Origin of the sequence: Microbacterium fluvii, from assembly GCF_025515205.1 — a bacterium.
Taxonomy (GTDB): Bacteria; Actinomycetota; Actinomycetes; order Actinomycetales; family Microbacteriaceae; genus Microbacterium; species Microbacterium fluvii.
Window position 1 is genome coordinate 115344 of the sequence record NZ_JAOPFX010000004.1, and the last position, 230686, is coordinate 346029.

Annotated in this window: 204 protein-coding genes, 3 tRNA genes and 1 pseudogene (2 of these 208 only partly in view); 105 read left to right on the forward strand and 103 right to left on the reverse strand. The window is 70.6% G+C overall.

Going from position 1 to position 230686, the window contains the following annotated elements; genetic code table 11:
- The 4 genes in view from OAW74_RS14345 to OAW74_RS14360 are tightly spaced (at most 38 nt apart) and all read right to left on the reverse strand, a layout consistent with a single transcriptional unit that may run on beyond the window.
- A protein-coding gene (locus OAW74_RS14345; protein ID WP_262875074.1) for a hypothetical protein crosses the window boundary here: on the reverse strand, nt 1–783 show its 5' portion. Its footprint begins 480 nt before the window's first position; 783 of the gene's 1263 nt are visible here — the first part of the coding sequence; it begins with the start codon at nt 781–783; its stop codon lies beyond the left edge, outside the window.
- Complete coding sequence (locus OAW74_RS14350; RefSeq protein ID WP_262875075.1) at nt 776–1459, reverse strand: HAD hydrolase-like protein; 684 nt, start codon at nt 1457–1459, stop codon at nt 776–778. The genes OAW74_RS14345 and OAW74_RS14350 overlap by 8 nt, the downstream gene beginning before the upstream one ends.
- A gap of 38 nt (nt 1460–1497) precedes the next feature.
- Entirely contained in the window at nt 1498–2193 is a 696-nt protein-coding gene (nucS, locus tag OAW74_RS14355) for an endonuclease NucS (RefSeq protein ID WP_262875076.1), read from the reverse strand.
- A gap of 22 nt (nt 2194–2215) precedes the next feature.
- Nucleotides 2216–3439 (reverse strand): MFS transporter, encoded by a 1224-nt coding sequence (locus OAW74_RS14360; RefSeq protein ID WP_262875077.1) that lies wholly within the window; start codon nt 3437–3439, stop codon nt 2216–2218.
- 80 nt (nt 3440–3519) lie between these two features.
- Here OAW74_RS14360 and OAW74_RS14365 point away from each other — a divergent pair, with 80 nt between their 5' ends.
- The 7 genes from OAW74_RS14365 to mnhG all read left to right on the forward strand — a co-directional run bounded on the left by OAW74_RS14365 (nt 3520) and on the right by mnhG (nt 10872).
- Entirely contained in the window at nt 3520–4563 is a 1044-nt protein-coding gene (locus OAW74_RS14365) for a LacI family DNA-binding transcriptional regulator (RefSeq protein ID WP_262875078.1), read from the forward strand.
- Nucleotides 4564–4661: 98 nt separating this feature from the next.
- Nucleotides 4662–7598, forward strand: a complete 2937-nt coding sequence (locus OAW74_RS14370) for a Na+/H+ antiporter subunit A (protein WP_262875079.1) — start codon at nt 4662–4664, stop codon at nt 7596–7598.
- On the forward strand, nt 7598–8128 hold the full coding sequence (locus tag OAW74_RS14375) for a Na(+)/H(+) antiporter subunit C (RefSeq protein ID WP_262875080.1): 531 nt from the start codon (nt 7598–7600) through the stop codon (nt 8126–8128). The genes OAW74_RS14370 and OAW74_RS14375 overlap by 1 nt, the downstream gene beginning before the upstream one ends.
- Nucleotides 8125–9681: a Na+/H+ antiporter subunit D gene (locus OAW74_RS14380; protein WP_262875081.1), complete on the forward strand. Its 1557-nt coding sequence runs from the start codon at nt 8125–8127 to the stop codon at nt 9679–9681. Before OAW74_RS14375 ends, OAW74_RS14380 begins: the two co-directional genes overlap by 4 nt.
- Nucleotides 9678–10250 (forward strand): Na+/H+ antiporter subunit E, encoded by a 573-nt coding sequence (locus OAW74_RS14385; RefSeq protein WP_262875082.1) that lies wholly within the window; start codon nt 9678–9680, stop codon nt 10248–10250. The genes OAW74_RS14380 and OAW74_RS14385 overlap by 4 nt, the downstream gene beginning before the upstream one ends.
- On the forward strand, nt 10247–10513 hold the full coding sequence (locus OAW74_RS14390) for a monovalent cation/H+ antiporter complex subunit F (RefSeq protein ID WP_262875083.1): 267 nt from the start codon (nt 10247–10249) through the stop codon (nt 10511–10513). The genes OAW74_RS14385 and OAW74_RS14390 overlap by 4 nt, the downstream gene beginning before the upstream one ends.
- Nucleotides 10510–10872: a monovalent cation/H(+) antiporter subunit G gene (gene mnhG / locus OAW74_RS14395; RefSeq protein ID WP_262875084.1), complete on the forward strand. Its 363-nt coding sequence runs from the start codon at nt 10510–10512 to the stop codon at nt 10870–10872. The genes OAW74_RS14390 and mnhG overlap by 4 nt, the downstream gene beginning before the upstream one ends.
- 10 nt (nt 10873–10882) lie before the next feature.
- On the opposite strand, the gene OAW74_RS14400 is transcribed toward mnhG, so the two are convergent.
- The 11 genes from OAW74_RS14400 to OAW74_RS14450 all read right to left on the reverse strand — a co-directional run bounded on the left by OAW74_RS14400 (nt 10883) and on the right by OAW74_RS14450 (nt 24171).
- Nucleotides 10883–13498 (reverse strand): penicillin acylase family protein, encoded by a 2616-nt coding sequence (locus tag OAW74_RS14400; RefSeq protein ID WP_262875085.1) that lies wholly within the window; start codon nt 13496–13498, stop codon nt 10883–10885.
- A 138-nt stretch (nt 13499–13636) separates the two neighbouring features.
- The gene (locus tag OAW74_RS14405; protein WP_262875086.1) at nt 13637–15580 is read right to left on the reverse strand and encodes a YhgE/Pip domain-containing protein; all 1944 of its coding nucleotides are present in this window, start codon (nt 15578–15580) and stop codon (nt 13637–13639) included.
- Nucleotides 15577–16269, reverse strand: a complete 693-nt coding sequence (locus OAW74_RS14410) for a hypothetical protein (protein WP_262875087.1) — start codon at nt 16267–16269, stop codon at nt 15577–15579. Before OAW74_RS14410 ends, OAW74_RS14405 begins: the two co-directional genes overlap by 4 nt.
- Nucleotides 16269–16892, reverse strand: coding sequence for a TetR/AcrR family transcriptional regulator (locus OAW74_RS14415; protein WP_262875088.1), 624 nt, complete (start codon nt 16890–16892; stop codon nt 16269–16271). Before OAW74_RS14415 ends, OAW74_RS14410 begins: the two co-directional genes overlap by 1 nt.
- Nucleotides 16893–17018: 126 nt before the next feature.
- Complete coding sequence (gene argG, locus OAW74_RS14420; protein WP_262875089.1) at nt 17019–18461, reverse strand: argininosuccinate synthase; 1443 nt, start codon at nt 18459–18461, stop codon at nt 17019–17021.
- Between the two features lie 44 nt (nt 18462–18505).
- Nucleotides 18506–19261 carry an ABC transporter ATP-binding protein gene (locus OAW74_RS14425; RefSeq protein WP_262875090.1) on the reverse strand — a complete coding sequence of 252 codons (756 nt, stop codon included), beginning with the start codon at nt 19259–19261 and terminating at the stop codon, nt 18506–18508.
- A complete protein-coding gene (locus tag OAW74_RS14430; protein ID WP_262875091.1) occupies nt 19258–20055 on the reverse strand; it encodes an ABC transporter ATP-binding protein in 798 nt (265 codons plus the stop codon). The genes OAW74_RS14425 and OAW74_RS14430 overlap by 4 nt, the downstream gene beginning before the upstream one ends.
- Nucleotides 20052–20918 (reverse strand): ABC transporter permease, encoded by an 867-nt coding sequence (locus tag OAW74_RS14435; protein WP_262875092.1) that lies wholly within the window; start codon nt 20916–20918, stop codon nt 20052–20054. The genes OAW74_RS14430 and OAW74_RS14435 overlap by 4 nt, the downstream gene beginning before the upstream one ends.
- Nucleotides 20915–21877 carry an ABC transporter permease gene (locus OAW74_RS14440; protein WP_262875093.1) on the reverse strand — a complete coding sequence of 321 codons (963 nt, stop codon included), beginning with the start codon at nt 21875–21877 and terminating at the stop codon, nt 20915–20917. Before OAW74_RS14440 ends, OAW74_RS14435 begins: the two co-directional genes overlap by 4 nt.
- Before the next feature lie 63 nt (nt 21878–21940).
- Nucleotides 21941–23437 (reverse strand): ABC transporter substrate-binding protein, encoded by a 1497-nt coding sequence (locus OAW74_RS14445; RefSeq protein WP_262875094.1) that lies wholly within the window; start codon nt 23435–23437, stop codon nt 21941–21943.
- A gap of 38 nt (nt 23438–23475) precedes the next feature.
- Nucleotides 23476–24171 (reverse strand): DUF1684 domain-containing protein, encoded by a 696-nt coding sequence (locus OAW74_RS14450; RefSeq protein ID WP_262875095.1) that lies wholly within the window; start codon nt 24169–24171, stop codon nt 23476–23478.
- A gap of 150 nt (nt 24172–24321) precedes the next feature.
- On the opposite strand from OAW74_RS14450, the gene OAW74_RS14455 reads away from it, so the two are divergent.
- Both OAW74_RS14455 and OAW74_RS14460 read left to right on the forward strand, forming a co-directional pair.
- Nucleotides 24322–25608, forward strand: a complete 1287-nt coding sequence (locus OAW74_RS14455) for an adenylosuccinate synthase (RefSeq protein ID WP_262875096.1) — start codon at nt 24322–24324, stop codon at nt 25606–25608.
- A 184-nt stretch (nt 25609–25792) separates the two neighbouring features.
- Nucleotides 25793–26989 carry a lactonase family protein gene (locus OAW74_RS14460; RefSeq protein WP_262875097.1) on the forward strand — a complete coding sequence of 399 codons (1197 nt, stop codon included), beginning with the start codon at nt 25793–25795 and terminating at the stop codon, nt 26987–26989.
- A gap of 96 nt (nt 26990–27085) precedes the next feature.
- On the opposite strand, the gene OAW74_RS14465 is transcribed toward OAW74_RS14460, so the two are convergent.
- Nucleotides 27086–28246: an AI-2E family transporter gene (locus tag OAW74_RS14465; RefSeq protein ID WP_262875098.1), complete on the reverse strand. Its 1161-nt coding sequence runs from the start codon at nt 28244–28246 to the stop codon at nt 27086–27088.
- A gap of 54 nt (nt 28247–28300) precedes the next feature.
- On the opposite strand from OAW74_RS14465, the gene OAW74_RS14470 reads away from it, so the two are divergent.
- Nucleotides 28301–28594 (forward strand): chorismate mutase, encoded by a 294-nt coding sequence (locus OAW74_RS14470; RefSeq protein WP_262875099.1) that lies wholly within the window; start codon nt 28301–28303, stop codon nt 28592–28594.
- Nucleotides 28595–28600: 6 nt separating this feature from the next.
- Here OAW74_RS14470 and OAW74_RS14475 read toward each other — a convergent pair whose 3' ends face one another.
- Genes OAW74_RS14475 through OAW74_RS14485 form a run of 3 tightly spaced genes read right to left on the reverse strand, consistent with a single transcriptional unit; the run spans nt 28601 to nt 30581 of the window.
- Complete coding sequence (locus OAW74_RS14475) at nt 28601–29308, reverse strand: hypothetical protein (RefSeq protein WP_262875100.1); 708 nt, start codon at nt 29306–29308, stop codon at nt 28601–28603.
- The gene (locus OAW74_RS14480; RefSeq protein ID WP_262875101.1) at nt 29305–30204 is read right to left on the reverse strand and encodes an ABC transporter ATP-binding protein; all 900 of its coding nucleotides are present in this window, start codon (nt 30202–30204) and stop codon (nt 29305–29307) included. The genes OAW74_RS14475 and OAW74_RS14480 overlap by 4 nt, the downstream gene beginning before the upstream one ends.
- On the reverse strand, nt 30201–30581 hold the full coding sequence (locus OAW74_RS14485) for a GntR family transcriptional regulator (protein WP_262875102.1): 381 nt from the start codon (nt 30579–30581) through the stop codon (nt 30201–30203). Before OAW74_RS14485 ends, OAW74_RS14480 begins: the two co-directional genes overlap by 4 nt.
- Nucleotides 30582–30931: 350 nt before the next feature.
- On the opposite strand from OAW74_RS14485, the gene OAW74_RS14490 reads away from it, so the two are divergent.
- The 3 genes from OAW74_RS14490 to OAW74_RS14500 all read left to right on the forward strand — a co-directional run bounded on the left by OAW74_RS14490 (nt 30932) and on the right by OAW74_RS14500 (nt 34148).
- The gene (locus tag OAW74_RS14490) at nt 30932–32254 is read left to right on the forward strand and encodes a quaternary amine ABC transporter ATP-binding protein (RefSeq protein ID WP_262875103.1); all 1323 of its coding nucleotides are present in this window, start codon (nt 30932–30934) and stop codon (nt 32252–32254) included.
- Complete coding sequence (locus OAW74_RS14495; protein WP_262875104.1) at nt 32251–33141, forward strand: ABC transporter permease; 891 nt, start codon at nt 32251–32253, stop codon at nt 33139–33141. Before OAW74_RS14490 ends, OAW74_RS14495 begins: the two co-directional genes overlap by 4 nt.
- 119 nt (nt 33142–33260) lie before the next feature.
- On the forward strand, nt 33261–34148 hold the full coding sequence (locus OAW74_RS14500) for a glycine betaine ABC transporter substrate-binding protein (protein ID WP_262875105.1): 888 nt from the start codon (nt 33261–33263) through the stop codon (nt 34146–34148).
- Nucleotides 34149–34269: 121 nt separating this feature from the next.
- Here the strand turns inward: OAW74_RS14500 and OAW74_RS14505 are convergent, their stop codons facing one another.
- The 4 genes from OAW74_RS14505 to purL are packed head-to-tail and all read right to left on the reverse strand — an operon-like array spanning nt 34270 to nt 38543.
- Complete coding sequence (locus OAW74_RS14505) at nt 34270–35145, reverse strand: hypothetical protein (protein WP_262875106.1); 876 nt, start codon at nt 35143–35145, stop codon at nt 34270–34272.
- A gap of 27 nt (nt 35146–35172) precedes the next feature.
- On the reverse strand, nt 35173–36012 hold the full coding sequence (locus tag OAW74_RS14510) for a hypothetical protein (RefSeq protein ID WP_262875107.1): 840 nt from the start codon (nt 36010–36012) through the stop codon (nt 35173–35175).
- A 44-nt stretch (nt 36013–36056) separates the two neighbouring features.
- Complete coding sequence (locus tag OAW74_RS14515; protein ID WP_262875108.1) at nt 36057–36188, reverse strand: hypothetical protein; 132 nt, start codon at nt 36186–36188, stop codon at nt 36057–36059.
- A 21-nt stretch (nt 36189–36209) separates the two neighbouring features.
- A complete protein-coding gene (gene purL / locus OAW74_RS14520) occupies nt 36210–38543 on the reverse strand; it encodes a phosphoribosylformylglycinamidine synthase subunit PurL (RefSeq protein WP_262875109.1) in 2334 nt (777 codons plus the stop codon).
- A 274-nt stretch (nt 38544–38817) separates the two neighbouring features.
- Here purL and OAW74_RS14525 point away from each other — a divergent pair, with 274 nt between their 5' ends.
- The 6 genes from OAW74_RS14525 (at nt 38818) to OAW74_RS14550 (ending at nt 44626) form a co-directional block, all read left to right on the forward strand.
- Nucleotides 38818–39765, forward strand: a complete 948-nt coding sequence (locus tag OAW74_RS14525; RefSeq protein ID WP_262875110.1) for a zinc-binding dehydrogenase — start codon at nt 38818–38820, stop codon at nt 39763–39765.
- A gap of 50 nt (nt 39766–39815) precedes the next feature.
- Nucleotides 39816–40157, forward strand: coding sequence for an ArsR/SmtB family transcription factor (locus OAW74_RS14530; RefSeq protein ID WP_262875111.1), 342 nt, complete (start codon nt 39816–39818; stop codon nt 40155–40157).
- 20 nt (nt 40158–40177) lie between these two features.
- Nucleotides 40178–41140, forward strand: a complete 963-nt coding sequence (locus OAW74_RS14535) for an SRPBCC family protein (RefSeq protein WP_262875112.1) — start codon at nt 40178–40180, stop codon at nt 41138–41140.
- Between the two features lie 83 nt (nt 41141–41223).
- Nucleotides 41224–41709 carry a septum formation family protein gene (locus OAW74_RS14540; RefSeq protein ID WP_262875113.1) on the forward strand — a complete coding sequence of 162 codons (486 nt, stop codon included), beginning with the start codon at nt 41224–41226 and terminating at the stop codon, nt 41707–41709.
- Nucleotides 41710–41901: 192 nt separating this feature from the next.
- On the forward strand, nt 41902–43452 hold the full coding sequence (locus OAW74_RS14545; protein WP_262875114.1) for a DEAD/DEAH box helicase: 1551 nt from the start codon (nt 41902–41904) through the stop codon (nt 43450–43452).
- A gap of 178 nt (nt 43453–43630) precedes the next feature.
- Complete coding sequence (locus tag OAW74_RS14550) at nt 43631–44626, forward strand: intradiol ring-cleavage dioxygenase (protein ID WP_262875115.1); 996 nt, start codon at nt 43631–43633, stop codon at nt 44624–44626.
- A gap of 10 nt (nt 44627–44636) precedes the next feature.
- Here OAW74_RS14550 and sufU read toward each other — a convergent pair whose 3' ends face one another.
- From sufU to OAW74_RS14565, 3 genes are read right to left on the reverse strand one after another with little or no spacing between them, the layout of a single operon-like run.
- Nucleotides 44637–45080, reverse strand: a complete 444-nt coding sequence (sufU, locus tag OAW74_RS14555) for a Fe-S cluster assembly sulfur transfer protein SufU (RefSeq protein WP_262875116.1) — start codon at nt 45078–45080, stop codon at nt 44637–44639.
- A complete protein-coding gene (locus OAW74_RS14560) occupies nt 45077–46357 on the reverse strand; it encodes a SufS family cysteine desulfurase (protein WP_262875117.1) in 1281 nt (426 codons plus the stop codon). The genes sufU and OAW74_RS14560 overlap by 4 nt, the downstream gene beginning before the upstream one ends.
- Before the next feature lie 44 nt (nt 46358–46401).
- Nucleotides 46402–48462 (reverse strand): APC family permease, encoded by a 2061-nt coding sequence (locus OAW74_RS14565; protein ID WP_378734114.1) that lies wholly within the window; start codon nt 48460–48462, stop codon nt 46402–46404.
- A gap of 85 nt (nt 48463–48547) precedes the next feature.
- Here OAW74_RS14565 and OAW74_RS14570 point away from each other — a divergent pair, with 85 nt between their 5' ends.
- On the forward strand, nt 48548–49627 hold the full coding sequence (locus OAW74_RS14570; RefSeq protein WP_262875119.1) for a VanZ family protein: 1080 nt from the start codon (nt 48548–48550) through the stop codon (nt 49625–49627).
- Nucleotides 49628–49743: 116 nt separating this feature from the next.
- Here the strand turns inward: OAW74_RS14570 and OAW74_RS14575 are convergent, their stop codons facing one another.
- From OAW74_RS14575 to OAW74_RS14585, 3 genes are all read right to left on the reverse strand, one after another.
- A complete protein-coding gene (locus OAW74_RS14575; RefSeq protein ID WP_262875120.1) occupies nt 49744–50958 on the reverse strand; it encodes an amidohydrolase in 1215 nt (404 codons plus the stop codon).
- Between the two features lie 33 nt (nt 50959–50991).
- Nucleotides 50992–51984, reverse strand: a complete 993-nt coding sequence (locus OAW74_RS14580) for a LacI family DNA-binding transcriptional regulator (protein ID WP_262875121.1) — start codon at nt 51982–51984, stop codon at nt 50992–50994.
- A 61-nt stretch (nt 51985–52045) separates the two neighbouring features.
- Nucleotides 52046–53725 carry a glycoside hydrolase family 13 protein gene (locus OAW74_RS14585; RefSeq protein WP_262875122.1) on the reverse strand — a complete coding sequence of 560 codons (1680 nt, stop codon included), beginning with the start codon at nt 53723–53725 and terminating at the stop codon, nt 52046–52048.
- Nucleotides 53726–53778: 53 nt separating this feature from the next.
- Here OAW74_RS14585 and OAW74_RS14590 point away from each other — a divergent pair, with 53 nt between their 5' ends.
- A complete protein-coding gene (locus OAW74_RS14590) occupies nt 53779–54300 on the forward strand; it encodes an adenine phosphoribosyltransferase (RefSeq protein ID WP_262875123.1) in 522 nt (173 codons plus the stop codon).
- Between the two features lie 31 nt (nt 54301–54331).
- On the opposite strand, the gene OAW74_RS14595 is transcribed toward OAW74_RS14590, so the two are convergent.
- From OAW74_RS14595 to purS, 7 genes are all read right to left on the reverse strand, one after another.
- Nucleotides 54332–55135: an ABC transporter permease gene (locus OAW74_RS14595; protein ID WP_262875124.1), complete on the reverse strand. Its 804-nt coding sequence runs from the start codon at nt 55133–55135 to the stop codon at nt 54332–54334.
- The gene (locus OAW74_RS14600) at nt 55132–55941 is read right to left on the reverse strand and encodes an ABC transporter permease (RefSeq protein WP_262875125.1); all 810 of its coding nucleotides are present in this window, start codon (nt 55939–55941) and stop codon (nt 55132–55134) included. The genes OAW74_RS14595 and OAW74_RS14600 overlap by 4 nt, the downstream gene beginning before the upstream one ends.
- The gene (locus OAW74_RS14605) at nt 55941–56762 is read right to left on the reverse strand and encodes an ABC transporter ATP-binding protein (protein WP_262875126.1); all 822 of its coding nucleotides are present in this window, start codon (nt 56760–56762) and stop codon (nt 55941–55943) included. The genes OAW74_RS14600 and OAW74_RS14605 overlap by 1 nt, the downstream gene beginning before the upstream one ends.
- 4 nt (nt 56763–56766) lie before the next feature.
- Nucleotides 56767–57882, reverse strand: a complete 1116-nt coding sequence (locus OAW74_RS14610; RefSeq protein WP_262875127.1) for an ABC transporter substrate-binding protein — start codon at nt 57880–57882, stop codon at nt 56767–56769.
- Between the two features lie 88 nt (nt 57883–57970).
- Nucleotides 57971–58891, reverse strand: a complete 921-nt coding sequence (locus tag OAW74_RS14615) for a 2-hydroxyacid dehydrogenase (protein WP_262875128.1) — start codon at nt 58889–58891, stop codon at nt 57971–57973.
- Between the two features lie 26 nt (nt 58892–58917).
- A complete protein-coding gene (purQ, locus tag OAW74_RS14620; RefSeq protein ID WP_262875129.1) occupies nt 58918–59625 on the reverse strand; it encodes a phosphoribosylformylglycinamidine synthase subunit PurQ in 708 nt (235 codons plus the stop codon).
- Nucleotides 59622–59870, reverse strand: coding sequence for a phosphoribosylformylglycinamidine synthase subunit PurS (gene purS / locus OAW74_RS14625; RefSeq protein ID WP_262875130.1), 249 nt, complete (start codon nt 59868–59870; stop codon nt 59622–59624). The genes purQ and purS overlap by 4 nt, the downstream gene beginning before the upstream one ends.
- A 303-nt stretch (nt 59871–60173) precedes the next feature.
- On the opposite strand from purS, the gene OAW74_RS14630 reads away from it, so the two are divergent.
- From OAW74_RS14630 to OAW74_RS14650, 5 genes are all read left to right on the forward strand, one after another.
- The gene (locus tag OAW74_RS14630) at nt 60174–61460 is read left to right on the forward strand and encodes an ABC transporter substrate-binding protein (protein WP_262875131.1); all 1287 of its coding nucleotides are present in this window, start codon (nt 60174–60176) and stop codon (nt 61458–61460) included.
- 101 nt (nt 61461–61561) lie between these two features.
- The gene (locus OAW74_RS14635) at nt 61562–62653 is read left to right on the forward strand and encodes a carbohydrate ABC transporter permease (protein WP_378734120.1); all 1092 of its coding nucleotides are present in this window, start codon (nt 61562–61564) and stop codon (nt 62651–62653) included.
- Nucleotides 62650–63564 (forward strand): carbohydrate ABC transporter permease, encoded by a 915-nt coding sequence (locus OAW74_RS14640; RefSeq protein ID WP_262875132.1) that lies wholly within the window; start codon nt 62650–62652, stop codon nt 63562–63564. Before OAW74_RS14635 ends, OAW74_RS14640 begins: the two co-directional genes overlap by 4 nt.
- Nucleotides 63565–63572: 8 nt before the next feature.
- Nucleotides 63573–65051 carry a GH1 family beta-glucosidase gene (locus OAW74_RS14645; RefSeq protein WP_262875133.1) on the forward strand — a complete coding sequence of 493 codons (1479 nt, stop codon included), beginning with the start codon at nt 63573–63575 and terminating at the stop codon, nt 65049–65051.
- A 19-nt stretch (nt 65052–65070) separates the two neighbouring features.
- Entirely contained in the window at nt 65071–66084 is a 1014-nt protein-coding gene (locus OAW74_RS14650) for a LacI family DNA-binding transcriptional regulator (protein ID WP_262875134.1), read from the forward strand.
- 182 nt (nt 66085–66266) lie between these two features.
- Here the strand turns inward: OAW74_RS14650 and OAW74_RS14655 are convergent, their stop codons facing one another.
- On the reverse strand, nt 66267–67610 hold the full coding sequence (locus OAW74_RS14655) for a uracil-xanthine permease family protein (RefSeq protein WP_262875135.1): 1344 nt from the start codon (nt 67608–67610) through the stop codon (nt 66267–66269).
- A 113-nt stretch (nt 67611–67723) separates the two neighbouring features.
- Here OAW74_RS14655 and OAW74_RS14660 point away from each other — a divergent pair, with 113 nt between their 5' ends.
- Nucleotides 67724–68644 (forward strand): cation transporter, encoded by a 921-nt coding sequence (locus OAW74_RS14660; protein WP_262875136.1) that lies wholly within the window; start codon nt 67724–67726, stop codon nt 68642–68644.
- 3 nt (nt 68645–68647) lie between these two features.
- Here the strand turns inward: OAW74_RS14660 and OAW74_RS14665 are convergent, their stop codons facing one another.
- Nucleotides 68648–69526, reverse strand: coding sequence for a phosphoribosylaminoimidazolesuccinocarboxamide synthase (locus OAW74_RS14665; RefSeq protein ID WP_262875137.1), 879 nt, complete (start codon nt 69524–69526; stop codon nt 68648–68650).
- A gap of 111 nt (nt 69527–69637) precedes the next feature.
- Between OAW74_RS14665 and OAW74_RS14670 the strand changes: the two genes are divergently transcribed.
- The 4 genes from OAW74_RS14670 (at nt 69638) to OAW74_RS14685 (ending at nt 75325) form a co-directional block, all read left to right on the forward strand.
- Nucleotides 69638–72436 carry a lamin tail domain-containing protein gene (locus OAW74_RS14670; RefSeq protein ID WP_262875138.1) on the forward strand — a complete coding sequence of 933 codons (2799 nt, stop codon included), beginning with the start codon at nt 69638–69640 and terminating at the stop codon, nt 72434–72436.
- 70 nt (nt 72437–72506) lie between these two features.
- On the forward strand, nt 72507–73130 hold the full coding sequence (locus OAW74_RS14675) for a PadR family transcriptional regulator (RefSeq protein WP_262875139.1): 624 nt from the start codon (nt 72507–72509) through the stop codon (nt 73128–73130).
- Nucleotides 73127–74656 carry a DHA2 family efflux MFS transporter permease subunit gene (locus OAW74_RS14680; protein WP_262875140.1) on the forward strand — a complete coding sequence of 510 codons (1530 nt, stop codon included), beginning with the start codon at nt 73127–73129 and terminating at the stop codon, nt 74654–74656. Before OAW74_RS14675 ends, OAW74_RS14680 begins: the two co-directional genes overlap by 4 nt.
- A gap of 93 nt (nt 74657–74749) precedes the next feature.
- Complete coding sequence (locus OAW74_RS14685) at nt 74750–75325, forward strand: carboxymuconolactone decarboxylase family protein (protein ID WP_262875141.1); 576 nt, start codon at nt 74750–74752, stop codon at nt 75323–75325.
- 82 nt (nt 75326–75407) lie between these two features.
- On the opposite strand, the gene OAW74_RS14690 is transcribed toward OAW74_RS14685, so the two are convergent.
- Nucleotides 75408–76295, reverse strand: a complete 888-nt coding sequence (locus tag OAW74_RS14690; protein WP_262875142.1) for a siderophore-interacting protein — start codon at nt 76293–76295, stop codon at nt 75408–75410.
- Nucleotides 76296–76486: 191 nt separating this feature from the next.
- Between OAW74_RS14690 and OAW74_RS14695 the strand changes: the two genes are divergently transcribed.
- Genes OAW74_RS14695 through OAW74_RS14710 form a run of 4 tightly spaced genes read left to right on the forward strand, consistent with a single transcriptional unit; the run spans nt 76487 to nt 80583 of the window.
- Nucleotides 76487–77386, forward strand: coding sequence for an amidohydrolase family protein (locus OAW74_RS14695; RefSeq protein WP_262875143.1), 900 nt, complete (start codon nt 76487–76489; stop codon nt 77384–77386).
- Nucleotide 77387: 1 nt separating this feature from the next.
- Nucleotides 77388–79097: a thiamine pyrophosphate-binding protein gene (locus OAW74_RS14700; RefSeq protein WP_262875144.1), complete on the forward strand. Its 1710-nt coding sequence runs from the start codon at nt 77388–77390 to the stop codon at nt 79095–79097.
- A 25-nt stretch (nt 79098–79122) separates the two neighbouring features.
- Nucleotides 79123–80157: an Ldh family oxidoreductase gene (locus OAW74_RS14705; protein WP_262875145.1), complete on the forward strand. Its 1035-nt coding sequence runs from the start codon at nt 79123–79125 to the stop codon at nt 80155–80157.
- Between the two features lie 3 nt (nt 80158–80160).
- Nucleotides 80161–80583: a cupin domain-containing protein gene (locus OAW74_RS14710; RefSeq protein WP_262875146.1), complete on the forward strand. Its 423-nt coding sequence runs from the start codon at nt 80161–80163 to the stop codon at nt 80581–80583.
- Between the two features lie 81 nt (nt 80584–80664).
- Here the strand turns inward: OAW74_RS14710 and OAW74_RS14715 are convergent, their stop codons facing one another.
- Nucleotides 80665–84093 carry a bifunctional proline dehydrogenase/L-glutamate gamma-semialdehyde dehydrogenase gene (locus tag OAW74_RS14715; RefSeq protein ID WP_262875147.1) on the reverse strand — a complete coding sequence of 1143 codons (3429 nt, stop codon included), beginning with the start codon at nt 84091–84093 and terminating at the stop codon, nt 80665–80667.
- Between the two features lie 121 nt (nt 84094–84214).
- On the opposite strand from OAW74_RS14715, the gene OAW74_RS14720 reads away from it, so the two are divergent.
- Together OAW74_RS14720 and OAW74_RS14725 are read left to right on the forward strand one after the other, a co-directional pair.
- Entirely contained in the window at nt 84215–85111 is an 897-nt protein-coding gene (locus tag OAW74_RS14720) for a LysR family transcriptional regulator (protein ID WP_262875148.1), read from the forward strand.
- 103 nt (nt 85112–85214) lie between these two features.
- Entirely contained in the window at nt 85215–85784 is a 570-nt protein-coding gene (locus OAW74_RS14725) for a carboxymuconolactone decarboxylase family protein (protein WP_262875149.1), read from the forward strand.
- On the opposite strand, the gene OAW74_RS14730 is transcribed toward OAW74_RS14725, so the two are convergent.
- Nucleotides 85769–87517, reverse strand: a complete 1749-nt coding sequence (locus OAW74_RS14730; protein WP_262875150.1) for an FAD-dependent monooxygenase — start codon at nt 87515–87517, stop codon at nt 85769–85771. The genes OAW74_RS14725 and OAW74_RS14730 overlap by 16 nt on opposite strands.
- Nucleotides 87518–87600: 83 nt before the next feature.
- Between OAW74_RS14730 and OAW74_RS14735 the strand changes: the two genes are divergently transcribed.
- The 14 genes from OAW74_RS14735 (at nt 87601) to OAW74_RS14800 (ending at nt 101511) form a co-directional block, all read left to right on the forward strand.
- Entirely contained in the window at nt 87601–88062 is a 462-nt protein-coding gene (locus OAW74_RS14735; RefSeq protein WP_262875151.1) for a MarR family winged helix-turn-helix transcriptional regulator, read from the forward strand.
- Nucleotides 88063–88296: 234 nt separating this feature from the next.
- Entirely contained in the window at nt 88297–89817 is a 1521-nt protein-coding gene (locus OAW74_RS14740) for an ABC transporter substrate-binding protein (protein ID WP_262875152.1), read from the forward strand.
- Between the two features lie 78 nt (nt 89818–89895).
- Nucleotides 89896–90843: an ABC transporter permease gene (locus tag OAW74_RS14745; RefSeq protein WP_262875153.1), complete on the forward strand. Its 948-nt coding sequence runs from the start codon at nt 89896–89898 to the stop codon at nt 90841–90843.
- Nucleotides 90840–92759 (forward strand): dipeptide/oligopeptide/nickel ABC transporter permease/ATP-binding protein, encoded by a 1920-nt coding sequence (locus OAW74_RS14750; RefSeq protein ID WP_262875154.1) that lies wholly within the window; start codon nt 90840–90842, stop codon nt 92757–92759. The genes OAW74_RS14745 and OAW74_RS14750 overlap by 4 nt, the downstream gene beginning before the upstream one ends.
- Entirely contained in the window at nt 92756–93670 is a 915-nt protein-coding gene (locus OAW74_RS14755) for an ATP-binding cassette domain-containing protein (RefSeq protein ID WP_262875155.1), read from the forward strand. Before OAW74_RS14750 ends, OAW74_RS14755 begins: the two co-directional genes overlap by 4 nt.
- A gap of 81 nt (nt 93671–93751) precedes the next feature.
- Nucleotides 93752–94657, forward strand: a complete 906-nt coding sequence (locus OAW74_RS14760; protein WP_262875156.1) for a LysR family transcriptional regulator — start codon at nt 93752–93754, stop codon at nt 94655–94657.
- Nucleotides 94658–94894: 237 nt separating this feature from the next.
- Nucleotides 94895–95413 (forward strand): MarR family transcriptional regulator, encoded by a 519-nt coding sequence (locus OAW74_RS14765; protein ID WP_262875157.1) that lies wholly within the window; start codon nt 94895–94897, stop codon nt 95411–95413.
- A gap of 20 nt (nt 95414–95433) precedes the next feature.
- On the forward strand, nt 95434–96372 hold the full coding sequence (locus tag OAW74_RS14770) for a VOC family protein (RefSeq protein WP_262875158.1): 939 nt from the start codon (nt 95434–95436) through the stop codon (nt 96370–96372).
- On the forward strand, nt 96369–97850 hold the full coding sequence (locus OAW74_RS14775; RefSeq protein ID WP_262875159.1) for an NAD-dependent succinate-semialdehyde dehydrogenase: 1482 nt from the start codon (nt 96369–96371) through the stop codon (nt 97848–97850). The genes OAW74_RS14770 and OAW74_RS14775 overlap by 4 nt, the downstream gene beginning before the upstream one ends.
- 31 nt (nt 97851–97881) lie before the next feature.
- Nucleotides 97882–98697: a fumarylacetoacetate hydrolase family protein gene (locus tag OAW74_RS14780; RefSeq protein ID WP_262875160.1), complete on the forward strand. Its 816-nt coding sequence runs from the start codon at nt 97882–97884 to the stop codon at nt 98695–98697.
- Nucleotides 98694–99149 carry a VOC family protein gene (locus tag OAW74_RS14785; RefSeq protein ID WP_262875161.1) on the forward strand — a complete coding sequence of 152 codons (456 nt, stop codon included), beginning with the start codon at nt 98694–98696 and terminating at the stop codon, nt 99147–99149. The genes OAW74_RS14780 and OAW74_RS14785 overlap by 4 nt, the downstream gene beginning before the upstream one ends.
- A gap of 63 nt (nt 99150–99212) precedes the next feature.
- Nucleotides 99213–99983 carry an alpha/beta fold hydrolase gene (locus OAW74_RS14790; RefSeq protein WP_262875162.1) on the forward strand — a complete coding sequence of 257 codons (771 nt, stop codon included), beginning with the start codon at nt 99213–99215 and terminating at the stop codon, nt 99981–99983.
- A gap of 1 nt (nt 99984) precedes the next feature.
- The gene (locus tag OAW74_RS14795; protein ID WP_262875163.1) at nt 99985–100455 is read left to right on the forward strand and encodes a GlcG/HbpS family heme-binding protein; all 471 of its coding nucleotides are present in this window, start codon (nt 99985–99987) and stop codon (nt 100453–100455) included.
- A gap of 3 nt (nt 100456–100458) precedes the next feature.
- On the forward strand, nt 100459–101511 hold the full coding sequence (locus OAW74_RS14800) for a hypothetical protein (protein ID WP_262875164.1): 1053 nt from the start codon (nt 100459–100461) through the stop codon (nt 101509–101511).
- A gap of 103 nt (nt 101512–101614) precedes the next feature.
- On the opposite strand, the gene OAW74_RS14805 is transcribed toward OAW74_RS14800, so the two are convergent.
- The 5 genes from OAW74_RS14805 to purD all read right to left on the reverse strand — a co-directional run bounded on the left by OAW74_RS14805 (nt 101615) and on the right by purD (nt 107391).
- A complete protein-coding gene (locus OAW74_RS14805) occupies nt 101615–102859 on the reverse strand; it encodes an MFS transporter (protein WP_262875165.1) in 1245 nt (414 codons plus the stop codon).
- On the reverse strand, nt 102856–103302 hold the full coding sequence (locus OAW74_RS14810) for a flavodoxin family protein (protein WP_262875166.1): 447 nt from the start codon (nt 103300–103302) through the stop codon (nt 102856–102858). The genes OAW74_RS14805 and OAW74_RS14810 overlap by 4 nt, the downstream gene beginning before the upstream one ends.
- A 9-nt stretch (nt 103303–103311) precedes the next feature.
- Nucleotides 103312–104523 carry an L-2-hydroxyglutarate oxidase gene (gene lhgO / locus OAW74_RS14815; RefSeq protein ID WP_262875167.1) on the reverse strand — a complete coding sequence of 404 codons (1212 nt, stop codon included), beginning with the start codon at nt 104521–104523 and terminating at the stop codon, nt 103312–103314.
- A complete protein-coding gene (locus OAW74_RS14820) occupies nt 104523–105971 on the reverse strand; it encodes an aldehyde dehydrogenase family protein (protein ID WP_262875168.1) in 1449 nt (482 codons plus the stop codon). Before OAW74_RS14820 ends, lhgO begins: the two co-directional genes overlap by 1 nt.
- A gap of 148 nt (nt 105972–106119) precedes the next feature.
- Nucleotides 106120–107391: a phosphoribosylamine--glycine ligase gene (gene purD / locus OAW74_RS14825; protein WP_262875169.1), complete on the reverse strand. Its 1272-nt coding sequence runs from the start codon at nt 107389–107391 to the stop codon at nt 106120–106122.
- Between the two features lie 42 nt (nt 107392–107433).
- Between purD and OAW74_RS14830 the strand changes: the two genes are divergently transcribed.
- Nucleotides 107434–107787, forward strand: coding sequence for a sterol carrier family protein (locus OAW74_RS14830; RefSeq protein WP_262875170.1), 354 nt, complete (start codon nt 107434–107436; stop codon nt 107785–107787).
- A 6-nt stretch (nt 107788–107793) separates the two neighbouring features.
- Here OAW74_RS14830 and OAW74_RS14835 read toward each other — a convergent pair whose 3' ends face one another.
- From OAW74_RS14835 to OAW74_RS14845, 3 genes are read right to left on the reverse strand one after another with little or no spacing between them, the layout of a single operon-like run.
- Nucleotides 107794–108570 (reverse strand): heme ABC transporter ATP-binding protein, encoded by a 777-nt coding sequence (locus tag OAW74_RS14835; protein ID WP_262875171.1) that lies wholly within the window; start codon nt 108568–108570, stop codon nt 107794–107796.
- Complete coding sequence (locus OAW74_RS14840; protein ID WP_262875172.1) at nt 108567–109640, reverse strand: FecCD family ABC transporter permease; 1074 nt, start codon at nt 109638–109640, stop codon at nt 108567–108569. Before OAW74_RS14840 ends, OAW74_RS14835 begins: the two co-directional genes overlap by 4 nt.
- Nucleotides 109637–110773 carry a heme/hemin ABC transporter substrate-binding protein gene (locus tag OAW74_RS14845; RefSeq protein ID WP_262875173.1) on the reverse strand — a complete coding sequence of 379 codons (1137 nt, stop codon included), beginning with the start codon at nt 110771–110773 and terminating at the stop codon, nt 109637–109639. The genes OAW74_RS14840 and OAW74_RS14845 overlap by 4 nt, the downstream gene beginning before the upstream one ends.
- A gap of 165 nt (nt 110774–110938) precedes the next feature.
- Between OAW74_RS14845 and OAW74_RS14850 the strand changes: the two genes are divergently transcribed.
- Nucleotides 110939–116236 (forward strand): HtaA domain-containing protein, encoded by a 5298-nt coding sequence (locus tag OAW74_RS14850; protein ID WP_262875174.1) that lies wholly within the window; start codon nt 110939–110941, stop codon nt 116234–116236.
- Nucleotides 116237–116432: 196 nt separating this feature from the next.
- A complete protein-coding gene (locus tag OAW74_RS14855) occupies nt 116433–116768 on the forward strand; it encodes a potassium transporter Trk (protein WP_262875175.1) in 336 nt (111 codons plus the stop codon).
- A gap of 3 nt (nt 116769–116771) precedes the next feature.
- Here OAW74_RS14855 and OAW74_RS14860 read toward each other — a convergent pair whose 3' ends face one another.
- Nucleotides 116772–117386 (reverse strand): zinc-binding alcohol dehydrogenase, encoded by a 615-nt coding sequence (locus OAW74_RS14860; RefSeq protein WP_262875176.1) that lies wholly within the window; start codon nt 117384–117386, stop codon nt 116772–116774.
- A 65-nt stretch (nt 117387–117451) separates the two neighbouring features.
- Between OAW74_RS14860 and purM the strand changes: the two genes are divergently transcribed.
- From purM to OAW74_RS14875, 3 genes are all read left to right on the forward strand, one after another.
- On the forward strand, nt 117452–118594 hold the full coding sequence (gene purM / locus OAW74_RS14865) for a phosphoribosylformylglycinamidine cyclo-ligase (RefSeq protein ID WP_262875177.1): 1143 nt from the start codon (nt 117452–117454) through the stop codon (nt 118592–118594).
- Nucleotides 118595–118600: 6 nt separating this feature from the next.
- Nucleotides 118601–120067 (forward strand): amidophosphoribosyltransferase, encoded by a 1467-nt coding sequence (purF, locus tag OAW74_RS14870; RefSeq protein WP_262875178.1) that lies wholly within the window; start codon nt 118601–118603, stop codon nt 120065–120067.
- 315 nt (nt 120068–120382) lie between these two features.
- Complete coding sequence (locus tag OAW74_RS14875) at nt 120383–120772, forward strand: TIGR02611 family protein (RefSeq protein WP_262875179.1); 390 nt, start codon at nt 120383–120385, stop codon at nt 120770–120772.
- On the opposite strand, the gene OAW74_RS14880 is transcribed toward OAW74_RS14875, so the two are convergent.
- Complete coding sequence (locus OAW74_RS14880; RefSeq protein ID WP_262875180.1) at nt 120762–121328, reverse strand: DJ-1/PfpI family protein; 567 nt, start codon at nt 121326–121328, stop codon at nt 120762–120764. The two genes, OAW74_RS14875 and OAW74_RS14880, sit on opposite strands and share 11 nt — an antisense overlap.
- A gap of 107 nt (nt 121329–121435) precedes the next feature.
- On the opposite strand from OAW74_RS14880, the gene OAW74_RS14885 reads away from it, so the two are divergent.
- The gene (locus OAW74_RS14885; protein WP_262875181.1) at nt 121436–122230 is read left to right on the forward strand and encodes an IclR family transcriptional regulator; all 795 of its coding nucleotides are present in this window, start codon (nt 121436–121438) and stop codon (nt 122228–122230) included.
- Between the two features lie 9 nt (nt 122231–122239).
- On the opposite strand, the gene OAW74_RS14890 is transcribed toward OAW74_RS14885, so the two are convergent.
- Nucleotides 122240–122422 carry a DUF3073 domain-containing protein gene (locus OAW74_RS14890; protein WP_262875182.1) on the reverse strand — a complete coding sequence of 61 codons (183 nt, stop codon included), beginning with the start codon at nt 122420–122422 and terminating at the stop codon, nt 122240–122242.
- A 160-nt stretch (nt 122423–122582) separates the two neighbouring features.
- Between OAW74_RS14890 and OAW74_RS14895 the strand changes: the two genes are divergently transcribed.
- Nucleotides 122583–123119, forward strand: a complete 537-nt coding sequence (locus OAW74_RS14895; RefSeq protein WP_262875183.1) for a universal stress protein — start codon at nt 122583–122585, stop codon at nt 123117–123119.
- Between the two features lie 45 nt (nt 123120–123164).
- Here the strand turns inward: OAW74_RS14895 and OAW74_RS14900 are convergent, their stop codons facing one another.
- Together OAW74_RS14900 and OAW74_RS14905 are read right to left on the reverse strand one after the other, a co-directional pair.
- Nucleotides 123165–123776: a PadR family transcriptional regulator gene (locus tag OAW74_RS14900; RefSeq protein ID WP_262875184.1), complete on the reverse strand. Its 612-nt coding sequence runs from the start codon at nt 123774–123776 to the stop codon at nt 123165–123167.
- Nucleotides 123776–124669: a DUF4097 family beta strand repeat-containing protein gene (locus OAW74_RS14905; protein WP_262875185.1), complete on the reverse strand. Its 894-nt coding sequence runs from the start codon at nt 124667–124669 to the stop codon at nt 123776–123778. The genes OAW74_RS14900 and OAW74_RS14905 overlap by 1 nt, the downstream gene beginning before the upstream one ends.
- A 147-nt stretch (nt 124670–124816) precedes the next feature.
- Between OAW74_RS14905 and OAW74_RS14910 the strand changes: the two genes are divergently transcribed.
- Nucleotides 124817–125584, forward strand: coding sequence for a MerR family transcriptional regulator (locus OAW74_RS14910; RefSeq protein ID WP_262875186.1), 768 nt, complete (start codon nt 124817–124819; stop codon nt 125582–125584).
- A gap of 145 nt (nt 125585–125729) precedes the next feature.
- Here OAW74_RS14910 and OAW74_RS14915 read toward each other — a convergent pair whose 3' ends face one another.
- The gene (locus OAW74_RS14915; RefSeq protein WP_262875187.1) at nt 125730–125894 is read right to left on the reverse strand and encodes a hypothetical protein; all 165 of its coding nucleotides are present in this window, start codon (nt 125892–125894) and stop codon (nt 125730–125732) included.
- Between the two features lie 163 nt (nt 125895–126057).
- On the opposite strand from OAW74_RS14915, the gene OAW74_RS14920 reads away from it, so the two are divergent.
- The 5 genes and pseudogenes from OAW74_RS14920 to OAW74_RS14940 all read left to right on the forward strand — a co-directional run.
- The gene (locus OAW74_RS14920) at nt 126058–126327 is read left to right on the forward strand and encodes a Rho termination factor N-terminal domain-containing protein (protein WP_262875188.1); all 270 of its coding nucleotides are present in this window, start codon (nt 126058–126060) and stop codon (nt 126325–126327) included.
- The gene (locus OAW74_RS14925; protein ID WP_262875189.1) at nt 126327–127292 is read left to right on the forward strand and encodes a DNA topoisomerase IB; all 966 of its coding nucleotides are present in this window, start codon (nt 126327–126329) and stop codon (nt 127290–127292) included. The genes OAW74_RS14920 and OAW74_RS14925 overlap by 1 nt, the downstream gene beginning before the upstream one ends.
- A gap of 23 nt (nt 127293–127315) precedes the next feature.
- A complete protein-coding gene (locus tag OAW74_RS14930; RefSeq protein WP_262875190.1) occupies nt 127316–127768 on the forward strand; it encodes a fluoride efflux transporter FluC in 453 nt (150 codons plus the stop codon).
- A complete protein-coding gene (locus OAW74_RS14935) occupies nt 127765–128142 on the forward strand; it encodes a fluoride efflux transporter FluC (protein ID WP_262875191.1) in 378 nt (125 codons plus the stop codon). Before OAW74_RS14930 ends, OAW74_RS14935 begins: the two co-directional genes overlap by 4 nt.
- A gap of 64 nt (nt 128143–128206) precedes the next feature.
- Nucleotides 128207–131294, forward strand: a pseudogene (locus tag OAW74_RS14940) (efflux RND transporter permease subunit); the annotation flags it as partial.
- Between the two features lie 842 nt (nt 131295–132136).
- On the opposite strand, the gene OAW74_RS14945 reads toward OAW74_RS14940, so the two are convergent.
- The 3 genes from OAW74_RS14945 to OAW74_RS14955 are packed head-to-tail and all read right to left on the reverse strand — an operon-like array spanning nt 132137 to nt 135153.
- On the reverse strand, nt 132137–133234 hold the full coding sequence (locus OAW74_RS14945) for a hypothetical protein (protein ID WP_262875192.1): 1098 nt from the start codon (nt 133232–133234) through the stop codon (nt 132137–132139).
- A gap of 60 nt (nt 133235–133294) precedes the next feature.
- Complete coding sequence (locus OAW74_RS14950) at nt 133295–134203, reverse strand: hypothetical protein (protein ID WP_262875193.1); 909 nt, start codon at nt 134201–134203, stop codon at nt 133295–133297.
- Nucleotides 134204–134256: 53 nt separating this feature from the next.
- Nucleotides 134257–135153 carry a hypothetical protein gene (locus tag OAW74_RS14955; RefSeq protein WP_262875194.1) on the reverse strand — a complete coding sequence of 299 codons (897 nt, stop codon included), beginning with the start codon at nt 135151–135153 and terminating at the stop codon, nt 134257–134259.
- Between the two features lie 253 nt (nt 135154–135406).
- Here OAW74_RS14955 and OAW74_RS14960 point away from each other — a divergent pair, with 253 nt between their 5' ends.
- Together OAW74_RS14960 and OAW74_RS14965 are read left to right on the forward strand one after the other, a co-directional pair.
- Entirely contained in the window at nt 135407–137488 is a 2082-nt protein-coding gene (locus tag OAW74_RS14960; protein ID WP_262875195.1) for a DEAD/DEAH box helicase, read from the forward strand.
- Nucleotides 137489–137692: 204 nt separating this feature from the next.
- Entirely contained in the window at nt 137693–138490 is a 798-nt protein-coding gene (locus OAW74_RS14965; RefSeq protein WP_262875196.1) for a serine hydrolase, read from the forward strand.
- A 6-nt stretch (nt 138491–138496) separates the two neighbouring features.
- Here the strand turns inward: OAW74_RS14965 and OAW74_RS14970 are convergent, their stop codons facing one another.
- Entirely contained in the window at nt 138497–140605 is a 2109-nt protein-coding gene (locus tag OAW74_RS14970; RefSeq protein WP_262875197.1) for an intein-containing Rv2578c family radical SAM protein, read from the reverse strand.
- A 120-nt stretch (nt 140606–140725) separates the two neighbouring features.
- Between OAW74_RS14970 and OAW74_RS14975 the strand changes: the two genes are divergently transcribed.
- The 3 genes from OAW74_RS14975 (at nt 140726) to OAW74_RS14985 (ending at nt 143465) form a co-directional block, all read left to right on the forward strand.
- On the forward strand, nt 140726–141727 hold the full coding sequence (locus OAW74_RS14975; protein WP_262875198.1) for a M15 family metallopeptidase: 1002 nt from the start codon (nt 140726–140728) through the stop codon (nt 141725–141727).
- 96 nt (nt 141728–141823) lie between these two features.
- On the forward strand, nt 141824–142987 hold the full coding sequence (locus OAW74_RS14980; protein ID WP_262875199.1) for an acyl-CoA dehydrogenase family protein: 1164 nt from the start codon (nt 141824–141826) through the stop codon (nt 142985–142987).
- A 133-nt stretch (nt 142988–143120) separates the two neighbouring features.
- The gene (locus OAW74_RS14985) at nt 143121–143465 is read left to right on the forward strand and encodes a cytoplasmic protein (protein WP_262875200.1); all 345 of its coding nucleotides are present in this window, start codon (nt 143121–143123) and stop codon (nt 143463–143465) included.
- Between the two features lie 6 nt (nt 143466–143471).
- On the opposite strand, the gene OAW74_RS14990 is transcribed toward OAW74_RS14985, so the two are convergent.
- The 7 genes from OAW74_RS14990 to OAW74_RS15020 form a co-directional block, all read right to left on the reverse strand.
- Nucleotides 143472–144056, reverse strand: a complete 585-nt coding sequence (locus tag OAW74_RS14990) for an ECF transporter S component (RefSeq protein ID WP_262875201.1) — start codon at nt 144054–144056, stop codon at nt 143472–143474.
- Complete coding sequence (locus OAW74_RS14995; protein ID WP_262875202.1) at nt 144053–144928, reverse strand: siderophore-interacting protein; 876 nt, start codon at nt 144926–144928, stop codon at nt 144053–144055. Before OAW74_RS14995 ends, OAW74_RS14990 begins: the two co-directional genes overlap by 4 nt.
- Before the next feature lie 11 nt (nt 144929–144939).
- Complete coding sequence (locus tag OAW74_RS15000) at nt 144940–145779, reverse strand: energy-coupling factor transporter transmembrane component T (protein ID WP_262875203.1); 840 nt, start codon at nt 145777–145779, stop codon at nt 144940–144942.
- A complete protein-coding gene (locus OAW74_RS15005; protein ID WP_262875204.1) occupies nt 145776–147578 on the reverse strand; it encodes an ABC transporter ATP-binding protein in 1803 nt (600 codons plus the stop codon). The genes OAW74_RS15000 and OAW74_RS15005 overlap by 4 nt, the downstream gene beginning before the upstream one ends.
- Nucleotides 147579–147630: 52 nt before the next feature.
- Complete coding sequence (locus OAW74_RS15010; protein ID WP_262875205.1) at nt 147631–148185, reverse strand: ECF transporter S component; 555 nt, start codon at nt 148183–148185, stop codon at nt 147631–147633.
- Nucleotides 148186–148350: 165 nt separating this feature from the next.
- Entirely contained in the window at nt 148351–149331 is a 981-nt protein-coding gene (locus OAW74_RS15015) for a pirin family protein (protein WP_262875206.1), read from the reverse strand.
- Nucleotides 149328–149669 carry a GNAT family N-acetyltransferase gene (locus tag OAW74_RS15020; RefSeq protein ID WP_262875207.1) on the reverse strand — a complete coding sequence of 114 codons (342 nt, stop codon included), beginning with the start codon at nt 149667–149669 and terminating at the stop codon, nt 149328–149330. Before OAW74_RS15020 ends, OAW74_RS15015 begins: the two co-directional genes overlap by 4 nt.
- A 99-nt stretch (nt 149670–149768) precedes the next feature.
- Between OAW74_RS15020 and OAW74_RS15025 the strand changes: the two genes are divergently transcribed.
- The 4 genes from OAW74_RS15025 (at nt 149769) to recQ (ending at nt 156205) form a co-directional block, all read left to right on the forward strand.
- Nucleotides 149769–150941: a glycoside hydrolase family 3 N-terminal domain-containing protein gene (locus OAW74_RS15025; protein ID WP_262875208.1), complete on the forward strand. Its 1173-nt coding sequence runs from the start codon at nt 149769–149771 to the stop codon at nt 150939–150941.
- A 21-nt stretch (nt 150942–150962) separates the two neighbouring features.
- Entirely contained in the window at nt 150963–153491 is a 2529-nt protein-coding gene (locus tag OAW74_RS15030) for a DEAD/DEAH box helicase (protein ID WP_262875209.1), read from the forward strand.
- Between the two features lie 34 nt (nt 153492–153525).
- A complete protein-coding gene (locus OAW74_RS15035) occupies nt 153526–154071 on the forward strand; it encodes a DUF1697 domain-containing protein (RefSeq protein ID WP_262875210.1) in 546 nt (181 codons plus the stop codon).
- Between the two features lie 73 nt (nt 154072–154144).
- Nucleotides 154145–156205: a DNA helicase RecQ gene (gene recQ / locus OAW74_RS15040; protein ID WP_378734147.1), complete on the forward strand. Its 2061-nt coding sequence runs from the start codon at nt 154145–154147 to the stop codon at nt 156203–156205.
- Here the strand turns inward: recQ and OAW74_RS15045 are convergent.
- A complete protein-coding gene (locus OAW74_RS15045; protein WP_262875211.1) occupies nt 156166–157506 on the reverse strand; it encodes a TetR/AcrR family transcriptional regulator in 1341 nt (446 codons plus the stop codon). The genes recQ and OAW74_RS15045 overlap by 40 nt on opposite strands.
- A 132-nt stretch (nt 157507–157638) precedes the next feature.
- Here OAW74_RS15045 and OAW74_RS15050 point away from each other — a divergent pair, with 132 nt between their 5' ends.
- The 7 genes from OAW74_RS15050 (at nt 157639) to OAW74_RS15080 (ending at nt 167486) form a co-directional block, all read left to right on the forward strand.
- The gene (locus tag OAW74_RS15050) at nt 157639–158943 is read left to right on the forward strand and encodes an MFS transporter (protein WP_262875212.1); all 1305 of its coding nucleotides are present in this window, start codon (nt 157639–157641) and stop codon (nt 158941–158943) included.
- On the forward strand, nt 158943–160736 hold the full coding sequence (locus OAW74_RS15055; RefSeq protein ID WP_262875213.1) for a glycoside hydrolase family 3 protein: 1794 nt from the start codon (nt 158943–158945) through the stop codon (nt 160734–160736). The genes OAW74_RS15050 and OAW74_RS15055 overlap by 1 nt, the downstream gene beginning before the upstream one ends.
- A gap of 281 nt (nt 160737–161017) precedes the next feature.
- The gene (locus OAW74_RS15060) at nt 161018–163123 is read left to right on the forward strand and encodes an acyl-CoA dehydrogenase family protein (RefSeq protein ID WP_262875214.1); all 2106 of its coding nucleotides are present in this window, start codon (nt 161018–161020) and stop codon (nt 163121–163123) included.
- A 30-nt stretch (nt 163124–163153) separates the two neighbouring features.
- Entirely contained in the window at nt 163154–163717 is a 564-nt protein-coding gene (locus tag OAW74_RS15065) for a DNA-3-methyladenine glycosylase I (RefSeq protein WP_262875215.1), read from the forward strand.
- A gap of 35 nt (nt 163718–163752) precedes the next feature.
- Nucleotides 163753–164742, forward strand: coding sequence for a hypothetical protein (locus OAW74_RS15070; protein WP_262875216.1), 990 nt, complete (start codon nt 163753–163755; stop codon nt 164740–164742).
- Nucleotides 164743–164746: 4 nt separating this feature from the next.
- The gene (locus OAW74_RS15075) at nt 164747–165211 is read left to right on the forward strand and encodes a hypothetical protein (RefSeq protein ID WP_262875217.1); all 465 of its coding nucleotides are present in this window, start codon (nt 164747–164749) and stop codon (nt 165209–165211) included.
- A 40-nt stretch (nt 165212–165251) separates the two neighbouring features.
- The gene (locus tag OAW74_RS15080) at nt 165252–167486 is read left to right on the forward strand and encodes an LLM class flavin-dependent oxidoreductase (RefSeq protein ID WP_262875218.1); all 2235 of its coding nucleotides are present in this window, start codon (nt 165252–165254) and stop codon (nt 167484–167486) included.
- Nucleotides 167487–167603: 117 nt separating this feature from the next.
- On the opposite strand, the gene OAW74_RS15085 is transcribed toward OAW74_RS15080, so the two are convergent.
- Genes OAW74_RS15085 through OAW74_RS15095 form a run of 3 tightly spaced genes read right to left on the reverse strand, consistent with a single transcriptional unit; the run spans nt 167604 to nt 170840 of the window.
- Complete coding sequence (locus OAW74_RS15085) at nt 167604–168050, reverse strand: dehydrogenase (protein WP_262875219.1); 447 nt, start codon at nt 168048–168050, stop codon at nt 167604–167606.
- A 7-nt stretch (nt 168051–168057) separates the two neighbouring features.
- On the reverse strand, nt 168058–169815 hold the full coding sequence (locus OAW74_RS15090) for a cation:proton antiporter (protein WP_262875220.1): 1758 nt from the start codon (nt 169813–169815) through the stop codon (nt 168058–168060).
- Nucleotides 169815–170840 (reverse strand): malate dehydrogenase, encoded by a 1026-nt coding sequence (locus OAW74_RS15095; protein ID WP_262875221.1) that lies wholly within the window; start codon nt 170838–170840, stop codon nt 169815–169817. Before OAW74_RS15095 ends, OAW74_RS15090 begins: the two co-directional genes overlap by 1 nt.
- Before the next feature lie 85 nt (nt 170841–170925).
- Here OAW74_RS15095 and ypfJ point away from each other — a divergent pair, with 85 nt between their 5' ends.
- Both ypfJ and pip read left to right on the forward strand, forming a co-directional pair.
- Nucleotides 170926–171801, forward strand: a complete 876-nt coding sequence (gene ypfJ, locus OAW74_RS15100; RefSeq protein ID WP_262875222.1) for a KPN_02809 family neutral zinc metallopeptidase — start codon at nt 170926–170928, stop codon at nt 171799–171801.
- Entirely contained in the window at nt 171798–172778 is a 981-nt protein-coding gene (pip, locus tag OAW74_RS15105; RefSeq protein WP_262875223.1) for a prolyl aminopeptidase, read from the forward strand. Before ypfJ ends, pip begins: the two co-directional genes overlap by 4 nt.
- Before the next feature lie 116 nt (nt 172779–172894).
- Here pip and OAW74_RS15110 read toward each other — a convergent pair whose 3' ends face one another.
- The 14 genes from OAW74_RS15110 to OAW74_RS15175 all read right to left on the reverse strand — a co-directional run bounded on the left by OAW74_RS15110 (nt 172895) and on the right by OAW74_RS15175 (nt 187545).
- Nucleotides 172895–174715 carry an aldehyde dehydrogenase family protein gene (locus OAW74_RS15110; RefSeq protein ID WP_262875224.1) on the reverse strand — a complete coding sequence of 607 codons (1821 nt, stop codon included), beginning with the start codon at nt 174713–174715 and terminating at the stop codon, nt 172895–172897.
- A gap of 50 nt (nt 174716–174765) precedes the next feature.
- Nucleotides 174766–176184 carry an MFS transporter gene (locus OAW74_RS15115; RefSeq protein WP_262875225.1) on the reverse strand — a complete coding sequence of 473 codons (1419 nt, stop codon included), beginning with the start codon at nt 176182–176184 and terminating at the stop codon, nt 174766–174768.
- Nucleotides 176185–176193: 9 nt separating this feature from the next.
- On the reverse strand, nt 176194–177423 hold the full coding sequence (locus tag OAW74_RS15120) for a kynureninase (protein ID WP_262875226.1): 1230 nt from the start codon (nt 177421–177423) through the stop codon (nt 176194–176196).
- Between the two features lie 80 nt (nt 177424–177503).
- Complete coding sequence (locus OAW74_RS15125; RefSeq protein WP_262875227.1) at nt 177504–178553, reverse strand: golvesin C-terminal-like domain-containing protein; 1050 nt, start codon at nt 178551–178553, stop codon at nt 177504–177506.
- A gap of 114 nt (nt 178554–178667) precedes the next feature.
- Complete coding sequence (locus OAW74_RS15130) at nt 178668–178931, reverse strand: glutaredoxin family protein (protein WP_262875228.1); 264 nt, start codon at nt 178929–178931, stop codon at nt 178668–178670.
- A gap of 37 nt (nt 178932–178968) precedes the next feature.
- Nucleotides 178969–179412, reverse strand: coding sequence for an adenylyltransferase/cytidyltransferase family protein (locus OAW74_RS15135; protein ID WP_262875229.1), 444 nt, complete (start codon nt 179410–179412; stop codon nt 178969–178971).
- Nucleotides 179413–179491: 79 nt separating this feature from the next.
- Entirely contained in the window at nt 179492–180466 is a 975-nt protein-coding gene (locus tag OAW74_RS15140; protein ID WP_262875230.1) for a GDP-L-fucose synthase family protein, read from the reverse strand.
- A complete protein-coding gene (gmd, locus tag OAW74_RS15145) occupies nt 180463–181494 on the reverse strand; it encodes a GDP-mannose 4,6-dehydratase (RefSeq protein ID WP_262875231.1) in 1032 nt (343 codons plus the stop codon). The genes OAW74_RS15140 and gmd overlap by 4 nt, the downstream gene beginning before the upstream one ends.
- 138 nt (nt 181495–181632) lie before the next feature.
- On the reverse strand, nt 181633–183039 hold the full coding sequence (locus OAW74_RS15150) for a hypothetical protein (RefSeq protein ID WP_262875232.1): 1407 nt from the start codon (nt 183037–183039) through the stop codon (nt 181633–181635).
- A gap of 4 nt (nt 183040–183043) precedes the next feature.
- On the reverse strand, nt 183044–184270 hold the full coding sequence (locus OAW74_RS15155) for a hypothetical protein (RefSeq protein ID WP_262875233.1): 1227 nt from the start codon (nt 184268–184270) through the stop codon (nt 183044–183046).
- Nucleotides 184270–185013, reverse strand: coding sequence for a CDP-alcohol phosphatidyltransferase family protein (locus tag OAW74_RS15160; protein WP_262875234.1), 744 nt, complete (start codon nt 185011–185013; stop codon nt 184270–184272). Before OAW74_RS15160 ends, OAW74_RS15155 begins: the two co-directional genes overlap by 1 nt.
- Nucleotides 185014–185044: 31 nt before the next feature.
- Nucleotides 185045–186157, reverse strand: a complete 1113-nt coding sequence (locus OAW74_RS15165; RefSeq protein WP_262875235.1) for a glycosyltransferase — start codon at nt 186155–186157, stop codon at nt 185045–185047.
- Nucleotides 186154–186765 (reverse strand): acetyltransferase, encoded by a 612-nt coding sequence (locus tag OAW74_RS15170; protein ID WP_262875236.1) that lies wholly within the window; start codon nt 186763–186765, stop codon nt 186154–186156. The genes OAW74_RS15165 and OAW74_RS15170 overlap by 4 nt, the downstream gene beginning before the upstream one ends.
- Nucleotides 186766–186819: 54 nt before the next feature.
- Nucleotides 186820–187545, reverse strand: a complete 726-nt coding sequence (locus tag OAW74_RS15175) for an SGNH/GDSL hydrolase family protein (RefSeq protein WP_262875237.1) — start codon at nt 187543–187545, stop codon at nt 186820–186822.
- Nucleotides 187546–187631: 86 nt separating this feature from the next.
- On the opposite strand from OAW74_RS15175, the gene OAW74_RS15180 reads away from it, so the two are divergent.
- Entirely contained in the window at nt 187632–189032 is a 1401-nt protein-coding gene (locus tag OAW74_RS15180) for a polysaccharide biosynthesis tyrosine autokinase (RefSeq protein WP_262875238.1), read from the forward strand.
- Nucleotides 189013–189618 (forward strand): arsenate reductase/protein-tyrosine-phosphatase family protein, encoded by a 606-nt coding sequence (locus OAW74_RS15185; protein WP_262875239.1) that lies wholly within the window; start codon nt 189013–189015, stop codon nt 189616–189618. The genes OAW74_RS15180 and OAW74_RS15185 overlap by 20 nt, the downstream gene beginning before the upstream one ends.
- On the opposite strand, the gene OAW74_RS15190 is transcribed toward OAW74_RS15185, so the two are convergent.
- Nucleotides 189591–191633 carry an endo-1,3-alpha-glucanase family glycosylhydrolase gene (locus tag OAW74_RS15190; protein ID WP_262875240.1) on the reverse strand — a complete coding sequence of 681 codons (2043 nt, stop codon included), beginning with the start codon at nt 191631–191633 and terminating at the stop codon, nt 189591–189593. The two genes, OAW74_RS15185 and OAW74_RS15190, sit on opposite strands and share 28 nt — an antisense overlap.
- A gap of 491 nt (nt 191634–192124) precedes the next feature.
- Between OAW74_RS15190 and OAW74_RS15195 the strand changes: the two genes are divergently transcribed.
- On the forward strand, nt 192125–197605 hold the full coding sequence (locus OAW74_RS15195) for a CBM96 family carbohydrate-binding protein (protein ID WP_262875241.1): 5481 nt from the start codon (nt 192125–192127) through the stop codon (nt 197603–197605).
- 157 nt (nt 197606–197762) lie between these two features.
- Here the strand turns inward: OAW74_RS15195 and OAW74_RS15200 are convergent, their stop codons facing one another.
- Both OAW74_RS15200 and OAW74_RS15205 read right to left on the reverse strand, forming a co-directional pair.
- Nucleotides 197763–199034: a glycosyltransferase gene (locus tag OAW74_RS15200; protein ID WP_262875242.1), complete on the reverse strand. Its 1272-nt coding sequence runs from the start codon at nt 199032–199034 to the stop codon at nt 197763–197765.
- Nucleotides 199034–200557, reverse strand: a complete 1524-nt coding sequence (locus OAW74_RS15205; protein WP_262875243.1) for a sugar transferase — start codon at nt 200555–200557, stop codon at nt 199034–199036. The genes OAW74_RS15200 and OAW74_RS15205 overlap by 1 nt, the downstream gene beginning before the upstream one ends.
- Before the next feature lie 246 nt (nt 200558–200803).
- Here OAW74_RS15205 and OAW74_RS15210 point away from each other — a divergent pair, with 246 nt between their 5' ends.
- The 3 genes from OAW74_RS15210 to OAW74_RS15220 are packed head-to-tail and all read left to right on the forward strand — an operon-like array spanning nt 200804 to nt 203046.
- Nucleotides 200804–201949: a glycosyltransferase family 2 protein gene (locus OAW74_RS15210; RefSeq protein ID WP_262875244.1), complete on the forward strand. Its 1146-nt coding sequence runs from the start codon at nt 200804–200806 to the stop codon at nt 201947–201949.
- A 32-nt stretch (nt 201950–201981) separates the two neighbouring features.
- Nucleotides 201982–202488 (forward strand): glycine cleavage system protein R, encoded by a 507-nt coding sequence (locus OAW74_RS15215; protein ID WP_262875245.1) that lies wholly within the window; start codon nt 201982–201984, stop codon nt 202486–202488.
- A 60-nt stretch (nt 202489–202548) separates the two neighbouring features.
- Entirely contained in the window at nt 202549–203046 is a 498-nt protein-coding gene (locus tag OAW74_RS15220) for an Lrp/AsnC family transcriptional regulator (protein WP_262875246.1), read from the forward strand.
- Nucleotides 203047–203064: 18 nt separating this feature from the next.
- On the opposite strand, the gene OAW74_RS15225 is transcribed toward OAW74_RS15220, so the two are convergent.
- From OAW74_RS15225 to OAW74_RS15275, 11 genes are all read right to left on the reverse strand, one after another.
- Entirely contained in the window at nt 203065–203547 is a 483-nt protein-coding gene (locus tag OAW74_RS15225; RefSeq protein ID WP_262875247.1) for an Lrp/AsnC family transcriptional regulator, read from the reverse strand.
- 22 nt (nt 203548–203569) lie between these two features.
- Entirely contained in the window at nt 203570–204301 is a 732-nt protein-coding gene (locus OAW74_RS15230; RefSeq protein WP_262875248.1) for a 3-keto-5-aminohexanoate cleavage protein, read from the reverse strand.
- A 32-nt stretch (nt 204302–204333) separates the two neighbouring features.
- Nucleotides 204334–205008, reverse strand: a complete 675-nt coding sequence (locus tag OAW74_RS15235) for an RraA family protein (RefSeq protein ID WP_262875249.1) — start codon at nt 205006–205008, stop codon at nt 204334–204336.
- Nucleotides 205005–205811, reverse strand: a complete 807-nt coding sequence (locus tag OAW74_RS15240; protein WP_262875250.1) for a carbon-nitrogen hydrolase family protein — start codon at nt 205809–205811, stop codon at nt 205005–205007. Before OAW74_RS15240 ends, OAW74_RS15235 begins: the two co-directional genes overlap by 4 nt.
- A 70-nt stretch (nt 205812–205881) precedes the next feature.
- Nucleotides 205882–206952, reverse strand: a complete 1071-nt coding sequence (locus OAW74_RS15245; RefSeq protein ID WP_262875251.1) for an ABC transporter ATP-binding protein — start codon at nt 206950–206952, stop codon at nt 205882–205884.
- A gap of 41 nt (nt 206953–206993) precedes the next feature.
- A complete protein-coding gene (locus tag OAW74_RS15250) occupies nt 206994–208052 on the reverse strand; it encodes an ABC transporter substrate-binding protein (protein ID WP_262875252.1) in 1059 nt (352 codons plus the stop codon).
- Nucleotides 208053–208090: 38 nt separating this feature from the next.
- The gene (locus OAW74_RS15255) at nt 208091–208879 is read right to left on the reverse strand and encodes an ABC transporter permease (RefSeq protein ID WP_262875253.1); all 789 of its coding nucleotides are present in this window, start codon (nt 208877–208879) and stop codon (nt 208091–208093) included.
- Nucleotides 208879–209763 carry an ABC transporter permease gene (locus tag OAW74_RS15260; protein ID WP_262875254.1) on the reverse strand — a complete coding sequence of 295 codons (885 nt, stop codon included), beginning with the start codon at nt 209761–209763 and terminating at the stop codon, nt 208879–208881. The genes OAW74_RS15255 and OAW74_RS15260 overlap by 1 nt, the downstream gene beginning before the upstream one ends.
- Before the next feature lie 430 nt (nt 209764–210193).
- Nucleotides 210194–210266, reverse strand: a tRNA-Phe gene (locus OAW74_RS15265).
- A gap of 82 nt (nt 210267–210348) precedes the next feature.
- Nucleotides 210349–210422 (reverse strand) — tRNA-Asp (locus OAW74_RS15270).
- Nucleotides 210423–210446: 24 nt separating this feature from the next.
- A tRNA-Glu gene (locus OAW74_RS15275) sits at nt 210447–210519 on the reverse strand.
- Nucleotides 210520–210729: 210 nt separating this feature from the next.
- Here OAW74_RS15275 and OAW74_RS15280 point away from each other — a divergent pair.
- A complete protein-coding gene (locus OAW74_RS15280) occupies nt 210730–212106 on the forward strand; it encodes a M23 family metallopeptidase (RefSeq protein ID WP_378734175.1) in 1377 nt (458 codons plus the stop codon).
- Between the two features lie 52 nt (nt 212107–212158).
- Here OAW74_RS15280 and OAW74_RS15285 read toward each other — a convergent pair whose 3' ends face one another.
- On the reverse strand, nt 212159–212692 hold the full coding sequence (locus OAW74_RS15285; protein WP_262875256.1) for an inorganic diphosphatase: 534 nt from the start codon (nt 212690–212692) through the stop codon (nt 212159–212161).
- Nucleotides 212693–212763: 71 nt separating this feature from the next.
- Here OAW74_RS15285 and tilS point away from each other — a divergent pair, with 71 nt between their 5' ends.
- Genes tilS through OAW74_RS15305 form a run of 4 tightly spaced genes read left to right on the forward strand, consistent with a single transcriptional unit; the run spans nt 212764 to nt 216490 of the window.
- Nucleotides 212764–213759, forward strand: a complete 996-nt coding sequence (gene tilS, locus OAW74_RS15290; RefSeq protein ID WP_262875257.1) for a tRNA lysidine(34) synthetase TilS — start codon at nt 212764–212766, stop codon at nt 213757–213759.
- 33 nt (nt 213760–213792) lie between these two features.
- Complete coding sequence (locus tag OAW74_RS15295) at nt 213793–214062, forward strand: hypothetical protein (RefSeq protein ID WP_262875258.1); 270 nt, start codon at nt 213793–213795, stop codon at nt 214060–214062.
- The gene (locus OAW74_RS15300) at nt 214059–215963 is read left to right on the forward strand and encodes an alpha/beta hydrolase family protein (protein ID WP_262875259.1); all 1905 of its coding nucleotides are present in this window, start codon (nt 214059–214061) and stop codon (nt 215961–215963) included. The genes OAW74_RS15295 and OAW74_RS15300 overlap by 4 nt, the downstream gene beginning before the upstream one ends.
- Complete coding sequence (locus OAW74_RS15305; protein ID WP_262875260.1) at nt 215960–216490, forward strand: hypothetical protein; 531 nt, start codon at nt 215960–215962, stop codon at nt 216488–216490. The genes OAW74_RS15300 and OAW74_RS15305 overlap by 4 nt, the downstream gene beginning before the upstream one ends.
- Nucleotides 216491–216529: 39 nt before the next feature.
- On the opposite strand, the gene OAW74_RS15310 is transcribed toward OAW74_RS15305, so the two are convergent.
- Nucleotides 216530–217075, reverse strand: coding sequence for a DUF937 domain-containing protein (locus OAW74_RS15310; RefSeq protein ID WP_262875261.1), 546 nt, complete (start codon nt 217073–217075; stop codon nt 216530–216532).
- 102 nt (nt 217076–217177) lie between these two features.
- Between OAW74_RS15310 and hpt the strand changes: the two genes are divergently transcribed.
- From hpt to panC, 11 genes are all read left to right on the forward strand, one after another.
- On the forward strand, nt 217178–217729 hold the full coding sequence (hpt, locus tag OAW74_RS15315) for a hypoxanthine phosphoribosyltransferase (RefSeq protein ID WP_262875262.1): 552 nt from the start codon (nt 217178–217180) through the stop codon (nt 217727–217729).
- Nucleotides 217730–217797: 68 nt separating this feature from the next.
- The gene (gene ftsH, locus OAW74_RS15320; RefSeq protein WP_262875263.1) at nt 217798–219804 is read left to right on the forward strand and encodes an ATP-dependent zinc metalloprotease FtsH; all 2007 of its coding nucleotides are present in this window, start codon (nt 217798–217800) and stop codon (nt 219802–219804) included.
- Nucleotides 219805–219813: 9 nt separating this feature from the next.
- On the forward strand, nt 219814–220422 hold the full coding sequence (gene folE, locus OAW74_RS15325; RefSeq protein ID WP_262875264.1) for a GTP cyclohydrolase I: 609 nt from the start codon (nt 219814–219816) through the stop codon (nt 220420–220422).
- Nucleotides 220419–221222 (forward strand): dihydropteroate synthase, encoded by an 804-nt coding sequence (gene folP / locus OAW74_RS15330; RefSeq protein ID WP_262875265.1) that lies wholly within the window; start codon nt 220419–220421, stop codon nt 221220–221222. The genes folE and folP overlap by 4 nt, the downstream gene beginning before the upstream one ends.
- Nucleotides 221222–221587, forward strand: a complete 366-nt coding sequence (gene folB, locus OAW74_RS15335; protein ID WP_262875266.1) for a dihydroneopterin aldolase — start codon at nt 221222–221224, stop codon at nt 221585–221587. The genes folP and folB overlap by 1 nt, the downstream gene beginning before the upstream one ends.
- The gene (folK, locus tag OAW74_RS15340) at nt 221584–222117 is read left to right on the forward strand and encodes a 2-amino-4-hydroxy-6-hydroxymethyldihydropteridine diphosphokinase (protein ID WP_262875267.1); all 534 of its coding nucleotides are present in this window, start codon (nt 221584–221586) and stop codon (nt 222115–222117) included. The genes folB and folK overlap by 4 nt, the downstream gene beginning before the upstream one ends.
- Nucleotides 222114–222620, forward strand: coding sequence for a DUF3180 domain-containing protein (locus OAW74_RS15345; RefSeq protein ID WP_262875268.1), 507 nt, complete (start codon nt 222114–222116; stop codon nt 222618–222620). The genes folK and OAW74_RS15345 overlap by 4 nt, the downstream gene beginning before the upstream one ends.
- The gene (locus OAW74_RS15350; RefSeq protein ID WP_316250231.1) at nt 222553–223170 is read left to right on the forward strand and encodes a PH domain-containing protein; all 618 of its coding nucleotides are present in this window, start codon (nt 222553–222555) and stop codon (nt 223168–223170) included. The genes OAW74_RS15345 and OAW74_RS15350 overlap by 68 nt, the downstream gene beginning before the upstream one ends.
- Nucleotides 223167–224816: a PH domain-containing protein gene (locus OAW74_RS15355; protein WP_262875269.1), complete on the forward strand. Its 1650-nt coding sequence runs from the start codon at nt 223167–223169 to the stop codon at nt 224814–224816. The genes OAW74_RS15350 and OAW74_RS15355 overlap by 4 nt, the downstream gene beginning before the upstream one ends.
- Nucleotides 224813–225526 (forward strand): DUF2520 domain-containing protein, encoded by a 714-nt coding sequence (locus OAW74_RS15360; protein ID WP_262875270.1) that lies wholly within the window; start codon nt 224813–224815, stop codon nt 225524–225526. Before OAW74_RS15355 ends, OAW74_RS15360 begins: the two co-directional genes overlap by 4 nt.
- Entirely contained in the window at nt 225523–226383 is an 861-nt protein-coding gene (gene panC, locus OAW74_RS15365; RefSeq protein WP_262875271.1) for a pantoate--beta-alanine ligase, read from the forward strand. Before OAW74_RS15360 ends, panC begins: the two co-directional genes overlap by 4 nt.
- 33 nt (nt 226384–226416) lie before the next feature.
- Here the strand turns inward: panC and OAW74_RS15515 are convergent, their stop codons facing one another.
- The 3 genes in view from OAW74_RS15515 to OAW74_RS15385 are tightly spaced (at most 43 nt apart) and all read right to left on the reverse strand, a layout consistent with a single transcriptional unit that may run on beyond the window.
- On the reverse strand, nt 226417–228642 hold the full coding sequence (locus OAW74_RS15515) for a cytochrome P450/oxidoreductase (protein ID WP_316250232.1): 2226 nt from the start codon (nt 228640–228642) through the stop codon (nt 226417–226419).
- Nucleotides 228643–228685: 43 nt separating this feature from the next.
- Entirely contained in the window at nt 228686–229882 is a 1197-nt protein-coding gene (locus OAW74_RS15380) for a serine hydrolase domain-containing protein (RefSeq protein ID WP_262875272.1), read from the reverse strand.
- A gap of 14 nt (nt 229883–229896) precedes the next feature.
- Nucleotides 229897–230686 carry the 3' portion of an SDR family NAD(P)-dependent oxidoreductase gene (locus tag OAW74_RS15385; protein WP_262875273.1) on the reverse strand. The gene runs 23 nt beyond the window's last position, so the window shows 790 of its 813 coding nt (coding positions 24–813); its start codon lies off the right edge, out of view — the gene reads right to left on this strand; it ends in the stop codon at nt 229897–229899.

The window sequence follows — 230686 nt, forward strand, 5'->3', positions numbered from 1 at the left end:
CTCGGGCAGCGCCTGAGCCGCCTGCAGCACAAGGCGATGCGCCTCTTCGAGGGAGTGCGACTCCGCCTCGGCCTGCTGTGCCGCACGCTCTCCCGCGGCAAGCGGAGTGAGGGCGTCGCGGGTCGGATCGGCCGCCGCCTCGGCGGCGAGGTCGAACTGCCGCTGCGCGTCGGCGACGTGCGCCAGCGCCGCGTGCGCCGACGATGACGCGGCCCGCCACTCCGACTCGTCGAATCTCGCGGCGAGCTCGGCCACGAGCGCCGCCGGGTCGCCTATCGCCGACCGGGCATCCGCCAGCCGCCGCTGTGCGGCCGCGACCTGATCGGCGGCGGAGAGGTGCGCGCGCACCCATGAGCGGTGCTCGTCGCGCGCACGCGCGATCGCGTGCAGGGCGGCAGCGGCGCGCTGCTCGAGGCGCTCTGCCTGCCGGCGCACCTCGGCCGGCAGCATCCGCTCGTCCGAGATCGCGCGGTAGGTCTCGAACCCTTCGTCGCGTGCGTGCTGCGCGGTGAGGCGCGCGCGGCGGAGGGATGCCGGCGCATCGCCGCCATGCAGCGCACCCGACAGGCCCACCTCGAGCTCGAGCTCGGCCAGCGCGTCGTCGAGATGCACGAGGGCGACGCCCGCTCGGGAGCGGGATTCCTCTGCCCGCGCTCGGGCCGCAGGCCCACGGCGCGCGCGCCGGATCGCCCACCCGATGATCGCCAGCGCCAGTGCCGCCGACACGAAGACGACCAGCGCCGGCACGAGCCAGCGCAGGGCGTCGGCGAGGGGCTCAGGCATCCGCATCCTCGATGAGCAGGAGAGCCCGCAGCTGGTCCGGCGTCTCGGCGACGGCCTGCGCGCCCTCGCTCTCGTGCGGCCAGCTGAACCCCCAGCGCACGAAGACGACCGGAACGCCCTGTTCGGCGCCCCCTGCGATGTCGTGGTGGCGGTCGCCGATCAGCACGGGCCGGCTCGTGTCGACCCCCGCGGCCGCGAGCTGGCGCAGCGCCTCGGCGACGATGTCGCTCTTGGCGCTGAGCGTTCGCTCATCGGCCGATGCCCCGACGATCGCGGTCATCGCCGGGGCGAGACCGAAGTGGTGCATGAGGGCGACGACCTGGTTCTCGGGCTTGGAGCTGGCGGTCGCCTGCGGCACGCCCGCGGCGGCGAGGTCGGCGACGATCTGCTCGACGCCGGGGAAGAGCTTCGCGCCGGTCGTGTATCCGTCGCCGCGCGAGAGCGAGCGGTAGTAGGCGACGGCATCGGACGACTCGTCGGGCGTCATGCCGACGTTGACCTGGAACGACTCGAACATCGGCGGACCGATCCAGTGCACGAGCTCTTCGCGGGTCGGCGCGCGCTTGCCGAAGTGCTCGAGGGCGATCGTGAGGCGGCGCAGGATCCCCTCCGATGCGTCGACGAGGGTGCCGTCGACATCCCACAGCACACAGGTCCACGGTGATCTGGCCGTCATGTGTTCAGCCTATGAGACCCCGCCCCGATAGGTCGCGGTCAGAACAGGCGGGGGGCGCCGGACTCGGTGCCCTTCATGCCCTCGTAGTCGAGGGTGACGCACCGGATGCCGCGGTCGGCGGCGAGCACCTTGGCCTGCGGCTTGATCTCCTGCGCGGCGAAGACGCCGGCGACGGGAGCGAGGTGCGGGTCGCGGTTGAGCAGCTCCAGGTATCGCGTGAGCTGCTCGACGCCGTCGATGTCGCCGCGGCGCTTGACCTCGACGGCGACCGTGCCGCCCGCGGGGTCGCGCAGCAGCAGATCGACCGGGCCGATCGCGGTGGGGAACTCGCGGCGCACGAGGGTGAGCCCCTCGCCGATCACCTCGACCTGCTCGGCGAGAAGGCGCTGCAGGTCGGCCTCGACGCCGCTCTTCTGCAGCCCCGGATCGATGCCGAGCTCGTGCGACGAGTCGTGCAGCACCTCGTAGATGCGCACGAGGAGCGCGTCGCCGGTCTTGGCGTGGGTGACCCGCCAGTGCTCGACGACGCCGGCGGAGGCCGACTCGTCGTCGGGCTCTTCGACCGTGAGCGTGCACGGCGGGCTCATCCAGTTGAGCGGCTTGTACGAGAGCGAGTCGCTGTGGATGAGCACCGACCCGTCGGCCTTGAGCACCAGCAGCCTCGTCGCCAGATCGAGGTGGGCATTGAGCCTGCCCGTGTAGTCGACGGAGCAGCGGGCAACAACGAGACGCACCCGACGAGCCTAGCCGCCGCGGTCAGTGGTGGCCGGCGCCGACCTTGGAGCCGGCGATGGGCTTGGCGGCCCCCGAGGCGAAGCCGCTCATCGCGATGAGGGCGACGATGATCCACAGGGTGTTCAGGATGCCGATCTGGTGGCTGATCCAGCCGAGCACGGGCGGACCGCACAGGAACGCGAGGTAGCCGATGGTCGCCGCGGCCGAGACGGATGCCGCCGCCTTGCTCGGATCGTCGGCGGCGGCCGACATGCCCAGCGGGAAGCCGAGCGATGCGCCCGCGCCCCACAGGGCGACGCCGACGAAGGCGATCGGCAGGTTCGGGGCGAGGATGAACATGACGAGCCCCACGCCGGCGGTGACGGCGAGGATGCGCAGCGACCACACGCGGCCGATGCGATCGACCATCGGGCCGCCGAGGATGCGGAACAGCGTCATGGCCACCGAGAACACCGTCAGCGCGATGGCTCCGGTCGCCTGGGTCTGGTCGTGGCCGTCGACGACGGCGATCGTGAGCCAGTCGTTGGCGCTGCCCTCGGCGAACGCCATGCCCAGCATGATCGCGCCGATCGCATAGGTGCGCGGGTCGCGCCAGACCGCGACCGCCTCGGCGAACCGCTCGCGGCGCGTCGCGACCGGTGCGTCGTCGTCGTGGGTGATCTCGCGGGTCGGCACGTAGGCGAGCGCCCCGAGCCCGGCCAGCAGCACGATCGCGGCCGCGGCCCACAGGTGCCACGCGACGCCGACGCCCCAGGCGGCCATCGCGATGCCGACGCCGGCGCCGATGACGGTGCCGATGCTGAAGAAGGCGTGGAACAGGGGCATGAGGGTGCGCCCGAACGCCTGCTCGACCGCGGCGGCCTCGACGTTCATCATGACGTCGGTCGCGCTCATGCCCAGACCCATGAACGCGAGCCCCACCGCCGTGAGCGCATAGGAATGGGCGAACTGCACGCCCAGCCCCGCGACCGCCACGCCGATGCCGAACGAGAGCAGGGTCACCAGCATCCCCCGCCTGGCGCCCCATCGCGCGACGATGATGTTGGCCAGCGTCAGACCCACGATCGAGGCGGCGCCCGCGACGAACAGCAGCACGCCGATGCCGAAGTCGTCGGTCGCCAGCTCCTGCTTGACGGCCGGAAGGCGCGAGGCCCACGACGCGAAGCCGAGCCCCGTCACGGCGAAGATCGTGAAGATCGCCGTGCGCCAGTGCACGAGCTGAGGGCGGGTGAGAGCGGAATCCACCGCCGAAGTCTACCCGAATCGATTCGACGCCGGTGGATGACCGTGATCGCCGTGTCCCGGCGGTCTACGATCGGAAGACCATGAGCCGCCGCGCCACCATCAGCGACGTCGCCCGCACCGCGGGCGTGGCGGCCTCGACGGCGTCGGTGGTCTTCAGCGGCAAGACGCCGGTCTCGGACGAGACCCGCGCACGCGTGCTGGCGGCCGCGGAGCAGCTCGGCTACACCGGCCCCGATCCGCGCGCCGCGTCGCTGCGCCGCGGCCGGTCGGGCATCGTCGGGGTCGTCTTCGAGGAGCACCTCGGACGCACCTTCCAAGACCCGGTGAAGATCCTCATGATGGACGGCCTCACCGACGGCGTCGCGTCGCTGGGTGCGGGCCTGCTGCTGTTGCGCGACCGCGCGGAGTCCAGTGGCGACCCCACCCTCACGACGGCGCCGATCGACGCGGCGGTGCTCGTGGGCTGCAGCGGGATGCTGCGCGAGTCGCTCGCGGCGGTGCGCGCTCGCGGCATCCCGGTCGTGGTCATCGAGGGCGATGCCGGAGAGGGCGTGCCGCAGATCCAGCTCGACAACGTCGAGGCGCAGCGCCTGGCCGCCGAGCACCTGCGCGCGCTCGGCCACGAGCGCGTGGCACTGGTGACCCTCCCCGTGCGCAGCGGCTGGGAGCCCGGGTGGATCTCACCCGACGACGAGATCACCGTCGACGTCACCCGCGACCGACTCGCCGGGGCCCGTGAGGTCTTCCCCGACGCCCCCGCCTTCGCCGCCGCCGGCAGCTTCATCGACGAGGGCGCGATCGCGGGTCGTGCGATCTTCGCAGACCCCGGCACCCGCCCCACCGCGGTGATCGCGCAGAGCGATCTGCTGGCGGCCGGTGTCATCCGCGCGGCGGAGGAGGCGGGGCTGCGCGTGCCGGAAGACGTGAGCATCACGGGCTTCGACGGCATCGTCGTCGACGGCCTCGCCCCCTATGCCCTGACCACTCTCGTGCAGCCGGCGACGGAGAAGGGCCGCGCCGCCGGGCGGGCGGTCGCCGCCATGCTCGACGACCGTCCCGTGGAGTCGCAGCAGCTGGAGAGCATATTCCGCAAGGGGAACACGACGGGGCCCGCACCGGAGTGATCCGGAGGGCGGCGGCCGCAGCATCCGCATCGCCCGGTAGACTGGGCTGACACCCCGAACGCCCGTGCCCTTGGCCGCGACCCCCGAGGAGGCCGCGCATGCTCGTCCTGCTCGGCGTGTTCGCGGCCCTCCCGGTGCTGCTCCCGTGGCTCGTCGGTCGCATCGGCGCCCGAGCGTTCTACATCGCAGCACTCGCGCCGATCGCCGCGTTCGCCTACACCGCAGCTCTCGGACCGACCGTGCTCGCAGGAGCCGTGCCCTTCGAGACCTTCGAGTGGATCCCGGCGCTCGGCATCAACCTGTCGATGCGCATGGACACGCTCTCGTGGGTGATGGCGCTCATCGTCACGGGCGTCGGCGCGCTGGTGATGGTCTACTGCCGGTTCTACTTCCGCGACAAGGTCGAGGGGGTCGGCCAGTTCTCGGCCGTGCTGCTCGCCTTCGCCGGGGCCATGTACGGTCTCGTGCTCACCGACGACCTGGTCGTACTGGTGATGTTCTGGGAGCTCACCAGCGTGCTCTCGTACCTGCTCATCGGCTATTACCACCGCCGCGCCGGCAGCCGCCGCGCGGCCCTCCAGGCGCTGCTGGTGACGACCCTCGGCGGCCTCGTCATGCTCATCGGCGTCGTGCTGCTGGTGGTCGACGCGGGCACGTCGAGCCTGTCGACGATCCTCGCCGAAGCACCCACCGGAGCGGTGGTCGATGCCGCCCTGGTGCTGATCCTCGTGGGCGCGCTCAGCAAGTCGGCGATCTTCCCGTTCCACTTCTGGCTGCCCGGCGCCATGGCGGCGCCGACGCCGGTGAGCGCGTACCTGCACGCCGCCGCGATGGTGAAGGCCGGCATCTACCTCATCGCGCGGTTCGCGCCGTATTACGCCGACTCCCCCGTGTGGCGCCCGATCGTGATCGGACTTGGCGCCTTCACGCTGCTGCTGGGCGGGTTCCAGGCGCTGCGCGAGACCGACCTCAAGCGCATCCTGGCCTTCGGCACCGTCAGCCAGCTGGGGCTGCTGACCGTCGTGCTCGGCTACGGAACCCGCGACGCGGCGCTCGCCGGCCTTGCGCTGCTGATCAGCCACGCGCTGTTCAAGTCGGCCCTGTTCCTGGTGGTCGGCATCGTCGACCGCCAGCTGTCGACGCGCGACATCGGCGAGCTCAGCGGCGTCGGCCGGCAGGCGCCGGTGCTCGCGACCTTCTCGATGCTCGCCGTGGCCTCGATGGCCGGCGTCATCCCCACGATCGGCTTCGTCGCCAAAGAAGGGGCGCTGACGGCGCTGCTGCACGAGGCCGCCGGCGGTGCTCCGTGGGGCATCGTGGCGGTGGTCGCGATCGCCCTGGGCTCGGTGCTGACCGCGGGCTACGGCATCCGCTTCATCTGGGGCGCGTTCTGGACCAAGAAAGACGCCGACGGCGCCGCGCGCCCCGCGACCGAGTGGCCCGACCCGCCGTTCGGCTTCGTCGCGGCGCCTGTGCTGCTGGCGGGGCTCGGCGTGGTCGCGGGTCTCGCGGCGTCGGCGCTCGACCCGGTGCTCGCGCCCTACGCCGACACCGCGCCGCTGGCCTCGGCCGGGGTGGCCGCGCCCGAGCACGTGGCGCACCTGGCGCTGTGGCACGGGTTCGAGCCGGCACTGTGGATCTCGCTCGCCTCGCTCGTGCTCGGCGCCGTCGTGTTCTGGCTGACCGCGCGTCGAACCGTCAAGCGGATGCTACCCTTCACCGCATCCGATGCCTACAACCTCGCCCTGCGCGGCATCGCGCGGCTCTCGGTGATCACGACGACCCTCACCCAGCGCGGCTCGCTGCCGGTGTACGTCGGCACGATCTTCGTCGTGTTCGTCGCCGCCGAGGGAACGGCGCTGCTGGCGGGCGACACGTGGCGGGCAGAGCTCGCCGCCTTCCACACGCCGGTGCAGCTTGTCGTGGCGCCCCTCATGATCGCCGCCGCCCTCATCGCGGTGCGCGCCCGCAAGCGCTACACCGGCGTCGTGCTGGTGTCGGTGACGGGCCTGGGCATGGTGGTGCTGTTCGCCACGAGCGGCGCCCCCGACCTCGCGCTCACGCAGATCCTCGTCGAGACGGTCACCCTCGTGGCGTTCGCGCTCGTGCTGCGCCGCATCCCCGCGCGCCTGGGCGAGCACAACGCCTCGGTGTGGCCGGTCGCGCGTGCCGTGCTGGCGGGGGCCGTCGGCCTCACGATGGCGCTGGTGGCGATCGTGGCCACCGCCGCCCGCGAAGCCGTGCCGATCGGCGACTCGTTCGCCGAGCTGGCCTACGACCTCGGCCACGGCAGGAACGTCGTCAACGTCGCGCTTGTCGACCTCCGCGGCTGGGACACGATGGGTGAGCTGTCGGTGCTGATCCTCGCGGCCACCGGCGTCGCATCGCTCGTGTTCGTCACCCACCGCGCCGACACCCTGTCGTCGCTCTCGTCGCTGCCCGCATCGCTGCCGCGCGACCGCCGGCCGCTCGTCGAGACCGCCGACGGCATCCGCCCCCGCGGCGAGGCCGGCGGCAGCCGGCGCATGGCGTGGCTCGTCGGCGGGCAGCGGGTGCTCCCGGAGAACCGCTCGATCGTGCTCGAGGTGATCGTGCGGATCCTCTTCCACACCATCATCGTCGTCTCGCTGTATCTGCTGTTCGCCGGCCACAACCTCCCGGGCGGCGGCTTCGCCGGCGGCCTGGTCGCCGGCATGGCGCTCGTCATGCGCTACATCGCGGGCGGCCGCTACGAACTGGGCGCGGCGGCGCCGACGGATGCCGGGCGGCTGCTGGGCGCCGGGATGTCGCTCGCCGTGGCGACCGCCGTCGTGCCGATCTTCTTCGGCGCGGCGCCCCTGACCAGCGCCTTCTTCGAGGCGGAGCTGCCGGTGCTCGGGCACGTCGAGTTCGTCACCTCGACGCTGTTCGACATCGGCGTCTACCTCGTCGTGATCGGGCTCGTGCTCGACGTGCTGCGCAGCCTCGGCGCCGAGGTCGACCGGCAGGCGCAGGAGACCCTTCGACAGGCTCAGGGACCAGGGGGGGTGAGCTGATGGAGATCTCGGGCGTTCTCATCGTGATCATGGCCGTGCTGTTCGCGTGCGGCGTGTACGCGATGCTCGAGCGCAGCCTCACCCGGGTGCTCATCGGCTTTCTGCTGCTGGGCAACGCCACGAACCTGCTGCTGCTGATCGTGATGGGAGAACCCGGCATCGCGCCGTTCTTCGGGTCGGGCGACAAAGACGAGATGAGCGACCCGCTGCCGCAGGCGCTCACCCTCACCGCCATCGTGATCACGTTCGCCGTCTCGGCGTTCCTGCTCGCCCTGATCTATCGCTCCTGGCAGCTCGGCCAGGCCGACACCGTCGAAGACGACGAGGCCGACATCGCCCTGCGCGAGCGCTCGGCCGAGACCGAAGACGCCATGGACGACGAGACCGAGATCGAAGAAGAAGACGACGAGGCCACGACCGACTTCGTCGGGCTCGACACCGCGCCGATCACGGTGCTCTCGAGCCGCGACCTGTCCGCCGTGCGCGACGACGCCCCCACCGATGAGCCGACGGGAGGTGATCCGCGATGAGCGCCCTCGTTCCCCTGCTGGTCACCCTGCCCCTCCTCGGCGCCGCCGTCGCCCTCATCGCCGGACGCCACCGGCGCACGCAGGTGGTCGTGTCGGTGGTCACCCTGACCCTCGTGACCGTCATCGCCACGGTGCTGCTGTTCGCCGTAGACTCCGGCGACGAGGCGATCGCGGTCTCGGTGGGCGGCTGGCCGGTGCCGTTCGGCATCGTGCTCTACGTCGACCGGCTCGCCGCCCTGCTCGTGGTGGTCTCGAGCATCGTGCTGCTCGCGGTGCTGCTGTTCTCGGTCGGCCAGGGCGCGGCCGACGGCGACGACGAGACGCCGATCTCGATCTTCCACCCCTCCTACCTCATCCTCGCGGCGGGCATCTTCAACGCCTTCATCGCGGGCGATCTCTTCAACCTCTACGTCGGGTTCGAGATCCTGCTGGTGGCCTCGTATGTGCTGATCACGCTCGGCTCGACCGAGTCCCGCATCCGCACCGGCGTCGTCTACATCGTCGTGTCGCTCGTGTCGTCGATCCTCTTCCTCGCGGCCATCGCGATGATCTACGGGGCGCTGGGCACGGTCAACATGGCCCAGATCGCCCAGCGCATGGTCGAGCTGCCGCAGGACGTGCAGCTCGTGCTGCACCTCATGCTGCTGCTGGCCTTCGCCATCAAGGCGGCGGTGTTCCCGCTGTCGTTCTGGCTGCCCGACTCGTACCCCACCGCGCCGGCTCCGGTCACGGCGGTGTTCGCGGGCCTGCTCACCAAGGTGGGCGTCTACGCGATGATCCGCACCGAGACGCAGCTGTTCAACGACAGCGACGTCAACACGCTGCTGCTGATCGTGGCGCTGGCGACCATGATCGTCGGCGTCCTCGGCGCCGTCGCGCAGGCGGAGCTCAAACGCATCCTGTCGTTCACCCTCGTCAGCCACGTCGGCTACATGGTGTTCGGCCTCGCGATCGCCACCGAGGAGGCGATCGGGGCGACGATCTACTACATGGTCCACCACATCGTGGTGCAGACGACCCTGTTCCTGGCGGTGGGACTGATCGAGCGCCGCGCGGGGTCGACCTCGATCCTTCGGGTCAAGGGACTCATGCGGGCGGCGCCGGTGATCGCGGTGCTGTACTTCATCCCGGCCGTGAACCTCGGCGGCCTCCCGCCCTTCTCGGGCTTCATCGGCAAGTTCGCGCTGTTCGATGCGGCCGCCAGCGACGGGTCGCCCCTCATGATCGTGCTGATCGTCGCCGGCATCGTGACGAGCCTGCTCACCCTCTATGCGCTCATGCGGGCCTGGAACCTCTCGTTCTGGCGAGAGGAAGACGACTCGGCCGAGACCGAGGCGCGCATCTCGTACCTGGGCGCAGCCCCCGCCGCCGGCGACGAGTCGGAGCGCCGCGTGATCCCCCGCATCATGACCTCCGCGACGGCGGGCATGGTGGCGGTCACGGTCGCCCTCACCGTGTTCGCCGGTCCGCTGTACGACGTGTGCGAGCGCATCGGCAGCGCGCTGCTGCAGCCGGTGACCCTCGTGCAGCTCGAGCAGGAGGCGGCAGAGTGAGCCCCGACTTCCGCCACACCCCACGCAGCCTCGCCGCCCAGGCGTGGCGGCAGCTGCCGTTCTTCGTGTGGCTCGTCGCGCTGTGGATGCTGCTGTGGGGGCAGTTCACGTGGCTCGCGGTGCTCAGCGGCATCGTCGTGGCGGTGTTCGTCACCCGCATCTTCCGCCTGCCACCGGTGGAGCTGTCGGGGCGGGTGAACCTGTGGCACGGGCTGGTGTTCGTGCTCTCGTTCCTCGTCGCCCTCGTGCACGGCTCGGTGCTCGTGGCCTGGCAGGTGCTCGACTGGCGGCGTCAGCCGGGCACCGCGATCATCGCGGTGCCGCTGGTGACCGACGACGACCTGATCATGACGCACGTCGCGGTCACCGCTTCCCTCATCCCCGGCTCGCTCATCGTCGACACCGATCGCGACCGCCGCGTGCTGTACCTGCACGTCATCGGCGTGCACGGCGCCGACGACGTCGAGAAGCAGCGGCGCAGCGTGCAGGACTGGGAGCGGCGCATCGTCAAGGCCGTGGGCTCTCGGGCGCAGCTGGCCCAGTTCGCACAGGCGGGAGGACCCGGATGAGCTGGCTGATCGCTGCCGTCGTCGTGCTGTTCGGTGCGGCGGCCCTGCTCACGATCTTCAAGATCGTGGTGGGCCCCTCGATCCTCGACCGGGCCGTGGCCTCCGATGTGCTGCTGACCCTCGTCATGTGCGCGCTGGGTGCCGAGATGGCGATCAACCACCACACCCGCACCCTCCCGGTGCTGCTGATCATCGCCGCCGTCGGCGTCTTCGGCTCGATCTCGATCGCCCGGTTCGTGGCCAGGAGGGACAACGAACGATGAACGTCGACACCCTCATGGATCTCGCGGCCGGCGTGCTGCTCGTCATCGGCGCCGCCCTCTGCCTCATCGCCGCGATCGGCCTGCTGCGCTTCCGCGACGTTCCCACCCGCCTGCACGCGGCGACCAAGCCCCAGGTGCTCGGGCTCGTGCTCATCTGCCTCGCGATCGCGCTGGCGCTGCGCTCGTGGCAGGTCGTCGCCTTCCTGCTGCCGGTCGTGCTCATCCAGTTCGCCACGGCCCCGCTGTCGGCGCACATGGTGGGCAGGCAGGCCTACCGCAACGGCACGATCGAGCAGAGCTCGCTCGTCGTCGACGAACTCGCCGAGTCGCGGCGCACGCCGCCCGCATCGGGCGGCTGACAGCGGCCGGTCAGCTCGCCGGGGCGAGCACGAGCGTGTCGACGGTGGCCGCGTCGACCGCCTCCGGCGAGAACGCCCAGCCGGTGGCCTGGCCCTGCTGCCAGGTCTCGGTCTGATCGATGTAGTGCTGGCTGAAAGCGTGACCGCTGGCCCCCGTCAGATGGTTCCAGCGCGACGCGTCGAAGTCCGACAGATCGACGATCATGCGCATCGAGGGCACCGTGACGGTCTCGAAGCCCTCGCCCATCGTCCATCCGGTCGCGTTCGCGATCGACGAGCCGCCGCCCACGGCATACGGACCGCGGTTGAACAGCCACTCGATCGGCGCGATGCCCGACTCCCCGAAGGTGCCGTGCGTGAGGGTCAGTGCGTGCAGCGACCCCCAGTTCCACTCTGACGTGCTCTCGCCCTGCAGGTCGGCCAGCCGCTCGTAGGCGCCCTCGGCGCTGGCCTTCAGCATCCCGTCCATGTCGGCGATGTCGAGCCCCTCATTGACCCACCACGGCGACTCGGGATGCTGCAGCAGCTCGTCGACGACGAGGAACAGGCGCCCCTGACCGGAGGTGGGTGCGGCGGCGTCGCGGCCGCGCACGAAGAGGTTCTGCACGAGCTCGTCCCACAGCACATTGGCGTAGGCGGCCGCGGCGGAGTCGGCGTCGTTCTGCGCATCCCACGACTCGAGCAGGTCGAGGGCCGCGTCGGTGGCCGCGTCGCCGGTCTCGAGGTCTGCGTAGGCGACGGTCAGGCGCTTGCCCATCCAGAACTCGTTGTCGCCCTGGATCTCGAGCATGTCGTCGGCGGTGAGCTTGCCCGCGGCGGCCTTGCGCTCGATGAGGTCGACGATGCGCGCGGCGCGCCAGCCGTAGTCCCAGTCGTTCGTGAGGAAGTAGTCGTAGTCCTCGCCGACGATCGCGTTGTTCGCGGTGACGATGTACCCGGAGTCGGGGTTGTACGACACCGGCAGGTCGTCGAACGGGATCCAGCCCGTCCAGTCGTACGACGAGTCCCAGCCCGGCTGCGGGAGCGACCCGTCGCCGGCGCCGCGGATCGGCAGGCGCCCCGGGGTCTGGTAGCCGATGTTGCCCTGCACGTCGGCGTAGATGAGGTTCTGCGCGGGCACGTCGAAGAGGGCCGCCGCCGTGCGGAAGTCGGTGAAGTCGCTCGCCGTGTTCAAGGCGAAGATCGCCTCGGCGGTCGTGCCCGGCTGCAGCGCCGTCCACTGCAGGCTCGCGGCATAGTCGCCGGTCGGTGCGTCGGCGGGGTCCGTCGGCAGGCCGTCGGTGCCCGTGACGGGGTCTGCCGCGATCGCGGTGAAGTCGTCGGTCAGGCCGGAGATGATCGGCCCGTGCACCGTGGAGCGGATCTCGAGCTCGACGTCGTCGGCGCCGGCGACCTTCAGGGTCTCGGTGCGCACGTCGAGGTCGACCAGCTCGCCGTCGCGCCAGTACTGGTCGCCCTCGACCTTCTCGAGGTAGAGATCGGTCACGTCGGTGGTGAGGTTGGTGAAGCCCCAGGCGACCTGCGAGTTGTGGCCGATGACGATGCCCGGCATGCCGGAGAAGCTGAAGCCTGCGACATCGAACGGGCACGCGGCCGACACCGTCGAGCACTTCAGCTGCGCCTGGTACCACACGCTCGGCAGCGCCGCCCCCAGGTGCGGGTCGTTCGACAGCAGCGGCATGCCGCTCTCGGTGAGCTCGCCCGAGACCACCCATGAGTTCGATCCGATGCCCTCGCCGGTGTCGCCGACGAGGGCGCTGACCGCCTCGACGACGCTGCCCACCTCGGACCACTCGACGGATGCCGTCTGCACCGTCGCGTCGTCGGTGCCGGTGGTGGCGGCATCCGCCGGGATGGCGTCTGCCGCCGTGATGGTGGGGACGATCACGGGGTTCTGGTCGAACGGATAACCCGGGAAGAGCTCGGCGACCTGCTCGGGGGTGTAGGTCTGGGCGGCGAGGGCGCGCGCCGTCTCGTCTTCGATGTTGGTGCGGAGGTCCCATGCCATCGCCTTGAGCCACGCGACCGAGTCGGCGGGGGTCCACGGCTCGATCTCGTAGTCGGCGTTCTGCAGCCCGAGCACGGCGTACTCGAACGACACGTCGGCGCCGTCGTGCTCGGCGAGGTAGGCGTTCACGCCCTCGGCATAGGCGTCGTAGTAACCGCGCGTGGTCTCGTCGAGGGCCGCGACCTCCTGCTCGGCGATCTCGTTCCAGCCGAGGGTCCGCAGGAACGCGTCGGTGCCCACCTGCGACTGCCCGAACAGCTCGCTGACGCGGCCGCTGGTGACGTGCCGGCGGAAGTCCATCTCCCAGAAGCGGTCCTGCGCGTGCACGTAGCCCTGCGCGAAGAAGAGGTCGTGCGTGGAGTCGGCGGTGATCGTCGGGATGCCGAGGTCATCGCGCTGCACCGTGACCTGGGCCTCGAGCCCAGGGGTCTGGATGGTGCCGCTGGTCTGCGGGAACGATCGGGCGATCGTGAAGCCGACGGTGGCGGCGCCGATCACGGCGATGACGATGATGCCGGCCAGGATGCTGAACGCGCTGATGCCGATGATGCGACCGATGGAGCGCTTGCGCTTCGGCTCCGGGGCGTCGGTGAGGGGACCGGTCACGGGCTGGGTCATGGGCCTCTTCCTCGAGGTGAGGCGCCGTCGGGTCGGCGCCTCAGGAATCGTACCCGCTCTCTTCCCGCAACTTGGCAGCTATCGGCGTTCCGGAGGGGGTTCGGGCGGCGAAAGGTGCCAAGTCGCGGGGATGGGCGGCTACCCGATCAGGCTCGGCTGCAGATCGCGCAGCGTGCGGCGATGCGTCATGCGGGTCACGCCGATCGCCGCGACGACCAGGGCGCCCAGCATCCACGTGAGGAGCACCGCGACGTCGCCGCCGACACGCACGACGTCGCCGCCGTACATCAGCTGGCGCATCGCATCGACGACGAAGCCCATCGGCAGCACGTGGTGCAGGGCCGCCAGCGGCGCCGGCAGCGTCTGCCACGGGAACGTGCCGCCCGCCGTCACGAGCTGCGCGACCATGAGCACGAGGCCGAGGAACTGCCCGACCGAGCCGAGCCAGACGTTGAGGGCCAGGATGATCGCGGCGAACGTGAACGACGCGAGCACCATGATGCCGAGGGTGCCGAGCGGGTTGGCGAAGCCGAAGCCGAGCGCGAGGGCCAGCACGCCGAAGAGGGCCACCATGCCGACGCCGCCGAGGAGGGCAGGTGTCAGCCAGCCGGCGACCGTGATGCGGATCGGGGAGTGCAGCGCCGTCACGGCCCTGCGCGAGATGGGCTTGACGATGAGGAACAGCGCGTAGATGCCGATCCAGCCGGCGAGGGCCGCGAAGAAGGGCGCGAGACCGGCGCCGTAGTCCGCGGCCGAGGCGACCTTGTCGCTCGAGACGGCGACGGGGTCGGCGATGGTCGCTGCCTGCTCGTCGCGCAGCTTCTGGGTCGACGAGGGGATCTGGGCGACGCCCTCGTCGAGGCCGTCGCGCAGCTGAGCGGCCCCGTCGTCGAGGGTGGCGAGGCCGTCGGCGAGGGATGCGGCGCCCTCGTGCACTTGCGCGGCGCCGGTGGCGGCGGCATCCGCCCCGTCGGCGAGCGTCGCGGCGCCGTCGTCGAGGCGGGCCGTGGCGTCGGCGACCTGGGACGCGCCCGACGAGACCTGGGTCGCTCCCGACGACACTTGGGCGGCGCCGTCGGCGAGCTGGTCGACCTTGTCGACGGCCGACTGCACGCGGGTGTTGCCGTCGGCGATCGCGTCGCCGAGCGGATCGAGCCGCGCGAGCACGTCGTCGATCTGCGTCTGGTCGAGGCCTTCGGCGGCGAGGGCGTCGGCGATGTCGCTGCGCACGTCGGGCAGAGCATCGGCGGCCTCCTGCACGGCGGCGCCGGCGCGATCGGCGTAGCCGGCGAGCGTCGCGGTGCCGTCGGCGACCTGTGCGGCGCCGTCGGCGACCTGTGCGGCGCCGTCGGCGACCCGCGTCGCCCCCGACGCGGTCTGCGCGGCGCCGTCGGCGAGGGTCGCCGCGCCGTCTGCCAGCTGCTGCGTGCCGTCTGCGAGCTCTGCCGCGCCGTCGTCGAGCTTCGAGGCACCGTCGGAGGCCTCGGCCGCGCCGTCTGCCAGCCGGGATGCCCCGTCGGCCGCCGTCACGAGCTGTGTGCGGATCTCGGCTAGCCCGTCGAGCAGCCGCGAAGCCGCCTCGCGGTTCACGAGCTCGGCGACCGACCGGCGGATCTTCTCCACCGCCTGCGTGCCGATGGTCGAAGCGAGGTAGTTGTTGGCGTCGTTGGTCTCGAGCTCGATCGTGGCCTGCCGGGGCCCGTCGCCCGAGACGCTGGTCAGCGCCGCGGAGAAGTCGGCAGGCAGGGTCACCGTGAAGTCCACGTCGCCGTCGTGCAGGGCCTGGGCCGCCTCGTCGGCGGTGAGCACCCGCCAGTCGAAGGCCTGCCCGTCGATGAGCTCGTCGACGACGTCGGAGCCGTAGTCGGCGGCATCCTGATCGGCGGATGCCGGCACCCCCTCGTCTTCGTTCACGAGGGCGACCGGGATCTCGGCGAAGTTCGCGTAGGGGTCCTGGTTGGCCCACAGGTAGAGCCCGCCGTAGAGCACGGGCACGAGCATGAGGGCGATGAGGGCGACGACCGCCATGCGGGTGGAGGTGAGGCGGCGCAGCTCGGCGGCGATCATGGCGGGGATCTTCATCGCGAGGCCTCCTCAGCGGCGCGCAGCACCGGATGCCGGAGGCCGCGCACGCGCACGCCGCTGGCGCGGAGGCGCCGGGTCGTGCGCGCTGACACCGGCGGGGTCGCCGCGAGCGCGGTGGCGGCGGCGGAGCCGGCGATCACGAGCACGGCGAAGCCGCGGCCGGCGAACTCTTCGGCCAGCGCCCACCACTCGTGCGGATCGCCGCCGTGCCGGTCGGGCGAGACGAGCACGACGCCCTCGACCCCTGGACGCAGCACCGCGAGCTCGAGGAGCACCCGCAGGCGCTGTGCGGGGGCGACATCGGCGATGGGGGTGCGGGCGAGGGGCCGCATCCCCTGCTCGTCGAGCCAGCGGCGGGCGGTGAGCGGATCGGCGAGGCGACCGGCGAACATGAGCTCTTCGCCGACGACGCCCGCCAGCGCCACGTTCGGGGCGGGGTCGGAGACATCGGGGGCGTCGACCAGCGCGACCCGGCGGCGCAGCGCCCTCGGGTCTTCGGCGCGGTCGATCGTGACCGTGCCGCGGTCGGCTCTCATGCGCCCGGAGGCGATGAGACCGAGCACGGTGGGGCGCTGCTCGGTCTCGGCGACGGCGAGGGTCGCGCGGCCCGAGGTGAAGGCGACGGTGGTGGACGGCAGGGCGACGTCGCGGCGGCCCTTGGCGACGGCGGTGAGTGCGATGTGCATCAGTGCTCCTCGAGCAGCTCGGGCTGGGCGACCAGCAGCGCGTCGGCCTCGCGCCAGGAGAGGCCGGCGATCGACAGCACGGCCCGCACGGCCAGGGCGCCGGCATCGGGCGAAGCGGCATCGAGCCGGGTGACCACAGTGCGGGCGGTCTCTTCGATCAGGCGCGCGAGGGTCGCGGCGGTGAGGTCTTGGCGCAGCGTGCCGGCGGCCTGCCCCCCGGCGACGATCGCCTGCACGGTGCGGCGCAGCGGCGCGAGCGCCTCGGCGGTCTGTGCGACGTGCGCCTCGTCGAGGGCGATCGCCGCGGCGACCTGCACGTGGGCGGCCTCGCGCCACAGGCGTGCCGTGAGGCGGGCGAGCCCGACGCGGGCGTCGGCATCGTCGATCGAGGCGGCGACGGCGTTGAAGCGCACGGCGCCCGAGGCGACGAGCTCGCGGATCAGGGTGTCGCGGTCGTCGAAGTGCCCGTACAGGGCGCGACGCGAGAGCCCCGCGGCGCGGGCGATCGAGTCGATCGAGGCGTGCGGGTCGGAGGCGATGGTGGTGGCGGCGGCCGCGAGGATGCCGGCCCGGTTGGCCGCCGCATCCTTCCGCGGTCGACGCGCCGGCGCGGTCGTGGTCACCCTCAGATTCTACGATGTTGCACACCTTTGTGCAACATAAACCCCGCAAGTTGGCAGCTTCTGCCGCTCGACCCCGGCCGCAGGCGACCGTAGGTGCCAAGTTGCGGGGAGAGAAAGGGGGCGGGGTCAGTCGGCGCCGAAGTCGAACGAGGCCGACTCGGAGGCCTCGTCGACGGCGTCGGCGAGCTGCTCGCGCTCGGCCGAGCGCTCGGCGGCGTGCTCGGTGATCTCTTCGGCCGCGCCCTGCTCGAGCCGGCCGACGAGCGCACCCGTCGCACCGCCGATCAGACCCTTCGCGGCGTACTGCTCGAGGCGGGCGCGCGAGTCGGCGATGTCGAGGTTGCGCATCGTGAGCTGGCCGATGCGGTCGGTGGGGCCGAAGGCCGCGTCGCCGACGCGCTCCATCGACAGCTTCTCGGGGGCGTACGACATGCCCGCGGCGGTCGTGTCGAGGATCGTGTAGTCCTCGCCGCGGCGCAGCCGCAGCGTCACCGAGCCCGAGATGGTCGAACCGACCCACTTCTGGATCGACTCGCGCAGCATGAGCGACTGCGGCTCGAGCCATCGGCCCTCGTACATGAGGCGGCCCAGGCGCCGGCCCTGCTCGTGGTAGGTCGCGAGGGTGTCTTCGTTGAGGATGCTGTTGACCAGCCGCTCGTAGGCGATGAACAGCAGCGCCATGCCGGGCGCCTCGTAGATGCCGCGCGACTTGGCCTCGATGATGCGGTTCTCGATCTGGTCGCTCATGCCCAGGCCGTGGCGGCCGCCGATGCGGTTGGCCTCGAAGACGAGGGCCACCGGGTCGGCGAACTCGGTGCCGTTGAGGGCCACCGGGCGCCCGGCCTCGAAGGTGACGGTGACGTCTTCGGTGAGGATCTCGACCGTCGGGTCCCAGAAGCGCACGCCCATGATCGGCTCGACGGTCTCGAGCGAGACGTCGAGGTGCTCGAGGGTCTTGGCCTCGTGGGTGGCGCCCCAGATGTTGGCGTCGGTCGAATAGGCCTTCTCGGCCGAGTCGCGGTAGGGGAAGCCGTGCTCGACGAGCCAGGCGCTCATCTCGGCGCGGCCGCCGAGCTCGGTGACGAAGTCGGCGTCGAGCCAGGGCTTGTAGATGCGCAGCGCGGGGTTGGCCAAGAGGCCGTAGCGGTAGAACCGCTCGATGTCGTTGCCCTTGTAGGTCGACCCGTCGCCCCAGATGTCGACCCCGTCCTCCTTCATGGCGCGCACCAGCAGCGTGCCGGTGACGGCGCGGCCGATCGGGGTCGTGTTGAAGTAGGTGCGCCCGCCCGAGCGGATGTGGAAGGCGCCGCACGCGAGCGCGCCGAAGCCCTCTTCGACGAGGGCCGACTTGCAGTCGACCAGCCGAGAGACCTCGGCGCCGTATTCGAGGGCGCGGCCGGGGATCGCGTCGATGTCGTCTTCGTCGGGCTGGCCGAGGTCGCCCGTGTAGGTGCAGGGCACGGCGCCCTTGTCGCGCATCCACGCGACCGCGACGGAGGTGTCAAGACCCCCCGAGAAGGCGATGCCGACGCGCTCGCCGACGGGCAGGGACTGGAGGACCTTCGACATTCCCCCAGTCTATCGACGCGGATGCCGGCGCATCCGGCGCGTGGTCACCGAGGCAGCCGAGGCACCGCCGCGACGAGCGAGCGCGCGTAGTCGGTCTGCGCGGAGGCGAGGATGCCGCCGGTCGCCCCCTCTTCGACGACGCGGCCGCCCCGCAGCACGACCGTGCGCTCGCACACCGCCGCGACGGCGCTGAGGTCGTGCGAGACCATCACGAGGGCGAGGCCCTGCTCGCGGCGCAGGCGCTCGAGCAGCTCGATCACCTGCACGCGGGTGGTGACGTCGAGGGCGCTGACCGGCTCGTCGGCCAGCAGCACGCGAGGGCGCGAGACGAGCGCACGCGCGATCGCGATGCGCTGGCGCTGCCCGCCCGAGAACTGGTGCGGGTAGCGCGTGAGCACGTCGGGGGCCAGTCCCACGGCGGCGACGGCCTCGGCCACGCGTTCCCCGGCGTCGGCGCCGGAGGCGAGCTTCAGCGACCGCAGCGGCTCGCCGACGATGCGATCGACGCGCTGGCGGGGGTCGAGCGACGAGTAGGGGTCTTGGAAGACCGGCTGCACGGCAGCCCGGAAACGGCGCATGAGCGCGCGGTCACGCAGGTCGAGTGCCGCGCCGTCGAAGAGCACGTCGCCCTCGCGGGGTGCCGCGAGCCCCAGCAGCAGCCGCAGGATCGTCGACTTGCCTGCGCCCGACTCGCCGACCAGGCCCAGCGTCCCTCCGGCCTCCACCGCGAGCGACACGTCATCGAGCACCGAGCGCCCGCCGTACGAGAAGCCGGCCTCCCGCAGTTCGAGCACGCTCATGAGGCACCCCCCGGCAGGTCGAGGGCGGCATCCAGGGTGCGGGCGCTGCCCACGAGCGCCTGCGTGTACGGATGATGCGGCGCACGCAGCACGTCGAGCACCGGTCCCTCCTCGACCGCGGCGCCCGCGCGCAGCACGACGATGCGCTCGGTCATCCGAGCCACGACCGCGAGGTCGTGGCTGATGAACAGCAGCGCCATCCCACGGTCGGCGACCAGGCGCTCCAGCAGCGCCAGCACCTCGTGCTGCACCGTGACATCGAGCGCCGTCGTCGGCTCGTCGGCGATGAGCAGCCGGGGCCGCGCGGCCAGGGCGATCGCGATCGCGACGCGCTGGCGCTGCCCACCCGACAGCTCGTGCGGAAAGGCCCTCGCGATGCGGGCGTCGGGCAGGGCGACCTCGCTCAGGGCCGAGGCGACGGCATCCTTCAGCGCGGCACCGCGCAGCCCGAGGTGGCGGCGCAGCGGCTCGGCGATCTGCCTGCCCACGCGCATGAGCGGGTCGAGGGCGGTCAGCGGCTCTTGGAAGACGATCTGGGCGACGGGGCCCCGGAGCGGCCGCAGCGCGCGGTCTGGCGCGCCGACGACCTCGTGGCCGTCGAGCAGGATCGAGCCGTCGGCGGTGACGGCGTCGGGCAGCAGTCCGAGGGCGGCGAGCGAGGTGACCGACTTGCCCGAGCCCGACTCGCCGATGAGCCCGAGGCGCTCGCCGGCGTCGAGCGAGAACGACAGATCGCGCACGAGGGCGGCATCGCCCGCGCGCACGGTGAGGCCGGTGACCTGCAGCAGACTCATCGCGTCCTCCGGGTGGGGTCGGTGAACTCGCGCAGGCCGTCGGCGAGGAAGTTGACGCCCAGCACGAGCGCGACGATCGCGATGCCGGGGGCGAGGGCGCCCACCGGAGCGGTGAGCACGGTGCCCTGCGCCTCTTGCAGCATCCGTCCCCATGAGGCGTTCGGCGGCGGTGCACCGAGCCCCAGGTACGACAGGCTCGCCTCGGCGAGCACCGCGACGCCGAACTGCAGCGCGAGGCTCACCGCGAGGGTGGGCGCGATGTTGGGCAGCACGTGGTGGCGCACGATGCCGAGCACTCCGGTGCCGCTTGTGCGCGCAGCCGTGACGTACTGCTCGGCCAGCACGCGGCGGGAGAGGATGCGGGTGAGCCGCGCGATCACGGCCGACATCGCGAGGCCGATCGCGAGGATCGCCGACCCCAGCGACGCGCCCTGGATCGCGACGATGAGCATCGCCAGCAGCAGCACGGGAAAGGCGATGACGACGTCGAGCGTCGCCGACATCGCGTCGTCGACCCACGGACGGGCGAAGGCGGCGAGAAGCCCCACGAGGGTGCCGAGCACCGCCGCGATCGCCACCGCGCCGATGCCGACCAGCAGCGCGATGCGCGCACCGACCATGAGCTGGGAGAGCAGGTCGCGCCCCAGCCGGTCGGTGCCGAGCAGGTGCGTGGCGCCGGGGGCCTCGAGCCGCCCGCCGCTGATATCGGAGAGCGGGTAGGGCAGCCACACGAGCGAGACGAGCGCCGCCAGCACGATGACCGCGGTGAGCACGATGCCGATGACGAGGGTCGCGTGCCCGCGGCGCCGAGGGGCGGATGTCGTGGCCACCTGTTCGGCGGCGGTCTGCGGCGCGGCGCTCATCGGTTTCCCGAGACGGTCGCGCGCAGCCGAGGATCGACGATGCGCTGGAGGATGTCGGCGGCGAAGCCGACGAGCAGCACGAACAGGGTCGAGACGATGAGCACGCCCTGGATGTTCGCGTAGTCGTGCTGCTGGATGCCGGTGAGCAGCATCGAGCCGAGCCCGGGGAGGGTGAACACGCTCTCGACGACGACCGCGCCCAGTAGCGTCGTCGACAGCTCGATGCCGAGCACCGCGATCACCGGCACCGAGCCGTTGCGCACGCCGTGGCGCAGCAGCGCCTCGGGCAGGGCTGCCCCGCCTGCGCGCGCCGTGCGCAGATAGTCGCTGCCGAGCACATCGAGGGTCGCCGAGCGCACGTAGCGGCTGAGCGATGCGCTCATCACGATCGCGACCGTGATGACGGGCAGGGTCAGCGATCGCAGCGCGTCGGCGGGGTCTTCCCAGTCGTCGCGGGGGAACCCGCCAGAGGGGAGCAGCCCGAGCTGCAGCGCGAAGATCCACACCAGCACGACGCCCACCCAGAACACCGGCACCGCGACGCCCAGCTGCGAGAAGCCCGACAGCGCGATGCCGTACCAGCGGTCGGCCTTCACCGCCGCCGTGATGCCGATCACGAGCGACAGCACGAGCGCGAGCGAGAACGCCAGGAGCGTGAGCGGCAGGGTCACCCCGAACCGCGAGGCGAGCTCGCCGCCCACCGGCCGCGAGCTGATGTACGACGAACCCAGGTCACCTGTGAGCAGCTGCCCCGCCCACGTGGCGAACTGCACCGCGAGCGGCTGATCGGAGCCCACCTGTGCGCGGGCGGCCGCGATCTGCTCGGGCGTCGCGTCGATCGACAGCAGCGCATTGGCCGGGTCGCCAGGCAGCAGCCGCAGCAGCACGAAGATCGCGAGCATCGCGACGACGAGCGAGACCACCAGGAAGGCGGTGCGGCGAAGGAGATAGCGGAGCATGCGTTGTGCAGAAGAGAGCGGATGCCGGCGGCTCGGCGAGCCCCGGCATCCGCTCTCGAGGAATCAGGACTTGACGATGTCGTAGGCGAAGAACTGCGAGTTCAAGCCGTTGACAGGGTAACCACTCACGTCGCTGGAGGCGACGACGATCTGCGGGTAGAGGTAGAGCCAGACGCTCGCGGCGTCTTCGGCGATCTGCTGGTTGACCTTGGTCAGCAGCTCGGTCTGCTCGTCGGTCGTGGCGGCCTGCTCGGCCTCGGCGACCCACTGCTGCACGTCGGCGTTGTCGTAGCCCCAGTAGAAGTCGGGGTTGCCGTACCAGACGACGTCGCGGTCGTTGACGTGCTCCTGCAGCGTCGCCTCGAAGTCGCGCTCCTGGAAGACCTTCGTGTACCACTCGTCGGCCGAGATCGTGTTGATCTCGACGGTGATCCCCACCTCGGCCAGCTGCGACTGCAGGAACTCGGCGACGGCCGGGTGCGGGTCGTAGCTGGGGGTGTCGAGGGTGAACGTGAAGCCGTCTTCGAGGCCGGCCTGGGCGAGGAGGTCGCGCGAGAGGTCGGGGTCGTAGGGGTTCACGCCGGTGAGGTCGACGTACCAGGGGTCGGTCGGCGGAACCATCGAGCCGATCAGCGTGCCGTAGTCGCCCCAGATCGACGTGAGCAGCTTCTGGGTGTCGATCGCCGAGTAGACGGCCTTGCGCACGAGGGCGTCGTCGAAGGGCGCGACGCGGTCGTTGAAGGCGAGCAGCTCCTTGGTGGTGGAGGTGCCCTCGCTCACGACGTAGTCGTCGGTGCCGGCGAACTGGCTGAGCGAGTCAGGGCTCTGCACGCTCGTGATGATGTCGATCTCTCCGGTCAGGAGGGCGTTGTTCTCGGCCGTCGCGTCGGTGAAGTACGTGAAGACGACCTCGGCGTTCTTCGCCTGCTCGCCCCAGTAGTCGTCGAAGCGGGTGAGGGTCAGGGTGCTGCCCTGCTTCCACTCGTCGAGCGTGTACGGGCCGGTGCCGTCCTCGCTCTGGGTCAGGTCGCCCGCCTCGGCGTTCGCGATCCAGATGTAGCTCAGGTTGTAGAGGAACGAGATCGAGCGCTGCGACAGGGTGAACACGACGGTCTTCTCGTCGGGGGTGTCGATCGCGCTGATCACGCTGAACGCCGACTTGCGGGCCGACTGCGAGTCTTCGGCGGTGACCGCCTCGACGCTGGCCTTGACGTCGGCGCTCGTGAGCGCCTTGCCGGAGTGGAAGGTGACATCGTCGCGCAGCGTGATCGTGTAGGTGAGGCCGTCTTCGCTGACCTCTTCGCCCGCGGCGAGCAGCGGCTCGACCGCACCGTCGTCGGTGAGCTTGTACAGCCCCTCGTAGACGTTGCCGTTGAACGCCTCGGTGACGCCCTGGCCGCCGCCCTGCGTGTTGCTGAGGTTCTGCGGCTCGTAGAGCGAGCCGATGTAGACGGTGGCGTCGGCCGGGTCGGCGGCGGTGTCGGTGCCGCTCGACGAGCAGCCTGCGAGCACGAGGGCCGCGGCGATCGCCGACGACACGACGATGAGGGATCTCTTCATGGGGTCTCTCCGGTGGGTGGTGCTGTGGATGCGGCGGGTCACGCCGCGTAGATGTCGAAGCCGTCGCGGAACACGACGTTCTTCTCCCCGGCGCGGATCGGCAGTGCGAACCGGTTCGCGGCGGGAGGCAGGGGGCAGTTGTACTGGGCCGAGAAGCCGCAGGGCGGCACGAAGGCGCGGTTGAAGTCGAGCACGACGGTGCCTTCGTCGTCCTGGTGCTCGACGAAGAGGAACCGGCCGGAGCCGTAGGTCTCGGTGCCGTTGGTCTGGTCGGCGAACACCAGCAGGAGCCTGCCGCCGTCGTCGAAGGCGGCGAGGCGGTAGTCGGTGCCGTCGAGGGTGAACTCGATGTCGCCGGGCACGACGAGCTCGCGCGTTCCGCCGTTGTCGCGGATGTGCTCGAAGGGCACCGTGCGCTCCGCCGACACGGGGGTGAACCGTGCCTCGAGCACCCACGCGGGATCGAAGGGGTAGGTGTCGATGGCCTCGAACGCCGCGATGGCGGGGGATGCGGCATCCCACACCCGCAGGCCGTGCTCGGCGGCGCCCGTGTCGATGCTCCTGCGCTGGATGGGGGTGACCGTGGCGGTGGGCGCGGCCTCTGCGCGCGCGGCGTCGAGGTCGGGCTCGGCGACCGTCCAGCGGGTCTCGACGAGGGCGAGGTTTCCGGTGGGCGAGGTCACCGCGGCGCGGCGGTCGGCCTGCCAGCGGGCGTGGTCTTCGGGGGAGGGCATGGTTCTTCCATGGTCGGTCGCAGAGGGGGAGTGGCCGAATCGGGCCGTCATAGGGCGCAATGCGCGCGGGAGCCGACGTATTCCCGCAGGGTGTCGGTCGGGTGCTCGATACGATGGGGTGTAACCGTCCGACAACGGGGGAGTGAACCCATGCCAGGCATCGTGATCGTCGGCGTCCAGTGGGGCGATGAGGGCAAGGGCAAGGCGACCGACCTGCTCGGCGACCGCACCGACTGGGTCGTCAAGTTCAACGGCGGCAACAACGCCGGCCACACCGTCGTCATCGGCGACGAGAAGTACGCCCTGCACCTGCTGCCCTCCGGCATCCTCTCCGACGGCGTCAACGCCGTCATCGGCAACGGCGTCGTGATCGACCTGGAGGTCATGTTCGGCGAGCTCGAGGCACTGCAGGCCCGCGGCGTCGACACGTCGCGCCTCAAGGTGAGCGCCAACGCGCACATCATCACGCAGTACCACCGCACGCTCGACAAGGTCACCGAGCGCTTCCTCGGCAAGCGCATGATCGGCACGACCGGTCGGGGCATCGGCCCCGCGTATGCCGACAAGATCAACCGCGTCGGCATCCGCGTCCAGGACCTCTTCGACGAGAACATCCTCCGCCAGAAGGTCGAGGGCGCGCTCGAGCAGAAGAACCACCTGCTGCTGAAGATCTACAACCGTCGAGCCATCGCCGCCGACGAGATCGTCGACGACCTGCTGTCGTACGTCGAGCGCCTCCGGCCGATGGTCGCCGACACGAGCCTGCTGCTGAACGAGGCGCTCGACGCGGGCGATGTCGTCGTGTTCGAGGGCGGTCAGGCGACCATGCTCGACGTCGACCACGGCACCTATCCGTTCGTCACGTCGTCGTCGGCGACCGCCGGCGGCGCCTCGACCGGCGCGGGAGTCGGCCCCAACCGCCTCGACCGCATCGTGGGCATCGTCAAGGCCTACACGACCCGCGTCGGGTCGGGCCCCTTCCCGACCGAGCTGTTCGACGAGTCGGGCGAATGGCTGCGCTCGCGCGGGTTCGAGTTCGGCACGACGACAGGGCGCCCTCGCCGGGTCGGCTGGTACGACGCCCCGATCACCCGCTACGCGACGCGCATCAACGGCATCACCGACCTCGTGCTGACCAAGCTCGACATCCTCACGGGGCTCGACCGGATCCCCGTGTGCGTCGCCTACGACGTCGACGGCGTGCGCTTCGACGAGGTGCCCGTGAACCAGAGCGACTTCCACCACGCGACGCCGATCCTGGAGTACTTCCCCGGCTGGAAGCACGACATCTCGGGCGCACGCACCTTCGAAGAGCTTCCGCAGGAGGCTCAGGACTACGTGCTGGCCCTCGAGGCGATGAGCGGCACCCGCATCTCGGTGATCGGCGTGGGCGCCGCCCGCGATGCGGTCATCGTGCGCCACGACCTCGTGGACTGATGAGGCTGCTGGCCGGCGCGGGCGCGGGCGTGGGTGAGGGCTTCGGCGTGGGCGCGGGCGCGGGCGAGATCAGGAGATCTCGCCGACACAGGACGTTCGGGCGCGCAATCGACCTGCCTGAGCGAGATCTCCTGATCTCGCCGAGCGGGGCGGCGGGCCGGACGCTCGAGGCGGGAGTGCGGCGATGAGGCTGCTGGTCGGCGGATACACGGCCGAGATGGACGGCAGCGCGAGCGGGATCGGGATGCTGCTCGCCGGCGCCGCCGACGCGGTGCTCGCCGGAGGATCCCTGGGCTTCGCCGGCGACGCGGTCGCGACGGGAGGCTCGCCGTCGTGGGTGGCTCGGCATCCGTCGCTCGACGTGCTCTATGCGGCACTCGAGGGCACCGGCGCGGTACAGGCGTTCCGCCGCACCGGCGAGACGTCGTGGGCGGCGTTCGGGGCCCCGGTCGAGGCCGGGGAGCTCGTCTGCCATGTCGCGGTCGCGCCCGACGGCGGGTCGCTCATGGCCGCGTGCTGGGGCGACGGCCGCGTCGTGCGCATGAAGCTCGACGGTGCGGGGCGTCTGTCGTCGCCGTGGATCGCACCGGCGGCGATCGATCCGCATACCGGCGAATCCGGCTCCACCACGGTGGATGCCGCCGTCGGCATCGATCTCGCCGCCGCCGCGCGGGCCCTCCGCGAGGCCGCCGGCGACGAGTACGCGCACCTCGTGCCCGACTACGGTCGCGACGAGCCGGTCGCCGACGACACGGATGCCGCCGCCCCGGTCGCCGACCGCGTCTCGCGGTCGCACCACTCGGTTTTCCTGCCCGGCGGGCTGATCGCCACGACCGACATGGGGCTCGACCTCGTGCGGTTCTGGCGCGCGGGGGCGGACGGGCTGCGGCTCGCGCAGGCCATCGCGCTGCCGCAGGGCACGGGACCCCGGCACATGGTGTGGCATCCGAGTGGGCATCTCTACGTCGTGACAGAGCTCAGCTGCGAGGTGTTCGTGCTGGCCCAGGCCGCCGACGGCACGTGGAGCGTCGTGGCCGGAACCCCGCTCTCACCGGCGACGACGGCCGGCCTCGACCTCGCCGCCGAACTCGCGCCCTCGCGCGACGGGGAGTTCGTGTACGCCGGGGTGCGCGGGTCGAACACCCTCGCGACGCTCAGAGTGCGCGGCACCGGAGCAGACCTCCAGCCCATCGCCCTCGTCGAGTCGGGTGTCGACTGGCCTCGGCACCACGTCGTGGTGCGCGACACGCTGCTCGTGGCCGGACAGCGCTCCGACGAGGTGGCTTCGCTCACCCTCGACCTGCGTACGGGGGTGCCCGGCGGCATCCGTCATCGCACGGCTGCGCCCTCGCCGACGTGCCTTCTGCCGCTGCCGGCTTAAGGGGCCCCTGCCGCTCTCCTTCGCCACCAGGTGGCACACCTGGCGGGCTCGAGTCGGCCTGAGGCCTTCATGTGTGCCACATGGAGGAGGGAGGGGTCAGAGCTTCGCGTCCTGCTTGGGGATCACGACCTGCTTGAGGATGAGCAGGATGCTGGCGGTCACCGGGATCGCGACGAGCGCGCCGAGCAGGCCCAGCAGCGTGCCGCCGACCATCGCGCCGATGATCACGAGGGCGCCCGGCACCGAGATCGTCTTGCTCATGACGCGGGGCGTGAGGAAGTATGCCTCGATCTGCATGTAGATGAGATAGACGATCGCGAAGATGAGCGCCGACACCGGGCTGGTGAACAGGGCGAGCACCGTGGCGATGCCCCAGAACAGCACCGATCCGATGAGCGGGATGAGCGTGATGCAGAAGGCGACGACCGCCATCAGCGCCGGGAACGGCAGCCCGAGGAAGAAGTGCAGCAGGAACGCCACGACCGAGTTGCAGAACGCGAGCACCACCATGCCCATGAGGTAGCCGCCGACCGACTCGGTGATCTCGTCGGTCATGCCGGCGACCTTGGCGCGGCTGCGGGCCGGCGCGAACCGCACGAAGCTGTCTTTCATCGGCTGCAGCGACGCGAGGAAGTAGAGGCTCAGCACCAGCACGATGATCAGGCCCGAGATGGTCGTGGCGATCGAGACCCCGACCTGCAGCACGCCGCCGCCGATCGCGGCGATGTTGGCGGGGTTCGTGATGAAGCTCTGCAGCTGCGAGACGATCGTGTCGACCTGGTCGCCGAAGGTGGTGACCATCCACGCGTAGGCGTCGGTCTGCTCGAAGTCGCGGATCATCGAGGGGATGTCGCCGATGAACTGCGCGATCTGGCTGACGACCGTGGGCATGATGAGCCACAGCACCCCGACGATCACCAGGGCGAACGCCGCGTAGACGAGCACGATCGCCCACACCCGCGACAGCCCCGCCCGCTCGAGCCTGCTCACCACCGGGTTGAGCCCGAGGGCCGCGAACAGGGCGAAGGCGATGTAGATCAGGATCGTCGACAGGTTCGAGACGGCAAGGCCGAGCAGGATCGCGACGAGCCCGCCGAGGGTCAGTGAGAAGCCGACCGCGAAGGGGTTGCTCAGCGACGTCCACCGGCGCGTGTCGGGGCTGACGGGGGCGGATGCTGCCGCATCCGTGCCCGCAGCGGCGTCGGCGCGCAGCACCTCGGGTGCGGTGGGCTCGGGCGAGGCGGTCTGGTCGCTCATGGTCACACCTTAGAGCCGAGACGGCCCGGTAGTGTCGAAGGGCGAGGAGGAGCCATGACCGATACCGACCCGATGCAGACCCTGCTGCGGCTTCGCGGCACGATCGACAACATCGACGCCGCGCTGATCTTCATGCTCGCCGAGCGCTTCCGCGCCACCAAGCAGGTGGGCGTGCTCAAGGCCGAGCACGGCATGCCCGCCTCGGATCCGAACCGCGAGGAGCAGCAGGTGCAGCGCCTGCGCCGGCTCGCCGCCGAGGCCGACCTCGACCCGGCCTTCGCCGAGAAGTGGTTCAACTTCGTGGTGGCCGAGGTCATCCGCCACCACGAAGAGGCCGCCGCGAGCTGAGCGCGCTCAGGGGGTCGCGCGGCGCAGCGTGAGGTACGACGAGAGTCCGAGCACGACGGCGACCGCCAGCATCCACGCCCCGATCTGGCCTGACGACTGCTGCGCGAGCCACGCACCCACCGAGCCCCACCACTGCTGCCAGGTGATCAGCGCGACGGCGCCGACGAGCAGCAGCGCGAGGGCCACGAGGGCGCTCGTGAGCGCGGCCACGCCGAAGCGCTTGTAGATCGTGGCGAACCAGAATCCGAGGATGAAGAAGAGCACCGTCACGGCGAAGAAGAACAGCCAGCCGTGGTACCACGGGCCGTCGGTCACCCACGGCAGGGCGAACATGTACGAGCCCACGCCCCACCCGTTCGTCGCGAGCTCGGGGAGCTTCAGCAGCGTGTAGAGCGTCGCCAGCACGGCGCCCGCGGCGGCCGTGACGAGGGTCGTGCCGAGGAAGAACGTGCGCCGCGTCACGCTCATCGCCTGCGAGAACGGGAAGGTGAGCGTGAGCGCCTGCACGCCGATCGCGAGGAAGTACCACAGCGGTGCCTGCGAGGCTCCGTTGAAGCCCTCTCCGCGGGCCGGGTGTGCGCCGAGGCCGGCGCCGATGATCGCGTAGATGAGGTAGCTGATCACCCACGCGCTGCCGATGATGATCAGCGGCACCCAGATGTAGGTCTGCCGGTTCACCAGCTGCATGCGCACGACATTCAGGGTGCGGTTCATCGGAGTGCTCCTTCGTCGACGGCTGCCGCCGCGTGCTGCGTCATGCGCACGATCAGCTGCTGCAGCGACACGGGGGCGGCATCGAGCCCCGCCTGCGCGAGTGCGGCGCGGTCCGCGCCGTCGAGGGCTCCCAGCACCGTGATGCTTGCGACCCGGCCCAGGCTCTCGCGGTGGATCACCTCGCGGCCGGCGGTGAACGCATCCACGGCCGCCGCGTCGCCCACGATCGTCGCAGCGCGCTCGCGGATGGCGTCGGTGGCCTCGTCGATGAGGATGCGCCCCCGATCGATCACGATCACCCGCTCGAGCAGGTTCGCGACCTCGTCGATCAGGTGGCTCGAGAGCACGATCGTGCGGGGGTGCTCCGCGTAGTCCTCGAGCAGACGGTCGTAGAAGATCTGGCGGGCGACGGCGTCGAGGCCGAGGTAGGGCTCGTCGAAGAACGTGACCTCGGCGCGCGAGGCGAGCCCGATGACCACGCCGACGGCGCTGAGCTGGCCGCGCGAGAGCTTCTTGATCGTCTTGTCGACCGGCAGCTGGAAGTCGGCGATGAGGCGCTCGGCGAGCGGCTGGTCCCAGTTCTGGAAGAACAGCCGTGCGATGCGGAACGCGTGGCGCGGTGTGGCGTCGTCGGGGTACTTCTGGCTCTCGCGCACGAAGCACATGCGGCTGAGCACGCGCTCGTTCTCGTACGGGTCTTCGCCGAACACGCGCACCTCGCCGGTCGTCGCGAAGTTCTGCGCCGTGAGGATCGACATGACGGTGGTCTTGCCGGCGCCGTTGCGACCCAGCAGACCGTAGATCGCGTTCTTCTCGATCGAGAAGGAGACGTCGTCGAGAGCGGTGGTGTCGCGATAGCGCTTGGTGAGGCCGGAGACCTCGATCACGCCGCTCATCGGGTGATTCCTTCCTGGGTGGATGCTGCGCGCTCGCGCAGCTGACGGGTGAGGTCGTCGGCGTCGAGGCCGAGCTTGCGGGCCTCGACCAGCAGCGGGTCGAGGTAGCGGTCGGCGAAGGCTGCGCGGCGCTCGGCCAGCAGCACGTCGCGTGCACCGGGGGCGACGAACATGCCGATGCCGCGGCGCTTGTAGAGCACTCCCTTGTCGGTGAGCATGGCCACTCCCTTCGCGGCGGTGGCGGGGTTGATGCGGTAGAAGGCGGCGAGTTCGTTGGTCGACGGCGCCTGAGCCTCTTCGGCGAGACTGCCGTCGACGATCGAGTCCTCCACGCTCTCTGCGATCTGCAGGAAGAGCGCCCTGCCCTCTTCGATCACCTCGACTCCGCTCTGTTGGTTACCTAGTTGACTAACTAACCATAGAACGCGACGGACAGAGGTGTCAACCGATGCATGCATTTGCAACGATTCAGCTCGCTCGTTACCGTGGAAGAAGAAGACGCGAGTCTTCGACGACCAGTCCGCGGCCGCTGCGGAGCGCACTTCATCCCCCGTGCGCAGACCCGGCGGACGTATGGTCGGCGGTCTGTGGCGACAGACCAGATGTGTGTCGCCGGAGTGCTCCCGAACCCCGCACCGAGCGTGTGCCGGGGTGCCGCCGAGCGCCGATGATCGTCACCCGGGCGTAACCGGAGCGGCCCCTGCGCGGGGCCGACGAGGTGAAGCAAGTGACCATCCCCCACGCTCTCGAAGCGACCCATCTCTACAAGGTCTTCGGCCGCAGCCCGCGCGATGCGGTGCGGCGGCTGAAAGACGGCGCGACGCGTGCCGAGGTGGCCGACGCAGGCACGGCCGCCGTGATCGACGCGAGCTTCACGGTGAACCCCGGCGAGATCTTCGTCATCATGGGCCTGTCGGGCTCTGGCAAGTCGACCATCATCCGCATGCTCAACGGTCTGCTCGAGCCGACCAGCGGCGACGTGACGGTGCAGGGGCGCAGCATCCGCTCCGCCTCCGCCGCCCAGCTGCGCGAGATCCGCCGCGAGTCGATCTCGATGGTGTTCCAGCACTTCGCGCTGCTGCCGCACCGCACGGTGCTCGACAACGCCGCCTATGCGCTCGAGATCCAGGGCGTCGGGCGCACCGAACGACGCCGACGCGCGCTCGAGATCCTCGAGCGGGTGGGCCTGGGCGACCGCGCCGAGGCGATGCCCTCGGAGCTCTCCGGCGGCATGCAGCAGCGGGTGGGCCTTGCCCGCGCGCTGACGGCCGGCACCGGCATCCTGCTGATGGACGAGGCGTTCTCGGCGCTCGATCCGCTCATCCGCCGCGAGATGCAGGAGCAGCTGGTCGAACTGCAGCGCGAACTCGGCCGCACCATCATCTTCATCACCCACGACCTCAACGAGGCGATGTTCCTCGGCGACCGCATCGCCGTCATGCGCGACGGGCGCATCGTGCAGAACGGCACACCCGAAGAGATCCTCACCGACCCCGCCAACGACTACGTCGCGCAGTTCGTGCAGGACGTCGACCGGGCCAGGGTGCTCACCGCCGGCGCCGTCATGGAGCCCGCGCACGCGACGACCCCCGTGACCGCCGGCGTGCGCGGAGCCCTGCGCGCCATGCGCGAACTGCAGGTGGGTTCGGTGTTCGTCGTCGAGAACCGGCGCCTGCTGGGCGCCGTGACCGATCGCGCCGTGATCCGCGCCGTCAAGGCCGGGCAGACCGACCTGCGCGCGCTCGTCGACCGCGCCGTGGCGACCGTCGGGCCCGACGATCCGCTCACCGACGTCGTGGAGCGCTCGGTCGAATCCGCCGTGCCGGTCGCCGTCGTCGACGCAGGCGGCAGGCTCCTGGGCACGATCCCGCGCGTGACGCTGCTGGCGGCCCTGGGCAACGTGCCGGCCACCACGCGCGAGATCGACGTGATCGAACCGGCGCCCACCGTGCCGCAGGCAGCGATCATCGCGTCACTGGCAGAGCTCGCCGAACCCACCGAGGCCGCGCCCGTCGACGGCGCCCTCGCGGCGAAGGGCGGTGCCCGATGAACGATCTGTTCCGCCTACCCCTGGGCGAGGCCGCCGAGGCGGTCGTGCGCTTTCTCGTCGAGACGCTCGGCTGGTTCTTCGACGGGCTGCGCTCGCTCATCCTCGCCGTCTACGAGGGCCTCGAGTGGATGCTGGTGACCCCGCCGTTCTGGATCGTCATCGCCGTGTTCGCGGCGCTGGCGTTCTGGGCCCGCGGCGCGTGGCTGGCCGCCGGGACGGCGATCGGCCTCTTCGTGATCGTGGGCGTCGACCAGTGGGAGAACGCCATGGAGTCGCTCGCGCTGGTGCTGTTCGCCTCGGTGATCGCGCTGGCGATCGGTGTGCCACTGGGCATCTGGGCCGCGCGCAGCAGCACGGTCTCCAAGATCGTGCGGCCGGTGCTCGACTTCCTGCAGACGATGCCCGCCTTCGTCTACCTCATCCCCGCGCTCATGCTCTTCCGCGTCGGGGTCGTGCCCGGCGTCGTCGCGACGATCGTGTTCGCCCTCGCTCCCGCAGTGCGGCTGACCGAGCTCGGCATCCGAGGGGTCGACCGCGAGGTCGTCGAGGCCGGCAACGCGTTCGGGGCGACACCCGGCCGCATCCTGCGCCAGATACAGCTGCCGCTCGCGCTGCCGTCGATCATGGCCGGCGTCAACCAGGTGATCATGCTGAGCCTGTCGATGGTCGTCATCGCCGGCATGGTCGGCGCGGGGGGTCTGGGCGGCGACGTCGTGCAGAGCCTCAGCAAGATCGACATCGCCCTGGGCGTCGAGGCGGGCCTGTCGGTCGTCATCATCGCGATGATCCTCGACCGCCTCACCGCCGCGCTCGCGAAGCGCGAGCCGCGCAGGGTGCGGGCGGCGGCGCAGGCGCCTGTCGAGCGCGAGGTCGCCGCGGCGGCGTAGCGGCGGCATCCGCTCTTCTTTACGACTTGCGAGCCCATCACTCGCGAGGGGCGTGGAGCCTTCACGCCCGACCACAACGACCGGCCCGCGCACAGCACGCGGGCGGAGAGGAAGTCACGATGACCAAGAGGAAGACAACCATGGGCGCGCTCGCCCTCACCTCGGCGGCGGCGCTCGCGCTGACCGGCTGCGGCAGCGCCGCGGGCGACGGAGAGGCGGCGGGCGAACCCATCACGATCGCCGTGTTCAACGGCTGGGACGAGGGCATCGCCGCATCCGAACTGTGGAAGGCCGTGCTCGAAGACAAGGGCTACGCCGTCGAGCTCGAGTACGCCGACCCGGCCGCCGTCTACAACGGCATCGCGGCGGGCGACTACGACGTGACGCTCGACACGTGGCTGCCGCTGACGCACGCCGACTACATCGCCGAGTACGGCGACGACATGGTCGACCTCGGCGTCTGGAACGACGAGGCGCAGCTCACCTTCGCCGTGAACGAAGACGCGCCGATCGACTCGCTCGACGAGCTGGCGGCGAACGCCGATCTGTTCGACAGCACGATCATCGGCATCGAGTCGGGGTCGGGGCTCGCCACCGTCACCGACGAGGCCGTGATCCCGGGGTACGGCCTGGAGGCCTTCGACCACCTCACCTCGTCGACTCCCGCCATGCTCACCGAGCTGAAGACCGCGACGGATGCCGGCGAGAACGTGCTCGTGACCCTCTGGCGCCCGCACTGGGCCTACGACGCGTTCCCGATCAAGGATCTCGAAGACCCGAAGGGGCTGCTCGGCGACGCCGAGGGCATCCACTCGTTCGCCTCGACCTCGTTCGAGCAGGAGCAGCCCGAGGTCTTCGCGTGGCTGAGCGCCTTCAAGATGGACAGCGAGACGCTGTATTCGCTCGAGAACGCGATGTTCAACGAGTACGACGGCGACGACTACGGCCAGGTCGTGCAGGAGTGGATCGGGCAGAACCAGGAGTGGGTCGACGCGCTGACCTCCTGAGGCGGGTCGGGCGCCGGCCGGATCAGGTGATCTCGCGCCGGCGGATTTTCCAGATCAGGTGATCCGGCTGAGGCAGGTCGATTTCTGCGGGATCGGCCTGTCTCGGCGAGATCTCCTGATCTCAGGGGTGGGGCTTGGGGCGCGTGACGCGACCGGGTGGCGTGTCCGAGCCGCGCGCCGGCACCGGCCAGGTCGCCGAGGGCGGGGTCGCGGATGCCGGAGTCGGAGGAGCCGGAACCGATTGCGGCGCCGCCGTGCCCGGCCTCGTCGGGGCTGCGGGCAGCTCGAGGGCGACCTTCTCTTCGAGCACCTCGAGCGCCTCGTCCGACAGCGAGATGAGGCCGTCGAGCTCCTGCCGCACGCGCCGGTAGGCGAGCTGCCGCTCGGCGGGGGTCGCGGCCTGGTCGATCGCGACCGTCAGCAGCTGCTTGGCTGTGTCGAGGCGCTTGCGCTCGCCGTCGGTGAACGTCGAGTCGCGCACGCGCCGGGCGTCGCGCTCGGCGAGGTCGAACGCGACCTCGAAATCGGTGACGGCGCTGCGGTACTCGGCCAGCTGGTCCTTCGTGAGCTTGGCCTTCGCCGAGGCCGGCCGCAGGTTGTCGGCGACCTTCTTGGCCCGCAGGAACGCCGCCGTCAGCGGCTGGCGCCCGTCGCTCATCGCGGGGAAGGCGATGAGCTTGGCGACGTCGAGCTCATAGTCGAGCCAGCGAGCGGTCACCGCGTCGTGCGCGGCGAACAGCGACTCCAGCTGGGAGCCGGTCGCCACGCGACCGGTCGCTGCGGGGCCGGATGCCGTGGGCACCGCCCCCGTGACGGGCAGCGCCTTCGCGGCGGCCGTCGCCGCCCGCAGCTCCGCCTTCGCGTGCAGCACCTCGAGCCGCCGGGTGTGGCGGCGGCGGGCCGAGCGCTCCCACGACCTGCCGACGGCGCCGGCCACGCCGAACAGCGGGAACACGAGCCACCAGTAGCTCCCGAGGAACATCCAGAACTGATCCATCGCGCCCATCATGTCAGGCAGGCCGTGTCACGGGCGCTCGGGCGGGCGCTTTCCCGCGGCCCGCTCGGTGGCCCGCGCGATCGCCTCGGCGGTGGCGGCGAGGGCCGTCTGGGCGACCGACTGCGCGAGGTCCGTCCAGTGCGGCGGTGCGGCGGCATCCGCCGGGGGAGTCGTGTCGGGCGGCACGGTGCCCGCTGCGCGCGCCGCGCGCCACGCCGACTGCTCGGCGGCGTCGAACGCGCGGGCGACGCGATGCACGGCGTCGCGGTACGCCGCGTACTGCACGGGGGTCACGCGCGCCGTCGGCGACGGGCGCAGCGCGAGCGCCTGAGACTGCTCGGCGAGGTAGGCGGCCGTGAGCGGCTGGCGCCCGTCGCTCATCGTCGGAAAGGCGATGAGCCTGGCCGGGTCGGTCTCGTAGGCCATCCAGCGCGCCGTGATCGCGTCGTGCTCGGCGATCACGCGTCGCAGCGGCAGCGCCGACGGGTCCGCCCCGGGGACGGGAACGGCCGACCGGGCGGCCCGCACATAGGCGCGGCGGGCGCGCACGTCGGTCGCGGTCGCCCTCGCCTCCTGCTGGCGGCGCTGCAGCTCGCGGCGGGCGGCAGCGAGTTCGGCGGACGAAGCGGGGCGGATGCGGTCGGCTTCGAGGCGGGCGAGATCTGCCTTGGCGAGGCTCGCCGACGAGCGGGCCTGCAGCGCCTCCGAGCGCGCGGCGCGCAGCTCGTGCCGGGCGGCGTCGTACTCGAGGCGACGGGCCGACTCTGCGCGCTGGTGGCGCACGCCGACCCAGCCGAGGGTTCCCGCGCCGACGACCACCGGCGCGATCCACCACATCTCGGCCGCCCACACCCAGAGGGGATCCACCCCTCCAGGCTACCCACCGGTGCTGATCACCGGCAGTGAGTCGGTCAGCCGAACAGCAGCGCGAGCACCGTCGCGCCGCCGGCGACGAGGATGAGGCTCACGATCACGACCCAGGCGACGACCTTGACGCGCTTCTGCCGTGCCGCCGCGAAGTCTTCGTAGTCGTCGTCTGCCATGCGCGTCAGTCTATCGGCGGCTCAGGCGACGACTTCGCGCACGATCGGCCCGAACGCGTCGGGCAGCGTCGCGCCCGAGCGCTCGCGCAGCTCGGCGGCGGTCACCGTGAACACGCCCTGCACCTCGAGGGCGGCCGGGTCGCCGTCGGCGGCCGAGTCGGTCACGCCGATCCGCAGCACGGGGTAGCCGCGGCCGTCGCACAGCCCGCGGAACTTCACGTCGTCTTCACGGGGGACGGTGACCACGACGCGGCCGGTGGACTCCGAGAAGAGAGCGGATGCGGCATCCACCCCGTCTCGCTCCATGATCTCGGTGAGCCACACGCGCGCCCCGACACCGAAGCGCAGCACGCCCTCGGCGAGGGTCTGTGCGAGGCCGCCGCCCGAGACGTCGTGGGCGCTGGAGATGAGCGACTGCTGGCCGCCGGCGTGCAGCAGCTCGGCGAGGCGCTTCTCGGCGGCGAGGTCGACCGCCGGCGGGCGTCCGCCCAGGTGGTCGTGGATGGTCGCCGCCCACTGCGAGCCGCTGAGCTCGGTGGCGGTGACACCCAGCAGGTAGATGTTCTCGCCCGGGTCCTGCCAGCCGCTCGGGATGCGGCGGCCGACGTCGTCGATCACGCCCATCACGCCCACGACCGGGGTGGGGAAGATCGGCTGGTCGCCGGTCTGGTTGTAGAAGCTGACGTTGCCGCCGGTGACCGGGATGCCGATCTCGAGGCAGCCGTCGGCGAGGCCCTCGACGGCCTGGCCGAACTGCCACATGACCTCGGGGTTCTCGGGGCTGCCGAAGTTGAGGCAGTCGGTGACGGCGGCCGGCTTCGCGCCCGTGACGGCGACGTTGCGGTAGGCCTCGGCGAGGGCGAGCTTGGCGCCCTGATAGGGGTCGAGCTGGCAGTAGCGGCCGTTGCAGTCGGTGGCGATCGCGAAGCCGAGGCCGGAGTGCTCGTCGACGCGGATCATGCCGGCGTCGTCGGGGAAGCTCAGGGCGGTGTTGCCCATGACGTAGTAGTCGTACTGGTTGGTGATCCAGCTCGTGTCGGCGAGGTTGGGGCTCGACACCAGCTGCAGGAACTGCTCGCGTAGCGCCTCGGGGTCGTCGGTGCGGGGCAGGGCCGCGGCCGAGTCGAGCTGCAGCGCGTCGATCCACGTCGGGTAGGCGACAGGGCGCTCGTACACAGGGCCGTCGACGGCGACGGTCGACGGGTCGACGTCGACGATCTGCTCGCCGTGCCAGAAGATCTGCAGACGCCCGTCGCCGGTCACCTCGCCCAGCACGCTGGTCTCGACGTCCCACTTGCCGGTGACGGCCAGGAACGCCTCGAGCTTCTCGGGAGCGACGATCGCCATCATCCGCTCCTGGCTCTCGCTCATGAGGATCTCCTCCGGCGTGAGCGTGGGGTCGCGCAGCAGCACGTTCTCGAGGTCGACGCGCATGCCCGATCCGCCGTTGGCGGCCAGCTCGCTGGTGGCGCACGAGATGCCGGCGGCACCGAGGTCCTGAATGGCCTCGACGAGCTCGTCGCGGTAGAGCTCGAGGCAGCACTCGATGAGCACCTTCTCGGCGAAGGGGTCGCCCACCTGCACGGCGGGGCGCTTGGTGGGGCCGCCGTCGGCGAACGTGTCGGAGGCGAGGATGCTGGCGCCGCCGATCCCGTCACCACCGGTGCGCGCACCGAACAGCACGACCTTGTTGCCGGCGCCGGAGGCGTTGGCGAGCTTGAGGTCCTCGTGGCGCAGCACACCGACCGCGAGGGCGTTGACGAGGGGGTTGCCCTGGTAGACCGCATCGAACACCGTCTCGCCGCCGATGTTGGGAAGGCCCAGGCAGTTGCCGTAGAACGAGATGCCGCTGACGACGCCGTGCACGACACGGGCGGTGTCGGGGTTGTCGATGGCACCGAAGCGCAGCTGGTCCATGACGGCCACGGGGCGGGCGCCCATCGAGATGATGTCGCGCACGATGCCGCCGACGCCGGTCGCGGCGCCCTGGAAGGGCTCGATGTAGCTCGGGTGGTTGTGGCTCTCGACCTTGAAGGTGACCGCCCAGCCCTCGCCGATGTCGACGACGCCGGCGTTCTGCCCCATGCCCACCATGAGGTTCTCACGCATCTCGTCGCTGACCTTCTGGCCGAACTGCCGAAGGTAGATCTTGCTCGACTTGTAGGAGCAGTGCTCGCTCCACATCACCGAGTACATCGCCAGCTCGCCCGAGGTGGGGCGGCGGCCGAGGATCGTCTTGATCTCGTCGTACTCGTCGGGCTTGAGTCCGAGCGCCCCGTAGGGCTGCTCCTTCTCGGGCGTCGCGATCGCGTTGTCGACAGTGTCGGCGACGTGCGCCGAGGAGGGGGTGGTCATGCGGCTGAGCTCCAGTATTCGCGGTCGCCGGACGGACTCAATCCTAGCCGCCCCGGCCGGGCGTGCTCAGGCGTCGGATCGGCGGGGCTGGAGTGGGGTTCGGGGCTGCAGGGGGCAGCATCCGTCCCACCGGTCCGACAGATGGACGGGGGCGGATGCGGCGTGCTCCGCCCGCGGATAGTCACGGTGCCCCGGCCAGCGGCGCGGGGATCGGTCGGCGTAGCGTCGAAGACGCCCCGTGGGCGCCCCACGGGCGTGAGGAAGGGAGCAGGCGATGAAGGCCTGGCAGTTCACCGACACCCACGAACCCCTCGTGCTGAGCGAGGTCGCAGACCCGGTCGCAGGGCCAGGCGAGGTCGTGCTGAGAATGACGGCGGCAGGGCTCTGTCACTCCGATGTGGGGCTGCTCGAAGACGAGGGCTGGCTGTCGATGCTGGCCAAGCGCCCCATCACAATCGGCCACGAGAACGCCGGCGTCGTGATCGAGATCGGCGAGGGCGTCGAGGGCATCGCCCTGGGCGATCGGTTCGGCGTCTGCCCGACGACTCCCGCAGGTGCCCCCGGCTACTCGTTCGACGGCGGCTTCGCTCCGAAGATGGCGGTCGCGGCCGAAGCCCTCGTGCCAATTCCCGACGGCGTCGACGACGTGTTCGGCGCAGCCGCGACGGATGCCGGCATGACCTCGCATGCGGCGGTCATCACCAACGGCGGCGTGAAGGCGGGTGACACCGTCGGCATCATCGGCCTGGGCGGGCTCGGCCAGATCGGCGCCCGCGTCGCGGTGCTCGCCGGCGCCACGGTCTACGTCGCCGAGGTCAACGAGGCGGTGTGGCCGCTCGCCGCAGAGATCGGTGCGGCGGGGGTCGCTGCATCCATCGCCGACTTCCCCGGTGTCGTCTTCGACGTCATCGTCGACTTCGCCGGTTTCGGCTCGACGACGGCGCAGGCGGTCGACATCATCCGCCGCGACGGCACCGTGGTCGTCGTGGGGATGGGCCGGCTCGAAGCGACGATCAGCACGAAGTCGCTGATTCTCAACCAGTGCAACCTGCGCGGGTCGAACGGCGGCTCGAAGGCCGACATTGCCGGCATCTACGAGTTCATGAAGACCGGAGACCTCGTGCCGCAGGTGACGACGATCGGGTTCGACGAGATTCCCGAGGGACTCGAGCGCCTGCACCGCGGCGAGGTGAGGGGCCGCCTGGTCGCGACGTTCGACTGAGTCGCCCGAGGGGTTGACGGATGCGGTCGCCTACTCTAACGTACAACCAAATGGTTGTAGAAACTGAGTTGAGCGATGACGAGACCGACCGGCTGTTCCACGCGCTGGCTGCGGCGACGCGACGCGACATCCTGCGGCGCACGGTCGCGCGAGAGCAGTCGGTCTCTGCCCTCGCCGCCGAGTACGACATGTCGTTCGCGGCGGTGCAGAAGCACGTCAGCGTGCTCGAGCAGGCAGGCCTCATCGTCAAGCGCGCCGAGGGGCGCGAACGGCTCGTGCGGGCGGACCCGGTCATGATCGCCAGGGCCCGCGCGCTGCTCGGTCGCTACGAAGATCTCTGGCGCGCCCGCGTCGACCGACTCGACGCACTGCTGGCCGAGCCGGGCAACTGACCCACTCGAAGGAGAGCACGATGCCTGTCACCGACATCACCACCGACCCCGAGAAGCTCACGATGACCCTCGTGGCCGACTTCGCCGCTCCCGTCGAGCGGCTCTGGCAGGTGTTCACCGATCCGCGACAGCTCGAGCGCTTCTGGGGACCCCCCGGATGGCCGGCGACGTTCGCGACGTGGGACTTCCGTCCAGGCGGCCGCATCGATTACCACATGACGAGTCCGCGGGGCGAGGCGTCTCGCGGCTCGTGGGAGGTGCTGGGCATCGACGAGGGCGCGAGCTTCGAGGTCAACGACTCGTTCGTCGGCGACGACGGCGAGAAGCTCGAGGGGTTCCCCGCGATGCGCATGGTGTTCGCCTTCGACGAGACCGCCGGCGGCTCGCGACTGACCAACGTGACCTACTTCACATCGGTCGAGGCGCTCGAGCAGACCGTGGCGATGGGCGCGATCGAGGGCTCCCGCATGGCGATGGACCAGCTCGACGCCGTGCTGCAGGACCTCCGCGACTACGCGCAGGGCAAGGGCACGCGCACCGAGCTGCTCGACGACCAGCACGTGCGCATCACGCGCCTCATCGAGGGTCCCCGGGAGCTCGTCTGGCGCGCGCACCACGAGCCCGAGCTGCTGAAGAAGTGGCTGCTGGGCCCCGACGGCTGGCAGATGATCGAATGCTCGGTGGGCGAGACCTACCGCTACGTCTGGCAGCAGGGCGACGACGAGTCGACCCGCTTCGGATTCGAGGGTGAGACGGTGCTGAGCGAATCGCCCCGTCGGGCGGTGACGACCGAGAAGATGATCGGCATGCCCGGCCCGTCGACCCTCAACGACCTGCAGCTCTATGAAGAAGACGGCGCGACGCTGCTGACCCTGCTCATCGAGTATCCAGACAAAGACACCCGCGACATGATCCTGGCCACCGGCATGACCGACGGCATGGAGACCAGCTACGCGCGCCTCGAGGAGCTCGTGCTCGTCTGACGGATGCTGCGGGCCCTGGTCCGCGGTGCGCCCCCGGCCTATGCTGTGGCCGGGGGCGCGCCATGACGGGGGATCGGCGGCGGGTGCCGAGACGGCGCCGCGTGCGGGCAGCATCCGCGATGCTGTCGGCGATCGTGCTGAGCGGATGCGCGGGCACCTCGTTCGCCGGCAGCACGCACGCGCAGACCCCGGCGCCGTCGGGCACGACGGTGCCGATCGCGCAGCTGGCGGTGGGCGACTGCTTCGGCGAGTTCGACCGCGAGAGCGACACGAGTTCGCTCGCTGTGGTGCCGTGCGACGACGTGCACATCTACGAGGTGTTCGCCGCGTTCGAGCTGCCGGAGGGCGACTACCCGAGCAAGCACGACATCGACGACGCGGCGTTCGACGACTGCGATCCGGCGTTCGCGGAGTTCATCGGCATCCCCTCGCAGTACTCGGTGCTGGAGTACTTCTACTTCGCCCCCACGAAGAAGAGCTGGGCGGAAGACGACGACCACGGCGTCGCATGCGTCGTCGGCGCCTCCGGAATCACGGTCGCAGGCAGCCTGCGCGGGTATCGGCGCTGAGGGGCGCTCAGGCTCCGTCACCGGCCGCGTGCTAGGGTTAATCGGCGCTTCAGAGCGCCTGCGTCGTCGAACGCTTCCCCGGTCTCCGACCGCTGGGCCCGAACTCGAGCGGCGAAACGATGCGCGAACCCGCGCCGTCGCCCCATCTCGCGGACCACCGTGTCCGCCCCTTCCGAAAGACCTTCTTCACCCATGTCTTCATTCGCAGACCTCGGCGTGCCCGCACGCCTGGCCGACGTGCTCACCGCCGACGGAAAGACCGAGCCGTTCCCCATCCAGCGCGACACGCTGCCCGACTCGCTCGCCGGCCGCGACGTGCTCGGCCGCGGCCGCACCGGCAGCGGCAAGACCATCGCCTTCTCGCTGCCGCTGGTGGCGCGCCTGTCCGGCGCCAACGCCGCGGCCCGCCGCGCCGGCACCGCCCGCGGCCTCGTACTCGCCCCCACCCGCGAGCTCGCGACCCAGATCGCCGCGACGATCCGTCCGCTGGCGGATGCTGCGGGCCTCACGGTCACGACCATCTTCGGCGGCGTGAGCCAGAAGCCGCAGGAGCAGGCCATGCGCGGCGGCGTCGACATCATCGTCGCGTGCCCCGGGCGCCTGGAAGACCTCATGAAGCAGGGCATCGTGCGCCTCGACCGCGTCGAGATCACGGTGCTCGACGAGGCCGACCACATGGCCGACCTCGGCTTCCTCCCCGGCGTCACCCGCATCCTCGGTGCGACCCCGCAGGGCGGGCAGCGGATGCTGTTCTCGGCGACCCTCGACCGCGGTGTCGACAAGCTCGTCTCGCGGTTCCTCCGCGACGAGGTCAGCCACGAGGTCGACGAGTCGTCGGTGCCCGCGGCCGCCATGGAGCACCGCGTGTTCGCCGTCGCCGACGACGCCAAGGTCGAGCTCGTGCGCACGCTCGCCTCGGGCATGGGCCGCCGCATCCTCTTCACCCGCACCAAGCACCAGGCCAAGAAGCTCGCCAAGCAGCTGACGGCCGCAGGCGTCCCCGCCGTCGATCTGCACGGCAACCTGTCGCAGAACGCCCGAGAGCGCAACCTCGCCGCATTCGGCGCCGAGCCCTCCGCCGGCGGTGTGCGCGTGCTCGTCGCGACCGACGTCGCCGCCCGTGGCGTGCATGTCGACGGCGTCGAGCTCGTCGTGCACGTCGACCCGCCGCTCGAGCACAAGGCCTACCTGCACCGCTCGGGCCGCACGGCGCGCGCCGGCGCCGAGGGCACCGTCGTGACGGTCATGCTCGAGTCGCAGCGCCGTGACGTGAAAGACCTGCTGCGCAAGGCCGGCATCGCGGTCGAGATCGAGCAGGTGGATGCCGCATCCGCCGCCGTGACCGACCTCGTCGGCGAGCGGGCACAGCGCGTGCAGCCGGCTCCGGTGGCCGCCTCCACGCAGAACGGCGGCGGCCGCGGTCGTCCCCGCTCGGGGGCGCAGGCCCCGCGCGAAGGCCAGGGCCAGCGCCAGGGCGGTCGCGGCGGTTCGGGCCGCGGGCAGGGCTCGGGCCGCGGTCAGTCGGCCGGTGGGCAGTCCTCGGGCGGCCGCTCACAGGGCGGCCGCGACCAGGCCGCGCGCAGCGACCAGCCGAAGGCACAGGGAGCCCGCTCGCGCCCGGCCTCGACCGGACGCGGGGCGCCCGCATCCGGCTCCCGCACCGTCTGGTCGTCCGACGGCGGCCACACTGCGGCCCCGCGCACCGGCAACCCCCGCCGTCCCCGCCGCGCCTCGCGCCCCTGACGTCGGCGGATCCCCTCTTCTCTCCCCGCAACTTGGCACCTGTTGCCGCCTCCGGCCCGTCCCGGGCGACCATAGGTGCCAAGTTGCGGGACTCAAGGACATAGGGATCGCATAGCCGGGGCTGATGGGCCGGGCGGGTGCGCGCGCCAGGATGGGCGTGCGCGCGAAAGGAGCCGCCATGACCAGGATCCCCGAGCCCGAGCAGACCCCGCTCGGACCCGCCTACGAAGGGCGGCTTCTCGCGCGCCCCGACGACGAGGTCGTCGACCAGGGTGCGGGCTTCGACATCCGCACGCTCGTCAGCCGCCGCGGCGTGCTGAGCCTCGTCGGGCTGGGCCTGGGCACCGTCGCGCTCGCGGCGTGCGGCGTGACGGGAACGGATGCCGCCGCCTCTCCCTCCGGCACGGCTGCGGCCGGCACCGCCGACGGCGAGATCCCCGACGAGACCAACGGGCCCTACCCGGCCGACGGCACCAACGGGCAGAACGTGCTCGAGGAGTCGGGGATCGTCCGCAGCGACATCACCACCAGCATCGGCGGCTCGACCCCGGTCGACGGCGTGCCGCTGTCGATGACCTTCACCGTCACCGACATGGCGTCGGGCTCGGCGCCCTTCGCCGGCGTCGCCGTCTACGCCTGGCAGTGCGATGCGCAGGGGCGGTACTCGATGTACTCCGAGGGGGTCGAGAACGAGACCTTCCTGCGCGGCATCCAGGTCGCCGATGCACAGGGTCAGGTCACCTTCCAGACGATCGTGCCCGGCTGCTACACCGGGCGCTGGACCCACATCCACTTCGAGGTCTACCCCGACGTCGACTCCGCCACCAACGGGCAGAACGCCATCGCGACCTCGCAGGTGGCCTTCCCCCAGGACATGCTCGAGACCCTGTACGCCCTCGACGTCTACCCCGACTCGGCGCGCAATCTGCAGGAGGTCGGCAGTCTCGACAACGACAACGTGTTCGGCGACGGCTACGACCTGCAGCTGGGCACGTTCACCGGCGACGCCGACGCGGGCTACACGGGCTCGCTCGCGGTCGGGGTCGACACGACCACCGAGCCGAGCATGGGCGCCGCACCGAGCGGCGGCGGGGCGCCCGGCGGCCAGGGCGGCATGCCCAGCGGTGCCCCGAGCGGCGGGCCCGGCGGCGGTCAGCCCCCCGCGCAGCCCTGAGCGGTCGGGTTCAGGCCCTGACCATCGCGTCTTCGAGGGCGACCCAGGCGAGCATCGCGCACTTCACGCGCGCCGTGAACTTCGAGACGCCGCTGAGGGCTGCCGCATCGCCGAACTCGTCCTCATCGAGCAGGATCTTGCCTCGGGAGCGCAGCGCCTCGCGGAAGTGCCCGATGAGGGTGGTGGCGGCATCCGTCTCCATGCCCTCGACCAGACCAACGAGCATCGAGGCCGACGCCTGCGAGATCGAGCAGCCGGCGCCCTCCCACGTGACGTCGCGGATGCTGCCGCCCGCCTCGTCGAGCCGCACGCGCAGCGTGATGTCGTCGCCGCAGATCGGGTTGTGCTGGTGGCTGCTGGCGGTGCGGCCCTCTTCTGCGGCGAGGCCGTAGCCGTCGCGCGCTTTGGAGTGGTCGAGGATCAGCTCCTGGTAGAGCCCGTCGAGGCCGCTCATGCGCCTGCTCCGAAGAACGCGCGCACGCCCGAGACGGCGTCGAGGAACACGTCGACATCGTCGACGGTGTTGTAGACCGAGGCGCTCGCCCGCACCGAGGCGGTCAGGCCGAATCGCGCGTGCAGGGGCTTGGCGCAATGGTGGCCGACGCGCACCGCGACGCCGCGCGCGTCGAGGAACTGCCCGACATCGTGCGCGTGCACGCCCTCGACGTCGAAGGCGGCCAAGGCCACCCGGTCGATGCCGTCGGGAGTGTCGCCCAGCAGCCGGATGCCCGGGATCTGCCGCAGGCCCTCGCGCATGCGCTGCTCCAGCATCCGCTCGTGGTCGTGCACGGCGTCCATGCCGATGCCCTCGAGGTAGCGCACCGCGGCGGCGAGGCCGACGGCCTGCGACACGGGCTGCGTGCCCGCCTCGAACTTCTGCGGCGGAGGCAGGTACTCGGCCTCGTCGAGGGTGACGGTCGTGATCATCGAGCCGCCGGTGAGGAACGGCGGCAGGTCTTCGAGCACGTCGGCGCGTCCGTAGAGACCGCCGATCGCATAGGGCCCGAGCATCTTGTGGCCGCTGAAGGCGGCGAGGTCGACGCCGAGCGCCGGCAGGTCGAGCGGCAGGTGCGGCGCCGACTGGCAGGCGTCGAGCACCGTGAGGGCCCCCTGCGCCTTCGCGCGGGCGACGAGCTCCGCCACCGGGTTGACGATGCCGAGCACGTTCGAGACGTGGGTGAAGGCGACGACCCGCGTGCGCTCGCCGATGAGGGCGGCGGCGGCATCCAGGTCGAGCGTTCCGTCGTCGTGCACCGGGATGTGGCGCAGCACGGCGCCTGTGCGCAAGGCCAGCTCCTGCCACGGGATGAGGTTCGCGTGGTGCTCGATCTCGGTGACGACGATCTCGTCGCCCGGCCGCAGCGCGAAGCGGGCGGATGCGGGGGCCCCGCGGCCCGCCGTGGCGTTGCCGATCGCGTAGGCGACGAGGTTGAGGCCCTCGGTCGCGCCGTGGGTCCACACCAGCTGCTCGGCGGGGGCGCCGACGAAGGCCGCGACGGTCTCGCGGGCGTCTTCGAACAGCACCGTCGCCTCGGCGGCGAGGGTGTGCGCGCCGCGGTGCACGGCGGAGTTGGTGCGGGTGAGGAACTCGACCTCGGCGTCGATGACGGCCTGCGGCTTCTGGCTGGTCGCGCCGGAGTCGAGGTAGACGAGCGGCTGCCCGTTCACCTGCTCACGCAGGATCGGGAAGTCCGCGCGCAGCGCGACGGGATCGAGGGTGGAGACACTCACCCTTCCAGGCTACGGCGGTTCGGCGGCCCGTGGGCGCTCGGCGGTCAGTCGTCGGGGTCGCGCATGTGCTGCACGAGGCCGTAGGGCGACTCGAAGGCGCCGGCGCGGTCGTCGCCTGCCATGGGGCGCGAGCGGCGGCCGTAGATGAGCTCGGTCGAGTCGAGCAGCCACGGCACGAGCGTGATCGACACCCCGTGCACGAGCATGAGCTGCTGGGCGATGCGGCGGGCGCGGCGGTTGTGCAGCAGGTTCTCCCACCAGTGGCCCACGATGTACTGCGGCAGGTAGACGGTGACCACCGACGAGCCGTGGGTGTCGCGGTACCGGCGGATGAACTCGGCCAGGGGAGCCGCGTAGTGCCGGTACGGCGACTCGATGACCACGAGGGGCACCGGCATGCCGTGCACCTCCCAGTCGGTCTGCACCTGCTGCGCCTCCTCTTTGGTGACGGCCACGTGCACGGCGATCGTCTTCTCGTGCTTGGCGGCGAGGGCGTAGTCCACGGCCTTCGCGACGGGCTTCTGCAGCCGGTTGACCAGAACGATCGCCAGGTCGCCGGACGAGCCGAAGTGCACGTGGTCGTCCATCGAGATCTCGTGCTCGACGTCGCGGTAGTAGCGGTGCACGCCGATCATGAGGAACGACAGCACCGGGATCGCGAGGAAGACGAGCCACGCGCCGTGCGTGAACTTGGTCACGGTGACGATCACGAGCACTGCGATGGTGAATGTGGCCCCGAGGGCGTTGATGCCCAGGCCCACTCCCGCCGCGCGCCGCTCGGCGATCGCGGTCTTCGAGAGCAGCCGCAGCTCGCGACGCCAGTGCCGCACCATGCCGAGCTGCCCCAGCGAGAACGAGACGAACACGCCGATGATGTAGAGCTGGATGAGGGTCGTCAGCCGCGCTTGGAACACGATCAGAACGACGGCGGCGGCAAGGCCGAGGATGATCATGCCGTTGGAGTAGACGAGCCGGTCGCCGCGGGTGTTGAGGGCTTTCGGCGCGTAGCCGTCGCGCGCCAGCACCGAACCCAGCAGCGGGAAGCCGTTGAACGCCGTGTTGGCGGCCAGCAGCAGCACGCAGGCGGTCGCGGCCTGGATGATGAAGAACGGGATGCTGTTCATGCCGAAGGTCGCCGCCGCCACCTGCGCCATCAGCGAGGGCTGCGGCGCCGCCTCGCAGTCGAAGCCGATGAGGTGGCACGGGTTCTCGGCGTAGTGCACGCCGGCGACGAGCGCGAGCAGAGTGAGTCCCGAGAACAGCAGGATCGCGATCGATCCCATCAGCACGAGCGTCGTCTGGGCGTTGCGCACCTTGGGCTTGCGGAAGGCGGGCACGCCGTTCGAGACGGCCTCGACGCCGGTCAGCGCCGAGCAGCCGCTTGAGAACGCCCGCAGCACGAGCAGGATGACGGCCGCCTGCGTGAGGTCTTCGGCCTGCACGGCGTACTGGGCGCTGGAGGCGACCGGCGGTGCCCCCAGCATCCACTGCACGAGACCCGTGACGATCATGACCGCCACCGAGCCGATGAAGACGTACGTGGGGATCGCGAAGGCCTGCGACGCCTCGCGCACGCCGCGGAGGTTCACGACGATGATGAGCACGACGAAGCCGACGGCCAGCTCCACCCGCAGCGGGTCGAGCCCCGGGATCGCCGAGATGATGTTGTCGACACCGGAGGCGACCGAGACCGCGACCGTGAGCACGTAGTCGACCAGCAGCGCCGCGGCCACGACGACGCCGGCCTTCTCGCCGAGGTTGGTGCGGGCGACCTCGTAGTCACCGCCGCCGGAGGGGTAGGCCTTGATCAGCTGCCGATAGCTCAGCACCACGACCACGAGCAGCGCGACGACGGCGGCCGCCACCGGCGGCGCGAACGCGAGGAACGCCGACCCTCCGATGAGCAGGATCATCAGCAGCTCCTGCGGCGCGTAGGCCACCGAGCTGAGCGCGTCGGAGGCGAAGATCGGCAGCGCCATCTTCTTCGGCAGGAGCTGGTCGTCGAGGGTCTCGCTGGTGAGCGCCTCGCCGATCAGGATGCGTTTCGCGATGGGCGTCGATTCCTCGGACGGCTCGCGACTGTCAGTGGTCACGGCGCGCGACACTACGCCTGTCGGGCGCCCGGTGCAATCCGGCGCGCTGCGCGGGCGCGGCGGATGCTGCCGCCGCCGCCCCTCATAGACTGCTGCGATGGACGACCGCATCCTGCTCGGCGTGCTGGCCGTCGGCGCCGGGCTGCTGGTCGGGGTCGCGCTGTTCGTGCCGTTCGTCGCGCTGAGCTACCGCCGCCGAGGGGGTCTGAGCTTCTGGCGCTTCGTCGGGTGGGCGGCGTTCCTGATCTACTTCTTCGCCATCTGGACCTACACGCTGCTGCCGCTGCCCGACCCCGATGCGATCAGGTGCGTCGGGGCGATTCTCGACCCGATGGTCTCCGTCGACGAGGTGGTCGCGGCCCTCGGCGGTCCCGGCAATCCCCTCACGAGCCCGCAGGTGCTGCAGCTCGCCCTCAACGTGCTGCTGTTCGTGCCGCTCGGCTTCTTCGTGCGGGTGCTGCTGGGCCGCGGATTCGTCGTCACGGTTCTGATCGGGTTCGCGGTCTCGCTCTTCGTGGAACTGACCCAGCTCACCGGTGTGTGGGGCATCTATCCCTGCGCCTACCGGTTCTTCGACGTCGGCGACCTCATCACCAACACGACGGGGGCTGCCGTCGGCGCCGTCTTGTCGCTTCTCGTGCCCCGCCGCCATCGGGGCTTCGCGCGCACCGCCGACGCCGACGATCCCGACCCCGTCACCAAGCCGCGGCGGCTGCTGGCGATGGTGTGCGACTACCTCGGCGCCACCGTGGTGTCGGCGGCGGTCGCGGTGGGGGTGCAGCTGGTGCTGCTGGCTCTCGGTCGGCGCGACCTGGCCGTAGACGGCACGATCGGCTCGTTCGCCGGCGCCGCGGCGTCGGCCGTGCTGTGGCTCGTGGTCGTGCTGGCGACGGGGCGCACCATCGGCGACCGTGCTGTCGAGCTGCGGTACACGGGCTCCTCGCTGCCCGTGTGGGCGGCCCGCGTGCTGCGTTATCTCGGCGGCATCGGCGGCTATCTCGTGCTGTCTGCGCTGCCGGCCCCGTGGTCGGGTCTGGCGGGGCTTCTCGCGCTCGTCGGCGCCGTCATGCTGCTGACCACCCGCCGGGGCCGCGGGCTTCCCGGTGTGCTCTCCGGCCAGGAGCTCGTCGACGCCCGCTCGCCACGTGTGCCACCTGGCGGGGTCGAGGTTAGCTGAGCCCGTCAGGTGTGCCACATGGTGAGGGGACTCGAGGTTGCTGATCACACCACGTGTGCCACATGGCGGGGTCGAGGTTCGCTGAGCCCGTCAGGTGTGCCACATGGGTGGGGAGGTCAGGCCAGGAACTCCCGCGCGGCGATCACGAGGTTCTCGACGCCGCGCTCGATCGTGGGGTGGAGCACGGGCGCGAAGAACGGCGAGTGGTTGGTCGGGATGTCGCGCTCGACGGTGCCGGCGGCGACGGCATCCGCATACCGCTGCGGGTCGACTCCGCCCCAGAACCAGTACACGAGCGGCACTCCGGCCTCGCGGGCGAACCACGAGACGTCTTCGCTGCCGGTGAACATGCCGGGGTCGACGACGGCGCCGTCGCCGTAGGCGCGGGTGAAGGCGGCGACCAGGCGCGCGGTGGCCTCGTGGTCGTTGATGGTGGGCGGCAGGGTGTGGTCGACGACGATCGTCGGCTCTTCTTCTGCGCCGGATGCGGTGGCCTCCGCCCGCACGACGCGCTCCACCTTCTCGAGCACCCGCGCGCGGGCCTCGTCGTCGGGGTAGCGCAGGCTCAGCTCGAGCTTGGCCTCGGCGGGGATGATGTTGTTCTTCAGGCCCGCGTGGATCGAGCCGACCGTCACCACGGCGACGTCGCGCGGGTCGACCTCGCGCGAGACGACGGTCTGCAGGCGCATGACGGTGGCGGCGGCCATGACGACGGGGTCGATCGTCGAGTGGGGGCGCGAGCCGTGGCCGCCGCGGCCGTGCAGGGTCACGGTGAGTCCGTCGCTCGCGGCCATCTGGGTGCCGGGGCGCACGCCGATCTGCCCGGCCGGCAGCGGCGTGAGGTGCTGGCCGAGCACGACGTCGGGGGCGGGGAAGCGCTCGAGCACGCCGTCGGCGATCATCGCCTGGGCGCCGGCGCCGTATTCCTCCGCGGGCTGGAACACGGCGACGATCGTGCCGCTCCACGTCTCGCGTGCGGCCTGCAGCTGCTCGAGGGCGCCGAGCATCGCGGTGATGTGCATGTCGTGGCCGCACGCGTGCATCACGGGCACCTCGGTGCCGGCCGGGTCGACGCCCCGGGCGGTGCTCGCGTAGGCGAGCCCCGTCTGCTCGGGAACGGGCAGCGCGTCGGTGTCGGCGCGCAGCCACACGACGGGGCCGTCGCCGTTGCGGATGACCGCCGCGATGCCGGTGCGTCCGATGCCCTCTTCGAACTCGATGCCGAGGTCCGTGAGGTGCTGCGCGATGACGCCGGCCGTGCGGGTCTCCTGGAAGCTCAGCTCGGGATGCCGGTGCAGGTCGATGTAGAGCGCTTCGAGGTCGATCGTCATGGCCCTGAGCCTAACCGGGGCGGATGCGGGGGCCTACGCGGGCGGCGCGGCAGAGGAGCCGCGCACCACGAGTTCGAACGGCAGACCGACCTCGGCCGGCGCCTCGAGCTCGCCGAGCGCGGCGAGCATCGCGTCGGCGACGCGCTCGCCCTGGGCATGCGGGAACTGGTCGACGGTCGACAGGTCGAAGAACCGGCTGAGCTCGTGCCCGTCGACGCCGACGATCGACACGTCGCCTGGCACCGCGAGGCCGAGATCCCGTGCCGCAACGAGCGCGCCGACCGCCATCTCGTCGGAGGCCGCGAAGATCGCCGTGGGAGCGGGCCCCGTGAGCAGTCGCCGCGCGGCGGCGCGCCCACCCTCGAGGGTGAAGTCGCCGGCGGCGTAGAGGTCGTCCCGAGGGGCGATGCCGGCATCCGTCAGCGCCTGCTCCCACCCGCGGCGACGCAGCGTCGGAATGTGGAAGTCGTCGCCGTCGGACTGCCCGATGTGGGCGATGTCGCGGTGGCCGAGCGCGAGCAGGTGCGCGGTCGCGGCACGGCCGACGGCGACGTCGTCGACGACGAGGGTCGGCAGCGCCGGGCTCGGGCCGATGCCCACCACCGGCACGTCGAGAGCCGCGAGCTCGGCCTGCTCGGCGGCGCTCAGCCAGGCCGACAGCACGATGAGCCCGTCGATGCGGCCGCGGCGCAGCGACCGGTCGAAGAGGACGCGTCGCTCGGCGGGGTTCTCGGTGAGGTTGAACAGCGTGATGTCGTAGCCGTGCGGCAGCAGCCGCCCCGAGATCGCCGAGACGACGGTCGAGAAGAACCACAGATCGGGCAGCGGCACGAGCACCCCGATGCTCTGCGCACGGCCCGAGGCGAGGCTCGAGGCCGCGACCGAGACGACGTAGCCGAGCTCCCCCGCGACGGCGAGCACCTTCTCGCGCGTCGCCGCCGACACGACGCCGCGGCCGCTGAGGGCACGCGACACGGTGGCCGTCGACACTCCCGCGGCCCTCGCGACATCGTCGATGCCGGTCATCGGTCTCCTCCGGCCCCGCGCGCTCGGTCTCCGCGGCTCCCGGGTTGATGTCCCAGGAACATCACTTCGGGAGCGAGAGCCATACGGTGGTGTCGGCCGGCAGCGACGCTCCGTCGAGCGGGGCGCTCGACACCAGCACGTCGCCGGAGGGGAGGGCGACGGCATCCGCGCCGACGTTCGCGATCACGACGACGTCGCCGTTCCGGAACGCGATGACGTCGTCGCCATAGCCGTCGAGCCACTCCAGGGCTCCGGCGCCGAGACCGAGCGCGCGGCGCGCGGCCAGCAGCGCGCGGTACAGCGACAGCGTCGAGTCGGGGTCGGCCGCCTCGACGTCGCGGGCGAGTCGCGCCCACTCGTCGGGCTGGGGCAGCCACGAGGCGCCGGTCGGGCTGAAGCCGTAGCCGGGGGCGTCGGCGGTCCACGGGATCGGCACGCGGCAGCCGTCGCGGCCGTAGCGCTCGCCGTCGGTGCGGAACCACGTGGGGTCCTGCCGCACGTCGTCATCGAGCTCGACGACCTCGGGAAGACCCAGCTCCTCGCCCTGGTAGAGGTAGGCGCTGCCCGGCAGGGCGAGCATGAGCGTCGTCGCGGCGCGGCCGCGGCGCAGGCCCACCTCGGGAATCGGCTTGCCGACCGAGAGCGGCCCGATGCCGTGACCCTGCGGGTTCTCGGCGGTGAGGGCCAGGCGCGACGCGTGCCGCACGACGTCGTGGTTGGAGAGCACCCAGGTGGCGGGCGCGCCGACGGCGGGAAAGGCGCGCAGCGACTCGGAGATGACCTCGCGCAGCTCGGGGGCGTGCCACTGGGTCATGAGGTAGGGGAAGTTGAAGGCCTGGTGCATCTCGTCGGAGCGCACCCACATCGCGGTGCGGTCGACGGTGGGCAGCCACGCCTCGGCGCAGAGGGCCCGGTCGCCGTCGTACTCGGCGAGCACGCGGTTCCAGTCGCGGTAGATCTCGTGCACGCCCTCCTGGCCCCAATACGGCGCCTCGTCCTGACCGCCCATGCTGTCGGCGTCGACCTCGGGGAGGTGGTCGGGCAGGCCGTCGGTCTTGACGAGGCCGTGCGCCACGTCGACGCGGAAGCCGTCGACGCCGCGGTCGAGCCAGAAGCGCAGGATGCCGCGGAACTCGGCCTGCACCTCGGGGTTCGACCAGTCGAAGTCGGGCTGGCTCGAATCGAACAGGTGCAGGTACCACTGGCCGGGCGTTCCGTCCGGCTCGGTCGTGCGCGTCCACGCGGGGCCGCCGAACACCGACTCCCAGTTGTTCGGCGGCAGCTCGCCGTGCTCGCCGGCGCCGTCGCGGAACATGTAGCGGCCGCGCTCGGGGCTTCCGGGCGCGGCGGCCAGGGCCGCCTGGAACCACACGTGCTGGTCTGAACTGTGGTTCGGGACCAGGTCCACGATGACGCGGATGCTGCGGGCATGGGCGGCCGCCAGCATCCGGTCGAAGTCGTCGAGGGTGCCGAAGAGCGGATCGACGTCGCAGTAGTCGGCGACGTCGTAGCCGGCGTCGCGCTGCGGCGACGAGTAGAAGGGGCTCAGCCAGATGGCATCGACGCCGAGCTGCTCGAGGTCGCCCAGGTGCGCCGTGATGCCGGGCAGGTCGCCGATGCCGTCGCCGTTCGAGTCCGCGAACGATCGGGGGTAGATCTGGTAGATGACGGCGGTACGCCACCACTCGGCCCCAGGGCGCGAGGGGGCGGCAGCGGGGGAGGTCTGCGCGACGGTGCTCATCCGGCCAGTGTAGTGCAAGCGCTTGCACAAAGCTCGACACGTAGAATCGAGCGGTGCCCTCCCCCGAATCCCTCGCCCGCGCCGAGTCGCTGATCCGCACCATTCCCGACTATCCCGAGCCGGGCGTGCTCTTCCGCGACATCACTCCGCTGCTGGCGGATGCGTCGGCCCTCCGCGACTGCATCGATGCGCTCATCGAGCCCTTCGCCGGCACGTTCGACGTCGTCGCCGGCATCGAGGCGCGCGGGTTCCTGCTGGCGGGCGCCGCGGCGACCGTGGCCGGCGTCGGGCTCATCCCGATCCGCAAGGCCGGCAAGCTCCCGCGGCCCGCAGCCGCGGTCTCGTACGCCCTGGAGTACGGCACGGCCACCATCGAGGCGCACGACGACATCACGGCGGGCATGCGCGTGCTGCTGCTCGACGACGTGCTGGCCACCGGCGGCACGCTGGCCGCCGGCCACGAGCTCGTCGCGCACCTGGGCGGCGAGGTCGTCGGCACGGCCGTGCTGATGGAGCTCGAGGCCCTGGGCGGCCGGGCCCTCGTGCCCGACACGCACAGCGTGTTCGTCGCGTAGCGCGCAGAAGGCACCGTCGCCTGAGCGCGACTCAGGTCAGCGAGACCACCATGCCCCGGCGGCTCAGCACGATCGACTCCACGATCTGCACGAGGTTGTAGAGCAGCAGCGTCAGGATCGTGATGACGGCGACCGACGCCCAGAGCTCTTCGAACTTCGCCGAGGCGCTGAACTTCTGGATCATGCCGCCGATGCCCTGACCCGTCGAGAGCCATTCGGCCAGCAGCGCCCCGGTGACCGCGCCGGGCACCGACACGCGCGCCGCCGCGAACAGCGAGGGCAGGGCGCCCGGCACGTTGACCTTGCGCATCGCCGTCATGCGGGTGCCGCCGTAGACGTGCACGACGTCGAGGCTCTCGCGGCTGGCCCGGCTCAGGCCGAACATGATCGCCGCGAGCGCCGGGAAGAGCACCACGATCGAGCCGATCACCGCGACCGAGGCCTGCGTGCCGCGGCCGGTGATGAGGATGATGACGGGCGCGATCGCGACGAGGGGGATGCTGCGCAGCAGCAGCGCGAGGGGCATGACGCCCGCCTCGATCGCCTTCGACATCGAGAACAGCACCGCCAGCACGAGGGCGGCGAGCATGCCGACCACGAAGCCGAGCGCCGCGTCCTGCAGAGTCTGGGCCAGAAGCGGTGCGAGCGTCGCGCGGTTGTCGGCAGCATCCTCCGCCGTGAAGAGGAATGCCCACACGTCGGCGGGGCCCTTCGCGACGTACGGCGAGACCGACGTGAACGAGATGAGCGCCTGCCACAGCAGCAGCACGATCACGAGGGTGATGAGGGTGTTGGCCGCGGCGCGCAGAACCGGCATCCACGAGAGGGTTCTCATGCGGTCTTCCTCCCGGTCACCCAGGGGGTCACGGAGCGCGAGATCAGGCCCAGCACGCCGTAGCCGATGAGGGCGACGACGGCCGTCAGCAGGAACACCGCCCACACGCGCGCCGAGTCGAGATCGCCCTGCAGCTTGATGAGGGTGATGCCGACGCCGCGATCGATGCCGCCCATGTACTCACCGAGGATCGCGCCGAGGAAGGCGCTGGGCACCGCGATCTGCAGCGCATTGAGGATGGCGGGGGCCGCCGCGATGAGCCGCACCTTGCGCAGCTGCGTCATGCGCGAGCCGCCGTAGACCCGCACGACGTCGAGGCTCGAGCGGTCGGCGGCCTTGAAGCCGAGCAGGGCCCCCACCACCGTGGTGAAGAACACGGCGAGAGCGGCGAGGAAGATCGCCGTCGCGCTCGGGTCGCCCGGACGCTTCGCACCGCCGAGGATGATGATCGAGATGCCGCCGACGGCCACCACCGGAAGGCAGTAGCTGACGACCGCGATCTGGGTGACGATGCCCTCGAGGCGCGGCAGCAGCAGCACGGTGCTCGCCAGCAGCAGGGCGGCGAGGTTGCCCCAGAAGAAGCCGATCGCCGCCTCGGTGATCGTCACCTGGAAGACGCTCCAGTAGGCGGCCAGGCCGTCGTTCCAGATCGTCGAGAACACGGTCCAGGGCGTCGGCACCGGGGTGAAGGTCGTGCCGGGCGGCGGCTGGAACACCGTGACGGCGAACACCCACCACACCAGGATCAGCACGACGGCGCCGATGATGCCGGCGAGCCAGCCGGGGATCTGCTTGCCGCGGCGCATCAGGCCTCCGCGGCCGCCCGGCCGTCGGTGCCGAACAGCAGTTCGGAGGCGCGATCGACCAGGGCGTGGAACTCGGGGGTGCGCTGCATGTCGGGCGTGCGGGGGCGCGGCAGGTCGACCTCGATGATCTCCTTGATGCGCCCGGGGCGCGGGCTCATCACGGCGACGCGGTCGGAGAGGAAGATCGCCTCGCTGATGCCGTGCGTGACCAGCAGCGTCGTGGCGGGCTTCTCGGTCCAGATGCGCAGCAGCTCGAGGTTGAGGTTCTGCCGCGTCATGTCGTCGAGGGCGCCGAAGGGCTCGTCGAGCAGCAGCACGGAGGGCTTGAGGGCGAGGGCGCGCGCGATCGAGACGCGCTGACGCATGCCGCCCGACAGCTGCGCGGGCTTGGCCTTCTCGAAGCCGCGCAGGCCCACGAGTCCGATCAGCTCGTCGATGTAGGCCTTGTCGACGCTGCGGCCGGCGACCTCGAAGGGCAGACGGATGTTGGAGAGCACGCTGCGCCACGGAAGAAGCGCGTGGTCTTGGAAGGCGATGCCCAGCTCGCTGTCTCGGCGAAGCTCGTGCGGGTTCTTGCCGTCGACGAGCACCTCGCCGGTCGTGGGCGTCTCGAGATCTGCGAGGATGCGCAGGATCGTCGACTTGCCGCACCCGGAGGGGCCGAGCAGGGCCAGGAACGAGCCCTTGTCGGTGTGCAGGTGGGTGTCCTGCAGGGCGGTGACGGTGCGTCCGCGCCCGGTCTGGAAGGTCTTGCTGAGGCCGTCGATCCGGATGCCGGTGCCCCGCAGGGCACCGGCATCCGGCGTGAGAGTGTCGCTCATGTCTTTACGGCAGGTAGGCCTTGAGCTCGGGGTTCTCGGCGTAGATCTCGTCGATGATGGTCGTGTCGAACAGCTGGTCGACGGTGACCTCCCAGCCGGCGGCAGCCAGCGAGGCGACGGTCTGGGCCTTGAGGTCGTCCGAGATCGTGAACAGGCCGTTGGCCTCGGTCTCTTCGGTCGAGATCAGCAGCTTCTGGGCATCCAGGCCCGCCTCGGTCTTGACCGGGTCGAGGGCGCCGAAGACGGCCTCCAGGCCATCGGCCGACTCTTCGGCCGCCTGGTTGTAGTACTTCTCGATGAGGGCGACGGTGTCGGCGTTGTCCTCGGTGAAGATGTGGCTCCAGCCCTTGATCTCGGCCGTGAGGAAGGCCTTGAGCAGGTCCTTGTTCTCGGCGAGGTACTGGTCGGTCACCGAGAAGGTCTCCGCCACGTAGGGCACGCCGTTGTCGGCGTAGGTGAGGTTGGTGATGTCGTAGCCGGCCAGCTCGACGGTCAGCGCCTCGTTGGTGACGTAGGCCATGAAGCCGTCGACGTCGCCGTTCATGAGGGGCGTCGGGTCGAAGTCGACGGGAACGACGTTGACATCGGCCGGGTCGATGCCGTTGGCGTTCAGCAGCGCGGCGAACACCGAGGCGTTCGAGTCCTGCACGCCGATCGTCTTGCCCACGAGGTCCTGCGGCGTCTGGATGTCGGCGCCGTCGGCGAGCGACAGGATCGTGAACGGGTTCTTCTGGAACGTCGCGCCGATGATCTTCAGCGGAGCATCCTGCTCGGCGATCGCCGCGCCGATGGAGGCGGCGTCGCTGAGGGCGACCTGCACCGAGCCCGAGAGGAGCTTGGCGACACCCGTGTCGGGGCCCGAGATGCCGATCACGTCCGAGAAGCCGGCCTCGTCGTAGTAGCCGTTCTCGTAGGCGTAGAACTCGCCGGCGAACTCCTCGTTCTTGATCCAGGAGTACTGGACGCTGATCTCGCCGTACGAGGCGGCCTCGCCCGAGGCGTCGCCGCTCGAGGTGGCGGTGCCGCCCGACGCGCAGGCGCCGAGAACGAGGGCGGATGCGGCGATGCCGGCCGCGAGCGCGACCGCGCGGCCACGCCGAAGGATGCTGTGCAGGGGCATGGGGGGAGGACTCCCTTTCGGGTAGGAAGTGGTGCTGTGGATGCCCACAACCCTATTCCCGGCGTGTTTCAGGATTATGACGGAACGGTCAGGATCGAAGCACGATGTTGAGGGGTTCCTCGCCCGCCCGCATCCGGTCGATCTGACGGCGCACGAGGCGGGCGATCCGGGGGCGCATGGCGCTGGTCGCGCCGCCGACATGGGGCGAGATCAGCACGCCGGGCGCGCTCCAGAGCGGGTGGTCGCGGGGGAGCGGCTCGGGGTCGGTCACATCGAGCGCGGCACGAACCCGGCCGCGCTGCAGGTGCGCCACGAGGGCGTCGGTGTCGACGAGCGGGCCGCGTCCCACGTTCACCACGAGCGCGCCGTCGGGGAGCGCCGAGAGGAACGCGTCGTCGACGATGTGGCGCGTGGCATCCCCGCCCGGCAGCGAGACCATGACGATGTCGGCATATGGCAGCAGCGACGGGAGCTCATCGACCCCGTGCACGTGCAGGCCGTCCTCGTCGCGAGCGCGGCTGGCGACGGCGACGAGATCGACCTCGAAGGGGCGCAGGCGCTCCGCGATGGCCTTTCCGACTCCGCCGTAGCCGAGCAGCAGCACGCGGCGGTCGGCCAGGCTGTCGGCGAAGATCGGAGCCCAGCTGCCCTCGTCCTGCGCGCGCACGAACCCCGGAATTCCGCGCTGCGCGGCCAGAGCGAGCGCGACCGCGAGCTCGGCGGTGGAGGTCTCGTGCACGCTCGCCGCGTTGGCGAAGGTGACCCCGGGGGGTAGGGCGCCGGTCACGCCGTCGTACCCGATCGACTGCGACTGCACGAGCCCCGTCGGCACCTGGGCGAAGACCTCAAGCCATGCTGTTCCCGACATATAGGGCGGCACCACGATGTCGAGCGTCGGCGCGGGGGGCGGCGACGCAAGGTCCCAGATGTGCAGGTCGACACCGTCGGGGAGCGTGCCGAGGTCGTCGGCCAGCTCCTGCGTGGGCACGGTGACGATGAGGGGGCGCATGCTGTCGCTCATCTCCGCCCGCGGGGTCAGGCTGCGGCGCCCACGACGGCGGCGATCGCCGACGTGAAGAACGGCAGGCCGTCGACACCCGAGCGCATCGCCGCGGAGGTGTCGGGTCCGAAGCCGGGCTCGGTGGCGTGTTCGGGGTGGGGCATGAGGCCCACGACGTTGCCGCGCTCATTGGCGATGCCGGCGATGTCGCGCAGCGACCCGTTGGGGTTGACGCCCGCGTAGCGGAAGGCGACGAGCCCCTCGCCCTCGAGGCGGTCGAGCTCGTCTTCGTCGGCGATGTAGCCGCCGTCGGCGTTCTTGAGCGGGATGATGATCTCCTGCCCTCGGCTGAACCCGCTCGTCCATGCGGTGTCGTCGTTCTCGACGACGAGGCGCTGGTCGCGGCGGATGAACTGCTGGTGGGCGTTGCGGATCAGCCCACCGGGGAGCAGATGTGCCTCGACCAGCATCTGGAAGCCGTTGCAGATGCCGAGGATCGGCATCCCCTTCGCCGCCGCGTCCTTGACCTCGGCCATGATCGGCGCGTGCGCCGCGATGGCGCCGGCGCGCAGGTAGTCGCCGTAGCTGAAGCCGCCGGGGAGCACGAGGGCGTCGACCCCGTCGAGGTCGTGCGAGCCGTGCCAGAGGGCGACCGGCTCGGCGCCGGCGATCTCGATGGCGCGGCGCGCGTCGAGATCGTCGAGCGACCCGGGGAAGGTGATGACCCCGATGCGAACGCTCACTCGACCACCTCGACGCCCACGACGTCTTCGATCACCGCGTTCGAGAGGATCTCGTCGGCGACCTCGCGCACCGTCGCGAGCACCTCGTCGGTGACCTCGCCCTCGACGGTGAGCTCGAAGCGCTTGCCGATGCGCACGCCGGTGAAGGCCTCGATCCCGAGGCGGGAGAGGGCTCCGGTGACGGCCTTCCCCTGCGGGTCCAGCAGCTCGGCCTTGGGCATGACGTCGACGACGATGGTGGGCATTCGAGGCTCCGGGTGTCGCGGGAAGGGGTCACCCCCATCCTACGCGGACACCCCTCCCGACCATGTGGCACACATGGCGGGGTCCCGCGGGGTCGAGCCCCCTATGTGTGCCACATGGTCGAGGGGGAAGAGGCGGGGGTGTCCGTGATGCATTCGTGACCTAAGTCGTGGGAGCGCTCCCTTGACATCCATGGGAGCGCTCCCGTAGCGTCTGTGGCGATCGGTGAGAGCGCTCCCACAACCCGGTGGGGAAGCGACTCACACACTCATGCAGCACCAACCCACACCACAAAGGAGTGACACGTGAAATCACGCGCACTGCGGCGTACCGCCATCGTGATGGCCGCCGCATCCACGACCGCGCTCGTGCTCGCCGGCTGTTCCGGCAGCTCGAACGAGCCGGCTGCCACGGCGGACCCCGACGAGCCCGTCACCCTCACCGTCGCCACGTTCAACGACTTCGGCTACACCGACGAGCTCCTCCAGGAGTACATGGACGAGCACCCGAACGTGACGATCGTCCACAACAAGGCCGCGACCTCGAACGACGCCCGCGCCAACTACTTCCAGAAGCTCGGCAAGAGCGGCCTGGCCGACATCGAGGCCATCGAGGTCGACTGGCTGCCCGAGGTCATGCAGTACTCCGACCTGCTCGCTCCCGTCTCCGAAGACCTCAAGGGTCGCTGGCTGGACTGGAAGGAAGCGGCGGCGACGGATGCCGACGGCAACCTCATCGGGTACGGCACCGACATCGGCCCCGAGGCCATCTGCTACCGCTCCGACCTGTTCGAGGCGGCGGGCCTTCCCACCGACCCGGCCGAGGTCGCCACGCTGCTCGACGGCGACTGGGCGAACTTCTTCAAGGTCGGCGACGAGTTCGCCTCGGCCGACACCGGCGCCGCGTGGTTCGACAGCGCGGCCGGCATCTGGCAGGGCATGGTCAACCAGATCGAGGCCGCCTACGAGAACCCCGACTCGGGCGAGATCATCGCGGCCGACAACGCCGAGGTGAAGTCGGCCTACGACCAGCTCACCGCGGCGCTGCCGACGCAGTCGGCGCACCTCGAGCAGTGGTCGGAGGACTACGCCGCGGGCATGGCCAACGGCGCGTTCGCCACGATGCTCTGCCCCGGCTGGATGCTCGGCGTCATCTCGGGCAACGCGAAGGACGTCACCACGTGGAACATCGCGGACGTCTTCCCCAACGGCGGCGGCAACTGGGGCGGCTCGTACCTGACCGTCCCCGCCAACGGCGCCAACGTGGCCGCGGCCCAGGAGCTGGCCGACTGGCTGACCTCGCCCGAGACGCAGATCAAGGCGTTCGAGAACGCGGGAACCTTCCCGAGCCAGAACGACGCTCTGACCGACGACACGCTGCTGAGCTCGACCAACGAGTTCTTCAACAACGCCGAGGTGGGCACGATCTTCTCGGCCCGCGCCAACGCGGTCACGGTCTCGCCGTTCAAGGGTGAGTTCTACTTCCAGATCAACGACGCGATGAACCAGGCACTCCTGCGCGTCGACCAGGGAGCCCAGGACGCCTCGACCTCGTGGGACCAGTGGGTCTCTGAAGTCGGCGCCATCCAGTAACACCCTTCGGATGCCCCGGGTCCGCCCGGACCCGGGGCATCCTCACCCCCGCTGTGCCTGCCCCCTTGCCGCAGCATCGTCGACCCGAGAAGAGTGACGTCGTGACCGCGACAACCTCCCCTGCCCCCGCGCGCACCCGCTCCGGCGGCGACGCGCCGAACGGACCGGCCGCGCCACGGCGCATCGGCTTCGGTCATCGCCTGAGCCGGTGGGACCTGAAGTTCTCGCCCTACCTCTACATCTCGCCGTTCTTCCTGCTGTTCATCGTCGTCGGGCTCTTCCCGATCGCGTACACGGCGGTGATCTCGTTCATGGACTGGGACCTCGTGCGCAACTCGGGCGAGTTCGTCGGGTTCGACCAGTACATCTACATCCTCGGCCAGCGCCAGTTCTGGGTCGCCCTGCGCAACACGTTCAGCATCTTCCTGCTCTCGAGCCTCCCGCAGCTGATCGCCGCGATCTTCATCGCCGCGATGCTCGACCAGAACATCCGCGCCAAGACCTTCTGGCGCATGGGCGTGCTCGTCCCCTACGTCATGGCCCCCGTCGCGGTCGCCCTCATCTTCGGCAACATGTTCGGCGACCAGTACGGCATCGTCAACACGACGCTGCAGAACTGGGGCCTGACCCCCATTCCCTGGCACTCCAACGTGGTGGCCAGCCACCTCGCGATCGCCACCATGGTCAACTTCCGCTGGACCGGCTACAACACCCTGATCCTGCTCGCCGCGATGCAGGCCATCCCGCACGACTACTACGAGGCGGCCACCGTCGACGGGGCCGGCAAGGTGCGGCAGTTCTTTGCCATCACCGTGCCGAGCCTGCGGCCCACCCTCATCTTCGTCATCATCACCTCGACGATCGGCGGCCTCCAGATCTTCGACGAGCCGCGCATGTACGACACCAACGGCCTCGGCGGTTCGAACAAGCAGTGGCTGACGATCACGCTGTATCTGTATGACATCGGCTGGAACCAGTGGAACTTCGGCCGTGCCGCGGCACTCGCGTGGATCCTGTTCCTGATCATCCTGGTGATCGGCGTCATCAACCTGTTCGTCACCCGCGGGCTCGTCAGAGACGAGGGCTCGCGCGGTCAGCTCACCCGATCGCAGCGCAGAGCCGCGGCGCGCGCGGCACGCAAGGCGGTTTCGGAGCAGAGCGCCGCCGTCGCCGACAAGGAGGCTCAGCGATGACCACGAGCATGACGCCCGTTCCGGTGCACGTCGAAGACCCCGAGATCCCCCGGCGCCGCTGGCGGCGCACCCGATCGCACGCCGTCAAGGGCTCGCGCCCCGGCTGGTTCGTCTACGGGTGCCTGGCGATCGTGCTGATCGCCTCGGTCTTCCCCTACTACTGGTCGTTCCTGATCGGCTCGGGCGATGCCTATACGCTGCGCGACCCGAACATGTCGTGGCTTCCGGGGGGCAACTTCCTCGACAACGCCGCGAAGGTCGTGAACGACCCCGCGGTCAACTTCTGGCTGGCCCTGTGGAACTCCATCTGGAGTTCGGCGGTCATCGCGATGTCGGTCGTGTTCTTCTCGACGCTCGCCGGCTGGGCCTTCGCGAAGCTGCGCTTCAAGGGCAGGGGCTGGCTGCTCGTGTTCGTCATCGCCACGATGGCGGTGCCGACCCAGCTCGGCGTCGTGCCGCTGTACCTGCTGTTCGCCGACCTCGGCTGGACCGGACAGGTCGGCGCGATCATCGTGCCGAGCCTCGTGACGGCGTTCGGCGTGTTCTGGATGACCCAGTACCTGCAGCAGGCCGTTCCCGACGAGCTCATCGAGGCGGCCAGGGTCGACGGTGCGAGCTCGTTCCGCACCTTCCTCACCGTGGGGCTGCCTGCGGCCCGACCCGCCGCGGCGATGCTGGCCCTGTTCACCTTCGTGACCGCGTGGAACAACTTCTTCTGGCCGTTCATCGTGCTGGACCGCCAGAACCCGACACTGCCGGTGGCGCTGTCGCTGCTGCAGTCGAACTACTTCGTCGACTACTCCATCGTGCTGGCAGGCGTGATCCTGGCCACGATTCCGCTCCTGCTGCTGTTCGTGTTCGCGGGCAAGCAGCTGGTCAGTGGCATCATGGCTGGGGCGGTGAAGGGGTGATGAGACCGATGCTGAGAGAGGACTCCGAGCACATGGGAGCCGAGACCCGATCCTTCCCCGAGGATTTCCTGTTCGGCGCGGCGACCGCCGCGTTCCAGATCGAGGGCGCTGCCTTCGAAGGCGGTCGCCGCGCGTCGATCTGGGACGCGTTCTGCCGCGTGCCCGGGGCCGTCATCAACGGCGACAACGGCGATGTCGCCTGCGATCACTACCACCGCTACCCCGACGACGTCGCACTCATGAAGCGCATGGGACTGCAGACCTACCGCTTCTCGACCTCGTGGTCGCGCGTGCGCCCCGACGGCGGCGCCCTCAACCCTGAGGGTCTCGACTTCTACAAGCGCCTCGTCGACGAGCTGCTCGACGCCGACATCCTGCCGTGGCTGACGCTCTACCACTGGGATCTCCCCCAGGCGCTGCAGGAGAAGGGCGGCTGGACCGTCCGCGAGACGAGCGACCGCTTCACCGAATACGCGCTCGACATGCACGACGCCCTCGGCGACCGCGTGAACGTGTGGACGACGCTGAACGAGCCGTGGTGCTCGTCGTTCCTCAGCTACACCGCCGGCATCCACGCCCCCGGCCACTACAGCGTGCAGGAGGGCGTGCTCGCCGCGCACCACCTGCTGCTCGGCCACGGCCAGGTGGTGCGCGAGCTGCGGCAGCGCGACGCCGACCTCAAGCTCGGCATCACGCTGAACCTGACCGTGGCGGATGCTGTCGACCCGGCCGACCCGGCCGACGCCGACGCCGCGCGCCGCATCGACGGGCAGTTCAACCGCTGGTTCCTCGACCCGGTCTTCCGCGGCTCGTACCCCGGCGATGTCATCGACGACATCCGCGCGGTGGATGCGGCGGCCATCGACGCGCTCGAGGCGGCGAACCGGCCAGGAGACCTCGAGGTGATCTCTACCCCCATCGACACGTTCGGGGTCAACTACTACCACGGCGAGTACGTCGGAGGTCGGCCGCCGGCCGAGCCCGTGACCGGCGGTGACGCGCCGACGCCGCGACGCGCAGCATCCCCGTTCCCCTCGCACGAGGCGATCTACTGGCACGACCGAGGACTCCCGCGCACCAACATGCACTGGGAGGTGCAGCCCGAGGGCCTCACCCGCCTGCTGCAGCGCGTCAGCGACGAGTACGCTGGGCCCGCCGGCGTGCCGATCTATGTCACCGAGAACGGCGCCGCCTACGACGATGTCGTGGAGGGCGAGGGTGCCGACGCGACCGTGCCCGACGTCGAGCGCACCGAGTTCCTCCGGGTGCATCTGGGGGCGATCCTCGACGCGCAGCAGGCCGGCGTCGACGTGCGCGGGTACTTCTACTGGTCGCTGCTCGACAACTTCGAGTGGGCGTGGGGCTACGAGAAGCGATTCGGTATCGTTCGGGTGGACTACCCGACGCAGGAGCGCCTCGTGAAAGACAGCGGCAACGAGTACGCGCGCATCATCGCGGCGCGCGCCCTCGACGCGACGGCATCCTGAACGGCACGGCGGAGGCAGCATGACGATCGAGTCGACGCCCGCACCCGCCACGATCGAAGAGGTCGCGGCGGCGGCGGGAGTGTCGCGGTCGACGGTGTCGCGCGTGGTGAACGGCTCGACGTCGGTGAGTCCCGCGGCGCTGGATGCCGTGCGCTCCGCCATCGAGCGGCTCAACTACGTGCCCAACCGCGCGGCGCGGTCGCTGGCGAGCAGGCAGACCCACGCCATCGCGCTGGTGGTTCCCGAAGACACCACCCGGTTCTTCGGCGATCCGTTCTTCGCGGCGATCGTGTCGGGCATCAACGCGCGCATCAGCCGGTCGGACTATGTGCTCAACCTCTTCATCGCGAGCGACGACGCCGGTGACAAGACCACCAGCTATGTGCGCAGCGGTGCCGTCGACGGAGCGATCGTCGTGTCGCACCACACGAGCGACACGTTCATCGAGCGCATCGCGGCGGCGGTGCCGGTGGTCTACGGCGGTCGCCCCGTGCGCGAGCGCGAACGCGACCACTACGTCGACGTCGACAACCTCGCCGGCGGCCGCGCCGCCACGCAGTACCTGATCGACCGAGGGCACCGCCGCATCGCGACGATCACGGGCCCGCGCACCATGCCGGCCGGCGTCGACCGCCTCGAGGGCTACCACGAGGCGCTCGCCGCGGCGGGGCTCCCCGAGGGCGCCGTCGAAGACGGTGGGTTCACCGCAGACGGCGGTGCCGCCGCGATGCGGCGCATCCTCGCGGCAGGCGACCGCCCCGATGCGATCTTCGTCGCGAGCGATCTCATGGCCCGCGGCGCGCTCTCGGTGCTGGCGGCAGCGGGCCTGCGGGTGCCGGAAGACGTGGCGATCATCGGCTTCGACGACTCGCCGGTGGCCACGAGCGTCTTCCCGTCGCTCACCACGATGCGCCAGCCCTCGTTCGCGCAGGGGGAGCGCATGGCCGACATGCTGCTCGAGCTTCTCGCCGGCCGCGACGCCGAGCGCATCACGATCCTCGAGACCGAACTGGTCGTGCGCGACTCGGCCTGAGCGCCGCGACACGCGCCACCGCTCCTCGCTTCGGGCGAGGAGGTCTCGCGAAGAGAGGGCGATTGCGCAGCATCCGCTCCTCGCCTCGCGAGATGTCCTCGCGTGGGGCGAGGGCGGGCGGATGCGGCGACCCCGGCGACACGAAGGGCCCGGCTCGAGTGAGTCGGGCCCTTCGGGTGAGTTCAGTCCTGCGGGTCGCCGCCTAGCTGGCCCACCGCGGGGATGGGGCCGCCGTCGTCGGCGCCGGTGCGGCGCCAGCGGGCGACGGCGTTGCCGCCGTGGTAGATCACGAGGGCGGCGACCGTGCCGAGCACGATGGCGCCGAACTGCAGCTGCCCCCAGCCCATGCTGAACTGGGCGATCGCGATGACGAACGAGACCGCGACCGTGTACTGGTTGACCGGGCGCGAGAAGTCGACCCGGTTGTCGACCCAGATCTTGATGCCGATGACGCCGATGAGGCCGTACAGCGCCGTCGTCACGCCACCGAGGACTCCGGGCGGGATCGTGTTGAAGACTTCGCCGACCTTGGGCGAGAAGGCAAGGAGCGCCGCGACGGTGCCGGCCACCCAATAGGCGGCGGTCGAATAGACGCGGGTCGCGGCCATCACGCCGATGTTCTCGCCGTAGGTCGTGGTGCCCGAACCGCCGAAGCCGCCGGCGAGGGTCGTGGCGACACCGTCGGCGATGAGGGCGCGGCCCGTGCTCTTGTTGATCGACGGATCGTCGGTCATGGTGGCGACGCCGCGCACGTGGCCGACGTTCTCGGCGATGAGCACGAGCACGACCGGCAGGAACATGGGCACGAGCGCCCATGCGCCGGGGTCGGCGATGCCGACCAGGTGGAACTCCGGCAGGCCGATCCAGGGAGCCTTGGCCACCTCGGTGAAGTCGACCTGGTTGGTGACGATCGCGACGATGTAGCCGACGATCACGCCGAGGAAGATCGAGATGCGGCCGAGGAACCCGCGGAAGAGCACCGCGAACAGCACGACCGCGACGAGGGTGATGGTGGCGAGCTCCGGCTGCTTCTGGAAGTTGCCCCAGGCAGCCGGGGCCAGGTTGAAGCCGATCAGCGCGACGATCGCGCCGGCGACGACGGGCGGCATGAGCTTCTCGATCCAGCCCGTTCCTGCCCACTGCACCACGAAGCCGACGGCGGCCAGCAGCACGCCGGCGACCAGCACACCCAGCAGCGCCTGCGTGATCTGGGCGCCGGACTCGAGCGGGTTGCCGCCGTTGAGCGCGGTGATCGGCGCGATGAACGCGAACGACGAGCCGAGGTAGCTGGGCAGGCGGTTCTGCGTGATGAGCAGGAACAGCAGTGTTCCGACACCCGAGAACAGCAGCGTCGTCGACACCGGGAAGCCGGTGAGGATCGGCACCAGGAAGGTCGCACCGAACATGGCGACCACGTGCTGGGCACCGATGGCGATCGTGCCGGGCCAGCTCAGGCGCTCGTTCGGCTTGACGACGGCGCCGGGTTCGACGCGGCGGCCGTCTCCGTGCAGGGTCCAGATGGGCATGGGGGTACTCCTCAGGTGGGGCGGGAGGCCTGACGGCCAACAGACAAGATTACCTGGGAGGATGCTGGGTGCCCGGGCGCTACGCTGACGACACTCGCTCGGAGGGAGGCCGGATGGCCACGTCGGAGTCACGCGCCCTGGCGGTCAGCCTCGTCGCGACCGCCGTGCTCGGCGGCGGCGCGGTGGTGTGGGGCGTCGCGGCCGGTGCACGGGTGATCCTCTTCGACGGTGTGTACATGCTCGCCGGCATCGTCTTGATCGCGGTGTCGATGATGGCCGCGAGGGCGGCCGGATCGAGCCCATCGGCCCAGTATCCCTTCGGGCGCCATGCCGCCACCCCGCTGGCGGTCGCACTCCAGGGTGCCGCGCTGCTGGGCACGCTCCTCTACGGCGCCGCCGATGCCGTGGTGGTGATCTTCGCGGGCGGATCCGATGCCGCAGCCGGTTCGGTGCTCGCCTACGGCGTCGTGTCGGCGGTTGCTTCGCTGGCGGTGCTCGTGGTGCTGCGACCGGCGGCGCGGGTGTCTTCGCTGGCCAACGCAGAAGCCGTGTCGTGGCGCGCGGGCATGCTGCTCAGTGCGGTCATCGCGATCGGGGGCGCTGCGGCGCTGCTGGTGTCGGCGGGCCCGTGGGCCGCGGCGGCCGACTATGTCGACCCTGTGCTGGTGCTCATCGCGTGCGCCCTGATCGCTCCGATGGCGATCTCTCTGGTGCGCGACGGTGTGCGCGAACTGCTCGAGGCCGCGCCGCCGGCCGACATCCGTGACCGCATCGACCTCGCCGTCGCCGAGGGTGTCGCCGCCAGCGGCGTCGTCGGAGCGGAGCGCACACTGCCTCCGGCGATCGTCCGCGCCACCAAGCTCGGTCAGCGTCTGTACGTCGAGGTCGATTTCGTCGTCGATCGCGGTGTCTGGAGCGTCGACGACGAAGACGCGATCAGACACGGGATCACCGAGCGGCTCGAAGGGCTCGATCTGCTGATCTGGGCGACCGTGGAGCTGACGACCGATCCGGGTCTGGCAGCGGCCGAGTGAGTCTCAGGCGGTGAGGGTGCCGAGCAGCTCGCGGTACCGCGCCGCCGTGCGTTCGGCGATCTCTGCGGGAAGCTCGGGGGGAGTGCCCTGCTTGTCCCAGTGCGCCGACAGCCAGTTCCGCACGATCTGCTTGTCGTAGCTCGCCATGCGCTCGGCCGGCGTCGTGCCGGTGCGCCAGGCCTCGGCATCCCAATACCGCGACGAGTCGCTCGTGAGCACTTCGTCGGCCAGGGTCAGCACGCCCTCGCCGTCGAAGCCGAACTCGAACTTGGTGTCGGCGAGGATGAGCCCCTTGGCTTCGGCGGTCGCGGCGGCGCGCGTGTAGATCTCCAGCGACAGGTCGCGCAGCTGCACGGCGGTGTCTTCGCCGACGATCTCGACGGCCTGATCGAACGAGATGTTCTCATCGTGCTCGCCGAGGGGCGCCTTGTAGGCGGGGGTGAAGATCGGCTCGGGCAGGCGGTCGCCGTTGCCCAGGCCCTCCGGCAGCGCGATGCCGCAAACCGTGCCGCTCGCGGTGTACTCCGCCCAGCCCGAACCGGTCAGGTAGCCGCGCACGACGCACTCGATGGGCTGCATGTCGAGGCGCTGCACGAGCATCGCGCGGCCGGCGACAGCATCCGGGATCTCGCCTTCGACCAGATGATTCGGGATGCTGCGTCCGCCGTCGGCGCCGGAAAGCCGGTCGAACCACCAGAGGCTCAGGGCCGTCAGCAGCGCGCCCTTGTCGGGGATGCCGGGGCTGAGCACGTGGTCGAACGCCGAGACGCGGTCGCTGGCGACCACGAGCAGCGGGGCGTCGGATCCCTCGGGTTCGTAGAGGTCGCGCACCTTGCCGGAGTAGACATGGCGCCAGCCGGGCAGTTCGATCGCGGAGGTCACCGACCCATCTTCGCACCCGGGGCTGCGGCCGAGGATTTCGTCTCGCGTTCACCGTGTGTTCGATCCGCGCTGACAGGGTGCTGAGCATCCCCGCCTCCGATGAAGGATCCCATGGCCCCGCACTCGCGCTCGTCGTGTCGCCCGCTCGCCCTCCTGCTCGCTCTGGCTCTCGGCACCTCGCTGGCAGCCCCTGCCGTCGTCGCGGCGTCGGCCACCGCCGCCTCCGGCGGCATCGTCGTCAACGAGGTCGACACCGCCACCGACTGGGTCGAGCTGACCAACACGTCGGCAGTGCCGATCGACGTCGGCGGCTATGTGCTGAAGGACAACGACGACGCTCACGCGTTCGCGGTGCCCACGGGCACGGTCGTGGCCCCGGGCGGATTCGTCGCGGTCGATGTCGACGTGACCGGAGGCTTCGGGCTCGGCAAGGCCGACAGCATCCGTGTCTTCACGACGGATGCGGCGACGCTCGTCGACGAGTACTCGTGGACGGCGCACCCGGCGCCGACGACCTATGGCCGCTGCCCCGACGGCACGGGCGCGTTCGCCCTGACGGCGGCCGCGACCAAGGGTGGGGCGAACCAGTGCGCGGCGACGCCGACGCCCACCCCGACGGTGAGCCCCTCGCCGACCCCCACGACCACCGCCGCGCCGATCACCGGCGTCGTCATCAACGAGGTCGAATCCAACGGCGACGACACCGACTGGGTGGAGCTGTTCAACACCACAGGCGCCGACATCGACCTGTCGGGCGCGCGCTTCCGTGACAACGACGCGACCCGCACGCCGTATGCGCTGCCGACGGGAAGCATCGTGCCCGCGCACGGCTTCTTCGTGATCGACCAGCAGACGGCGACGCAGTCGGGCTTCGACTTCGGTCTGGGAAACCCCGACGCGGCGAACCTCTTCGCCGCCGACGGCACGACGGTCATCGCGTCGTACGGGTGGTCCGATCACGCCGCCGTCACCTACGGCCGATGCCCCGACGGCACGGGCGACCTGCGCGTGACGACCGCGTCGACCAAGGGCGCGGCCAACGACTGCTCGCTGCCGGTGCGCATCAACGAGGTCGAGTCCAGCGGCGGCACGCCGGGGGACTGGATCGAGCTCGTCAACACCGGCACCACCGCGGTCGACCTCACGGGTCTCGTCGTGACCGACAGCGATGCGACGCATCGCTACGAGATCCCCGCCGGCACGACGCTCGCCCCCGCTGCCTTCGCGGTGCTGCACGAAGCGGAGTTCGGCTTCGGACTGGGCAGCGCCGACAGCGTGCGGGTGCTCTCGGGCGAGAGCGTCGTCGACGAGTACTCGTGGACCGCGCACGCCGCGGTCACCTACGGCCGCTGCCCCGACGGCACCGGCGCGTTCGCCGTGACGTCGCAGTCGACGCCGGGGGCGGCGAACCTCTGCGACGGCGTGCTGGCCGCGCAGCCGTGGCCGGGCGGCAGCACCGTCGAGACCCTCGACAGCGAGACGCAGTTCGCGGGTGACCTCAGCGGTGTCGACGCCGACGGCGACGAGCTGTGGGCCGTCGACAACGGCGCCGGGGTGCTGCACCGACTGCACCTCGACGGCACGCCGGTGAGCGGTTGGACGGGCGGCAAGACCCTGCGCTACACCGACGACGCGGGAGCCGTCGACGCGGAGGGCGTGACCGTGACGGATGCCGGCGCCGCCGGCGGCGTGTACGTCTCGAGCGAGCGCAACAACGCCGCATCCTCGATCAGCCGCCCCGCCGTGCTTCGGTACGACGTGTCGGGCACGGGGACCGAGCTCACCGCGACGGCAGAGTGGAACCTCGCCCCCGACTTTCCCGGCCTCGGTGCGAACCAGGGGCTGGAGGGCATCACCTGGATCCCCGACGCATGGCTCGTCGCGGCCGGCTTCGTCGACCAGCGCACGAACACCGCTTACGACCCTTCGGGCCTGCCCGGCCACGGCGGCGGGCTGTTCTTCGTGGGCGTGGAGGGCACCGCATCCGTGTACGCCTACGCGCTGAGCGCCGACGGCACCTTCGCCCGCATCGCCTCGATCGCCACCGATTTCGCCCTCGTCGCCGATGTGCAGTTCGACGCAGAGCGCTCGGTGCTGTGGGTCGCGTGCGACGAAGCGTGCGACGGCCGCATCGCGACGTACGACGTGGATGCCGCGGGCACCTTCGCCGCGACGGCGCTGTATGCGCGCCCCTCCGGCATGGGCAACATCGCCAACGAGGGCTTCGCGATCGCGCCGCAGGCGCAGTGCGTCGACGGCCGCAAGGCGACGTACTATGCCGACGACGCCGACACCGACGGGTTCTCGCTGCGCCGCGGATCGATCGACTGCACCGTGCCGGCCGAGCAGCCAGGCGACGGCGGGTCCGACGGCGGGTCGGATGGTGGTTCCGACGGCGGGTCGGACGGCGGTTCCGGCTCGGGCGGCGGAAGCGACGGCGGCTCGGACGCGGGGACCGGCGGCGAGGGCACCGGGCTGCCCGGCACCGGCGACGACCCGCAGCCGGTCGACGAGAGCCTGCTTTCGGACGCGGACCGCGGCGGCCTGACGGGCCCGGCGGCGGCGCACCCGGGGGAGCGGATCGAGTTCGACCTCGGATCGACGTGGGCGGGTCGCACGCTGCGGGTGTGGATGCACTCCGAGCCGCAGCTGCTGGCGACCCTCACCGCCGACGCCGACGGCCGCTTCGCCGTGACGATCCCCGCCGATGCGCCCGCCGGCGAGCACCGCATCGTCGTGACCGACCTCGAGGGGAACCTGGTGGGCTGGACCGACCTGACCGTGACGGCTCAGGAGCTCGCGGCGACAGGCTCGTCGCAGAGCCTGGTCGGTGTCGTCGCCCTCGGCGGGGGAATGCTGCTGCTCGGCGCACTGGCGGTGATGGCGCGGCGCCGCATCCGCTCCGCCTGACGGGCACGCGCCACAACCGATCTCCGATCGCGTGTATAGTCCACATGGACTAATCGCGTACGGAGTAATCATGAAGGATGCCGTCGGCCGGCTGACCCCGTTGGGGCTCATGCTGCTTGCGCTGCTGCGCGAAGACGACATGCACCCCTACGAGATGATGCGGCTGATGCGCCAGCGGCACGACGACCGGCTCGTGACCATCACGAACGGCACCGTCTACCACACGGTCGCGCGGCTGCTCAGGCAGGGAATGCTCGCCGAGGTCGGCGTCGACCGGCACGGCAACCGTCCAGAGCGCACCACCTACACGCTCACCGACGCCGGCCGCGAGGCGGTGCCGGAGTGGGTGCGCCGCGAGCTGCCGGTCATCGACCGCCCCGCCGAGTTCCGCGTCGCGCTCGCCGAAGCGCACAACATCGCCCGCGACGAGGTCGTGGCGCTCCTGATGGAGCGCCGCGCGGCGCTCGCCGCGAGCGACAGTTACCACCGCTCGGGGCGCGAGAAGGCGCTCGAGAAGGCGGTGCCCGAGCAGTACCTCCTCGAGATCGAGCGCGAGCACGTGCTCGCGGAGGCAGAGCTCCACTGGCTCGACGGGCTCATCGCCCGGCTCGAGCGCCACGACTTCGAGTGGGGGCCGACCACCGGCCCGCACTCCGACCGCTATCTGGCTCAGAGAGAGGCCGCACGGCAATGACCGACCCTTCGACACCCTCAGGGACCGCCACGCGGGCAGCAGCATCCGCCCCCGCAGAGACCCCCGAGCGCAACCCGTGGCCGGCCCTGTGGGCCCTGGTCATCGGGTTCTTCATGATCCTCGTCGACACGACGATCGTCTCGGTGGCCAACCCCGCCATCAAGGCGGCGCTCGACCCCGACACCAACAACCTCGACAACGTCGTGTGGGTCACCAGCGCCTACCTGCTGGCCTACGCCGTGCCGCTGCTGATCACGGGGCGCCTGGGCGACCGCTTCGGCCCCAAGCGCGTCTACCTCGTCGGCCTCGCCGTCTTCACCCTCGCCTCGCTCGGCTGCGGACTGTCGGGCACGCTCGAGATGCTCATCGTGTTCCGCGCCGTGCAGGGCCTGGGCGCCTCGATGATGACGCCGCAGACGATGGCCGTCATCACGCGCACCTTCCCCGCCAACCGCCGCGGCGCGGCGATGGGCCTGTGGGGGGCGACCTCGGGCGTCGCGATGCTCGTCGGTCCGCTCGCCGGAGGCCTGCTCGTCGACGCCTTCGGGTGGGAGTGGATCTTCTTCATCAACCTCCCCGTCGGCGTCATCGGCTTCGTCCTCGCCTGGATGCTGGTGCCCCACCTCGAGACGCACGAGCACCGCTTCGACCTCTTCGGCGTCGCCCTGAGCGCCGCGGGCCTGTTCCTCATCGTCTTCGGACTGCAGGAGGGCGAGCACTACGACTGGGCGGCGTGGGTGTGGGGAATGATCGCGGCCGGCGTCGCGGTGATGGGCCTGTTCATCTGGCAGCAGTTCCGCACCAAGAGCGAGCCGCTGGTGCCGATGGACCTCTTCCGCGACCGCAACTTCTCGGTGTCGAACATCGCGATCACCACGGTCGGATTCATGGCGGCGAGCATGTCGCTGCCGCTGATGTTCTTCACGCAGCTCGCCCGCGGGCTCACCCCGACCGAGTCGGCGCTGCTGATGATCCCGATGGCGGTGGCCGCCGGCATCCTCTCCCCCCTCGCCGGGCGCCTCCTCGACCGCACGGATCCGCGGGTGCTGCTGGTGCCCGGCATGCTGCTGGTCGCGATCGCGCTGGTCTGGTACGCGATGATCATGAACGCCGACACCCCCATCTGGGTGTTCCTGCTGCCCTCCGCCCTCATGGGCATCGGCCAGTCGGGCATGTGGGGGCCGCTCGCCACGACGGCGACCCGCAACCTGCAGCCGCGGCAGGCCGGGGCCGGCTCGGGTATCTACAACACGACCCGCACGATCGGCTCGGTGCTCGGCTCTGCCGCGATCGCGTCGTTCATGCAGAGCCGGCTCGAGGCGAACCTCGGCGGCGGAGCATCGACGGGCGACTTCAGCGGCGGCCAGCTGCCCGACTTCGTCGTCGACGGCTTCTCGACCGCGATGGCGCAGGCGACCCTGCTGCCGGCGGCGGTCGTGCTCATCGGCGTCGTCGCGGTGCTGTTCCTGCAGCGACCGGCCTCGACGCGGGTGGGCTGGTCGGCGGAGGCCGCCTCGGCGCACTGACCGGGCCTGCACCTTTACCTTGCAGGGCGGATGCTTCCCGCCCGCGCCGCGCGCGGCTTGACTTCTCGGAGCACCGAGAAGGAAGGCCGCCGCATGCGCATCGACAAGATCGCCCCCGAGGAGATGTCCCCCCGTCAGCAGGAGGTGTTCGAGCGCATCGCGGGCTCCCGCGGCAAGCTCGGAGCACCGTTCCAGGTGTGGCTGCGCAGCCCCGAGCTGTGCGACCGCGTCGAGAAGCTCGGCTCGTACCTGCGGTGGGACTCGAGCCTGCCGCTGCGGCTGCGCGAGCTCTCGCTGCTGATCGCGGCGCGGCGGTTCGATGCGCAGTACTCCTGGAACGCGCACGTCGATGTGGCGCTGGCCGAGGGCATCCCTCAGGCGGCGATCGACGCGCTCTCGCGCAACGAGACGCCGGTGTTCGACCGCGTCGAAGACCAGGTGTTCTACGACTACTGCGACCGGCTGCTGGCCGACCACTTCGTGCCGCAGGAGCTGTTCGACCGCATGATCGAGCACTTCGGCCCTGAGGGCATCGTCGACACTGTCGCGTCGCTCGGCAACTTCACGATGCTCGGGATGCTGCTGAACTCGTTCGAGGTCGACCTGCAGGCCGACCGCGAACCGCCCTACCCCGACATCCGCGGGTACGCCCGGGTCGTCCCCGCCTGACCCCCGACCCGTTTACGGTCACGACGCGCCGTGTGCCGGCGCGGGTCGCACGGCGCGTCGTGACCGTAACCGCAGGGGACCGTCAGTCGGGGTCGGACGGGTCGATCGGGGCGTGGTGGTCGAAGGCCACGACGCCGTGGCGCCAGTAGCCGCTGACCACGGCCTGCGCGGCCGGCAGCCCGAGGCCCCGGCGGAGGTGCCGCCGCACGCCGACGAGGGCGGATGCCTCACCAGCGGCCCACACGAACGTGCCCTCGCCGATGGGGCCGAGCGCTTCGAGCGATGCCAGCCAGTCGGATGCGGAGGCCACGACGTGCACGCGCACCTCGATGCCGTCGAGCGCGCCGTTCTCGACCCCCAGGTAGGGTGCGACCCACGTGCCGTCGCCGGGGACGGCGGCGATGACGTCGACTTCGGTGCCGGCCGGCACATCGCGGATCCACCGCGACACCGAGGGCAGCGAGGTCTCGTCGCACAGGAGGAGCAGCGCGTCGGCGTCCTGCGGCGCGCGCTTGGAGCCGCGCGGGCCCACGACGACGATCTCGTCGCCGGGCTGTGCGCGCTCGGCCCACCCCGAGGCGGGGCCGGGGTCGGGGTGCACGAAGAAGTCGAGGTCGAGCTCGACCCCGCCGTCCACGGCGCGGGGAAGCGGCGTGAAGTCTCGGGCGATCGATGCGCGGTCTGGGCGCACGATGCCGTCTTCGCCCGGCCCGACGGCGGTCGGCGCGACGAGCTCGCCGGTGGCGGGGTCCGGCAGGAACAGTCGCACGTGGTCGGCCGGTCCGATGCTCGTGAAGTCCGCGAAGTCGGGCCCCGCGACCGTCACCCGCACGAGCGACGGCGCCACGCGCTCGGTGCGCAGCACCGTGGCGGGCCGGGCCGTGAAGCGGTTGCGGCCGCCCTCGCGGGCGAAGCGCCCGGCATCCGATTCGGCGCGCTCGCGGGCGCGGACGGGAATCTCATCGCTCATGCATCCAGCCAACCACAGCCCGTGCATGCGGGGCCTGTGAGCGTTGCACGATCGGTTCACATAATCGTGCGCCCGTACGGCTGGATCAGCTCTGGCGCCCGGGTTAGCTTCGATTCGCTGGCACAGAGCCAGGCGGGCCAGGGCGGCGACGTCGCCGCGCCGCACCGCCCCCGAGACCGTAAGGAAGCACCTTGTTCATCGTCGATTCGCAGATCCACCTCTGGAAGGAAGAGACGCCGGACCGCCCCTGGGTCCCCGGCGCTCGTGAGCGCATCCGTCTCAACGGCCACCGCGAGGAGGCCTTCCTCGCCGAAGAGGCCATCGGGCTCATGGACGAGGCCGGCGTCAACCGCGCCCTCATCCTGCCCCCCTCGTGGGAGGGCGACCGCATCGACTACGCCCTCGAGGCCGCCGAGGCCAACCCCGGCCGCTTCGGCATCATGGGCCGCATTCCGCAGAACGACCAGGAGGAGGGCGAGCGGCTGCTGCACGAGTACGCCGAGAACCCGCACATCCTGGGCACGCGCCTGACCTTCCACCGTCCGCAGGACCGCAACTGGATGATCGACGGCACCAACGACTGGTACTGGCCGATCGCCGAGAAGCTCGGCATCCCCACGATGGTGCACGCCCCCATCTGGAAGCGCGAGCTCGGCCAGATCGCCGAGAAGCACCCCGACCTCAAGCTCATCATCGACCACATGGGCATCATGGCCCGCTGCGTCGACGACGCCATCGGCTACTGGGTGCAGGAGACGGCCGACCTGCACGTCTACCCGAACATCTCGGTCAAGGTCTCGGCCATCCCCGGTTACTCGACGGCGCCGTTCCCGAACCTCAACATCGAGAAGTATGTGCGCGAGGTCGTCGACAAGATGGGTCCGGAGCGTGCGCACTGGGGCACCGACATCACGCGTCTGCTCGGTCACGGCCTGACCTGGACGGATACCATCGAGCAGTTCACCAAGTACTTCAGCTTCTCGGCCGAGGAGCTCGAGTGGATCATGGGCAAGGGCATCTGCAAGGTGCTCGACTGGGACATCCCCGAGACCGCCGCCGTCGGCGCCGGGGCGCAGACCCAGAACGCCTGACATGCCGGAAGAGACGATGACGACACAGGGGTATGACGGCGGCGAGCTGCTGATAGACGCATTCGAGGATCTCGGAGTCGACGTCGTCTTCTCTTCACCGGGGTCGGAGTGGGCCCCCGCCTGGGAGGCGCTCGCGCGCCGCCAGGCGGAGGGCGTGCCCTCGCCCCGCTACATCGACCTGATGCACGAGACCGTGGCCGTGGGCATGGCCACCGGCTACGGTCTCGTGACCAGGCGCGTGCAGGCCGTGCTGCTGCACGCGGCCCCCGGACTCCTGCAGGGGTCGATGGCCGTGCACGGCGCGCTGCTGGCGGGCGTCGGCATGGTCGTGACCTCGAGCGAATCGCTCACCTACGGCGACGGCCCTGGACAGGATCCTGGCGGCCAGTGGTACCGCAACCTCTCGATCGTGGGCGGCACGCACCACGTCGCGCAGCCGTGGACCAAGTGGTCGCAGCAGGCGGCGTCGGTCTCGACGCTGTACGAACTGGTCAAGCGCGCGGGCGAGCTCGCCGGCCGCCAGCCCACGGGCCCCGTCTATCTCAACGTGCCGCTCGAGGTGCTCCTCGACGACGCCGAGCAGCCCGTGCGCAAGCAGGTCGTCGCCCGCGGGCGTCGCGCCAGCGTGGCTGAGGACGTGGATGCTGTCGCCGAGCTGCTCGCGAAGGCGCAGCATCCGATCATCATCACCGAGACCGCCGGCCGCGAGGAGGGCGGGTTCGAGGCCCTGCGCGCGTTCGCCGAGGATCTCGGGATCGGCGTGATCGAGCCGACCAGCGCCGTGTGCGCGAACCTGCCGAAGTCGTCGCCGGTGCACCTGGGCGGAGAGCTCGAGCCCTACGTCGACGAGGCCGACCTCATCCTGCTGATCAACTGCCGCGCGCCGTACTATCCGCCCAGCCGCAAGCCGGCGAAGGCCGTCACCGTCGTCATCGACGAGGTGCCGCAGCGGCCGCACATCGTCTACCAGGTGCTCAACGCCGACCACTACCTCGAGGGCGCGCTCCCCGAGACGCTCGACCAGCTGCGTGCGGCCACGCTCGCCCGCGGCGGAGACTTCGCGGCGCGGGCCTCGGGCTGGCGCGAGGGCCACGAGGCGTGGGCCGCGCAGACCGCCTCGACCGAGCAGAAGGCGCTCGCCGCCCCGGGCATCGATCCGGTGGCGCTCGCCGTCAAGCTCCGAGAGGTCGTCGTCGCCGAGCAGGCCACGGTCGTCGACGAGACGATCACCCACGGACGGCTCGTGCAGCGGCACATCGGCTGGGAGCGCCCCGACTCGTTCTTCTACGTGCAGGGCGGGCTCGGCCAGGGCATCGCGGTGGCGCTCGGGGTCAAGCTCGCGGTGCGCGACGGCTTCGTGCTGTTCACCGTGGGTGACGGCGCCTTCCTCTACAACCCGATCGTGCAGTCGCTGCTCGCGGCCAAAGACCTCGATCTGCCGGTGCTCATCGTCATCTTCAACAACAAGAAGTACCTGTCGATGAAGATGAACCACCTGCGCTTCTACCCGCAGGGCGCCGCCGTGCAGCACGACAACCACCTGGGCGTCGACCTGTCGAGCCAGCCGGCCCTGAGCGCCTTCGCCGCCCCGTTCGACATGTACGCCGCCGAGGTCGACGACCCCGCCGAGCTCGACCGCGTGCTCGCCGAGGCCGTCGCCGCCGTCAAGGCCGGCACCACCGCGGTGCTCAACGTCGCCGTCACCCGCTAGCCGCCCGGCTGCGAAAGGAACCACCATGCCCGTCACCGTTGCCCCCGCGCCCTTCGAGCGCTTCATCCGCGACATCTTCGTCGCCGTCGGCGTCAGCGAAGCGGATGCCGCCGCCGCCGCCCCCTCGTTCGTCTGGGCGTCGCTGCGCGGCGTCGATTCGCACGGCGTCACCCGCGTGCCTCGGTACGTCGAGATGTTCGCGAACGGGGTCGCCAACCCCACCCCGCACATCACCGTCGACGACACGCGCCCCGGCGTCGCCGTCGTCGACGCCGATTTCGCCCCAGGCCCCGTGGCCCTCACCCGCGCCGTCGGCATCGCGGTCGACAAGGCGCGCACGCAGGGCGTGGCCGTCGTCTCGGTGCGCAACACCGTGCACACCGGCGCGATCGGCTATTACGCGTCGCTGATCGCCGATCAGGGCCTGGTGGGCATCGGCATCGCCGCGGGCTCGCCGATGATGTCGTACGAAGGGTCGGTCGGCGCCTCGGTCGCCACGAGCCCGCTCGCGATCGCCGTTCCCGCGTCGACGGATCACCCCCCGGTCCTTCTCGACATGGCCAGCTCGCTCATCGCGATGGGCAAGATCGCCGAGTACAGGCGCAAAGGACTGCCGCTGCCGGAGGGCGCGGCGACCACCGCCGACGGCACGCCCACGACCGACCCCGAGCTGGCCAAGGTGCCCACGCCCCTGGGCGGTCCGAAGGGCTCCGGACTCTCGCTCATGTTCGAGCTGCTCACCTCGGTGCTCGTGACCGCGCCGATCCTCACGCCGTACCACGCGGGGCAGAAGAAGCACCGCCAGAACGCGACCCTCATCGTCATCGACCCGGCCGCCTTCGGCGACGTCGCCCAGTTCGCCGCGAACGTCGATGCGACCGTCGAGACGATCCACGACCTGCCGAAGGCCGAGGGCGTCGATCAGCTCTACGTGCCTGGCGAGCGCAGCGCCGCGACGGCTGCCCGCCGAGCGGATGCCGGCATCCCCGTCGGCGACAAGCTCTGGACCGAGCTGGTCGAGGTCGCCGGCACCCTCGGCGTGACCGTTCCGGAGGTGTGATCGATGGCCACGATCATCAAGTTCGACGAGATCGAGGTGCTCGACCGCGGCGGCGCCGTCAAGACCTGGCCGCTCATCACGGGGGAGACCTCTGGGGGCACGAACGACCTCGCGACCGGCATCTCGATCTATCCCGTCGGCTCGGGCGCCCCTCTGCATTCGCACAACTGCGATGAGCAGGTGCTGATCCTCGAGGGCGAGGGCTTCGTCGAGGTGCACGAGGCGGACGGCGTCATCCGCGAGCAGCTGAAGAAGGACGACACCGCCTACGTCAAGCGCGACGTCTTCCACCGCTATCAGAACACCGGCGACGTTCCCATGCGCATCCTGTGGATCTACCCCACCGGCTATGTCACGCGCACCTTCGCCGACACCGGCAAGACCGTCGAGCACCTGACCGCAGAAGACGCCATGGGCGGCCGTTAAGCGGCCGACCGCGTCGCGTGCTCCTGCGTGCTCCCGGACTGATGATCCTGCGTCATCAATCCGGGAGGCGGCGGGAACGCGTCAGATCACCTCGTGGGCGAGGGCGCTCGGGGTGCCGAAGCGGTGGGCCGTGATGCTCACGGCCTGTTCGCGCAGGAAGGGCAGCAGCTCGAGGCGCCCGGCGCGCGTGACCGCACCGTCGAAGACGGCGAGGTCGGGGCGCCCGCCGGCCGCGTGCGCGAAGTCCGACGCGTCGCCGCCGATCAGCCGCACACGAGGGCGGGGCAGCGCGCCCAGCCGGCGATAGGCCACGCCGTCGTCTTCGACCACGACGGTCGCACCGGCGAGGGCCGCGGCGACGGATGCCGGCAGCGCCGCGGCGACCGACAGCTGAACGGTCGCACCGGCCCGCAGGGCCGCGGCGACGACCCGCACCGTCTCGGCGAGCGACGCGCCGTCGGCGGCGCGGATCCATGTGTCGGCGGGCAGGTAGCGGAAGACGTTGCGCTCGACGACGAGCCCCGAGCGGTCGGTGACCGTACCGAACTCGTCGGCCCAGGCGGCGGCGTCCGCGGCGATCGCGAGGTCGAGCCACGAGCGCTCGGTCGCAGAGACCTCGGCGGAGGCTGCGGCGATCAGTGCGGCGGCGTCCGCGTGCGGCTGCACGCGCGGCGCCGACCCGGCCCCGGTGCTGTCGGTCCAGCGCCCGAGGCCCAGCAGGTAGTTGGGTCCGCCCGCCTTGAATCCCGCGCCCACGACCGACTTCTTCCAGCCGCCGAAGGGCTGGCGCTGCACGATAGCGCCGGTGATGCCGCGGTTGACGTAGAGGTTGCCCGCCTCGACACCCGCCAGCCACGTGCGGATCTCGTCGGCGTCGAGCGAGTGCAGGCCCGACGTGAGCCCGTAGTCGATCTCGTTCTGGATCGCGATCGCCTCCTCCAGCGAGCGTGCCGTCATGATGCCCAGGATCGGGCCGAAGTACTCCGTGAGGTGGTACTCCGAGCCGCGGCGCACGCCGTCGCGCACGCCCGGCGACCACAGGGCGTCGCTGCCGGGGAGCGCCGCGGGCTTCACGAGCCAGGTCTCCCCCTCGCCGAGCGTCGTCAGGCCCGACAGCAGCTTGCCGGTGGGTGCGGCGATGATCGGGCCCATCTGCGACTCGGGGTCGGTGGGAAGGGCCACGTGCAGCGACCGCACCGCGTCGACCAGCTGCGCGCGGAACCGGCGCGAGGCGGCGACCGAGCCGACGAGGATCACGAGGGATGCCGCCGAGCACTTCTGCCCCGCGTGTCCGAATGCCGAGTTCACGACGTCTTTGACGGCCAGGTCGAGGTCGGCGCTGGGGGTGACGATGATGGCGTTCTTGCCGCTCGTCTCGCCCGACAGCGGCAGATCGGGGCGGAACGAGCGGAACAGCTCCGCCGTCTCGTAGCCGCCGGTGAGGATCACGTGGTCGACGACCGGTGAGGCGATGAGGTGCTCGCCCAGCGCAGGGTCGTCGAGCTGAACGAGCTGCAGCACGTCGCGCGGCACGCCCGCCTCCCACAGCGCTTCGACCATGACGGCGCCGCAGCGGCGCGTCGCCCGGGCGGGCTTGATGACCACCGACGACCCGGTCGCGAGCGCCGCGAGGGTGGAGCCGGCGGGGATCGCGACGGGGAAGTTCCACGGCGGGGTCACGACCGTGACGTCGTGCGGGTGGAACCGCGCGCCGTCGATGCCGGGCAGCTCCCGAGCCCGCTCGGCGTAGAAGTGCGCGAAGTCGATCGCCTCGCTGACCTCGGGGTCGGACTGGTCGAGGGTCTTGCCGGCTTCTGCGGCCATCACCTCGAGCAGCTCGGCCCGGCGGGCTTCGAGCACGTCGCCGGCGCGGTGCAGCACGGCGGCACGTCCGGCGGCGCCGAGCGCCTGCCACGCCTGTGCCGCGATCGACGCGGTGCGCAGAACGCCGTCGACGCTCGCAGCATCCGCCCGTCGCGATGCCTCGATGGTGGCGATGCCGGCCTCGGAGGCAGGGACACGGGAGAGGATGCCGGAGCCCCACGCCCTGTTCGCGGCGATCGCCGGATCGGTGTCGGGGGTGTTCGCGAAGCCCTCACCGGAGTGCGCGGGGGCGGGAAGAGTGCGGTCCTGCACGCGGTGCGGCCCGGGGACGACGGGGTCGAGGGCGGCCAGCGAGGCCTGGAACCGGCCGATCTCGCGCTGCAGCATGACGGGGTCGGAGTCGAGCTCGAACACGGCCGACATGAAGTTCTCGCTCGACGCGCCCTCTTCGAGGCGGCGGATGAGGTAGGCGATCGCGACGTCGAACTCCTGCGGACGCACGACCGGCGTGTAGAGGAGGAGTCCGCCGACGTCGCGCCGCACGACCTCGGCCAGGCTCTCGGCCATGCCCAGCAGCATCTCGTACTCGACGCCTGCCGTGACTCCTCGGTGCTGTGCGAGCAGCCACGAGTGGGCGACATCGAAGAGGTTGTGGCCGGCGATGCCGATGCGCACGTTGCCGATGCGCTCGGGGCGCAGGGCGTAGTCGAGCACGCGCTTGTAGTTGGTGTCGCTGTCCTGCTTGGTGTGCCACGTGGCCAGCGGCCAGCCGTGGATCTCGGCGTCGACCTGCTCCATCGAGAGGTTCGCGCCCTTGACCAGGCGCACCTTGATGGCGGCGCCGCCGCGCGCCCGGCGGGTGGCCGACCACTCCTGCAGCGCGATCATCGCGCCGAGCGCGTCGGGAAGATAGGCCTGCAGCACGATGCCGGCCTCGAGACCGGTGAACTCGTCCTCGTCGAGCAGGCGCGTGAACACGGCCGTCGTGAGGTCGAGGTCGCGGTACTCCTCCATGTCGAGATTGATGAACTTGGGGGTCGGTGCCGTCGCAGCCAGGCGGAAGAGCGGGCGCAGCCGCGCCACGATCATCTCGACGGCCTCGTCGAACGCCCACGCCGAGTGCGGGCCGATGACCGACGACACCTTGATCGACACGTAGTCGACGTCGTCGCGCTGCAGAAGCCGCATCGTGCCCTCCAGGCGCCGCTGGGCCTCCTGCTGACCGAGCACCGCTTCGCCGAGCAGATTCACGTTCAGTCGAACGCCGTCGCGCCGCAGCGTCGAGATCGCCCTGCCCAGCTGCGCGTCGCGCGCGTCGACGATGAGGTGGCCGACCATGCGGCGCAGCACGGCGCGGGCGATCGGCACCACGACGCCCGGGGCGATCGGCGCGGCGACGCCACCGACACGCACGGCTGCGCGAAGGTACCAGGGCAGGAAGCCCGGCACGAGCGGGGCGACCTCGCGCAGCGCATGTGCGGCGACGCGGGTGTCCTCAGGCCGCACGACCCCGTCGACGAAGCCCATCGTGAAGGCGAGACCGTTCGGGTCGCGCAGCACGCCGGCCAGGCGCTCGGCCGATGCGCTGGCGGGAATGCCTCGAGCCTCGACGAGCCAGCGGCGCACGAGGGCGATGGCCTCGTCGGCGAGGTCGGGGGTGGGCGCGGTGTCGGTGGCGGCGGTCATGCTCACGGATGCTCCAGGTACTCGAGGGTCGGGAAACAGTGTGCGACCCGGGCTGCCATGAAGAAAAGCAACGGTGTGCGACGTATTCTCGTAAGGAACACTTCATGATTCGGAGCGGCGGATGCTGGATCTCAAGAAGCTGCGCCTGTTGCGCGAGCTGCAGCTGCGCGGCACGATCGCCGCGGTCGCGGAGGCGGTCGCCTACAGCCCGTCGGCGGTCTCGCAGCAGCTGGCGCAGCTCGAGCGCGACGCGGGCGTCGAGCTGCTGCGCAAGTCGGGCCGCAACGTGCGACTCACCCCGGCCGCGGAGCGACTGGCCGAGCGGGCGGGCGAGCTGCTGCAGGTGATGGAGCGCGCCGAGGCCGAGCTGCACCGTGGCGACACCCTGACCGGCACGGTGCGCGCCGCGGTGTTCCAGTCGGCGATGCTCGCCCTGCTGCCGGCGGCGCTGGAGCGGCTGCGCGAGATCGCGCCAGGGGTGCGGGTGGAGGTCGTGCAGCGCGAGCCCGAGACGGCGCTGCGCGAGACGTGGATGCGGGAGTTCGACATCGTCGTGGCCGAGCAGTATCCCGCCCACGCCGCCCCGCATCACGAGGGGCTCGACCGGCAGGCGCTGACCACCGATGCGATCCGCCTCGCCCTGCCCCCGACGGGGCACGACGCGGTGCGGTCGGTGCGCGACGCGCGCGCCCTGCCGTGGGTCATGGAGCCCAGGGGCGCGGCCTCTCGGCACTACGCCGAGCAGCAGTGCCGCGCGGCCGGCTTCGACCCCGACATCCGCTTCGAGACGGCCGATCTGCAGGCGCACATGCGCCTGGTCGAGACCGGCAACGCCGTCGCGCTGCTGCCCGACCTCATCTGGGCGGGGGCGGCGCCGACCTGCCGCGTCGTCGAACTCGACGGCTCGCCGGCGCGCACCGTGTTCACGGCGGTCCGGCATGCCGCGGGCACCTTCCCCGCCGTGGCGGCGTTCCGCCGCGTGCTCGAACAGGCCGCGGCCGAGCTCAGCGCCGGGTGAGGGGGCGTGGTTCGCGGGGTGCACGCTAAACCTTCCGATCGCCCACTCCTGCCCGCGGATGCGGCGCCGTACCGTCGCGAGGACCGTATACATCGGAGGGCCCATGCGACTGGACGTCATCGACCGGGAAGAGATGACCGAGCGGCAGCGCGAGCTGGCCGATCGGATCATCGCCAAGCGAGGCAAGATCGGCGGGCCGTTCAAGGTCTGGCTGCACAGCCCCGAGCTGTGCGACCGCGTCGAGGCGCTCGGCGCGTTCGTGCGCTTCGACTGCAGCCTGCCCGAGCGGGTGCGGGAGTACGCGCTGCTCGTGGCCGCCCGCCTGTTCGACGCGCAGTTCTCCTGGAACTCGCACGTCGAACAGGCGATCGAGCGCGGGGTGCCCGCAGGCGCGGTGCGCGCGCTCGCGAATCATGAGCAGCCCGACTTCGGCGGCGACGCCGAGCTCCAGGTCTTCCACGACTTCGCGGTCGAGCTGCTCACGACCCACTTCGTCTCCGACGAGACCTACGCGCGACTGACCGCCGTGTTCACCGATCAGCAGCTTGTGGACGCGGTCGGGCTGCTGGGCAACTTCACGCTGCTGTCGATGTGCCTGAACACGTTCCAGGTCGACCTGCAGCCGGGTGTCGAGCCGCCGTTCCCCGACGTGCGCGGCTATGCGAAGGTCTGAACGCGGGTGAGTGCGAGACGCTCCAGCACATCGCGCAGCGCGCCCGCAGGGTCGTCGGGCGCCGACTCGATGCGCCAGGCGATGTGCTGATCAGGTCGCACCAGCACGCACCCCGTCTCACCGATCTGCGAGGCCTCCGCCCAGGCGCCGTAGAGGTCGGCCACATCGGCGCCTGCGCCGATGCGCACCGCGGCGATGGGCACACGGGTGTGCGCGGCCACTTCGGCGACCGCCTGCTCCCACACCGTTCCCCGCGCGCGCGTCAGCAGGGTGAACTGCTCCGGCGGGCACAGATCCAGCGTCGATACGGTCCTGCCGCCTGATCGCACCCATGCGTGGGGCACGCGCGCGCCCGGCTGTGCCGACGGGTGGTAGACGAGCTCATCGGCGGACGGAACCGTGGATGGCGCGTCGCCGGTCAGCGCTCCGGCGCGATACACCTGGTTCATCTCGGTGCCGTGGGCATGGTACGACCAGACTTTCGACCGCTTGGCCTCCTCGAAGGCCGCGCGCCGGGCCTCACCGGCATCGGAGTCTTCGAACAGCACCTCGAACTGGGCCTGACGCACCTCGGCGCTCGCACTCGGGTCGATCCCGAGGGCCCGAACGACCTCGGGATTCTGGTGCCAGCCGGCCAGCGCGCGGTCGATGACGTGCCTGCCGATCGGCTGGCGCTCCTGCGAGTACGTCTCCAGCAGCGTCGGGTCGGCATCCCAGCGGAGCACGGCGGCGAGCTTCCACGCGAGGTTGAAGGCGTCCTGGATGCAGGTGTTGCCGCCGAGGCCGTTCATCGGCGGATGCCGGTGCACCGCGTCGCCGGCGCAGAACACGCGGCCGGCGCTGTAGTGCTCGGCGATGACGTGATTGATGCGCCACGGATACATCCCGAGGATCTCGATCTCGATCGAGTCGTCCTGGACGACCTCGCGCACCGCGTCGACGAGCTCGTCGTGGCTGAGCTCGGTGACCGATTCGCCGAGGTGGACGAAGCCGATGATCCATTCGTTCCAGGGGCGCACCATGCGCAGCATCGCGTTGCCCATGGCGCCCTCGCGGCCCGGCTGCATGATCCAGAAGATCGACCCTGGTCGGTCGGCGAAGTAGGCGGACAGGTCGGCCTTGAAGTGCACGTTCAGAGCGGGAGCCAGCCCGGAAGTGCCGGTGAGGGGCAGACCGATGGCGGTGGCGACGGGGCTCTGCCCGCCGTCGGCGCCGATCACGTACCGAGAGCGCACCGTGAACTCCTCGCCGGTGAGGCGGTCGCGCAGGGTCGTCGTGACGCCCTCGTCGTCTTGAGCGAGCGAGACGAACTCGGTGCTGTAGCGGGTCGTGACTCCCCGCCGCATCGCCTCGCCGACGAGGATCGGCTCGAAGCGATCCTGCGGCAGGTCGCACCCCTTGCCCGGGCTGTGGGCGTACTCGCCTGCTCGCGCCGGGTCGTTGCCCCATGTCCACAGCCGTCCGAACTCGACTCCGTTGACGGCGGTCATCATCACGTGGTTGGCCATGAGCTCACCCGGCGTCGCCGCCTCGACACATGCCTGTTCGAGTCCGATCGAACGCATGACCTCCATCGTCCGCTGATTGACGATGTGTGCGCGCGGCGAGTTCGCCACCCAGGGCGCTCGGCTGACCATCATGGTGCGGATGCCGTGCCGGCCGAGGAGGACTCCCGCTGTCGCTCCGGCGAGTCCCGCTCCGACGACGAGGACTTCGGTCTCGATGTGCGCCATCGCACTCTCCTGTTCGATATCGTGTGCTTCGAATGTAGGGATAATGATGCAGGCATATCTAATTTCCGACAAGAGGGATCAGGATGAGCGATTCGCAGGCTGAGCGTGCACGCAGGTTCGCGAATCTCGCCGACCTCATCGTCGACGTCGCGCGCGAGGTGCGGCTGCGCAGCGGCATCGACGCTCCGGGAGTGCCGCTCAATCAGACGCAGAGTCAGGTCATGCGCTACGTGCACGCCAACCCCGGATGCCTCGCATCCGAGATCGCGCGGGATGCCGGCATCAAGCGCACCAACGTGAGCAGCGCCGTGCAGGAGCTGCGCGACCTCGGCTATCTCGTCGTGGCACGCGACGCACGCGACGGGCGAGCCCTGCGGATCACGGCCACCGCGCTGGCGGAATCCACCGTCGCGCTGTTGAGATCGGCATGGTCCGAGGTGCTGCAGGAGGCGTGGGATGCGGGGGCTCCGGCGAGCGACGACGTGCCCGCGGCCGAAGCCGCTCTCGAGGTGCTTCTGCGCGGTCTGCGCTCTCATCGGGAATGACTAGTTTGGAAGGTGGCCGGTGCCATCCGATCGAGGGCGTCATCCGCATCACCGGGCGGGTGTCGTACCTCTCCTGATGTGCACGGTTAGGTTGCGCTCGCGGGCATCCCCGGCCCGCCGCCGTCCGATTAGCGTCGGGAGGACACCCGGCGGACTCCCGATGGCCGCATGCACGGGTGAGCATCGAGTGTTCTGACGCGAGGAGGCGTCGATATGCCAATGAAGACAGCACTATTGAGAACAGTCATCCCCCTCACCCTGGCCGGCGTTCTCCTGGCCGGCTGCAGCGCCGGAGAGGCCGACCCTGAGCCGACCGGTTCGAGTGTCGCCTCGGGCCCGTCCGGCACGCTGAAGGTGAACTGGGGCGGCTTCCCGCAGAGCTGGGCGCCCGGACAGTCGATCGAGCCCGGCTACCTTCGAGTGCCCTACGAGACCCTGACGGTGCTCGGCGAAGACGGCCACACCGTCGAGCCGTGGCTGGCGACCGAATGGGAGCAGACGGCGATGGACCTGACGCTGACTCTGCGCGACGACGTCGTCTTCCACGACGGCACCCCCTTCAACGCCGATGCGGTGAAGACCAACATCGAGTATGTGCGCGACAACGGCGGTCAGTTCTCGGGCGCCCTCAGCGGCGTCGAGTCGATCGACGTCATCGACGACACGCATGTGAAGATCAACTTCTCGCGTCCGGCGCCGACGTTCCTCACGATGCTGACCCAGCGCAACGTGCCGATCGCGAGCCCGGCGGCCATTGCGGACGGATCGATCGTGACGACCCCCGTCGGCACGAGCCCCTGGGCATACGACGCGTCCGCATCGGTCGAAGGCACCAAGATGGCCTTCGCCCTCACCGACGACTACTGGGGCGAGGCCCCGGGCTTCGCGAACATCGAGCTGTACGGGATCGCCGACGACACCGCCGCCACCGCCGCGCTGCTGTCGGGCGAGATCGATGTCACCGACACCGAGGAGGACCAGCTGCCGACTCTGGAGGGTGCGGCGAACGTCGACATGCTCAGCTTCCCCGCGATCCGCAACAACATCGTCTTCTTCGATCGCGGTGAGGGCGGCGTCTTCGAAGACGTGAACCTTCGAAAGGCGCTGTGCTACGCCGCCGACAACACGGCGTACAAGAACATCGACGCCGCCGTGCTGGACGCTCCGCAGCAGCACTTCATCGACGGCGAGTTCGGCTACAACCCCGACATCGTCGGCTACGCAGACCCGAGCAAGGCCGAGGCTGCGTTCGAGGCCGCCGGCAGCCCCGCGGTCGAGGCCACCTTCCCCGCGGCGCCGTTCAACAAGCAGCAGCTCGAGTTCTTCGTCGACGGCATGAACAAGCTCCCCGGCGTCAACGTGACCGTTCAGGAATTGGCCGTGCCGCAGTTCATCAGCGAGTGGAACACGGGAAAGTACGAACTGGGTGTGGGCAACAACCCGCAGATCACTCCGTACGACTGGTACGCGACGTTCTTCTCCGCGCGAGCCTTCTCCAACCCCGCCGGCACCGAGAGCGATGCGCTCAAGGCGGCCGCGGATGCGGCGATCGCGGCCGGCACGTCCGACGAGGCGGATGCGCTCTGGCAGGAGGTCATGCACATCATCATCGATGAAGAGGCACTGGCCTGCGGGTTCACCGTGCAGTCCGAGATCGTCGCCTGGAACACCGACACCGTGAGCGGTGCGGCGCAGCCGACCGAGGCCTGGGAACAGAACCTGATCAATTACCGGGATCTCACGCCCGCGGGCTGAGTTCCCCCAGACCGCACGACCAGTACCGACGGAGGTAGACCAGATGGCACCGCGAGCGACGAGTCGAGAAGAGCAGCCATGCTCAAACTGATCGGCTATCGACTCGCCCTCGCGGTGCCGCAGCTGGCCATCGTGTCGCTGCTCGTGTTCTCGCTGGTCTACCTCATCCCAGGGAGCGCGGCGGCCGTCATCCTCGGAGACGCCGCCGCCTCCCCGGAGGAGATCGCCCGGATCGAGTCGCAGCTCGGGCTGGACCGTCCCTTCCTGGTGCGGCTCGGCGAGTGGTACGCCGCCGCACTGCACGGAGATCTGGGCACCTCGCTGCTCTACGGCCAGCCGGTGACCGACATGATCGCTCAGCGTCTTCCGGCCACCCTCTCGCTCGTCGTCGGCGGGCTCGTCGTCGCAACCGTTCTCGGCATCGGCTTGGGGCTGTTCGCCGGTCTGAAGGCGGGACGGCCGCGGGACCGCGCCGTCACAGGGTTCACCGCCCTCATGCAGTCGATCCCCGAGTTCTGGCTGGGACAGATCCTCCTCGTCGTCTTCGTCATCCAGCTCCACATCGCACCCGTGCTCGCGTGGACCCCGCCGAGCCAAGACCTCGGCAAGTGGCTGACCGGCCTCATCCTGCCGTGCATCGCGCTCGGAGTCGGCGCCGCTGCCCTGATCGCCCGTCAGATGCGCACCGCGGTCGCCGACTCGCTCAGCTCGCGCTACATCGACACCCTCACGGCGGCGGGCGTTCCGCGCTCGCGCATCATCTGGACGTATGCGTTCAAGAACTCCCTGGTGCCCGCGCTGGCCGCGGTGGGGCTCGCGATCGGCGTTCTGTTCGGCACGAGCCTGGTGATGGAGCGGGTGTTCTCGTTTCCCGGGCTCGGCACGCTCATGCTCAACAGCGTTCTGAGCAAGGACTTCCCCGTCGTGCAAGGCATCGCCCTGGTGATCGGAGTGATCGTCATCATCGTCAACATGGTCCTGGACATCTCCTACGGACTCATCAACCCGAAGGCGCGTCCGGCATGACCGAGGCTCAGTACAGCAGCAAGACGGTCACGATCCGCACGGCGACGGCGCCCGAGAAGCGCTCGTGGCGAGTGCTGCGCCGCATCGCCCGCCAACCGCTCACCCTCATCGCCATCGCCTGGCTGCTCATCGTCGTGTTCGCGGCGATCTTCGCACCTCTGCTGGCGCCCTACGACCCGCTGGCCAACGACTTCGACAACATGCTCTCGGGTCCGACGCCGGAGCATCCGCTGGGCACGGACGAGAACGGCCGCGATGTGCTCAGCCGCATCATCTACGGTGCACGCATCGCGCTCGCGGTCGGATTCGGCGCGGTCGTCGTCGCGATGCTGATCGGCGTGCCGCTGGGGCTGCTGCTCGGCTTCCGCGGCGGCTGGACCGACCGCATCGGCACCCGCTTCGTCGATGTCTTCGATGCCCTCCCCGGCATCCTCGTCGCCTTCGCGGTCATCGCGATCCTCGGGCGCGGCCTGCCGTCGCTGCTGCTGGCGATCGGCCTGATGTTCTGCATGAACTTCGCCCGCATGGCCAGGGCCATCACGCTCGCAGAGCGTCACAAGCTCTACGTCGACGCCGCGAGGGTCTCGGGGCTGCGCGAGAGCGGCATCCTGTTCCGCCAGGTGCTCCCCAACCTGACTTCGCCCCTCATCGTGCAAGCGGCCATCATGACCGGCACGGCGATCATCATCGAGTCGGCCCTGAGCTTCCTGGGCATCGGGCTCGAGTCGTCGGTGCCGTCGTGGGGTGGGCTCCTCGGCGTCGCCGCCGCCAAGCTCGCCCTCCAGCCCTTCCTCGCCATTCCCCCCGGTGTCGCCATCGTCACCACGGTGCTGGCGTTCAATACCCTCGGCGACGGGCTCAATGAAGCGCTCGGCGTCGGGCGGCGAAAGCCCTTCCGGCGTTCGAAGAAGACATCGGATGCTGTCGCCAGAACGGCCCGTCTCGAGGCTCCGGCCGCCGGCGGTGTCGCCTCGGCCGAGGCCGGAGGCCCCCTCGGCGTGCCGGCGGCGGTCGGGGTGCCTGCCGGCATCGACCCTGCGCCGGTGGTGCGCGACGAATCGACCGTCGACCACGCCCCCGCCGACCCCGACAACATCCTCGAGGTGCGTGGGCTCACGATCGAACTGCAGTCGACCGAGCGCGGCACGGTCGACCTCGTGCAGAACGCCTCGCTCACGGTGCGCCGCGGCGAGATCCTGGGCCTGATCGGGGAGTCGGGCTCGGGAAAGTCGACCTTCGCCCGCGCCGTGCTGGGGCTGCTGCCTCCGGGCATCGGGGTCTCGGAGGGCTCGATCCTGCTCGATGGCATCGACGTCGTCGGTAAGGCCGAGAAGCAGCTGCGGAGCCTGCGCGGCAGCACGATCGCCGCCGTCTTCCAAGACCCGATGGCCGCCCTCTCGCCGGTGCACACGGTCGGAAAGCAGCTGTGCGAGCCGCTGCGGACGCACGGGAAGCTGTCGAAGTCCGAGGCCCGCGCCCGCGCCGTCGAGCTGCTCGACCGCGTCGGGGTGAAGGATCCCGCCTCGCGCCTCGACCACTACCCGCACCAGTTCTCCGGCGGCATGGCCCAGCGCGTCGCGATCGCCATCGCGCTGGCCTCGAACCCGAAGCTCATCATCGCCGACGAGGCCACCAGCGCCCTCGACGTCACGACGCAGGCGCAGGTGCTCGACCTGCTGCTCGACCTCCGTGACGAGTTCGGGCTGGCGATCCTCATGATCACGCACGACATGGGCGTGGTCGCCGAGGCCTGCGACCGCGCGGCGGTGATGTACTCCGGCGAGCTGGTGGAGGTCACCACCAGCGCCGAGGCGCTGTTCGATGCGCCGCAGCATCCGTACACCGCGTCGCTGCTGGCGGCGCGCGAACGTCGCCCGCGCCCCACCGCGGCCGCGGGCCAGGAGGTCGCACGATGACCGTCGACGAGGTCGAGGGCGCCGTCGCCCCCGCGCGCACCGAGGTGGCCGAGACGGCGCCGCTGCTCGAGGTGACCGATCTGTCGCTCAGCTACGAGTCGCCGGGCGTCTTCCGCCGGCATCCGACGAACGTCGTGCACGGCGTGAGCTTCGACATCAAGCCGGGCGAGACCTTCGGCCTGGTCGGTGAGTCGGGCTCGGGCAAGTCGACGACGGGCCGCGCCATCCTGCGGCTGCTCACGCCCACCGGCGGCTCGATCCGCTTCGACGGCGTCGAGGTCACCGAGCTCGGTCGCCGGACGCCCCTGTCGTACCGCCGCGACGTGCAGGCCGTCTTCCAGGACCCGTCGATGTCGCTCAACCCCCGTCAGCCCGTCTCGATGGCGGTGACCGCCGCCCTCAAGCGCCACGGCCTCGGCGACCGGGCCGAGCGCGAGCGGCGCGCGGCCGAGGCCTTCGACCACGTCGGGCTCACCCGCACCCACCTCGACCGCTACCCGAGCGAGCTGTCGGGCGGGCAGCAGCAGCGTGTCGCGATCGCGCGGGCGCTGGCGCTGAGCCCGCGCCTCGTGGTCTGCGACGAGGCGCTGAGCGCGCTCGACCTGTCGACGCAGAACCAGATCATCAACCTGCTCGTCGACCTGCAGATCGAGACCGGGGTGAGCTACCTGTTCATCGGGCACAACCTCGAGATCGTCAAGCACATCTCCGACCGCATCGCCGTGATGCGGCTGGGCCACATCGTCGAGCTCGCCCCGGCGCAGGAGCTGTTCGATGCGCCGCAGCATCCGTACACCCGCAAGCTCCTCGGAGCGACGCCGGCCGCCCACCCCCGGGGGCGCGACGAGCGCCGCGCCGTGCGTCAGGCGTTCGCCCAGGCGCACGCGGAGGGTCTCGTCGACGACGTGTGACTTGACGGACCGTAAAGCGGTTCTGGGTAGACTGACGGGCGATGCAGCGGCGCGTCCGGCGCCGTGTCGAGAAGGAGCGCTGTGGATCGCCTGGTCGTCATGAAGACCTTCGTCACCGTCGCGAAGTCGTCGAGCTTCAGCGGGGCGGCGCGCGAGCTCGGCATCTCGGGCTCGCTGGTCTCACGGCACGTCGCCGACCTCGAGCGACAGGTCGGCGTGCGCCTGGTCAACCGCACGGCGCGCTCGGTGAGCCTCACCGAGGCCGGCATCCGCTACGCCGAGTTCGCCGACCGGATCCTCCGCGAGATCGATGAAGAAGACGGCGAGCTCTCGCACTCGCAGGACGTCGCCGAGGGCACCCTTTCGGTGATCTGTCCCAAGTGGATCGGCACCCTCGAGGTGGGCGATGCCATCGCGGCGTTCGTGCGCGAGCACCCCAAGATCAGCCTGCGCTTCGAGCTGGGCGGAATGAGCGACCGCAACTACGACTTCCTCGATCGCGGCTACGACGTCGCCTTCCACACGCGCGACCTGCGCGACTCGAACGTGCGGCTGCGGCGTGTGACCGAGCTGCCGTTCGTGCTGGCGGCATCCGCCGATTACGTGCGCCGGCGGGGCCTTCCCGCCACAGCTGTGGAGCTCGGCGAGCACGACTGCATCCTGCACCCGAACGACCCCGTGTGGCGGCTGGGCGAGGGGGAGTCGACGGTGCACTTCAAGGTGCAGTCGCCGCGCGTGACGGCCAACTCGTACCTCGTGATCGAGAAGCTCGTCGAGCATGGCGACGGCATCGCGCTGATCCCCCGCAGGCCCGCGCAGGCCCGGCTCGACAGCGGCGACCTCGTCGAACTGCTCCCAGGGCTGCGCCCGCCGCAGCGCGCGCTCTATGCCGTGCACGGCCCCGGCGGCCAGACCCCCGAGCGGGTGCGGGTGTTCCTCGACTTCATGACCACCTGGTTCCGCTCCCGCCCCTCGGCCTCGGCCTGACCCGCCCGCCCGGCGCAGCCGCCATCAGCCGCGAGACCCTGCCCTGGCGCCGAAACCGCGGTCTCAGCCCGCGAAACCCGGCGCTGGACCCGAAACCCACCCCCAGCGGAGGGGTTTCGGTGCGCACGGTGGGTCTCAGGGAATCGAGCCGACGGTTGCCGGCAAGTAGTAGTTATGGTTTGATAATCAAACCGGAGGGCGATGGGCGCCCGGCGGGCGTGCGACGAGGAGGTCGGGATGCCGCAGAGCACCGTCGACGAGCGGTTCATCGAACTGGCCGACATCGTCAACGACATCGCCCGCGAGATCCGGGTCCGAGGCGCCCACTCCACCCCCGTCGTGCCGCTGACCCCGACGCAGAGCCAGATCATGCGCTACGTGCACACGCACCCCGGATGCAGCGCCTCCGACATCGCCGACGGCTCCGGGCTGCAGCGGGCCAACGTCTCGACGGCGCTGCGCGAACTGCGCACCCGCGGCTACCTGATCTCGCACCGTGACGAGACAGACGGCAGGGCCATCCGCATCCACGCGACCGAGCGTGCGGACGAGACCATCGCGCGCCTCCGCGAGGCCTGGGCGGGCCTCCTCGCCGCCGGCTGGGAGAGCGGTGCCGCCGGCGGAGCCGACGACCTCGCCGCCGTCACGGCTACCCTCGCGCGCCTCCGCGACGGCCTCACTGCAGAACCTGCACGGAAAGCCTTCCCGGCAGAGGCTCCCGCATCCGCCGCCGGCGGCGCAGACTCGATCCGCTGACCCCGAAAGGCTCCTGAACCATGTCCATCGAACGCATCGAATCCGTTGTGTACGGGGTCGAAGACCTCGATGAGTGCACGAGGTTCTTCGTCGACTTCGGGCTGGCCCTGCAAGAGCACACGCCCGAGCGCTCCGTGCTGACCACGCAGGTCGGCCAGCGCATCGTGCTGCGCCCCGTCGACGACCCCGGGCTGCCGGCATCCGTCGAATCCGGCTCGGGCATCCGCGAGGTCGTCTGGGGCGTCGACAGCCAGCAGGCGCTCGACGCGCTCGTGGCCGACCTGCGCCGCGACCGCGAGGTGACGGTGGATGCCGAGGGCACGGCGCACACGATCGACGAGACCGGCTTCGGGGTCGGGCTCGCCCTCACCGACCCGGTGCACCTGAATTACGACCCTCGTAAGTACAACAGCTCGGGCCGCGTCGAGCGCTGGAATCAGTCGCACGGGCCGATCCCCGACGTCGTGCCGATCCGGGTGTGCCACGTGGCGCTGAACATCCCCAAGACCGGCAAAGACGAGGCCGTCGCGTTCTACCTCGACCGGCTGAACTTCCGCGCCACCGACATCGTCGAGCCGATGGGCGTGTTCATGCAGATCGAGGGCGACGACGACCAGCACAACTTCCTGCTGTGCCACCGCCCCGACCGCGCGGGCACCAACCACACCTCCTACGAGGTGTCGGGCTTCGACGACGTGATCGAGGGCGGCAACCACATGATCCAGAAGGGGTGGCGCGAGGCCAGGCGGCTGGGCCGCCACACCGTCGGATCCAACGTCTTCCGCTTCATCCACAACCCCGCCGGCGGCCGCGTCGAACTCGCCGCCGACATGGACCGCGTCGACGACAGCTACGGCCCCAACGTGCACGCCGAGACGCCCCCGCACCACATCTGGGTGCTCGAGACCAACCGTGAGGCCCCCGTGCCCAACACGTCGGAAGGATCCGCCCTCTCATGACGACCATCGCAGACACCGCCCAGCGCAGCCGCGCCGCCGAGATCTACGCCACGGCACGTCTCGGCCTGTACATCGACGGCGCCTGGCGCGACGGCGCCGAGGGGCGCACGTTCGACGTGATCGACCCCTCGACCGACGAGGTCATCGGGCAGGTTCCCCGCGCCGAGGCGGCCGACCTCGACGACGCCCTCGCCGCAGCCGAGCGCGCGTTCCCTGCGTGGCGCGACACGTCGCCGTTCGAGAAGAGCCGCATCCTCATGAAGACGGTGCAGCTGCTGCGCGAGCGCGCCCCCGAGATCGGCCGCCTGATGGCGATCGAGCAGGGCAAGCCCGTCAAAGACGCGACGATGGAGGTCATGCGCGTCTCGGGCACGCTGGAGTGGTGCGCGCAGGAGACCCGGCGCCTGTACGGCCGCATCATCCCCTCCGACATCGACACCGACCTGACGGTGCGCTACGAGCCGGTGGGCGTCGTCGGCGCGATCGTGCCGTGGAACTTCCCGGCAGGATCCCCCATGCGCAAGATGTCGGCGGCCATCGCCGCCGGCTGCGCCCTCGTGATCAAGGCCTCGCAGGAGGTGCCGGCCACCGTCTGCGCGCTCGCGGAGGCGTTTCACGACGCGGGGCTTCCCGCCGGTGTGCTCAACCTCGTGTTCGGCCGCGGCGCCGAGACCGCCGAGCACCTCATCTCCTCGCCCACCACGCGCCTGATCGCCTTCACCGGCTCGGTGCCGGTGGGCAAAGAGCTCAATGCCCGCGCGGGCGGCCTCATGAAGCCGACCATCATGGAGCTCGGCGGCCATGCGCCCGTCATCGTCGCCGCCGACGCCGACCCCGTCCAGGCAGCTCGCCGCACGTCGGCGGCCAAGTGGGCCAACGCGGGCCAGGTGTGCACCTCGCCCAGCCGCATCCTCGTGCACGAGTCGATCGCCGAGGAGTTCACCGCCGAGATGGTGCGGTGCGCCGAGGCCCTTGCGATCGGCGACCCCCTCGACGACGCGACGACGATGGGCCCGCTCATCAATCACAAGCGCGTCGAGGCGACCGACGCGCTCGTGCAGGATGCCGTCGCCCACGGCGCCCGCATCGCCACGGGCGGCACGCGCCTGGGCGACCGCGGCAGCTGGTACGCCCCGACGGTGCTCGTCGACGTGCCGCTGGACGCCGAGGTCATGAGCGAGGAGCCCTTCGGCCCGATCGCCCCGATCACGACCTTCTCCGACCTCGACGAGGCGCTGCGCATCGCCAACTCGCTGCCCTTCGGCCTGGCCGCCTACGGCTTCACCGAGTCGGCGTCGACGGCCGACATCCTCGCCCGAGGCTTCGAGGCCGGCATCCTCTCGATCAACCACTGCGGCGGCTCGGTCACAGAGGCGCCGTCGGGCGGAGTGAAAGAGAGCGGCCTGGGCCGCGAGTCAGGCCCCGAGGGCGTGCAGGCCTACCTCGTCACCAAGCGCGTGTCGCACAGGCTGCGCTGACCCTTCGGGACCGGAAGAAAGAGGAGCGAGGATGCTGCTGGCCAGGGTCGAGCGCGAAGGACGCGAGTTCTTCGGGCGCGTCGAGGGCGACGTGATCGATGAGATCACCGGGTCGCTGTTCGACGTGGCGACGCACGAGGTCGTGGCGCAGCATCCGCTCTCGTCGGTGCGGTTCCTGCCCCCGGTCGTGCCGGGCACCTTCTATGCCGCGGGCTTCAACTACAAGGCGCACAACCGCCATCACGAAGACCTCGGCTACGACCCCGTCAAGGTCGGCGACCGGCCGGAGGTCGGCTACCGCGCGCAGAGCGCGCTGGTGGGGCACGGCGCCGACATCGTCAAGCCAGACGACGTCGAGGGGCGCTTCGAGACAGAGGCCGAGGTGGTCGCGGTGATCGGCCGCACACTCAAGCACGCGACGCGCGACGAGGCCCGAGAGGCGGTGTTCGGCTGGACGATCGGCAACGACGTGAGCGCCCGCGAATGGCAGCACGCCGATCGCACGTTCTATCGGGCCAAGAACGCCGACACGTTCAAGCCGATGGGGCCGTGGATCGCGGTCGGCGTCGATCCGCTCGCCTCGACCACGACGGTGCGCCGCAACGGCGAGGTCGACGCGAGGTTCGCCACCGGCGACATGATCTTCGACCCCTACGACTTCATCGTCGAGATGACGAAGTACATCACCCTCCACCCCGGCGACGTGCTGTGGATGGGGGCGGACGGCAACACTCCCATGGCAGTGGGCGATGTCATCGACATCGAAATCTCCGGAATCGGAACACTCACCAACCGCGTCGTGGCCGACAGGCGCGACACCGAGACCACAGAAAGGATGCCCGCATGAGCATCACCGAGACGACCGAGGGCCCCCGCGACGTCGCGAAGGGCTTTGCGCTGCCCGAGCCGAAGTTCGACGAGCAGGGGCGCAGCGTCGAGCCGAAGTACATCCACCACGTGAACTTCCCGACCACGAACGTCGACCGCACCGTCGAGTGGTACACGAAGGTCTTCGGCCTCACGCGCGTCATGCCCAAGAGCAACACCCGCGTCGTGCTGATGACCAAGGGCCGCTTCGACCTGCACTTCACGCCGGTGGAGGAGATGGACCGCATGGCGCCGTACCACTTCGCCATGGAGGTGGAGGACTGGGACGGCTTCCTGGGGCACCTCGACGCCCTCGGCATCCGTCACACGCGTCCGGTCGAGCGCCCCGAGAACCAGTCGAAGTTCTGCTACATCCACGACCCCGACCACACGATGATCGAGCTCGTCTTCCACGGGCGTCGCCCCGCCTGACCCTCCCCGCTCTCAGCGCCGATGCGACATCGGCGCTGACCGAACATGCCCGAGGAGGCATGCATGCCCATCGTTTCGAACAACGGCACGAACATCTACTACGAGGTGCACGGCGAAGGCTCGCCCGTGCTGCTCGTGCACGGCTCCGGTGGCCATCACGCCGCCTGGTGGCAGCAGGTCGTGGCGCTGCGCGACCACCACACCGTGGTCACCCTCGACCTGCGCGGCTTCGGGAACTCCGATAAGGACGAGACCTACGACAGCCTGAACTTCCCCGGTGACATCGTCGCCGTGATCGAAGACGCCGACCTCCGCGACGCCGTGCTGCTCGGCCAGTCGATCGGCGCCGCCGCGGCGCTGAAGGCCGCGCTGCGGGTGCCCGACCGCATCCGCGGCGTCATCCTGGCGCATTCCCTCGGCGGCATCGACCACGACGAGATCACTCCGCTCGTGAAGGCCGACCGCGCAGAGGCCGAGAAGCTGCCGGTGATCGACCGGCTGCTGACGGCGCAGTTCCGCGCCGACGAGGCCGCGAAGACGTTCCTGTTCACTCAGATGGGCACTTTCAACAAGGCGCGGATGCAGGACCTGCGCAACCTCGCCAGCGACGGGCCGTCGATCGACGACGTCGCGGCCGCCGGCTTCGGCATCGCCTTCCTCGCGGGCGAGAAGGATGCCGTGCTGAGCCCCGCCACCGTGACCAAGGCGCACGAGCTCGTCGCGGGCTCGCTTCTGAAGGTCGTCGCCGGGGCGCCGCACTCCATGTACTGGGAGCGCCCCGATCTGTTCAACGCCGCCGTGATCGAGCTCGCTGCCGAGCTGAAGGGAAACTGAGATGCCGAAGAACGTCATGCAGGACGACGCCGAGAAGATCCTCGCCGTCGCAGAGCGCGAGGCGCTGCGCCTGGGCAAGGGGCTGTCGGTCGCGGTGGTCGACTCTGGGGGCTTCATCGTCAGCATCCGTCGGTTCGACGGCGCCCGCCCGATGACCCCGCTGATCGCGCTGTCGAAGGCCTACACGTCGGCGGTCATGCAGCGACCGAGCGGCATGCTCAAGGGCTGGTCGCAGTCCGATCCGGTGTTCTTCGGAAAGGTCGGCGACCTGGGCCAGTTCCCGATCGTGGCGACCGGCGGCGGGGTGACCCTCAAGCTCGAGGGTGAGTTCGTCGGCGGCGTGGGCGTGTCGGGCGGCACGCCGGGCGAAGACGAGGCGATCGCGCAGCTGATCCTGTCAGAACTCGGCTACGAGACCGACTTCTCGGAGTGGGCGGGCGCGCGCGAAGCGGCCGCAGAGACGAAGGACTGAACCATGGCCAATCTGTTCGGCTATCGCATCGACAACCACGGCGACAACGTGCGCCCCGAGGCCATCCAGCAGGCGCGAGCGCGCCGGCGCGCCGGCGAGATCGACGCAGACGAGCTGCGCGAGATCGAAGACGCCGCGATCGGCGAGTTCCTCACCTACCAGCGCCACCTGACGCTGTCGTCGCTGTCGGACGGCAACTTCCGCGACGGCGACTACCGCAGCGCCGTGCTGCAGTCGGTCGCCGGCTTCGTGCGGGTGCCCGACGCGAAGTTCGCCGACGGGCTCGGCGTGTGGACGGTGGAGGGCCCGCTCAAGCAGCGCAAGCCCATCGCGACGGATGCCGCCCGGTTCCTGCTCGAGAACACCGGCTTCCCCGTCAAGGTGAAGCTGCCCTCGGCGGCGCACATCGCGGCGCAGACCTATTCCGACCAGAGCGTGCGCGCCTACCCGGGAGCCGCGGCGCTGGGCGACGCGATCGCCGAGCTGCTGCGCGACGAGATCGAGCTGCTGCTCGAGATCGGTGTGAGCTACATCCAGCTCGACAACCCCGACTATGCGGCCTATCTCGCCGGTGCCGGCGACCCCGAGCTCTCGTTCGACGACGCGCTCGGCATCGACAACGCGGTCGTGGCGGGCCTCGACAAGGAGGAGCACCAGAAGATCGCCCTGACGATCGGCTGGGGCGAGCACCTCGACGCCGCCGTCGACACGGCGCGCGCCGAGAAGCTGTTCGCGAGCGACTACGACAAGTTCATCTTCCCGTTCCACACCGACGCGGCCGTCGCGCAGAACCTGCCGCTGCTGGTGCCGAACGAGAAGCAGATCGCCCTCGGCATCGTCGACGCGTTCGACCCGGCACTCGAAGACGTCGACACGGTCATGGCGCGCCTCGATCTCGCGATCGAGCAGCACGAATACGACCGCATCGGCCTGCTCCCGCACCGCGGCTTCCAGCCGATCCACTACGTGCCGGCCGCGCTCACGATCGAGGAGCAGCGCCGCAAGCTCGAGCACGTCGAGACCTTCGCGACGATGATCTGGGGCAACGAGGCGTAGCCACCCGCGTTTCGTCTCGCTGCGCTCGCTCAACGCCCGGAACCCCTGGCCCTCGGGCGTTGAGCGAGGAGCGCAGCGACGAGACGAAACGTCGCAACCCGCCTCAGCGGCGGTGGGGCACGAAGCGCGGCACGTAGCGCCAGAACCCCAGCGCCCCCACCAGCCCGATCACCCCGATCACGCCGGTCGCGACCGGCAGCGAAGCCGCCGCGCTCACGCCGGCGATGAGCAGCGGCGCCGCCGCGGCTCCCGCGTCGGTCAGCATCCGCCACGATCCCAGGAACGGCGCCGGGTCGGATGCCGGGGCCACATCGGCGCCGAGGGTCATCAGGATGCCGCTCGACAGGCCGTTGCCGATGCCCACGACGACCGCCGCCGCGACGAACCACGCCATCGCGCTGTCGAGGTCGTGGGTGAAGGCGAGCCCGAAGAAGGCGCCGCCCATCAGCACCATCGACGGCAGGCATGCCCACAGGCGCCCCCACCGGTCCATGATCTGGCCGCTGGAGTAGAACAGCGCGAACTCGAGGGCGCCCGTGATGCCGACGACGAGGGCGATCGTCTGCGCGTCGAGGCCGAGCGAGACGCCCCACAGCGGCAGCAGGTAGACCCGGGCCTGACGCATCGCCGAAAGGGTCGCCGAGGTGATGCCCAGGCGGGCGAGCACGCCGCGGTGCAACCACGCCGTGCGGAACACGCCCTGCTTCGGCGCCGATGCGGCGGCCGGGCGGGCGCCGTGCCCTTCGGCGGCGAGCACCTCTTCTGGATCGCGGCCGACCAGCACGAGGACGATCAGGGCGACCATGCTGCCGACGAAGAACCACGCGACCGAGCGCTCGTCGGGCCAGAGGGCCAGGAACGCCGCCGCCACGAACGGGCCGGTGAGCATGCCCGCCCGGAACGAGCCGCCGAGCACCGACAGCGCGCGGGCGCGATAGGCCAGGGGCACCCGTGTCGTCATGAACGCGTGCCGCGCCAGCCCGAAGGCCGACGCGCACAGGCCGATGCCGAACACCGCGATGCACAGCACAGCCATGTTCGGCGCGAAGATCACCCCGAGCGCGCCGAGCAGAGCCAGCGCTCCCGCGATCGCCATCGTGTGGCGCTCGCCGATGCGGTCGACGAGCCACCCGGCCGGCAGGTTGCCGATCAGGCGCGCCACCACGATCACCGAGGCCACCAGCGCCGCCTGCGGCACGTCGGCGCCCAGCGAGGTCGCGATCACCGGCAGCAGCGGCAGCAGGGCGCCCTCGCCGAGGCCGAACAGGGCGGTCGGGCCGTAGATCATCGGCGCGAAGCGCCACAGCATCCGCCCCGTCGAGACGTCGGCGCCGGCGCCCCGCGTCATGCCGGCACGGCGTCGAAGACGGCGCGCGCCCACTCGACGCCGAGGGCGACGGGGTCGTCGTGCGAGATCTCGTCGTGGGCGCCGAACGGCCCCACCCGCACGGCACCGAGGCGCTCGAGCAGCTCCGAGAACAGGCGCGAGCCGCGGTTGTACTTCTCTTCGTACGACGTGTCGCCCAGGCCGAACATCGCGTAGGTCACCCCGGCGAGGTCGGGGGCGAGGTCTTCGAGGTCGTCGTGGAGGAACTGGGCGAAGCCGGGCAGCTCGCCGCCGCCGTGCGTCGCGCACGAGATCAGGTACAGCGTGCCCGGCTCGAACACGTCGGGCGCGGCATCCGCCATGTTGACGACCTCGATGCCGCGCTCGGGGAAGGCCGTGGCGACCCCGAGGGCGACCGCCTCGGCGCGACCGGACTCGGTGCCGTAGAGCGCGACGATCCTCACGGTGAGAGCCTAGGCGCGCGCCGGAGTCAGGAAGTGCGCGACGATGTGGTCGGCGATCGCCATCGAGCTCGTCGCCGCCGGCGACGGCGCGTTGCGGATGAGGGTGACCGGGCCCACCTGATCGACCGCGAAGTCGTCGAGCAGCTCTCCGCCTCGGCCCCACGCCTGCGCGCGCACACCGGCGGCGCTCTTGTGGGTGAGGTCGCCCATCTTCAGCTCGGGGACGAACCGCCGCGCCTTCTGAAACCAGAGGGGCTTGATGAGCGACCCGCTGATCTCGTCGACCCCCATCCGCCAGTGCTGCTTGGCCAGCGGCCACGCGCCAGGCCAGCGCAGCGACTCCCACGTGTCCTTCACCGACCACTGCAGCCAGTTGTAGCCCTCGCGCGCGAGGGCGGGCACGGCGTTGGGCCCGACGTGCACGTTGTCGTAGACGCCGCGGGTGAAGTGCACCCCGAGGAACGGGAACCGCGGGTCGGGCACGGGATAGATCATGCCGTTCACGAGGTCGGTGCGCTCGGGCGCGAGCTCCCAGTACTCGCCGCGGAACGGCAGGATCTTGGGCGAGGCGTCGGCCCCGATCAGCTTCGCCACGACGTCGGATTGCAGGCCCGCGCACACGATCACGCGGTCGAACAGGTCGTCGGAGACCGGCGTGATCACCCGAACGCGCCCGTTCTCCTGCTGCATCGCGGTCACTTCGTGACCGAGGCGGATGCTGCCGCCCAGGGCCCGCACATCCTGCGCCATCGCCTCGGTGATGCTCGCATAGTCGACCACCGCGGTGTGCGGCGAGTGCACGGCCGCGACGCCGGCGACGTGCGGCTCGATCTCGCGCAGGCGCTCGACGTCGTCGATCCGAACGAGGTCGGGCACGCCGTTGGCGATCGAGCGGCGCTCGATCTCGGCGAGGGCGCCGAGCTCCGATTCGTCGACGGCGACGACGAGCTTGCCGATCTCGCGGTAGGGCAGGCCCTTCTCTTGGCAGAACTCGCGGATCTGCACGCGACCGGCCGCGCAGAGCGTCGCCTTCAGCGAGCCGGGTGCGTAGTACAGGCCCGCGTGCACGACGCCGGAGTTGTGGCCGGTCTGGTGCTGCGAGAGCCGCGCCTCTTTCTCGAAGACGGTGACCTCCACGCCGTCGTCGGCCAGGCGCCGCGCGAGCGCGACGCCGACGATGCCGCCGCCGATGATGCCGGTGCGGGGTGCGCCGGTGGCCATCAGTGCGTCCTCACCGCGGCGGTCTTCACGCGCGTGTAGAAGTGCAGCGCCTCCTGGCCCTGCTCTTTGAAGGCCGAACCCGACTCCTTGAAGCCGCCGAAGGGTTGGTGGATGTCCCAGCCGCTCGTGGGCTGGTTGACCGACACCTGGCCGGTGTCGACGTCGTCGATGAAGCGGAAGGCGGCATCGAGCGAGCGCGTGTAGACGGCGCTCGAGAGGCCGTAGGCCGAGTCGTTGACGGCGGCGATCGCCTCGTCGATCGAGTCGACGACGCGCATGCCGAGCACGGGGCCGAACACCTCTTCGCGCCACAGCGGATTGGCCTCGTCGACGGTCAGCAGCACCGGCTCGACGAATGCTCCGCCCTCGAGCAGCGCCGCATCGACGGTCGCCCTGGCGACGACCTCGGCTCCTGCGGCGATCCCCGCCTCGACCCTCGCGGCGATGTCGCGCTGCTGGGCGCGGCTGACGACGGGGCCGAGGTCGATGCCGTCGTGCGAGCCCGGGCCCACCCGGAGGGCGGCGACGGCATCCGCGATGCGCTGCGTGACCTCTCCGGCGATCGAGCGCTCGACGATGAGGCGGCTGGTCGCGGTGCAGCGCTGGCCGGCCTGCCCGAAGGCGGCGGCCGTGATGACCGGCAGCGCGAGGTCGAGGTCGGCGTCGGCGAGGATGACGGCGGCGTTCTTGCCGCCCATCTCGGTCTGCACGCGCACCCCGCTGCCGGCGAGCAGCCGCTGCAGGTTGAGCCCGACGGCGGTCGAGCCCGTGAACGACACGGCGGCGAAGCGCGGGTCGGTCGTGAGCAGGTCGCCGATCTCGGACCCGCGGCCGGTGACGGTGCCCAGAACGCCGGCGGGAAGCCCCGCGCGGTTCAGGATGTCGGCCAGGCGCAGCGTGATGATCGGCGTCTCGGTCGCCGGCTTGATGACCACGGCGTTGCCCGCGATGAGGGCGGGCGCCATCTTGCGCGCCGGCGTGAGCAGGGGGTCGTTCCACGGCGTCACCAGCAGCACGACGCCCACCGGCTCGCGGCGCTGCATCGCGAAGGTGCCGGGGCGCGCGTCGGGCACGAGTTCGCCGAAGGGCAAGCGCCCGAGGGCGCCGTAGTACTCGAAGAACTCGGCGGTCTTGCCGACCTCGCCGGTCGCCTCGGCGCGGGTCTTGCCCATCTCCGACACGATGACCTCGACCAGGCTCGCGGCCTCTGCGCGGATGAGTGCGGCGGCGTCGAGCAGAACTCGGCCGCGGGCGAGCGGACCGGTCTTCTTCCATCCCGGTGCGGCCTCGACGGCAGCCGAAATGACGGCGTCGACGTCGGCGGCGCCCATCGCCGGCACGTGGCCGATGACGGCGTCGGTGGCGGGGTCGCGCACCTCGATGGGGTCTCCCGCGGCGTCGGCGGTGAACCGCCCGCCCACGAGGTTGGCTTCGACGGTGATGCTCACGGTGGCTCCTTCTCGGCCCGCGCGCCAACGCGCGTCCCGGCCCCCTCCAGCTTCGTCGGCCTGGTCGGGTGCGGGCAATCCGCAGGGGGCACGGATGCTGCAACCGTAGGTTGCCGAGCGCTCAGCCTGTGGAGAGAAGTGCCTGGATTCAGCGCTCGACGACGCCCGCGGCGATGTCGGAGCGGTACTGCGCGCCCTCGAGCTCGACGTGCGTGAGGGCGCGGTAGGCGCGGTCGCGCGCCTCGGCGAAGGTCGTGCCGAGGCCCACGACGTTGAGCACGCGTCCGCCCGTCGCGACGAGTCCGTCGGGGCTCTCTGCGGTCGCGGCGTGGGCGAGGTGCACACCCTCGACGGCGGCCGCGGCATCCAGCCCGCCGATCGTGCGCCCCGTGACCGGGGCCTCGGGGTAGCCCTCGCTCGCGAGCACGACGGTCACCGCGACCGCGTCGGCGAACGCCGGGGTGGCGAAGTCCTCGAGATTGCCGGATGCAGCCGCCAGCAGCAGCGCCGACAGCGGGTCGACCAGACGCGGCAGCACGACCTGGGTCTCGGGGTCGCCGAAGCGGGCGTTGAACTCGATGACCTTGACGCCCTGCTCGGTGAGGATGAGCCCGGCGTAGAGCAGACCGATGAAGGGGGTGCCCTCGGCGTCGAGCCGGCGGATGACGGGCTCGGCGACCGTGGCGGTGACCTCTGCGACGAACTCCTCTTCGCCGCCGAAGCGCTCCAGCAGCCAGGGGAGGGGCGAGTAAGCCCCCATGCCACCCGTGTTGGGGCCCTCGTCGCCGTCGCGCAGGCGCTTGAAGTCCTGCGCGGGGCTCAGCGGCAGCACGTGGTCGCCGTCGCTGAGGAAGAAGAGCGACACCTCGGGCCCGGCGAGGAACTCCTCGACGAGCACGGGGCCGGTGGGCAGGTACTGATCGGCGTGCGCGAGCGCGGCCTCGCGGTCGGGCGTCACGATGACGCCCTTGCCCGCGGCCAGGCCGTCGGCCTTGACCACGTGCGGCGCGCCCAGCTCGTCGAGCGCGGCCTCGACCTCGGCGCGGGTCGCGGCGCGCACGGCACGGCCGGTGGGCACGCCCGCGGCATCCATGATGCGCTTGGCGAACGCCTTCGAGCCCTCGAGCTGCGCGGCGGCTCTGCCGGGGCCGAACACCGGGATGCCGCGGTCGCGCAGGGCGTCGGCGACGCCGGCGACCAAGGGCGCCTCTGGACCGATCACGACGAGGTCGACGGCTTCGGTCTGGGCGAACCCGGTGACCGCCGCGGGGTCGTTCGCGTCGAGCGTGACGACGTCGGCGTCGCGTGCGATGCCGGCGTTGCCGGGGGCGGCGAAGATCGTGTGCTGCTCCTGCTCGGAGCGCAGAGCGAGGATGATGGCGTGCTCGCGCGCGCCCGAGCCGAGGACCAGGATTCTCACCCCGCCAGCCTATCCGCCGGGCTCGACGCGTAGCGTGGGGCCATGCCCCGCAAGATCTCGACCGACGACGGCCGCGCGGCCCTGGCGGCGGTGGCCGCCGCATCCGCCGCCCGCCTCGACCTCGCCACGGCGGTGCGCTACCTGCTGCAGCTGCTCGAAGAGAAGGCCCCAGGCCACACCGTCGAGGTGCGGGTGCCGCCGTTCGGCGCCGTGCAGGTGATCGAGGGTCCGCGGCACACCCGCGGCACGCCGCCGAATGTCATCGAGACCGACCCGCAGACGTGGATCGCGCTCGCGACCGGCGCGGAGCAGTGGCCGGATGCCGTGGGCTCCGGCCGAGTCGTCGCCTCGGGCACGCGCGCCGACCTGTCGCCGCTGCTGCCGCTGCGGCCCTGACGCCCGTCAGCGTCGGGGGACCACGAGGGGCACACCCGTGACCGGATGCGGGAAGACGTCGACCTGCTGCCCGTAGACCTCTTCGATGGCCGCGGCGGTGAGCACCTCGGCGGGTGCGCCGGAGCGAACGACTCTGCCCTTCGACAGCAGGGTCACGCGGTCGGCGTAGGCGAGGGCCGCACCCAGGTCGTGCAGCACGATCGCCACGGCGGCGCCCTCGCGGGCGCGCGAGCGGGCCAGGCGCAGCACGTCCTCCTGGTGCTTGAGGTCGAGGGCCGCGGTGGGCTCGTCGAGCAGGAGCAGGTCGACGCCCTGCGCGAGCACGCGGGCCAGGGCGACGCGCGCCCGCTCTCCGCCCGACAGCGACGACACCGAGCGCGCCGCCAGGCGGGTCACCTCGGTCGCGGTCATCGCGGCGGCGACCGCCGCGTCGTCGTCGGCTTCGGCGGGCGTGCGCGCCCACGGGGCCCTGCCCATGCGCACGACCTGCTCGACGGTGAAGGGGAACGACACCGAGTTCTGCTGCAGCAGCACGGCTCGGCGGCGGGCGAGCTCTCGGGGAGGGATGCTGCGCAACGCCGCCGAATCGAGTTCGACCGTGCCCGACTCGGCTGTCACGTCGCCGGCCAGCACGCCGAACAGCGTCGACTTCCCGGCGCCGTTGGGGCCGACCAGGGCATGCACCTCACCCGCGTGCACCTCGATCGAGGCGTCTTCGAGGATCGCGCGGCCGCCGGCTTCTGGGCGCACCGTGACGCCGGTGGCGACCAGGCGCGCGCTCATGCCCAGCCCCCCGACCGCCGGCGCGTGCGCACGAGCAGCCACAGGAAGAACGGCCCGCCGACGAGCGAGGTGATCATGCCGATCGGCATGTCGGCCAGGGGCACGGCCGTGCGCGCGACGAGGTCGGCGACGGCGATCAGCAGCGCGCCGCCGAAGGCCGACGAGATCACCAGCGGCAGGTGCGCCGGCCCGATCGCCATGCGCAGCAGGTGCGGGATCACGAGCCCCACGAAGGCGATGATGCCCGCGAAGGCGACGGCCGCGCACACCAGCAGCGCGACGGTCACGATCACGACCATGCGCAGCAGCTCCACCCGCACGCCGAGGTGCCGAGCGGTGCGCTCGCCGAGGGCGAAGAGGTCGAGCCGGCGGGCGACGAACAGGGCCACCAGGGTGCCGATCGCGACGAGCGGCGCGACGACGGCGATCTGCGGCCAGAGGGCTCCGTTGAGCGAGCCGAGCTGCCAGAACACGATCTGCTCGCGCGTCGCGGTGGTGCCCAGAAAGGTGAACAGGGCCAGGCCCGCACCGGCGATCGCATTGATCGCGATGCCGGTCAGCAGCAGAGTGACGACCTCGGTGCGACCGCCCGACCGGCTGATGAAATACACCGAGAGCACCGCGACGAGGCCGCCGATGAAGGCGAATGCGGGGGTCGTCCACATGCCGAACGTCGCGAGGCCGAAGGTGAGCGACGCGGCCGCCCCGAACGCCGCACCCGACGAGACGCCCACGACCCCGGCATCCGCGAGCGGGTTGCCGAAGATCGCCTGCATGAGCACGCCCGACACCGCGAGTGCCGCGCCCACGAGCAGGCCCAGCACGATGCGCGGCAGCCGGATGTCGGTGATCACGCCCGCGGCGGTGGAGGCGGCGGGCGCCCACGCGTTGTCGATGCCGATCTCTTTCAGCAGGATGCCGATGACCTCGGTCGGCGACAGCGCGTACTGACCCATGCCCAGCGACAGCACACAGGTCACGACGAGGGCGCACACGAGGCCCACCATCACGAGCGCGAACCGCGAACCGCGATGCCGCACCGGGGTGGGCGTGACCACTTCGCCGGTCATGCGCTGGGCTCGGGCGTCGGCAGCACCGCGGGGTAGTCGGCGGGAGCGTACAGCGCACCGGCGAGGGCGCGGATGATCTCGGCCGTGCGGGGGCCGAAGCTCAGGATCTCGGTGTCGGCCATGTCGATGACCCGGCCGTTCTCGCCGGCGGGGGTCTGCGCGATGGCCGGAATGCGCTCGACGAGCCCGTCCACTCCGTCCACCGACGCCAGGCCGTCGGTCATCATCACGAGCACGTCGGGCTGCGCCGCCACGAGCGCCTCGGCGGTCATCGGCTTCATGCCCTCCCAGCCGATCTCACCGGCGACGTCGACCCCTCCGACCGCGTCGATCAGCGAGTCCGCTCCCGAGTCGGCGCCGAAGATGTAGTAGACGTTGGCGCTCCCTCGCACATAGAGGAACAGCATCCGCGCGCGGTCTTCGACCTCTGTCGGGGTGACCTCGGCGATCTCGGCGACCGCCGCATCGACCTCGTCGTCGAGCTGCGCGATGAGCGCTTCGCCGCGTGAGGCGACGCCCAGGGCGGCGGCGATCTCGGTCACGAGGTCGCCGGTGGTGTCGAGGCGCCGATCGCTCGAGATCACGACGACCGCGACTCCGGCCTCACGCAGCTGTTCGCGCACCTCTTTCGGGCCGATGGTGGTGTCGGTGAGCATGACGGTCGGGGCGACCTCGAGGATCGCCTCGGGGTTGAGCGTGTGGCCGGTCTTGGTGACGACGGGCAGGTCTTCGGTGCCGGTGAAATCGGTCGACGCGTCACGCCCGACGACGTTGTCGCCCAGGCCCAGCGCGAACACGGTCGAGGCGATCGTGCCCGAGATGTCGACCGGCAGGATGCGGCTCACATCGGTGATCTCGACCTCTCGCCCCTCCGCGTCGGTGACGGTCACCGGCAGCGCCGGCGCGGTGTCGTCGGCCACGACGTCGATCGTGTGGTCGGGCAGGCATGCCGTCGACTGGCCGGTCGTCGTGCGCACGTCGTCGACGAGGTCGAGCTCGGTGAGCGCGGCGGATGCTGCCGGGCAGCTGTCGACCGTCGTCTGCTGCGGTTCGCCGGCGGCCGTCGTGCCCGCGCATCCGGCGAGCACGACCGCGATCAGCGCAGCGAAGGGCAGGGCAGAAAAACGGCGCATTAGGAGAGGCTAACCTAAAACTTGACGAAGCCTGAGTGACTCGGATAGCGTCACCCGGGAGTGGCTGTTAGCTAAGCCTAACCAATTTCCCACTCAATTCACCCGAATGCACTGACGCACCGGAACCGTGCGCTCGCGCACGACCGGCTGCCCACGGAGAGATACGTGAACGCCAGCAGCACCAGCACACCTGCGCCCGCGCCCACCCGCCTGAAGGCGGCGATCGCGACGCTGATCAGCTTCCTCCTCGTGATCGCCGGTGCGATCACCGCGACCCCCGCGATGGCCGCAGGGCCCTCGGTCAGCGCGCCCGTCGTGTCGCGCGACGGCGGCGCCGTCACGGTGACCGGCCAAGGGTTCGCGGCGAACACCACCGGCATCTACCTGGGCGTCGGCCCGGCCGGTCTCGCCGGGTTCTACGTCGGCGCCGCGCAGCTGACCGACACCGTGTGGATCGCGGTCGGCAACACCGACGGCACGACCTCGTCGGGCCGCACGGCCCCGCTGGCCGACGACGGATCGTTCACCGTCACCGTCACGGTGCCCGCCTACGTCGATGGCGCCGAGTACGCGCTCTACACCTCCAAGGCGCACGGTGGAGGGTTCAGCGACACCAGCCAGAACACGACGACGGTGCTGTCGTGGCAGGCCGAGCCGGAGCCCGAGCCGACCGAGACGTCGTCGCCGGAGCCGACCGAGACGTCGAGCCCGGAGCCGACCGAGACCTCCTCGCCGGAGCCGACCGAGACGTCGAGCCCGGAGCCGACCGAGACCGCGTCGCCCGAGCCGACCGAGACCACGCCCGCCGCGCCGGAGTCGTCGCTGACCGTCTCGCAGACCGCCGGGCTCGACCCCGCAGGTGCGACCCTCACGATCACCGCCGACGACTACCCCGCGACCGCGACCTCGAAGTACACCGCCGGAAAGGCGGGCTTCTACATCCAGGTCGGCTGGCTGGCCGACAACTGGCGCCCGTCCGAGGGCGCCGCCTCGAGCTCTCGCACGAACGCGTTCAGCACGTGGGTGGCCGACAGTGCCAACACTGCGGCCCCGACGACCTGGGTCGACAACGGCGATGGCACGGCCGACGCCACCTGGACGATCACGGTCGACAAGACGGCGCTCGACGCCAAGAAGCTCGCCGGCGGCACCCTGTCGGTGTTCACCGTCGGCGCCGGAGGCGTCGTCAGCGCCGACAGCGAGCACTCCGTCGCACTCACGTGGGCAGAGCCGACCCTCGAGGTCTCGCAGCAGCAGAACCTCGACCCGAACGGCACCACCCTCACCGTCACCGGCACCGACTACGTCGCTGCGGCCGCGTCGAAGTACACGGCTGGCAAGGCCGGCGTCTACATCCAGGTCGGCTGGCTGACCGAGAACTGGCGTCCATCCGCGGGCGCCGCCTCGAGCGCTCGCTCCAACGCGTACAGCACGTGGGTGGCCGATGCGGCGAACACCGCGGCTCCCACGAAGTGGACCGACAACGGCGACGGCACGGCCGACTTCACCTGGACCGTCACGATCGACAAGGCGACCCTCGAGGCCAAGAAGCTCGAGGGCGCCACCCTCGCCGTCTTCACGGTGGGTGCCGGCGGCGTCATCCAGGCTGCGAACGAGCAGTCGGCCGAGCTGAGCTGGGTCTCGCCGACGCTGACCGTGTCGCAGACCGCAGACCTCGACCCCTATGAGCAGTCGCTCACGATCACGGGCTCCGACTATCTCGCTGCGGCCGCGTCGAAGTACACGGCGGGCAAGGCCGGCGTCTACATCCAAGTCGGCTGGCTGACCGAGAACTGGCGTCCCTCTGCGGGTGCCGCCTCGAGCGCCCGCTCCAACGCCTACAGCACGTGGGTGGCAGACACCGCCAACACCGCGGCCCCCACGAAGTGGACCGACAACGGCGACGGCACGGCCGACTTCACCTGGACCGTCACGATCGACAAGAAGACGCTGCAGGCCAAGAAGCTCGAGGGTGCGACCCTCGCGGTCTTCACGGTGGGTGCCGGCGGCGTCGTGCAGGCGGTCAACGAGCTGTCGGCCGCGATCGACTTCGCCGACACGGCTCGCCTGTCGGTATCGCAGACCGAGGCGCTCTCGCCCGCGGGTGACACCATCACGGTGACCGCCGAGAACTACCCGGCGACCGCGGCCTCGAAGTACACCGGCGGCAAGGCCGGCTTCTACATCCAGGTCGGCTGGCTCGCCGACGCCTGGCGCCCGTCCGAGGGTGCGGCCTCGAGCGCGCGTTCCAACGCGTACAGCACGTGGGTGGCGGATGCTGTCAACACCGCGGCTCCCACGAAGTGGGTCGACAACGGCGACGGCACGGCCGACGCCACCTGGACGATCACGATCGACCGCGCGACCCTCGAGGCGAAGAAGCTCGCCGGCGGCACCCTGTCGGTGTTCACCGTCGGCGCCGGCGGCGTCGTCAGCGCCGCGAGCGAGCAGGCCGTGGCGATCTCGTTCGTCACTCCCGAGCTGACGGTGTCGCAGACCGAGGGTCTCGACCCCGCGTCGGCCGAGATCACCGTGACCGGCACTGGCTTCGAGGCCACCGCCGCCTCGAAGTACACGGCAGGCAAGGCCGGCGTCTACATCCAGGTCGGCTGGCTGACCGACGCCTGGCGCCCCTCCGAGGGCGCGGCCTCCAGCGCCCGCTCCAACGCCTACAGCACGTGGGTGGCGGATGCGGCGAACACCGCGGCCCCCACGAAGTGGGTCGACAACGGCGACGGCACGGCCGACTTCACCTGGACCGTGACGATCGACAAGGCGACCCTCGAGGCCAAGAAGCTCGATGGCTCGACCCTGTCGGTGTTCACGGTCGGCGCCGGCGGCGTCGTGCAGGCGATCAACGAGACCTCGGTCGAGATCTCGTTCGTCGAGCCGAAGCTGACGGTGTCGAAGACCAGCGGGCTCAACCCCGACAGCGCCACGATCACCGTGACCGGCACGGGCTACAGCACCGCAGGCAAGGGCCTCTACGGCCCGACCGCCGGTCAGCCGGCGGGCGTGTACGCGCAGATCGGGTGGCTGGCCGAGACGTGGCAGCCGTCGAAGGGCGCGGCCTCGAGCGCGCGCACGAACGCCTACTCGGCGTGGGTGCAGGGCACGCAGACGGCGTCGCCGTACCTGAAGTGGACCGACAACGGCGACGGCACGGCCGACTTCACGTGGACCGTCACGATCGATGAGGCGACTCTTGCGGCCAAGAAGCTCGAGGGCGGCACCCTGTCGGTGTTCACCGTCGGCGCCGGCGGCGTCGTGCAGGCCGTCAACGAGAAGTCGGTGGCGATCTCGTTCGCCGAGGAGCCCACCACGCCCGAGCCGACGACCCAGGGATCGCTGACGTGGGGCGTGTCGACCTCGTTCGTGAACTACATCACGGGCCCGATCGCGAACGGCACGGCGACCGTGTCGAACGGAGCCACCAAGAGCGCGAACCTGTTCACCTTCGCGCAGGCCGTCGAGGGCACCACGTATGACGCGCAGAAGGGCACCGGTGACGTCGCGTACGCCGGCGCGGTGCGCTTCACCGGTCACGGCGGGGCTCTCGATGTCACGATCGCGAACCCGAAGGTGACCGTCGTCTCGGCGAGCAGGGCCGACCTGTCGGTGACGAGCGGCGGCGCGAGCGTCGTCGTGGCGACCCTCGACCTGAGCAAGGCGACCCGCACGACGGCAGGCGACGCGGTGACCTTCACCGCGGCCCCCGCCACGCTCACGGCCGAGGGCCTCGAGAAGGTGTTCGGCGGCACTGCTCCCACGAGCGGACTGGATGCCGTCACCTTCACCATCGGCGTCGCGAGCGTCATCGTGACCCCGGAGGTGCCCTCCACGCCGACCACTCCGTCGAAGCCGAGCACCCCGTCGACGCCGTCGACCGGTGCCGGAACGAAGACCGAGACGGTGGCCGACGGGTCGCTGCGCTGGGCCATCTCGTCGTCGTTCGTGAACTACGTCACGGGACCCATCGCCAAGGGCGCCATCACGGTGTCGGGCGGGGCGACCCGCTCCGGCGGCCAATTCCAGTTCGGGCAGGCCACGGGCAGCACCTACGACGCGAAGACGGGCCTGGGCACCGTGTCTTATGTCGGCGCCGTGCGCTTCACCGGCCACAGCGGCGTGCTCGACGTCACCGTCGCGAACCCGCAGGTCCGCATCACCTCGGCGACCTCGGCGACGCTGTACGTCACGAGCGGCGGCTCGCAGGTCGCGTTCGCGACGCTGAACCTCGCCCAGGCGGCCAAGACCACCTCCAACGGCGCGGTCACCTACACGGCGGCCCCCGCCTCGCTCACGAGCGCGGGTCTCAGCCAGGTGTTCAGCGGTTACTCGACGAGCCTCAACCCGGTGACCTTCACCATCGGCGCGGCGGCCGCGGCGCCTTCCGGCTCCACCGGAACGGTGGCGGCGGCATCCGCCGATGACGATTCCGACGAGTTGCCGGCCACCCCGCCGGCGACCGAGGGCATCGAGGCCGACGACGAGACGCTGGCCGCGCTGCAGTCGGGCGAGCAGGTCACGATCAGCGTGCCCGGCTTCGAGCCGAACGAGGAGGACATCAAGATCGTCGTCTACTCGACGCCGATCCTGCTCGGCACGGTCACGGCCGATGCCGACGGCGTCGCCACCTGGACCGGCACGCTGCCGGCGACCCTCGAAGACGGCGAGCACACGCTCACCTTCCAGGGGTCGATCGACCGTGGCATCGTGTTCACGCTCGACCGCGCCGGCGCCGCGGCACTGGGTGCCTGCACCGTCGACGACGCGACGCTGAACTGGGGCTTCAAGGAGTCGTTCCGCACCTACATCGAGGGCATCGCCGCCGGTGGCTGGGAGCTCACCGACGTCGCCTACGAGTACCCCGAGTACGTCTGGACCGGCGGCACCGGATCGCTCGACCTCGAGGCCAGCACGGGGCTTGTGACCTACGGCGGCGCGATCGAGTTCACCGGCCACGACGGCGCCCTCGACACGACGCTGTCGGACTTCCGCCTCGAACTGGCCGGCGACACCGGCTACATCGTGGTCGACGTCTCGGGCACGACGCAGGAGGGCGAAGACGTCACCGCCGAAGACGTGCGGTTCGCGCAGTTCGAGCTGGGCGAGCTGACCGTGGCCGACGGTGTGGTCGAGCTGGTCGACCTGCCCTCGACCCTGACCGACGCCGGCGCGGCCGCCTTCGGCACCTACGCCGCCGGCGAGCAGCTCGACCCGGTCTCGGCCGAGATCCCGGTGCCCGCCGACTGCGAGGTCGTCGTCGCCGCTCCCGCCGAAGACGGCGTCGAGGCCGCCCCCGAGCAGACGGATGCCGTCGCCACCTCCGACGAGGGCGCGCCGATCTGGCCCTGGGCCCTGGGCGGACTCGTGCTGGTCGCCGCGGTCGCCGCCGTGGTCGCGGTGAACGTCGCCCGCCGCCGCAAGGCCGCCGGAGCGGAGGAGCACACGGGCGCCTGAGCCCACGGCATCCGCCGCCGCCGCGCGCTGACACCGAAACCCACCTCTCGGTCCGAAACCCTCGGGCTGGGGGTGGGTTTCGGCGTGCACGGCGGGTTTCACCCACGCAGACCAGGGTTTCAGCGGGTACGCGCGGTTTCGGGCGGCGCGTCAGCTCGCGGGCGGGGGCACGGCCCGGCAGTGGGACAATGGACCCATGGCCGATCAGCCGAACTCCCGCCCGCACATCGAGAAGGTATCGGTGCGCCGTGCGCCCAAGCTCTCGGTGTTCCTGCTGCTCGGGGCGGCCGTCGGCGTCGTCGTCGCGATGATCCTGACGTTCGCCTTCGGCGGCGGCGAGGTGGTCACCACGAGCGGCGTCACCTACACGCCGCTGCAGGTGTTCGGCTTCCTCGCGCTGTACTGCGTGCCCATCGGCCTGGCGGTGTTCGGCCTGATCGCCGTCTGGCTCGACCGCCGGGCCGCGCGCCGCGCGCGCGAGGTGCTCGTCGACCACGAGCGCATCCAGGTGACGGACGACCCCGAGGCCTGACCCCTACGCCAGTTCGGCGATGATCGGGTTGATCGCGGTGTCGAAAGCCGCGACGTCGCCGCGCAGTCCGTCGGTCACGGCGATCGTGAGAGCGCCGATCCACCAGACGCCGCGCTGTGTGAGCGGCAGCACCTGCACGTTCAGCTCGAACGAGTGCGCGCGCCGGCCCACCTGCCGCTCGTGCTCGGCGATCGCGCTGGCGTAGGCGCGATACGAGTGCCCGCCCGAGCGCGCCCCGACATCGCGACGGTAGCGATCGTGCGCCGAGCGGGCGAAGGCGATGGATGCCGCCGCGTGCGGCGCCGCAGCGGCCACCAGCTGCTCGCAGCCCTCCGAGGCGACGGCGACGAGGGTGTCGAAGCCGTCGACGAGCATGAGCGGTATCGGAGACGGGTGCGCCTGCGGCTCGACCGTCATCTCCCAATACGAGCGCCACTGGCGCTCGAGCTCGGCCTGCGCATCGTCGTCGCGCAGCTCGGTCGCGGTGGGCACACCGCGCAGGTGCGGCAGTTCGTCTGGGGTGCGGATGCCGAGCACCTGGCGCAGATAGAGGGCGACGAGAACGGGCTCGCCCGCATCCTCGCGAATGAGCCACTCCGGAGAGGCCGCCCCACCCATGCGGCCATTGTAGGGGCGACGCCCCGCACGGGGATCGGGTCGCTCAGGCCCGGTAGGCTGTCAGCGTGGCAGCATCCTCCCGCGACGCCTCGGCGAACCCCTACACGGAGGCCGGCGTCGACACCGCCGCCGGCGACCTGGCCGTCGAACTCATGAAGTCGGCCGTTCGGCGCACCCACGGCCCCGAGGTCCTCGGCGGAGTGGGTGGATTCGCGGGGCTGTTCGACGCCTCCGCCCTGCGTGCCTACGCGCACCCGCTGTTGGCCACCAGCACCGACGGCGTAGGCACCAAGGTCGCCATCGCCCAGGCGATCGACAAGCACGACTCGATCGGGCGCGACCTGGTGGGCATGGTCGTCGACGACATCGTCGTGGTCGGCGCCAAGCCGCTGTTCATGACCGACTACATCGCGTGCGGCAAGGTCTTCCCCGAGCGCATCGCCGACATCGTGCGCGGCATCGCCGACGGCTGCGCCGAGACGGGCACGGCCCTCGTCGGCGGCGAGACGGCGGAGCACCCCGGTCTTCTCGGAATCAACGACTACGACGTCGCGGGGGCGGCGACGGGCGTCGTCGAAGCCGGTCGCGTGCTGGGCGCCGAGCGCGTGCAGACCGGCGACGTCGTGCTGGCCCTGTCCTCGAGCGGCCTGCACTCCAACGGCTACTCGCTCGTGCGCCACATCGTCTCGGGCGCCGGCGTGTCCTACGGCGACAACGCCGCCGACTTCGGCACGACGTGGGGTGAGGCGCTGCTCGAGCCCACGCGCCTCTACACCGCGCCGCTGCTGCGGCTGATCACCGAGCTCGCCGACGGCGACCGCGACGGCGTGCACGCCCTCAGTCACGTGACCGGCGGCGGCATCGCGGCCAACCTCGCCCGCGTGCTGCCCCGAGGCTCGTGGGTCGACGTCGACCGCACGACCTGGTCGCCGCCCCCGGTCTTCCGCGTGCTCGCCGACCTCGGCGGGCTCGCACTCGAGCAGACCGAGGGCACCTGGAACCTCGGCATCGGCTTCCTCGCGGTCGTCGCGGCCGACAAGGCGGATGCTGCCGCATCCGCTCTCGCGCACGACGGCATCGCCGCGTGGCAGGTCGGCGTCGTGAACACGGGCGAGACGCCCGCGGGAGAGTATGAGCAGGGCGCCAAGGGCGTCGACGGCGGCGCGGTGCGCCTGGTCGGCACCTACGCAGACAACGGAGCGAAGTAACACCCCATGTGCGGCATCGTCGGAATGGTCGGCAACGGCCCCGTCAACCAGGAGATCTACGACGCCCTGCTGCTGCTGCAGCACCGCGGGCAGGATTCGACCGGCATCGCGACGGCCGAGCCCAATGGGGTCTTCCACCTCAACAAGCAGCGCGGGCAGGTCCGAGAGGCCTTCCGCACCCGCGACATGCGGGGGCTGCTGGGCAACATCGGCCTGGGGCACGTGCGCTACGCGACCAAGGGCACGGCCTCGAGTGAAGAAGAGGCGCAGCCCTTCTACGTCAACGCGCCCTACGGCATCGTGCTCGTGCACAACGGCAACCTCACCAACACGCGTGAGCTCACCGACGAGCTGTTCCACAAGGACCGCCGGCACCTGAACACGAGCTCCGACACCGAGCTGCTGGTCAACGTGCTCGCCAACGAGCTGCAGGGCTCGATCTCGGGGCTGCAGCTCGACCCCGAGCAGATCTTCACCGCCGTCTCGCGCGTGCACGAGCGCGTCGAGGGCTCGTACGCGACGATCGCGCTCGTCGCCGGCTACGGCCTCCTCGCCTTCCGCGATCCGTTCGGCATCCGTCCCCTGATCCTCGGCACGCGCCCCGCGCTCGACGGCGAGGGCTACGAGTGGATCGTCGCGAGCGAATCGCTCGTGCTCGAGAACGCCGGCTTCGAGATCGTGCGCGACGTCGAGCCCGGCGAGGCCGTGTTCATCAGCATCGACGGCAAGCTGCACACCAAGCAGTGCGCGAAAGACGCCAAGCTCATGCCGTGCTCGTTCGAGTACGTCTACCTCGCCCGCCCCGACAGCGAGATGAACGGCATCTCGGTCTACGAGGCGCGGCTGCGCATGGGCGAGCGCCTGGCCGACACGATCGCGAAGTACACCCCGGCCGGCGCCATCGACGTGGTCATGCCGATCCCCGACTCGTCGCGGCCGGCGGCGATGCAGGTGGCCCGCAAGCTCGGCATCGAGTACCGCGAGGGCTTCTACAAGAACCGCTACGTCGGCCGAACCTTCATCATGCCCGGGCAGGCGGTGCGCAAGAAGAGCGTGCGGCAGAAGCTCAACGCTATGTCGAGCGAGTTCAAGGGCAAGAACGTGCTGCTGATCGACGACTCGATCGTCCGAGGCACGACCTCGAAGGAGATCATCCAGATGGCGAGGGATGCCGGCGCCAAGACGGTCACGTTCGCCTCTGCCGCGCCGCCGGTGCGGTACCCGCACGTCTACGGCATCAACATGCCCTCGCGGCACGAGCTCGTCGCCCACGGGCGCACGATCCCCGAGATCGCGCAGGAGCTCGGCGCCGACTACATGGTCTACCAGGAGATCGACGACCTGAAGGCCGCGATCCTCGAGGGTTCGCCCGATGTCGAAGACCTCGATATGAGCTGCTTCGACGGCCGCTACGTGACCGGCACCGTCTCCGAGGAGTACCTCGCCTGGGTCGAGGGCACCCAGGAGTCTTGACCCGGGTCAAGGTCGCCCTTCGATACGCGCCACTGCGCGGCGCTACTCAGGAACCGTAGGCCGCGCAGCGGCCGTATCGAGACCCACCCCACCTCGTTTCGTCTCGCTGCGCTCGCTCAACGCCCGGGGGTTGTCCCCGTCTCGCTGCGCTCGCTCAACGCCCGGGGGTCGTCCCCGTCTCGCTGCGCTCGCTCAACGCCCGGAACGAACAACCCCGGGCGTTGAGCGAGGGAGCGCAGCGACCGAGACGAAACGTCGCGGCCGAAGCGCGCCGGCTCCCAGCCCGTTCCCCGGGTCGGGCGCTAGCGTCGGGTCATGTCGTCTGAAACCGCCTCGGCCCTCGAGCGCACCGTGCGCGCAGAGATCGTCGAGGCGGAGCGGCCCGATCGGCCGATCCGGCGGATGCTGCGCCGCTGCCGCGCGTGGATCGCCCGGCATCCGCGCCTGCAGCACGCCTATCGCGTCGCTGTTGCGATCGTCGGCACCGTGATGGTGCTCGGCGGCCTCGTGCTGGTGCCGCTGCCGGGGCCAGGGTGGCTCGTGGTGTTCCTCGGCCTCGCGGTGCTGGGCACCGAGTTCCACTGGGCGCACCGCCTGTCGAGCTGGCTCAAGCGCATGCTCGACCGGTTCTGGGCGTGGTGGCACGCCCGGCGCGCGCGCCGGGCGGCGGCGCGCCGAGCGCAGCCGGCGACCGTCAGGCGCTGACCTTCGCGCCCTCGAGCACCTCGAGGAAGGCCTTCATCCACGTGCCGTTGTCGGGCCAGGCCCGCGCGGTCACGAGGTTGCCGTCGACGACTCCGCCGCCGTCTTCGAAGACGCCGCCGGCGGTCGTCACGTCGATCGCCAGCTCGGGGTACGCCGACGACGTGCGCCCCGCGAGCACGCCGGCCGCGGCCAGCAGCAGCGGGCCGTGGCAGGTCGCCGCGACCGGCTCATTGCTCTCGAAGAAGTGCCGCACGATGCGCTGGGCGTCGACGTCGTTGCGGATGTACTCGGGTGCGCGGCCGCCGGGCACCACGATCGCGACGTAGGCGGCCGGGTCGACGTCGGCGAAGGCGACATCGGCGTTCCATGTGTGCCCGAGCTTCTCGGTGTACGTGTCGAAGCCGTCGACGAAGTCGTGCACCACGAACTGCAGCTTGCGCTTCTCCGGGGCGCCGATGTGCACCTCGTACCCGGCCTCCTGCAGCCGGTGATACGGGTAGAACACCTCGAGGGTCTCGGCGGCGTCGCCGGTGAGGATCAGGATCTTCTCGGTCATGGGTCGTTCCTCTCTGAACAGGTGACCCGATCCTGCGCGCGGGCGACGGCATCCGCGCACTGAGATTCTCACTCAGCGCGAAACGCGCCCGGATCTACACTGGCGGCATGGGCGCAGAGTCGTCTCGCGAGGGCGCGGGGATCCGGTCGGCCGACCGCGTGCTGCGGATTCTGGATGCCGTGGGCAGAGCGGCAGACGGACTCACCGCCGCCGAGCTCGCGCGCCTGCTCGACCTGTCGCCCGCGACGACGTATCGCCTCATCGGCACACTGCAGGCGCACGACTTCATCGTGCGGGCCGAGGGGGCGAGGTTCGTGCTGGGGCGTGCCGCCGACGGGCTCGGGCGCGCCGTGAGGTCGCAGATCGTGGCGACCCCTGCCGTGCGCGGCGTGCTCGAGGTGATGCGCGACGATGCCCGCGCTCCCGCCTACCTCACGGTGTTCCGCGGCGACGACATCGCGATCGCGCACGTCGCCGACTCAGCCGCCCATCCGCGCATCGGCCAGCTGCACGTGGGCTTCGCCGAGGCCGCGCACGTCACGGCGTTCGGCAAGCTCATGCTCGCCGCCCGCGACGACGACGGGGTGCGTCGCTACCTCGAGCGCCATGGCGCGCCGGCCGTCGCGTTCGGCTCGGTCACCTCCGAGCGGGCGCTGCTCGACCAGCTCGACGAGGTGCGGGCGCTGCAGATCGCCGTGGAGGTGGAGGAGTACATGCCGAAGCTCGCCTGCATCGCAGCTCCCGTGCGTTCGGCGAGTGGGCGAACGATCGGAGCGGTGTCGCTGTCGACGACGGCCGACGACTTCCGCTCCCGCGCGCACGATCTGGAGAAGATCGTGCGCCGAGGCGCATGGCACGTGTCGAGCCGCCTGCCCAGAGACCGGGCAGTGCGAACGACGTGACCGGTGGGGTCAGGCCTTCTCGTCTTCGTACTCGTCGGCGTACTGATCTGCCCACTTGTCGACGTACTCGTTCTCGGCGTTTTCCGGGTGCCCCAGTTCGCGCTCCAGCGCTGAGTAGTTCACGTTGTACGTGTCGTACTTCAGTTCGCGAGCGATCTTGGTGTGCTTCGCCTTCTGACGGCCACGCCCCATGCGAGACCCCCTCATTTCTGAGATGCGGGCTTTCGTGCGAGCCCGCTGACGTCGATCCGGCTTCGAGGCCGGTAAGAGTAGCATTCAGGATAACACGGCGGTCTCCCGGCCCGGCTTGGGTGGGCCGATCGCCACACCGGAGAGGGAGTGTTCCGCCGATATGAGCGACGAGGCATACGACAAGGCGGCGGAACTCGCTGACGCCCCCCGCGGATCGGTGCTGGTGGGCGTGGTGCCGGGTCTTCCGACCCGCGTGGTCAGAGAAGGTGCGCGCTACGCGAAGCTGCTCGGGGCTCCGCTTCTGCTCGTCCATGTCGACGTGACCCGGTTCGTGACCTACGAAGACCCCGACGGCTATGTGCACACGGCGCCGATCGACATCAGCGTCGGAGGCGGCGAGAGCGACCTGCAGCGCGTGCGCGCCGAGGCCGCCGCGACCCTCGAAGGGTCGGGCGTCGAGTGGACGGTGCGCCAGCTGGTCGGCGACCCCGCTCTCGCGATCAAGCACCTCGCCGACCAGACCGACGCGAAGCTGCTGGTCATCGGCACCCGCAAGCGCGGCTTCGGCGAGTCGATCCGCGAGTTCTTCACCGGCTCCGTGGCCGCGCGCCTCGCGCACCGCCAGCACCGGCCGATCCTGGTCGTGCCGCTGGGCGAGCCCGTCGCCGACGATCAGGACATCTGGCCGGAGGCGTGAGACGCCGCATCCGCCCGCCGTCGGGACGAGCGGATGCCGCAGGCCTCAGCCGCGCAGTGCCCTCGTGACCTCGCGCGCGGCCTCATCGAGGCGCCGGGCCAGGTCGTCGACCGTCTCGGCGGCCAGCTGACCGCCGCGGGCGACGTGCGTGCGCACATCGCTGCGCAGCCGCGCCCGGAATTCGTTGACCACGGCGTCGACCCGATGCACCTGCTCGCGCGAGCGCGTGCGGGAGTCGTCGGATGCCGCCGGCTGCGGCTGCGGAGCCGCACGGTCGGCCTTCGCGGCGGCGGCGAGGTCGGCGCGAAGGCTCTTCATGGCCTCCTGCACGCCCGCACGCACGCCGTCGGCGATGAGCCGCACACTGTCGGCCAGACCCGCTTCGATGCCTTCGAGCTCTCCCGAGCGGGCCGCCACCTCGGCGCGGCCGGCGTCGGTGATCTCATAGATCGTCTTGCGACCGTCGACGGTCTTGGTGACCATGGCCTCTTCTTCGAGCTTCGCGAGCCGCGGGTAGATGGTGCCGGCGCTGGGAGTGTACGTGCCGCCGGTGCGATCCGACAGGGCCTGCATGATGTCGTACCCGTGCCGCGGACCCTCGTCGAGCAGGTTCAGCAGATAGAGGCGCAGGTCGCCGTGGGAGAAGACGGGGGCCATCACCAGGCCTGCCCTTCGTCGCCGGCCGTGTCGGACGAGCCCTCGACGGGTGCGCCCTCGACGGGGGTCGGCTCGGATGCCGCCTCCACCGCGCGCCGCAGCACGGTCACGTCGCCCGACACCGAGTTGGCCCGCACGTCGACGAACGATCCGCTGAGCTCGCCCACCGAGTCGGCGTAGTTGGTGGGGGTCGAGGTCGACCGCTTGACCCCGTCGATCTGCACCCGGCCGCTCACGCTGCGCACGACGTAGTTGGCCGGCAGGCCCTCGTCGAGGCGGATCGTGGTGCCGCCCGACACGGTGTTGAGGTTGATCGTGTTGATCGGTCCGCTCGTGTCGATCATCATGTCGCCCGAGACGGTGTCGATCGAGGCGCTGCGCAGGCGACCCGCGAGAGCCACGTCGCCCGAGACCGAGTTGGCGCCGGCCGCGCCGACGACGCCGCGCGCCTGCACATCGCCGGAGACGGCGTTGACGCTGAGGTCGCCGGTGAGGCCGTCGACGATGATGTCGCCCGAGACGGTGTTGAGCTTGGCGTCGTTGTCGAGGCCGGCGACGAGCGCGCTCGCGGTGACGACGCCGAGGGTGAGGGCGATGGAGCGGGGCACGGCGACGCTGACCTCGGCCTTGGGGCCGCCTGAGCCGAAGTTGCGGAACACCTCGAGGAAGTTGTCCCACCGCAGCTGCGGGTGGTCGATCTCGACGACGTCTCCGGTCGCCTCGACGCGGAGGTCTTTGATGGTGACGCCGTGCACCTCGATGCGGATGCCGGGCTCGTCGTGGGCGATCACATCGACCTGCCCGCCGACGAGGCTGATCTTGAGCTTGCGTGCCGTCTCGATGTCGATGACGCGCGTCTCGCCGGGGTGGATGATCCACTTCTCGAGAGTCATGAGTTCTCCTGGGTTCTGGTGAAACACGATATATCGCGTTGAAGGAAGACTAACACGATATATCGCGTCTTCGTCAAGAAATCCGTCAGGATCGGGTTGACCTTGACGTGACGTCAAGTTCTAGGGTCGATCTCGAAGGGAGACGACATGACCGACGAGTGGTCGATCCAGCACATCGCGCGACTGGCCGGCACGACGAGCAGAACGCTGCGGCATTACGGCGCGCTCGGGCTGCTGCATCCGTCCCGCGTCGGCCACAACGGCTATCGCTACTACGACCAGACGAGCCTCGTGCGCTTGCAGCGCATCCTGCTGCTGCGCGAACTCGGGCTCGGCCTGCCGCAGATCGGCGAGGTGCTCGAGCGCGAGAGCTCGGAGGCGAGTGCCCTGGAGACCCACCTGGCGTGGCTGCGCCAGGAGCAGGAGCGGCTGACGCGGCAGATCGCGTCGGTCGAACGGACCATCGAGGCAGTGAGAGGAGGTGAACGACTGATGGCAGAAGACATGCTGAACGGCTTCGACCACACGCAGCACCGCGACGAGGTGACCGAGCGCTGGGGTGCAGAGGCCTACGAACGCAGCGATGCGTGGTGGCGCGGAATGGATGCTGCGGCGAAGGCGGATTGGAAGGCCCGCACGGCCGAGCTGAACCGCGACTGGACCGACGCCGTCGCACGCGGCATCGAACCCACGAGCGACGAGGCGCAGGCGATCGCGCGCCGGCACGTGGAGTGGCTGACCGGGATCCCCGGCACGCCCGCCGCCGCCGGCACGCCGAGCGACGTCGCCGCATACGTGCGGGGGCTGGGCGAGATGTACGTCGCCGACCCGCGGTTCGCGGCGAACTACGGCGGGGTGGAGGGAGCCGCATTCGTGCGGGACGTCCTGGCCGCCTACGCCGACGCGCACCTGTGAGCACCCAGGTCGCCGAGCCTGTCGAGGCGTTGCATCCGCCCCGACAGAGGGATGCCGCGGGTCCGAAATCCGGACTCCGCGGCATCCGCGCTCTGGGGGAGCGCTTTCCGATCGCTTGGGGGCCGATCGGGGCGCCTGCTGGGGGTCAGGCGCGATTGCGTCCGCTGATCAAGCGGAACAGGAACGCGATCAGCGCGATCACACCGACGATCAGGGCGACCCAGAGCAGCCACTGCAGGGATGCGTTCAGGCCGCTGACGATGGCGATGACGACCGCGACGACGATGATGATGATCAGAGCAAGGTTCATGCTCCGACATTGACATGTCCGGTCGCGCCTGAGCAGGGGGTTGAATCCTCTCGGCCGCGGTGCTAGCAGCGCGGGCTATCGGTGGCCTCCGAGCCTGTCAACCCCCTCGGCCGGTGCGCCAGGCGCCGGTAACGTCCGGAACGTCGAGCGAAGGAGGGGAAACATGCCTCGAGGACGTGGATCCGGGAGCCTCAAGAACCCCGAGCTGTACGAGGAGCTGCGCAACGAAGGCGCATCGAAAGAGAAGGCCGCCCGCATCTCCAACGCCATCGCGAACGAAGGGGCGTCGGCGGTCGGCCGCAGAGGCGGCAAAGCGGGCGACTACGAAGACTGGACGGTCGACCAGCTACGCAGCCGTGCGCGCGAGCTCGGCCTGAGCGGGTACTCCGGAAAGCGCAAGGCGCAGCTCATCGACATGCTGCGCACCCACTGATGCCGCGACTGCGGCGGGTGCACCCCGACGAAGACCCCGGATTCCGACGCGTGCGCGCCGGCACAGGGTTCCGCTACCTCGACGCCGATGGTGCCGCACCGGCGACGGCCGATGCCGACCGCATCCGAGATCTCGTCATTCCGCCCGCATGGGACGACGTGTGGATCAGTGTCGACCCGCTCGGGCACATCCAGGCCGTCGGCACCGACGAGGCGGGCCGGCGCCAATACCTCTATCACCCGCGCTGGAGGCAGAAGCAAGACACCGGCAAGTACGCGCGGGCCCTCGCGCTCGCCGAGGCGCTCCCGCACGCCCGCGGCCGGGTGACGACGGCGCTGCGCCGGCCCGAGCTCGACCGGGAGCGCGTGCTCGCGGCGGCGTTCCGCATGCTCGACCTCGCCGCTCCCCGCGTGGGGTCGGCCCGCTACCTCGAGCGGTACGGCAGCCGAGGCCTCACGACGCTGCAGCGGCGCGATGCGCAGGTGGCGGCCTCGGTCGTGACGCTCTCGTTCCCGGCGAAGAGCGGCCGGCGGGCGTTCATCGAGATCGACGACGGCGACCTCGCCGCGACGATCGAGCTTCTCGGTGCCGGGCGGCCTCGCTCACGACTGCTCGCGTATCGCCGTGGGCGGCGCAACGTGGCCCTGACGCCCGCCGAGGTGAATGCGCACGTGCGGGCGCTGACCGGCGGACGCTTCACGGCGAAGGACTTCCGCACCCTCCGCGGCACGATCCTCGCCGCCGATGCCCTGGCGCGCATCGGCACCGTCGACACCAAGACAGACCTCAAGCGTGCCGAGCAGCTCGCCGTGCGCGCGACCGCCGAAGCGCTGGGCAACACGATCGCCGTCGCGCGCGGCAGCTACATCGACCCGAGAGTGTTCGCGGCCTATCGCAAGGGCAGGCTGCTCGAACTCGGCGTCTCGCCCGAGTCGGCGATCCGCGCGCTGCTGGGGGAGCACTAGATCGGCGCCGTAGAGTCTGAGCCGTGACCACGACGCCGATCTCGCCCGCCACGCTCGGAGTCGTCGTGCTGGGAGGGATGCTGGGCGTCGCCGTCCGCGCGGCGATCGTGCCGTCGATGGGCGACGATTTCGAGGTGGCGGTCGTGGCGACGATGATCGTGAACATCGTGGGCTCGGGACTGCTCGGCGTCGTCGTCGGCCGACTCGACGATCGCAGGCCGCTGGTGCGGGCCTTCCTCGGCACCGGGGTGCTGGGGGGATTCACGACCTACAGCGCATTCGCCCTGCAGACCGTGGTCGTCGGCACCGCGATCCGGATCGACGGACCACCGGAGCCTCCGGCCGTTCTCCTCGGGCTCGGACTGGCCGCGCTCACCGTGATCGGCGGACTGCTCGCGGCGGCCACCGGAGTCTGGGTCGGGCGGCGGCTTGCCGATGTGCCGGGTGAGATCGAACCCCCGGAGGATGCCCGGTGATCGACCTGACCTTCGTGGCGACGGTATTGGCCGGCGGCGCCGGTGCCGGCCTGCGGTACGTCGTCGACGCGCTCGTCATGCGCGGACGCCCAGACAGGTTCCCCCTCGGCATCTTCCTCGTCAACGTCACCGGCTCGTTCGCGCTCAGCCTGCTGCTGGGGCTGGAGCTCCAACCGGTGTGGAACTCGGTGATCGGCGTCGGACTACTGGGCGGGTACACGACCTTCAGCGCGGTCTCGGTCGAGACGGTGCTCCTGATCCAGCGGCGCCGGCGCCGGCGGGCGCTGCTCAACGCGGTGGGCACGCTCGCGGCGACGGTCGCGGCCGTGGGTCTCGGAGTCCTCCTGGGCCTGCTCATCACCGTGGGATACTGAGACCCCGATACATTCGCGTATCGGTCGGTCCCGCAGCATCCCTGCCCACTCCTCGAAGGCACCCGTGTCGAACCTCGCCGTCCTGAGCCTGAAGAACCGCGCGCTCATCGCGCTCATCACGATCGTCGCCGCCGTGTTCGGCGGCCTCGCGCTGACCAACCTCAAGCAGGAGCTCATCCCCTCGATCGAGTTCCCGCAGCTGTCGATCCTCACGACCTACCCTGGCGCGTCGCCCGACGTCGTGAACAACGACGTGTCGACGCCGATCGAGACGGCGATCCAGGGCATTCCGGGGCTGGAATCGACCACCGCAACGAGCACGACCAACGCGTCGATCATCACGGCGTCGTTCACCTACGGCACCGATCTGGCCACGGCCGAGCAGAAGATCACGCAGGCCATCAACCGCATCTCGTCGACGCTGCCCGACAGCGTCGACCCGAACGTCGTGTCGTTCTCGATCGACGACCTGCCGGTGATCGCGCTCGCCGTCACGGGCTACGACGACGCCCAGACCATCCAGGCGCAGCTCGAGGCGAGCGTCGTGCCCGACCTCGAAGACGTCGACGGCGTCAGCGCCGTCGCGATCGTCGGCGGTCAGGGTCAGCGGGTCACGATCGTGCCCGACCAGGCCGAGCTCGCCAAGGCCGGGTACACCCAGGCCGCCATCACCGACGCCCTCGACCAGAACGGCGTGCTCTTTCCCGGCGGCACCGTCACCGAAGGCGACCAGACCCTCACTGTGCAGACCGGCACCAAGCTCACCTCGGTCGACGAGGTCGCGAACCTGCCCCTCGTGCCGAGCTCTGCCGCGCAGCTCGCCGGCGGAGAGGTGACGATCGGCGACGTCGCCGAGGTCAGCCTCGATGAAGACCCGATCACGTCGATCTCTCGCGTCAACGGCGAGCCCGCCCTGACCCTCTCGATCACGAAGCTCCCCGCCGCCAACACCGTCGAGGTGTCGCAGGGCGTCGAGGCACTGTTGCCCGACCTGCAGGATGCGATCGGCGAAGACGCCGAGTTCACCGTCGTCTTCGACCAGGCGCCCTATATCGAGCAGTCGATCGAGGCGCTCGCGCAGGAGGGTCTTCTCGGCCTCGCCTTCGCCGTGCTCGTGATCTTCGTCTTCCTGCTGTCGGTGCGCTCCACGCTGGTCGCGGCGATCTCGATCCCGACCAGCGTGCTCATCACCTTCATCGGCATCCAGGCGTTCGGCTACTCGCTGAACATCCTGACTCTCGGTGCCCTCACGATCGCGATCGGGCGCGTCGTCGACGACTCCATCGTGGTCATCGAGAACATCAAGAGGCACTACGTCGGCGATGCCGACAAGAAGACCGCGATCCTGCTCGCGGTGCGCGAGGTCGCCGCCGCGATCACCGCGTCGACCATCACGACCGTCGCGGTGTTCCTCCCGATCGCCTTCGTCGGCGACATGACCGGTGAGCTGTTCCGGCCGTTCGCCCTCACGGTGACGATCGCCATGACCGCGTCGCTGTTCGTGGCCCTCACGATCGTGCCCGTGCTGGCGTACTGGTTCCTCAAGCCCGGCAAGCCGCTGCTCGACGACGAAGGCCGCCAGGTCGACCCGGAGGATGCTGCCGCGGCGCCGTCGCGCCTGCAGAAGGGGTATCTGCCCATCCTGCGCTGGACGCTCAAGCACTCGTGGGTGACGCTGATCCTGGCCGTGCTCGTACTGGCCGGCACCGTCGCCGCGGCGCCCTACATGAAGACCAACTTCCTGGGTGACTCGGGGCAGAACACCTTCACCGTCACGCAGGACCTCGGGGCCGCCCCGAGTCTCGACGCGCAGGACGCCGCGGCCGCGATCGTCGAAGAGGCGATCATGGGCGTCGACGGCATCGACACCGTGCAGACCTCGATCGGCTCGAGCGGCTCGGCGATCCGCGACGCGTTCGCCGGAGGCAGCGCGGGCATCACTTACTCGATCACTACCGACCCCGAGGCCGACCAGGTGCAGGTGCGCGAAGACGTGCAGACGGCGGTCGCCGACCTCGATGACGTCGGCACGATCACGGTCTCGGCCGGCCAGGGCGGCTTCGCCTCGAGCGACATCGAGATCGACGTGACCGCCCCCGACGCCGACACCCTCACCGATGCGACCGATGCGGTCGTGGCGGGCATCGAAGACCAGGAGGGCGTGGGCCAGGTCTCGTCGAACCTGTCGGAGTCGCTGCCGTTCGTCTCGGTGACCGTGGACCGCGACGAGGCCGCGTCGCTCGGGCTGTCGGAGGTGGCCGTGGGCGCCCTCGTGTCGAACACGATGCAGCCGCGTGAGATCGGCACGGTCGAGATCGACGGCACGGGCCTGACCGTCTACCTGCAGGCCGACGATGTGCCGCAGACGATCGACGAGCTCAAAGACCTCGAGATCGCCAGCGCCACCGGCATGATCCACCTCGACGAGGTCGCCACCGTCGAGCAGAGCGAGGGCCCCACGTCGATCACGACGCAGCGCGGTCAGCGCACCGCCACCGTCACGGTGACGCCGTCGACCGACGACCTCACGACCGCCTCGTCGACGGTGTCGACCGCACTGGCCGACATCGACTTGCCGACCGGAGCCGATGCCGAGGTCGGCGGTGTGGTGTCGCAGCAGCAGGACGCGTTCTCGCAGCTCGGCCTTGCGATGCTCGCGGCGATCCTCATCGTCTACATCGTGATGGTCGCGACCTTCAAGTCGCTGCGCCAGCCGCTGCTGCTGCTCGTGTCGGTGCCGTTCGCGGCCACCGGAGCGATCCTGCTGCAGATCGCCACCGGCGTGCCCCTCGGCGTCGCATCGCTCATCGGCGTGCTCATGCTCATCGGCATCGTGGTGACGAACGCGATCGTGCTCGTCGACCTCGTCAACCAGTACCGCGAGAAGGGGCTGTCGGCTCACGACGCGACCCTCGCCGGTGGCGCGCGACGACTTCGCCCCATCCTCATGACGGCGCTCGCGACGATCTTCGCCCTGACGCCGATGGCGATGGGCATCACCGGTCACGGCGGCTTCATCTCGCAGCCGCTCGCGATCGTCGTGATCGGCGGCCTCATCTCGTCGACCGTGCTGACGCTGCTCGTGCTGCCGACGCTCTACAACCTCGTCGAGGGCGCCAAGGAGCGTCGCGCCGCGCGTCGCGCCGCGAAGTCGGGCGCCGTCGCCGAGTCGGCGCCCGCGCTCGAGCCGGAGCTCGCGCTGGCGGGTGCGGGTGCGGCCGCCGCCGCCGGCGGTATGCCCGCGACGCGCCGCGAGCGACGGATGCTCGAGGCGGCCGCGACCGGCGGTGTGCCGATCGTCGCCGCCGCGCCGGTGGTCGACGGGCCGGTGGTCGACGGGCCCGTGATCGAGGAGGGTCCCGACATCGAGGTCCCGCTCGAGGCGGAGGCGCCCGAGGGCGCGGCCGACGGCGTCGACCAGCAGCCGGCCGCGGATGCGGCGGTGGCCGAGGAGTCGGTCGCCGCAGAGTCGTTCGAAGAGCCGTCACAGGTCGAGATGATCGACGAGGGCCCCGACATCGAGATGCCCCTGGAGCCCGAGGAGGCCGTGACCGAGGAGACTTCGGTCGATGATGCTCCTGTGGAGGAGCCGGTCGTCGAGGAGGAGGCTTCCGATGAAGCGCACTCCGATGAAGAGCCCTCGGAGGGGGCGCCTTCCCGCGACGAGGCTTCCGACGAAGAGGCCGCCGAATCGGAGCCGGCCGCGCACGACGAGCCTGCCGATGAGGCGCTCGAAGAGTCCGCCGAGGATGTCGCCGCCGACCAGGAGTCGGCCGAGAACGCGCCGTCGTCTGACGACGAGCCGGTCGAGGAAGCGCCGATCGAGGAAGCGCCGACCGAGGGCGAGCCGGCCGAGGACGAGTCCGTCGAGAACGAGCCGGCTGAAGGTGAGCCGACCGAGGGTGAGCCGACCGAGGACGAGCCCGCCGAAGACTCAGCCGACGAATACTCCCCCGACGAGTGGGCCGACGGCGACCACCGCGATCAGTGAGTCTCAGGGGGCGGGTGCGACAGCATCCGCCCCCTTCTCGTTGGCGGTGACGCCGACGAACCGGATGAACACCGAGATCCACGCGAAGATCAGCCCGAACACGATGATCTCGAACGCGGTCAGGCCGAAGTAGCCGACCACGAACAGCACCGCCGACACGACGACGGCGCCGAAGAAGCCCCAGCTCGCGGCGAAGAACGCGGCGGGCATGCCGCGCAGCAGCCGCTGCGCCCACACCAGCAGCACGAGGAACACGATCGCGGTGCCCGTGGCAGACAGATTGTGGATCAGCAGGTTGACGTCGACCGGCACGATGCCGACGCCCGCCAGCAGCACGCCCATGATCACGAACATCGTCGAGACGATCTTGGGGCTGTCTTCGCGTGAGAGCAGGCCACGGCCCACGAGTCCGCGCAGGTCGTTCGAGACGTACACCGCGAACGTCGTGACAAGGAGGCCGCCGATGATCAGGGTGGCGTTGAAGACGTAACTCGAGATCGCATCGAAGGTGCCCAGGTGGCTGAAGTGCACCGTCCACCACTCGGGATCGGGCGTCGTGACCATCGCCGTGAGCGCGCCGATGAGGATGAAGGCCATGAGCAGCGACGACATCCGCTGCGTCGTCATGCGCGACACCGACACGTAGGTGAGGTGGAAGGCCAGCAGCAGGGTCACCGCCATCAGCACCGCCGACCAGAACGGCACCATCGTGAGCCCGACGAAGGCCAGGCCCAGCACGATGAACAGCGCGAGCGCGCCGAGCGTCGCGAGCACGACGTGCACGAGCACGACCGAGATCGTGTTGACGGTGAACTTCCATGGGGCAAGGCCCAGGCGCCACTCCTGGCCCGGCGCTCGGCGGGAGCGCCAATAGCCGGTGCCGGCGGCGACGGCGGCGACGAGTCCTGCGGCGATCGCCGCCAGATCGCCGAACGACCACGCCCCGGAGATCGGCAGGCTCGGCCAGACGTAGGCCGAGACGAGTCCGAGCAGCGCTCCGATCAGGGCGGCACCCCCGGCTCCGCCGAGCGACTCGTTGACGACGCGCAGTGTCGGGGCGGCTGCGGGAACCGAGGCGATCGGTGCGGTGGGGCTGGTCATGGCGCCGAGTGTAGGGCTGCATCCTGGGGCGGATGCGGCAGCATCCGCGCGACGCGCCGGTCAGGGCAGGGCGGGCTCGAACTCCAGCGCCACGGCGACGCCGTGCTCTTCGATGAGGTCGTCGGGGAACACGGCGTGCGCGGTGTGGCGGCCCCCGTCGAGCACGAGCTCGACGTCGTAGGCGAACGGGAAGCCGCCGAGGGCTGCGGCGTCTTTCGCCGGCCCGTCGGGGCCGTCGAAGAAGACGGCCCCTTCTGCCTCGCACTCATTCGACGAGCGCTGCGCCTCGAAGGTCATGGACGCTCCGTTCGCCGCGGTGACGGTGATGGTCGCCGCCGCGTCGGTCGGGGTCTCGGCGAGGTTCGAGACGGCGAGTTCGAGGCCGTAGGAGTCGGGCGCTCCGTCGTGATCGGCGATGAGAGCGAGGCTCGCCTCGACGGACGGCAGCGGCTCGTCGATAGGGGTGGTCCACCGCAGCGTCGCCGCCATGTCGCCTGTGCCGCTGCCGCCGGCGAACAGCTCGATGCGATAGTCGCCGGCAGGTCCGCGCGGCGTGACCTGCCACCAGCCGTCGCCGAGCTCGGTCGTCACGGCCTGCACCCAGCGGCCGGAGCAGTAGTCGCCGCCGCCGCTGAACTGGCTCACGCTCAGCGTGTCGAAGCTCGCCACCGGCACGAACACGAGCAGCTCGTCGGGAGAGCCGACCGAGGGCGGGTCGGGGTCGACGCCGTCGACGCAGCCGCCCGCAGCGCAATAGGTCACCGGGTCGAGGTGCAGCTCGGTCTGGCCGTAGCGGACGACGAAGGCGCCGGGCCCCGGCGGTGCATCCTCGTAGCGCTCGCCCCCGACGATCGTCTCGGTCGGAGTGGGCGCGGCGCCGGGCGGATCGACGAGCGGCCTGGCGGACGCGCAGGCGCACAGCATCCCGATCATCGCGATCGCGATGGCGATGGCGGCGGGTCGGCGCATGGGCTCTCCTCGGGGCGCTCTCATCTGAGGGTGTCGCGGCCGGCGGGTTCGTCTCAGGGCAGAGGCCGGTCGAACTCGAACTGAACCAGGGGATCGCCGCCGGAGTACTGCGCCGTGCCGGTGTAGGTCTCGCCGTCGATCACCAGCTCGACGTCGTAGGCGTAGGGGAGGTCGCCGAGCTCGGCGACCGCTGCGGTCTCGGTGAAGGGCACGACCAGGAAGAACGACAGGTCGAGGCAGCCGCCGGTCGGCTCGGGCTCGAAGGTCGCGACGGCGCCGCCGGCCGCGGTGATCGTCACGGCCGCCGACACCTCGGCGGGCATCGGGTACAGGCTGCGCAGCTCGATCGAGAGGTCGCCCGCCTCGAGCCCCGTGTCGGTCTCGGAGACCAGGCTCATCCACGCCGTCGCCTCCGGGAGCTGTTCGGCGTCTTCGGTCGTGGTCAGCTGCACGGTCGCCGTCATGGTGCCGAGCGGCGAGAACGGCCCGGTGCCTGGGCCGGACGAGGCACTCAGCTCGATCGCGTAGTCGCCGGCCGGGCCCGTGGGTCGGATCGCCGTCCACCCCGACCCGAGGTCTTCGATCTCGGGCTCGACGGTGGGTCCGAGGCAGTCGTGGGCGACCTCGCCGCCGTACTGCGTGGCGCTGAGGTACCAGCCGGCGATCGGCACGAACACGAAGATCTCGTCGGGGCTGCCGAGGCCGGGCGGCTCGACCTCGTCGGTCCCGCTGTCGTCGTCGACCGACCACTCGCTCGGGGCCAGCCGCACCTCGGTGTCGGCGGTGCGCACGACGAAGCTCTCGGGCGCCGACGAGACGTCGCCGCTGATCTCGGTCGCCGCCGGCGTCGGCACCGGAGCCGGCGCGGGGTCGAAGCGCGGGGCGGGGCTGCAGGCCGACAGCATCCCGATCATCGCGACGACGACGGCGATACGGATGCGGCGGTGCATGCCCCGACCTTAGCGGCGGCCTCACAGGGGGTTCCGGTAGACTCGACGGGTCGGCTCTGGACACCGCACCACGGTGCGGATGGGTTTGTGAGTCCAAGGGGCCGATGGTGAGCGTCGATCGACGCACATGAACCATCACTGAATGGCCCCCGGCCGACGGTAGTCCGGGTTACTCCATGCCGCATGCGCGGCCGCGCTGGCGCGCGTTCGAGGAGTGCTGTTCTCACGCGAGAAAACCCAGGAAGACACCACCATGCCCAAAAAGCCCGCAGGCAGCCGAGCTCAGAGCTTCGAGCCGCGCTACGCCAAGAAGAGCAGCACCGACCGCTTCCGCCAGGCGGCCCCCAAGGCCGGCAGCAAGAGCCCCAAGCACCGAGGCTATCGCCCGGAAGAGGCGGATGCTGCGCCCAAGAAGCGCTGGACCGCACAGGAGCGCGCCGGCCGGGACGAGGCTCGCAGCATCCGTTCGCAGGGTCGCAGCGACCGTCCCGCTCGGTCGTACGACGACCGCCCGGCGCGCGACGACCGCGCGGGTCGCTCGTACGCCGACCGCACGCCGCGCTCGTTCGATGACCGCCCGCGTCGCGAGTACGGCGATCGCCCTGCTCGTCAGTTCGACGACCGCAAGCCGCGTTCGTTCGATGACCGTCCTCGTCGGGATGACCGTCCGTCTCGGTCGTTCGACGACCGCAAGCCCCGCTCCTACGACGACCGCCCGCGCCGCGAGTACGGCGATCGCCCTGCCCGTCAGTTCGATGACCGCAAGCCGCGCTCGTTCGACGACCGTCCCCGTCGCGATGACCGTCCCGCTCGGTCGTTCGACGACCGCAAGCCGCGTTCGTTCGATGACCGTCCTCGTCGCGATGACCGTCCCGCTCGGTCGTTCGACGACCGGCCCCGCCGCGACGACCGCCCCGCTCGGTCGTTCGACGACCGCAAGCCGCGCTCGTTCGATGACCGCCCCCGTCGCGATGACCGTCCCGCTCGGTCGTTCGATGACCGCAAGCCGCGCTCGTTCGACGACCGCCCCCGCCGGGGCGAGCGCCCGAACCGGTCGGATTGGACGGCCGACGCCAAGAGCAAGGCGTTCGAAGATCACGTCGACGTCGTGCACGAGCGTCTGCAGGCCGAGGCCGTGCAGGCCGAAGAGGTGTCCGAGACGACCTTCGCCGACCTGGGGCTCGGCGACAACATCGTGCGCACTCTGAGTGAGCTGGGCGCCGCATCCCCGTTCCCGATCCAGGCGGCCACGATCGGTCCGATCCTCGAGGGCAAAGACGTGCTGGCCCGCGGCCGCACCGGCTCGGGCAAGACGATCGCGTTCGGCGCGCCGCTGGTCGAGTCGATCCTGCGCGCGCAGGCCGGCCAGCGCCGCGAGTTCGGCCGCAGCCCGAAGGCACTGATCCTCGCTCCGACGCGCGAGCTCGCACTGCAGATCGACCGCACGGTGCAGCCGATCGCCCGCAGTGTGGGCCTGTTCACCACCCAGGTCTACGGCGGCGTGCCGCAGGGACGCCAGGTCGGTGCGCTGAAGAAGGGCGTCGACATCGTGATCGGCACGCCCGGCCGCATCGAAGACCTCCAGGCACAGGGCAAGCTCGACCTCTCCCAGGTGCGCATCGTCGTGCTCGACGAGGCCGACCACATGAGCGAGCTCGGCTTCCTCGAGCCGATGCAGCGCCTGCTGCGTCTCGTTCAGGACGGTGCGCAGAAGCTGCTGTTCTCGGCGACCCTCGACCGCGAGGTCGCCGCTCTCGTCGACGAGTTCCTCGTCGAGCCCGCTGTCTACGAGGTCGCCGGCGAAGACCAGGACTCGGGCACGATCGACCACCGCGTGCTGGTGATCGACCACCGCGACAAGGCCGAGATCCTGACGTCGCTCGTCGACCGCGAGGGCAAGACCCTGGTGTTCGCCCGCACCCGCGCCTACGCCGAGATGCTCGCCGAGCAGTTCGACGACGTCGGCATCCGCGCGGTCGCGCTGCACGGTGATCTCAACCAGGCAAAGCGCACGCGCAACCTCGAGAAGCTCACCTCGGGCCGTGTGAACGTGCTCGTCGCCACGGACGTCGCAGCCCGCGGCATCCACGTCGACGACATCGATCTCGTGATCCAGGCCGACGCGCCCGACGAGTACAAGACCTACCTGCACCGCTCCGGCCGCACCGGCCGCGCGGGCCGCAGCGGCACGGTCGTGACCCTCATCACGCGTCAGCGCCGCCGCCGCATGACCGAGATGCTGGAGCGTGCCGAGATCGATGCGCCCTACGACGAGGTGCGCATCGGCGACGACCTGCTCGAAGAGCTCAGCGGCCGTCAGGTCAACCCCGTCTGAGTCCGAGCTCAGCGCCCGAGCGGCACCGATTCCTCCGAGTCGGTGCCGCTTTCGCGTGCGGGCGCCGGCATGCTCAGGCGTCGGACCGGCCCCGGCCGACCGCCACACTGGCCCCGCTGGGGCACTCGAGCCCCCGGCATCCGACGGATGAACCGTGTTCCACGGGTGTGACGGCGGGCGGATGCTGCCGCGTACAGTGGCCCGGTGAGTGATTCCGTGCGCTGGAGTGTGTTCGCGACGACCCTCGGCGAGCGGCCGCAGGTGATCGCCGAGCTTGATGCCGATGCGGAGCTGCCTTCGGCGAGTGCCGCCAAGATCCTGGTGCTGCTGGCGGCCTCGGCCGGCGTCGAGGATGCGCAGCTGCGGATCGACGAGCCGCTCGACCGCCGACGCGTCGCCCCGGTCGGCGACTCGGGACTCTGGCAGCATCTCGCGTCCGATGCGCTGCCGCTCGGCGATGCCGCGACCCTGGTCGGCGCCGTCTCGGACAACCTCGCCACGAACGTGCTGATCGATCGCCTCGGCGGGGTCGACGCGGTCGAGGCGGTCGCGGTCGAGATGGGCATCGAGGGTGTGCACCTGCACGACATCGTGCGCGACGGGCGGATGCCGCAGCATCCGCCCGCCCTCAGCACCGGCACCGCCCGGGGCTACGCGACGCTGATGAGCCGGCTTGCGATGGCCGACGGCATCCGCCCGGCCGTCGCCGATCGCGTGGTCGGGTGGCTCGCCGCCGGCACCGACCTGAGCATGGTCGCCGCCGCGTTCGGGCTCGACCCGCTCGCCCACACGGCGCCCGATCGCGGCATGGCGCTGGTCAACAAGACGGGCACCGACGAGGGGGTGCGCGTCGACCTCGGCCTCGTGCGGGGGCCGAGGGGCGTCGTCGCCTATGCGTCGCTGGCGCATTGGCAGCCGAGTGCGGGCGACCCCGAGCGCGACGCCGTGCTCGAGAGCATGCGCACACTCGGCGCGCAGGTAAGTGCGGCCGTCGGCGGCTGAGGGTCGTCAGAACAGTCGCGCCGGCGCCTCGCCGAACGCCACGGGCGCCCTGCCCGTCGTGCGCACGGCGGCTCGCGCGGCCAGCCCCGAGATCGGCGCGCGCCGCGGTCCCTCTTCTTCGTCGCTGCCGTCGAGGCCGTGCACCCGCAGCAGCGGGCGCACGCGCTTGGCCAGCCACGAGCGATACGCCTTGGGGGCGGTCGCCGTGACCCCCGGGTAGAGCCCCCGATACGACGAGACGAGTTCGGGGTGCTCGCGCTCGAGCCATTGCAGGTACCACTGCTTGGCGCCCGGTCGCAGGTGCAGCGCACCGTAGACGACCCGAACGGCTCCGGCGGCCTTGATGCGCGCCAGGGCGTGGTCGATCGCGGCGATCGAGTCGGTGAGGTGGGGGAGGATCGGCATGAGGAACACCGTGACCCTGAATCCGGCTTCGGTCGCCGCGCGCACCGTCTCGAGCCGCGCCGCGGCGCTCGGCGTGCCGGGCTCGACGAGCTTCTGCAGGTGATCGTCGAACACCGCGATCGACATGGCGAGCGTGACGTCGACGGCGGATGCGGCATCCACCAGCAGCGGCAGATCGCGCCGTAGCAGCGTGCCCTTCGTGAGGATCGAGAACGGTGTGCCGGCGTCGGCGAGGGTGCCGATGATCTCGGGCATGAGTCGGTAGCGGCCTTCGGCGCGCTGATACGGATCGGTGTTGGTGCCCAGCGCCACGGGCTCGCGCTGCCATGCCGGCTTGGCCAGCTCGCGCCGCAGCACATCGGCGACGTTGACCTTCACGACGATCTGGCTGTCGAAGTCGTGCCCTGCGTCGAGCTCGAGGTACTCGTGCGTGCCCCGCGCGAAGCAGTTGTGGCTGATGACGCCGTTCGCGATGAAGTCGCCGGTGCCGGTGGTGATATCCACCATCTCGATCTCGGCGCCGAGGTCTTCTATCGAGACGACGCGCAGGTCCGCCACCGTCTTGACCGCGGTCCCGACGATGTCGAGCTTTCGAGTGATCGCCGGTTCACACGCGTCGAAGACCCGTTGCCGGACCGGCAGTCCACCGACTACGCGGACCGCGCGAACGCCGTTGGCTCTTGCCGGCTCCACGACGTGGGGAACGCCGAGTTGTGCCAGTGCTTCGCACATGAGGTCGATGAGCTCGGGATCCTTGTTCGAGATGCGCAGAGCGCCCTGCGAGCAGGAACCCTCGGCGTCGAAGATCCCGGACAGGAAGCCCGTGCGCCACGCGTGGCTGCGGTTCAGTGGCACCTCGATGATCTGTTCGATCGCGGCGACCGACGACCGTGATCCGGTGTGCAATGCGGTCATCTCTCGGCGGGTACTCGACGCAGGGGCGAAGGGTCGCGTGTGGGTCGCCACGCCTTCCGCGAGCAGGTACTCACGACTGCGGTCCAGCGCCTCGACATCCGCCAGCGCCAGCCGGAACATGTGGATCTCACGGACGCGGCGCTCGTCGGGGTAGGCCTTGTGGAAGATCATTCCGTCGCCACGGATCATCCCGCACAGATACCCGCGTCGGAACTCGGGATCGGTGCGATCAGGGGCGGCGGGAGCACCGGAGATCCCGAACCCCATCAGCCGGTTGTTCACGGTGAGGTAGGCGCGCTGCTCGGGTCCGGTCATCTTGCCGGTCACATATTTCCACCCGCGTTCGGTGAGAAAGCGGTGGTCTCCGCTTGCGGTGAGTTCGGTGCCGTCGGCGAGCGTCACGCGGTGCGCGCGCTTCACGGTGCGCCACGCCGCCCTCACCGTCGTGCGCACATAGCGGCGATATGCGCCGCGCTGCTCGGTGCCGATGATCTCGTCGCCCACCAGGAGCGACCCGATCGGCACCTGCCTCCCGTCGGCGCGGAGCACGAGAGTGTCGGGCGCCACGCAGTAGGAGCATGCATGAGAGCAGCCCCGGTAGGGGTTGATCGTCCAGTCGAACGGCATCGCCGACTGCGCGGGCACGTGGTTGAGGGCGCTGCGGGCCATGACCTCGTGGAAGACCATGCCGGCGAACTCCGGAGTGCGCACCGAGCGCACGAAGCCGCCGTAGGTCTCCAGGCCCGGCAGCGCGGCGGCATCCGCCGCGCTAACCTGCTGACCCTGCCACCGCATGCGAACAGTAGAACAGAGATACGAATATGAGTCAAGCTATCCGAAGGTGAGAATCGAACGGCACCGCGGGTGCCCGCCGGGTTCCGCCATAATGCGGCCCCCGGGGGTGACAATGGCCGAGTGGTGGAATCCACGCGACGCGCACTCCCCCCGCGGCATCGACGCCTGCGCCGCGGGGCGCGGATGCTGCGCGCCCTCGCCCTGACGGGTGGCGCCGTCTTGGTGGTCGGGGCGACCGTCGCGGTCACTGCTGCGCTCACGGGTGGCCCCGTCGCCGCGGGTCTCGCGCTTGGAGCGGCCGACGCGGTGACCGCCGAGGTCGTGCAGCCCGTGTCGATCAAGGTGCTGCCTGCCCCCCGCATCGAGGCGGCGCCGCAGGCGGGGGAGGCGGAACCCGGCGCCGAGATCTGCGACCTGCCCGCCGTGCGCAAGGCCCTGAAGAAGGGCGACGACGACGTGGTGATCGCGGCAGCGGGCGGCGGTGCTGCCTTCCGTGCGGCAGTCGCCGACGGTCGGGCCGACTGCATCCGTCTCGACGACCCGACCAGGGCGTGGGTCGTCGTCAACAAGACCCACCCTTACGACCCCGCCGACTATCGCCCCGACGATCTGCATACCGTCAGTGGGGTGCGCAGCCTCTCGGGGGGATCGCTGCGGGCCGATGCCGCGGCCGCCCTCTCGACGATGGTCGCCGCCGCGGCATCGGCGGGCGAGGTCGCCATGGAGAGCGGCTACCGCTCGTTCGCGACCCAGACCTCGACCTACAACGGACAGGTCGCCGCCCGGGGCGTGGAGAAGGCCGACCTCGTCAGCGCACGGCCGGGCTATAGCGAGCACCAGTCGGGACTCACGGCCGACCTCGTCCCCTGCAGCGGCGGCCGGTGCGCCACCCTCGACGACCTCGCCGGCTCTGCGCAGGGCGACTGGATCGCCGCGCACGCCTGGGAGTACGGCTGGATCGTGCGCTACGAGACCGACTGCACCGACGTCACCGGCTACCTCCCCGAACCGTGGCACGTGCGCTACATCGGCCGAGAGCTCGCGGCGGCCTACCACGAGGGCGGATGGCACACCCTGGAGGAGTTCTTCGGGCTGCCGGCGGCGCCCGACTACTCGGAGTGACGGGCCCACGGCATCCTGAAACTGAGTACCATGTTCTGTGGGATGCAATGCCAATCCCGACGTATTCGAAGCACTCGATGAGGAGAAGGAGCCGCGATGGAACGCGACATCTATGACGAAGACCACGAGGCCTTCCGCGAGGTCGTCAAGGAGTTCGTGAAGCGCTACGCGACCGAAGAGAAGCGCAAGCAGTGGGAGGCCGACGGCGAAGTCGACCGCGCCACGATGCTCGCCGCCGGCGAGGCCGGCATCATCGGCCTGAGCGTGCCCGAGGAGTTCGGCGGCGCGGGCATGCTGCAGGACTACCGCTTCCGGGCGATCGTGCTCGAAGAGGTCATCGGCGCCGGCCAGGGGTCACTCGCCGGCGCGCTCGGCATCCAGGACGACCTGGCCGTGCCCTACATCGTGCACATGGGCACGCAGGAGCAGAAGCAGAAGTGGCTGCCCGGCATGGCCACCGGCGAGATCCTCGGCGCCCTCGCGATGACCGAGCCCGGCGCGGGCAGCGACCTGCGCGGCATCAAGACGACCGCGAAGAAGGTCGACGGCGGCTACCTGGTCAACGGCGCGAAGACCTTCATCTCGAGCGGCAAGACCGCCGACATGGTCGTGACCTTCGTCAAGACCGGCGAGGGCAACCGCCCCGACGCCTTCAGCCTGCTGATCCTCGAAGACGGCATGGAGGGCTTCGAGCACGGCAAGAAGCTCGAGAAGATGGGCTTCCACGGCTGGGACACCGCCGAGCTCAGCTTCACCGACGTCTTCGTGCCCGAAGAGAACCTCATCGGCGGCAAGGAGGGCCTCGGCTTCATCCAGCTCATGATGAACCTGCCCCTCGAGCGCCTCTCGATCGGCGTGGCCGCCGCGGCCGCCGGCGAGGCCGCGTTCGCCTGGACCCGCGACTACGTCATCAGCCGCGAGGCGTTCGGAGAGCGCATCGCCGACTTCCAGAACACCCGCTTCAAGCTCGCCGACATGGCGACCACGGTCGACGTGATGTGGGCCTACATCGACCGCGCGATGGAGCTCTACGCCGACAAGAAGCTCACCGCCGAAGAGGCCGCCAAGGTCAAGTTCTGGGCGACCGACCGCGAGGCCGAGCTGCTCGACGTGGGCGTGCAGCTGCACGGCGGCTACGGCTACATCACCGAGTACCCGATCGCACGCGCCTACCTCGACGCCCGCGTGCACCGCATCTACGGCGGAACCAACGAGATCATGCGCGACCTCGTGTCGCGCCAGATCGTCGGCAAGAAGTAGGTCGACCGCACGGTCATCGGTCCGGGAGCGGATGCTGCCACCTTCACAGGTACGCAGCATCCGCTCTCTCGTTCTCGCGCCCGCCTCGGCGATGGGGGTGTGTCGAGGGAGGCCGCGGAGTACCGTTCATGCCGTGGACGAGGCAGACGACCCCACGATCACCGACGGCGACCACTACACGGTCGTGTTCGAGAACGACCGTGTGCGGGTGCTCGAGTATCGTGACGTTCCCGGCGATCGCACGAACCGCCACCGGCATCCCGACAGCGTCATGGTCACGCTGAGTGCGTTCCGGCGTCGCATCTCTTCTGGCGACCGGTCGGTCGAACTCGAACTCGCGGCCGAGCAGGCGCGCTGGGTGGCAGCGCAGGAGCACGTCGGCGAGAACATCGGCGACACCCCGACGCACGCGATCTTCGTCGAGCTCAAGGGCGATGCCGCGGTCGCGATGACCACCGCTCTCGGCCCGGAGGGCTGAGCCGGCTCAGGCGCTCGGCTCTGCGGCTGCGGCCCCTGCGACCGCGGGCTCGGCGGGGCGCCGGCGGGCGAGTCGGGCGACGCCCGCCTGCCGCAGCCGGTCGGCGATGACGATGCCGAGCCACGTGCCCACGAGGCACGAGGCGAGCGTCACGGCGAAGAACGCGATCTGCGCCCACACGGGCATCGCCCACAGGTCGAAGTAGGTCGCCGACAGCAGGGGGTAGGCGATGCCGACCGCCACAGCACCGGCGTAGTGCTGCCAGAGCGTCCACCAGCGATAGAGCACGATGAGGAACCCGACCTCGGCGAAGAACGCCCACCAGACCGCGGCGCCGAGGAACGGGAAGACGACCAGGCCCGAGAGCAGCCCGACCAGCAGACCCGCGAAGGGTCGCTGCAGCAGTCGCAGGCCGATCGTGGCCGGCAGCAGCCAGAGGCCGGCGAACGCCATCGCAGCGACGGGCGCGATGGGGGTGAGCACCGACGAGGCCCAGCCCGCGCCCCAGAGCATCACGCCACCGGCCACGCCGATGGCGGCGCAGGTCATGAGATACGCGGTCGTGACACGCCCGCGGGTGGTGCCGCTCACGCGGCGGCCTCCGCACGCTGCGACTTCGGGGTGGGCGAGGCGGCGCCCACGCGCCAGTAGCCGCAGAAGCTGATGAGGTCTTTGTCGACGCCGCGTGCGACGAGATGGCGACGGGCCGAAGTCGGCAGCGCCTGCTCGCCGGCGAGGTAGGCGTGGAAGTCGGCGGCCGGATACTCGGCGTCGGTCAGCGCCTCCAAGCGCGCCAGTGCGAGCGTGCCGGGCTTGTCGTCGTGGTCTCGGACGATCCACTCGACCTCGATGCCGGCGGGGTGGGGGAACTCCAGCGCGTCGTCGAGCGAGGGCACCTCGATGATCGCGCGGCCGCTCGCGCTCGCCGGCAGCGTCGCGCAGATCGACGAGACCGCAGGCAGTGCCGTCTCGTCGACGACGAGCAGCACGTGCTCGGTGCCTCGGTCGGGGTTGAAGGCGAGCCCCTCGTCGATGAGCCCCACGCTGGTGCCCGGCTCGACGGTCTCTGCCCAGCGCGAGGCCGGGCCGGCGGTGCCGTCTTCGACGGAGCCGTGCAGCACGAAGTCGACGTCGATCTCGGCCCCGCGCTCGCCCGCGGCGGGGCGAAAGGCCCGCACCGAGTAGTTGCGCATCACCGGCCGCACGCCGTCGGGGATGCGCAGGTACTTGAGGTAGCCCAGCATCCGGTTGGCCTTCGCCGGGATGCGCTCCATGCCCTCCTCGCCGCCCAGCGGCAGGAAGATGCGGAACCACTGGTCGTAGCCCATCGGTCGGAACCGCTCGATGTCGCCGCCGCCGAGGGTCACCCGCATCCAGTGCGGCGACAGCCGCTCTCGGCGCAGCACGGTGACGTGCAGCAGCTCCTGCGATTCGGGCTTGACCAGCCGGCTGAACGAGACCATGTGTACTCCGATCAGATGAGGGCGAGCGCCCAGGGGTAGGTGGACCAGAAGACGGCGGCGGATGCCGCCCAGAAGGCCAGCACGAACACGGTGTCGCGCACGCGCCACCGCACGAGGTGCCGCTCGGTGCGGTCGGGGTGGGCGCCGAAGGCGCGGGCGTCCATCGCGAGGGCGACCCGCTCGGCGTGCCGGATCGCCCCCGCCAGCAGCGGCACGACATAGCCCGCCCATCGGGCGGCGGCGGCGAACGGCCCGCGGCCGCCGTGGGCGCCGCGCACGCGATGGGCCTGGCGGATCACCTCGAGTTCGTGGCCGAAGCGGGGGACGAACCGGAAGGCCGCGATCGCGGTGTAGCCGATTCGGTAGGGCACCCGCAGCTGCTGCACGAGCGACCGTGCGAGATCGGGACCCGTCGTGGTGAGGCCCGCCGGCAGGGCGAGGGCGAGGATCGCGCCGAGCCGAAGGCCCGTCGCGAGACCGATCGCGAAGGCGCCGACGTGCATCGTCCAGCCGCCCAGCTGCCACACGACGGGGGTGTCGGCGACCTGCGACTGATCGGTCCACAGGGCGAACCCGAATCCGATGGCGGCGATCCCCAGCGGCACTGCGACGAGCAGGATCAGCGCGAGGCGCCGCGTGAAGCGTGCGCCGACCACGATGACGGCGTAGGCGAGCAGCAGGAACGCGGCCGGTGTCGCGAGGTCGCGCACGAACACCAGCAGCAGCATCGCCGGGGCGGGCGCGGCGAGCTTGGCGAGCGGGTTGAGTCCGTACAAGAAGTGCACGGGGGCGGTGGAGGCCGCCTCGGCGTAGGGATCGACGGATGCTGCCGCCTGCGTGTCGGTCGTCATGCGGTCGCCCCCGGGAGGTCGGCCAGGCGCGAGACGCGGGCGAGGTCGGGGTGGCGCTCGAGCCCGCGCAGCGCGCGACTCAGGGGCGGCAGCCGCAGGCCCGCCCCGGCGATGAGCTCGGCATCCGCGAAGATCTCCGGCGTCGAGGCGTGGGCGATCGCGCGGCCGTCGGCCATGACGACGGTGCGGTCGGCGTACTCGGTGACCAGCTGCATGTCGTGGGTCACCACGATGATGGTCGTGCCCTCGCCGTTCAGCTCTCGCAGCAGCTCGAGCAGCTCTTCGGCGCGGGCCCGGTCTTGGCCGAACGTCGGCTCGTCGAGGGCGAGCACGGGCGCCCCGGCCACGAGCGCGGTGCCCACCGACAGGCGACGCTTCTGCCCGCCCGAGAGCAGGAAGGGGTGCGTGCGTGCCTTCTCTGCCAGGCCGAATCGCTCGAGCACCTCCTCGGTGCGCGCGGTGACCTCGTCGTCGGAGATGTGCTGACGACGCAGGCCGTGGGCGAGCTCGTCGAAGACCGTGTGCGCGATGAACTGGTGCTCGGGGTTCTGGAAGACGAAGCCGATGCGCTGCGACAGCGTGCGGGAGTCGGCGCGTGCGACGTCGAGGCCGTCGATCGTGACGGTGGCCTTCGGGGGCGTCACGACTCCGGCGATCGCCTGGATCAGGCTCGTCTTGCCCGCGCCGTTGGCACCAACGACGGCGACGAACTCGCCCGGGTGCACCTCGAGGTCGACCTCGTGCAGCACCTCGGCGCGCCCTCGGCGCAGCGAGAGCCCGCGCACCCGGATGAGCGCCTCCGCTTCGCGCCCCGTCCGTCGAGTTCCGGGCGCCTCGTGACCCGTCCCTTGGATTCCGGTCGCCTCGCGAGCCGAAGGCGAGACGAAACGCCCCGTACCCTCCGAGGCCTCCAGCCCCGCCCGCAACTCCTCCGGCGTCAGCGGCAGCGGGTCGAGCGCGTACCCGGCCGCCCGCAGCCGCAGCGCGGCGATCGCCGACACCGGCAGCCACACACCCAAGGCGTGCAGTTCGTCGGCACGCTCGCGCAGCACGGCGTCGACCGGCCCGTCGGCGACGACCGACCCTGCCTGGTCGAGCACGACGACGCGATCGACGAACCCGACGGCGGCGTCGAGGTTGTGCTCGACGAGCACGATGGCGCGGTCGCCCGCGGCGACGAGATCGGCCAGCGCCGCATAGACCTCTTCGATGCCGGCCGGGTCGAGGTTCGCGGTCGGCTCGTCGAGCACCAGCAGCGGCGAGCCCATCGCGAGGGCGCACGCGATCGCGAGCCGCTGGCGGCCGCCGCCCGACAGGCGATCGGGGTTGTCGTGCCGTCGCTCCCACAGGCCGACGCGGCGCAGTGCCGCCTCGGCGCGCGTCAGCACCTCGTCGACCGGCACCCGCAGGTTCTCGGGCCCGAAGGCCACCTCGTCGAGCAGCGTGCCGGTGACCAGCTGGGCATCGGGATCCTGGAACACCATGCCCACGCGCGTCGACAGCTCGGCCACCGTCGTCGTCGCCGTGTCGAGGCCGTCGACCTCGACGGTGCCGGAGAGGGCCGCGGGAACCGCGTGCGGAATGAGCCCGTTGAGAGCGAGGGCGAGCGTCGACTTTCCCGAGCCGCTCGGACCCAGCAGCAGCACGACCTCGCCGGGGGCGACCTCGAAGCTCACGCGGGACGGGGTGGCGGCATCCGCTTCGTCATGCGTGATCGCGACGTCGCGCACGCGCAGCAGCGGTGCGACGGGGCCGCTCGCCGCGAGTGCGGCAGACGGCTCGCGCTCGGGAGAGGTCACGGGTTCGTCCAGACGGGGAGCGGAAACGGTCGCTCCCCAACTTAGCCGACCCTTACTTGGCGCCGCGACGGGCGGCTCGCCCCACCCCCGCGCGCTTCAGTCCTGCCGCGATCGCCAGGCCCGCGGCCGTCCACACCACCGGGCCCACGATGAACATCGCGAGGTAGACGACGCGCGCCCACACCGCGAAGCGGTCGAGGTCGGCGGCGAACCAGATCGGCACGGCGATGATCGCGCCCACGATGACGGCCGAGACGAAGAAGCGCCAGGCATCCCAGACGCGGTAGCGGCCGATCGCGGCGATGAGCTCCTGCAGGCCGCCGATGAGGAGGGCCGTGCCGATGTAGCGGCCGATCCACACCGGCGCGACGGCGCTGGCGACCAGGGCCGCGAGCACGTGCGTGATGAGCGCGACCCACGGCAGCCGCAGCAGCGCCTGCGCGATGACGCCCGGCAGCACGTGCACGCCGAGCACAAGGCCGTAGAGGATCGGCACGGCGGCAGAGACCGGCGCGCTCACGGCACCGGCCGCAGCCGACAGGGCACCGGTTCCGACGCCGATCGCGGCGCACGTGAGCAGCACGCTCGTCGACAGGGTTCGGGCCACGGCACCAGCGTAGACCGCGTGCTCGCCCCCGCGCGTCGCGGTCGGCCCGTGCATATCCCGGTCCGCGCACGGCTCACTGACATTGTGGGCGGCGCGCCGGTGACGGATGCTGCACGCCCGCGTGTCGGCGAGAACCTCACCCACTTGTGCGCAGAGCCGCCGACCTCAGATGCGGCGGCGGCGCCGTGTGAGGCGCACGGCGGGCATCGGCGGGGCAGGGATGCGCTCGGCGCCGTGCCCCACGACGTGCCCGAACCGCGGGGCGTCGGCCTCCCACGCCTCGCGGGCCTCGACGATCTCTTCGTGGGTGCGGGCGACGAAGTTCCACCACATCACGATGTCGTCTTCGAAGGGCTCGCCGCCCAGCACCAACACCGTCGCCGGCTGATCGGCGCTGATCTCGATCGCCTCGCGTGCGACGCCGAGGTACAGAAGCTGCAGGCCGGCGACCGCGGTGGGGGCGGCATCCGCGTGCACATGCGCGACACCTTCGACGCCGACGATGCCGTACTCCCACTGCGGATGCAGCGGCAGCCGCACGCGGGAACCGGCGGGAATCCGCACCTCCGCGCCGACGATCGGCGTGTAGACGCCGGCGGGCGAGTGCACGCCGGCGAACTCGCCGAGCACGACGGTGGCTTCGGCATCCGCCCCCGCCAGCGCCGGCAGCGACAGCTCGGGCAGCGTGCGGTGCTGCTCGAACGCCGGCGGCCCGTGCCGCCGCGACTCGGGCAGGGCGACCCACAGCTGCAGGGCGTCGAGGGGCACATCGCCCTCGCCCATGGAGTACTCGGAGTGTGCGATGCCCGCGCCGCTGGTCATGAGGTTGAGGGCCCCGCGCTGCACGAGCACGTCGCTGCCGAGGGTGTCTCGGTGGCGCACCTCTCCGACGAGCGGCCACGTCACCGTCTGCAGGCCGATGTGCGGATGCGGCTCGACCCGCATCGTGGTCACCTGCGGCCCGAAGCGGTCGAGAAAGCACCATGCGCCGATCAGCGGCAGGTCGCGCTGAGGGAGGGCCCGGTGCACCTCCATCGCGCGGATGCCGCCGAGGGGCACTTCGCGCGAGGCCAGCAGCAGCGCGCGGGGCCCGTCGCACTCGGCGGGCGACTCGAGCTCCGGGGCGCCCGCGTCGAGCCTGGTCATCCCACGCGCTCGCCGTCGAGGGTCGGCCAGTCCACGGTCAGCCCAGTCACGTCGTGCTGCTTCAGGTAGCGCACGACGGAGGGGCACCGCGGCACGACCGTCTCGCCGCGCGCGGCGACATCGGCCATCGCCCCCGCGATGAGCGTCGTCGCGTAGCCGCGGCCGCGGAAGGCAGGGTCGACTTCGGTGTGCGGAAAGACGAGCCTGCCGCGCTCGTCGACGACGAACTCGGTGAAGCCGGCCAGCACGTCGCCCAGGTGGATCTCGTAGCGCTCCTGGCGATCGTCGCGGGTCACGACGGGCTCGGCGGTGATCTCGGACGGGATGCTGTCGCTCACGGTGTCTCCTTCACGCTTCTGTTGATCCAACGTAGGGCGGCGGCGCGGTGTTCCGCCATCGCCCTGGGTGCGTCCAGGGTCAGCGGGCACAATGGGACGATGCGCTTGCGGTCGGTCGTGCTCGCCGCCCTCGCGGCGATGACGTTCGGCATGTCGGGGTGCGTGGCCGCGCCGGCCCCGACGTCCTCGCCGGATGCTGTGCATTCGTCCGCGGCGCCGTCGCTGCCGGCCGCCCTCGGCCCCTCGCCGACCCCTGACCCGATCGCGGGTCTGTCGCTCGAGCAGAAGGTCGGGCAGCTGTTCATGGTGGGCACCCCCGTCGACCGCGCCGCGAAGCGCACGCTCGCCGCCGTGCAGAAGCGGCATGTCGGCGGGGTGTTCCTGCACGGACGCTCGGATGCCGGAGTGACGGCGATCGCGAAGGTCACCGCGAGGTTCGAGCGAGCCGCCGCGAAGGCCGCCGTGCCGCTGTGGATCGCGACCGACCAGGAAGGCGGCGCGGTGCAGGTGCTGCAGGGCCGAGGGTTCGACCGCATCCCCGCCGCACGCGAGCAGGGCGATGCCGATGCCGTGCGCGCCGACGCGGCTCGGTGGGGCGCGCAGCTGCGCAAGGCGGGGGTCACGATGAACCTCGCCCCGGTCGCCGACATCGTCACCTCGCCAGAAGAGGCGCGACGCAACGCCCCGATCGGCGAGCTCTGGCGCGAATACGGCTACGACCGCGAGACGGTCGCCGCCCGCGCCGGCGCCTTCGCCGAGGGCATGCGCGAGGCAGGCGTCGTGCCGACGTTCAAGCACTTCCCGGGGCTCGGCCGTGTGGAGGGCAACACCGACTATTCGGCTGACGTGATCGACACACGGGTGGGGCCGCGCTCGCCCGACGTGCAGGTGTACCGCGAACTGACAGCGTCCGGTCCGTCGGTCGTGATGGTGGGCACCGCCGCCTACGAGAAGCTCGACCCCGGCGTGCCGGCCGCGTTCTCGCACGCGATCGTGACCGACCTGCTGCGCGACGAGATCGGCTTCGACGGGGTCGTGATCACCGACGACCTGTCGGCCACGGCTCAGGTGCGCTCGATCGACCCTGCGAAGCGCGCCGTGCGGGCGGTCGCGGCGGGCGTCGACATCGTGCTGGTCTCGGCAGACCCGAAACTGCTGCCCGAGATGTACGACGCGGTCGTCACGAAGGCCGAAGACGATCCGGGGTTCGCCGACAAGGTCGACGACGCCGCCCGCCGCGTGCTGCGGGCGAAGCAGACGCCGCTGCCCTGAGCGTCGGGCAGAGTGGACACGATGGAACTTCTGGATGCTGTGGCCTCAGGCGCCGAGCCCGACGACGTGTACGACGCCTTCGTGGGGTGGGCCGAGGGTCGAGGGCTGACGCTCTATCCCGCGCAGGACGAAGCGGTCATCGAGCTCGTCTCGGGCGCGAACGTCGTGCTGTCGACGCCCACCGGCACCGGCAAGTCGCTCGTGGCGGTCGCCGCGCACGCGGCGTGCCTGGCCCGCGGCGGTCGCACCTATTACACGGCGCCGATCAAAGCGCTCGTGAGCGAGAAGTTCTTCGCCCTCGTCGAGATCTTCGGCGCCGAGCGGGTCGGCATGGTCACCGGCGACTCGTCGGTCAACCCCGATGCGCCGATCGTCTGCTGCACCGCCGAGATCCTCGCGAACCTCGCCCTGCGTCAGGGCGAGGGCGCGCAGGTCGACCAGGTCGTCATGGACGAGTTCCACTTCTACGGCGACCCCGAGCGGGGCTGGGCGTGGCAGTTGCCGCTGCTGCTGCTGAACCGCGCGCAGTTCCTGCTCATGTCGGCCACCCTCGGCGACGTCACCGACATCGCCGACGACCTCACGCGGCGCACCGGGCGTCCGACGGCGCTCGTGACCGGCGTCGAGCGTCCCGTGCCGCTGCACTTCTCGTACGAGCGGCGACCCGTGCACGAGGTGCTGACGATGCTGCTCGACGAGGGCGAAGCCCCTGTCTACATCGTGCACTTCTCGCAGGCCGCGGCGATGGAGCGGGCGCAGGCCCTGGCATCCGTCAACGTCGCCACGCGCGCGCAGCGCGACCTCATCGCAGAGGAGATCGGCGGGTTCCGCTTCACGACCGCCTTCGGCAAGACCCTGTCGCGCCTCGTGCGCGCGGGCATCGGCGTGCACCACGCCGGCATGCTGCCGCGGTATCGGCGGCTCGTCGAGACCCTTGCCCAGCGGGGCCTGCTGCGCGTCATCTGCGGCACCGACACGCTCGGGGTCGGCATCAACGTGCCGATCCGCACGGTCGTCGTGACCGCGCTGACCAAGTACGACGGCACGCGGATGCGGCAGCTCAACGCCCGCGAGTTCCACCAGGTCGCGGGGCGCGCGGGCCGGGCGGGCTACGACACGTACGGCAACGTCGTCGTGATGGCCCCGGAGTGGGAGATCGAGAACGCCGTCGCCCTCGCGAAGGCCGGGGACGACGCCGCCAAGCGCAAGAAGATCGTGCGCAAGAAGGCGCCCGCCGGCGCGGTGAACTGGGGCGAGGGCTCGTACGAGCGGCTGATCGAGGCCGTGCCCGAGCCGCTCGTGCCGCAGCTGCAGCTGACGGCCGCGATGCTCATCAACGTCATCGGACGGGGCGGCGACGTGTTCGCGAACGTCCGCTCGCTCGTGTTCGACAACCACCAGCCGCGCGCGCAGCAGTACGCGCTGGCCCGGCGGGCGCTTGCGGTCTTCCGCACGCTCGTCGACGCGGGCATCGTCGTGGCGGAGGGCGGCAGCATCCGCCTCACCGTCGATCTGCAGCCCAACTTCGCCCTCAACCAGCCGCTGTCGCCGTTCGCGCTCGCCGCGATCTCGCTGCTCGACCCCGACGTCGAGGTGGGCCGAGGGGGCGCCGATGCGCCGGCGGCATCGACGGGCACGGGGCACTACGCCCTCGACGTCGTCAGCGTCATCGAGGCGACCCTCGACGACCCTCGTGCGATCCTCAGCCAGCAGGAGTTCACGGCCCGCGGCGAGGCGGTCGCGGCCATGAAGCGCGACGGCATCGAATACGAGGAGCGCATGGCGCTGCTCGAGGAAGTGACCTATCCGAAGCCCCTCGCAGAGCTCCTCGCCCAGTCGTTCGAGGTGTTCGCGTCGAGCCAGCCGTGGGTGCGCGACTACGCCCTCAGCCCCAAGTCGGTCGTGCGCGACATGTTCGAACGGGCGATGTCGTTCGGCGAGTTCGTCTCGTTCTACCAGCTCGGCCGCAGCGAGGGGCTCGTGCTGCGGTACCTCAGCGACGCCTTCCGCGCGATCCGTCAGACTGTGCCCGCCGAAGCCCGCACCGATGAGCTGCTCGACGTGATCGAGTGGCTCGGCGAGCTCGTGCGGCAGGTGGATTCGAGCCTCGTCGACGAGTGGGAGGCGCTGATCGACCCCGCGGTCGACCCCGACACCCCGGTCGTGCCGCCCGCGCCGCCGTCGGTGCTCACCAACCGCCGCGCGTTCACGGTGCTCGTGCGCAACGAGATGTTCCGGCGCGTGCAGCTGGCCGCCCTGCAGGACGACGATGCGCTGGCCGCTCTCGACCCCGACGTCGACTGGTCGGGCGCCCTCGACCGCTACTACGACGAGCACGCGTCGATGCTGACCGGCGGGCCGGCGCGGTCGCCGCGGCTGCTGCAGATCGACGAGGCGGATGCAGCAGCATCCGGTCTCTGGCGACTCGAGCAGACGATCGACGACCCCGCAGGCGACCACGACTGGCGCATCCGCGGCGAGGTCGACCTGGCCGCGTCGGAGGAGGCCGGCACCGCCGTCGTGCGCATCGTCGAGGTCGTACGGCTGTAGCCGGGGCCTGCGCCGCCGGCGCCGGCGGAGCACAATGGCAGTCGTGGCGACCTACCTGGCGTTCCTGCGCGCGATCAATCTCGGGCCGACCCGCAAGTTCCCCAAAGACGACCTGCGCGGGGCCATCGAGGCCGCCGGCTTCGAGGGCGTCGAGACCCACACCGCCAGCGGCAACGTGCGCTTCGACACGCGGATGCGCTCGCGGGCACGCATCGAGGAGGCCCTCGAGAGGCAGTTCCGCGCCGACCGCGGGTTCGATGTGCCGACGGTGGCGTTCTCCGCCGCCGAGTTCGCCGACCTCGCCGACAGGGCCCAGCAGATCCACGAGGCCCACCCCGGTGTCGCCCGGCATTATGTGTACCTGCTCAAAGACGAGCTCGGGGCGTCGGCGAAGAACGCGGTGGAGGCGACCTCGACCGACGAGGGGCGCATGCTGGTCGCGGGCCGCGCCGCCCACGCGCTGCTCGCGCCGGGCTACCAGGCGGGAAAGGTCGACCCGCTGGGGGCGGCGAACCTGCTCGGCGTCGCCACCAGCCGCAACGTCGACGTCGTGACGACGCTCGCCCGCAAGTGGTGCTGAGCCGCGCCGAGTCCGGCATGCGGGCCTGTGGACAGACGTCGGCGGTGTCGGCGGCCGCGGTTAGCCTGGAGGGGTGACCTCCGACCCGTACGCCGATCTCGTCTGGGATCCCGACGAGCTCGCGCCGCCCGACGACCTCGACGCGCCGCCTCCGCCCGACCCGCGCTTCGACGGCTACGGCGCGGCGGTCGCCCGTGCCGCGCGCGGCGGCGCCGCGACGGCGGACGAGCGGATGCCGCAGCCCGCCGCATCCGCGAGGCCGGCCGCATCCGCGACGCCGCAGGCATCCGCCCCCGACCGCCGCGACTTCACCGGCGCCGATCCCCGCGCCGTGCTCAAAGAGGTCTTCGGCTACGACGACTTCCGCGGCGACCAGCAGCAGATCGTCGCACAGGTGGTCGGCGGGGGCGACGCCGTCGTGCTCATGCCCACCGGCGGCGGCAAGTCGATCACCTACCAGGTGCCCGCGCTCGTGCGCCCAGGCACGGGGCTCGTCGTGAGCCCGCTCATCGCGCTCATGCACGACCAGGTCGACGCGCTCGTGGCCAACGGCGTGCGGGCCGCGTACCTCAACTCCACGCAGCAGCTCGCCGAGCGCCAGGCGGTCGAGCAGGACTACCTGGCCGGTCGCCTCGACCTGCTCTACGTCGCGCCCGAGCGCTTGTCGAGCCCGCAGACCACGGCCCTGCTGCAGCGCGGCACCCTCAGCGTCATCGCGATCGACGAGGCCCACTGTGTGAGCCAGTGGGGCCACGACTTCCGCCCCGACTACCTCGCGCTCGGCGATCTCGCCGTGCGCTTCCCCGGCGTCCCTCGCATGGCGCTCACCGCCACCGCCACGCGCGCCACCCACCGTGAGATCACCGAGCGGCTCGACCTGCCACGGGCGCAGCACTTCGTCGCGAGCTTCGACCGCCCCAACATCCAGTACCGCATCGAGCCCAAGGTCGACCCACGGCGCCAGCTCGTGCAGTTCATCAGGTCGATGGCGGCGGCATCCGACGAGGCGCCCGCCGGCATCGTCTATGCGCTCAGCCGCAAGAGCGTCGAGCAGACCGCCGAGTACCTCGCCGGCCAGGGCATCGACGCCCTGCCTTACCACGCGGGGCTCGACGCGTCGGTGCGCGCCCGCAACCAGTCGCGGTTCCTCCGGGAAGACGGCGTCGTGATGGTCGCGACGATCGCCTTCGGCATGGGCATCGACAAGCCCGACGTGCGCTTCGTCGCGCACATCGACCTGCCCAAGTCGGTTGAGGGGTACTACCAGGAGACGGGCCGCGCCGGCCGCGACGGCGAGCCGTCGGTCGCCTGGATGGCCTACGGCCTCGGCGACGTCGTGCAGCAGCGCCGCCTCATCGATGCCTCGCCGGGCGACCGCGCCTTCAAGCAGCGCCTCGGCCAGCACCTCGACGCCATGCTCGCCCTGTGCGAGACCGTCGGATGCCGGCGGCAGAACCTGCTCGGCTACTTCGGCCAAGACGCCGAACCCTGCGGCAACTGCGACACGTGTCTGACCCCGCCCGAGACCTTCGACGGCCTCGTCGCGGCGCAGAAGCTGCTGTCGACGATCGTGCGCCTGCAGCGCGAGCGCAAGCAGGCCTACGGCGCCGGGCAGCTCATCGACATCCTCCGCGGCAACGCCACCGAGCGGGTGCGCCAGCTCGGCCACGAGTCGCTCGCGACCTTCGGCGTCGGCTCAGACCTGTCCGATCAGGACTGGCGCAGCGTCGTGCGCCAGCTGCTGGCCCGCGGCATCCTCGTCGCCCGCGGCGAATACGGCACGCTCGATCTCGGAGAGCCGGCGGCCGCCGTGCTGCGGGGCGAACAGCCGGTGCCGCTGCGGCGCGACGTCATGGGCCGCAAGGGCTCGGGCGGCTCGACGCGCCGCAGCACCGTCTCCGAGACGGTCGCCCCCGAGAACCGCGACCTGTTCGAGCAGCTGCGCGCGTGGCGACTCGAGGTCGCGCGCGAGCAGGGGGTGCCGCCCTACGTCGTCTTCAACGACGCGACGCTGCGGGCCCTCGCCGAGGCGCGTCCGCGCAGCATCTCGCACCTCGACGGCATCACCGGCATCGGCGCCAAGAAGCGCGAGGCCTACGGCGAAGCCGTGCTCGAGGTCATCGCCGCGAGCTGACCGGTGGGCGAGGTGCCGACCGGCACCCGCGCCGGCAGCACGTCGGCCAGGTGCGCGGCGAGCTGCGCCGCCACGTCGACGGCGTCGCGGTCGTACAGCCACTGGTACTGCAGGCCGTCCCACAGCGCGATGAGCCAGACGGCCTCGCTCTCGGGGTCGCGGTGCGCCGGCAGGTCGCCCGCGGCCTGCGCACCGCGCAGCATCGCGGCGAAGTAGTCGACGGCCTCATCGAAGCGCTGCCGGAAGTACTCGTGCGCGGGGTGGTCGATGGGCACGGCTTCGCACGAGAGCACGGCATAGACCTCGACGAGACCGGGCTGGTCGTCGGTGTTGCTCTGCGCGCCGAGCGGGAGGTCGCGCAGCACATCGGCGGCAGCATCCGCTCTCGCGCTCTCGGCGCGACCCGACACTGACTGGTCGCGCACCGCGAGCACGGCTCGCAGCAGCTCGTCCTTCGTGGCGAAGTGGTGCAGCAGCGTCGACTTCGAGATGCCGACCGCTTCGGCGATCTCGCGCAGGCTCGTGTCGCCGTAGCCCTCGCGGGCGAACAGCGCGGTCGCGTCGGCCAGGATCTGCGCCCGGCGCTCGCGCCCCACCCGGTATCCGCTCTCGACCGGCAGGAACGTGCTGCCGAGGGCAGGAACCGGGGGGACGGATGCGGCGTCCGCCGCCGCCGGCAGCGAAGCCTCGTCGCGCCATCCGAGCGGCCGCGCGAGAGCGTGCTGGTGGCCATCGAGCAGCCCGACGAGGTCGACCCGCTCCGGCAGGTACTGCTGGAGCATCTGCAGGCCATCCCAGGCTGCGGCGAGCCGGATCGACTCGCCGAGGGGATCACGGTCGGCCGCGACGAGGCCGTGCGCCACCGCCTCTTCGAGGAGGTCGGACGACATCTCGCGCAGCCGCGCGTAACGCTGCCGCATCCGCTCGTGGGAGGGGTGGCCGTGTGCCGAGGCCTCGCCGGCGAGCGCGGCGAAGAGGGGCAGATAGCCCGGCAGCGTCGCGTTGCGCCGAGCCACCTTCATGTAGGGCAGTTCGTCTGCCGGGTCGGCGAACTCGGGTGAACCGAGCAAGTCGGCCTCGTTCGCCGACTCGAACGCCGCGACCACCGCCTCCAGCAGCAGCTCTTTCGAGCCGAAGTGCTTGAGGAGCCCAGGGTGGCTGATGCCGGCGGCGGCGGCGACATCGCGCAGCGAGGCGGCACGGTAGCCGCGCTCGATGAACACATCGCGGGCGGCCTCGACGATGCGGGAGCGCGTCTGCTCGGCGCGCTCGGCGCGCGAGAGCCCGTCGTGCGCAGCCATGGACACCTCCGCGACCACTCTATCGCCGCGAGTTGCCATCCGGTCGAGATTGAGTTACCACGCGGTCGGGTTTCGTGTACTCTGTCTCGCGGGCCGTCCGTGCCCCCCTCACACCGTCGTGAAAGGAACCCCATGACAGAGCTGTCACCCGCGGCCACCGCCGCCGCGATCGGCACGACCGGCATCAAGACGCCCGGCACCACTCCCGACAAGGCCCCTCGCGGCTACCTGCCCGGCCTCGCCGCCGTCAACTTCGGCGTCTTCCTGGCCCTGCTGACCCCCGTGCTGGTGTCGATGGCCTTCAAGGTGCAGCACATCACCTCGTCGGCGGCAGAGGCCACGGCGCAGCTCGGTCTCGTGATGGGTGTGGGCGCCCTCTTCGCGCTCATCGCCAACCCGCTCGCCGGGCGCCTCTCCGACCGCACGACCTCGCGCTGGGGCATGCGTCGGCCGTGGGTCCTCGGCGGCTCGCTCGTCGCTCTCGGCGGCTTCGCCCTCATCGGCGCGGCCACCTCGATCTGGGTCGTGCTGATCGCGTGGTGCCTCGTGCAGACCGCGATGAACGCCGTGCTCGCCGCCGCCAACGCGACGCTGCCCGACCAGGTGCCGGTCAGCGGCCGCGGCAAGGTGTCGGGCATCGTGGGCCTCACGACGCCCCTCGGCATCCTCGGCGGATCGTTCCTGGTCAACTTCCTCTCCGACGACTTCTCGCGCTTCTTCGTGCCTGCACTCATCGCGACGGTGCTGGCGGTGCTGTTCGTGCTCGTGCTGAAGGACCGCCGCCTCGACGAGAAGCCCGCGCAGCGGTTCACCATCGGCCAGTTCTTCGGCTCGTTCGTCTTCAACCCGCGCAAGCACCCCGACTTCGGCTGGACGTGGCTCACGAAGTTCCTCGTCATGTTCGGCTACGCCGGCATCGCCACCTTCCTGCCGTTCTACCTCACCGAGAAGTTCGGGCTCGATGAGCAGGCCGCGATCGCGACGATCCTCGTCGCCAACCTCGCCTCGATGGTCGCCATGGCGATCTCGGGCCCCGTGGGCGGCATCCTCTCCGACAGGATCGGCAAGCGCCGCCCGTTCGTGTCGATCGCCGGCGTGATCATGGTCGTGGGCCTGGTCGTGCTCGCCTTCGCCCCGAGCGTCCCGGTGGTGCTCGTCGCGCAGGCGATCATCGGCCTCGGCGCCGGCTCGTTCTTCTCGGTCGACCTCGCCCTCGCCACCCAGGTGCTGCCGAACCCCGCCGACACCGCGAAGGACCTCGGCGTGCTCAACATCGCCAACGCGCTGCCGCAGTCGATCGCCCCGGCGATCGCCCCCGCGATCATCGCGTTCGGCGCCACGACGGCGCTCGGCGGCTACACGGTCTACTACCTCTTCGGCGCGCTGGTGGCCCTCGCCGGCGCCGTGCTCGTCTACCGGATCAAGGGAGTCAAGTGATGACGGATGCCACCACCACCACGGCCGAGGCAGAGACGGCCGCCCGGCCCTGGCTCGACGCGAGCCTGCCCGTCGCCGAGCGCGTCGAGCTGCTGCTGGCCGAGATGACGGTCGAGGAGAAGGCGGGCCTGCTCTTCCAGACCATGATCACGATGGGCGAAGACGGCGAGCTCGCCGAAGCCGACCCCGTCTTCGGCCTCCCCTCCAACCGTGAGTTCGTGCTCGAGAAGGGCATGACCCACTTCAACCTGCTCGGGGTGGCTCCCACCGCCGGTGCCATCGCACGCTGGCACAACAAGCTGCAGGAGCTGGCGGCATCCACCCGGCTCGGCATTCCGGTGACGATCTCGACCGACCCGCGGCACTCGTTCACCGAGAACCCGGGGGCGGCGATGCTCGCGGGGCCCTTCTCGCAGTGGCCCGATGCGCTGGGACTCGCCGCGACACGCGACGCCGCGCTGGTCGAGCGGTTCGGCGACATCGCCCGGCAGGAGTACACGGCGGTCGGCATCCGCGTCGCCCTGCACCCGCAGGTCGACCTCGCCACCGAGCCCCGCTGGTCGCGGGTCCTGCAGACTTTCGGCGAAGACGCCGAGCTGTCGGGTGAGCTGGGCGCGGCCTATATCCGCGGCTTCCAGAACGGCGACGCGTTCGGCGCCGAGTCGGTCTCGACGATGGTCAAGCACTTCCCCGGTGGCGGTCCGCAGAAAGACGGCGAAGACCCGCACTTCGCCTACGGTCGCGAACAGGTCTACCCCGGCGGGCAGTTCGAGCTGCACCTGAAGCCCTTCGCAGCGGCCTTCGACGCGGGCGTGCGCCAGGTCATGCCGTACTACGGCATGCCGGTGGACACCGAGTACGAAGAGGTCGGGTTCGGCTTCAACAAGTCGGTGCTGACGGGGCTCCTGCGCGAGCGCTTCGAGTTCGACGGCATCGTCTGCACCGACTGGGGTCTCGTCAACGACGCGGCGATCTTCGGGCAGCCGTTCCCCGCGCGCGCGTGGGGCGTCGAGCACCTCACGCCGCTGGAGCGCGTCGAGAAGATCCTCGATGCCGGAGCCGACCAGTTCGGCGGCGAGGCGTGCCCCGAGCTCGTGCTCGAGCTCGTCGCGCAGGGGCGGGTCGACGAGCAGCGCCTCGACGTCTCGGTGCGGCGCCTGCTGCGCGAGAAGTTCGCGCTGGGCCTCTTCGAGAACCCGTTCGTCGACGCCGAGGCGGCGGACGCCATCGTCGGCTCGGCCGAGTTCCGCGCTGCGGGTGACGCCGCCCAGCGCGCCTCGATCGCGGTGCTGAGCAACCGCGACGCCGTTCTGCCGTTCACGCCGGGGGTGAAGCTCTACGTCGAGGGCATCGCGCCCGAGGTCGCGGCCGCCTACGGCGAGGTCGTCGACTCGCCCGCAGACGCCGACCTCGCGGTGCTGCGGCTGCAGGCGCCCTTCGAGCAGCGCGCCACGATGTTCGAGAACTTCTTCCACGCCGGATCGCTGGAGTTCTCCGGCGACGTCGTCGCGCACGTCGCCGAGGTGGCGGCGGCGGTGCCGACCGTGGTCGACGTGTTCCTCGACCGCCCCGCGATCCTCGGGCCCGTCGTCGAGGCGGCAAGCGCGGTCGCCGGCAACTGGGGTGCGAGCGCTGCGGCGCTGCTGGATGTGCTGAGCGGCGCGGCACCTGCCGGTGGGCGGCTGCCCTTCGACATCCCGTCGTCGATGGCGGCGGTCGAGGCCTCCCGCCCCGACGTGCCGTTCGACACCGCCGACCCGCTGTTCCGCTTCGGCCACGGCCTGACCCTGTAGGTCTCGCGACGCAGCCGCTGCGCTGCGCTCGCGGACGGATGCCGCCCCACGACGTTCGGGGGCGGCATCCGCCCGTTGGGGCGCAGGTATGGCGCCCCCACGCACCGATCGCGCCCCACTCCACACCGAAACACCCCCAGAGGTGTGGGGTCGCTACAAGCCCGTCGAGCCGCGGCGCGGATCGGGCTTGTCGGCATGCGCCAATCTGGTTGGCGCGGGTTTGGAGGAGTCCTACGGTCGAAAGTGACTCTTCAGCCTTCACCACCCCGAAAGGTGTGTCCATGGTCGACGCCGCCGTCCGCCCGAACAAGCCCGCCACGAGCAAGCGCACGCCCGCCGGCGGCGCCCCGACCGCCCCGCACACCGCGGAAGAGGCGCACGAGCCGCGCATCGACGTCTCCGCCGTCACCCGCGCCCTGCTCGGCACCTGGGCCGACACCCGCCTCGAAGCCCGCGAGATGATCAAGAACCCCGCGTTCTGGCGCGTCGACGGCATGCCGGTGCCCGAGCACCGCGAGCGCGTGCTCGAGCAGCTCAGGCTCCTGGTCGATGCGGGAGGCTCGCGCCGCTCGTTCCCCAAGGAGTACGGAGGCCTCGAGAACAACGGCGCCAACCTCGCCGGATTCATGGAGCTCGTGCTCGCCGATCCGAGCCTGCAGATCAAATCGGGTGTGCAGTGGGGTCTGTTCGGCTCGGCCGTGTATCAGCTCGGCACCAAGAAGCACTGGGACCAGTGGCTGCCCGGCATCATCGACCTCTCGATCCCCGGCGCGTTCGCCATGACCGAGACGGGGCACGGCTCCGACGTCGCCGCCATCGGCACGACGGCGACCTACGACCCCGAGACCGAGGAGTTCGTGATCCACACGCCGTTCCGCGGCGCCTGGAAGGACTACCTCGGCAACGCGGCGCTGCATGGCATCGCGGCGACCGTGTTCGCGCAGCTGATCACCGGCGGCGTCAATTACGGCGTGCACTGCTTCTATGTGCCCATCCGCGACGAGGACGGCCGGTTCCTCCCGGGCGTCGGCGGGGAGGACGACGGCGTCAAGGGCGGCCTCAACGGCATCGACAACGGGCGCCTGCACTTCGATCAGGTGCGTGTGCCTCGGTTCAACCTGCTCGACCGCTACGGCCAGGTCGCCGCCGACGGCAGCTACACGAGCGACATCCCGAGCCCCGGCCGCCGCTTCTTCACGATGCTCGGCGCGCTCGTGCAGGGCCGGGTATCGCTCGACGGCGCCGCGACGACGGGTGCGGCGCTCGCCGAATACATCGCGATCACCTACGCGAACCAGCGCCGCCAGTTCGACTCCGGCGCCGGCACCGACGAGGTCGTGCTGCTCGACTACGGCAAGCACCAGCGGCGCCTGCTGCCGCGCCTCGCGCAGACCTACGCGCAGTTCTTCGCCAACGACGAGTTGCTGCAGAAGTTCGACGGCGTGTTCTCGGGCCGCACCGACACCGCCGCCGAGCGCGAAGACCTCGAGACGCTCGCGGCCGCGCTGAAGCCGCTGAGCACCTGGAACGCCCTCGACACGATCCAGGAGTGCCGTGAGGCCTGCGGCGGCTCTGGCTTCCTCGCCGAGAACCGCTTCGTGGGTCTGCACCAGGACCTCGACGTCTACGTCACGTTCGAAGGCGACAACAACATCCTGCTGCAGCTGGTCGGCAAGCGTCTGCTCGGCGACTACGCGAAGCAGTTCAAGGGCGCGGATGCGGCGACCCTCGCCAAGTTCGCCGTCGGGCAGACCGCAGGCAAGCTCTTCCACGGGGCAGGGCTGCGCCAGCTGGGTCAGACCGTGGCCGACTTCGGCTCGACCGCCCGCTCGGTCGAGTTCGGCCTGCGCGCCGACCAGCAGCACGAGCTGCTCAAGGGCCGCGTGCAGCAGATGGTCGCCGACATCGCCGCCGCGCTGCGGCCGGCCGCCAAGCTCACCCCCGCGCAGGCGGCCGCCGTGTTCAACGAGCACCAGGCCGAGCTCATCGAGGCGGCCAGGGCGCACGCCGAGCTGCTGCAGTGGGAGGCCTTCACCGACGGCATCGCCCGCTTCGACGACGAGGGCACGGCGCATGTGCTCACGTGGCTGCGCGACCTCTTCGGCCTCAGCCTCATCGAGAAGCACCTGGCCTGGTACCTGATCAACGGGCGCCTCTCGACGCAGCGCGCGTCGTCGGTCTCGCGCTACATCGACCGCCTGAGCGCTCGCCTGCGCCCGCACGCGCAGGACCTCGTGGACGCGTTCGGCTTCGAGCCCGAGCACGTGCGCGCCCCCATCGCCTCGGGCGCCGAGGCCGAGCGACAGGACGAGGCGCGCGCCCACTATGCGCAGCTCGCCGCATCCGGATCCGCACCCGTCTCGGAGAAGTCGCTCAAGAAGAAGTAGGGCGTCGGAGCCCCGCGTTAGTTTGGTCCGATGGACATCGTGACCGGCCCCGACGGTGTCGCGCGCTGCGCATGGGCGGGCGACGACCCCGAGTATCAGCGGTACCACGACCAGGAGTGGGGGGTGCCGCTGCACGGCGACCGCGCCCTCTTCGAGAAGCTGAGCCTGGAGGGCTTCCAGGCCGGGCTCAGTTGGATCACGATCCTGCGCAAGCGCCCGCGGTTCCGCGAGGTGTTCGCCGGATTCGAGCCCGAGCAGGTCGCGGCGTTCGACTCCGGCGACGTCGAGCGGCTCATGACGGATGCCGGCATCATCCGCAATCGGGCCAAGATCGAGGCGACGATCTCGAACGCGCGGCTCGCGCTCGACCTCGCCGAGGGTGAGCTCGACGCGCTGATGTGGTCGTTCGCCCCCGCCGTCCACGAGCGTCCGTCGTCGTTCGCCGAGGTGCCGGCGGTGACGTCGGAGTCGACCGCGATGAGCAGAGAACTGCGTCGCCGGGGCTTCCGCTTCGTCGGCCCGACCACGATGTACGCCCTCATGCAGTCGGCGGGCATGGTCGACGATCATGTCGAGGGGTGCTGGCGCCGCTAGGATCGTCCGTAGGACGAGTTCGCGGGGAGGGTCGAATGGGTGCGCTCTCCGTCCTGCCTGCCCACGAGACCCTGAGCACGGCCCTCTCTTTCCTCATCATCGCGGCGATGCTGCTGGTGGGCGCCGCCGGCGCTCTCGTGATGAGCCTGGTCAGCGCCACCATCGGCCCGATCGTCGTTCTGGTGCTCGGCGCGGCGGTCGCGCCGGGCCTGGTCGGGGTCGCTACGAGCGAATCCGCCGACGCCCCCGCCCTCATCTCGTCGACGAGAGTGATGACCGACGCCGTGGGCGAGACCGTACTGACGATCACGAGCGATGCCGCCGAGGCCAGAGACTACGGCGATGTGCTGCGCGCCATCGCCGATCAGGACGCATTCGGGGCAGAAGAGAGCACGCAGATCAGGGTGGTCGCGATCCGCGACGAGCAGGGCGCCGTCGTCTCGTGGCGGGTGCAGCTGCCCAGCACCCAGAACTGGAGCCTCGGCAACACCTCGGGCGCGCTCAACGACGCGCGCTCCGATCTGACCGTGTCGCTGTTCCCCGCCGTGCAGACACAGTTCGAGCGCGCCGCGTGGGCGGCGATGGAGGCGTCGGGGGCGCTCGACTCCGACGCCCCGATCATGCTGACGGGGTGGTCGCTCGGAGGGATGGTGGCCGCAAAGATGGCCGCCGATCCGCGCCTCGACGGGCGGGTGCAGTCGGTCGTGACGGCGGGGGCGGCGATCGACAAGTACCGGGACGTCATCGACGACGACGTGCGGGTGACCCAGTTCAACAACGCCGTCGATCCCGTGCACACGCTCGAGTTCGTCGGTCTGTCGGGGTCGGACTACACCGGCTCCGCGGGCACGCAGTGGCAGACCTACCGGCCCATCTCGTCGACGATGCACGACGCCGGCATGTACGCCGCCGCCGCCGACGACTACCTGCCCGCGCCGCGGTCGGGAGACGAGATCTTCTTCGCGGCCGAGGGAAGCGCCGGCACCGAAGACGTCTACATCGCGGAGTACACCCGCAGGGGGTGACCCGGTGAGGCGCGCATCGAAGAGGATGCCGGCGGCCGCTGCTCTCGCTCTGCTGCTGGTGCTCGTCGGCTGCGCCTCCGAGCCGTCGACGACCGCTCTCGAAGACGAGTTGGCGATGATCCCCGGAGTCGAAGGGGTCGCCCTGTCGGTGTCGCACCCGAACGCCCCCTGGAACACCCGCGTCGACATCGTGTTCGCCGTGGCCGAGCCGACGGTCGAGAGTGTGACCACGATCGTGCGCGAGGCGGCGCCCATGATCGTCGCCGACCCCGAGCTGAGCGGGCACGAGGTGGCGATCGCGGTCGTCGATGCGCGGTCCGCGACGGCCGATGCCGATGATGCTGATGCCGCCGCAGCGGCCGTGCACGTGATGCCGGAGGTCGGCGAGGCGCTCGGGGTCGATGCGGGCGGCAACGCCTTCCTGTTCCTGACGCCCGAAGAGCTCGAGGCCATCGCCGACCAGGAATGAACCCGCCCGGCGATCGGTTGGACGACAGGGAGGTTCCCCCATGGATTACGGTCATCCGCTCGAGTTCGGCGCGTTCATCACACCCGCGGCCGCAAGGCCCCAGGACCCGGTGCTGCTGGCCGAGGTCGCCGAGCAGGCCGGTCTCGACCTCGTCACCTATCAGGACCACCCCTACCAGCCGGCGTTCCTCGACACCTGGACGCTCATGTCGTTCGTCGCGGCCCGCACCGACCGCATCCGCATCGCCCCCAACGTGCTCAACGTGCCGCTGCGACCTCCCGCCGTCACGGCGCGCGCCGCGGCGAGCCTCGACCTGCTGTCTGCGGGCAGGTTCGAACTGGGCCTCGGGGCCGGCGGCTTCTGGGACGCGATCGAGGCGATGGGCGAGCCCCGGCTCACCCCAGGCGAAGCGGTGACGGCGCTCGAAGAGGCGATCGACGTCATCCGAGAGCTGTGGGACACCTCGACCCGCGGCGGCGCGACCACCGACGGCGCGTTCCATCACGTGCACGGCGCGAAGCGCGGGCCGCGCCCTGCCCACCGCATCCCGATCCACATCGGCGCCTACAAGCCGCGGATGCTGGCGCTCACCGGCCGCAAGGGCGACGGGTGGCTGCCCTCGCTCGGCTACCTGAAGCCCGGCGACCTCGCGAAGGGCAACGCCGCGATCGACGCGGCCGCCCTGTCTGTCGGCCGCGATGTGCGCGAGATCCGCCGACTGCTCAACGTCGGCCCCGTGCAGGACGGCTGGGTGGAGCAGCTCGCGCAGCTGGCGCTCGACGACGGCATCGGCACCTTCATCGTCGCGACCGACGACCCGCAGCTGCTGCAGCGGTTCGGCGAAGAGATCGCACCGGCCGTGCGCGAGCAGGTCGCGCGCGAGCGGCGCGCGCAGGGCACCGTCGTCGCGACGGCGCGCTCGGCGCAGGCGCTGTCGCTGCGCCACGAGGGCATCGCATACGACGACGTGCCGGCGGGCATGCGCACGATCGAGCCGGGCGACTTCGACTACGCCGATGTGAGCTCCACGTACATGCGCGGCGGCAGCCCGGGCATCGTGCTTCAGCCCGAGTCGGCCGACGAGGTCGCCGCGGCGGTGCACTACGCCGCCCGGCACCGCGCCCGCCCGCTGTCGGTGCGCAGCGGCGGCCACGGCATCTCGGGGCGCAGCACCAACGACGGAGGTCTCGTGATCGACCTGCGCCGACTCAGCGGCATCGAGGTGATCGACCCCGAGCGTCGGCTCGTGAGGATCGGTCCTGGCGCCCGCTGGATGGAGGTCGCCGCCGTGCTCGGCGAGCACGGGTGGGCGCTGAGCTCGGGCGACTACGGCGCCGTCGGGGTCGGCGGGCTCGCGACCGCCGGCGGCATCGGCTGGCTCGCACGCGAGCACGGGCTCACGATCGACCACCTGCGCGCGGCCGAGATCGTGCTGGCCGACGGTTCGACCAGGCGGGTGGACGCGGCATCCGATCCCGACCTCTTCTGGGCGATCCGCGGGGCGGGCGCGAGCATGGGCATCGTGACGAGCTTCGAGTTCGAGGTCGATGAGGTGGGCGAGGTCGGCTTCGCCCAGCTCGCGTTCGACGCGAGCGACCTCGAGGGGTTCCTCACCGGGTGGGGCGCCGCGATGGAGGCGGCGCCGCGCGACCTCACGAGCTTCCTCATCCTCGGCGGGCGCCGGGCGGGGCAGCCGCGCGTCGCGTACGTGCTCGCCGTCGTCGACTCACCCGACCCCGACACGATCATCGAGCGGCTGCAGCCCTTCGCGCAGCTCGCGCCGCTGGTCGGCCAGTCGGTGCAGCTGACGACCTACCCGCGCATCATGGCGAACGCCGACATCGGGCCGCAGCACGGCGTGGGCGAGCCGGTCTCGCGCTCTGGCCTGGTCGACACCGTCACGCCCTCCTTCGCGTCGGGAGTGGAGCGGATGCTGGACTCGGGCGCGACCTACTTCTTCCAGATCCGATCGGTGGGCGGGGCGGTGGCCGATGTCGCCGAGGATGCGACGGCCTACGCGCATCGTGCCGCGAACTTCTCGGTGGTCGCGTTCGGGCAGCAGGGCGCTGCGCTCGACGCGGCCTGGGATGCGATCGCGCAGGAGTCGCGGGGGCTGTACCTGAGCTTCGAGAGCTCCGAGCGCCCGGAGCGCATCGGCGAGGCGTTCCCGCCGGCGACCCTCGCGCGCCTCCTCGAGGTCAAGCGCCGGGTGGACCCGACCGGTCTTTTCCGCGACAACTTCCCCCTGTCGGGGGTCGAGGCCCCCGCCGCCTGACCCCTTTTCCTTCCGCAACTTGGCACCTGTGGCCGCCGCATCCGCTCGAATGCGTCGATATCTGCCAACTCGCGGGGATGGGAAGGGGAGGGGACGGGGGGGGGGGGGGAGGGCTGGTCAGACGGCGGCGTCGTGCAGGTGGCGCTCGCCGTGCTCGAGCACCTTCACGATGATGCCGCGGCAACGCAGCTCCGCGAGGGTGCGGGTCTCTTCGTCGGTGTTGCGGCCGAGGGCGTGCACGTTGGCCACGACCAGCACATCGCCGCGGCTGAGGCGGCCGAAGAGGCGCACGAGCCGTTCCTCCCAGCTCTCCAGCGTCTCGGGGGCGGGGTGACGGAACCCCTCGATCGGCACGCCGAAGCGGGCCAGGTCGACCCGCTGCTGCACGACCGACGGCATGTCGTCGCGGGCGATGACGAGCCCGACCAGGCGTGCGCCGGTGGGGCGGGCCTGCCACCAGTCCCGATCCTGCTGGAGTTCGGTGAAGCACTTCGGGCACTGGGCGGCCGCGTGCGGCAGGTGGAGGGGGCTCGTCGCGTCGCTCATGAAGACATTGTCGGTCATCCGGGGCTCACTCGTCGTCATCCAGGCGGCGCTCGAGGCTCAGCTGGTCTGCGTCGAGGTCGGCCAGCGCGCGCCGAAGGGCGGTCGTCGAATAGGTGCCGCCGTGGCTGAGCTCGTTCAGGCGCTTGCGCTGCACGTCGATGAGCACCAGCTGCAGCTCGAGCACCTCGCGATACGTGGTCGCGACATCGTCGTCGGGAGGCTCGCTGAAGCGCCGCACCATGCGCGCCATCATCTCTGGGTCGAGCGCGAAGGGCTCGCCGCCCGGCCGGCGCAGCGCGGGAGAGCCGAGGGCGGCGACCGCGGCCTCGCGCAGCTCGCCGTCGAGTCGATCCTGCTCGTCGCGGCTCGCACCGTCGGCGTCGGCACGGGGGATCTGCAGGCTGCGCACGAGCCAGGGCAGCGTGAAGCCCTGCAGCAGCAGCGAGCCGACCGCCACGAGAAAGGCGACGAGCACCAGCAGCTCCCGCACGCCTTCGAGGGTGTGCGGCAGCGTCTGCGCCGCGGCCAGAGTCACGACGCCGCGCATGCCCGCCCAGACGATGATCGTGCCGTGCTTCCAGCCCAGTGGAGTCGCCTGGTAGTAGTCGAGGTCGGCGATCGAGCGGCTGATGCGGCTGCGCAGCGAATCGACGCGCCGCTGGGCGCTCTGCGCGCTCGGCTGCCGCCCGCCCCGCCGGCGTCGGCGCGAGGGCGCGCGGGTGATGCCCCCCGCCGCTTCGAACTCGTCGATGCGCTCGCTCAGCAGTTCGAGCCGCTCGCGCTGCACATTGCGGGCGTTTCTGCTCTGGATCCAGATGAGCACCGACACGTAGGCGGCGCGGATCACCATGAGGATGCCGAACGCCGCCAGCGCCAGCATGCCCGCGTCGAACACGGTGTAGCCGTTCTCGTCGTTCTGCTCCACCAGCTCTTTGAGCTCGAGGCCCATCAGCAGGAAGACGCCGCCCTCGAGCACGAGTTCGACGGTGTGCCAGTTGAGCTGATCTGACAGGCGCTGCTCCGGCGTGAACCAGCGGGCCGCCCCCTGCCCGGTGACGATGCCGGCCACGACCGCGGCCACGAGACCCGAACCGCCGAAGTGCTCGGTGGGGAGGTAGGCCAGGAACGGCACGGTGAACCCGATCGCCGTGTTGGCGGCCGAGTTGCGCACCCATGCGCGCAGCCGCAGGGCCAGCCAGCCCACGATCGCGCCCACCACCAGGGCCACCAGCACGCCCCACGCGAAGGCGCCGATCGCGCCGCCGACGGCGAAGCCCGCTGCGATCGCGGCGATGGCGGTGCGCAGCAGCACAAGGGCCGTGGCGTCGTTGAGCAGACTCTCGCCCTCGAGCATCGTGACGACCCTGGGGGCGATGCCCAATCGCTTCACGATCGAGGTGGCGACGGCATCCGTCGGAGAGAGGATGGCGCCGATCGCGACGCCGAGCGGAAAGCCGACCTCGGGGATGGCGAGAAAGAAGAACAGCCCGAGCGCGAGCGAGGTGCCCAGCACGAGCACGACGGCGAGCCCCGAGATCGGCCAGAAGTCGCGGCGGAACTCGATCGCCGGCAGGTTGACGGCCGACGAGTACAGCAGCGGCGGCAGCACCCCCACGAGGATGATCTCGGGCTCGATCTCGAACCCCGGCACGAACGGCAGCACCGAGACGACGATGCCGAGCGCGGTCAGCAGCAGCGGGCCGGCGACGCCGAGGCGCTGGGCGAGCGCCGTCGTCACCGCGATCGCGACGACGCCGACGAGGACGACCAGCAGCAGATCCATCAGATGACGCCGAGCGCCCGCACCGCATCCCGCTCGGCGACCAGCTCGTCGACGGATGCCGCCAGCCGCGCCCGCGCACGATCATCGAGGTCGAGACCCTCGATGACGCGGTATCCGTCGCCGTCGGAGCGCACGGGGAACGAGCACACCAGTCCCTCGGGCACGCCGTATTCGCCGTGCGAGACGACGGCCGCCGAGGTCCACGCGACGCCGCCCTGCTCGTCGCGCACGTGCTCGATCGCCGCGTTGGCGGCCGAGGCCGCCGACGACGAGCCGCGCACGCGGATGATCTCGGCGCCGCGCTGGGCGACCCGCGGCACGAACACATCGTCGAGCCAGGCCAGGGCGGCCTCGGACGAGCCGAGCTTGGCGGCGAGGGCGTCGAAGACCATCGTGACGTCGGGGCCGGTCTTTACCGGTCCGAAGACCGCATGCGAGACGTCGGGGAACTGCGTCGAGGAGTGATTGCCCCAGATCGCGACTCCGTCGATGTCGTCGGGGCGTGCGTCGAGCTCGGCGACCAGCTGACCGACCGCGCGGTTGTGGTCGAGGCGCGTGAGGGCGCTGAAGCGGTCGGCGGGGATGCCGGGGGCGCTCGCCGCGGCGATCAGCGCGTTGGTGTTGGCGGGGTTTCCCACCACGAGCGCGCGGATGTCGTCGGCGGCGACCTCGCTCAGTGCCGCGCCCTGCGGTCCGAAGATGCCCGCATTGGCCTGCAGCAGGTCGGCCCGCTCCATGCCGGCGCTGCGGGGGCGGGCTCCCACGAGCAGGGCGATGCTGCATCCGTCGAACGCGACGCGCGGGTCGTCGGTCACCTCGACGTGCTCCAGCAGCGAGAACGCGCCGTCCTGCAGCTCGAGTGCGGCGCCCTCGGCCGCCTTCAGGCCCTGCGGGATCTCGAGCAGCCGCAGCCGGACCGGGCGGTCGGGGCCGAGCATGTCGCCCGCGGCGATGCGGAAGAGGAGGCCGTAGCCGATCTGCCCGCCTGCTCCGGTCACGGTCACGGTCGTCGCTTGAGGCGCCATGGGTCGAGTGTAGGCCCGCCTGCTTCGCCCGCACGGCGGGCGGGTTCACCTGCCGCGGGCGCCGCCTGACCGGTACGGTGGCGGCATGACGTTCAACGACAACGCGAACGTCGGGGGAAGCACCGCCCGGCGGCGGGGCGGCGGCGGAGGGCTCGCGATCGGCGGCGGCGTCGCCGGCCTCGGAGCGATCGCCGTGCTGCTGCTGCAGCTGTTCACGGGGCAGGACTTCTCGGGGCTCGTGGGGCTGGGCAGCGGCACCGACTCGTCGACCGAGAGCTCCGAGATCTCGGGCTGCCTCACCGGCGCCGACGCCAATACGAACGACGACTGCCGGCTGGCGGCGGGGTCCAAGGCGATCGACCAGTACTGGGCGACGCAGATGAACGGCTACACCCAGCCGCAGCTGATCATCGTCGACGGCTCGACCTCGACGCAGTGCGGCACAGCATCCAATGCGACCGGCCCCTTCTACTGCCCGCCCGAGCAGACGGTCTACATCGACCCGACGTTCTTCGGCATCCTGCGCGAGAACTACGGAGCCAGCGCCGGGTCGCTCGCGCAGCTCTACGTGCTCGCGCACGAATACGGCCACCACGTGCAGAACCTCATCGGCGTCATGGACAAGTACCCCAGCAACGGCACCGGGGCCGACAGCAACAGCGTGCGCACCGAGCTGCAGGCCGACTGCTTCGCCGGCGCGTGGGTCGGCGACATGACCGAGCAGGTCGACGAGAACGGCGTCGCCTATCTGCAGGCGCCGACCCAGGACCAGATCCGCGATGCGCTGGATGCCGCCGCGGCCGTCGGCGACGACCACATCCAGCAGCAGTCCGGCTCTGGCGTGAACTCCGACTCGTGGACGCACGGCTCGAGCGAGCAGCGCCAGCGCTGGTTCACGAAGGGCTACGAGGGCGGCCCTGCCGCGTGCGACACCTTCGCCGTCTCGGGGAGCGACCTGTGAGCGGCCCGGCGCACCTCGACGAGATCCTGTATCCGCCCATCGAGCCCTACGAGACCGGCGAGCTGCTGGTGGGCGACGGCCACCGCCTCTACTGGGAGCAGAGCGGTGACCCCGACGGCAAGCCCGTCGTCTTCCTGCACGGCGGGCCGGGTGCCGGCACCTCGCCATGGCAGCGGCGCTTCTTCGATCCTTCGCGGTACCGCATCGTGCTGTTCGACCAGCGCGGATGCGGTCGCTCCACGCCGCACGCGAGTGCGCCGAACGCCGACCTCCGGCACAACACGACCTGGCACTCGGTGGCCGATATCGAGCTGCTGCGCAAGAACCTCGGCATCTCGCAGTGGCAGGTCTTCGGGGGTTCGTGGGGGTCGGCGCTCGCCCTGGCCTACGCGCAGACCCACCCCGACGCGGTCAGCGAGATCGTGCTGCGCGGCATCTTCACGCTGCGCGCGCACGAGCTGGAGTGGTTCTACGAGGGCGGGGCCTCGGCGATCTTCCCCGATCTGTGGGAGAACTTCATCGCGCAGATCCCGGTGCTCGAGCGCGGGCATCTGATCGAGGCGTACCACCGGCGGCTGTTCGACCCCGACCCCGACGTGCACATCCCGGCCGGCGTCGCGTGGTCGTCCTGGGAGGCCGCGACCCTCTCGGTGCTGCCCGACCCCGATCGGGAGGCCTCGATGGCGGAGCCCGCCGCCGCGACCGCCTTCGCCCGCATCGAGAACCACTACTTCGTGCACGGCGGCTGGTTCCGCGAGGGGCAGCTCATCGCCGACGCGGGGCGCCTGAGCGAGATCCCCGGAGTGATCGTGCAGGGCCGCTACGACGTCTGCACGCCGATCATGACGGCGTGGGACCTGCATCGCGCGTGGCCGGAGGCCGAGCTCGTGATCGTCGACGACGCCGGGCATGCCGCCAGCGAGCCGGGCATCGCCCGGGCGCTGCGCGCCGCGACCGACGGCTTCGCCTCGCGCTGAGCCGGCAGCATCCGCTCTTCCCCTCTCCTCCCCGCGACTTGGCATCTGTTGCCGCTCAGTCCCGGGTTCACGCGACCGAAGGTGCCAAGTCGCGGGAGGGGGGAGGGGTCGGCGCGCTAGGCGCGGAAGGCCTGCAGCAGGGTGCCGACGAGGGCGAACCAGTTGCCGGTCATGCGGAAGCGTGCGAACCCTTCGCTCACGACGTCGCCGGTGCGCGAGGTCACGAACCACGGGGGCTTGGGCAGCACCGAGAACCGGCCGCGCTGCGGCAGCACCGTGAGCGACCGCGGGAAGGGGCGGAAGGGCCCCCGCACCACCGAGCGCTCGACGCGGTCGATCAGGAGGGCGTTGTGCACGACGCCGATGCCGCTCTGCACGTCGTCGAGGCTCGCCCCGGGGAACCCGCCCCACGTGAGGGTCGGGGTGAGAAAGCCGAAGGCCGTCCACGCGTTGATCGCGATCGTGCCGTATCGCAGCTCGGCCATCGCCTGCTCGAACCGGTCGCCGAGCGAGCGCTGCGTCGCCGGGTCGATCAGCACGTTGGCCCCGAGGGTTCCGGCGAGCCGGTCGTTGGCGTGCGCGACGGCGGCATCGAGGAACGCCTGGCCGGTGCCTGGGAGCTCGACCACCCCCAGCACGGGCGAGAAGTACTCGGTCGTCTCGAGGGTCTCGGCGCGGTCGGGGCCGACCTCGACGAGCAGGCGCGTGCCGTCGCCGCAGCGGATCGCGTCGGGGTAGGCGGATGCGGCGGCCTCGAGCTTCTCATCGCTGCGCGGGTACCAGACCGGGCGGGCGGGGGCTGCGCCATAGGCCTTCTCGAGGGCGCGAAGGAACGCGTCGCGCTGCGGCCACTCGGCGCTCAGGATCACGACCTGCCCGGCGATGCAGTTGTGGCCGCTGTTCTGCAGGCGCATCGTGGCGACGTGCTCGGCCTGGTAGGCCAGGTCGGCGTCGGTCCACTGCCCCGGCACGACGATGATCGGCGAGACGCCGCCCAGCTCGGAGGTGATGGGCTTGTCGAGCTGCGGAGCGCCGGCCGCGCGGCGGGTCTCGGCGTCGGCGCCGGTGCCCCACACGATCGCGTCGAACGTCGTGGCCGCGCCCGTGATGTGCACGTGGGCGATCTCCGGATGCTGCGTCAGATACGCCCCGACGTCGCCGGCCCCCGTCACGATCCGCAGCAGGCCGAGCTCGATCAACGGCGCGAGGGCACGGGTGAACACCGGCACCAGCGCGTCCTGCGTGGGGTTGACCTTCAGGAGGGCCACCCGGTTGTGCGCGAGCAGCTCGTAGAGCACATCGAGCACGGGGATCGAGGTGACGTTGCCGGCCCCGAGCACGAGTCCGACCCCGCCGGGCTCGGTCGGGGTGAGCTGGGCGAGGCCCGCCTCGCGACGTGCCGCCTCGGCGGTGACCCCCGGCTCGAGCCAGAGCTCGCCGGTGAAGCCGCTGAGCAGCACGCCGTCGACGGGGCTCAGCGGAAAGACGTGCAGCTTCGTGCGGCCGCCGGGGGCGGCATCCGCCTTCACTGTCGCCGCTGGGCTGCGCCCCGCGTCGAGCGCCTGCAGGCTGTCGCGGTAGGCCGAGAGCCCCACGAGCACCGCATACGGGCCGGCCAGCCATTCCTCGCCCCGCAGCGGATGCCCGGCGGGCAGCCCCTTCGAGTCGGCCGCGACGTCTGCCCACTCGGGAGCGACGGCGCCGACGGTCGTGTGCAGGCGCGCCATGAGCCGCGCGCGCTGGCCGACGGTGAGCCGGGCCCACGTGCGGCCGCCGTCGGCGAGGTCGGAGATCGCGGCGTCGAGTCCGGCGCGGATCTCGGCGGCGAGGCCGGGCGTCTCGGGCGCCTTCGTGGCGGATGCGGCGGCCTTGCGCGGCGCGCGGGTCTTCGGTGCGGCGGCGTCGGTGCCGGGCGCGGAAGTGCTGGTGTCGGTCACGACGGCTCCTTCGGGCAGGTGCGGGTCCAGCCTATGTCGCCTGGCGGAGTTCAGGCCGACAGGTGCTCGCGGCGCAGGCGGTAGCGCGAGAGCACCACGAGGCTCAGCGTCACCAGCACCGCCGGCACGACGCTGAAGCTCAGAACGATCCCGTCGACCGCGGCCTGCGGCTGCACGACGGTGTCGGCCGCCGTCGACGAGATGTAGCCGGTGACGGCGAGCACGATCGACAGTGTCGTCGCCCCGAAGGCGAAGCCGATCGTCTCACCGGCCGTCCACACCCCGCTGAAGGTGCCGGCGGTGCCGGCGCCGTGCGCGCGCTCGTCGTGCGAGATGACATCGGGCAGCATCGCCATCGGCAGCGACTGCATGCCGGCGTAGGCGATGCCGGCGACGCCGACCGGCACGTACACCCATTCCCCGGGCGCCCACAGCGCCGCGACGATCGACAGGGCGGCGAGCGCGAACACCGTGCTCGAGATCGCGAAGGCGCGCTCCTTGCCGATCCTTCTGGCGAGGGCACCCCACGCCGGGGCCGCCAGCAGGGCGGGCGCGATCAGCGCGACGAACAGCAGCTCCACCGCAGCCTCGGAGCGCAGCACCCACGTCGCGACGTACTGCGCGCCGGCGAGCATGAGCCCGGTCGCGAGGGCCTGCAGCACGAAGGTCCCCAGCAGCGCCCGGAACGGGATGCTGCGCCGCAGCGCCGCGATCCCCGCCGCGTAGTGCGCCCGCACGCCGGCCGCCCCGCCCCCCGTTGCAGTCTCGGCGGAGGTGGGTGTGGGACGGGCGGTGGCGGCGGATGCCGCACGCCGCGCGATGGTGGTGGCCACCAGCATCCCGAGCGCGATGACGACCCCCGCCACGACGCCCATCACGAGGTACCCCGTGACCGGGTCGCCCGTCGTGCGGCGCAGGGCCGGCCCGCCGGCGCCGAACAGCAGGATCGCGAACGTCAGCACCACGACGCGCCACGTGAGCAGGCGGGTGCGCTCGTCGTAGTCGGGAGTGAGCTCGGCCGGCAGGGCGATGTAGGGCACCTGGAACAGCGAGAACGCGGTCGCCGTCGCCGTGAAGGCGATCAGCACCCAGAGCGCCCCGATCACGGGGCCGAGCGCCGGGGGCACGGCGAAGGTCAGAGCGAACAGCACCGGAAGCGCGAGGGCGCCCACGAGCATGAGGCGGCGCCGCGACCCGTGACGGGCGAGGTCGCGGTCGGTGAGCGCGCCGATCACCGGGTCGATGACGACATCCCAGATCTTGGCGACCGTGATCACGGCACCCGCCGCGAGGGCCGCGACGCCGAGCGAGTCGGTGAGGTAGTAGGTCAGCACGAGCCCGGGCAGCGTCGCGAATCCGCCGGTGCCCAGCGACCCCGCGGCGTAGCGCCACACCGTGCTCGCGGGCAGGCGAGACGGGGCGGATGCGGTCGGTTCGGGTGCCGTGTGCGCTGCGGCGTCGGAGCTCATGCGCTCACCCTAGCGAGGCAGCGCGCGCTCGACCGCGAGCAGCCCGGCGAGCGTCTCGGCGAAGCTCGTCGACAGCGGCGAGAGGCCGACGCGCAGCCCTCCCGGATCGCGGTAGTCGGGGATCACGTCCTGGGTCCACAGTTCTGCGGTGACCTGCCGCATCGCGGGGTGGGTGAGGGTGAGGTGTCCGCCCCGGCGGGCGGGGTCGCGGGGCGAGGCGACCTGCACCCCGAGCGGGGCGAGCAGCTCGTCGGCCACCTCGAGCGCGAAGGAGGTGAGTGCGACCGACTTCGCGCGGATCGCCTCGATGCCCACCTCGTCGACGAGCGCGACGGTGTCGCGCAGCGCGAGCATGCCGACGATCGGCGGGGTGCCGGAGAGGAACCGGCGCATGCCGGCGGCGGGCTCGTAGGCCGGGCCCATCGCGAAAACGTCTGAGGTGCCCATCCACCCCTGGATCGGCTGCGTCAGCCTCTGCTGGTGCGGTGTCGCCACGTAGGCGAACGCGGGCGAACCCGGCCCGCCGTTCAGGTACTTGTAGGTGCAGCCGACGGCCAGGTCGGCTCCCCATGCGTCGAGGTCGACGGGCACCGAGCCTGCGGAGTGGCAGAGGTCCCACACGATGAGGGCGCCGGCCTCGTGCGCGATTCGGGTCAGCTCGACGCCGTCGGCGAGGTATCCCGACCGATAGGCGACGTGCGAGAGCAGTACGACGGCGGTCTCGGGCCCGACGGCGGTGCGCAGCGCATCGGCGCCGACGCCGGTCGACGTGTCGACGTCGATCCAGCGCACGCGGCCCCCGCGCTCCGCGGCGATGCCCTCCGCGAGAAAGCGGTCCGTGGGGAAGTTGTCGCGGTCGACCACGATCTCCACCCGCGCCGGGTCGGCCTCCCGCTGCGCGTCGAATGCCGCGCGCACGAGCTTGTAGAGCAGCACCGTCGTCGAATCGCCCACGACCGTCTGCCCCGGCGCCGCGCCGATGACCGCTCGGCCGATGGCGTCGCCGAGGGTGAAGGGCAGCAGCATCCACTCCTCGTCCCAGCCGCGGATGAGCCGGCCGCCCCACGCGTCGGTCGCGAAGGCCGCGAGCCGGTCGGCGGTCGCGCGCAGCGGCCGCCCGAGCGAGTTGCCGTCGAAGTAGACGAGGTCGGTGTCGCTCCCCACGAACAGGTCGCGGCGGTCGGCGAGCGGGTCGGCGGCGTCGAGCAGGGCGGCGCGGTGGGCGAAGTCGGTGGTCATCGCGGCGAGCCTAGCCGGGGCGGATGCTGCCCCGCGCGTGCGGGGCGCCGCGCGTCGACGGAGCCCCGCACGCATCGTGCTTACGCGGGCACCCAGCGGCAGGCGTCGAACCCGAGGTACTGACCGTAGTCGTCGTACCCGGTCGCGTCGCCGAGGCGGATCTTGCCCTTGGCGCTGAAGGTGTAGGTGCCCAGCGTCGTCCAGCCGTAGATCGCCTTCTGGTGCTTGATCACGGTGCTCGTGCCGCCGCTGTGGGTGACCTTGTACTTCGCGTGCGCGACCGCCTCTTTCGTGGGCACGTGGCACTGCACGGTGTACTTGCCCGTGAGCGTCGCCGTGGTCTGCCAGGTCGCGTAGGTGACGTCCGAGGTGTACTTGGTGCCCGCCGACTCGCTCAGCCAGTAGTCGCTGCCGTAGCCCGCGCTCGTGCCGGTGCGCGAGATCCACCACTTCGACGCGCCGGAGCGGGTGGGTTCGTCGATCGTGACGGTCGTGCGGGTGTCGGTGCTCTTCACCCGCGGGTGCTCCTTGAGGAACGACGCGGGTGCGCGGAACTTGCCCTGCCCCGCGCCGCAGTCGAGGGTTCCCCAGCGGCTCGGCGGAGTCGAGCCGAGGTAGATGCCCAGGTGCAGGTGCGACCCGCTGCTGTACGAGCGCACCGTTCCGAGCTTCTCGCCCGCCGCGACCGAGATCGACTTGGTGCCGGCGCCGCCGAACTTCGACGAGATGATCAGGTGCCCGTAGATCGCGATGAACACGGTGCCGTCGGCCGCCTTGTGCCTGACCATGAGGGCCGAGTCCTGCGAGTTGGGGTCGACGACCTTGATGGCGGTGCCGGAGCCCAACGCGTAGACGGCCGTGCCGACGCTCGCCCCGTAGTCCGCGCCGGCGTGCGTGCGCGAGTTCACGTACTCGCCCTTGCACCCGTTGGACATGTAGTTCTTGTTGGTGCCGTCGTAGCTCGAGATCGGCTTGGTCCATCCCGTGCCGCTGATTGTGGCGGCGTCGGCGCGACCGACCTGTCCGAATGCGGTGATCATCGCGGCGACGAGCATCGCCGTGATGATCAGGCGGATGATCCGCGGGGCGCCCGGCCTGGTCGAGGCGGCGCCACTGACGTGGTGGTCCATCTGTCTCCCCTGTTCCGATCGTGAATCGTCACCGGTTCGCATGTCGCCACCGGCATGTGCCGCTCACGCTAGCCGTGGCCGGTCGACCGGGGCCAGAGAAGAGATTTACCGCCGTCAGATGAGCGAGAGCTCGCGCAGCTTCGCCTCGACGTCGGCGTTCGACGGCTCGACGTGGTGCGACGCGTCGGGGTACACGACCACCGGGATGTTCGTGCGGCCGGAGATCTCGCGCGCCACCTCGGCGGCATCGGGCTGCACGACGAGGTCGATGTAGGTGTAGGCGATGCCGAGGCCGTCGAGCTGCGCCTTGGTGCGGATGCAGTCGCGGCACCAGTCGGCGCCGAACATGGTGATGGTGCTCTGATCCGGGGAGGTCATGCCTCCATTCTCGCCGATCGACGGTGAGTGGATGCTGTCAGCCGTTGACGGCCGCGCCCGTGTCGCCCAGAAGCTCCAGCGCCGTACGCAGCCGAGTGCTGGACGTATGGGCGGTGTAGGGGAAGTAGACGACCTCGACCCCGACCTCGGCGAACTCGCGCTCGAGTTTGCGGCCCTTCTCGGTGCCGCGCCAGTCGTCGCCCTTGAAGAAGTGGGTGAACCCGACTTCGCGCCAGGTCTCGATCTTGTCGGGCACCGTCTCGATGTGCACGGCGTCGACGTAGCGCACGTGGCGCACGATCTCTGCGCGTTCGAGCGTGGGGATCACGGGATCGACGCCCTTGGTCAGGCGCAGCATCTCGTCGCTGACGACGCCCGCGATCAGATAATCGCAGTGCTCTTTCGCGTGGCGCAGGATGTTCAGGTGTCCGACGTGAAACAGGTCGAACGCTCCCGCGGCATAGCCGATTCGTGTGGCCATCGCACCCCCCAGTGTGACCAGAAGCAGACTCCCCAGCCTGCTGTCCCCTCGTTCAGTGTATCGAAGCAGACGCGCCGCGTCACCCGCGCATCGAGCCGGCGTTGTCGCGGTACCACGCCACGGTGCGATCAAGCCCTTCACGCAGGTCGATCGTCGACCGCCAGCCCGAATCGGCGAGCTTGGAGACGTCGAGCAGCTTCTGCGGCGTGCCGTCGGGCTTCGACGTGTCCCACTGCGTCTCGCCCTCGAACCCGACCACCTCGGCCACCGCCTCGGCGATCTCGCGGATCGTCGCGTCGGAGCCGGTGCCGACGTTGACGTGCTCGGGTCCGTCATAGTGCTCGAGCAGGTGCAGGAGGGCGTCGGCGAGGTCGTCGGCATGCAGGAACTCGCGCCGCGGCGTGCCGGTGCCCCAGTTGGTCACCGACGGCGCTGCGGATGCTGCTGCTTCGTCGTACCGGCGGATGAGGGCAGGCAGCACGTGCGACCCGAGCGGAGAGAAGTTGTCGTTCGGCCCGTAGAGGTTGGTGGGCATCGCAGAGATCCACGGCAGACCGTCCTGCCGCCGCACCGCCTGCACCTGCAGGATGCCGGCGATCTTCGCGATCGCGTAGGCGTCGTTCGTCGGCTCCAGATGACCGGTCAGGAGGGCCTCTTCGCGGATCGGCTGCGGCGCGAACTTCGGGTAGATGCACGACGACCCCAGGAACAGCAGCCGCTCCACGCCGACCTCGCGTGCGGCATCCATCACATTCGTCTGGATGCGCAGGTTGTCGCTGAGGAAGTCGACGGGGTACGTGCTGTTGGCGAGGATGCCGCCGACCTTCGCCGCGGCGAGCACGACGTAGCGGGGCTCGGTCTCGCGGAAGAAGGCGAACACCGCATCGCGGTCCTTGAGGTCGAGCTCTGCCGAGCGGCGTCCGACCAGGTCGGAGAAGCCCTCGCGCGCGAGGGCCCGCCACATCGCCGAGCCGGCGAGACCGGCGTGCCCCGCGACGTAGAACGTCGCGTCGCGCTCCAGCGGGCCCGGGGTGAACCCGTCGACGCCGCTCACGCGACCGGCCACCCGCTCAGCGGCACGCGGTCGATCCAGGGCGTGCCGGCGCATTCGAGCGCCGCGATGTCGGCGTCGACCATCAGCCGCGCGAGCTCCAGCGGCCCCACCGTGGCCTTCCAGCCGAGCTTCTGCTCTGCCTTCGACGGGTCGCCGATGAGCGCGTCCACCTCGGTCGGGCGCAGGTAGCGCTCGTCGAAGCGCACGTGATCCTGCCACTGCAGCCCCGCGTGCGAGAACGCGGTCTCGAGGAACTCGCGCACGGTGATGCCGACGCCCGTCGCGAGCACGTAGTCGTCGGGCTCGTCGGCCTGCAGCATCCGCCACATTCCCTCGACGTACTCCGCCGCGTAGCCCCAGTCGCGCACCGCGTCGAGGTTGCCCATGTAGACGTGGTCCTGCCGGCCCGCCTTGATCGCGGCGACGGCGCGGGTGATCTTGCGGGTGACGAAGGTCTCGCCGCGGCGAGGCGATTCGTGGTTGAACAGGATGCCGTTGGTGGCGAACAGTCCGTACGCCTCGCGGTAGTTCTTGGTGATCCAGAAGCTGTAGAGCTTGGCCGCCGCGTAGGGCGAGCGCGGGTAGAACGGGGTGGTCTCTGACTGCGGGGGCGGGGTCGCGCCGTACAGCTCCGACGACGACGCCTGATAGAACCGCGTCTCGATGCCCGACATGCGCACCGCCTCGAGCAGACGCACCGATCCGGTGCCGGTGGTGTCGGCGGTGTGCTCCGGCTCGTCGAACGACACCCGCACGTGCGACTGCGCGGCGAGGTTGTAGACCTCATCGGGGTTGATCGAGGCCAGCAGCGTCGTCAGGCGAGCGCCGTCGCCGAGGTCGCCGTAGTGCAGGAACAGCCTCGCTTCCGCCTCGTGCGGGTCGACGTACAGGTGGTCGATGCGCGAGGTGTTGAACGTCGAGGCGCGGCGGATGAGGCCGTGCACCTCGTAGCCCTTGCCGAGCAGCAGCTCTGCCAGATAGGAGCCGTCCTGGCCGGTGATGCCTGTGATGAACGCGCGCTTGGTCACGATTGATCCCCCTCCGAAGCAATCTGGTCGGAGCCCCCGTCGACGCGTGCGCGTGTTTCCCCCAGCGCGGCACCGGTCACGTGGCCCTTGCGGGTGATCCTAGCCCCATCGCGCACGGTGCGTCGCGCCGGGGTGTTCTCACGGGGTGGGTGGGGCGGCGCCCGGCGCCGGCCGAGGCTGCGAGATGAACAGCAGCGAGAGGATCAGCACGACCAGGATGCCGGTGGCCTGCAGCAGCGACCCTCGGAGCAGGATCAGCAGGTAGAACGGGAAAACGGCGCCCGCGATCGCCGCGATGGGCGACGGCTCCGGCGTCATGAACCTGCTGTCGAGACGCCCGAGCAGATAGGCCAGGAGCACCGAGCCGATCACGACGCCGATGAAGCCGAAGCTCAGCAGCAGCTCCGCCCAGATCGGCGCGGAGAGGTTGGTGAAGCTGTACTCACGGAACTCCGCCAGCAGCACCCCCGAGCCGGTGGGCTTGTCGGACCAGATCGACCGCGGCAGCCAGAAGAACAGGATCCCGAGGAACTGCCTCGCGAAGCGGAAGGGCATCGTCGCGTCGTAGAGGATCGCGTTGGAGAGCTGCCCGAACGCGTCGTAGTCGCCGTTGCCCTCGTACTCGCCGAGGAAGCCCGAGCGGTCGGCGTTGACGGAGTCGAGGCGTCGGAACAGGTCGGCGATCGGAAAGACGAACAGCAGACCGAAGACGATCCCGACCATGGTCAGCGACGTGCGCAGTCGCGTGCGGTACGCGCCGAGCGGGCCGAGAAAGCTCCCCCATACGACGCCGAAGTGATACCTCGCACTCGAGATCGGGTTCGTCACCAGCATCGCGATCGCCGTCATCACGGCACCCACGCGGGCCGCACCGCGCGAGGAGTCGGTGTGCGCCGTCGACCACCAGCCGTGTGCGGCGATGAGGATCGGAAAGCTCGAGATCGCCGCGATCATCGCGTTGGTCGTCGGGTCGGGCCACAGCAGATTCTCGACGAGCGAGAACTCCGCCCGGCTGGAGAAGAGCACCCCGACGCCGAGTCGCGAGACGTAGTACGTCGAGCAGGCGACCGCCACAACCGTGAGCACGATCAGTCGGCGGCGGCTGACGGCGAGTTCGAATCGTGCACTGGTCGTCCTGCCGTGCGCGCGGCGGGCGAGCCAGAACCCCACAGCGAACCCGACGATGCCGACCGCCGCCGTCGCCGCGGTCGGGGCATCGAGCTCAGGGTCGAGTCCGGCCGTCGTCGTCGACAGCGCGTCGGCGCGCAGCTGCACGGTGGGGGCCAACCCGAAGAAGACGTAGCAGAACAGCCAGAAGACGAACTCGAACAGTCGCCGCCTCCCCCGGGCGATGAGCCACGACAGTCGAACGGACGCCACGATCAGGATCGCGAAGGTCAGCATCCACGCGGAGCTCCGACCGGAGTCGGGATTGAGCAGCACGATCGTGGGCACCACGATGCCGAGCGCGCCGAAGGTCGCGAACCCGAGGGAGATCAGGATGGTCCCCTCGCGCCGCTCCGTGGCGACGATCTGCTGCGACATGGGCTCAGTCTGCCCTTCGCGGTCGATCGCCGTCACGTCCGGCCCTGCGCAGAGCCGCCGCCCCGACGACGGCCGAGGCTGCCACGGCGAGCGCGAAACCCCACGCCGCTCCCTGAGCCGCCAGCGCCAGGCCGAGCAGCAGCGGCGCCACGAGCGTCGCCACGGCCAGTGTCGATCTCATGAGCGTCGACTGGCGGTGCAGGGCTCGCGCGCGGAAGTGCGCGAGCAGCACGGTGTAGACCACCATCGCGAGCGACTGCAGCGCATAGGCGACCCGCAGCGGGGCAGCCGAATCCCATGTCTCACCCAGCAGCAGGCGCCCCCATTCGGCAGGCAGCACCAGCACCGCGACGCTCCAGATCACCGCGAGCGCGGTCAGCACGATCGCGGTCTCGCGCATCCGCGAACGGTATCGCCCGGGGTCGGCGGCGCGCACGAGCTCGGGGACGACCGCGATCCGCACCGCGTTGAAGGCGGTGTTCAGCGGAGAGAACAGCAGCGACGCCCCGCGCAGCGCCGCGACCCCTGCCACCCCGAGGGGAGCGGCCAGCAGAAACCAGACGACGGTGTTCGAGGCGTTCAGGCTCGCGTACTCGCCCGAGAACCGCACCGCGATGTCGCGATTGCGCGAGAGCCAGGTCGCTCCTCGCACGGGCTTCGGGCGCAGTCGCGCGGCGATCACCGCGATGATCGCGGCCACCGCTCCGGTGGCGACCCAGGTCGCCACGACCGTCCAGGCCGGGGCGCCCGAGACGACGAGCCAGAACATGAGCGGAAGCGAGAGCGCCGCCCACACCGTGTCGGAGGCCAGAGCGTGCCCCGATCGGCCCCTGGCGATGAGGATGTAGCGGGCGATGTCCTGGACGAACACGATCGGGCCGGCCACCGCGAGGGCGATCCACACCGCGGCGTCTCCTCCGGAGACCACGCCGCAGACGGCGAGGGCGAGGGCGGAGACCGCGCCCAGCGCGGCGGAGACCCCCGCGGCGGCGTCGTCGCCCTCGGTCGAGCGCTGCTCGCCACCGCCGGAGAACCGGACCAGCAGGACTTCGCCCACGAGGGCCCGCTGGAAGCCGAGGAAGAAGATCAGCACCACGTAGCCGAGGCTGAAGCGTCCGAAGTCTGCCGGCGATGACACGTTCGCGACGAAGGCGACCAGGGCGAAGTTCGACAGGCTCGAGACGAGCTGATCGCCGATCGTGACGAAGCGCGAGTGCGCGCGCCCCGCCATCAGACCCTGGTCGCAGCCCGCGCGGCGTCCTCACGCCGCAGGGTGCGGTACCACTTGGTCAGCAGGGCGGTGCTGGTGAGCACTTTGGCGAGCGCGATGAGCGCGTACACGGTCGTGAAGGCCACCGGCAGCGGCAGCAGCAGGTAGACCCAGCAGAGCACCCCGTAGTCGACGGGGAGCATCAGCGCCGAGCGCGCGCGGGAGCGTGCCGTCACGGTCGTGGTGGCGGTGACCGAGGTGAGCTTGGTGAACAGCTCGCCCGCGAAGAAGGTCGACGACGCCGCGACCGTGAACACGAGGCACAGTGCGTAGGCGGCAGCATCCGGGATCACATCCACGCGCACCAGGTAGGCGAGCGTCGCCAGGTGCAGCAGCACCATGCGGATGCCGTCGATCACGTGGTCGAGCCACTCGCCCAGCGCCGAGCCGCCTCCGCGCAGCCGCGCGAGCTGACCGTCGGCGGAGTCGAAGAAGAACCCGATGACGAGGGCGAGACCGATCACGGCGTTCCACGCCGCACCGTCGGCCCACAGCATGAGCGCGAGGATGGCGGCGAAGGTGAAGACGGCCCCGACCGCGGTCAGCACGTTGGGCGTCGCCCACGGCGGGGCGGCCGCCGCCAGCACGCGGCCGACGGGCCTGTTGATGGCGAGCGTGTAGAGCGGCACGCCGGTGCGGCGCTTCTGCGCCGCACGCAGTTCCCCGAACCTCGTGCGGAATGTCGTGGTCTGTGTATCCGTCATCCAGCGCTCCCCTCTGCGCTCGACTGGCGTCTCACCGCTGCTCGAGCGGCTCGCTGGAATAGTAACCCTCCAGCAGGTCGGCGACGTGCGCGATCGAGAAGCGCTCGATGACCGAGTCGCGTCCTCGGCGCCCGAGTCGGTCGCGTTCGGCATCGTCGGCAAGGAGTCCGCGCAGCGTCTCGGTCAGTGCCCCGGCGGGGTCGTCGTCGGCGAAGGTCGCCACGGCGGAGCCCAGTCGATCGGCGATGTGACACGTCTCCGAGATCACCGTGGGGGTGCCCGCCGCCAGTGCCTCGAGAACCGACATGGGGAACGGCTCGTTGAGGCTCGGCAGCACGTAGAGGTCTGCCCGGGCGATGCGGCCGGGGCCGGCGCCCGGGGGGACCGGCCCCTCGTAGACCAGTCGGTCGGGGTGCGCGGCGGTCATCGCGAGCAGGGCGTCGAGGTCACCCTCGTCGGGGCCGACGACGCGGAACACCGCATCCACACCGTCATCGAGGAGTCGGTGCGCGGCCTCTGCGAACAGCAGCACGCGCTTGCGGGCCTGCAGCCGCGCCAGGAAGAGCACCTCGGGCGGATGACCGCCACGCTCCTCGCCGGCGGGCGGCACCGTCACGCCGTTGGGCAGCCCGCGCAGCCGCACCGAAGGCTCGACCGCGGCGAGTCTGGCCGCGTCGACGTCGGTCAGCGCGAAGGCGCCGTCGGCGGCGGAGAGGATGCGGCGGGTGCGCCGGTCGAAGAGTTTCGCGCGCAGCCGCGCGTCGGGCTTGACCATTCCGTGCGGCTGCACGAACACGCGCGGTGATCCCGCCCCGACCAGCGCGGCCGCGGCGGGAGTGGTGATGAGATCGCGGGCGAGGTGCACGTGCACGACGTCGAACTCCGCTCGCCGGGAGCGCAGTGCCCTGACCAGCCCTGGGGCGATCAGCCCGCTGAACCCGGCGCCGGGCACCAGCGTGCGCGTGCGGAACAGGTGGGTGACCACGTGCGGCGGCGCGAAGGACGCGCGCCCGTCCCAGCCGGCGAACACCTCGACGTGGTGACCGCGTCGCGCGAGCTCGGTCACCTGTTCGGTCATCACCGCGACCGGGCCACCGAACGCGCCGTCGGCACTCAGATAGGTCAGGACGTGCGCGATCCTCATCCCAGACGGCCGGCTTCGTCGTCGGCTCCGGCAGACGCGTCCCGTACGGCCGCGTCGGGGAATCTCTGTCCGACGATCGTGGGGGGAGGGCTCGACACGATCACTCCGGCCGGGATGTCGCCGCGCACCACCGTCATGGGCGAGATGACGGCCGACCTGCCGATGTGCGCGCCGCCCAGCACCACGCACCGGGAAGTCAGCCACACGCCGTCCTCGATGACGATGGGCTTCGTGATGAGGGCCATGTCGGTGCGGAAGGCATGGGCGCCGGTCGTCAGGTACGTCTCCTGCGAGATCGAGACGTCGCTTCCCACCGTGATCAGGTCGCGATTGTGGAACCAGACGCCGTCGCCGATCCAGCAGCGATCGCCGATCTCGAGGTTCCAGGGGGACTTCACCCGCGTGCGGGGGCGCATGATCACCCCGTCGCCGATCCTGGCGCCGAACCGACGCAGTGCCCACACCCTCAGCCGGGAGCTGATCTGCAGGCGATTCGACACCAGCAGCAGCTCGACCAGAGACCAGCTCATCGTCAGCCACGCGGGCCTGCGGAGTCGTTCCGGCGCGCCGGGGGCACGGGACAGATCGATCACGCGGATGTCCGACATGACTCTTTTCTACAGAACCCCACCCGACCGCGCACCCCTGGGCGGCGGCGTGGCTCAGGGCGCGAGTGCCTTCAGCACCGCCTGGGCGATCGCATCCTGCCCCGTCTTGTTCAGCGTTCCGGACTTGTCGATCTGGTCGGACTCGAGCGCGGGAGGGGCCAGAAGGCTGACGTACTCGACGTCGGCGGCATCGGCGGCGGCGCGCAGGACGCCGTCCGCCGCCAGTGCGACGGGGTCTGCCTGGTCGGTTCCCGCGGGGCCGACGGCCACGATGGTCACACCGGGGAGCCCGGCCGCCAGCGCGGCATAGGTCGCGGTCATGTCGTCGCGCACGACATCGGGGTCGGCATCGGCGTCGGCCGTCCCCGCCGCGATGATCACGACCGAGGCGCCGGAGGCGACCGCCTCTGGGACGCGATCGAGGATGCTGGGGCAGAAGTCCGATGAGCAGTCGTCGCCGTCGGGCCTCGTCGCGTAGCCGGCGTGCGCGGTCGACAGATCGACCAGTGTCCAGCCGTTCGCCTTGGCGACCTGAGCGGGCCACGTCGTGTCGTCTTCGTCGCTGCCGGATGCCGTGTGCTCATCGCCGAGGAAGGCCACGATCGCCGCACCCGGCTCCGCGCTCACGGCGTTGGGAGCTTCGCCCGCGCCGTCCGCGCTGCTGCTCGGCGAGACCGAGTACACCGCGTAGGCGGCGCACGCGGCGGTCACCGCAGCCAGCACTGCGACGAGGGCATAGCGCCACCAGCGGGTGCGGCCCTTGCGTGCGATCGGCGACATGCGCACTATCCTGACATAGCTCTCACACGGCGATGCGGCGGGGGGCGCCGCAATTCTGCCCGGTGAGACCGCGGAAGGGCATCGACGTGATTCGCTCCGAGACGTTCGCGACTCTCAAGGCGCGCTGGCTCACGATTCTGGTCTTCGTGCTGCTCGGGGTGCTGCTCGCGTCGCTGTACGTGATGTTCGCACCGCGTGAGTACAGTGCGAGCACACGACTGCTGGTGAGCGCCTCGACCGGCACCAACGGCTCGGACCTCGCGCAGGGCGGCACGTTCTCTCAGCAGCAGGCGCGCAATTACAGCAACATCGCGACGAGCGAGATCGTGCTGCAGCCCGTGATCGACGCGCTCGACCTGCAGCTGACGGTGACGGCGCTCGGGCGCAAGGTGTCGTCGACCATCCCCTTGAACACCTCGGTGATCCAGATCGAGGTCACCGACTCGTCTCCCGTGCGAGCCGCCGCGATCGCCAACTCTGTGACGACCAGCCTGGTCAACACGGTCGGGTCGCTCGTGCCGACCGATGCCGACGGGCGTTCGCTGGTCGGCGTCGACATCGTGCAGCGGGCGACGGTGCCCTCTCGCCCCTCGTCGCCGAACGCACTGATCGCCCTGTTCGCCGGGGCGGTCGGCGGCCTCGTCGCCGGCGTCGCCTACGTGATCATCGCCAGGCGCATCTCGTCGCGGGTGCGCACCGCCGCCGAGGCGCGACGACTCACCAATGCGCCGGTGCTGGGGACCATCCGATTCGAGAGCGACGTTCGCGAGCGCGCGGCGATGGCCGACATCAGCAGCAGGTCGGTGCGCGCGGAGGAGTACCGCCAGGTGCGAACCAACGTCGGTTTCCTGCAGATGGGCAACGCCCACAAGGCCTTCGCGATCACCTCCTCGGTTCCCGGCGAGGGCAAGAGCACGACGTCGGCGAACCTCGCGGCCAGCCTCGCCTCGATCGGGCGCTCGGTGTGCCTCATCGAGGCGGACCTGCGCAAGCCGTCGCTCGGCGGCTACCTCGACCTCGAGAGCAGCATCGGCCTGACCACGGTGCTCTCGGGCGACGCCGACTTGGACGACGCTCTGCAGACCTGGGGGTACTCCGGCCTGCAGGTGCTGCTCGCGGGGGAGGTGCCGCCCAACCCGAGCGAGCTGCTCAGTTCGCCGGCCGCCGCCGATCTCATTGCCACACTTCGAGCGCGATTCGAGATCATCATCGTCGACACCCCGCCGATCCTCCCGGTCACCGACGGCGCGATCATCGGCAACCTCCTCGGCGGGGTCATCCTCGTGATCGGCCTCGGCAAGGTCCGCGAGCGCGAACTCGCCGGCACGATCGAAGCGCTCACGGTCTCGCATACGCCGGTGCTCGGCACGGTTCTGAACATGGCCGCGAGCGAGCACACGCGTGCCTACGAGTACGGCTACGGGTCGACCGCGTCGCACGAGGCCAGGGAGGGTGCGGAGGCTCCGCGTGTCACGGCAGAGAGCTGAGCCTCACGGCATCCTCATCGTGTGCACGGCCAACCGTGCACGGTCGGTGCTGGCCGAGTTCGCACTGCGCGAGGCGCTGCGGGTGCGCGGGGTGGACTCGATCGCGGTGGAGTCTGCGGGAACGTGGGCGGTGCACGGCACGCCGCCGATGAGGCACGCCATCGAGGTTCTCGGCGAGCAGACCGCGGAACAGGCGGCGGCCTTCCGCTCGCGACCGCTGACCGCGGAACTGATCGAGAACGCGGGGCTGGTGCTGTGCGCCGAACGTGCTCACCGACCCGACGTCGTGCGTCTCGTGCCCCGTGCGCACCGGCGCACCTTCACGATCCTGCAGGCGGAGCGGCTCATTCCCGACATCCACCAGGATGTCGCCGTCGGCGACCCCGACATCGTGGTCGCGCTCGCCGCCCGATTGGCCGCCGCGCGCGGTGCGGGCGTGCCGTCGTCGGACGACGATGACATCGCCGACCCTGCCGGCGGTCCGCTGGCCGACTACGAGCGCGCCGGTGCCGCCATCGCTCGGGCGACGGCGGCGCTGGCGGACGCCCTGGTCGCAGGTCACCCGCGGCTGGTCGCCGCCCAGTAGAGCAGGTTCGTCACCTTCGGGGTCGACACCACGGTCGTCGACGTCGCCGCCGAGGCGACCGTCGCGCCCGATCGGGTCGCCGTGACCGAGACCTTGCCGGTCTGCAGCGGCACCGTGTGGGCGCTGAGGCCTGCGGGAGCGGAGATCGTGTAGCTGGCCGAACCCACCTTCACCGTGAGCGTCGCGGCGGAGGTCAGCATCGAGACCACCTCGACCGTGTCGCGCGGCTCGGTGAGGTTTCCGCCGAGCGTGGCGGAGAGGGTCGTCGGGGCGAGCTGGGCGACGGCCGAGGCCCGCTGCGACCGGTGCGTGAGGATCAGCTCGTCACCGGCCAGCTTGGGCGCACTCCCGGTCTTGAACCACGTGGCGTAGTACGCGCTCAGATCGAGGAACGCGTCGCCGTGCATCATCGACGGAGCGAACGAGGTCGCCTCGCTGTAGTCGTTCCACGTGATCAGCTGAGCGAAGTCCGCGCCGTTGTCGATGGCGCGCTTCCACGTCGCGCGGATGGTCTCGGTGTTGCCGGCCTCGGCGTAGACCCCCGACTTGTGGCGCACATCCTGCACGGCGATCGGCTCGATCCACTTCATGCCCAGATCGTGCGCGAGATCGGTGCGGTCGGTCGCAGCGCGCACCGAGTCGGGGGAGCGCTTGCCCCAGTTGCTCGCCGCGTAGGTGAACGGGGCGAACTCCCGCAGGTTCGCCTCACTCGAATCGAGGAACACGGCGACGAAGGCGACCGAGATGCCCTTGGCGGACAGCGCCGAGATCAGCTGCTTCCACCATGCGGCGCTTTTTCCCTCCGCCTTGAACGACGACAGCAGGACGCGACCGTCGGGCAGCTTGTAAGCGGCCTTGGAGGTGAGCATCGGGGCGATCGCGGTCGCGATGGCCGCCGGCGTCGACGAGACGACGTTCGAGGTGGCATCGATGTTCGGGATCACCGAGAAGCCGTCCTTGCGCGCTGCTGCGGCCTCGGTCAGGCCGAGGGTGCGATCCCAGTTGCCGCCGGAGAGCGAGAGCACGTCGACCATGAAACCGTCGACACCGGATGCGGCGGCCGCATCGATCTCGCTGGTGAAGTCCTTCTGCTCCCAGTCGCCCGACAGGGGCGAGCGGCCCTCCGGGCGGTCGCGCAGCAGGCCGCTGTAGGCGGCGTGCTTGCCGTTCTCGCCGTCGACCGTCAGGTAGTTGCGGGCGTAGTAGTCCGAATCGGGATCCGCGTTGTCGAACGAGACGGGATACGGCGGGAAGTAGTGCGCGAACACGTCACGCGAACTCGAGCCGACGGCGGGAACCGTGAAGGGCAGCTCAGAGGTCGAGACCGTCGGTGTGGTCGGCGTCGTGGGGGTCGCGGGCTCTTCGGGGTCTGCGGGAGCCGCGGCGCTCGCGGGAACGGTGTAGCTGATCGTCAGGGTCGGCGCCGACGACTTGAGGTTGAACAGGGTGCCGACGGCGCCCTGCGAGTAGCGCAGCTCGAACGAGGTCGTGGCGGTCTTCGAGATCGATGAGACGGAGCCGAACGGGATGCTGATCGTCTTTCCCGCGACGGCCTTGACGAGCGAGGAGTTCAGCTGCGCGTCCTGATGCGCGGGGCGCTTGGCGTTGGTGAGCGTCGCCGACGCCCACGACGACGACGCAGGGTGCACCAGCACGCCACCGCTCGTGGCCTTGGTCGATCGCACGTTCAGCGCGAGGGTCGCCGCCGTGATGGTCGCATCATCGGGCAGGGACGCCGTCGAGAACTTCAGGTAGCCGGCATCGGCGCCCTTGGTCACGCTGATGTAGGTCGAGTTGCTCTTGGCGGTCGTCGGCTGCCTGGTCGTCGTCCAGCCCGCATCCGAGGCGGTGAGCGTGACGGTGCGGGTCTGAGTCGTGGTGGCCGCGGACGCGACGGAGCCGCCGGCGAGTCCGGCCAGCACCAGGGCGATCGCAGCGAAGACGGCGAGCAGAACTCGAACCGGCGTGGCGTAGGGGAGGGGGAGGGCAGGGGTGTGGCCGTTGGGTGCGGTCATACGTTTCTTACATCCTTCGACGCGGCGCGGGGGCAGCTTGAGTCGGGGGTGGAGCATCGGGTGGGTCGATGGCGGCGGATCATAGCAGTCCGCGGCGAATCGATTTGACCATTCTGCGAGTCGCGAGGTCGCCAGGTCAAACCCAGACGCATGAGAAAGCGAGGAGAAAATCGCCGCCGGACCGGGGGATCCCTCTGCGGTCGGCATCCGCGGCCGCCCTGCCGCGCAGATTCTCCTATGCGGTTGGTCAGGAGTGTGCTAGTTTCTGCCGCGTACCGTGGTGCGCCCGTCTGGGGAGACAGGGCGCATTCGGTCTACCCGTGTCAGTGCAAGGGAACACTGCGCGGTTTGGGGAACTGGGGGGAACCGTGCGTACACGCATTGCTGCAAGCGTTGTGGCTGTCTTGGCTCTGGTGGTGGGGGCATTCGCCGCACTTCCGGCCACATCGGCACAGGCGCTGAGTCCGGGGCTGACATTCAGCGCAGACAACTTGCCGACCTGGCAGACCAACGGCGTCGTGCGCGCCCTGGCCTCGTCGCAGGGCAAGGTCGTCGCTGTCGGCGAGTTCACGCAGATCAGGCCGGGGAGCGGCCAGAGCGGATCTGCGCAGAACGTCGCCGGCCTGGCCATCTTCGACGCCGCGACCGGGCAGCCGGCGACGTGCCAGCTGCCCGCGGCCCTCACCGGCGGCACGGCGCGGCTGTACACGGCCGAAGCGTCGCCCGACGGCCAGACGGTGTTCGTCGGCGGAAACTTCAACAGCATCGGGGGCGTGGGGCGCACCCGACTGGCCGAGATCAACGTGAACACCTGCAGCGTCACGAGCTTCAGCGTCAGCGGAATCTCGTCGTTCGTCTACTCGCTCGAGGTCACCTCGGATGCCGTGTACTTCGGCGGCCTCTTCCAGACCGTCGCCGGACAGGACCGGCGCAGCTTCGCGAAGGTGAACCGGGCAGGCGTGCTCGATCAGAACTGGATCGCCGACGCCGTCGGCAACATGGAGACACGGCCCGAGCCGGGCATCGAGTGCCGCACGACGGCCGACGCCACCTCGCAGGGACGCGCCATCGAGATCTCGCCCGACGGCACGAAGCTGGTGCTCGGCGGTGCCTTCTACACCGTCAACGGAACCAACACGCACAGCATCGCGATGGTCGACGCTTCGACCGGCGCCGTCGTGAAGGCGTACCAGAGCAACCCCGCCAACTGGGGGGCATCCACCAACTTCATCCACCCCTGCTCGTTCACCAAGGCCATCGAGACCGACGGCACCTACTTCTACATCGGCAACGAGGGCAGCGGTGGCGGCGTCTTCGACGGCACGGCGAAGTTCAGCTGGTCGACGGGTGACCAGGTCTGGCGCGACACCTGCCTCGGCGCCGTGCAGGCGCTGCTGGTCAAGAACGGTCAGCTCTACCAGGCGCACCACCACCACGACTGCTCGTCGATGGGCGGCTTCCCCGACGGACGCCGCATCTATCTCAGCGCGACGAACACCGATGACGCCACCCAGAAGATGGTGGGCTGGTTCCCGACCCTCAACGACGGCACGGGCGAAGGCATCGGCGGCCGAGCGCTGACCGTCGCGAACGTCGGCGGCGCCGAGTACCTCTGGGTCGGCGGCGAGTTCACCAACGTCAACAGCGCGGCGCAGCAGGGTCTGACGCGTTTCAGCACGACCGACACCGGGGTGCCCGCCACTCCCGTGGTGAACGTGCGCGCGGTGACTCCGGGCGCCCTCCAGATCAGCGCCCGGTCGGTGGTCGACCCCGACGACGGCCCGCTGAGCTACATCCTGTATCGCAACAACGTCCAGCTCGGCGACCCGATCACGGCGACGTCGAACTGGTGGACGCGTCCGCAGGTGACGTTCGTCGACTCGACGGCGACACCGGGGACGACCTACACCTACCGGGTGAGGGCGGTCGATGCCGCCGGCAACCAGAGTGCGCTGTCGGCCTCGCGAACAGGCGTGGCCTCGGCGACGGCGTCGCCCTACGCCGACGAGGTGATCTCGGACAATCCGACTCTCTACTGGCGCTATGACGACTCCGGCACCTGGGTGATCGACAACTCGGGTCAGACCGGCAACGGCAAGAACGGCATCGCGCAGAACGGCGTCACCTACGACGCCGGAGCGCTGCCGGGTGACTCCAGCAGCAGCGCCGTGTTCGACGGGGCGAGCCAGTACATCTGGAACGACCAGATCTCGTACGGCCCCACCACCTATTCGATCGAGACGTGGTTCAAGACCACCTCGACGACCGGCGGCGTGCTCGTCAACTACGGCAACGGGCGTCCGCGCACCGACAACGGCAACGACACGATCAGCTCCAATTACGACCGCATGGTCTACATGGAGAACGGCACGGGCCGCGTGCGGTTCGGCATCTACGACGGCGCCGTGCGGACGCTGCGCACCGACAAGGCCTACAACGACGGCGTGTGGCACCACCTGGTGGCGTCGCAGGGCAGCTCGGGCATGCGCCTCTACATCGACGGCACCGAGGTCGGTCGCAACAACGTCACCACGAACCAGCAGTACTACGGCACGTGGCACGTCGGCGGCGACAACCTCAACTCGTGGCCCGAGAACGGATCCGGCAGCACCGCGACCCGCTTCTACGACGGTCAGCTCGACGAGACCGCCGTCTACGGATACGCCCTGACGCAGAACCAGGCGATCGCGCACTACGTCGCCGGTGGCGGCGAAGTGGACGTCAACGACGCGCCCGCCGACGCCTACGGGGCTTCGGTCTACAGCGACAACCCGAACTCGTACTGGCGCTTCGACGAGTCGAGCGGCTCGGTGGCGGAGGACTCCTCCTACATCGGCGCACGCGACGGCGTCATCGGCAGCGGGGTCAGCCGCATCACGGCGAACCTGAAGTTCCCGGGCGGCGCGCTGCAGACTCCCGGCTCGAACAACAACGGCACCGGAGTGGTGACGACCGGGCAGGTCTCGGCACCGTCGTCGTACTCGCTGGAGCTCTGGCTGAAGACCACGACCACCTCGGGTGGCAAGATCATCGGCTTCGAGAACACCCCGACCGGCAGTGGCAGCTCCTACGACAAGCAGCTCTACATGCTCAACAACGGCCGCCTCACCTACGGCGTCTACACGGGCAGCGTGCAGGCCGTGACGTCGTCGGCGTCGTACAACGACGGCGCATGGCACCACATCGTGGTGACGCAGGACTCGACCGGCATCAAGCTGTACGTCGACAACCTCCTGCGGGCGCAGAACTCGGTGACCAACAGCGAGACCGGCGACGGCTACTGGCGCATCGGCGGCGGCAACCTCAGCGGATGGCCCGACCGGCCCTCCAGCGACTACATCGCCGCGCAGTTCGATGAGGTCGCCATCTATCCGGCGGCGCTGACGAGCACCTCCATCGCGAACCACTACGTGCTCGCGCTGCAGGACAGCATCGCTCCGACGATCCCGACCGGGCTCACCCAGAACGGCACGACGTCTGCACAGCTGAGCTGGACGGCCTCGACCGATGCCAACGGGGTGGCGGGCTACCGGGTCTACCGGGGCACGACGGCCGACTTCACGGTCAGCCCGAGCGCCCTCGTCGGCGATGTCGCATCGCCGGCATGGACCGACCCGAACACGACGCCGAACACGCGCTACTACAAGGTCACGGCATACGACGCCGCGGGCAACGAGAGCGCGGCCAGTGGAAGCCTCGGGGTGACGATCGCCGACGTGACCGCGCCGAGCGGAGTCAGCGGCCTGGCAGCATCCGTCGCGGGCGACGACGTCGCCCTCACCTGGAACGCCAGCACCGACGACGTGGCAGTCGACCACTACGAGGTCTATCGCGGCACGACCGAGAACTTCTCGATCAGCGGGCTGACCCCGATCGCCAACACGGGATCGGCGGCCTACACCGACGTCGACGTCGCGGAGGGCACGTGGTACTACCGCGTGGTCGCCGTCGACGCCGCGGGCAACAAGAGCGGACCGGGGGCTTCGGCGCAGGCGATCGTCAACATCGACGACGAGGCACCGTCGACGCCGGGAGGCCTCGAGGGCACCGCGGCATCCGATGGCACCGTCGACCTCACCTGGTCGGCGTCCACCGACGATGTCGGGGTGGTCGGGTACCGGGTCTACCGCGGATCGACGGCGGGCTTCACGGCGAATGCCGCCAGCCTGGTCGCCGACGGGGTGACGGCCACCGAGTGGACCGACACCACCAGCTCGACGGGCACCCGCTACTACCGGGTCGCCGCATACGACCTGGCGGGCAACGTCAGCACGCCCACCGATTCGGTGGGGGTGACGGTGGCGGACACGACGGCGCCCTCGACTCCTGGATCGCTCACGGCGACCGCGGCGGGCACCGACATCGCCCTGCAGTGGCAGGCAAGCACCGACAACATCGCGGTCGACCACTACGCGGTCTACCGGGGCACGTCGGCCGGCTTCTCGATCAGCGGTCTCACGCCGATCGCGGAGCCCACGGCGACGACCTACACCGATTCGGGACTGGCCGACGGCACGTGGCACTACCGCGTGGTGGCCGTCGACGCCGCAGGCAACGCGAGCTCCGCGAGCACGTCGGCCTCGGCGACGATCGACACATCCGAGCCGGTGGAGCCGGTGACCCTCACGGCCAATGTCCTCGCGGACACGATGGTCGCGCAGGCCGCGGCGAACACCGTGTACGGCACGAGCAACCAGATCTCCGCGCGCAGCAGCTCGGGGGGCTCGGGCATCGAGTCGTACCTCAGGTTCGCCATCCCGGCGGCGCCGGACGGTCTTGAGTTGACGGGTGCGACCCTGCGCCTGACCACCTCGACCGACTCGACGGCCAACTCCACCGGTTCGCACCAGGTGTCGGTCATGACCGGCAGCTGGGCGGAGGCGACCACGACGTGGACCAACCGCCCGACGACCGGATTCGGATCGACGATCGGCACGCTGAGCGGTGCGACGGCGCTGAACACGACGTACACGGTCACCCTCGACGCGGATGCGCTGGCATCGCTCACCGGCACCGAGGTGTCGCTGGCGCTGCGCAGCACCTCCACCGACAACGTGCGGCTCGTGTCGAAGGAAGGCACCGGAACCACCCGGCGCCCGATCCTGACGCTCGAGTACACGCCGACCTCCACGCCCGACCCCGACCCCGAGCCCGACACGGTCGCACCGTCGACCCCCGGCTCGGTCTCGGGCACGGCGACGGCCGCGGGGGCGGTGACGGTCGACTGGTCGGCCTCCACCGACAACGTCGCCGTCACCGGGTACCGCGTCTACCGCGGCACGACGTCCGGGTTCACCGCGAACGCGGCGAGCCAGGTCGGCACCTCGACGAGCACGTCGTTCTCGCAGAGCGGGGTCGCCGTCGGCACGTGGTACTACCGCGTGGCCGCCGTCGACGCAGCCGGCAACGTGAGCGATCCGTCGTCCTCCGCAGAGGTCGTCGTGCCGGAGCCGGCCACCGAACCGGTGACCGTCTCGGTGGTCGCGTCGAAGGACGCGATGGTGGCGCAATCCGCCAGCGGGACCAATTACGGCACGGTCAACTATCTGTCGACCCGAGGCGGCACGTCGGGGCAGCTGCAGAGCTTCGTCTCGTTCGACCTGCCGGCGGCGCCGGCAGGGACGGTGCTGACCTCCGCCGTGCTGCAGTTGAGGACGACCACGGATGCGGCATCCGGATCGGCCGATCAGCACGCGGTCGCCCTGGTCTCGTCGAGTTGGACGGAGTCGACCCTGACCTGGGCGAACCGCCCCACCGCGACGGGAGCCTCGCTGGGCAACCTCAGCGGCCTCGTGAACGCGAACACGGCGTACTCGTCGACGCTCAACGCGGCGCCGCTGGCATCGCTGGTCGGCACGAACGTCTCGTTCGTGATCACCGACACCGGCTCCGACAACCTGCGGTTCTGGTCGAAGGACACGACGCAGACCGCCTACCGTCCGACGCTGGTGCTCACCTACAGCGCTCCCTGAGCGCGGACGAACGAGGGGCCCGGGGCGCGCAGCGCTCCGGGCCCCTCGTTCATGCTCCCTGACCTGCTTCTGACACGGGCCGAGCAAAGGCGAACGCGCGGGGACCCACGAAGGGTCCCCGCGCGCCGGCGTAGTCGCGTTGAGGGGGCGCTGCGGACTACGCCCTGGCGAGCGTGACCGGTACCGGAGCCCAGTCGGGCACCGGCACGCGCGCCGCGTTCAGCACACGGGTGAACTCGTCGATCGCCGCGCGCTGCGTCAGCAGGCGCTCGCGGTAGGCGCGAGCGGAGCGTCCATGCGTGCGCGCCGCTTCCGGGTCGAGGGCGAGGGCCTCGGCGGCGTTGAGCAGCGCCTCGGCGTCGTCTGCGCGGATGCAGGGACCTGCGTCGGCGGCGATCATCTCGTCGTAGGTGGTGCTGCGCTCGTCGACGGCCGCGATCACCGGCAGACCGGTCGCGAAGTAGGTCGTCATCTTGCTCGGCACCGACATCTCGGTCAGCCCAGGGCGCTCGTTGACCAGCAGCATGTCGGCCGAGGCGAGCACGGAGTGGAAGTCGTCGTCGCCGAGCGGATCGATGAACTGCAGGCGCGGGTTCGCGCCCATCTGCTCCAGCGCGGCCCGGCGGTTGCCGTCTCCGAGCAGTACGAATCGCACGCGCGATCCGCGCTCGGCGGCCAGCTGCGACGCGCGCACGACCGACTCGAGGCCCTGCTTGGCGCCCATGTTGCCCGCGTGCAGCACGACGACGTCGTCGGGCGCCCAGCCCATGGCGGCGCGCGTCTGCTCGCTGCGGCTGTCACTCATGTCCGGCACGTGCGACCAGTTGCGCACGACGTCGATCGGGGCACGCACGCCGAGCTGCTCGGCGAACATGCGACGGAAGCGGTCGTGGATCACGACGACGCGATTCGAGCCGTCGGCCAGTTGGCGCTCGCAGCGCGCGATGAGACCGGCACCCCTGCCCGCTCCGGCCTCTTTGACCCCGAGCGTGTAGATGTCCTGCACCCACGTGACCACGGGCACGCCCTTCAGGCGTGCCTTGATCCACGCCAGGCGTGAGGCGAGCAGCGCGGGACTGACGAGCACGACGACGTCGGCCTGCTCCCACGGCGTGAGCACGGCGCGCAGGCCGAAGGTCACCTCGTGCAGGGCGCGGGTGATCGTGTTGTGCCTGCTCGGCAGGTAGTGGTGGAGCCGATGCACGCTCACCCCGCGCATGCGCGATCGGGGTGGCGTGTCACGGTGCTCATCGGGCACTCGCCACCAGGGGTAGTGCGGATAGCTCGTGACGACCGACACATCCCACCCGCGTTCGGCGAGCCCCTCCGCCATGCCGGCGGTGTAGGGGCCGATGCCGGTGGGCTCGGGAGCGTAGTTCACGCCGACGAACAGGACCGAGGCTGCGTGGTCGCGTCGCGTCGCGCGCATCAGTACGCCCCCTCCGGCTTGACCATGGCCTTGGCGGTGCGCCACATGATGATGAGATCCCCCGTCACCGACCAGTTCTCGACGTAGCGCAGATCCAGTCGCACGCTCTCTTCCCAGTTGAGGTCGCTGCGCCCGCCGATCTGCCAGGCGCCGGTGATCCCGGGCTTGAGGTACAGCCGCCGGAAGAGGGTGCCGTCGTAGGTCGTCACCTCCTGCGGCAGGGGAGGCCGCGGCCCCACGACGCTCATCTCGCCCACCAGCACGTTCCAGAACTGCGGCAGCTCATCGAGCGAGAATCGACGGAGGATGCGGCCGACCCTGGTCACGCGCGGATCCTGCTTGAGCTTGAACAGGGGGCCGGCACCATCGTTGTCGCCGAGCTCGGCGAGGCGCTGTTCGGCATCGACCGACATGGAGCGGAACTTCAGGATGTCGAAGGCGCGGCCGTCGCGGCCGATACGGCGCTGGCGGAAGAAGACGGGGCCGCGGTCGTCGAGGGCGACGGCGATCGCCACGAACGGCAGCACGAGCGCCACCACCGCCATTCCGGCCAGGCCCACCACGAGGTCGAGGGCCCGCTTGAAGGCGTACGACGACCCCTCGAACGTCGGGATCTCCACCTGGACGAGCGGCAGACCCTCGACAGGGCGCAGGGTCATCCGCGGGCCGGCGACGTCGGCCAGCGGGCTCGAGAGCACGAGCTCGGCCGCTGTTCCCTCCAGTCGCCAGGCCAGCCGCTTGAGATAGTCGGAGTCGCCGTCAGGAGTGCTCGCGACGATCACGGCGTCGGCGCTCAGCTGAGAGGCGACCAGGTGTGCGCGGTCGGACCCCGCGAGAACGGGGAAGAGCTCGCCGTCGAGCGGAATCGCTCCGTGCGCGTCGTCATCGAGTGCGACGCCGACGACCTTGTAGCCCAGCAGCGTGTTCTCGTGCAGCGTGCGGATGACGTACTCGACGTCGCGCCTGCGGCCGACCACGACGGCGCGCGAGACGAACCGGCCCGAAGTCCGCTGCCGCAGCAGCCAGCGCCGCTGAAGCCAGCGGCCGAACACCAGACCGCCCATTCCGGCCGGCAGCGCCACCAGCAGCTGCATCCGCAGCCCCTGCGACTGCAGCAGCACGAACCCGATCGCGGCGATCCCGAACGCCATGCCTGTGGCGTGCACCACACGGCGGTACTCCGCAGCGCCGTGCCCGTGCAGACGCGGGTCGCGCGTCTGGAACACCCAGAGCATCAGCATCCAGATGACGACCGTCGCCACGAAGGCATGGCCATAGACCAGCGCTGCATCGGTGCGCACGACCTGGCCACCGATCAGCTGCAGCCAGGCGGCCGACGCCGAGGCGAGCAGCACCGTGACGGTGTCAGAGAGCACCAGCCGGTGGCGGTAACTGCGCTGCCACGCTTTTCTGCGCTCGATCGCCGGCGCGGTGCGCGGCGTGACGAACGTGGCGGGAACGCCGGCCAGGCGCGCAGGCGCGACCGTTGCCGAGATCCCCCCCGGATCTGCAAAAGTAGTCATCGGCGCCGCCGTTCAACGAACGACGAAGCCCGCGGCGTGCGCAGCATCGTTTCCCCAGTGACGAACTTCCGCAATATCCCCCATTGCGGAGATCACTGGTCGCCAGACGCGCCCGCGTTTTCCCCCACGAGCTTCTGCGTCTCCGAACCGCGACCAGAAGATCAAGGCCACTGTATTGCGAAACAGCGGTGTCGGTCTAGTGTCTGCACGGTAAACGGAAAGATTCCCGTGGGACGATGGAGCACGATGCGCCTGACCATCATCGTCCCCACCTTCAACGAGGCCCCCAACGTGCCGGAGCTCGTGCGCCGCACGTCGGCCGCGTTGGCCGGCATCGATGCCGAGATCCTCTTCGTCGACGACAGCACCGATGGGACGGCGGATGCGGTGCGCACCGCATCCGGGGCGGCTCCGCTTCCCGTGCGGGTGATCCACCGCGACGCGCCCCGCGGCGGGCTCGGCGGGGCCGTCCTCGAGGGGTTCGCCGCGGCCGCGGCCGACCTGTGCCTGGTGATGGACGGCGATCTGCAGCATCCGCCGGAGAAGATCCCCGAGATGCTGGAGCGCTTCGAACGAGGCGACGTCGACGTCGTCGTCGCCTCGCGCTACGCGGGCGGCGGCACGGCGCATGGCCTCGCCGATCGCACGCGGGTGTTCGTGTCGAAGGTGTCGACGGCTCTGACCAGGGCGATGTTCCCGATCCGGCTTCGGACGGTCACCGATCCGATGACCGGGTTCTTCCTCGTGGACCGGCGCCGCCTGGACCTCGCGACCCTCAAGCCACGCGGGTTCAAGATCCTGCTCGAGATGCTCGCTCGCCAGAACCTCTCGGTCGCCGAGGTGCCGTTCGACTTCGCCGATCGGCATGCCGGCGAGTCGAAGGCCTCGCTGCGGCAGGGACTGCACTTCATGACGCAGCTGACGGCGCTGCGGTTCGGCAAGATGTCGCTTTTCGCCGTGATCGGCGGCGTCGGCGCGCTCGCGAACGTCGCGATCGTGTGGGCGCTCACCCACTGGGGTGTGGACTACATCGTCGCGGCGATCATCGCCGCCGAGGCCACCATCATCGGCAACTTCGTGCTGCAGGAGCGGTTCGTCTTCGCCGACATGCGCGGTGAGGCGTCGGGGGTGTGGGCGCGGTTCGCGAAGTCGTTCACGTTCAACAACGCCGAGGCTGCGATCCGCATCCCGATCATCGCGGTGATGGTCGAGAGCTGGCACTTCTCGGCGGTCGTGGCCACCGCCCTCACGCTCGTCGTGGCCTTCGTCGTGCGCTTCGTCTTCCACTCGCTCGTCGTGTACGCGCCGCGGGGGCCGGGCCAGGAGGTCAGCACCGCTCGGCACCTCGTCGAAGAGCTCGACGCGCAGGCGACGGCACCCGGAGAGCTGTAGGCGGCGACGCGCCCCCTGGGTACGCTCGGACCGTGAGCACCCTCATCCTGACCGTCATCGGAGACGACCGCGCGGGTCTCGTCGCGGCCGTCGCGCAGATCGTCGACACGCACGGCGGCAACTGGGAGCGCAGCCAGCTGGCCGAGCTCGCGGGAACCTTCGCGGGGGTGATCGAGGTCGCCGTGCCGGAGGCGCGCTCGGCCGAATTGCAGGAGGCTCTCGGCGCCCTCGAGGGCACCCTGACGGTGTCGGTGCGCACGGGCCTCGGCGAGGTCGACGAGCCGCGGCGCCAGGTGACGCTGACGGTGCTCGGCAACGACCACCCCGGCATCGTGCGCGACATCTCGGCGGCCCTCGGCGCCCACGACGTGAGCATCGATCATCTCGAGACACGCACGAAGGATGCCGCCATGTCGGGCGGGCGCCTCTTCGAGGCGACGGTGCTGGCACGCGTGCCCGCGGGCGCCGACCTCACCGTGCTGCAGGCGGTGCTCGAAGAGCTCGCCGCCGAGATCCAGGTGGACGTCTCGGTGGCCTGAGGCGGCGGCATCCGGGAGGGTCGGGTGTCGTCGGGCTCCCCGGCGCGCGAGACTGGTCTTGTGGACCCGCTACTCGCCGACGACATCGATCGCCGCATCATCGATCAGCTTCGCGTCGACGGGCGCCGTTCGTTCGGCGAGATCGCACGCAACGTCGGACTCAGCGAGGTGTCGGTGCGCTCGCGATACAACCGCCTGCGCGATCTGGGTGTCGTGCAGGTGGTGGCGATGCCCGACCCGATCCGCATGCAGCAGGTCGAGTGCCACCTCCTGATCCGCGTGCGGGACGTGGGTGTCGAAGTGGTCGCGAACCACCTCGCCAAGCACCCCGAGGTCAAGTTCATCGCGGCGACGCTCGGCGAGTTCGACCTGGTCGTCGATGTGCGCTTCGAGACGAACGAGGCGCTCTCGCAGTTCCTGCACACCGAGCTGCGCCGCATCCGCGGGATCGATCGTGTCGAGACGTCGGTGGTCCTGGAGAACCTCAAGGACAGCTATCTGTGGGAGGGGTTCCGGGAGCGAGTGGGCCGGCGCCCGCCGGGCGAAGCCGGCGACTGAGGCGGCAGAGGGCGACGGCTATCGCCCCGTCTGCTCGGGCGACTCGACCTGACCTGCGGCGCCGCGCAGCCCGATCCACGAGTAGTCCTTGTAGAGCTCGGTGAGCAGATGCGTGTGCACCTCGGCGACCCCCGGCACGCGGCGGACTTCGTCGACGAGTGAGCGCACGGCCGGCAGATCCCGGCACGTCGCCTCGACGTAGATGTCGTGCGCGCCCGCGCACAGCGAGACGTGGTTGACGGCGCCGATCTGCACGAGATCCCTGGCAACCGACCGGGGCGTGTGCTCGCGCACATCGATCATCAGCCGCAACGGCTGGTGGCCCATCGTGAGCGGGTTGCACAGCGCGACGATCTTCATGACGTCGGCGCGCTGCATCCGCGCCACGCGACCCCGCACGGTCGCCTCGCTGACCTCGAGCTGCGCGGCGATCGACGTGTATGCGCGGCGCCCGTCGCGATTGAGCGCCTCGATGATCCTGCGATCGATCTCGTCTGTCATCCGCGCCCTCGTGCTGCTCCCCTCAGGAAGTGTACGCCGTGGCCATCGCGCGGGCCGTGCGGATCATCGGCACATTCCCGTCGGCTGCGCCGTCGGGGAGCACCAGCACATCCTCGAGCCCGACGCGCGTCTGCACGCCGTCCTCGATGGCGGCGGCGATCACCGGCCACGCGGTCTGGTCGGCCCCGTGGTAGAGGATCGAGCACGTGACGCCGGCGCCGCGCAGCATGGCGGCGATGGCGCGGCACTCTTCGACGGCGACGTCGGGATCCTCCACTTCGGGCTCGATGAGGATGCGCACATTCTCGTGCAGAGTGTCGGCTGCGAGGAGGGCAGGCACATCCTCGCGCGACCAGACGGCGCTCTCGAGCACCATGCCCTTGCTCAGCACCAGGCGGGCCGCCTCGGCGGCGCCCTCCTCCGAGAACGCGACCGACGCGAAGTCGGGAAGCGCGTCCTCCGGCCAGGCCGCGAGCAGCCGCATCCGGTCGTCATGCCCATCGCACGTCCACAGGCCCGTGGTGGTGCCGACGATGATCGAGGAGTCGTGCGCTCGGATGGCGCGGATCATCGCGCCGATGTCTTCGGGGTCGATCGTCTGCGAGCCGTCGGGGCGGCGCGCATGGGCGTGCACGATGTCTGCCCCGGCGGCCACGGCCGCCGCGGAGGCACGCGCGATCTCCTCAGGGGTCAGCGGGACGGTGGGCGCCTCGTCGCGGGTGCGCCCGCCGTTGATGGCGGCTTTGAGGAACATCGTTGGAATCTCTTTCGCTGTCGTCGGTAAGGTCAGTCAGCGGCGGCGAGGGCGCGCGCCGTGGCGGTCGCTCCGGTCTCGTCGCCCAGGCGGGCGCCCTGACGGATGGCGGCGACGAGTTCGGGTTCCTCCGCGTCGTCGGCCAGAGCGATCTCGATGATGTTCTGCAGCACGGATTCCGGGGCGAACAGCAGCCCGTTCGCGTCGCCCAGGACGATGTCTCCCGGGCGCACCCCGACACCACCGGCGACGATCGGAACGTTGACCCCGCCGCCGTCCAACCCCTGAAGCTTGGTCGTCAGCACGCTGCGCCCATAGGCGTAGACGGGGATGCCGAGCTCTGCGATCTCTTCGCAGTCGGTGATGACGCCGTCCACGATGATGCCGGCGGCCCCCGCGGCCGCGGCGGCCGCAGCGACGACGAAGCCGACGGGTGCATGGCGGCGGTCTCCGCCGGTCTCGACGACGAGCACATCACCGGGGCGCAGGTCGCTGACGGCGTGGTGCAGCAGTGTGGAGTCGGTCGGCAGAGTGCGAACCGTGACGGCGGGGCCGACGACCTTCGCGGTCCCGACCTCGCGACGCAGCGTCGGGTCGGCGAAGCCCTCTTCGAGGTAGTGGCCGAGCGTCGGGAACGAGAGGTCCGCGATCTTGGCACGCAGGGCGTCGTCGAGCGCCGAGGGCAGTGGATTGAGGGTGACGTTCACGAGGCCTCCGTGACTTCGTAGGTGAGGCGGATGCGGCGGTTGGCGAGGGCCGGCAGGGTCTGACGCACCGCCGAGGTGCGAGCGGTGTCGATGTCGGCCACGGCGACGGCGGCAGCGTCTTTGCCCAGGTCGGCGACGACCAGACCCAGCGGATCGATGAGGGAGCTGCGCCCGATGCACTCGTCGGTGATGGTGCCGGCCGCGGCGAGCCACACCGTGTTCTCGATCGCGCGGGCGCGCAGCAGGGTCGTCCAGTGGTCCTCTTTGTGAGGGCCGTCGACCCATGCCGCCGACACCGAGAGCACGTCGGCTCCGCTGTCGACCAGATGACGCGCGAGCTCGGGGAATCGGATGTCGTAGCAGTTGATGAGGCCGACGCGCACGCCGTCGATCTCCACGACCGGCGGCAGCTCCGCGCCGGCGGTGACGTAGCCCGACTCCTGGTAGGCGAAGGCGTCGTACAGGTGCAGTTTTCGATACTCCGCGATGACGGCGCCGGCATGGTCGACGCAGACGAGAGTGTTGTGCGGGCGTGAGGTGCCGTTGGGTTCGTAACCGCCGGCGATGACGGCGATGCCGTGTTCGACCGCGAGGCGGGCCAGCAGACCGATGAACTGCGGCCAGACCTCGGCGACGACCTCGTGAAGCGGCAGGTCGTGCCCGTCGGTGAGCATCATGGCCTCTTCAGGGAAGACGACCAGCTGCGCGCCGTCGCGTGCGGCGTCGGCGGTCAGCTGCGCGATGGTGAGCGCGTTGGCGGTGTGGTCCTTTGTGGGTCCGAATTGGGCGACAGCGATGCGCACGAGGATTCCTCTCGGGGTGATGCGGGGGGGGGGGGGAAGAGGGGGGAAGAGGGATGCCGGATCGCCCGGCTCAGGCGGCCAGGCCGCGGGCGTGCTCCGCCCGCCACGAGACCCACGCCGGTGAGCCCGCAGACAGCGCGGTGAGAGTGGAGTCCAGATCGACGGCGGGCACCGCGACGACGACGTGGGCAGCCCCACCCAGGTCGACGCCGAATCGCCAGACGTCTCCGGTGTAGACCATCTCGGTGATGGTGCCGGCCAGGGCGCCGGGCTCGGCGCCGGCGGTGATGCGGATGCGCTCGGGGCGGATCGCGACGCCGATGGGCGTGCCGTCGGGGATGTCGCCGATGAGGGTCGCCGGCACGGGACCGAGGCCGGGCACCGCTGCCTGTCCGACGGTCGCGACCGCATCGAAGACGTTGCAGCTGCCGATGAAGCCGGCGACGAAGCGCGAGGCGGGGTGCTCGTAGATGTCGCGGGGCGTGCCGACCTGCAGCACCGAGCCGGCCGACATGACCGCGATGCGGTCCGACATCGTCAGCGCCTCCTCCTGATCGTGGGTGACGTAGATGAAGGTGATGCCGACCTCGCGCTGCATCCGCTTCAGCTCGATCTGCATCTCTTTGCGCAGCTGCAGGTCGAGGGCGCCCAGCGGCTCGTCGAGGAGCACCACAGCGGGGCGCCCGACGACCGCTCGTGCGAGTGCGACCCGCTGGCGCTGACCGCCTGACAATTCGGAGGGCTTGCGGTCGCCCAGGTGACCGAGGCGCACGAGCTCGAGCGCCTCGGTCACACGGGTGTGCAGCTCCGCCTTGGCGACGCGATGCGAGCGCAGCTCGAACGCGACGTTGTCGAACACGGTCAGGTGCGGGAACAGTGCGTAGCTCTGGAAGAGCATGTTCAGGTCGCGCTTTCTGACCGGCACATCCTGCACAGGAGCCCCGTCGAGCTCGATCACACCGTCGGTTGGCGTCTCGAATCCGGCGATCATGCGCATGAGGGTCGTCTTGCCGCATCCCGACGGGCCGAGGATCGAGAAGAACTCGTTCGTGCCGATCTCCAGGTCGAGGGGATTGACGGCCACGGCATCGCCGAAGGACTTGGTGACGCCGGTCAGGCGGATCGCTGGTGCGGAGGTCATGAGGGGCTCCTGGCTGGGTGTCGAAGGACGCGGGAGAGCGGTCAGGAGGCCTTGACGCGCGTCCAGCCGTCCTGGAAGTAGCTCATGGCCTCGCCCGGGTCGACGATGAAGTCGGCCGCGTCGAGCTGGTCTGCCGGCGCGAAGATCGCGGGGTTGTCGAGGAGGCTCTCGTCGGTCACGAACTCCAGCGCCGCCTCGTTGGTGGTCGCCAGCGATCCGTCGTTGGTGGCCATCGCAGCGATCTCGGGACGCAGCGTGAAGTTCAGCCACTCGTATGCGGCGTCGCTGTGCGGCGCGTCGGCGACGACCGAGAAGCTGTCGGTCCACAGCGTCCCGCCCTCTTCGGGCAGGATGTAGCGCAGGCTGGGGTTGTCGGCGAGGGCGCCGGCGACCGACGAGCCGCCCCACGCGAGCGACATGCAGGCGTCGCCGGCGGAGACCAGGTCGTAGTAGTTGGTCGAGTTGTACCCGGCCAGCAGCGGCTTCTGATCGATGAGGGTCTGCGTGGCGGTCTCGATCTCGTCGGGGTCGGTCGAGTCGGCGCCGAAGCCGTTGACCTGCAGGCCGACGATGTACGACGCGAGCATGTTGTCGAGCATGTAGATCTTGCCCGCGTACTTCTCGTCGAACATCGACTTCCAGCTGGTGAGCTCCTCGCCCGTGCAGTCGATGTTGTAGAGCAGGCCGGTCGAGCCCCAGATCCACGGGACGGCGTGCTCGTTGCCCGGGTCGTAGGCGGGGTCGACGAACTTGGTCTGGATGTTCTCGGCGCCCTCGATCTGGTCGTAGTCGATCGGCGCGATGAGCTCCTGGCCCACCAGCAGCTGCACGGCGTACTGGCTCGGCTCGACGATGTCGTAGCCGGAGTTGCCGGCGGCCAGCTTCGAGATCATCGTCTCGTTCGAATCGAACGTGTCGACGGTCACCGAGATGCCCGTCTCGTCTTCGAATGCCGCGACGACGCTGTCGGGGATCTCGCCCGCCCACGCGTAGATGTTGAGCTCGGTCGAAGCGCCGTCGGCGCTGTCGGTGCCTCCCGCGCATGCGGTGAGCGCGAGCAGCGGGACGACCCCGAGTGCAATGGCTGCGGACTTCCTCATGGTGCTTCCTTTCGGGTGGGTGGTGCAGGCGCGGGTGGTCACGACGTCTTCGCTCCGCCGGCGAGGATGCGGCGCATCTGCGCCACCCCGACGATGAAGATGAGGGCGACGGTCGCGACGATCAGCAGGGTTCCGAGTGCGTTGATCTCGGGGGTGATGCCGGTCTTGAGCATCGAGTAGATGCGCAGCGGCATGGTGGTCGAGCCGACACCGCTCGTGAAGGTCGAGATCACGATGTTGCTGAACGAGGTGGTGAACGCGAGCAGGAATGCGGCGATCACCGACGAGCGCATGAGGGGGAACAGCACGCGAGTGAACGTCGTCCACGGGGTGCAGCCCAGGTCGGCGGCGGCCTCGGGCAGGCTCGGGTCGAGGGTTCCGAGGGCGCCCATCAGGATGAGGGTCGTCAGCGGCAGGCACACCACGATGTGGCCGAGCACGACGGTGGGGATTCCCAGCGGCAGCTCGACGGTCGAGAAGACGGTCAGCAGGGCGGCGCCGAGCACGATCTCGGGCAGGATCAGCGGCACGAGCACGACGCCGAGGAAGAAGATGCGTCCCCGTACGCGATAGCGCGTGAGCCCGAGCGCCGACAGGAAGCCGATCGCGGTCGAGATGATGCCGGTCAGCACGCCGACGATGAGGCTCACCTGCAGTGCCTGCATCAGGCCGCGGTCCTGGAACAGCTCGGCATACCAGCGCAGACTGAATCCACCCCACGCGCGTGACGAGTTGGCGGCGTTGAACGAGTACACGATCACCGTGAAGATCGGCACGTAGAGGAAGACGAAGACGAGCTTGGCGATCCATCCGACGAGGCGGTCCATCATGCCTTCCTTCTGCGCAGCCCGAGCAGGCCGCCCACGATCGCGATCGAGATGATCATCAGAACGAGGACGACCATCGACACCGCTGCCCCCATCGGCTGATTGCGGAACTCCGTGTACAGGGTCACGATCAGGTTCCCGACCAGCAGCTCCTTGCCCCCGCCGAGCAGCACGGGGATCACGAAGACACCGAGCGTCGGCACGAAGGTCAGCAGAGACGCTCCGAGGATCCCGGGGGCGCTGAGCGGAACGAACACCCGCCCCTGCGTCTGCCACCATCCGGCGCCGAGGTCGGCGGCGGCCTCCTTCAGTGACGGATCGATTCCGCGCATCGACGCGTAGATCGGGAACACCGCGACCGGCAGGAAGGCGTACAGCAGCGACATGACGACGGCGCCCTGGCTCGGGACGAGTGTGCCGACGTCGAGTCCGATCAGATCCAGGAAGCCGACGATCGGACCTCCCGACCCGAGCAGCGTGATCCATGCGAACGTGCGCACCAGGAAGTCGGTCCAGAACGGGATGATCACCAGCAGCAGCAGAACAGGCTGCCTCCGGGCCGGCTGGGAGACGATGTAGTACGACACGATGTAGCCGACGATCAGGCAGACGATCGTGTTGAGCGCGGCCATCCCGAGGCTGTACCACAGCGTCTTGGAGTACACGGGGTCGGTCAGCGCGAGGTAGTTCTCGAGCGTCCAGCCGCCCTGCACGGCTCCGTAGACATCGACCTCCGCGAAGCTGTTCCTGGCGACGACGAGAATCGGGATGATCGCGAAGAGCAGCACGAACAGCGCGCCCGGCAGGAGCAGCAGCCCCGCCCACATCGTGTCGCGCCGCGATCGGCGCGACAGGCTGTTCGTCGTCGTGATTGCTTGAGTCACTCGTCATCCACCTCCTTGCTGCTTCGGGTGATGTCCATCCTGAAGTCGCCGATCGGGGAGCGGAACACGGTTGCACTTCGAATCGCACCGCCCGCGTGTTTCATTTGTGCGCGAATCGCAACGGGCGTGCGCGTCCCGAGGGGCTCGCGATGTCGCGTCGGGCGTCGCGCGTGTTTCCCGGCTGTTTCCTCGGCGCTCGGGTGCGCTCCTTCCAGGACCGCGCGCGTGCGCGGGTGCCGCACCGGGTCGACGAATCGCGTCGCAGACCGACGTGTGCACAGATGCGTTTCGCATTCCGGCATCGACGGGGCAGAGATCCAGGCGCCGGGGGAAAGAAGAGGAAAGGACCGGCCCTCACCGGGGAAAGCAAAACCCCCGCCATGTAGAAGCTAGGCGAGGGTTTCTGGGATGACTGTAACGGTCATCCTTGTGGCTCCGACGGGCGTCGATCCCGTGACCTCACGATTTTCAGTCGTGCGCTCTACCAACTGAGCTACAGAGCCATGCAGCATCCGTATCGACGGATCGACGCGATGCCGCATTGCTAAACGAAAGGCCCTTCAGAAAAGGGCCCGTCGCTCAGAGCGACCCTGACGGGACTTGAACCCGCGACCTCCGCCGTGACAGGGCGGCACGCTAACCAACTGCGCTACAGGGCCATGCTTATTGAGTTGTGTGGAAAGTGACCCCAACGGGATTCGAACCCGTGCTACCGCCGTGAAAGGGCGGCGTCCTAGGCCGCTAAACGATGGGGCCGAGCGAACCCTGGGGCTCACGCTTACCGAGGGTCAAGCATATGCGATCCAGAACGGATTCGCGAATCGAGGGCGCGCCCACCCTGCGATGCGGCAGAACCAGGGTGGAATGACCCGATGCGGTTCTGCGCGAGCGGGCGCACTATTGAGTCGAGAAGAACCTTTCACCCGTGTGACTCATGTTGCTAATGTGAACGATGTTGCCTACGGGATGGAGAGCCCGGTGGATCCTGAGCAGAGCTACGACGAGTGCGGCTGCGCGCCCTCGGCGCAGGAGCGCCGCGCGCTCTGGCCGACGCTGAGCCGTCGCGGCGCTCTTGGGCTGGGTGCATTCGGCCTCGTGGCCCTCGGCGCCGTGGCCACGCCGTTCGTCTCGAACGCGTGGGCCGTCGACTACCCCAGCTGGGACGACGTGCAGAAGGCCAAGAAGAGCGAGAGTGCGAAGGCCGCCGAGGTCTCCCGCATCGAAGGTCTGATCTCGGGGCTCCAGTCCGAGGTGGCCCGCACCCAGGCGCTCGCCGAGCAGGCGGCCGACGAGTTCTACGACGCCCAGCAGGCCTATTTCGACGCCGCGCAGCGCGCCGAAACCCTGCAGGAGCAGGCCGACGAGCAGGCCCAGAAGGCGGTGGATGCTGCCAACAAGGCGGGCCAGGTCGCCTCGCAGCTCTACCGCTCGGGCGGCGACGATGCCTCGCTCGAGCTGTTCTTCGCCGGATCGGCGGCCTCTGCCGACGACCTGCTCGCGCGCCTGGGCACGATGGACAAGCTCATCTCGCGCAATCAGTCGGTCTACGCCGAGGCTGTCACGGCGCGTGATTCGGCGCAGAGCCTGAGCGACCAGGCGAAGGTCGCCCGCGACGAGCGCGACCGCCTGCAGCAGGTCGCGGAGCAGAAGATGGTCGCCTCGCAGCAGGCCGCCGACGCCGCCCAGGCGGCGCTCGACGCGCAGCAGGCGAACCTCGCGACCCTCGAGGCGCAGCTGGCCGCCCTCAAAGACAGCACGGCGAAGACGATCTCCGAATACAAGGAGGGTGTCGAGGCGCGCCGCAAGGCGAAGGCGGAGGCCGAGCGCAAGGCGAAGGAAGAAGCAGAGCGCAAGGCGAGAGAGGCCGCGGAGAAGGGCGGCAGCTCCGGCGGCTCGAGCGGCGGCAAGGGCGGCTCCACGACCAGCTCCGGCTGGGCGCGCCCCTCGTCGGGCTGGCGCACCTCCGGCTACGGCCCCCGCACCGTGCAGTGCGGCAACAGCTACTGCTCCAGCGGCTTCCACTACGGCGTCGACCTCGCCGCCGGGTGCGGTGCGGGCATCTATGCGGCCCACTCCGGCACGGTCGTCTACGCGGGCTACAACGGCGGCTACGGCAACTACATCAAGATCGACCACGGCAACGGCATCGGCACCGGCTATGGCCACATCCGCAACGGCGGCATCTACGTGCGCTACGGCCAGACGGTCAAGGCGGGCCAGCTGATCGCCGCAGAGGGCAACACCGGCAACTCCTTCGGCTGCCACTGCCACTTCGAGACCTACGTCAACGGCTCGCCGGTCAACCCCATCACCTTCATGGCCAAGCGGGGCATCTCGGTCTGAAAAGCGAAAGAGGCGGATGCCGTCAGCATCCGCCTCTTTCGCGCACGACGCGTCAGATGGTCTTGGGGGCGTGCCCCTCGCCCTGCGTGGCGGTCTGCGCGCCCTCTGCCTGGAAGCGGTCGAAGGCCTCCGCCACGAGGCGCTCGGCCTCTGCGGCGTTCGCCCACTCGTCGACCTTGACCCACTTGCCGGGCTCGAGGTCCTTGTAGTGCTCGAAGAAGTGGCCGATCTCGCCGCGGGTCCACTCGTCGATGTCGTCGACGTCCTGGATGTGGGCCCAGCGGGGGTCCTTCGCCAGCACGGCGACGACCTTGTCGTCACCGCCGGCCTCGTCGCTCATCTTGAGCACGGCGACGGGACGCACCTTGGCCATGACGCCGGGGTAGAGGTCGCGGTCGAGCAGCAGCAGCACGTCGAGCGGGTCGCCGTCTTCGCCGAGGGTGTCTTCGAAGAAGCCGTAGTTGGCGGGGTATCCCATCGGGGTGAACAGCACGCGATCGAGGAACACGCGACCGGTGCCGTGGTCGACCTCGTACTTGACGCGGCTGCCGCGCGGGATCTCGATGACGGCGTCGTACGCGCCCATGGTGGTGCTCCTTCGGAGAGTCTGTGAATGGCCGCAGTAAAGCCTAGTCGCGGGCCGGATACCGTGGGGGCATGCCCGACCGCAGACCAGGCCTCGACCCCGCCGTCGCCGAGGTGCGCCGTGCCGTGCGGACCGCGCTCGACACGGTGCCGACCGGCGCAACCGTCGTGGTGGCGCTCTCGGGCGGAGCCGACTCGCTCGCCCTCGCGGCCGCGACCGCGTTCGAGGCGCCCAAGCGGGGCGTGCGGGCGGTCGCGCTGACGATCGACCACGGTCTGCAGCCGGGATCGGCGGATGCGGCCGCCACCGCCGCCGACCGGGCCCGCGCCCTGGGGCTCGGGGCCGAGGTGGTCGCCGTCGAGGTCGCCGAGGAGGGCGGCCCGGAGGCGGCCGCGCGCGCCGCGCGCTACGGTGCGCTGGCGGCGGCGGCGACCCGGCTGAACGCTCACGCGGTGCTGCTCGGCCACACCCTCGACGACCAGGCCGAGACGGTGCTGCTGGGCCTCGCTCGTGGCTCGGGATCCGGTAGCCTGCAGGGCATGGCGCCGACGGCATCCGTGCACGACGCGACGCTGCTGCGGCCCCTGCTCGACGTGCGCCGCGCGACGACCCGCGCAGCCTGCGTGGCCGAGGGCCTCGACCCGTGGGACGACCCGCACAACGTCGATGAGCGCTTCGCCCGCGTGCGGGTGCGCGAGCGCGTGCTGCCGGTGCTGGAGGCCGAGCTCGGCCCCGGCGTCGCCGAGGCGCTGGCGCGCACGGCGGCGCAGTCGAGAGAAGACGCCGAGGCGTTCGCCGAGATGATCGACGAGACGATCGAAGACATCGTCGAGCACGCCGAAGCGGGAATCTCGGTGTCGGTCGCGGCGCTCGCGGCCAATCCCGCAGCCCTCCGGCATCGCATCATCCGGCACGTCGTCGACGCCGAGTTCGGGCAGAGCCTCACCCGCACCCAGACCCTCGAAGTCGCCCGCCTGGTGACGGAATGGTCGGGCCAGGGCCCGATCGACCTTCCCGCGTGCACCGCGGCACGCAGCGGTGGGCAGATCGTGTTCACCGCCCGCTGAGACGTGCGCGCCCCCTAGGGTGGGGGCAGGATCATGGCCGACATCGAATATGCCAACGCAGACTTCGACGCCGCTGTCACGTGTCTCACGCAGGCCGGGGAGTCGGTGTTCGAGGCGTTCTGCCCTGCCTTCTCGGTGCTCGGCTCGTCGGTGGTCGAATCGGCGCTCGTGGGCGTCGACGCCGTCGTGAAGGCGGCGATGACATCGCTCGCGGGCGCGGCGACCGAGCTCGCCACCGACACCACCACGGTGCATGACGAGCTGCGCCGCACCGATGCCGCGCTCGCGGGGAGCGACGGGTGAGTCTGCCCGGCATCGCCGCAGACCCCGCTGGCGGCAGCGTCGAGTCGGCGCGCGGATTGGCCGCCTTCTTCCGCTCGCGGGCCGAGTCGGAGCGCGTCCGCAGCACGAGCGCCGTGCGCGCGCTGACCGCCCTCAACCCGGTGACGGCGCAGAGCGTCGATGCGCTGCGCCCTCGGATCACGCTGCTCAGCGACCGCCTCACCCGCACCGCGGATGCGGCAGACACCGCCGCCGGCATCCTCGACGACTACGCCGACGCGCTCGCCGACCTGGCGCTGCGCGCCGACCTCGCGCTCACGCGGGCGCAGGACGACTACGCCGCGATCTGGTCGCGACGGGCGGAGGCGCTCAACGCGACCTCCGAGGGACTCGTGGGCTGGTCGCTCGGCTGGGACGACGTGCTGCCCTCGTGGCTGTATCTCGACGATGCCTCCTACCTGCGGCGCTGGCAGGGCGCCATCGACGAGTACCGCTCGTCTCGAGCCCACTACAACGCCCTGCACGACGAGCGCGAAGAGCTCGATCGCCGCACGGCCGACCGGCTCTCGGGCATCTCGCTGGTGGCCGAGCTCACGCACGACGGTGCCGTCGGGCTCGGCGGAGTCGCCGCATCCGCCGCCCTGTGGGCAGGTGACACCGATGCGCTCACCGCCGCCCAGATCGCAGGGCTCGGCGACCCCGCGCTCGTGCGGCGCGTATGGGACAGCCTCGACGAGGGCGACCGGCGCCGGCTCACCGAGGCCGATCCGCAGATCATCGGTAACCTCGACGGGCTGCCGATCGCCGCGAGGGTGGCCGCCAACCGCATCTCGATCGAGCGCGAGATCGCCGCGCGGCAGGCCGAGATCGACCGGCTCGAGGGACTCAGAGATCAGGCGCACGCGTCGGCCTACCACTCCGAGTCCGGCATCGACCGCGTCTACGACGACCTCGTCGCCGAGCAGCAGACGCTCATCGACTACTACCGCGGGCTGCTCGACCAGAAGGTGTACTGGACCGATCGCGACGGCACGCAGCGCCTCGACACGGGGGCGCGCGTCGTGGTCTTCGACCCGTCGCGCGGGGCCATCGCGACCTACCACGGCGCGCTCGACCCGGCCACCGGCGACATCCCGTCGTGGGTGGTGAACGTCGCGATCTCGGTGCCGGGCACCGGCTCGAACATCACCGACTTCGGCGATGCGCGCGCAGCCGACCTCGCCCGCGCCGCGGGCGCGTCGACGGCCGTGTTCCAGTGGGCGGGCGGCGAGTTCCCGCAGAGCATCCCCGAGGCGATGAGCACGTCGTATTCGCACGACCTGGGGCCGCGGCTGCGCGACTTCGCGGCCGGGGTGCAGGTGTCGACTCCTGCCACGCTCACGGTGCTCGGCCACAGCTACGGCGGCGCCGTGGTCGGCCTCGCCGAGAAGGCGGGGCTGTCGGCCGACCGCGTGCTGTACGTCGCGGCGGCCGGCATGGGCGACGGCGTGCAGGGGGTGGCCGACTTCCCGAACACCTCCGATGTGCCCCACTACGCGATGATGAGCCGCAACGACCTCGTGGTCGGGCTCATCCAGGCGAACGAGAGCGACCCCATCGCCCTGCACGGGCAGACGACGCTGCACGCCGACGGCGTCACGCGGCTCGAGACCGGCCGCATCGTCGACTCCGACATGGACAGCGCCCACATCGAGGATTACAACGTGCCGGGCAACGGCACCCCGTCGTCGATCGACAGCCACTCGTCGCTCTACACGGTGGGCTCGACCGCGTTCGACAACATGGTCGCCGTCATCACCGGCGGCCAGGCCGAGGTCTACGCCGAGAGCCAGACGATCGTCACCGTGAGCGGGCCGGTCGTCATCGACGGGCTCGACCGCGACGACTACACCCCCACCTACATCACCGTCTCCGGCGGATGACCGACACGATGGACACCATGCGCCGAATCGTCGCGACCGCGGTCGCCGCCCTGCTCGCACTCACCCTGGGAGGCTGCACGATGCAGACCGACAGCAAGCTCGACGACTTCCGGGTCGAGGCCGAGCGCCTCACCGACGACCTGACCGCCCAGATCGCCGCCGACGCGATCGACGAGATCGTCGGCACCGAGTCGCAGGCCCGCTACGGCGACACGAACTCCGCCGAGCAGAAGCCGACCGATCCCGCGTGGTGGCAGGTCTACCGCACCATCAACCTCGTGAGCGAGCCCGACGCCTCGGCGACCGCCGCCTCGGCGATCTCGGACCACCTCGCCGCCGACGGGTGGACCGAGGAGCGGGTGCGCGAGACCGAGGAGGGGCGGCGCATCGCCGACGGCTTCCGCAAAGACACCGACGACGGCCAGTGGTACATCGAGGTCACGTGGGTGACCACCGCGCCCGAGATGGCCGAGACGATCGAGCTGACCGTCGTGAGCCCCGAGACGGTCCGCGGCGACGCAGACTGAGCGGATGCCGGGGCCCCGGCATCCGCGTCGCGCGCGCGGCTACTTGCCGCCGCCGAACAGGCCGCCCAGCATGCCGCCGATGTCGATGCCGCCGCCCGACTTCGCGCCCGACCCGCCTCCGAGCAGGCCCCCGATGAGGTCGCCGATGCCGCCGCCGGACTCTCCCGTCGAGGCGCCCGCCGCGCTCTGGGTCGTGCCCGTCTGCTTGCCCGCGAGCATGCCCATCACGATCGGCGCGAGCATCGGCAGGAGCTGGCCGAAGTCGATGCCGGCTGTCTTCGGCTCATCGGTGAGCTTCTGGGCGACTTCGCCCTGGCGCCCGCCGAAGACGTGACCGAGGATCTTCTCGCCGTCGGCGGTGTCGACCGCGTTCAGGTCGACCGCGCCGGTCGTGCCGGCGTGGCTGCCCAGCGCCTTCTCGAGTGCGGCGGCTCCGTCGGGAGTCGACGCGTTGTGCTGCAGTCCGCTGAGGATCGTGGCGCCGCCCTCTTTCACCGCCTTCTGCGCCGTGGCCGGGTCGACGCCCAGTTGCGCGGCGATCTGATCGATCGGGAGTTTCGAGAGGATGTCGTCGAGCCCTGCCATAGGGAGTCCTTCCGTCGCGCCGGGCACCATCGCCCGTCGCGCTCAGCATAGAGACGGCTCGACCCCTGCAGCAGGGGGTGCGCCCGCACGTAGAATCGGCCCATGCGCGCCGCCGACGTTCAGAGTGAGATCACGAAAGTCCTCGTCACCGAGGAGCAGATCCGGGCCAAGCTCGATGACATCGCGGCGCGTGTCGTCGCCGACTACGAAGGGCGCGATCTGCTGCTGGTGGGTGTGCTCAAGGGTGCCGTCATGGTGATGGCCGACTTCGCCAGGTCGCTGCCGCGCGAGATCACGATGGACTGGATGGCGGTGTCGTCGTACGGCACGGGCACCAAGTCGAGCGGCGTCGTGCAGATCCGCAAAGACCTCGACAGCGACCTGACCGGCAAGCACGTGCTCATCGTCGAAGACATCATCGACTCCGGGCTGACCCTGAGCTGGCTGCTGGAGAACTTCGCCTCGCGCGGAGCCGCGTCTGTCGAGGTGTTCGCCCTGCTGCGCAAGCCGGATGCCGCCAAGGTCGAGGTCGACTGCCGCTACATCGGGTTCGACATCTCGAACGAGTTCGTCGTGGGCTACGGCCTCGACTATGCGGAGAAGTACCGCAACCTGCGCGACGTCGCGGTGCTCGCGCCCCACGTCTACGCGTAGCCGGCGGCGTACGCCGTGGGCGAATCCACAGAGTCGGCATAGGCGGCCCGCGATACCCTGATCGCACCATGGATTTCAAGAAGATCACCCGCAACCCGCTCTTCTACGTCCTGATCATCGGTCTGTTCCTCATCGTGGGGTTCTCGCTGATCTCGTCGTTGGGCGGTACGAAGCAGATCACGACCCAGCAGGGGCTCGAGCTGCTGGCGGGTGACACCGTGACCGAGGCGACGATCACCGACGGTGATCAGCGTGTCGACATGACCCTCTCGAAGGAGTTCGAGGGCGCCACCGACGTGCAGTTCTACTACGTCGCAGCCCGCGGCGACGAGGTCGTCGAGGCGGTCACGGCGGCCGATCCCAAGGACGGGTTCGACGACGCGGTGCCGCAGACCAGCTGGTTCGCCAGCCTGTTCTCGATCCTGCTGCCGGTGCTGCTGCTGGGCCTGCTGTTCTGGTTCCTGCTCTCATCCGCCCAGGGCGGCGGCAGCAAGGTGATGCAGTTCGGCAAGTCGCGCGCCAAGCTCGTCACGAAGGAGAGCCCCACGGTCACCTTCGCCGACGTCGCCGGCGCCGACGAGGCGATCGAAGAGCTCGAAGAGATCAAGGACTTCCTCAAGGATCCCGCGAAGTTCCAGGCCGTTGGCGCCCGCATCCCGAAGGGTGTGCTGCTGTACGGCCCCCCTGGAACGGGCAAGACGCTGCTGGCCCGCGCCGTCGCGGGCGAGGCGGGCGTGCCGTTCTATTCGATCTCGGGCTCCGACTTCGTCGAGATGTTCGTCGGCGTGGGTGCGAGCCGCGTGCGAGACCTCTTCAACCAGGCCAAAGAGAGCGCCCCCGCCATCATCTTCATCGACGAGATCGACGCCGTCGGCCGCCACCGCGGCGCCGGCATGGGCGGCGGTCACGACGAGCGCGAGCAGACGCTGAACCAGATGCTCGTCGAGATGGACGGCTTCGACCCCAAGGCCAATGTGATCGTCATCGCGGCGACCAACCGCCCCGACATCCTCGACCCGGCGCTGCTGCGCCCCGGCCGATTCGACCGCCAGATCGGCGTCGACGCCCCCGACCTCAAGGGCCGCCAGCGCATCCTCGAGGTGCACGGTCGAGGCAAGCCGCTCGCCGACGGCGTCGACCTCGAGGTCGTCGCGCGCAAGACCCCCGGCTTCACCGGTGCCGACCTCGCCAACGTGCTCAACGAGGCTGCCCTGCTCACCGCCCGCAGCAACGCGCAGCTGATCGACAACCGCGCGCTCGACGAGGCGATCGATCGCGTCATCGCCGGCCCGCAGCGCCGCACGCGCGTCATGAAGGACAAAGAGAAGCTCATCACCGCCTACCACGAGGGCGGCCACGCGCTGGCTGCCGCGGCGATGAACCACACCGACCCCGTCACGAAGGTCACGATCCTGCCCCGAGGCCGCGCCCTCGGCTACACGATGGTGCTGCCGGTCGACGACAAGTACTCGGTCACCCGCAACGAGCTGCAGGATCAGCTCACCTACGCGATGGGCGGCCGCGTCGCCGAAGAGATCGTCTTCCACGACCCCACCACCGGGGCCAGCAACGACATCGAGAAGGCCACCGGCATCGCCCGCAAGATGGTCACCGAGTACGGCATGACCACCGATGTCGGCCCCGTCAAGCTCGGCCAGAGCTCGGGCGAGGTGTTCATGGGCCGTGACATGGGCCACGGCCGCGAGTACTCCGAGACCGTCGCCGAGCGCGTCGACGTGCAGGTGCGCCAGCTCATCGAGCAGGCCCACAACGAGGCTTACGAGGTCATCAACGCCAACCGCGACGTGCTCGACAAGCTGGCCCTCGCACTGCTCGAGAAAGAGACGCTCGACCACCTCGAACTGGCCGAGCTCTTCAAGGACGTCAAGCGGCTGCCCCCTCGGCCGCAGTGGCTCTCGAGCGACGACCGCCCCGTGTCGCTGCAGCCGCCCGTGGAGGTTCCTCGGCAGCCTGCACCGGCCGCGCACGCCGCGAGCGTGGAGGCCGAGACGGCTCCCGCCGCGACCGGCCCGGTGCGTCGCCCCAGCGGACAGGCCCGACCCGCGACCGCGTAGGCTCTGGTCGTGGCCGTCGATTCAGAGCGCGTCGCCCGGCTCGTGCGCGAGCTGCTCGAGGCGATCGGTGAAGACCCAGACCGGCCCGGCCTGCGTCAGACCCCGCAGCGGGTCGCAGACGCGTACGCGGAGTTCTTCGCGGGTGTGGGAGAGGATGCCGCCGCCCCGCTCGCCAACACGATCTCGGTGAGCAGGGGCCCAGCTCCCGAGACCCTTCCCTCGGGTGCCGTGATGCTCCGGGGCATCCGCTTCCGCTCGGTGTGCGAGCACCACCTGCTGCCCTTCCGCGGGCATGCACATCTGGCCTATCTGCCGGGCGAGCAGGTCGTAGGGCTGGGGGCGCTTCCCAAGGTCGTCGACATCCTCTCGTCGCGCCCGCAGGTGCAGGAGCGACTGGGCGAGCAGATCGCCGACACGATCGCGGGGTCGCTCGACGCCCGCGGCGTGCTGGTCGTGCTCGAGGCCACCCACGAATGCGTCACGATGCGCGGTGCGCAGCAGTCCGACTCGTCGACCGTGACGATCGCGGCTCGCGGCGAGCTCGCAGCGCCCGCGGCGCGCGCCGAGCTGATCGCCCTGCTGGGCACCCCGGGCGCCGCGGGGACCGCCGGCCGATGACCGCTCTGATCATGGGCATCGTCAACGTGACGCCCGATTCGTTCAGCGACGGCGGCCGCTACCTGTCGCACGATGCCGCCATCGCGCACGGATTGGCCCTGATCGCCGACGGTGCCGACATCCTCGACATCGGCGGCGAGTCCACCCGACCGGGGGCGGCCAGGGTCACCGCGGCCGAAGAGCAGCAGCGGGTCGTGCCGGTCATCCGGGAGCTCACCGCGGCCGGTGCGACGGTGAGCATCGACACGATGAACGCGCAGACGGCGCTCGCCGCCGTCGAGGCGGGCGCGCGCATCGTCAACGACGTGTCGGGCGGCATGGCCGACCCCGACCTGCTGCCCGCCGTCGCCGGCACCGACGCCGACATCGTGCTGCAGCACTGGCGGGGGCCTTCCGCCGACATGTACGCGAACGCGGCCTACGACGACGTCGCCGCCGAGGTCGCCGCCGAGCTGCTCGCTCGCCGCGAGGCAGCGGCATCCGCCGGAATCCGCCTCGAGCGCGTCATCCTCGACCCCGGCATCGGCTTCGGCAAGCGCGGCGAGCAGAACTGGGCGGCGCTGCGCGCGACGCCGCAGCTCGTGGCGCTGGGTTCCCGGGTGCTCATCGGCACGAGCCGCAAGCGGTTCCTGGGCGACCTTCTCTCGGAGGCGGATGCCGACACCCGCCGCCGCGACCTCGCGACAGCCGTGACGAGCGTGCTGGCCGCCCAGGCCGGGGCGTGGGCGGTGCGCGTGCACGACGTGGCCGCGACCCGCGACGCGCTGCGTGTCGTCGCCGCGTGGGAGGGTGAGAGGTGATGGACCAGATCACTCTGACGGGGCTGCGCGTGTTCGGCCGGCACGGCGTGTTCGCCCACGAGCGCGAGAACGGTCAGCACTTCGTCATCGACCTCGTGCTGACCGTCGACACGCACGAGGCGGCGCGCACCGACGAGGTCACCGACACGGTGCACTACGGCGAGGTGGCCGATGCGGTCGCCGAGATCGTGGGCGGCGAGCCGGTGGCCCTCATCGAGGCGCTCGCAGCCCGCATCGCGACGGCGGTGCTCGCCTTCGACGGCGTCTCGCGCGTGCAGGTCACGGTGCACAAGCCACAGGCCCCGATCGCGCACGAGTTCGCCGATGTCGCCGTCACGATCACCCGCGCGAGGGCTGAGGTGTGAGCCGCCGTCTCGCGCAGGGCTTCACCGGCGCCGACCGCAGCGGCGAGGGCGCTCCGGTCGAAGCCGTCGTGGCGCTGGGCGCCAACCTGGGAGACCGCGCCGCAACCCTCGCGGCGGCCCTCGACGAGCTCGCGCGTCTGCCATTGGTCGACGGCGTGCGGGCGGCGGAGCCGATGGAGTCGGTCGCCGTCAAGCCGGAGGGGCCGGATGCCGACGCCCCCGCCTACCTCAACACGGTGGCGCTCGTGACGACCAGGCTCGCCCCCACCGTGCTGCTGGCGTATCTGCACGCCATCGAAGACCGCCATGGGCGGGTGCGCACCGAGCGCTGGGGTGACCGCACGCTCGATCTCGATCTCATCGCCTACGGCGACGCCCGCAGCGACACCGAGACCCTGACCCTGCCGCATCCGCGAGCCGCCGAGCGCGACTTCGTGCTGCGGCCGTGGCTCTCAGTCGACCCCGACGCGGTGCTGCCCGGTGCCGGTCGGGTGGCCGAGCTGCTGGCCAGGCTGGAGACCGGCTCGTGAAGCGCACCGGTTCTCTGGCGCTGCTGATCGCCGCCGTCATCGGCCTTGTCGCCGGCTTCTTGATCGACCATGCCCTCACCGTGGTCGGCCGAGCCACCTTCACTCCCGCGTGGACGCTGCCGGTGCTGCTGATCGTGCTCGGCGCGTTCGATCTGGCTCTGGCCTGGCCGATCCGCCAGGCGACGACGGGCAAGGCCACCTCGGCGGTCAATCCGTTCCGCGCGCTGCGCGTGGCGATGCTCGCGAAGGCCTCCAGCATCGTGGGTGCCGGTCTCGCCGGCTTCGCGCTGGGGCTGCTCGCGTTCCTCCTGACCCGCCCCGTCGTGCCGTCGGTAGGCTCGATGGCACCGACCATCGCGACGGTCGTCGCCGGCGCCGTGCTGGTGGCGGCCGGACTGATCGCCGAGTTCCTGTGCACCATCCGGAAGGACGACGATGACGAACAGCCCGGAGGCGTCGACCCCGGACTCCCCGACCCCGGCGTCACCCCCTCTCACCACTGAGCAGCCCGCCGCGGCACCACCGGCGGTGCTCGACGAGGGTACCTACGAGGCGCTCATCGAGCCGCGCTCGCCGCAGCGACTCGAGCTCGACGGCACGTGGCACCAGATCTCGCGGAACTACCTGTGGGTTCAGGTGATCAGCCAGGGACTGCTGATCCTGGTCGTGGCGGCGGCCGTCGTCGTGATGGTGCTCGCGTTCGGATGGCTGTGGCCGCTCATCCCGGGCGGCATCCTGCTCGTGATCCTGATCTGGACCCTCGCGATCCTGCCGAGGCAGGTGCGGGCCATCGGCTACCGCCTGCGCGAGAACGACCTCGTCTTCCGCAAGGGCATCCTCTGGCAGCGGATCGTCGCCGTGCCCTACGGGCGCATGCAGCTGGTCGACATCACCCACGGGCCGCTCGACCGCGGCTTCGGCATCGCCCAGCTCAAGCTCGTCACCGCCGCGGCCTCCACCGGGGTCACGATCCCCGGACTCACCCAGGGCGCGGCCGAGCAGCTGCGCGACACCCTGATCGCCGTCGCCGAGTCTCGCCGGACGGGGCTGTGAGCAGCATCCCCGCCGGCACCGACGACGCGCCCGCGCCCCGCCCCGCGGAGGTGCGATCGCCGCTGAGCGACGGGCAGTGGCACCGCCTGCATCCGCTCACGCCGCTCTTCCGCGGCGGACTCGTGCTCGTGATCGTCGCCGGCGTCGTGATCTCGAACCTGCGCGATCGGCTCGTGGAGTTCTTCCTGCCGAGCGTCGTGCCTGGGCTCGATCCCGACGACGTCGAGGACTTCGAGCAGAACTCCGGCGATCCGATCGACTTCATCCTCGCCAACAACCTCCTGCTGTGGGCGCTGCTGGCCCTCCTCGTGGTCGTGCTCGTGCTCATCGGCATCTTCTACCTGATGTGGCGCTTCCACACGTTCCGCATCACCGGCGACGACGTCGAGGTGCGCCAGGGCGTGCTCTTCCGCAGTCACCGTCGCGCCCCGCTCGACCGGGTGCAGGGCGTCAACCTCACCCGCCCGATGATCGCGCGACTGTTCGGCATGGCCAAGCTCGAGGTCGTCGGGGCGGGTCTCGACGCCAACGTCAAGCTCGAGTACCTCTCGACCGCGAACGCCGAGACGGTGCGCGCCGACATCCTGCGCCTGGCCTCGGGCGTGCAGCTGGCGGAGGCGGATGCGGCCGCCCCCGGTCGGCATGCCTCTGCCGCGTCGGTGGTCAGCGCCGGCATCACGGGGCTCATCGTCGGGGCAGAAGACCCGGCCGCCGAGCCGGAGTCGGTCGTGCACATCCCGGTCGGCAGACTCATCGGCTCGCACGTGCTCAGCGGCACGACGGTGTCGCTCCTCGTCACGATCGCCGTGATCGTGGTCGGCGCGATCGTCGGCACGCCCTGGCTGCTTTTCGCCATGATCCCGACCGCGATCACCTTCGCCGCGGTCTGGGTGCGCTCGATCACCAAGTCGCTGCGCTACTCGATCGCGCCGACGGCAAGCGGCGTGCGCATCACGTTCGGGCTGTTCACGACCATCACCGAGACCCTGCCGCCCGGTCGCGTGCACGGCGTCGAGGTGAGCCAGCCGCTGCTGTGGCGCGCGAAGGGCTGGTGGGCGATCCGCGTCAACCGGCTGTCGGGTCGCAGCGCGACCGACGGTCAGGCCGACCAGTTCGCCACCGTGCTGCCCGTGGGCACCCTCGACGACGTCGAGCGGGTGCTGCGGCTGCTGCTGCCGGGGTTCGACGAGGCCGACTGGCCGGCCGTGTTCGCGCACGGGCTGCTCGGCCCCGTCGAGGCCGACCCCTTCACGAACACGCCGCGCCGGGCGCGGCTGCTGCGACCGCTGTCGTGGCGACGCAACGGGTTCGTGCTCGCCGAGGGCGCCCTGCTGCTGCGCCGCGGGTTCGTGTGGCGCAAGCTCGCGATCTTCCCGCTGGCGCGCGTGCAGAGCGTCGGCATCACGCAGGGGCCGGTGGATCGGATGCTGTCGGTGGCGAACGTGCGCGCGCACACGATCCTGGGGCCCGTCGACGGGTCGCTCGGCATCATCGACCGCGCCGCGGCGCTGGAGCTGTTCGCCGATGCGGAGGCCGCCGCCGTGCGGGCTGCGGCCGGTGACCGCAGCCACCGCTGGGCGGGGGCGCCGCAGCATCCGCCGATCGCCGTCGCTGCGCCGATCACCGCGGGGGAGACGGAGGCATGACCCGCGACGGACGGCTCGGAGTCGGGGTCATCGGGGCCGGCCGCGTCGGACCGGTGATCGCCCTGGCGCTCGCCGACGCGGGACACGCCCTTATCGGGGTCACCCGCGGCTCCGACGACGCGCGCGTCGAGGCGCTGCTGCCCGGGGTCGAACTGCTCGACGCCGTCGAGGTGGCCCGGCGCAGCGAGCTCGTGGTCGTGGCGGTGCCGCACGATCAGCTGCCGGGGCTCGTGTCGGGGCTCGCCGAGGTGGGCGCCTGGCAGCCGGGGCAGCTCGTGCTGCACACCGACCCTGCGTACGGCACCGCGGTGCTCGCGCCGGCGATGGCGCAGGGCGCGATCCCGCTTGCGGTGCACCCGGCGATCGCCTTCACCGGCACCTCGATGGACCTGCGCTCGCTCACCCACGCGTATGCCGCCGTGACCGCGCCGGGCCCGGTGCTGCCGATCGCGCAGGCGCTGGCGGTGGAGCTCGGGTGCGAGCCCGTCGTCGTCGCCGAGGCCGATCGAGCCGCCTACGCCGAGGGCATCGCGACGGCCACCGAGTTCTCGCGCTCGATCGTGCAGCAGTCGGCCGATCTGCTGCGGGCCGCAGGCGTCGGGAATCCCGGTTCGTATCTGGCCAGGCTCGTGCACTCGACGGTCGACGACGCGCTGACATGGGCCGGTGGCGAAGCCCCGACCCTGCCCGCCGATACGATCGACGAATGATCCGCACCACCGCGGCGCTGCGCACCCGACTGGCCGAGGCCAGAGCCGCAGCCGCCAAGGCCGACGGCAGCCCCGCGCGCGTCGCCCTCGTCTCCACGATCGGCTCGCTGCACGACGGGCACATCGACCTCATCCACACCGCGAAAGAGATCGCCGACATCGTGGTCGTGTCGATCTTCGTCAATCCGCTGCGGTTCCGCACGACGGCCGAGTTCGAGGCCTACCCCCGCACGCCCGACGACGACGAGGCGCTGCTGGAGTCGCTCGGCGTCGACGTCGTCTTCGCCCCCGACACGGCGGAGCTGCTCCCCGACGGCACGGCGACGACCAAGGTGAGCGCCGGCGACCTGGGCCTGCGCTACGAGGGCCGCAGCCGCCCGTTCTACTTCGACGGGCTGCTCACGGTCGAGGCGAAGCTGCTGAACCTCGTCGAGCCCGATGCCGTCGTGTACGGGCAGCGCGACCGGCAGCGCGCGTTTCTCGTGCGCCGCATGATCCGCGATCTGTTCTTCCGTGCGGAGGTCGAGACGGTCGAGACCGTCCGCGGCGACGACGGTCTGCCGGTCTCTACGCGCGTGGGGATGCTGGAGCCCGCCGACCTCGCCGCGGCGACCAAGCTCCCGCTGGCGCTGGAGGCGGCGGCATCCAACGCCGATCGCGGAGTCGATGCCTGCATCGCCGCCGCGCAGTCCGCGCTGATGGGCGAGCCGCGCATCAGCCTGGACTACCTCAGCGTCGTCGACCCCAAGACCTTCCTCCCGGTCGACGAGGGCCACGGCGGGCCTGCTCTGGCGCTGATCGCGGCCACCGTCGCGGGCCACCGGTTCATCGACAACGCCGAGATCTACCTGGGCTGACGGCGACGAACCTGCCCGACGCGGTGCACGCCCTCACGCGTCGAGCACGAGTCGGTCGCAGCCGCGCTCGGCGCGAGAGACGCAGATCATCATGCTGCGTTGGGCGTTCTGCTCCCTGGGGGTGAGAATCGAGTCGCGGTGGTCGGCCCGGCCGAGCAGGATCTTGGTCTCGCAGGTGCCGCAGGTGCCCTCACGACAGGACGAGAGCGTCGTGAGCCCGCGCTCTTCAGCGACGTCGAGGATCGACGCGCCGATCGGCACCGTGAGCGTCTCGCCCGAGAGGGCGAACTCGACCTCGAAGGCGGTGTCGGGTTCGCTGCGCACGACCTTCTTCGGCGCGAACCGCTCGGTGTGCAGTGTGCCCTCCGGCCAGTGCGCGAGAGCCGCGTCGAGGGCGTTCAGCAGCGGCTCGGGCCCGCACGCGTAGACGAGGGTGTCCGGGGCGACGTCAGCGAAGATCTGCGTCAGGGGGAGGTGGCCGCGCTCGTCCTGCGGTACGAGGTGAACGCGTCCAGCGTGCCGCTCCAGCTCGCCGACGAAGGCCATCGAGGCGCGCGTGCGACCGCCGTAGTGCAGCTCCCATTCGGCGCCTGCAGCCTCGGCCCGCTCGATCATCGCCAGGACCGGGGTGATGCCGATTCCTCCCGCCACGAACACGTAGCGCGGCGAGCTCTCGAGCGCGAAGTTGTTGCGTGGCCATCCCACGGTGACGGTCGAGCCCACCGTCAGGCCGTCGTGGATGCCGCGCGAGCCGCCGCGCGAAGCGGGCTCACGGAGCACGCCGATGCGCCAGCGGTCGGCGCGCTCGGCTGACGAGCAGAGCGAATACTGCCGCAGCAGCACGCCGCCGGTCGCGGCGGGCACATGGACCTCGATGTGTGCGCCGGCCGACCATTCGGGGAGGTCGCCTCCGTCGGGGTGTGCGAGCTCGATGGCCACGACGCCGTCGGCGGCAGCATTCTTTGCGACGACCGTCAACTCCATTTCGCGCTTGACCCGCTTCTTCTGGCGTTCGATGTCACGGGTGTCCCACGTCACCTCCAGAGACGCGCGGACTGGGAGCAGTGCCATGCGCACGAAGTCCAGCGCAGGGTCGGGCACGGGGCGCAGCGACGGAAGGCGCTCGAACAGCACCTTGAGTCCCGTCGATCCCTGCACACGCGCGAGGTTCTGCCCGAGGCAGGTGTGGCGGCCGTGCGTGAAGGCGAGGTGGTCGGCGGGGTCTGACCGGTGGATGTCGAACTCGAACGGTCGCTCCACCCAGCCGGGGTCGGTGTTGGCGCTGGCCAGAGAGACCCAGATCATGTCGCCTGCGCTGATCCGAACGCCCGACAACTCAAGGTCGCGCATCGCCTTGCGGGAGGCGAAGGGCGACGAGGGCCGACGACGCAGCGTCTCTTCGAACACGTTGATCCACAGGGCGGTGTCGGCGATCGCCTCTGTCAGCGCTTCGGGGGCCTTGTCGAGGAAGAGCACGGCGTTGGCCATCGCCTGCGCCGTGGTGTCGGCGCCCGCGAGGGCGAACTCGGTGACGTGGAGCGCCACCTCCTCGACGGTGAGCGCGTACTCGCCGTCGCGGGAGCGTGCCGCGGCCATCTCGCTGATGAAGTCGCTGCCGGGTGCAGCGCGTCGCTCCACCACGAGCGTCACGAGGATGGAGAACGCGCTCGCGAAGCGCTCCCACACGTCGTCGAAGACCTCGGCGGGCATCTCCTCCTGAGCGCTCGAGAGGATGCGAGCGGTCAGCCCCCGCAGTTCGCGCATCATCGCGTCGTGCTCCCAGCCGAGCCCGAGGTGCGCGAGCAGCGTCTGAGTCGTCAACTCCAGGCAGTATCCCTCCATGAGGTCACCCCGACCGCTCGCCTCGAAGGCGTCGATGATGCGGTGGGCGCGCCGCTCGATCTCGGGGCGCAGCGCCTCCATGCGGGCCTTCGTGAACCCGCTGAGAGCGATGTTGCGATGCAGCGTGTGGAGGTCGGGATCCGTGCCGACGATCATCTTCTCCATGAGATCCTGCGGCACGACATGCCGCCACTTCGGCGGAACATCGATGGTCGCGGTGTTGCCGCTGCTCGAGAACTCGGTCCAGTCCCCGAGCACCGTCAGCACGTCCTCTCTGCCCGTGACGATCCACGCGTTCAGCCAGGGGTAGAAGAAGACGGGATGGTCGTCGCGCACGGCCGCGAAGTGCACCGCGGGGTCGCGGTAGTAGTCGTCGCTCATCGCGTCGAACGCCGGGGCGAGGGGTCGGTGCGGCATCGGATCGATCGTCGTCATGGTCTGTGGTCCTGTTCGTGACGTGTCAGACGGCCGCGGAGACGGCCATCGTGGAAAGCTTCTGGAAGCGCGCGACGTTCTCGCTCTCCTCCATGACTCCCGCGGACAGGAAGACGAAGGTGAGGTCGCGCTCGGGATCGACCCAGAACAGCGACGAGCCTGCGCCGTAGTTGCCATGGGTGCGGGGGCTCGTGAACGGGCCGAAGAAGTTGGGATATGTGCCCTCGCCCGACAGCGAGAACCCGAGCCCGAAGTTGGCCGCAGGGATCTCCCACCCCCTGGCCACCGCCATTTGCGCGTACAGGTCGTTCGGAACGTCGCCGGTGTGCGAACGGGTCGCCTGGTCCATCACCGCCGTCGAGACGAGCCGGCGTCCGCCGACCTCTCCGCGTCGGCGGACGAACTCCGCGAAGGTGAAGATGTCGGCCGCCGTGGAGACCGACCCGACCCACGGCATCTCGGCGTGCTCAGTGATGACGTCGTTCAGGCTCTCGATGTCGGAGGGTGCCAAGAACCCGCCCTCCGGCAAGTAGGCCTTCAGGGGCACGGCGCGCTCGGCCGATCGAGCGGGGAGCCCGAAGGCGGTGTCTGGCATGCCGACCGGGTCGAACACCAGATCGCGGGCGAGCGTCGCGAACGAAGCGGCGCCGTACGCACGTCGCACCATCTCGCCCAGCAGGGCGTGATTGATCGCCGGCGCGTAGTTGACGTTGGTGCCCGGCTCGAAGAGCACATCGACCCCCGCGAGGGCCGAGATGACGTCGGCGAGCACCCCGAAGCGATCGGGGCCGAGACCGGGGTTGGGTGTCGGCGGCATCCCGGAGCGGTGCGTGAGCAGGTGCAGAACGTTGATCCTGTCCTTGCGCAGCATGTGGAACGGATCGGTGCCGAGGAACTCGGGGATGATGTCGACGACGCGGGTCGACAGCGCGAGCCTGCCCTCGGTGAGGGCCCGCAGCACCATGACGTTGGTGAATGCCTTGGTCAGCGAGAGCACGCGAAACACCGCATCCCGCGCGAGCGGACGAGCGGTCGACCGCTCGGCGAAGCCGGTGACGTGATCCAGCACGATGTCGCCGCCGCGGGCGAGGATGACATGCGCGCCGTCATAGGCGAGCCGCGCGATGTCTGCCTCGATCTCGTCGGTCAGGCGAGCGAGCGCGTCGACGTCGACGTCGCGACGGGTGACGGCGGCCAGGGAGGGATCTGCGATGGTGGTCACGAGTGGTGCTCCGATCAGTGCATGACCAGCCCGCCCGAGGGCGAGATGGTCTGTCCGGTGTAGTAGGCGCCGTCCTCGCTGGCCAGGAACAGCACGGTCCGCGCGATCTCGTCGGGCGAGGCCGTGCGTCTGATCGGCTGCATCCCGATCAAGAAGTCGATGAAGTCGTCGTCGCTCTGGCGGAACAGCGGCGTGTCGACAGCCCCGGGTGCCAGCGCGTTCACCGTGATGCCGAAGGGTGCGAGCTCGGCGGCGGCCTCGCGCGTCATGCCGAGCACGGCAGCCTTGGAGGCCGGATAGTACGGGGGCATCGTCACGCCCATGAGGGCGGCCGCCGACGAGAAGTTGACGACCGCACCGCGTCCGTTCGCCTTGAGCAGCGGAGTGGCTGCTCGCGTCGTGTAGAAGACGCCGTAGGCGTTGATCTTCATGACGCGATCGAAGTCGTCGTCGGAGACCGACTCGATGAAGACCGAATGGTGCGGCACGCCCGTCTTCATCGCCTGGAACGATTTCTCGTTCTCTGCGTTGAGCATCTCGAGGGCGGCGCGGTGCGGGGCGTTGACTCCTGCGGCGTTGACGAGGACGCCCAATCTTCCGTGGTCGGCCGCGACGCGCGCCATGGCCGCATCCACTGCTGCGCTGTCGGCGATGTCGAGGGGGAGAGGCACTGCGCCGGGAAGACCCGAGAACTCGCGATCCAGCGCCTCGGTCGAGATGTCGGCGCCGTAGACCACGGCCCCCTCGGCAGCGAAAGCCCTGGCGGTCGCCAGCCCCATGCCGGATGCTGCCCCCGTGACGAAG

Bases quoted from the DNA above. Each gene is read 5' to 3' on its own strand.
- OAW74_RS14675 (WP_262875139.1), top strand. From the start codon at position 72,507: ATGAAGGATGCCGTCGGCCGGCTGACCCCGTTGGGGCTCATGCTGCTT.
- OAW74_RS14495 (WP_262875104.1), top strand. From the start codon at position 32,251: ATGAACGATCTGTTCCGCCTACCCCTGGGCGAGGCCGCCGAGGCGGTC.
- OAW74_RS14680 (WP_262875140.1), top strand. From the start codon at position 73,127: ATGACCGACCCTTCGACACCCTCAGGGACCGCCACGCGGGCAGCAGCA.
- OAW74_RS14605 (WP_262875126.1), bottom strand. From the start codon at position 56,762: ATGAGCGACACTCTCACGCCGGATGCCGGTGCCCTGCGGGGCACCGGC.
- OAW74_RS14980 (WP_262875199.1), top strand. From the start codon at position 141,824: ATGGAACGCGACATCTATGACGAAGACCACGAGGCCTTCCGCGAGGTC.
- OAW74_RS14375 (WP_262875080.1), top strand. From the start codon at position 7,598: ATGGAGATCTCGGGCGTTCTCATCGTGATCATGGCCGTGCTGTTCGCG.
- OAW74_RS15255 (WP_262875253.1), bottom strand. From the start codon at position 208,879: ATGGACCGCCTCGTCGGATGGATCGCCAAGCTCGTCTTCGTCTTCCTC.
- OAW74_RS15295 (WP_262875258.1), top strand. From the start codon at position 213,793: ATGGCCGACATCGAATATGCCAACGCAGACTTCGACGCCGCTGTCACG.
- OAW74_RS14410 (WP_262875087.1), bottom strand. From the start codon at position 16,269: ATGCACATCGCACTCACCGCCGTCGCCAAGGGCCGCCGCGACGTCGCC.
- OAW74_RS14845 (WP_262875173.1), bottom strand. From the start codon at position 110,773: ATGCGCCGTTTTTCTGCCCTGCCCTTCGCTGCGCTGATCGCGGTCGTG.
- OAW74_RS14480 (WP_262875101.1), bottom strand. From the start codon at position 30,204: ATGAGCGGCGTGATCGAGGTCTCCGGCCTCACCAAGCGCTATCGCGAC.
- OAW74_RS14880 (WP_262875180.1), bottom strand. From the start codon at position 121,328: ATGACCGAGAAGATCCTGATCCTCACCGGCGACGCCGCCGAGACCCTC.
- OAW74_RS15115 (WP_262875225.1), bottom strand. From the start codon at position 176,184: ATGAGCTCCGACGCCGCAGCGCACACGGCACCCGAACCGACCGCATCC.
- OAW74_RS15175 (WP_262875237.1), bottom strand. From the start codon at position 187,545: ATGTCGCCGATCGCACGCAAGGGCCGCACCCGCTGGTGGCGCTATGCC.
- OAW74_RS14745 (WP_262875153.1), top strand. From the start codon at position 89,896: ATGCTCAAACTGATCGGCTATCGACTCGCCCTCGCGGTGCCGCAGCTG.
- OAW74_RS14860 (WP_262875176.1), bottom strand. From the start codon at position 117,386: ATGGGTGGGGCGGCCTCTCCGGAGTGGCTCATTCGCGAGGATGCGGGC.
- OAW74_RS14400 (WP_262875085.1), bottom strand. From the start codon at position 13,498: ATGACCCAGCCCGTGACCGGTCCCCTCACCGACGCCCCGGAGCCGAAG.
- OAW74_RS14500 (WP_262875105.1), top strand. From the start codon at position 33,261: ATGACCAAGAGGAAGACAACCATGGGCGCGCTCGCCCTCACCTCGGCG.
- OAW74_RS14685 (WP_262875141.1), top strand. From the start codon at position 74,750: ATGCGCATCGACAAGATCGCCCCCGAGGAGATGTCCCCCCGTCAGCAG.
- purS (WP_262875130.1), bottom strand. From the start codon at position 59,870: ATGCCCACCATCGTCGTCGACGTCATGCCCAAGGCCGAGCTGCTGGAC.
- OAW74_RS14505 (WP_262875106.1), bottom strand. From the start codon at position 35,145: ATGGATCAGTTCTGGATGTTCCTCGGGAGCTACTGGTGGCTCGTGTTC.
- OAW74_RS14715 (WP_262875147.1), bottom strand. From the start codon at position 84,093: ATGACCGCCGCCACCGACACCGCGCCCACCCCCGACCTCGCCGACGAG.
- OAW74_RS14700 (WP_262875144.1), top strand. From the start codon at position 77,388: ATGCCGGAAGAGACGATGACGACACAGGGGTATGACGGCGGCGAGCTG.
- OAW74_RS14705 (WP_262875145.1), top strand. From the start codon at position 79,123: ATGCCCGTCACCGTTGCCCCCGCGCCCTTCGAGCGCTTCATCCGCGAC.
- ftsH (WP_262875263.1), top strand. From the start codon at position 217,798: ATGGATTTCAAGAAGATCACCCGCAACCCGCTCTTCTACGTCCTGATC.
- OAW74_RS14875 (WP_262875179.1), top strand. From the start codon at position 120,383: ATGTCGTCTGAAACCGCCTCGGCCCTCGAGCGCACCGTGCGCGCAGAG.
- OAW74_RS14425 (WP_262875090.1), bottom strand. From the start codon at position 19,261: ATGAGCGTGCTCGAACTGCGGGAGGCCGGCTTCTCGTACGGCGGGCGC.
- OAW74_RS15080 (WP_262875218.1), top strand. From the start codon at position 165,252: ATGGATTACGGTCATCCGCTCGAGTTCGGCGCGTTCATCACACCCGCG.
- panC (WP_262875271.1), top strand. From the start codon at position 225,523: ATGATCCGCACCACCGCGGCGCTGCGCACCCGACTGGCCGAGGCCAGA.
- OAW74_RS14780 (WP_262875160.1), top strand. From the start codon at position 97,882: ATGCTGCTGGCCAGGGTCGAGCGCGAAGGACGCGAGTTCTTCGGGCGC.
- OAW74_RS14995 (WP_262875202.1), bottom strand. From the start codon at position 144,928: ATGGTCTCGTTCAGCCGGCTGGTCAAGCCCGAATCGCAGGAGCTGCTG.
- OAW74_RS15135 (WP_262875229.1), bottom strand. From the start codon at position 179,412: ATGGCCACACGAATCGGCTATGCCGCGGGAGCGTTCGACCTGTTTCAC.
- OAW74_RS15200 (WP_262875242.1), bottom strand. From the start codon at position 199,034: ATGCGCGCGACGCGACGCGACCACGCAGCCTCGGTCCTGTTCGTCGGC.
- OAW74_RS15230 (WP_262875248.1), bottom strand. From the start codon at position 204,301: ATGTTCCTCAAAGCCGCCATCAACGGCGGGCGCACCCGCGACGAGGCG.
- OAW74_RS14570 (WP_262875119.1), top strand. From the start codon at position 48,548: ATGGACGACCGCATCCTGCTCGGCGTGCTGGCCGTCGGCGCCGGGCTG.
- OAW74_RS15305 (WP_262875260.1), top strand. From the start codon at position 215,960: ATGACCGACACGATGGACACCATGCGCCGAATCGTCGCGACCGCGGTC.
- OAW74_RS15035 (WP_262875210.1), top strand. From the start codon at position 153,526: ATGGCAGTCGTGGCGACCTACCTGGCGTTCCTGCGCGCGATCAATCTC.
- OAW74_RS14575 (WP_262875120.1), bottom strand. From the start codon at position 50,958: ATGACGATCGACCTCGAAGCGCTCTACATCGACCTGCACCGGCATCCC.
- OAW74_RS14450 (WP_262875095.1), bottom strand. From the start codon at position 24,171: ATGCCCTCCCCCGAAGACCACGCCCGCTGGCAGGCCGACCGCCGCGCC.
- OAW74_RS14725 (WP_262875149.1), top strand. From the start codon at position 85,215: ATGCGACTGGACGTCATCGACCGGGAAGAGATGACCGAGCGGCAGCGC.
- OAW74_RS15155 (WP_262875233.1), bottom strand. From the start codon at position 184,270: ATGGCGGGGCGCGCGCACTCGCGCTTCGTCACGATCGGCGATCAGCTC.
- OAW74_RS14650 (WP_262875134.1), top strand. From the start codon at position 65,071: ATGACGATCGAGTCGACGCCCGCACCCGCCACGATCGAAGAGGTCGCG.
- folP (WP_262875265.1), top strand. From the start codon at position 220,419: ATGACCGCTCTGATCATGGGCATCGTCAACGTGACGCCCGATTCGTTC.
- OAW74_RS14735 (WP_262875151.1), top strand. From the start codon at position 87,601: ATGAGCGATTCGCAGGCTGAGCGTGCACGCAGGTTCGCGAATCTCGCC.
- OAW74_RS14470 (WP_262875099.1), top strand. From the start codon at position 28,301: ATGACCGATACCGACCCGATGCAGACCCTGCTGCGGCTTCGCGGCACG.
- OAW74_RS15285 (WP_262875256.1), bottom strand. From the start codon at position 212,692: ATGGGCGCGTACGACGCCGTCATCGAGATCCCGCGCGGCAGCCGCGTC.
- OAW74_RS15000 (WP_262875203.1), bottom strand. From the start codon at position 145,779: ATGACGACCGACACGCAGGCGGCAGCATCCGTCGATCCCTACGCCGAG.
- OAW74_RS14430 (WP_262875091.1), bottom strand. From the start codon at position 20,055: ATGAGTCTGCTGCAGGTCACCGGCCTCACCGTGCGCGCGGGCGATGCC.
- OAW74_RS14435 (WP_262875092.1), bottom strand. From the start codon at position 20,918: ATGAGCGCCGCGCCGCAGACCGCCGCCGAACAGGTGGCCACGACATCC.
- OAW74_RS14595 (WP_262875124.1), bottom strand. From the start codon at position 55,135: ATGAGAACCCTCTCGTGGATGCCGGTTCTGCGCGCCGCGGCCAACACC.
- OAW74_RS14945 (WP_262875192.1), bottom strand. From the start codon at position 133,234: ATGACCAGCCCCACCGCACCGATCGCCTCGGTTCCCGCAGCCGCCCCG.
- OAW74_RS15055 (WP_262875213.1), top strand. From the start codon at position 158,943: ATGACGGATGCCACCACCACCACGGCCGAGGCAGAGACGGCCGCCCGG.
- OAW74_RS14795 (WP_262875163.1), top strand. From the start codon at position 99,985: ATGCCGAAGAACGTCATGCAGGACGACGCCGAGAAGATCCTCGCCGTC.
- OAW74_RS15125 (WP_262875227.1), bottom strand. From the start codon at position 178,553: ATGGACCACCACGTCAGTGGCGCCGCCTCGACCAGGCCGGGCGCCCCG.
- purF (WP_262875178.1), top strand. From the start codon at position 118,601: ATGTGCGGCATCGTCGGAATGGTCGGCAACGGCCCCGTCAACCAGGAG.
- OAW74_RS14750 (WP_262875154.1), top strand. From the start codon at position 90,840: ATGACCGAGGCTCAGTACAGCAGCAAGACGGTCACGATCCGCACGGCG.
- OAW74_RS14380 (WP_262875081.1), top strand. From the start codon at position 8,125: ATGAGCGCCCTCGTTCCCCTGCTGGTCACCCTGCCCCTCCTCGGCGCC.
- OAW74_RS14805 (WP_262875165.1), bottom strand. From the start codon at position 102,859: ATGACGCGGGGCGCCGGCGCCGACGTCTCGACGGGGCGGATGCTGTGG.
- folB (WP_262875266.1), top strand. From the start codon at position 221,222: ATGGACCAGATCACTCTGACGGGGCTGCGCGTGTTCGGCCGGCACGGC.
- OAW74_RS14950 (WP_262875193.1), bottom strand. From the start codon at position 134,203: ATGCGCCGACCCGCCGCCATCGCCATCGCGATCGCGATGATCGGGATG.
- argG (WP_262875089.1), bottom strand. From the start codon at position 18,461: ATGTCGAAGGTCCTCCAGTCCCTGCCCGTCGGCGAGCGCGTCGGCATC.
- OAW74_RS14900 (WP_262875184.1), bottom strand. From the start codon at position 123,776: ATGGCCCCCGTCTTCTCCCACGGCGACCTGCGCCTCTATCTGCTGAAC.
- OAW74_RS14785 (WP_262875161.1), top strand. From the start codon at position 98,694: ATGAGCATCACCGAGACGACCGAGGGCCCCCGCGACGTCGCGAAGGGC.
- OAW74_RS15280 (WP_378734175.1), top strand. From the start codon at position 210,730: ATGGAGAGCCCGGTGGATCCTGAGCAGAGCTACGACGAGTGCGGCTGC.
- tilS (WP_262875257.1), top strand. From the start codon at position 212,764: ATGCCCGACCGCAGACCAGGCCTCGACCCCGCCGTCGCCGAGGTGCGC.
- OAW74_RS15250 (WP_262875252.1), bottom strand. From the start codon at position 208,052: ATGAGGAAGTCCGCAGCCATTGCACTCGGGGTCGTCCCGCTGCTCGCG.
- OAW74_RS15170 (WP_262875236.1), bottom strand. From the start codon at position 186,765: ATGTCGGACATCCGCGTGATCGATCTGTCCCGTGCCCCCGGCGCGCCG.
- OAW74_RS14550 (WP_262875115.1), top strand. From the start codon at position 43,631: ATGACCAGGATCCCCGAGCCCGAGCAGACCCCGCTCGGACCCGCCTAC.
- purL (WP_262875109.1), bottom strand. From the start codon at position 38,543: ATGACCACCCCCTCCTCGGCGCACGTCGCCGACACTGTCGACAACGCG.
- OAW74_RS14835 (WP_262875171.1), bottom strand. From the start codon at position 108,570: ATGAGCGCGCGCCTGGTCGCCACCGGCGTCACGGTGCGCCCAGAAGCC.
- OAW74_RS15065 (WP_262875215.1), top strand. From the start codon at position 163,154: ATGGACATCGTGACCGGCCCCGACGGTGTCGCGCGCTGCGCATGGGCG.
- OAW74_RS14350 (WP_262875075.1), bottom strand. From the start codon at position 1,459: ATGACGGCCAGATCACCGTGGACCTGTGTGCTGTGGGATGTCGACGGC.
- OAW74_RS14525 (WP_262875110.1), top strand. From the start codon at position 38,818: ATGAAGGCCTGGCAGTTCACCGACACCCACGAACCCCTCGTGCTGAGC.
- OAW74_RS14580 (WP_262875121.1), bottom strand. From the start codon at position 51,984: ATGACCGGCATCGACGATGTCGCGAGGGCCGCGGGAGTGTCGACGGCC.
- OAW74_RS15095 (WP_262875221.1), bottom strand. From the start codon at position 170,840: ATGGCGCCTCAAGCGACGACCGTGACCGTGACCGGAGCAGGCGGGCAG.
- OAW74_RS14955 (WP_262875194.1), bottom strand. From the start codon at position 135,153: ATGCACCGCCGCATCCGTATCGCCGTCGTCGTCGCGATGATCGGGATG.
- OAW74_RS14775 (WP_262875159.1), top strand. From the start codon at position 96,369: ATGACGACCATCGCAGACACCGCCCAGCGCAGCCGCGCCGCCGAGATC.
- OAW74_RS14405 (WP_262875086.1), bottom strand. From the start codon at position 15,580: ATGAAGATCCCCGCCATGATCGCCGCCGAGCTGCGCCGCCTCACCTCC.
- OAW74_RS15360 (WP_262875270.1), top strand. From the start codon at position 224,813: ATGACCCGCGACGGACGGCTCGGAGTCGGGGTCATCGGGGCCGGCCGC.
- OAW74_RS14655 (WP_262875135.1), bottom strand. From the start codon at position 67,610: ATGCCCATCTGGACCCTGCACGGAGACGGCCGCCGCGTCGAACCCGGC.
- OAW74_RS15015 (WP_262875206.1), bottom strand. From the start codon at position 149,331: ATGACCAGGCTCGACGCGGGCGCCCCGGAGCTCGAGTCGCCCGCCGAG.
- OAW74_RS14905 (WP_262875185.1), bottom strand. From the start codon at position 124,669: ATGACTCTCGAGAAGTGGATCATCCACCCCGGCGAGACGCGCGTCATC.
- OAW74_RS14460 (WP_262875097.1), top strand. From the start codon at position 25,793: ATGAGGCTGCTGGTCGGCGGATACACGGCCGAGATGGACGGCAGCGCG.
- mnhG (WP_262875084.1), top strand. From the start codon at position 10,510: ATGAACGTCGACACCCTCATGGATCTCGCGGCCGGCGTGCTGCTCGTC.
- OAW74_RS14770 (WP_262875158.1), top strand. From the start codon at position 95,434: ATGTCCATCGAACGCATCGAATCCGTTGTGTACGGGGTCGAAGACCTC.
- OAW74_RS14445 (WP_262875094.1), bottom strand. From the start codon at position 23,437: ATGAAGAGATCCCTCATCGTCGTGTCGTCGGCGATCGCCGCGGCCCTC.
- OAW74_RS14960 (WP_262875195.1), top strand. From the start codon at position 135,407: ATGCCCAAAAAGCCCGCAGGCAGCCGAGCTCAGAGCTTCGAGCCGCGC.
- OAW74_RS15205 (WP_262875243.1), bottom strand. From the start codon at position 200,557: ATGACTACTTTTGCAGATCCGGGGGGGATCTCGGCAACGGTCGCGCCT.
- OAW74_RS14640 (WP_262875132.1), top strand. From the start codon at position 62,650: ATGACCACGAGCATGACGCCCGTTCCGGTGCACGTCGAAGACCCCGAG.
- OAW74_RS14515 (WP_262875108.1), bottom strand. From the start codon at position 36,188: ATGGCAGACGACGACTACGAAGACTTCGCGGCGGCACGGCAGAAGCGC.
- OAW74_RS14920 (WP_262875188.1), top strand. From the start codon at position 126,058: ATGCCTCGAGGACGTGGATCCGGGAGCCTCAAGAACCCCGAGCTGTAC.
- OAW74_RS14465 (WP_262875098.1), bottom strand. From the start codon at position 28,246: ATGAGCGACCAGACCGCCTCGCCCGAGCCCACCGCACCCGAGGTGCTG.
- OAW74_RS15225 (WP_262875247.1), bottom strand. From the start codon at position 203,547: ATGACAGACGAGATCGATCGCAGGATCATCGAGGCGCTCAATCGCGAC.
- OAW74_RS14390 (WP_262875083.1), top strand. From the start codon at position 10,247: ATGAGCTGGCTGATCGCTGCCGTCGTCGTGCTGTTCGGTGCGGCGGCC.
- OAW74_RS14585 (WP_262875122.1), bottom strand. From the start codon at position 53,725: ATGAGCACCGTCGCGCAGACCTCCCCCGCTGCCGCCCCCTCGCGCCCT.
- OAW74_RS14890 (WP_262875182.1), bottom strand. From the start codon at position 122,422: ATGGGGCGTGGCCGTCAGAAGGCGAAGCACACCAAGATCGCTCGCGAA.
- OAW74_RS15050 (WP_262875212.1), top strand. From the start codon at position 157,639: ATGACAGAGCTGTCACCCGCGGCCACCGCCGCCGCGATCGGCACGACC.
- OAW74_RS15085 (WP_262875219.1), bottom strand. From the start codon at position 168,050: ATGACCGACAATGTCTTCATGAGCGACGCGACGAGCCCCCTCCACCTG.
- OAW74_RS15160 (WP_262875234.1), bottom strand. From the start codon at position 185,013: ATGACGGATACACAGACCACGACATTCCGCACGAGGTTCGGGGAACTG.
- OAW74_RS14690 (WP_262875142.1), bottom strand. From the start codon at position 76,295: ATGAGCGATGAGATTCCCGTCCGCGCCCGCGAGCGCGCCGAATCGGAT.
- OAW74_RS14455 (WP_262875096.1), top strand. From the start codon at position 24,322: ATGCCAGGCATCGTGATCGTCGGCGTCCAGTGGGGCGATGAGGGCAAG.
- ypfJ (WP_262875222.1), top strand. From the start codon at position 170,926: ATGACGTTCAACGACAACGCGAACGTCGGGGGAAGCACCGCCCGGCGG.
- OAW74_RS15165 (WP_262875235.1), bottom strand. From the start codon at position 186,157: ATGAGGATCGCGCACGTCCTGACCTATCTGAGTGCCGACGGCGCGTTC.
- OAW74_RS14885 (WP_262875181.1), top strand. From the start codon at position 121,436: ATGGGCGCAGAGTCGTCTCGCGAGGGCGCGGGGATCCGGTCGGCCGAC.
- OAW74_RS15130 (WP_262875228.1), bottom strand. From the start codon at position 178,931: ATGACCTCCCCGGATCAGAGCACCATCACCATGTTCGGCGCCGACTGG.
- OAW74_RS14910 (WP_262875186.1), top strand. From the start codon at position 124,817: ATGACCGACGAGTGGTCGATCCAGCACATCGCGCGACTGGCCGGCACG.
- OAW74_RS14970 (WP_262875197.1), bottom strand. From the start codon at position 140,605: ATGCGGTGGCAGGGTCAGCAGGTTAGCGCGGCGGATGCCGCCGCGCTG.
- OAW74_RS14545 (WP_262875114.1), top strand. From the start codon at position 41,902: ATGTCTTCATTCGCAGACCTCGGCGTGCCCGCACGCCTGGCCGACGTG.
- OAW74_RS14440 (WP_262875093.1), bottom strand. From the start codon at position 21,877: ATGCTCCGCTATCTCCTTCGCCGCACCGCCTTCCTGGTGGTCTCGCTC.
- OAW74_RS15515 (WP_316250232.1), bottom strand. From the start codon at position 228,642: ATGCCGCACCGACCCCTCGCCCCGGCGTTCGACGCGATGAGCGACGAC.
- OAW74_RS14370 (WP_262875079.1), top strand. From the start codon at position 4,662: ATGCTCGTCCTGCTCGGCGTGTTCGCGGCCCTCCCGGTGCTGCTCCCG.
- OAW74_RS14610 (WP_262875127.1), bottom strand. From the start codon at position 57,882: ATGCCCCTGCACAGCATCCTTCGGCGTGGCCGCGCGGTCGCGCTCGCG.
- OAW74_RS14790 (WP_262875162.1), top strand. From the start codon at position 99,213: ATGCCCATCGTTTCGAACAACGGCACGAACATCTACTACGAGGTGCAC.
- OAW74_RS14475 (WP_262875100.1), bottom strand. From the start codon at position 29,308: ATGAACCGCACCCTGAATGTCGTGCGCATGCAGCTGGTGAACCGGCAG.
- OAW74_RS14365 (WP_262875078.1), top strand. From the start codon at position 3,520: ATGAGCCGCCGCGCCACCATCAGCGACGTCGCCCGCACCGCGGGCGTG.
- OAW74_RS14615 (WP_262875128.1), bottom strand. From the start codon at position 58,891: ATGCGCCCCCTCATCGTCACCGTGCCCACGCAGGAGCTGGCCGACGAC.
- OAW74_RS14530 (WP_262875111.1), top strand. From the start codon at position 39,816: ATGGTTGTAGAAACTGAGTTGAGCGATGACGAGACCGACCGGCTGTTC.
- OAW74_RS14830 (WP_262875170.1), top strand. From the start codon at position 107,434: ATGCCCCGCAAGATCTCGACCGACGACGGCCGCGCGGCCCTGGCGGCG.
- OAW74_RS14755 (WP_262875155.1), top strand. From the start codon at position 92,756: ATGACCGTCGACGAGGTCGAGGGCGCCGTCGCCCCCGCGCGCACCGAG.
- OAW74_RS15150 (WP_262875232.1), bottom strand. From the start codon at position 183,039: ATGTCGCAGCAGATCGTCGCCACGGAGCGGCGCGAGGGGACCATCCTG.
- OAW74_RS14535 (WP_262875112.1), top strand. From the start codon at position 40,178: ATGCCTGTCACCGACATCACCACCGACCCCGAGAAGCTCACGATGACC.
- OAW74_RS15310 (WP_262875261.1), bottom strand. From the start codon at position 217,075: ATGGCAGGGCTCGACGACATCCTCTCGAAACTCCCGATCGATCAGATC.
- OAW74_RS15025 (WP_262875208.1), top strand. From the start codon at position 149,769: ATGCGCTTGCGGTCGGTCGTGCTCGCCGCCCTCGCGGCGATGACGTTC.
- OAW74_RS14925 (WP_262875189.1), top strand. From the start codon at position 126,327: ATGCCGCGACTGCGGCGGGTGCACCCCGACGAAGACCCCGGATTCCGA.
- OAW74_RS14895 (WP_262875183.1), top strand. From the start codon at position 122,583: ATGAGCGACGAGGCATACGACAAGGCGGCGGAACTCGCTGACGCCCCC.
- sufU (WP_262875116.1), bottom strand. From the start codon at position 45,080: ATGAGCGGCCTCGACGGGCTCTACCAGGAGCTGATCCTCGACCACTCC.
- OAW74_RS14840 (WP_262875172.1), bottom strand. From the start codon at position 109,640: ATGACCGGCGAAGTGGTCACGCCCACCCCGGTGCGGCATCGCGGTTCG.
- OAW74_RS14645 (WP_262875133.1), top strand. From the start codon at position 63,573: ATGCTGAGAGAGGACTCCGAGCACATGGGAGCCGAGACCCGATCCTTC.
- OAW74_RS15120 (WP_262875226.1), bottom strand. From the start codon at position 177,423: ATGACCACCGACTTCGCCCACCGCGCCGCCCTGCTCGACGCCGCCGAC.
- OAW74_RS14660 (WP_262875136.1), top strand. From the start codon at position 67,724: ATGGCCACGTCGGAGTCACGCGCCCTGGCGGTCAGCCTCGTCGCGACC.
- OAW74_RS14915 (WP_262875187.1), bottom strand. From the start codon at position 125,894: ATGAACCTTGCTCTGATCATCATCATCGTCGTCGCGGTCGTCATCGCC.
- OAW74_RS14765 (WP_262875157.1), top strand. From the start codon at position 94,895: ATGCCGCAGAGCACCGTCGACGAGCGGTTCATCGAACTGGCCGACATC.
- OAW74_RS14720 (WP_262875148.1), top strand. From the start codon at position 84,215: ATGCTGGATCTCAAGAAGCTGCGCCTGTTGCGCGAGCTGCAGCTGCGC.
- OAW74_RS14710 (WP_262875146.1), top strand. From the start codon at position 80,161: ATGGCCACGATCATCAAGTTCGACGAGATCGAGGTGCTCGACCGCGGC.
- OAW74_RS14600 (WP_262875125.1), bottom strand. From the start codon at position 55,941: ATGCGCCGCGGCAAGCAGATCCCCGGCTGGCTCGCCGGCATCATCGGC.
- OAW74_RS15190 (WP_262875240.1), bottom strand. From the start codon at position 191,633: ATGACCGCACCCAACGGCCACACCCCTGCCCTCCCCCTCCCCTACGCC.
- OAW74_RS14670 (WP_262875138.1), top strand. From the start codon at position 69,638: ATGGCCCCGCACTCGCGCTCGTCGTGTCGCCCGCTCGCCCTCCTGCTC.
- hpt (WP_262875262.1), top strand. From the start codon at position 217,178: ATGCGCGCCGCCGACGTTCAGAGTGAGATCACGAAAGTCCTCGTCACC.
- OAW74_RS15045 (WP_262875211.1), bottom strand. From the start codon at position 157,506: ATGGCTGCGCACGACGGGCTCTCGCGCGCCGAGCGCGCCGAGCAGACG.
- OAW74_RS15060 (WP_262875214.1), top strand. From the start codon at position 161,018: ATGGTCGACGCCGCCGTCCGCCCGAACAAGCCCGCCACGAGCAAGCGC.
- OAW74_RS14730 (WP_262875150.1), bottom strand. From the start codon at position 87,517: ATGGCGCACATCGAGACCGAAGTCCTCGTCGTCGGAGCGGGACTCGCC.
- OAW74_RS15090 (WP_262875220.1), bottom strand. From the start codon at position 169,815: ATGGATCTGCTGCTGGTCGTCCTCGTCGGCGTCGTCGCGATCGCGGTG.
- OAW74_RS14855 (WP_262875175.1), top strand. From the start codon at position 116,433: ATGGCCGATCAGCCGAACTCCCGCCCGCACATCGAGAAGGTATCGGTG.
- OAW74_RS15070 (WP_262875216.1), top strand. From the start codon at position 163,753: ATGGGTGCGCTCTCCGTCCTGCCTGCCCACGAGACCCTGAGCACGGCC.
- lhgO (WP_262875167.1), bottom strand. From the start codon at position 104,523: ATGGCCACCGGCGCACCCCGCACCGGCATCATCGGCGGCGGCATCGTC.
- OAW74_RS15350 (WP_316250231.1), top strand. From the start codon at position 222,553: ATGACGAACAGCCCGGAGGCGTCGACCCCGGACTCCCCGACCCCGGCG.
- OAW74_RS15210 (WP_262875244.1), top strand. From the start codon at position 200,804: ATGCGCCTGACCATCATCGTCCCCACCTTCAACGAGGCCCCCAACGTG.
- OAW74_RS15030 (WP_262875209.1), top strand. From the start codon at position 150,963: ATGGAACTTCTGGATGCTGTGGCCTCAGGCGCCGAGCCCGACGACGTG.
- OAW74_RS15245 (WP_262875251.1), bottom strand. From the start codon at position 206,952: ATGACCTCCGCACCAGCGATCCGCCTGACCGGCGTCACCAAGTCCTTC.
- OAW74_RS14800 (WP_262875164.1), top strand. From the start codon at position 100,459: ATGGCCAATCTGTTCGGCTATCGCATCGACAACCACGGCGACAACGTG.